General features: G+C 65.5%; 164 protein-coding genes, 4 tRNA genes and 1 other RNA gene (1 of these 169 only partly in view). 75 read left to right on the plus strand and 94 right to left on the minus strand.

Features of this window, described 5'->3' with window-relative positions; translation table 11 throughout:
* The 4 genes from ACM9HJ_RS11260 to ACM9HJ_RS11275 all read left to right on the plus strand — a co-directional run.
* Positions 1–397, plus strand: partial view of a DegQ family serine endoprotease gene (locus ACM9HJ_RS11260; protein WP_416571819.1) — the final stretch only. Its footprint begins 1,163 nt before the window's first position; only the last 397 of its 1,560 coding nucleotides appear in the window; its start codon lies beyond the left edge, outside the window; its stop codon occupies positions 395–397.
* 137 nt (positions 398–534) lie between these two features.
* Complete coding sequence (gene mobB / locus ACM9HJ_RS11265; protein WP_416571820.1) at positions 535–1,047, plus strand: molybdopterin-guanine dinucleotide biosynthesis protein B; 513 nt, start codon at positions 535–537, stop codon at positions 1,045–1,047.
* 35 nt (positions 1,048–1,082) lie between these two features.
* The gene (glp, locus tag ACM9HJ_RS11270; RefSeq protein ID WP_416571821.1) at positions 1,083–2,273 is read left to right on the plus strand and encodes a gephyrin-like molybdotransferase Glp; all 1,191 of its coding nucleotides are present in this window, start codon (positions 1,083–1,085) and stop codon (positions 2,271–2,273) included.
* Between the two features lie 306 nt (positions 2,274–2,579).
* Positions 2,580–2,843 (plus strand): YjhX family toxin, encoded by a 264-nt coding sequence (locus ACM9HJ_RS11275; RefSeq protein ID WP_416571822.1) that lies wholly within the window; start codon positions 2,580–2,582, stop codon positions 2,841–2,843.
* A 50-nt stretch (positions 2,844–2,893) separates the two neighbouring features.
* Here ACM9HJ_RS11275 and ACM9HJ_RS11280 read toward each other — a convergent pair whose 3' ends face one another.
* A complete protein-coding gene (locus ACM9HJ_RS11280) occupies positions 2,894–4,555 on the minus strand; it encodes an electron transfer flavoprotein-ubiquinone oxidoreductase (protein ID WP_416571823.1) in 1,662 nt (553 codons plus the stop codon).
* Positions 4,556–4,908: 353 nt separating this feature from the next.
* On the opposite strand from ACM9HJ_RS11280, the gene ACM9HJ_RS11285 reads away from it, so the two are divergent.
* On the plus strand, positions 4,909–5,601 hold the full coding sequence (locus ACM9HJ_RS11285) for a uracil-DNA glycosylase (RefSeq protein WP_416571824.1): 693 nt from the start codon (positions 4,909–4,911) through the stop codon (positions 5,599–5,601).
* Positions 5,602–5,714: 113 nt separating this feature from the next.
* Here the strand turns inward: ACM9HJ_RS11285 and ACM9HJ_RS11290 are convergent, their stop codons facing one another.
* The gene (locus ACM9HJ_RS11290) at positions 5,715–7,757 is read right to left on the minus strand and encodes an HWE histidine kinase domain-containing protein (RefSeq protein ID WP_416571825.1); all 2,043 of its coding nucleotides are present in this window, start codon (positions 7,755–7,757) and stop codon (positions 5,715–5,717) included.
* 265 nt (positions 7,758–8,022) lie between these two features.
* Here ACM9HJ_RS11290 and trpA point away from each other — a divergent pair, with 265 nt between their 5' ends.
* From trpA to ACM9HJ_RS11315, 5 genes are read left to right on the plus strand one after another with little or no spacing between them, the layout of a single operon-like run.
* A complete protein-coding gene (gene trpA, locus ACM9HJ_RS11295; RefSeq protein WP_416571826.1) occupies positions 8,023–8,871 on the plus strand; it encodes a tryptophan synthase subunit alpha in 849 nt (282 codons plus the stop codon).
* Positions 8,872–8,890: 19 nt separating this feature from the next.
* Complete coding sequence (locus tag ACM9HJ_RS11300) at positions 8,891–9,349, plus strand: hypothetical protein (protein WP_416571827.1); 459 nt, start codon at positions 8,891–8,893, stop codon at positions 9,347–9,349.
* Complete coding sequence (locus ACM9HJ_RS11305; RefSeq protein ID WP_416571828.1) at positions 9,346–9,816, plus strand: hypothetical protein; 471 nt, start codon at positions 9,346–9,348, stop codon at positions 9,814–9,816. Before ACM9HJ_RS11300 ends, ACM9HJ_RS11305 begins: the two co-directional genes overlap by 4 nt.
* Complete coding sequence (gene accD, locus ACM9HJ_RS11310; protein ID WP_416571829.1) at positions 9,813–10,766, plus strand: acetyl-CoA carboxylase, carboxyltransferase subunit beta; 954 nt, start codon at positions 9,813–9,815, stop codon at positions 10,764–10,766. Before ACM9HJ_RS11305 ends, accD begins: the two co-directional genes overlap by 4 nt.
* Positions 10,763–12,088 (plus strand): bifunctional folylpolyglutamate synthase/dihydrofolate synthase, encoded by a 1,326-nt coding sequence (locus ACM9HJ_RS11315; protein WP_416571830.1) that lies wholly within the window; start codon positions 10,763–10,765, stop codon positions 12,086–12,088. Before accD ends, ACM9HJ_RS11315 begins: the two co-directional genes overlap by 4 nt.
* 204 nt (positions 12,089–12,292) lie before the next feature.
* Here ACM9HJ_RS11315 and ACM9HJ_RS11320 read toward each other — a convergent pair whose 3' ends face one another.
* Positions 12,293–12,514: a hypothetical protein gene (locus ACM9HJ_RS11320; protein ID WP_416571831.1), complete on the minus strand. Its 222-nt coding sequence runs from the start codon at positions 12,512–12,514 to the stop codon at positions 12,293–12,295.
* Positions 12,515–12,774: 260 nt separating this feature from the next.
* Between ACM9HJ_RS11320 and ACM9HJ_RS11325 the strand changes: the two genes are divergently transcribed.
* Genes ACM9HJ_RS11325 through ACM9HJ_RS11335 form a run of 3 tightly spaced genes read left to right on the plus strand, consistent with a single transcriptional unit; the run spans position 12,775 to position 15,414 of the window.
* The gene (locus ACM9HJ_RS11325; protein ID WP_416571832.1) at positions 12,775–13,134 is read left to right on the plus strand and encodes a DUF952 domain-containing protein; all 360 of its coding nucleotides are present in this window, start codon (positions 12,775–12,777) and stop codon (positions 13,132–13,134) included.
* The gene (locus ACM9HJ_RS11330; protein ID WP_416571833.1) at positions 13,134–14,195 is read left to right on the plus strand and encodes a quinone-dependent dihydroorotate dehydrogenase; all 1,062 of its coding nucleotides are present in this window, start codon (positions 13,134–13,136) and stop codon (positions 14,193–14,195) included. The genes ACM9HJ_RS11325 and ACM9HJ_RS11330 overlap by 1 nt, the downstream gene beginning before the upstream one ends.
* 13 nt (positions 14,196–14,208) lie before the next feature.
* Complete coding sequence (locus ACM9HJ_RS11335; RefSeq protein WP_416571834.1) at positions 14,209–15,414, plus strand: EAL domain-containing protein; 1,206 nt, start codon at positions 14,209–14,211, stop codon at positions 15,412–15,414.
* 4 nt (positions 15,415–15,418) lie between these two features.
* Here ACM9HJ_RS11335 and ACM9HJ_RS11340 read toward each other — a convergent pair whose 3' ends face one another.
* The 5 genes from ACM9HJ_RS11340 to ACM9HJ_RS11360 are packed head-to-tail and all read right to left on the minus strand — an operon-like array spanning position 15,419 to position 19,590.
* Positions 15,419–15,691 carry a transposase gene (locus ACM9HJ_RS11340; protein WP_416571835.1) on the minus strand — a complete coding sequence of 91 codons (273 nt, stop codon included), beginning with the start codon at positions 15,689–15,691 and terminating at the stop codon, positions 15,419–15,421.
* Positions 15,692–15,717: 26 nt separating this feature from the next.
* Complete coding sequence (nagA, locus tag ACM9HJ_RS11345) at positions 15,718–16,887, minus strand: N-acetylglucosamine-6-phosphate deacetylase (protein WP_416571836.1); 1,170 nt, start codon at positions 16,885–16,887, stop codon at positions 15,718–15,720.
* The gene (locus ACM9HJ_RS11350; RefSeq protein WP_416571837.1) at positions 16,887–17,933 is read right to left on the minus strand and encodes an SIS domain-containing protein; all 1,047 of its coding nucleotides are present in this window, start codon (positions 17,931–17,933) and stop codon (positions 16,887–16,889) included. Before ACM9HJ_RS11350 ends, nagA begins: the two co-directional genes overlap by 1 nt.
* Positions 17,930–18,718, minus strand: a complete 789-nt coding sequence (locus tag ACM9HJ_RS11355; RefSeq protein WP_416571838.1) for a GntR family transcriptional regulator — start codon at positions 18,716–18,718, stop codon at positions 17,930–17,932. The genes ACM9HJ_RS11350 and ACM9HJ_RS11355 overlap by 4 nt, the downstream gene beginning before the upstream one ends.
* Entirely contained in the window at positions 18,715–19,590 is an 876-nt protein-coding gene (locus tag ACM9HJ_RS11360) for a BadF/BadG/BcrA/BcrD ATPase family protein (RefSeq protein WP_416571839.1), read from the minus strand. Before ACM9HJ_RS11360 ends, ACM9HJ_RS11355 begins: the two co-directional genes overlap by 4 nt.
* Positions 19,591–19,732: 142 nt before the next feature.
* Here ACM9HJ_RS11360 and ACM9HJ_RS11365 point away from each other — a divergent pair, with 142 nt between their 5' ends.
* Together ACM9HJ_RS11365 and ACM9HJ_RS11370 are read left to right on the plus strand one after the other, a co-directional pair.
* Complete coding sequence (locus ACM9HJ_RS11365) at positions 19,733–20,611, plus strand: N-acetylmuramic acid 6-phosphate etherase (protein ID WP_416571840.1); 879 nt, start codon at positions 19,733–19,735, stop codon at positions 20,609–20,611.
* Between the two features lie 3 nt (positions 20,612–20,614).
* Positions 20,615–21,079: a GNAT family N-acetyltransferase gene (locus ACM9HJ_RS11370; RefSeq protein WP_416571841.1), complete on the plus strand. Its 465-nt coding sequence runs from the start codon at positions 20,615–20,617 to the stop codon at positions 21,077–21,079.
* Between the two features lie 99 nt (positions 21,080–21,178).
* On the opposite strand, the gene ACM9HJ_RS11375 is transcribed toward ACM9HJ_RS11370, so the two are convergent.
* The gene (locus ACM9HJ_RS11375) at positions 21,179–21,979 is read right to left on the minus strand and encodes a TrmH family RNA methyltransferase (protein ID WP_416571842.1); all 801 of its coding nucleotides are present in this window, start codon (positions 21,977–21,979) and stop codon (positions 21,179–21,181) included.
* A gap of 3 nt (positions 21,980–21,982) precedes the next feature.
* On the minus strand, positions 21,983–22,798 hold the full coding sequence (locus tag ACM9HJ_RS11380; protein WP_416571843.1) for an undecaprenyl-diphosphate phosphatase: 816 nt from the start codon (positions 22,796–22,798) through the stop codon (positions 21,983–21,985).
* Positions 22,799–23,077: 279 nt separating this feature from the next.
* On the opposite strand from ACM9HJ_RS11380, the gene clpS reads away from it, so the two are divergent.
* The 6 genes from clpS (at position 23,078) to ACM9HJ_RS11410 (ending at position 33,800) form a co-directional block, all read left to right on the plus strand.
* Positions 23,078–23,404, plus strand: coding sequence for an ATP-dependent Clp protease adapter ClpS (gene clpS / locus ACM9HJ_RS11385; RefSeq protein WP_416571844.1), 327 nt, complete (start codon positions 23,078–23,080; stop codon positions 23,402–23,404).
* Positions 23,405–23,410: 6 nt separating this feature from the next.
* Entirely contained in the window at positions 23,411–25,711 is a 2,301-nt protein-coding gene (gene clpA / locus ACM9HJ_RS11390) for an ATP-dependent Clp protease ATP-binding subunit ClpA (RefSeq protein WP_416571845.1), read from the plus strand.
* Positions 25,712–26,298: 587 nt separating this feature from the next.
* Positions 26,299–27,750 (plus strand): NAD(P)-dependent oxidoreductase, encoded by a 1,452-nt coding sequence (locus ACM9HJ_RS11395; RefSeq protein WP_416571846.1) that lies wholly within the window; start codon positions 26,299–26,301, stop codon positions 27,748–27,750.
* Positions 27,751–28,089: 339 nt separating this feature from the next.
* The gene (locus ACM9HJ_RS11400; protein WP_416571847.1) at positions 28,090–28,752 is read left to right on the plus strand and encodes a glutathione S-transferase family protein; all 663 of its coding nucleotides are present in this window, start codon (positions 28,090–28,092) and stop codon (positions 28,750–28,752) included.
* Between the two features lie 2 nt (positions 28,753–28,754).
* Positions 28,755–33,296, plus strand: coding sequence for a glutamate synthase large subunit (gltB, locus tag ACM9HJ_RS11405; protein WP_416571848.1), 4,542 nt, complete (start codon positions 28,755–28,757; stop codon positions 33,294–33,296).
* A 345-nt stretch (positions 33,297–33,641) separates the two neighbouring features.
* Positions 33,642–33,800 carry a hypothetical protein gene (locus ACM9HJ_RS11410; RefSeq protein WP_416571849.1) on the plus strand — a complete coding sequence of 53 codons (159 nt, stop codon included), beginning with the start codon at positions 33,642–33,644 and terminating at the stop codon, positions 33,798–33,800.
* 80 nt (positions 33,801–33,880) lie between these two features.
* Here the strand turns inward: ACM9HJ_RS11410 and ptsN are convergent, their stop codons facing one another.
* The 3 genes from ptsN to rpoN form a co-directional block, all read right to left on the minus strand.
* Positions 33,881–34,339 (minus strand): PTS IIA-like nitrogen regulatory protein PtsN, encoded by a 459-nt coding sequence (gene ptsN, locus ACM9HJ_RS11415; protein ID WP_416571850.1) that lies wholly within the window; start codon positions 34,337–34,339, stop codon positions 33,881–33,883.
* A gap of 69 nt (positions 34,340–34,408) precedes the next feature.
* Positions 34,409–35,026 (minus strand): ribosome hibernation-promoting factor, HPF/YfiA family, encoded by a 618-nt coding sequence (gene hpf, locus ACM9HJ_RS11420; RefSeq protein WP_416571851.1) that lies wholly within the window; start codon positions 35,024–35,026, stop codon positions 34,409–34,411.
* A 113-nt stretch (positions 35,027–35,139) separates the two neighbouring features.
* Positions 35,140–36,672 (minus strand): RNA polymerase factor sigma-54, encoded by a 1,533-nt coding sequence (gene rpoN / locus ACM9HJ_RS11425; protein ID WP_416571852.1) that lies wholly within the window; start codon positions 36,670–36,672, stop codon positions 35,140–35,142.
* 346 nt (positions 36,673–37,018) lie between these two features.
* Here rpoN and ACM9HJ_RS11430 point away from each other — a divergent pair, with 346 nt between their 5' ends.
* On the plus strand, positions 37,019–38,311 hold the full coding sequence (locus ACM9HJ_RS11430) for an MFS transporter (protein ID WP_416571853.1): 1,293 nt from the start codon (positions 37,019–37,021) through the stop codon (positions 38,309–38,311).
* A gap of 310 nt (positions 38,312–38,621) precedes the next feature.
* Here the strand turns inward: ACM9HJ_RS11430 and lptB are convergent, their stop codons facing one another.
* The 6 genes from lptB to ACM9HJ_RS11460 all read right to left on the minus strand — a co-directional run bounded on the left by lptB (position 38,622) and on the right by ACM9HJ_RS11460 (position 42,296).
* Positions 38,622–39,398 (minus strand): LPS export ABC transporter ATP-binding protein, encoded by a 777-nt coding sequence (gene lptB, locus ACM9HJ_RS11435; protein WP_416571854.1) that lies wholly within the window; start codon positions 39,396–39,398, stop codon positions 38,622–38,624.
* Positions 39,395–40,366 carry an LptA/OstA family protein gene (locus ACM9HJ_RS11440; protein ID WP_416571855.1) on the minus strand — a complete coding sequence of 324 codons (972 nt, stop codon included), beginning with the start codon at positions 40,364–40,366 and terminating at the stop codon, positions 39,395–39,397. Before ACM9HJ_RS11440 ends, lptB begins: the two co-directional genes overlap by 4 nt.
* Positions 40,363–41,046 (minus strand): LPS export ABC transporter periplasmic protein LptC, encoded by a 684-nt coding sequence (gene lptC, locus ACM9HJ_RS11445; RefSeq protein ID WP_416571856.1) that lies wholly within the window; start codon positions 41,044–41,046, stop codon positions 40,363–40,365. Before lptC ends, ACM9HJ_RS11440 begins: the two co-directional genes overlap by 4 nt.
* Positions 41,047–41,168: 122 nt before the next feature.
* On the minus strand, positions 41,169–41,783 hold the full coding sequence (locus ACM9HJ_RS11450; RefSeq protein WP_416571857.1) for a ribonuclease D: 615 nt from the start codon (positions 41,781–41,783) through the stop codon (positions 41,169–41,171).
* 159 nt (positions 41,784–41,942) lie between these two features.
* Positions 41,943–42,027, minus strand: a tRNA-Leu gene (locus ACM9HJ_RS11455).
* 184 nt (positions 42,028–42,211) lie between these two features.
* Positions 42,212–42,296, minus strand: a tRNA-Leu gene (locus ACM9HJ_RS11460).
* 266 nt (positions 42,297–42,562) lie between these two features.
* Between ACM9HJ_RS11460 and ACM9HJ_RS11465 the strand changes: the two genes are divergently transcribed.
* Positions 42,563–43,237 (plus strand): Bax inhibitor-1 family protein, encoded by a 675-nt coding sequence (locus tag ACM9HJ_RS11465; RefSeq protein WP_416571858.1) that lies wholly within the window; start codon positions 42,563–42,565, stop codon positions 43,235–43,237.
* Between the two features lie 127 nt (positions 43,238–43,364).
* On the plus strand, positions 43,365–44,963 hold the full coding sequence (locus ACM9HJ_RS11470; RefSeq protein WP_416571859.1) for a hypothetical protein: 1,599 nt from the start codon (positions 43,365–43,367) through the stop codon (positions 44,961–44,963).
* Here the strand turns inward: ACM9HJ_RS11470 and ACM9HJ_RS11475 are convergent.
* The 6 genes from ACM9HJ_RS11475 to ACM9HJ_RS11500 all read right to left on the minus strand — a co-directional run bounded on the left by ACM9HJ_RS11475 (position 44,938) and on the right by ACM9HJ_RS11500 (position 49,678).
* Positions 44,938–45,216, minus strand: coding sequence for a hypothetical protein (locus ACM9HJ_RS11475; RefSeq protein WP_416571860.1), 279 nt, complete (start codon positions 45,214–45,216; stop codon positions 44,938–44,940). The two genes, ACM9HJ_RS11470 and ACM9HJ_RS11475, sit on opposite strands and share 26 nt — an antisense overlap.
* 109 nt (positions 45,217–45,325) lie before the next feature.
* Entirely contained in the window at positions 45,326–46,282 is a 957-nt protein-coding gene (locus tag ACM9HJ_RS11480) for a metal ABC transporter permease (protein ID WP_416571861.1), read from the minus strand.
* Entirely contained in the window at positions 46,279–47,190 is a 912-nt protein-coding gene (locus ACM9HJ_RS11485) for a metal ABC transporter permease (protein WP_416571862.1), read from the minus strand. The genes ACM9HJ_RS11480 and ACM9HJ_RS11485 overlap by 4 nt, the downstream gene beginning before the upstream one ends.
* A 2-nt stretch (positions 47,191–47,192) precedes the next feature.
* Positions 47,193–47,978, minus strand: coding sequence for a metal ABC transporter ATP-binding protein (locus tag ACM9HJ_RS11490; protein WP_416571863.1), 786 nt, complete (start codon positions 47,976–47,978; stop codon positions 47,193–47,195).
* Between the two features lie 12 nt (positions 47,979–47,990).
* Complete coding sequence (locus tag ACM9HJ_RS11495) at positions 47,991–48,968, minus strand: metal ABC transporter solute-binding protein, Zn/Mn family (protein WP_416571864.1); 978 nt, start codon at positions 48,966–48,968, stop codon at positions 47,991–47,993.
* Between the two features lie 101 nt (positions 48,969–49,069).
* A complete protein-coding gene (locus ACM9HJ_RS11500; protein WP_416571865.1) occupies positions 49,070–49,678 on the minus strand; it encodes an HAD family hydrolase in 609 nt (202 codons plus the stop codon).
* A 164-nt stretch (positions 49,679–49,842) separates the two neighbouring features.
* Here ACM9HJ_RS11500 and ACM9HJ_RS11505 point away from each other — a divergent pair, with 164 nt between their 5' ends.
* Together ACM9HJ_RS11505 and ACM9HJ_RS11510 are read left to right on the plus strand one after the other, a co-directional pair.
* Positions 49,843–50,784 carry a nucleoside hydrolase gene (locus ACM9HJ_RS11505; RefSeq protein WP_416571866.1) on the plus strand — a complete coding sequence of 314 codons (942 nt, stop codon included), beginning with the start codon at positions 49,843–49,845 and terminating at the stop codon, positions 50,782–50,784.
* 45 nt (positions 50,785–50,829) lie between these two features.
* Entirely contained in the window at positions 50,830–51,612 is a 783-nt protein-coding gene (locus tag ACM9HJ_RS11510; protein WP_416571867.1) for a polysaccharide deacetylase family protein, read from the plus strand.
* Here the strand turns inward: ACM9HJ_RS11510 and ACM9HJ_RS11515 are convergent.
* On the minus strand, positions 51,596–52,366 hold the full coding sequence (locus tag ACM9HJ_RS11515; protein ID WP_416571868.1) for a LytTR family DNA-binding domain-containing protein: 771 nt from the start codon (positions 52,364–52,366) through the stop codon (positions 51,596–51,598). The two genes, ACM9HJ_RS11510 and ACM9HJ_RS11515, sit on opposite strands and share 17 nt — an antisense overlap.
* 172 nt (positions 52,367–52,538) lie before the next feature.
* On the opposite strand from ACM9HJ_RS11515, the gene ACM9HJ_RS11520 reads away from it, so the two are divergent.
* The 3 genes from ACM9HJ_RS11520 (at position 52,539) to ACM9HJ_RS11530 (ending at position 56,950) form a co-directional block, all read left to right on the plus strand.
* A complete protein-coding gene (locus ACM9HJ_RS11520; RefSeq protein WP_416571869.1) occupies positions 52,539–53,330 on the plus strand; it encodes a MipA/OmpV family protein in 792 nt (263 codons plus the stop codon).
* Between the two features lie 4 nt (positions 53,331–53,334).
* On the plus strand, positions 53,335–54,522 hold the full coding sequence (locus tag ACM9HJ_RS11525; protein ID WP_416571870.1) for a fumarylacetoacetate hydrolase family protein: 1,188 nt from the start codon (positions 53,335–53,337) through the stop codon (positions 54,520–54,522).
* Between the two features lie 91 nt (positions 54,523–54,613).
* On the plus strand, positions 54,614–56,950 hold the full coding sequence (locus ACM9HJ_RS11530; protein ID WP_416571871.1) for a hypothetical protein: 2,337 nt from the start codon (positions 54,614–54,616) through the stop codon (positions 56,948–56,950).
* 60 nt (positions 56,951–57,010) lie between these two features.
* Here the strand turns inward: ACM9HJ_RS11530 and ACM9HJ_RS11535 are convergent, their stop codons facing one another.
* From ACM9HJ_RS11535 to ACM9HJ_RS11545, 3 genes are all read right to left on the minus strand, one after another.
* Positions 57,011–58,870: a ribonucleoside-diphosphate reductase subunit alpha gene (locus ACM9HJ_RS11535; RefSeq protein WP_416571872.1), complete on the minus strand. Its 1,860-nt coding sequence runs from the start codon at positions 58,868–58,870 to the stop codon at positions 57,011–57,013.
* 370 nt (positions 58,871–59,240) lie between these two features.
* A complete protein-coding gene (locus ACM9HJ_RS11540; RefSeq protein ID WP_416571873.1) occupies positions 59,241–59,393 on the minus strand; it encodes a hypothetical protein in 153 nt (50 codons plus the stop codon).
* A complete protein-coding gene (locus ACM9HJ_RS11545; protein WP_416571874.1) occupies positions 59,372–59,644 on the minus strand; it encodes a PIN domain-containing protein in 273 nt (90 codons plus the stop codon). The genes ACM9HJ_RS11540 and ACM9HJ_RS11545 overlap by 22 nt, the downstream gene beginning before the upstream one ends.
* Before the next feature lie 542 nt (positions 59,645–60,186).
* Here ACM9HJ_RS11545 and ACM9HJ_RS11550 point away from each other — a divergent pair.
* Entirely contained in the window at positions 60,187–61,560 is a 1,374-nt protein-coding gene (locus tag ACM9HJ_RS11550) for a CRTAC1 family protein (RefSeq protein ID WP_416571875.1), read from the plus strand.
* On the opposite strand, the gene ACM9HJ_RS11555 is transcribed toward ACM9HJ_RS11550, so the two are convergent.
* Complete coding sequence (locus ACM9HJ_RS11555) at positions 61,526–62,377, minus strand: hypothetical protein (protein WP_416571876.1); 852 nt, start codon at positions 62,375–62,377, stop codon at positions 61,526–61,528. The two genes, ACM9HJ_RS11550 and ACM9HJ_RS11555, sit on opposite strands and share 35 nt — an antisense overlap.
* A gap of 165 nt (positions 62,378–62,542) precedes the next feature.
* Here ACM9HJ_RS11555 and dgcA point away from each other — a divergent pair, with 165 nt between their 5' ends.
* Positions 62,543–63,544, plus strand: a complete 1,002-nt coding sequence (gene dgcA / locus ACM9HJ_RS11560) for an N-acetyl-D-Glu racemase DgcA (protein WP_416571877.1) — start codon at positions 62,543–62,545, stop codon at positions 63,542–63,544.
* 3 nt (positions 63,545–63,547) lie between these two features.
* Here dgcA and epmA read toward each other — a convergent pair whose 3' ends face one another.
* On the minus strand, positions 63,548–64,603 hold the full coding sequence (gene epmA, locus ACM9HJ_RS11565; RefSeq protein WP_416571984.1) for an EF-P lysine aminoacylase EpmA: 1,056 nt from the start codon (positions 64,601–64,603) through the stop codon (positions 63,548–63,550).
* Between the two features lie 65 nt (positions 64,604–64,668).
* On the opposite strand from epmA, the gene ACM9HJ_RS11570 reads away from it, so the two are divergent.
* The gene (locus tag ACM9HJ_RS11570) at positions 64,669–65,637 is read left to right on the plus strand and encodes a lipid II:glycine glycyltransferase FemX (RefSeq protein WP_416571878.1); all 969 of its coding nucleotides are present in this window, start codon (positions 64,669–64,671) and stop codon (positions 65,635–65,637) included.
* A 6-nt stretch (positions 65,638–65,643) separates the two neighbouring features.
* On the opposite strand, the gene ACM9HJ_RS11575 is transcribed toward ACM9HJ_RS11570, so the two are convergent.
* From ACM9HJ_RS11575 to ACM9HJ_RS11600, 6 genes are all read right to left on the minus strand, one after another.
* Complete coding sequence (locus ACM9HJ_RS11575; RefSeq protein WP_416571879.1) at positions 65,644–66,525, minus strand: sigma-70 family RNA polymerase sigma factor; 882 nt, start codon at positions 66,523–66,525, stop codon at positions 65,644–65,646.
* A complete protein-coding gene (locus ACM9HJ_RS11580; protein WP_416571880.1) occupies positions 66,509–66,973 on the minus strand; it encodes a carboxymuconolactone decarboxylase family protein in 465 nt (154 codons plus the stop codon). The genes ACM9HJ_RS11575 and ACM9HJ_RS11580 overlap by 17 nt, the downstream gene beginning before the upstream one ends.
* Positions 66,974–67,260: 287 nt before the next feature.
* A complete protein-coding gene (locus tag ACM9HJ_RS11585; RefSeq protein ID WP_416571881.1) occupies positions 67,261–67,755 on the minus strand; it encodes a DUF6265 family protein in 495 nt (164 codons plus the stop codon).
* Between the two features lie 122 nt (positions 67,756–67,877).
* A complete protein-coding gene (locus tag ACM9HJ_RS11590; RefSeq protein WP_416571882.1) occupies positions 67,878–68,348 on the minus strand; it encodes a DUF6265 family protein in 471 nt (156 codons plus the stop codon).
* A gap of 42 nt (positions 68,349–68,390) precedes the next feature.
* Positions 68,391–68,987: a glutathione S-transferase family protein gene (locus ACM9HJ_RS11595; RefSeq protein WP_416571883.1), complete on the minus strand. Its 597-nt coding sequence runs from the start codon at positions 68,985–68,987 to the stop codon at positions 68,391–68,393.
* Entirely contained in the window at positions 68,984–70,141 is a 1,158-nt protein-coding gene (locus tag ACM9HJ_RS11600; RefSeq protein ID WP_416571884.1) for a YbfB/YjiJ family MFS transporter, read from the minus strand. Before ACM9HJ_RS11600 ends, ACM9HJ_RS11595 begins: the two co-directional genes overlap by 4 nt.
* A gap of 220 nt (positions 70,142–70,361) precedes the next feature.
* Here ACM9HJ_RS11600 and ACM9HJ_RS11605 point away from each other — a divergent pair, with 220 nt between their 5' ends.
* Positions 70,362–71,237, plus strand: a complete 876-nt coding sequence (locus tag ACM9HJ_RS11605) for a LysR family transcriptional regulator (RefSeq protein WP_416571885.1) — start codon at positions 70,362–70,364, stop codon at positions 71,235–71,237.
* Positions 71,238–71,381: 144 nt separating this feature from the next.
* On the opposite strand, the gene ACM9HJ_RS11610 is transcribed toward ACM9HJ_RS11605, so the two are convergent.
* From ACM9HJ_RS11610 to ACM9HJ_RS11630, 5 genes are all read right to left on the minus strand, one after another.
* On the minus strand, positions 71,382–71,636 hold the full coding sequence (locus ACM9HJ_RS11610; protein ID WP_416571886.1) for a hypothetical protein: 255 nt from the start codon (positions 71,634–71,636) through the stop codon (positions 71,382–71,384).
* A 165-nt stretch (positions 71,637–71,801) separates the two neighbouring features.
* Entirely contained in the window at positions 71,802–72,437 is a 636-nt protein-coding gene (locus ACM9HJ_RS11615) for a hypothetical protein (protein ID WP_416571887.1), read from the minus strand.
* Between the two features lie 70 nt (positions 72,438–72,507).
* Complete coding sequence (locus tag ACM9HJ_RS11620; RefSeq protein ID WP_416571888.1) at positions 72,508–73,248, minus strand: hypothetical protein; 741 nt, start codon at positions 73,246–73,248, stop codon at positions 72,508–72,510.
* A 169-nt stretch (positions 73,249–73,417) separates the two neighbouring features.
* On the minus strand, positions 73,418–74,554 hold the full coding sequence (locus ACM9HJ_RS11625) for a pentapeptide repeat-containing protein (RefSeq protein WP_416571889.1): 1,137 nt from the start codon (positions 74,552–74,554) through the stop codon (positions 73,418–73,420).
* Positions 74,555–74,777: 223 nt separating this feature from the next.
* On the minus strand, positions 74,778–75,908 hold the full coding sequence (locus ACM9HJ_RS11630) for a pentapeptide repeat-containing protein (RefSeq protein WP_416571890.1): 1,131 nt from the start codon (positions 75,906–75,908) through the stop codon (positions 74,778–74,780).
* A 212-nt stretch (positions 75,909–76,120) separates the two neighbouring features.
* On the opposite strand from ACM9HJ_RS11630, the gene ACM9HJ_RS11635 reads away from it, so the two are divergent.
* On the plus strand, positions 76,121–76,648 hold the full coding sequence (locus ACM9HJ_RS11635; protein WP_416571891.1) for a lysozyme: 528 nt from the start codon (positions 76,121–76,123) through the stop codon (positions 76,646–76,648).
* 6 nt (positions 76,649–76,654) lie between these two features.
* On the opposite strand, the gene ACM9HJ_RS11640 is transcribed toward ACM9HJ_RS11635, so the two are convergent.
* A complete protein-coding gene (locus tag ACM9HJ_RS11640) occupies positions 76,655–77,512 on the minus strand; it encodes a TolB family protein (protein WP_416571892.1) in 858 nt (285 codons plus the stop codon).
* A gap of 102 nt (positions 77,513–77,614) precedes the next feature.
* Here ACM9HJ_RS11640 and ACM9HJ_RS11645 point away from each other — a divergent pair, with 102 nt between their 5' ends.
* Complete coding sequence (locus ACM9HJ_RS11645; protein ID WP_416571893.1) at positions 77,615–78,490, plus strand: LysR substrate-binding domain-containing protein; 876 nt, start codon at positions 77,615–77,617, stop codon at positions 78,488–78,490.
* A 112-nt stretch (positions 78,491–78,602) separates the two neighbouring features.
* On the opposite strand, the gene pal is transcribed toward ACM9HJ_RS11645, so the two are convergent.
* Positions 78,603–79,124 (minus strand): peptidoglycan-associated lipoprotein Pal, encoded by a 522-nt coding sequence (pal, locus tag ACM9HJ_RS11650; RefSeq protein WP_416571894.1) that lies wholly within the window; start codon positions 79,122–79,124, stop codon positions 78,603–78,605.
* A gap of 179 nt (positions 79,125–79,303) precedes the next feature.
* Positions 79,304–79,882 (minus strand): YqgE/AlgH family protein, encoded by a 579-nt coding sequence (locus ACM9HJ_RS11655; protein WP_416571895.1) that lies wholly within the window; start codon positions 79,880–79,882, stop codon positions 79,304–79,306.
* 160 nt (positions 79,883–80,042) lie between these two features.
* Here ACM9HJ_RS11655 and ACM9HJ_RS11660 point away from each other — a divergent pair, with 160 nt between their 5' ends.
* Entirely contained in the window at positions 80,043–80,525 is a 483-nt protein-coding gene (locus ACM9HJ_RS11660) for a peroxiredoxin (RefSeq protein WP_416571896.1), read from the plus strand.
* Between the two features lie 653 nt (positions 80,526–81,178).
* On the opposite strand, the gene ACM9HJ_RS11665 is transcribed toward ACM9HJ_RS11660, so the two are convergent.
* From ACM9HJ_RS11665 to ACM9HJ_RS11785, 25 genes are all read right to left on the minus strand, one after another.
* A complete protein-coding gene (locus ACM9HJ_RS11665; RefSeq protein WP_416571897.1) occupies positions 81,179–82,126 on the minus strand; it encodes a hypothetical protein in 948 nt (315 codons plus the stop codon).
* A 53-nt stretch (positions 82,127–82,179) separates the two neighbouring features.
* Entirely contained in the window at positions 82,180–83,880 is a 1,701-nt protein-coding gene (gene recN, locus ACM9HJ_RS11670; protein ID WP_416571898.1) for a DNA repair protein RecN, read from the minus strand.
* Between the two features lie 31 nt (positions 83,881–83,911).
* Positions 83,912–84,673, minus strand: coding sequence for an outer membrane protein assembly factor BamD (locus tag ACM9HJ_RS11675; protein WP_416571899.1), 762 nt, complete (start codon positions 84,671–84,673; stop codon positions 83,912–83,914).
* A 232-nt stretch (positions 84,674–84,905) separates the two neighbouring features.
* A complete protein-coding gene (locus tag ACM9HJ_RS11680) occupies positions 84,906–85,715 on the minus strand; it encodes a substrate-binding periplasmic protein (protein WP_416571900.1) in 810 nt (269 codons plus the stop codon).
* Positions 85,716–86,026: 311 nt separating this feature from the next.
* A complete protein-coding gene (lpxC, locus tag ACM9HJ_RS11685) occupies positions 86,027–86,920 on the minus strand; it encodes a UDP-3-O-acyl-N-acetylglucosamine deacetylase (protein WP_416571901.1) in 894 nt (297 codons plus the stop codon).
* 442 nt (positions 86,921–87,362) lie between these two features.
* Complete coding sequence (ftsZ, locus tag ACM9HJ_RS11690; protein ID WP_416571902.1) at positions 87,363–89,045, minus strand: cell division protein FtsZ; 1,683 nt, start codon at positions 89,043–89,045, stop codon at positions 87,363–87,365.
* A gap of 113 nt (positions 89,046–89,158) precedes the next feature.
* The gene (gene ftsA / locus ACM9HJ_RS11695) at positions 89,159–90,439 is read right to left on the minus strand and encodes a cell division protein FtsA (protein ID WP_416571903.1); all 1,281 of its coding nucleotides are present in this window, start codon (positions 90,437–90,439) and stop codon (positions 89,159–89,161) included.
* A 12-nt stretch (positions 90,440–90,451) separates the two neighbouring features.
* On the minus strand, positions 90,452–91,372 hold the full coding sequence (locus ACM9HJ_RS11700) for a cell division protein FtsQ/DivIB (RefSeq protein ID WP_416571904.1): 921 nt from the start codon (positions 91,370–91,372) through the stop codon (positions 90,452–90,454).
* On the minus strand, positions 91,360–92,295 hold the full coding sequence (locus ACM9HJ_RS11705; RefSeq protein WP_416571985.1) for a D-alanine--D-alanine ligase: 936 nt from the start codon (positions 92,293–92,295) through the stop codon (positions 91,360–91,362). Before ACM9HJ_RS11705 ends, ACM9HJ_RS11700 begins: the two co-directional genes overlap by 13 nt.
* Before the next feature lie 239 nt (positions 92,296–92,534).
* Positions 92,535–93,482: a UDP-N-acetylmuramate dehydrogenase gene (gene murB / locus ACM9HJ_RS11710; RefSeq protein ID WP_416571986.1), complete on the minus strand. Its 948-nt coding sequence runs from the start codon at positions 93,480–93,482 to the stop codon at positions 92,535–92,537.
* 2 nt (positions 93,483–93,484) lie between these two features.
* Positions 93,485–94,909, minus strand: a complete 1,425-nt coding sequence (gene murC / locus ACM9HJ_RS11715; protein WP_416571905.1) for a UDP-N-acetylmuramate--L-alanine ligase — start codon at positions 94,907–94,909, stop codon at positions 93,485–93,487.
* Between the two features lie 3 nt (positions 94,910–94,912).
* On the minus strand, positions 94,913–95,116 hold the full coding sequence (locus ACM9HJ_RS11720) for a hypothetical protein (RefSeq protein WP_416571906.1): 204 nt from the start codon (positions 95,114–95,116) through the stop codon (positions 94,913–94,915).
* Positions 95,113–96,219, minus strand: coding sequence for an undecaprenyldiphospho-muramoylpentapeptide beta-N-acetylglucosaminyltransferase (gene murG, locus ACM9HJ_RS11725; RefSeq protein ID WP_416571907.1), 1,107 nt, complete (start codon positions 96,217–96,219; stop codon positions 95,113–95,115). The genes ACM9HJ_RS11720 and murG overlap by 4 nt, the downstream gene beginning before the upstream one ends.
* On the minus strand, positions 96,216–97,340 hold the full coding sequence (gene ftsW, locus ACM9HJ_RS11730; RefSeq protein ID WP_416571908.1) for a putative lipid II flippase FtsW: 1,125 nt from the start codon (positions 97,338–97,340) through the stop codon (positions 96,216–96,218). Before ftsW ends, murG begins: the two co-directional genes overlap by 4 nt.
* A 2-nt stretch (positions 97,341–97,342) precedes the next feature.
* Positions 97,343–98,740: a UDP-N-acetylmuramoyl-L-alanine--D-glutamate ligase gene (murD, locus tag ACM9HJ_RS11735; RefSeq protein WP_416571909.1), complete on the minus strand. Its 1,398-nt coding sequence runs from the start codon at positions 98,738–98,740 to the stop codon at positions 97,343–97,345.
* A gap of 7 nt (positions 98,741–98,747) precedes the next feature.
* Positions 98,748–99,833, minus strand: coding sequence for a phospho-N-acetylmuramoyl-pentapeptide-transferase (mraY, locus tag ACM9HJ_RS11740; RefSeq protein ID WP_416571910.1), 1,086 nt, complete (start codon positions 99,831–99,833; stop codon positions 98,748–98,750).
* Positions 99,823–101,301, minus strand: a complete 1,479-nt coding sequence (locus tag ACM9HJ_RS11745; RefSeq protein ID WP_416571911.1) for a UDP-N-acetylmuramoylalanyl-D-glutamyl-2,6-diaminopimelate--D-alanyl-D-alanine ligase — start codon at positions 101,299–101,301, stop codon at positions 99,823–99,825. Before ACM9HJ_RS11745 ends, mraY begins: the two co-directional genes overlap by 11 nt.
* A 27-nt stretch (positions 101,302–101,328) precedes the next feature.
* Complete coding sequence (locus tag ACM9HJ_RS11750; RefSeq protein WP_416571912.1) at positions 101,329–102,798, minus strand: UDP-N-acetylmuramoyl-L-alanyl-D-glutamate--2,6-diaminopimelate ligase; 1,470 nt, start codon at positions 102,796–102,798, stop codon at positions 101,329–101,331.
* Positions 102,798–104,627 (minus strand): peptidoglycan D,D-transpeptidase FtsI family protein, encoded by a 1,830-nt coding sequence (locus ACM9HJ_RS11755; protein ID WP_416571913.1) that lies wholly within the window; start codon positions 104,625–104,627, stop codon positions 102,798–102,800. Before ACM9HJ_RS11755 ends, ACM9HJ_RS11750 begins: the two co-directional genes overlap by 1 nt.
* Positions 104,624–105,067, minus strand: coding sequence for a cell division protein FtsL (gene ftsL / locus ACM9HJ_RS11760; protein ID WP_416571914.1), 444 nt, complete (start codon positions 105,065–105,067; stop codon positions 104,624–104,626). Before ftsL ends, ACM9HJ_RS11755 begins: the two co-directional genes overlap by 4 nt.
* Positions 105,064–106,029, minus strand: coding sequence for a 16S rRNA (cytosine(1402)-N(4))-methyltransferase RsmH (rsmH, locus tag ACM9HJ_RS11765; RefSeq protein WP_416571915.1), 966 nt, complete (start codon positions 106,027–106,029; stop codon positions 105,064–105,066). The genes ftsL and rsmH overlap by 4 nt, the downstream gene beginning before the upstream one ends.
* A complete protein-coding gene (locus ACM9HJ_RS11770; RefSeq protein WP_416571916.1) occupies positions 106,029–106,520 on the minus strand; it encodes a division/cell wall cluster transcriptional repressor MraZ in 492 nt (163 codons plus the stop codon). Before ACM9HJ_RS11770 ends, rsmH begins: the two co-directional genes overlap by 1 nt.
* Positions 106,521–107,159: 639 nt before the next feature.
* Positions 107,160–107,588: RNase P RNA component class A (rnpB, locus tag ACM9HJ_RS11775), an RNA gene on the minus strand.
* 44 nt (positions 107,589–107,632) lie between these two features.
* Positions 107,633–108,379 (minus strand): N-acetylmuramoyl-L-alanine amidase, encoded by a 747-nt coding sequence (locus tag ACM9HJ_RS11780; RefSeq protein ID WP_416571917.1) that lies wholly within the window; start codon positions 108,377–108,379, stop codon positions 107,633–107,635.
* Positions 108,380–108,395: 16 nt separating this feature from the next.
* Positions 108,396–109,271, minus strand: coding sequence for a DMT family transporter (locus ACM9HJ_RS11785; RefSeq protein ID WP_416571918.1), 876 nt, complete (start codon positions 109,269–109,271; stop codon positions 108,396–108,398).
* 308 nt (positions 109,272–109,579) lie between these two features.
* Here ACM9HJ_RS11785 and ACM9HJ_RS11790 point away from each other — a divergent pair, with 308 nt between their 5' ends.
* The 5 genes from ACM9HJ_RS11790 to ACM9HJ_RS11810 all read left to right on the plus strand — a co-directional run bounded on the left by ACM9HJ_RS11790 (position 109,580) and on the right by ACM9HJ_RS11810 (position 114,223).
* Positions 109,580–110,890 carry a CAP domain-containing protein gene (locus ACM9HJ_RS11790; protein ID WP_416571919.1) on the plus strand — a complete coding sequence of 437 codons (1,311 nt, stop codon included), beginning with the start codon at positions 109,580–109,582 and terminating at the stop codon, positions 110,888–110,890.
* A gap of 282 nt (positions 110,891–111,172) precedes the next feature.
* The gene (guaB, locus tag ACM9HJ_RS11795; protein ID WP_416571920.1) at positions 111,173–112,642 is read left to right on the plus strand and encodes an IMP dehydrogenase; all 1,470 of its coding nucleotides are present in this window, start codon (positions 111,173–111,175) and stop codon (positions 112,640–112,642) included.
* A gap of 208 nt (positions 112,643–112,850) precedes the next feature.
* Positions 112,851–113,600, plus strand: a complete 750-nt coding sequence (locus ACM9HJ_RS11800) for a TrmH family RNA methyltransferase (protein WP_416571921.1) — start codon at positions 112,851–112,853, stop codon at positions 113,598–113,600.
* Positions 113,597–113,803, plus strand: a complete 207-nt coding sequence (locus ACM9HJ_RS11805) for a hypothetical protein (protein ID WP_416571922.1) — start codon at positions 113,597–113,599, stop codon at positions 113,801–113,803. Before ACM9HJ_RS11800 ends, ACM9HJ_RS11805 begins: the two co-directional genes overlap by 4 nt.
* A 183-nt stretch (positions 113,804–113,986) precedes the next feature.
* The gene (locus ACM9HJ_RS11810) at positions 113,987–114,223 is read left to right on the plus strand and encodes a hypothetical protein (RefSeq protein WP_416571923.1); all 237 of its coding nucleotides are present in this window, start codon (positions 113,987–113,989) and stop codon (positions 114,221–114,223) included.
* On the opposite strand, the gene ACM9HJ_RS11815 is transcribed toward ACM9HJ_RS11810, so the two are convergent.
* Positions 114,205–114,648: an acyl-CoA thioesterase gene (locus ACM9HJ_RS11815; protein WP_416571924.1), complete on the minus strand. Its 444-nt coding sequence runs from the start codon at positions 114,646–114,648 to the stop codon at positions 114,205–114,207. The two genes, ACM9HJ_RS11810 and ACM9HJ_RS11815, sit on opposite strands and share 19 nt — an antisense overlap.
* Positions 114,649–114,758: 110 nt before the next feature.
* Here ACM9HJ_RS11815 and ACM9HJ_RS11820 point away from each other — a divergent pair, with 110 nt between their 5' ends.
* From ACM9HJ_RS11820 to ACM9HJ_RS11830, 3 genes are read left to right on the plus strand one after another with little or no spacing between them, the layout of a single operon-like run.
* Entirely contained in the window at positions 114,759–116,162 is a 1,404-nt protein-coding gene (locus tag ACM9HJ_RS11820) for an amidohydrolase family protein (RefSeq protein WP_416571925.1), read from the plus strand.
* Positions 116,155–117,315, plus strand: a complete 1,161-nt coding sequence (locus ACM9HJ_RS11825) for a dipeptidase (RefSeq protein ID WP_416571926.1) — start codon at positions 116,155–116,157, stop codon at positions 117,313–117,315. Before ACM9HJ_RS11820 ends, ACM9HJ_RS11825 begins: the two co-directional genes overlap by 8 nt.
* 4 nt (positions 117,316–117,319) lie before the next feature.
* Positions 117,320–117,748 (plus strand): RidA family protein, encoded by a 429-nt coding sequence (locus tag ACM9HJ_RS11830; RefSeq protein ID WP_416571927.1) that lies wholly within the window; start codon positions 117,320–117,322, stop codon positions 117,746–117,748.
* Between the two features lie 6 nt (positions 117,749–117,754).
* Here ACM9HJ_RS11830 and ACM9HJ_RS11835 read toward each other — a convergent pair whose 3' ends face one another.
* Together ACM9HJ_RS11835 and ACM9HJ_RS11840 are read right to left on the minus strand one after the other, a co-directional pair.
* Positions 117,755–118,144, minus strand: coding sequence for a type II toxin-antitoxin system VapC family toxin (locus tag ACM9HJ_RS11835; RefSeq protein ID WP_416571928.1), 390 nt, complete (start codon positions 118,142–118,144; stop codon positions 117,755–117,757).
* The gene (locus ACM9HJ_RS11840) at positions 118,144–118,356 is read right to left on the minus strand and encodes an AbrB/MazE/SpoVT family DNA-binding domain-containing protein (protein WP_416571929.1); all 213 of its coding nucleotides are present in this window, start codon (positions 118,354–118,356) and stop codon (positions 118,144–118,146) included. Before ACM9HJ_RS11840 ends, ACM9HJ_RS11835 begins: the two co-directional genes overlap by 1 nt.
* Before the next feature lie 128 nt (positions 118,357–118,484).
* On the opposite strand from ACM9HJ_RS11840, the gene ACM9HJ_RS11845 reads away from it, so the two are divergent.
* Entirely contained in the window at positions 118,485–119,759 is a 1,275-nt protein-coding gene (locus ACM9HJ_RS11845) for an amidohydrolase family protein (RefSeq protein ID WP_416571930.1), read from the plus strand.
* Between the two features lie 52 nt (positions 119,760–119,811).
* Here the strand turns inward: ACM9HJ_RS11845 and ACM9HJ_RS11850 are convergent, their stop codons facing one another.
* The 9 genes from ACM9HJ_RS11850 to ACM9HJ_RS11890 all read right to left on the minus strand — a co-directional run bounded on the left by ACM9HJ_RS11850 (position 119,812) and on the right by ACM9HJ_RS11890 (position 136,298).
* Positions 119,812–121,143 (minus strand): amino acid permease, encoded by a 1,332-nt coding sequence (locus ACM9HJ_RS11850; RefSeq protein WP_416571931.1) that lies wholly within the window; start codon positions 121,141–121,143, stop codon positions 119,812–119,814.
* A 97-nt stretch (positions 121,144–121,240) separates the two neighbouring features.
* Complete coding sequence (locus tag ACM9HJ_RS11855; RefSeq protein WP_416571932.1) at positions 121,241–123,343, minus strand: FAD-dependent oxidoreductase; 2,103 nt, start codon at positions 123,341–123,343, stop codon at positions 121,241–121,243.
* Between the two features lie 289 nt (positions 123,344–123,632).
* On the minus strand, positions 123,633–125,654 hold the full coding sequence (locus ACM9HJ_RS11860) for a CocE/NonD family hydrolase (protein ID WP_416571933.1): 2,022 nt from the start codon (positions 125,652–125,654) through the stop codon (positions 123,633–123,635).
* A gap of 8 nt (positions 125,655–125,662) precedes the next feature.
* Entirely contained in the window at positions 125,663–127,255 is a 1,593-nt protein-coding gene (locus ACM9HJ_RS11865) for an ABC transporter substrate-binding protein (RefSeq protein WP_416571934.1), read from the minus strand.
* A gap of 271 nt (positions 127,256–127,526) precedes the next feature.
* Positions 127,527–130,301 carry a TonB-dependent receptor gene (locus tag ACM9HJ_RS11870; RefSeq protein WP_416571935.1) on the minus strand — a complete coding sequence of 925 codons (2,775 nt, stop codon included), beginning with the start codon at positions 130,299–130,301 and terminating at the stop codon, positions 127,527–127,529.
* A 324-nt stretch (positions 130,302–130,625) separates the two neighbouring features.
* Complete coding sequence (locus ACM9HJ_RS11875; RefSeq protein WP_416571936.1) at positions 130,626–131,741, minus strand: aromatic ring-hydroxylating oxygenase subunit alpha; 1,116 nt, start codon at positions 131,739–131,741, stop codon at positions 130,626–130,628.
* A complete protein-coding gene (locus ACM9HJ_RS11880; protein WP_416571937.1) occupies positions 131,738–133,003 on the minus strand; it encodes an MFS transporter in 1,266 nt (421 codons plus the stop codon). The genes ACM9HJ_RS11875 and ACM9HJ_RS11880 overlap by 4 nt, the downstream gene beginning before the upstream one ends.
* A 239-nt stretch (positions 133,004–133,242) precedes the next feature.
* Complete coding sequence (locus ACM9HJ_RS11885) at positions 133,243–134,859, minus strand: phytoene desaturase family protein (protein WP_416571938.1); 1,617 nt, start codon at positions 134,857–134,859, stop codon at positions 133,243–133,245.
* 239 nt (positions 134,860–135,098) lie between these two features.
* Positions 135,099–136,298 (minus strand): aromatic ring-hydroxylating oxygenase subunit alpha, encoded by a 1,200-nt coding sequence (locus tag ACM9HJ_RS11890; RefSeq protein ID WP_416571939.1) that lies wholly within the window; start codon positions 136,296–136,298, stop codon positions 135,099–135,101.
* Between the two features lie 176 nt (positions 136,299–136,474).
* Here ACM9HJ_RS11890 and ACM9HJ_RS11895 point away from each other — a divergent pair, with 176 nt between their 5' ends.
* From ACM9HJ_RS11895 to ACM9HJ_RS11930, 8 genes are all read left to right on the plus strand, one after another.
* A complete protein-coding gene (locus ACM9HJ_RS11895) occupies positions 136,475–136,792 on the plus strand; it encodes a 2Fe-2S iron-sulfur cluster-binding protein (RefSeq protein ID WP_416571940.1) in 318 nt (105 codons plus the stop codon).
* A complete protein-coding gene (locus tag ACM9HJ_RS11900; RefSeq protein ID WP_416571941.1) occupies positions 136,792–138,027 on the plus strand; it encodes an NAD(P)/FAD-dependent oxidoreductase in 1,236 nt (411 codons plus the stop codon). The genes ACM9HJ_RS11895 and ACM9HJ_RS11900 overlap by 1 nt, the downstream gene beginning before the upstream one ends.
* 42 nt (positions 138,028–138,069) lie before the next feature.
* Positions 138,070–138,705 (plus strand): TetR/AcrR family transcriptional regulator, encoded by a 636-nt coding sequence (locus ACM9HJ_RS11905; protein WP_416571942.1) that lies wholly within the window; start codon positions 138,070–138,072, stop codon positions 138,703–138,705.
* A gap of 81 nt (positions 138,706–138,786) precedes the next feature.
* Positions 138,787–140,262, plus strand: coding sequence for a CapA family protein (locus ACM9HJ_RS11910; protein WP_416571943.1), 1,476 nt, complete (start codon positions 138,787–138,789; stop codon positions 140,260–140,262).
* Positions 140,259–141,203 carry an ABC transporter permease gene (locus ACM9HJ_RS11915; protein WP_416571944.1) on the plus strand — a complete coding sequence of 315 codons (945 nt, stop codon included), beginning with the start codon at positions 140,259–140,261 and terminating at the stop codon, positions 141,201–141,203. Before ACM9HJ_RS11910 ends, ACM9HJ_RS11915 begins: the two co-directional genes overlap by 4 nt.
* Positions 141,190–142,053, plus strand: a complete 864-nt coding sequence (locus tag ACM9HJ_RS11920) for an ABC transporter permease (protein ID WP_416571945.1) — start codon at positions 141,190–141,192, stop codon at positions 142,051–142,053. Before ACM9HJ_RS11915 ends, ACM9HJ_RS11920 begins: the two co-directional genes overlap by 14 nt.
* A gap of 1 nt (position 142,054) precedes the next feature.
* Entirely contained in the window at positions 142,055–143,014 is a 960-nt protein-coding gene (locus ACM9HJ_RS11925) for an ABC transporter ATP-binding protein (protein ID WP_416571946.1), read from the plus strand.
* Positions 143,011–143,988 carry an oligopeptide/dipeptide ABC transporter ATP-binding protein gene (locus ACM9HJ_RS11930; RefSeq protein ID WP_416571947.1) on the plus strand — a complete coding sequence of 326 codons (978 nt, stop codon included), beginning with the start codon at positions 143,011–143,013 and terminating at the stop codon, positions 143,986–143,988. Before ACM9HJ_RS11925 ends, ACM9HJ_RS11930 begins: the two co-directional genes overlap by 4 nt.
* On the opposite strand, the gene gabT is transcribed toward ACM9HJ_RS11930, so the two are convergent.
* Entirely contained in the window at positions 143,985–145,247 is a 1,263-nt protein-coding gene (gene gabT, locus ACM9HJ_RS11935) for a 4-aminobutyrate--2-oxoglutarate transaminase (protein ID WP_416571948.1), read from the minus strand. The two genes, ACM9HJ_RS11930 and gabT, sit on opposite strands and share 4 nt — an antisense overlap.
* 187 nt (positions 145,248–145,434) lie before the next feature.
* Here gabT and ACM9HJ_RS11940 point away from each other — a divergent pair, with 187 nt between their 5' ends.
* The 8 genes from ACM9HJ_RS11940 to ACM9HJ_RS11975 all read left to right on the plus strand — a co-directional run bounded on the left by ACM9HJ_RS11940 (position 145,435) and on the right by ACM9HJ_RS11975 (position 156,572).
* A complete protein-coding gene (locus tag ACM9HJ_RS11940) occupies positions 145,435–146,442 on the plus strand; it encodes a LysR substrate-binding domain-containing protein (RefSeq protein WP_416571949.1) in 1,008 nt (335 codons plus the stop codon).
* A 103-nt stretch (positions 146,443–146,545) separates the two neighbouring features.
* Positions 146,546–148,024 (plus strand): NAD-dependent succinate-semialdehyde dehydrogenase, encoded by a 1,479-nt coding sequence (locus ACM9HJ_RS11945; protein ID WP_416571950.1) that lies wholly within the window; start codon positions 146,546–146,548, stop codon positions 148,022–148,024.
* A complete protein-coding gene (locus tag ACM9HJ_RS11950; RefSeq protein ID WP_416571951.1) occupies positions 148,024–148,647 on the plus strand; it encodes an FMN-binding negative transcriptional regulator in 624 nt (207 codons plus the stop codon). Before ACM9HJ_RS11945 ends, ACM9HJ_RS11950 begins: the two co-directional genes overlap by 1 nt.
* A 99-nt stretch (positions 148,648–148,746) precedes the next feature.
* The gene (locus ACM9HJ_RS11955) at positions 148,747–150,114 is read left to right on the plus strand and encodes a P1 family peptidase (protein ID WP_416571952.1); all 1,368 of its coding nucleotides are present in this window, start codon (positions 148,747–148,749) and stop codon (positions 150,112–150,114) included.
* A gap of 17 nt (positions 150,115–150,131) precedes the next feature.
* On the plus strand, positions 150,132–151,298 hold the full coding sequence (locus ACM9HJ_RS11960; protein WP_416571953.1) for a serine hydrolase domain-containing protein: 1,167 nt from the start codon (positions 150,132–150,134) through the stop codon (positions 151,296–151,298).
* Positions 151,295–152,659, plus strand: coding sequence for a peptide MFS transporter (locus ACM9HJ_RS11965; protein WP_416571954.1), 1,365 nt, complete (start codon positions 151,295–151,297; stop codon positions 152,657–152,659). Before ACM9HJ_RS11960 ends, ACM9HJ_RS11965 begins: the two co-directional genes overlap by 4 nt.
* A gap of 11 nt (positions 152,660–152,670) precedes the next feature.
* Positions 152,671–154,059 carry an aminotransferase gene (locus ACM9HJ_RS11970; RefSeq protein WP_416571955.1) on the plus strand — a complete coding sequence of 463 codons (1,389 nt, stop codon included), beginning with the start codon at positions 152,671–152,673 and terminating at the stop codon, positions 154,057–154,059.
* Between the two features lie 155 nt (positions 154,060–154,214).
* Positions 154,215–156,572, plus strand: a complete 2,358-nt coding sequence (locus ACM9HJ_RS11975) for a TonB-dependent receptor (RefSeq protein WP_416571956.1) — start codon at positions 154,215–154,217, stop codon at positions 156,570–156,572.
* 43 nt (positions 156,573–156,615) lie between these two features.
* On the opposite strand, the gene ACM9HJ_RS11980 is transcribed toward ACM9HJ_RS11975, so the two are convergent.
* The 4 genes from ACM9HJ_RS11980 to ACM9HJ_RS11995 all read right to left on the minus strand — a co-directional run bounded on the left by ACM9HJ_RS11980 (position 156,616) and on the right by ACM9HJ_RS11995 (position 159,838).
* A complete protein-coding gene (locus tag ACM9HJ_RS11980) occupies positions 156,616–157,965 on the minus strand; it encodes an APC family permease (protein WP_416571957.1) in 1,350 nt (449 codons plus the stop codon).
* A 180-nt stretch (positions 157,966–158,145) separates the two neighbouring features.
* Complete coding sequence (locus ACM9HJ_RS11985; RefSeq protein WP_416571958.1) at positions 158,146–158,379, minus strand: hypothetical protein; 234 nt, start codon at positions 158,377–158,379, stop codon at positions 158,146–158,148.
* Positions 158,380–158,528: 149 nt separating this feature from the next.
* A tRNA-Pro gene (locus ACM9HJ_RS11990) sits at positions 158,529–158,605 on the minus strand.
* A gap of 210 nt (positions 158,606–158,815) precedes the next feature.
* Entirely contained in the window at positions 158,816–159,838 is a 1,023-nt protein-coding gene (locus ACM9HJ_RS11995) for a polyprenyl synthetase family protein (RefSeq protein WP_416571959.1), read from the minus strand.
* A 160-nt stretch (positions 159,839–159,998) separates the two neighbouring features.
* On the opposite strand from ACM9HJ_RS11995, the gene ACM9HJ_RS12000 reads away from it, so the two are divergent.
* Positions 159,999–160,214: a DUF2007 domain-containing protein gene (locus tag ACM9HJ_RS12000; protein ID WP_416571960.1), complete on the plus strand. Its 216-nt coding sequence runs from the start codon at positions 159,999–160,001 to the stop codon at positions 160,212–160,214.
* Positions 160,211–160,957, plus strand: a complete 747-nt coding sequence (locus ACM9HJ_RS12005) for a tRNA1(Val) (adenine(37)-N6)-methyltransferase (protein ID WP_416571961.1) — start codon at positions 160,211–160,213, stop codon at positions 160,955–160,957. The genes ACM9HJ_RS12000 and ACM9HJ_RS12005 overlap by 4 nt, the downstream gene beginning before the upstream one ends.
* 106 nt (positions 160,958–161,063) lie before the next feature.
* Here ACM9HJ_RS12005 and ACM9HJ_RS12010 read toward each other — a convergent pair whose 3' ends face one another.
* Positions 161,064–161,804: a substrate-binding periplasmic protein gene (locus ACM9HJ_RS12010; RefSeq protein WP_416571962.1), complete on the minus strand. Its 741-nt coding sequence runs from the start codon at positions 161,802–161,804 to the stop codon at positions 161,064–161,066.
* A gap of 161 nt (positions 161,805–161,965) precedes the next feature.
* On the opposite strand from ACM9HJ_RS12010, the gene ACM9HJ_RS12015 reads away from it, so the two are divergent.
* The 5 genes from ACM9HJ_RS12015 (at position 161,966) to ACM9HJ_RS12035 (ending at position 166,504) form a co-directional block, all read left to right on the plus strand.
* Entirely contained in the window at positions 161,966–162,787 is an 822-nt protein-coding gene (locus tag ACM9HJ_RS12015) for a S49 family peptidase (RefSeq protein ID WP_416571963.1), read from the plus strand.
* A 52-nt stretch (positions 162,788–162,839) separates the two neighbouring features.
* Entirely contained in the window at positions 162,840–163,094 is a 255-nt protein-coding gene (locus ACM9HJ_RS12020) for a hypothetical protein (protein ID WP_416571964.1), read from the plus strand.
* A gap of 142 nt (positions 163,095–163,236) precedes the next feature.
* Positions 163,237–164,289: a 4-hydroxybenzoate octaprenyltransferase gene (gene ubiA / locus ACM9HJ_RS12025; RefSeq protein ID WP_416571965.1), complete on the plus strand. Its 1,053-nt coding sequence runs from the start codon at positions 163,237–163,239 to the stop codon at positions 164,287–164,289.
* Positions 164,264–164,929 carry a class I SAM-dependent methyltransferase gene (locus ACM9HJ_RS12030; RefSeq protein ID WP_416571966.1) on the plus strand — a complete coding sequence of 222 codons (666 nt, stop codon included), beginning with the start codon at positions 164,264–164,266 and terminating at the stop codon, positions 164,927–164,929. Before ubiA ends, ACM9HJ_RS12030 begins: the two co-directional genes overlap by 26 nt.
* 63 nt (positions 164,930–164,992) lie before the next feature.
* Positions 164,993–166,504, plus strand: coding sequence for a UbiD family decarboxylase (locus ACM9HJ_RS12035; RefSeq protein WP_416571967.1), 1,512 nt, complete (start codon positions 164,993–164,995; stop codon positions 166,502–166,504).
* Positions 166,505–166,525: 21 nt separating this feature from the next.
* Here the strand turns inward: ACM9HJ_RS12035 and ACM9HJ_RS12040 are convergent, their stop codons facing one another.
* Together ACM9HJ_RS12040 and ACM9HJ_RS12045 are read right to left on the minus strand one after the other, a co-directional pair.
* Positions 166,526–167,602: an HD domain-containing phosphohydrolase gene (locus ACM9HJ_RS12040; protein ID WP_416571968.1), complete on the minus strand. Its 1,077-nt coding sequence runs from the start codon at positions 167,600–167,602 to the stop codon at positions 166,526–166,528.
* A gap of 190 nt (positions 167,603–167,792) precedes the next feature.
* On the minus strand, positions 167,793–168,374 hold the full coding sequence (locus tag ACM9HJ_RS12045; RefSeq protein ID WP_416571969.1) for an NUDIX domain-containing protein: 582 nt from the start codon (positions 168,372–168,374) through the stop codon (positions 167,793–167,795).
* Positions 168,375–168,461: 87 nt separating this feature from the next.
* Here ACM9HJ_RS12045 and ACM9HJ_RS12050 point away from each other — a divergent pair, with 87 nt between their 5' ends.
* Complete coding sequence (locus tag ACM9HJ_RS12050; protein ID WP_416571970.1) at positions 168,462–169,217, plus strand: DeoR/GlpR family DNA-binding transcription regulator; 756 nt, start codon at positions 168,462–168,464, stop codon at positions 169,215–169,217.
* Positions 169,218–169,220: 3 nt separating this feature from the next.
* Here ACM9HJ_RS12050 and ACM9HJ_RS12055 read toward each other — a convergent pair whose 3' ends face one another.
* Both ACM9HJ_RS12055 and ACM9HJ_RS12060 read right to left on the minus strand, forming a co-directional pair.
* Complete coding sequence (locus ACM9HJ_RS12055) at positions 169,221–169,949, minus strand: RlmE family RNA methyltransferase (protein ID WP_416571971.1); 729 nt, start codon at positions 169,947–169,949, stop codon at positions 169,221–169,223.
* 84 nt (positions 169,950–170,033) lie between these two features.
* Positions 170,034–171,092, minus strand: a complete 1,059-nt coding sequence (locus ACM9HJ_RS12060) for a Ppx/GppA phosphatase family protein (protein WP_416571972.1) — start codon at positions 171,090–171,092, stop codon at positions 170,034–170,036.
* A 369-nt stretch (positions 171,093–171,461) separates the two neighbouring features.
* Here ACM9HJ_RS12060 and ACM9HJ_RS12065 point away from each other — a divergent pair.
* Positions 171,462–171,535: transfer RNA gene (locus tag ACM9HJ_RS12065), tRNA-Gln, on the plus strand.
* 545 nt (positions 171,536–172,080) lie between these two features.
* Here the strand turns inward: ACM9HJ_RS12065 and ACM9HJ_RS12070 are convergent.
* The gene (locus ACM9HJ_RS12070) at positions 172,081–173,322 is read right to left on the minus strand and encodes a citrate synthase (RefSeq protein WP_416571973.1); all 1,242 of its coding nucleotides are present in this window, start codon (positions 173,320–173,322) and stop codon (positions 172,081–172,083) included.
* A gap of 260 nt (positions 173,323–173,582) precedes the next feature.
* Between ACM9HJ_RS12070 and ACM9HJ_RS12075 the strand changes: the two genes are divergently transcribed.
* The 5 genes from ACM9HJ_RS12075 to ACM9HJ_RS12095 are packed head-to-tail and all read left to right on the plus strand — an operon-like array spanning position 173,583 to position 180,585.
* The gene (locus ACM9HJ_RS12075) at positions 173,583–176,537 is read left to right on the plus strand and encodes a TonB-dependent receptor domain-containing protein (protein ID WP_416571974.1); all 2,955 of its coding nucleotides are present in this window, start codon (positions 173,583–173,585) and stop codon (positions 176,535–176,537) included.
* Positions 176,538–176,549: 12 nt separating this feature from the next.
* Positions 176,550–177,554, plus strand: coding sequence for an amidohydrolase family protein (locus tag ACM9HJ_RS12080; RefSeq protein WP_416571975.1), 1,005 nt, complete (start codon positions 176,550–176,552; stop codon positions 177,552–177,554).
* Complete coding sequence (locus ACM9HJ_RS12085) at positions 177,551–178,903, plus strand: CitMHS family transporter (protein WP_416571976.1); 1,353 nt, start codon at positions 177,551–177,553, stop codon at positions 178,901–178,903. The genes ACM9HJ_RS12080 and ACM9HJ_RS12085 overlap by 4 nt, the downstream gene beginning before the upstream one ends.
* A complete protein-coding gene (locus ACM9HJ_RS12090) occupies positions 178,896–180,296 on the plus strand; it encodes an acyclic terpene utilization AtuA family protein (RefSeq protein WP_416571977.1) in 1,401 nt (466 codons plus the stop codon). The genes ACM9HJ_RS12085 and ACM9HJ_RS12090 overlap by 8 nt, the downstream gene beginning before the upstream one ends.
* Positions 180,280–180,585 carry a DUF4387 domain-containing protein gene (locus ACM9HJ_RS12095; RefSeq protein ID WP_416571978.1) on the plus strand — a complete coding sequence of 102 codons (306 nt, stop codon included), beginning with the start codon at positions 180,280–180,282 and terminating at the stop codon, positions 180,583–180,585. Before ACM9HJ_RS12090 ends, ACM9HJ_RS12095 begins: the two co-directional genes overlap by 17 nt.
* A 619-nt stretch (positions 180,586–181,204) precedes the next feature.
* Here the strand turns inward: ACM9HJ_RS12095 and ACM9HJ_RS12100 are convergent.
* Positions 181,205–181,407 (minus strand): hypothetical protein (locus ACM9HJ_RS12100; protein ID WP_416571979.1); only part of this gene is annotated, 203 nt, incomplete at its 5' end.

Here is a 181,407-nt window from a genome sequence, read left to right on the forward strand (position 1 = left end):
CCTGGCCGAATTCCCCGAGGATCAGGCCGCCGCCGCCGAGGAGGAAGGCCAGGAGGAGGAGCAGAAGGGGCCCGGTGCCGCACAGCAGCAGGTGGATGCGCTGGGTCTGTCCGTCTCCGCCATCACCGCCGACCTGCGCAAGCAGTTCGAACTGGCCGAGGGCGTGAAGGGCGTGGTGATCACCAAGGTCAATCCCAACGCCCCGCCGCAGTCGCGCCAGCTGCGCCCTGGCGACGTGGTGCTGGAGGTCAGCCAGCAGCCGGTTTCCAGCCCGACCGAGGTGCAGGACCGCGTCGCCAAGGCCAAGCAGGCCGGCCAGAAGGCGGTGTTGCTGCTGGTCGAACGGCGCGGCGAGCAGACCTTCCTGGCCCTGTCGCTGGAAGGGGCGGCGCCGTAAGCGGTGGGCTGTGTTGGATCGAGTACCAAGGGGCCGTCGGTTCTTCCGGCGGCCCCTTTTCATTTTGCCGCATGGGATTGCACCCGAGCGGCCGCCAGCCTAGGGTCGGTATGTGGGGAAACGCAGGGAAGGCGTAGATGAAGCTTGCCCGCAATATATTCGGTCTGGCCGGGTGGAGCGGCAGCGGCAAGACCACGCTGATGGCCCGGTTGATCCCGGCTTTGTCGGCGCGTGGCCTGACCGTGGCCACCGTCAAGCATGCCCATCACGCCTTCGATATCGACCAGCCCGGCAAGGACAGCTATGTCCACCGCATGGCCGGCGCGCAGGAGGTGCTGGTGGCATCGGCCAACCGTTGGGCGCTGATGCATGAGAACCGGGACGGGCCGGAGCCGACCCTGGCGGAACTGCTGACCAAGCTGTCGCCCGTCGATCTGGTGCTGGTGGAAGGGTTCAAGCGCGACGCGCATCCCAAGCTGGAAATCCACCGCCCCTCCAACGGCAAGCCCCCGCTCTGGCCCGATGATCCGCGCATCGTGGCGGTGGCCAGCGATGTCGTCTTGCCCGACTGCCCGCTGCCCGTCCTGGACCTGAACGATGTGGAAGCGGTGGCCGACCTGATCCTGCGTATCACGGGGGTTGGGGGATGAGCGGGAAGAACGATTGTTTCGATTCCGAATTCAAAATGCTGACCGTTGACGCGGCACTGCAGTTGATCGAAGCGCGCTTCAAATCCATTTCGAAACCGGAACAGATTGCACTTTCGGCGGCCCTGGATCGGGTGCTGGCTACGGATGTGACCAGCACCCTGGACCTGCCGCCCTTCGATAACAGCGCCATGGATGGCTATGCGGTGCGCCTGTCCGATCTGGGGCGGGCGTTGCCGGTGGCTGGCCCGGTTTTCGCCGGTGCCGCCGATGTCACCGCCCCGCCACCCGGCACGGTCCTGCGCATCTTCACCGGCGCACTTGTACCGCCGGAGCTGGACCTTGTGGTGATGCAGGAGGATGCGGTGGTGAAGGGGGCGCTTGTCCGCCTGCCCGCCGGCCTGTCCGTTGGCACGAACCTGCGCCGCAGGGGAGAGGATGTGGCGGTGGGCCAGGTGGCCTTATCCGCCGGCCGCCGCCTCGGCCCCCGCGATCTGGCGCTGGCGGCGGCTCTGGGGCTGGATCGCCTGAGCGTCTACCGGCCCCTGCGCGTCGCCCTGTTCTCCACGGGGGACGAGGTGACGGAACCGGGTACGCCCCTGGCGCCCGGCGGCATCTATGACAGCAACCGCGCCATGTTGCGCGGGATGCTGGCCCGGCTGGGCTGTGCGGTGACCGACCTGGGCATCCTGGCCGATGACGTCGATGCCATTCGCACAGCCCTGGAGGCGGCGGCGGGCAGCCATGACCTGATCCTGACCTCCGGCGGCGTGTCGTCCGGCGATGCCGACCATGTGAAGGCCGTGGTGTCGGGCCTGGGCGGGCTGGAATTCTGGAAACTGGCGCTGAAGCCCGGCAAGCCGCTGGCCTTGGGCCATGTCGGCAAGGTCGCCTTCGCCGGCCTGCCGGGCAATCCGGTGGCCATGCTGGTCAGCTTCCTGGTCCTGGTCCGACCGCTGATCCAGCGTCTGTCGGGAGCAACGGTTGCCCCCCTGCCGCTGCTGGCCGCCCCCTCCGGCTTTACCCATGCCAAGAAGGCGGGCAGGCGGGAATATCTGCGCGTCACCATCGGGCCCGACGGCGTGGCCCATGCCGATCCCGATGACGGGGCGGCGATGCTGCGCCGCCTGTCCCTGGTCGACGCCCTGGCGGAACTGGGGGAGGGGGTGACGCGGGTGCGGCCGGGCGACCCGCTGCGCATCCTGCCGCTGGGCTTGATCGGGGCATAGGAGACGAATGTTGCCGTAGGTCAGGTCGAGACGTAAGCCGAGCCCTGACAGCATCGCTTAAAGCCTTTTCTGTCAGGGCTCGGCTTACGTCTCGACCTGACCTACGCTTGCAATTCCATCCGATCCCGGATATGTCTTGGGCTTCCGCTTCGACAGGAGTGTGTATGTCCGGGATTGTCGTCATCCGCTGACCCGCCCCTTTGGCCGGTCAGTCTTCGCATAAGCCCATGCCCCGCCGCGCGTATCGCCGGTGGCCGTGCATGGCCGCGTCAGCCTTATTGCTGAACGGACGACGACATCCCGATCATGAATATCTCGAAGGCGGAGCAGCGGACGCTGCACGCATTGGCCCAGGGCGGCCGCATCAACCTGATCCGCAACGAAGCCGATTATCGCGACATCCAGGGCGTGGAATGCCTGACGCGCGACGGATGGCTGCTGGTGGATTGCACCATGGCCATCTTCGCCAAGCTGAAGCGACGGCGCCTGATCGGCTCCACCAATGGCGGCCCCTATCGCATCACCCGCGACGGGCTGGCATCGGTGCGGGCGCAGTTGGACAACCGTTGACAAGAAAAACCCCGGCGCCGTTTCCGGCACCGGGGTTTTTACGCACCCGATCACATGTTCGGATAGTTCGGGCCCCCGCCGCCCTCCGGCACGGTCCAGACGATATTCTGGAGCGGGTCCTTGATGTCGCAGGTCTTGCAGTGCACGCAGTTCTGCGCGTTGATCACGAAGCGCGGATGCTGGCCATTGTCGTCGCGCATCACCTCATACACCCCGGCCGGGCAATAGCGCTGCGCCGGCTCGTCGTAATTGGGCAAATTGTGCTCGATCGGGATCGACGGGTCCTTCAGCTTCAGGTGCGCCGGCTGGTTCTCCTCATGGTTCGTGTTCGAGATGAACACGGAGGAGAGGCGGTCGAAGCTGATCACCCCGTCGGGCTTGGGATACTTGATCTTCCTGGCCATGTTGGCCGGCTTCAGGCTTTCATGGTCGGCCTTGCTGTGGTGCAGGGTGTAGGGCAGGAACTTGCCCAGGCCCAGATCATGCGCCCACATCTGCAAGCCACCATGCAGGTTGCCCAGCATCAGCCCGGCCTTCAGGCCCGGCTTGACGTTGCGGACCTTGTACAGGTCCTCATGCACCCAGCTGTCCTTCCAGGACTGCTCGTACGCCGTCAGCCGGTCGCCATTGCCCACTCCCGCCAGCAGCTTGTCGAAGGCGGCTTCGGCGGCCAGCATGCCGGTCTTCATGGCATTGTGCGTGCCCTTGATGCGGGGCACGTTGACGAAGCCGGCCGAACAGCCGATCAGGGCGCCGCCGGGGAAGGTCAGCGTCGGGACCGACTGCAACCCACCCTCATTGATGGCACGCGCGCCATAGGACAAGCGCTTGCCGCCCTCCAGATACTTGCGGATGAACGGGTGCTGCTTGAAGCGCTGGAATTCCTCGAACGGCGACAGATGCGGGTTCTGGTAGTCCAGATTGACCACGAAGCCGATGGAGACCTGGTTGTCCTCCAGATGGTACATCCAGGAACCGCCGGCCGTGCTGCTGTCCAGGGGCCAGCCCTGGGTGTGCATGACCAGGCCCTGTTGATGCTTTTCCGGGTCGATCTGCCACAGTTCCTTGATGCCGATGCCGTATTTCTGCACGTCGCAATCGGACCGCAGATCGAACTTCTCCATCAGCAGCTTGGACAGGTTGCCGCGTACACCCTCGGCGAAGAAGGTGTACTTGCCGTGCAGTTCCATGCCGGGCGTGTAGTTATGGGTATGCTCGCCATTCTTGCCGATACCCATGTCGCCGGTGGCGACACCCTTCACGCTGCCATCTTCATGGTACAGCACCTCGGCCGCGGCGAAGCCGGGATAGATCTCCACCCCCAGCTCTTCGGCCTGCGTTCCCAGCCAGCGGCACAGGTTGCCCAGGCTGATGGCGTAATTGCCGTCATTATGCATCAGCGGCGGCAGCAGGAAGTTGGGCACGCGGATGCCGCCCTTGTCCGACAGGATGTAGAACCGGTCGTCGGTGACGGGCGTGTTCAGCGGCGCGCCCTTCTCCTTCCAGTCGGGGATCAGCTCGTTCAGCGCCTTGGGGTCGATGACATTGCCCGACAGGATGTGGGCGCCGACTTCCGATCCCTTCTCCAGGACGCAGACGCTGACTTCCTGGCCCTTTTCCGCGGCCAGCTGCTTCAGCCGGATCGCCGCCGACAGGCCCGAGGGGCCTGCGCCGACGATCACGACATCATATTCCATCGATTCGCGTTCCATACCCCATCCCACCACTTGTTCTCAGCCTTGCCACGCGACCGTTCGTGCCTTTTCGGGCACCGGGGGTCAGTCACGTTGCGGCTGCCGGCCCTTCCAGCGGGGCCCTTCCTCTACGACGCTGTTAAGACAGCATAGGCAAATGGTAGGGTCAAACCATGATTGGGCTTGTCGAATCCGTCTCCGCCCTGCGTTTCCTTCTGGATTGCGGGGTTGACGAGGTGATCGGGGAAGATCCGACCGATTGGTCGGCGCTTGCTCCTCCCGCACGTGCGAAAGCGGCCGTAGCGTCACCGGCCGCCGATATAGCGCCGGTTTCCCTCGCCAGATCGTCCTCCGCCGCCCCGGCGGCGCAGATGGCCCCGCGACAAAATGCGCCATCGCCGATGCCCGCCGATCCCGGCCCGCTGGGCGCCGTGGAGGCCGGACAATCGGCCCGCATCGCCGCCTCGGCGGCCAAGAGCCTGGATGAGCTGAAGGACGCGCTTTCCGCCTTCGATGGCTGCGCGCTGAAGAAGACCGCCACCAACCTGGTGTTCGGCACCGGCAGCCGGCAGGCGCGCATCATGCTGATCGGAGAGGCGCCGGGCGAGAACGAGGACCGGCAGGGTCTGCCCTTCGTCGGTCCGGCGGGGCAGTTGCTGGACCGGATGCTGGGGGCCATCGGGCTGGACCGGCATGCCGACGATCCCGCCAAGGCGGTCTACATCACCAACATGCTGCCCTGGCGCCCGCCTGGCAACCGCAGCCCGACCGACAGCGAGATCGCGGCCTGCATGCCCTTCATGGTGCGCCATATCGAGTTGCTGGCGCCCGATTTCCTGATCTTCGCCGGCGGTATTTCCGCCAAGGCGATGCTGAACCGGACGGAAGGCATCACCCGCCTGCGCGGCCGCTCCTTCGACTATGGCAGTGCGGGCTTGAAAAAGCCGGTGGTCGCCATGCCCATGCTCCACCCCGCCTATCTGCTGCGCAACCCCGACGCCAAGCGCGAGGCGTGGAAGGATATGCTGGCGCTGAAGCTGCGGCTGGAGGCGGGGCGGGGCTGATACCAGCGGCATGTTCATGCCGCTGGAGGTCGGCGACCGCACGACCCGCGCCCGCGTGGGCGCGTAAGCCAAGCCGCCGGATGGCGGCGCCCGGCGCCTGAGGGAGCGCATAATTAAGCCTGCGACCCCAGCGGCAGGGTGATGTGGCAGCGCAGGCCCGCCGGTGCCCAGTCCATGTCGATCTTTCCGCCCAGCTGATGGCGCAGCACCTGGCCCAGCAGGGTGGACCCGAAGCCCTGGCGCGTCGGCGGGGCCACGACTTCCGGTCCGCCGGTTTCCGTCCAGGTCAGGTCCAGCGTGCCGCGCCGCACGGTCCAGTCCAGGGTGACCATGCCTTCCGGCCGTGACAGGGCACCATGCTTGGCGGCATTGGTGGCCAACTCATGGAAGACCAGGCCCAGCGACTGCACCATGTCGGCGCCCAGCCGCACGCGCGGGCCGCGCAGGGTCAACTGGCCCGGATTGACGGCGAAGGCCTGAACCTCGTCCTCCACCAGCCGTTCCAGATCGGCCCCCGACCATGACGCCTGGGCCAGCAGACTGTGGGAGCGGGCGAGGGAAGAAACGCGGCCCTCCACGGCGCTGGTGAAGGCCTCGATACTGTCGGCCCGGCTGAGGCGCACGACGGCCTGGGCGACCGCCAGGGCGTTCTTGGCGCGATGGTCCACCTCGCGCATCAGCAGGCGCTGGCGATCCTCCGCCTCATACCGGCCGGTCACGTCCATGGCGGTGGCGGTGCAGCCGATGATGCGCCCGTTCTCGTCCCGGATGGGGACGGCATTGACCGACAGGATCTGCCGTGCGCCGGTCTTGGGATCACGCAGGGCGTACTCGCCGTCGCGCACCTCCTCTCCGGCCAGGGCGCGGGCGGTGGGGAAATCGACACTGGACAGCGGGCGGCCGTCCAGGCTGGTCGCCTGCCACAGGGCCGCATCATGGCGCACGCCGATGATGGCGGCGCGCGACAGGCCCAGGATACGCTCCGCCGCCGCGTTGACGTCGGTATAGCGGCCCTCCGGCCCGATCTCCATGATCGCCACGGGGGCGGTGTTGACCAGACGGCTCAACCGTTCCTCGCTGAGGCGCAGATCGTCCAGCGCGATGTCCAGATGCGCCGTGCGCTCGCGCACACGCGCTTCCAGCGCCACGTTGGAACTGCGCAGCTGGCCCTGCGCCACCTCCGCTTGCCGCGTCTGACGCAGCGCGATGACGGCCAGCGGCAGCAGCAGCAGCGTGGCCAGGATGGCGAAGCTGAAATGCCCCAGCGCCGCCCAGCCCCAATCGGACTGCAAACCGGCGGTGGAGATGCCATAGACGATGCGCACCGGTACCCGGTCGACATCGGCCACGGCATAGAGCCGTTCCTGCCCGTCGAAGGGCGATGCGGCCGTCAGCAGGCCGGTGGTCGGGTCCCGCCGGCTGACCAGATCGGCGACATTGCCCAGCGTCGATCCCGACTCCACCGGTGCCGGGTGGCGGACCAGCACCTCGCCATCATCACGGACCAGCATGACCTCCGCATCGGGATGGGCGCTGACGCTGGCATAGAAGCTCTCGAAATAGGCCGGGCGCAGGGAGACCTGCACGACGCCCATGAAGGTGCCGTCATGCCCGTCGATACGCCGGGACAGGGCGAAGAACACTTCCGGATTGAGGCGGCCGGACAGGCGCGGGCTGACATGCGGCCCGACCATGCCGCTCTCATGCGGCAGGAAATAGGCGCGATCGGCCACGTTCAGGTCGGGCACCGGCCAGCGCAGCGTGCTGACCCGCACCTTGCCCGTGGCATCGACCAGCCAGTAGGATTGCACCTCCGGCGCCTCCCCGGCCAGGTCGCGCAGCCATTCGAACAGGTGCGGCGTGCCGGATACCGCATCCCAACTCTGGCTACGGACCAACCATTCGGCATTGCGCAGGACCAGGGCATGCGCCCCCATCAGACGGGCGGCATGTTCGGAAAGCTGGTCGGCCTCGGCCTTCGTGTCGGTGGTGGCCCGTTCCATGACGCGGGCCCGGCCCAGCAGCAACTCCGCCGCGAACAGGGCGAGCGCCACCAGCAACGCCGTCAGCGCCAGCCAGACGACGGCGCGTGACGGGTTGGCCGGGCGTGGCGTCGATCCCGACTGGGACGCCGGCGGCTCAAAGACATCCTGCAAATTCACCGACCTCGCTGGACACATGATTAGCAGATACGCGTGATACCGGTTTCCGTGAAGCTGTTTAATGGACAGAGTGCAGACCTATGACGAAGCGCATAGGGGGGTGCCACGCGCCGGGCGGACGCGCGTAAAGCGGCGTTGTCTCGGCACCGGCACCGGGGCTATGGTGCGCCGCCTTATTTTAGGGTCCGTCGTGCGATAGACGGTCGAAACGGACCCGTTTCAACCGATCGCACTCCAAGCTGTCTGGAAACATACCCGCATGCCCAGCGCCCCGATCCAAGCCGACACCCGCATCGACCGCCGTTTCGCCGCGCTGAAAGCCGAAGGCCGGGCCGGTCTGGTCACCTTCATCACCGCCGGCGACCCCGACCATGAGACCAGCCTGGCCCTGCTGAAGGGGCTGCCGGGGGCCGGTGCGGACGTGATCGAACTGGGCATGCCCTTCACCGACCCCATGGCCGATGGCCCGGCGATCGAGGCGGCGGGCCTGCGCGCGCTGAAGAACGGGGCCCGCATGACCCGGACACTGGATCTGGTCCGCGGTTTCCGCCAGGGGGACGATGCCACACCGCTGGTGCTGATGGGCTATTACAACCCCATCTATTCCTATGGTGTTGAAAAGTTCCTGGCCGATGCCAAGGCGGCCGGGGTCGATGGCCTGATCGTCGTCGACCTGCCGCCGGAAGAGGACCGGGAACTGTGCGAGCCGGCGCTGGCCGCCGGCATCAACTTCGTCCGCCTGACCACGCCGACCACCGACGATGCCCGCCTGCCGGCCGTCCTCGCCAACACGTCGGGCTTTGTCTATTACGTCTCCGTCACCGGCATCACCGGGGCCGGCAGCGCCAGTGCTTCCGCCGTTGAAGAGGCGGTCTCCCGCCTGCGCCGCCACACCGAGCTGCCGCTGGCCGTGGGCTTCGGCATCACCACCCCGGAGCAGGCCGCCGCGGTGGCCCGTGTGGCCGACGGTGCCGTGGTGGGCAGCGCCATCGTGCGCAAGGTGGAGGCCAACCTGGACGCCGAAGGCAAGCCCACTGCCGGGCTGGTGGGCAATGTGCTAAGCTTCGTGGAAACGCTGGCGGAGGGCGTGCGTTCTGCCAGAAAGTGATCTGTCCTGAGGGTTGATCATGGCCTACGCATACGATCACGACGATGAGCTTGAGCCGCCACCGTTGACGCGAGAGGCGGTGGAGGCAGAGCTATGTGATTGGCGCCGTCATTTGACATCTCTGTTCGACAAATTGATGTCGTGGCTGCCGGATGATAGGGCTTTTGTTGCGTGGCAGGGCGAAAGGCCCATCCTTGAAAGCCCGATGCGTCAAGTCGGCCTGGCGTTCGAGATGTTCCCGACATTGACGGTCAAAGTCGAAGCGACCGGTGAGGGGATGCAGTTTTTGCCTGAAGCCCGTTGGGTGCTGCTGACGCGGGGGAGGTTGTTCCTGTTCCATCCCTTGGGCATGACATATATTGAAGATCACGGTCAGCCGAACGCTCCCGATTGGCGTCTTTATCCCCACCGGGATCGATCTCGGAATGTTCCATTGACCCGCGAGGAATTTCTGACCCTGTTGGGCGGCCTGCAGTGAGGCATTTCGATACAATCGAGTCCGCTTATCAGGAAACTGACCGCTTCCTTGCCCAAGCTCAACGGTCGATGGTGCTGCCTATTCAAGGTGAGATGGAATTGCCGCCCGTTGTGGATGCAAAATACGTTAATGACAGAGCGTATTTTGTTCTCTTGGTCGCACAGTTTGAAGAACTGGTGAATGATGGGGTGGAAAGATTAATCGAGGCCTCCAAGCGATTGCCGGATTGGCGCCATCGCGAGATTTGGAACGCCCTTGTTCCTGCCACTAATCGCATCCAAGACATCCCCTTTAAAAAACGTCTCGCTCTGTTGATCGACAGACAGAGGGTTGAGTATCGGGATGCCTGCGGACTATATGATGTCCGCAACAGGATCGCCCATGGCAGGCTGGACAATCCGGTCAGTATCCAAACAGCCATCAACCAGTTGCGTGCCGTCGCGTCGCTTATCCAGGAAGTCCCATGAACTGGCTGACCAATTTCGTTAAACCCAAGATCCAGGCCCTCGTCGCGAAGAAGGAGGTCCCGGATAATCTCTGGCACAAGTGTCCGTCCTGCGGCGCCATGCTGTTCCACCGCGATCTGGAGGAACAGCTGCATGTCTGCCAGCATTGCGGCCACCATATGCGCCTGGACCCGGTGCGCCGGCTGAAGACCCTGTTCGATGCCGGCTATCAGACGATCGAGCTGCCCAAGGTGGTGGTCGATCCGCTGAAGTTCCGCGACCAGAAGCGTTATACCGACCGCCTGAAGGAGGCCCAGTCCAAGACGGGCCGTCAGGACGCCATCGTCGTCGCCCATGGCAAGATCAACGGCCAGGGCGCCGTGGCCGCCGTGTTCGACTTCAACTTCATGGGCGGGTCCATGGGCATGGCGGTGGGTGAGGGGCTGCTGGCCGCCGCCCGGCTGGCGGTGCTGCAGCAGGTGCCGCTGGTCGCCATCCCGTCCTCGGGCGGCGCGCGCATGCAGGAGGCGATCCTGTCGCTGATGCAGATGCCGCGCACCGTCATCGCGGTGGAGATGGTGAAGGATGCCGGCCTGCCCTATATCGTCATCCTGACTGACCCGACCACGGGTGGCGTCACGGCCAGCTTCGCCATGCTGGGCGACATCCATATCGCCGAGCCCGGTGCCCAGATCGGCTTTGCCGGCGCCCGCGTCATCGAAAGCACGATCCGCGAGACCCTGCCCGAAGGCTTCCAGCGGTCGGAATATCTGCTGGACCATGGCATGGTCGACATGGTGGTGCATCGCAAGGAACTGCGCGACACGCTGGGCCGCGTCATCGACCTGCTGCGCCGTCCCGGCCCCAGCGCCGATATCGTCAAGATCGGTCGTGGCAGTGATCGGCCGACCACCCGCAAGGGTGGCGGTCCCGCCGTCAGCGCCATCCAGGGCGGCGCCGGCTACCAATGATCAAGGCGCCGCCGCTGGTGCCCGCCTCCCCCCGGCTGGAGGCGGCGCTGGACCGGATGCGGCGGCTGCATCCGGTGGTCATCGACCTGTCGCTGGGCCGGATCGAACGGCTGCTGGCGGCGCTGGGCCATCCGGAACGCCGGCTGCCGCCGACCGTCCATGTCGCCGGTACCAATGGCAAGGGCAGCACGGTGGCCTTCCTGCGCGCCTTCGCGGAGGCGGCGGGGCACCGCGTCCATGTCTACACCTCCCCGCATCTGGTGCGCTTCAACGAGCGGATCCGGCTGGCCGGATCGCTGATCGGCGATGATGATCTGGCGGATATCCTGGAGGAGGTGGAGCAGGCCAATGGCGGTGAGCCCATCACCTTCTTCGAGGTGACGACGGCGGCCGCCCTCCTGGCCTTCGCCCGCGTGCCGGCCGACCTCTTGATCCTGGAGGTGGGGCTGGGCGGCCGGCTGGATGCCACCAATGTCATCGATGCCCCGGTCGTCAGCCTGCTGACCCGCATCTCCCTGGACCATACGCAGTTCCTGGGGCCGACCCTGGTGGAGATCGCGGGGGAGAAGGCGGGCATCGTCAAGCAGGGCCGCCCCGCCATCGCCGGGCCGCAGGCCGAGGGGCTGGTGGAGCAGGTGTTCATCGATCGGGCGGCGGCACTGGCTGCCCCCCTGTCGCTGCATGGGCGCGACTGGTCGGTGGCGCCGACCGCGACGGGCTTCCGCTTCCATGACGCCACCCGCACGCTGGACCTGCCGCCGCCCGGCCTGATGGGGGCTCATCAGGTGCACAATGCCGGCTTGGCCATTGCCGCCACGGCGCATCTGCCGTTTCCCATCGGGGAAGACGCCATCCGCCACGGCCTGGACAGTGTGGAATGGCCGGCGCGGTTGCAGCGCCTGACGCGCGGGTCCTTGCCCGACATGCTGCCCGCCGGCTGGGATCTGTTCCTGGATGGCGGGCATAATGACAGCGCCGGTGAGGTGCTGGCCGCACAGTTGGCCCGCTGGGCTGCCGACGGAAGGCCGCTGGACCTTGTCTTCGGCATGCTGGGATCGAAGCGGCCGCTGGATTTCCTCCACCCCCTGGCCCCGCATGTCCGCCGGCTGCGCGCCGTTTCCATCCCGGGGGAGCCCAACAGCGTGACGGCAGATGATGCCGCCGGCTTCGCGCGGGCGGCCGGAATCGACGCGTCGGCTGCCGAGGATGTGGATAGGGCCGTGGCGGAACTGGCGGCCCTGGGCCGCGGGGGCCCGGCGGCCCGGCTGCTGATCTGCGGATCGCTCTATCTGGCGGGAACGGTGCTGGCCCGCAATGGCTGATGGGGGTGATACCAATGGTCGGAAGCCTCGGCCATTGGTACGGCGGCTGCCGCCGCGGCATCTCGTGCGATTGGGGAATTGAAAAGAGCATCCACAAAAGAAAATGCCGTCCTTCCACGGGGATGGAAGAACGGCATCAAGTTTCCTCTGGGAACAAAGAAGAGAAGCAAAGCAGAGATGAAGACCAGGTTGCAGAAGCGGAGGTCAATCCGCTGCCTTCAACATGGCCGTGTAAACAGCCATCACAGCCTCGATGCTGATGCCACCGGCGCGGGCGCCGGCCGTCAGCATCTCCTGTGTCGGCTTGACGGGAACAGCCGTCAGACCGCGGATGCCCATCTGCTCCACCTCGTTCAAAGCAAAGCGCATCCGCTCGCTGAGCATGGTTTCGCTGACGTCGTGGAATATGCGGGCCGCGTCCTTCATGATGGTTGCTCCTGACCCTTGGCTAGGCCGGTCCGGTGGTCGCAACACCGCCCCGCCCTGTGGATGATCGACTATTAGCGCAAGGCCGGCATCTTCACTACTGTGCAGACGTATAGTTCCTATCATTACTGCAGGATTCACATTCATCCATGAATATTCGCGCGACACTTGCATCCCTTTCACGGGGCATGGCCACGCTGGCGGTCGCTCCACTTTCGGATTAGGGTGGCGTCCTTCCCTTGTCTTTTCACATGAAGACCATGGCATCCCCGATCTTCCATATGTGCCGCGCCGATGAATGGCAGGCGGCCCAGGCCAACGGCCGCTATGACGGTTCCTCCCAGGACCGGGCCGACGGCTTCATCCATTTCTCCACGGGCGCGCAGCTGCCGGAAAGTGCCGCCCGGCACCGCACGGGCCAGACGGGCCTCTTGCTGCTGACCGTCGATCCCGACAAGTGTGGCGAAGCCCTGAAATGGGAGGCGTCGCGCGGCGGGCAGCTGTTCCCGCATCTCTATGGCCCGGTGCTGGCGTATGCCGTCATCCGGGTCGACCCGCTGCCGCTGGGCGATGACGGGTTGCACATCATGCCGGCCCATGTGGCGGGGGAGGGGGTCTGATGGTCGATTTCTATCCGCTGGCGCGCCCCATCCTGATGGCCATGGATGCCGAACAGGCGCACAACCTGACCATCGCGGCGCTGAAGACCGGGCTGGTGCCCGGCGGCTCGCGCCGCGACCCGGACATCCTGGCCACGCGCGTCTTCGGTCTGGATTTTTCCAACCCCATCGGTCTGGCCGCCGGCTTCGACAAGAATGCCGAGGTGCCGGACGCCATGCTGAAGCTGGGTTTCGGCTTCACCGAATGCGGTACGGTCACGCCCCGGCCGCAGGATGGCAACCCCAAGCCGCGCCTGTTCCGGGTGCCCACGGCCCAGGCGGTGATCAACCGTTTCGGCTTCAACAACCAGGGCCTGGACGAATATGCCAGGCGCCTGCTGGCGCGGGCCGGGCGGCCCGGCATCGTCGGTGCCAATGTCGGCAAGAACAAGGACACGGTGGACGCGGCCAGCGATTACACCACCTGCATCCGCCGGGTGGCGCATCTGGCCAGATATCTTGTGGTCAACGTCTCTTCCCCCAACACGCCGGGGCTGCGCACCTTGCAATCACGCGACGCGCTGGCCGACCTGCTGGGCCAATGCCTGGCTGCACGGGCGGAGACAGGCGTGAAGCCGCCTTTGCTGCTGAAGGTGGCGCCCGACCTGACGGACGAGGACAAGGGCGACATCGCCGCCGTGGTGCTGGAAAGCGGCATCGACGGGTTGATCGTGTCCAACACCACGCTGGCCCGTCCCGCCGCCATTCCGCCGGCCCTGGCGGCGGAAGCCGGCGGCCTGTCGGGTCGGCCGCTGCTGGAACCGTCGACCAAGGTGCTGGGCGAATTCTACCAGCTGCTGGCCGGCAAGCTGCCGCTGGTCGGTGTGGGTGGGGTTTCATCCGGCGCCGACGCCTATGCCAAGATCCGCGCAGGCGCCAGTCTGGTGCAGCTCTATTCGGCACTGGCCTATCAAGGGCCGGGGCTGGTGGGCAGGATCAAGGCCGAACTGGCACAGCGGCTGGCCGAGGATGGCTATGTCCGCGTGGCCGACGCCGTGGGGGCCGCGCACCGCAAAGGGTGAGGAAGGGTTGTTGATGCACTGGTTCCGCCATCTGGTGTTCGCTGCCGTCTATGTCGTGCTGGCCCTGGTCGTGGCGCTGACCCTGCCCTTGTCGGTGGGCGGCATGGATGGGCATACGGCGCTGCTGTTCGGGGTCGCCATCCTGACCTTCGGCGGGCTGCTGCATGAATTCTGGTCCCGCCAGGACGAACGCAACCGGCTGGAGGCCCGCATCTGGGAGCTGGAGGCGGGGCTGGAGGAGATGCGGCTGGAACTGGGGGCGTTGCGCGGCCAGCCCGGCGCCCTGCCCAACGACCCGCCGGAGGTGGCGGCCGTACTGTCGGAGGCGCGTGTGCTGGAACGGCTGGCCGACCGGCTGCCGGCCGCGCCGCGCGCCGTACCCGCCACCGGTGCCGATGCCGGCCCCCTGTTCGCCCCCCGGCCGCTGACGGCCTATCCGGCCCCGCCGGCGGATACGGAAGCCATCCTGGACCATGTGCGCGAGGCGCTGCGCACCGACCATGTCGATATCTTCCTCCAGCCCGTGGTCAGCCTGCCGCAGCGCCGGCACCGCTATTACGAGCTGTTCTCCCGCATCCGGGCGGGGGTGGACGCCGAGGGCAAGCCGCGTTATCTGCTGCCGGAGCAATATCTGGGCGTGGCGGCGGAAGCCGGCCTGATCGCCACCATCGACAATCTGCTGCTGTTCCGTTGCATCCAGCTGCTGCGCGAGACGGAGAAGCGGCACCAGAATGTCGGCTTCTTCTGTAACATCTCCGCCGCCACCCTGAACGACGCCGCCTTCATGCGGGAATTCGTCACCTATATGGGCCAGAACCCCAATCTGGCGACCAAGCTGGTGTTCGAACTCTCCCAGGACGACCTGATGCAGGGCGGCCTGTTCGCCACCGGCTTCCTGGATGGGTTGCGGCGGCTGGGCTTCCATTTCTCCATGGATCAGGTGTTCAGCCTGGATCTGGATTGGAACGAGCTGGCGCGGCACGAGATCCGCTTCGTAAAGCTGGACGCCGCCCGCCTGCTGGACCCCGACAGCCGTTTTGCCGACCCGCGCGAGGTGCGCGAACTGCGCCAGCAACTGGACAGCAACAATATCGACCTGATCGTGGAGAAGATCGAGACGGAGGCGCAGTTGCTGGAGCTGCTGGACCTCTATATCGATTTCGGCCAGGGCTACCTGTTCGGGGAACCGCGTCTGGCCAAAAAGCAGACGGCGGGGTAAGGGGTCAGGCCGCCACCGCCGCCTCGGCCCGATAGTCCGCCCGCAGCAGGTCGGCCAGCCGGCGGCGCAGATCGGCATTCTCGCGCTCAAGCTGTTCCAGGCGGCGGACCATGGCCGGCTTCTCGCCCGCCTGATCCTGGCGCCAGCGGTAATAGGTGACGCGGGTCACGCCCAACTCGCGGGCGATATCTACGATCTTGTAGCCCTCGTTCAGCAGCGCATCGGCCAGCACCAGCTTCTGCTCCACCTCCGCGGCGGTATAACGACGCTTTGTCATGCCCCTTGTGCTCCCTGTTGGTGGTTTCAATCCCTGGCATCCCGCCATTGCCCGGCAACCCAGGTGCCGGCCACATGCAGATCCTTGTCCAGCAGCACCAGATCGGCCCGGTACCCGCCCTGGATACGGCCCAGCCGGTCGTCCAGGCGCAGGAAGCGCGCGGGATAGAGTGCGGCCATGCGCAGCGCCTCCTCCACATCCACACCCATCAGGGCGATGGCATTGCGCACCGCCTGGGCCATGTCGATATCCGCCCCCGCCAGGGTGCCGTCATCGGTGACCAGCCGGCCGTCGTGGCGATGGATGGTCTGGCCGTAAAGCGGGAAGCTGGTCACATCCGTGCCGGTGGGCGGCATGGCGTCGGTGACCAGCATCAACCCGCCCGGCCCCTTGGCCGCCAGCGCCAGGCTCAGCATGGCGGGATGCACATGTACTCCGTCGACGATGATGCCGCAGATCGCGTCACGGGCCGACAGGGCTGCCCCGGCGATCCCCGGCTCCCGGTTGGCCAGCGGCGGCATGGCGTTGAACAGGTGGGTGAAGCCGGACATGCCGGCATCCAAAGCCGCCATGGTCTGGGCGTAGGTCGCGGCGGAATGGCCCCCCGCGATGATCAGGCCGGCCTTCACCAGCCGCGAAACCGCCGCCGGCTCCACCCGGTCGGGCGCCAGGGACAACAGCACGCGCGCATCACCGCCGAACCGGGCGGGCAGCCCTTCCAGGAAATCCAGGTCGGTCTCGGTCGCCATACGGACATGGGCGAGGTTATGCACCCCGCGCCGTTCCGGCGTCAGGAACGGGCCTTCCAGATGCACACCGATGACGCCGCCACCCTTGACAATGCTGGCTTCCGCCGCCGCCAGGGCCGCCGCCCGCATTCCCTCCACCGCATCGGTGATGAAGGTGGGCAGGAGTGCCGTGGTGCCGAAGCGGCGATGGGCGGCCGCGATGGCCAGGGCGGCCTCCGGTGTGGGCGTATCGTTGAACAGGACCCCGCCGCCACCATTGACCTGGGTATCGATGAAGCCGGGGGCCAGCAGCATGTCGGCTGCCAGCCGCCGTGTGGCGGCACCCGCCGGGGCGGCGCTGCCGGGTGGCAGCACGGCATCGACCTTGTCGCCCCGGATCAGGATATCGGCATCGATGGTGCGCGTGCCCGTGAAGACACGGGCACCGGTCAGCAGGGTTCCCGTCATCACACCGTCTCCGTCACCTTGCGCAGATTGGCCGGCACGTCGGGGTCCAGGCCCCGGCGGCGCGACACCGTATGGATGGCCATGTAGAAGCTTTGCACGGCGGCCAGTGGTGCCAGTTCCGGGGCGAGCGCCGGCACGGATGGCAGGGGGATCACGCCCGGCACGCTGTCATCGCTGCTGAATACCGGAGCGCCCAGCGATACGCAGCGGGTGATGGCGGCGCGTGTGGCCTCGGCCGTCGCGTCATCCTGGTTGATGGCCAGCACGGGGAAGTCGGGTCCGACCAGGGCCAGGGGGCCATGGATGACTTCCGCCGCACTGAACGCCTCCGCATGCAGGCGGCAGGTCTCCTTGCATTTCAGCGCCATTTCCATGATCGCCCCCGTGCCGACGCCGCGACCGATGACATAGAGGCCGGACTTGTCGGTCAGGCTCAGCAGGGCGGGCGTCCAGTCCAGCGCCGCCGCCGCCGACAGGGCCGCCGGGGCCTGTAGCGCCGTCCGGCGCAGGGCGTCGTCGCCCTTCCATTCCGCCACCATGGACAGGAAGGCGAAGCAGGCGGTCAGGTAGGATTTGGTGGCGGCGACACTGATCTCCGGCCCGGCACAGAGCGGGATGAACAGGTCGGCGGCCTCTGCCAGGGGAGAGGTCTCGTCATTGACGAAGGCCACGACATAGGCCCCGCCCTTCTTCGCCGCCGCCGCCAGACGCAGCAGGTCCGGGCTGCGCCCGCTCTGCGACACGGCCACGAACAGGGCGCCCTGCACCTTCAGGTCGGTATTGTACAGCGACACGACCGAGGGGCCTACCGATGCCACCGGCAGGCCCAGATGGGTTTCGATCAGGTACTTGCCATAGGTGGCGGCATGGTCGGAACTGCCGCGTGCGCAGGTGACGACCAGGGCGGGGTTCAGTGCGCGCAGCTTGGCGCCCAGCGCCTTGAACAGGGGGCCGCAGCGGTCGATCTGGTGCTGCACGGCCGCCGCACTCTCCGCCGCTTCCACGGCCATCTTGGTGCTGGTGCTGTCGGGCTTGGAAAGACTCATGATCCTGTCTCGCTGGTTTGGGCCGAACCGCCGGTGGACAGGTTCAGCTCCACGATGAAGTCATAGGCATCGCCCCGGTACTGGCTGCGGACGAACTCCAGCGGCCGGCCGTTTTCCAGGAAGCTGCGCCGTTCGATGAACAAGGCCGGTGTGCCTTCGGGCACATGCAGGATGCCGGCCTGATCCGGGTTCAGCAGGCCGGCCGACAGCCGCTGCAGCGCGCGATGCGGCGGGTATCCCAGCCCGCGCAGCACGTCATAGAGCGACCCCGTCACCTGCATCGGATCGGGCAGGATGCGGGCCGGCACCACCGACAATTCAATGGCCATCGGCGCCTCATCCGCCAGGCGCAGGCGCCAGAGCCGGCTGACCTTCTCCCCCAGCGCCAGGCCCAGCACCATCGCCTCTTCCGGGCTGGCCGGCGCCACGGTGCGCGACAGCCAGCGGGACGAGGGCTCCAGGCCTCTAGAGCGCATGTCTTCGGAGAAACCGGTCAGGGCCGACAGGGGCTGTTCGACATGTGGGGCCTTGGCCACGAAGGTGCCGGCGCGCGGGCGCTGATGCAGCAGCCCCTCATCCACCAGCGCCTGCACCGCCTTGCGCACCGTGACGCGGGAGACGGCGAACCCCTCGGCCAGGTCGCGTTCGGCCGGCAGCGCATCTTCTTCCGCCAGGGTGCCGTCACTGATCAGCCGCTTCAGATGCCGGGCCAACTGCATATAGAGCGGCAGGGGGCTGTCGGCCGACAGGGCGGTGCTGTCATATAAGGGCTCGGTCACGCTCATCGCGCCACCCCACGCATGGCCAGCAGTACGCCGCCGGCCATAGCGTCGCCCTTGGGCGCCACCAGTACATCCCCGACCCAAGGCGGCATCCATTCCAGCAGCACCGGCCCCAGCCCGCCCATCAGGCAGATGCCGGGCGCGCCCAGTTCCAGCAGCCGGCGGATATGCATGACCAGATGGTCCGCCTGCTCGCGTACCAGTCGCTCCCCCACCGCGTCGCCCAGCCTCGCATGCTCCAGCACCATCGGCGCCAGCGACCCATAATCCCCCGGCCGCGCCGGCCCAACCCAGGCGACCACGGCAGGCGGATCGCCGCCCAGCTTTTCCATCACCGCCCGCGTCAGGCCCGTTTCCGGCCCCAGACCATCATAGCCCAGCAAGGCGGCCCGCACGGCATCCCGCCCCATCGCGGCGCCGGAGCCCAGGTCCGATACCTCGAACCCCCAGCCGCCGATGCCCCGGCCCTGGCCGCCAATGATGATCTGCGCCGCACTGCCGGTTCCCGAAATCAGGATGGCCCCGTCGGCTCCCGCATGGGCGCCCAGGCAGGCGGTGAAGGCATCCGTGTCGGACAGGATGCCGGCAAAAGGTACGGGCGCACTGGCCGCCACCCGCTGCTGGTCGGCCACGCCGGTGATGCCGGCCAGACCCAGGCCGATATGGGTGCGGGACAGCACCTCGCGCGTCAGCCCGGCCTGTGCCAGGGCCCCGTCCACCGCTTCCATGATGGCGGTCCAGGCGACATCCAGGCCCAGGCGGATATTGGCGGCCCCGCCAATGCCCTCGCCCAGCGTTACGCCGGCATGATCCGCCAGTCGTGCCCGGCAGCGTGTGCCGCCGCCATCGATGCCCAGGAACAGAGGATTGCTCATGCCGGTGCCTTGGTCTGTATCCATCCGCTGACAGGTACGATACCAGATAAATACCAGATGGCAATATCCCACGCTCGGCTTGGCGATGGAAAATCCATCTGGTATGGTTTGTTCACAGATTAACAAGACCAGAGCCGTTCAAATGTCCGCGACCGAAAAGGTGGGCCAGCGTTTCCGGGAACTGGACCTCTGGTCCACCCCCGACATTCTGGAGGCGCTGTGGGGCGGGCAGGGGCGGGCCGTGTCGGCCTGTCTGGCGACCTTGCCGGCGCTGTCACGCGCGGTGGATGACGCCGCCTCCCGCGTCGGGAGCGAAGGGCGGCTGATCTATGTCGGCGCCGGTTCGTCGGCCGTGCTGGCGGCCCTGGACGGGCTGGAACTGCCGGGCACGTTCAGCTTTCCGCTGACGCGGATCGAACTGGTGCTGGCCGGGATTTCCGACCTGCGCCAGGGCTTCGACGGGGCGGTGGAGGATGCGGGCGATGCCGGGGCCGATGCCGTGCGCGCGCTGAACCCCGGTTCTGCCGACATCGTCATCGGTGTCTCGGCCAGCGGGCGCAGCGCCTTCACCGTGGGCGCGCTGGACGTGGCGCGGGCGGCGGGGGCCCTGACTATCGGCATCGCCAGCAATGACGGATCGCCCCTGCTGCTGGCCGTCGAATATCCGCTGTTCGTGGATAGCGGGGAGGAAGTGATCGCCGGTTCCACCCGCCTTGCCGCCGGCACGGCGCAGAAGCTGCTGCTGAACCTGTTCTCCACGGCGCTGATGGTGCGGCTGGGCGGGGTGCATGGCAACCTGATGGTCAACCTGCGGGTCAATAATGTGAAGCTGCAGGCCCGCGCCCTGGACATCCTGCGCCAGATCACGGGTGCGGATGAGGGGACGGCGGCGCAGGCCCTGGCCGATTGCGGCGGGGCGCTGAAGCCGGCGGCGCTGGTGCTGCTGCGCGGGCTGGCGCCCGATGCGGCGCGGGCGGCGTTGCTGGATGCGGGTGACAATCTGCGCCTGGCGCTGGGGTGAGCCATGGACCTGCTCGTCAAGCTCTACGCCCTTCCCCCCGGCCCGGACGCGCTGCCGCCCGGCGTCACCCTGCGCCGGGCCATCGCGCCGGAGGCGCCGGCCATCCTGCCCTGGATCGAGGAACGGTTCGGCGCCGGTTGGCGGGCGGAGGCGGCCACTGCCCTGGCCGCCTGTCCGGCCCGTATCCATATCGCCCTGTCGGCCGCCGGCAACCTGCTGGGCTTCGCCTGTCACGACGTGACGGCGCGCGGTCTGTTCGGGCCGACGGGGGTCGATGTCGAGGCGCGGGGGACGGGCCTGGGCAAGGCGCTGTTGCTGGCCAGCCTGCGCGCCATGGCGGCGGCCGGCTATGCCTATGCGGTGATCGGCGGGGCCGGGCCGGTGGAATTCTACGTCAAGGCCGTGGGCGCCATCCCCATCGAGGGGTCGGAGCCGGGGCTGTACCGGGGGATGCTGCGGCCGGGATGATCCGTAGGTCAGGTCGAGCGAAGCGAGCCCTGACAGAAAAGGCTTCAAACGATGCTGTCAGGGGCTCGGCATCCGCCTCGACCTGACCTACGGTACCAATCACCCCCGCGTCATCAGGAACACCAGGATGGCCGTCGTCGCCGACACGTTCAGCGACTGCACCCGGCCGCTGCCGGCGATGGTGACCAGATCGGTGCAGGCGGCCTGGCTGTCGGGCGGCATGCCATGTTCCTCATTGCCCATCACCACCGCGACGGGCTTGCCCCCCGGCTGCCGCGACAGGTCGGACAAGGCGGGGAAGGGGCCCAGCGCCGTGCCGATGGTGCGGTAGAGCCCGCCCAGCGCCTTCAGCGTCGCGGCGAAGTCGGTGACCTGATGCAGGTCCAGATGCTCGAACCCGCCCTCGGCCACGCGATAGGCTGCCTCCGACGGCATCGCCTGGCCCGGATGGTCGGAGATCAGGATGCGTTCCACCCCGAAAAACGCCGCCGTGCGCACGATGGCGCCCAGATTGTGCGGGTTGGACACGCCGTCCAGCACCAGCAGCGGCGTACCCGCCGCCGCCCAGCCCTTGGCCAGATCCAGGTTGAAACTCAGGATCGGCCGGGGCGACGCCTCGACAAGGATGCCGCCATGCATGGCGGATCCGGCGATCTTTTCCAGCTCTTCTCCCGGCACCAGCCGGAACGGCTTGCGCGCCGCCGCCAGCCTTGCACAGAAGGGGGCCGCCGCATGTTTCAGCCGCTCATCGAACCACAGTTTCTCCGCCCGGTCGGGATCGCGGTCGAACAGGGCCGACACGGCCGGCAGGCCCCCAATGCGGAACGGCTTGCGCCGGGCCTTGCCCGGAATGGGGGCGGCCGGCTTGGGCTTCAGCGACAGGGTGGGGCGGTCGGCCATCGGTCAGCCTGCGAAGAAGGTCAGCCAGGCCAGCATGATGCTGCCGATGACGATGCGGTACCAGGCGAACGGCGCGAAGCCATGGCGGCTGACGAAGCCCACCACCCAGCGCACCACCAGCAAGGCCGACAGGAAGGCAGTGGCGAAGCCCACCGCGATCATCCCGACATTGTCGAATTGCAGAACCTCGCGGTTCTTGTACAGGTCATAGGTGGCGGCACCCAGCATGGTGGGGATGGCTACGAAGAAGCTGAACTCCGCCGCCGCCTTGCGCTCCACCCCCATCAGCAGGGCGCCGATGATGGTGGCCCCCGACCGCGACACGCCGGGGATCATGGCTAGGCACTGGGCGAAGCCGATGGACAGCGACAGTTTGGGGGAGAATTCCTCCACCGCGAAATGCCGCGGCTGCGGCACCATCCGTTCGGCCAGCAGGATGACGATGCCGCCCACGATCAGCGCCACCGACACCACGGTCGGGTTGAACAGCACGCCCTTGATATAGGAATGGGCAAAGACGCCGATCACAGCCGCCGGCAGGAAGGCCAGCAGGATGGCCACCGTGAAGCGCACGCTCTGCTGGCGCCCCTGCGCCAGCCCGGTCAGCACGCCCCACAGCTTGGCGAAATAGACCACCAGGATGGCCAGGATGGCGCCCAGCTGGATCACCACCTTGAACAAATCCTCTGCCTGGCCCTTGAAGCCCAGCATCTCCCCCAGCAGGATCAGATGGCCGGTGGAGGAGACGGGGATGAATTCCGTCAGCCCTTCCAGCAGGCCCAGAAGGATGGCGTCCAGATATTGCGCGATGTCGGTCACGTTCCAAGGTTCCTGCTGCCCGATGGTGCCGGCCTTATAGCAGCCGGGGCGGGCTGGCGGCGAGTGGCATGATGGTGACGGGCACGGCAGGCCGTGCCGCGCCTAAGGATATATGCCAATGCCCTTCGGCGATGGGGCCCCTTGGCCCCGCGTCCATCCCTTTTCAAGTATCCTTCAAAACCTTTGCGGCAATGCAGATACGCCCTTCCAACCAGGGCCAATCATTTCATATGATCGAAGGGCGCGAAAAGGGGACCCATCAATTGATCGTTAACCGCCATGGCTGAGGATGACAAGCACAGGAATGGGGGGCCGTCCACCGGCGTGGTCGTAAAGGCCAAGCCGAAGACGAAGAAGCCTGCCATGTACAAGGTGCTGATGCTGAACGACGACTACACCCCCATGGAGTTCGTCGTGCATGTGCTGGAACGCTTCTTCAACAAGAACCGTGATGAAGCGACCCGGATCATGCTGCATGTCCATCGGCGGGGCGTCGGCGTTTGTGGCGTGTTCACTTATGAAGTGGCGGAAACGAAGGTGTCCCAGGTGATGGACTTCGCCCGCCAGAATCAGCACCCGTTGCAGTGCACCCTGGAAAAGGATTAGCGCATTATGCTGTCGCGGAACCTCGAACAGACCCTCCACCGGGCCCTGGCCAACGCCAACGAACGGCGTCACGAGTATGCGACGCTGGAACATCTGCTGCTGGCATTGACCGAGGACCAGGACGCCCTGGCCGTGCTGCGCGCCTGCGGCGTCGACGTGGCCAAGCTGAAGACCGAACTGGTCGAATATCTGGATGGGGAACTGTCCAATCTGGTCACCACCCGCCAGGATGACGCCAAGCCCACGGCCGGCTTCCAGCGCGTGCTGCAACGCGCCGCCATCCATGTGCAAAGCTCCGGCCGGGAAGAGGTGACGGGCGCCAACGTCCTGGTAGCATTGTTCTCCGAACGCGAGAGCCATGCCGTCTATTTCCTGCAGGAGCAGGAGATGACCCGGTTCGACGCCGTCAACTACATCTCCCACGGCATCGCCAAGGCCCCGGGCCGCGCCGAACCCAAGCGGGTGTCGGGTGCCGACGAGGAGGCGCACGCCGAAAAGGTGGTGAAGAAGGGGACGGAGGCGCTGGAGGCCTATTGCGTCAACCTGAACAAGAAGGCTTTGTCCGGCAAGATCGACGCTCTGATCGGGCGCGATCAGGAGGTGGAGCGCACGATCCAGATTCTGTGCCGCCGGTCGAAGAACAACCCGCTCTATGTCGGCGATCCCGGCGTCGGCAAGACCGCCATCGCCGAGGGGCTGGCGCGGCGCATCGTCCATGGCGAGGTGCCGGAGATCCTGAAGAAGGCGACCATCTTCGCGCTCGACATGGGCTCGCTGCTGGCCGGCACGCGTTATCGCGGTGATTTTGAGGAACGGTTGAAGGCTGTGGTCTCCGAACTGGAGGCGTTGGACGGCTCCATCCTGTTCATCGATGAAATCCATACGGTGATCGGTGCCGGTGCCACCAGCGGCGGGGCCATGGATGCTTCCAACCTGCTGAAGCCGGCTCTGGCTTCCGGGTCGCTGCGCTGCATCGGCAGCACGACCTACAAGGAATACCGCTCCTATTTCGAGAAGGACCGGGCGCTGGTGCGGCGTTTCCAGAAGATCGACGTCAACGAGCCCTCGATCGAGGATGCGATCAAGATCCTGGAAGGCATCAAGGTCTATTACGAGACCCATCACAAGGTCCGCTACACCAAGGATGCCATCCGGTCGGCCGTGGAACTGTCGGCGCGCTATATCGGCGACCGCAAGCTGCCCGACAAGGCCATCGATGTCATCGACGAGGTCGGGGCGGCGCAGACCATGCTGCCGGAGAACAAGCGCAAGAAGACCATCACCCAGAAGGATGTGGAGGCGGTGGTCGCCAAGATCGCCCGCATCCCGCCCAAGTCGGTCAGCCGCGATGACCGTGAGGTGCTGCTGAACCTGGAACGCGACCTGAAGACCATGGTCTTCGGCCAGAACACCGCTATCGAGGCGCTGGTCTCGGCGATCAAGCTGGCGCGGGCAGGCTTGCGCGAACCGGAGAAGCCTATCGGCAACTACCTGTTCTCCGGCCCCACCGGTGTGGGCAAGACGGAAGTGGCCAAGCAGCTGTCGCGCACGCTGGGGATCGAGCTGATCCGCTTCGACATGTCGGAATATATGGAGCGGCACACGATCAGCCGCCTGATCGGCGCGCCCCCGGGCTATGTCGGCTTCGACCAGGGCGGCATGCTGACCGATGCCATCGACCAGCATCCGCATTGCGTATTGCTGCTGGACGAGATCGAGAAGGCGCATCCCGACATCTACAACATCCTGTTGCAGGTGATGGATCATGGCAAGCTGACCGACCATAACGGCAAGATCGTCGACTTCCGCAACGTCATCCTGATCCTGACCACCAATGCCGGCGCGTCCGACATGGCCAAGCCGGCCATCGGCTTCGGCAGCGGCGTGCGGTCGGGCGAGGACCAGGAAGCCATCAACAAGACCTTCACGCCGGAATTCCGCAACCGCCTGGACGCGATCATCCCGTTCGCGAATCTGGGGCCGGAAGTGGTGGCCCGCGTGGTGGACAAGTTCGTGATGGAGCTGGAAGCCCAGCTGACCGACCGCGGCGTGACCATCGAACTGACCGACGGTGCCCGCGCCTGGCTGGCCAAGAAGGGCTACGATCCCGTCATGGGTGCGCGCCCGCTGGCCCGCACCATCCAGGAGTTCGTGAAGAAGCCCCTGGCCGAGGAACTGCTGTTCGGCAAGCTGTCGAAGGGCGGGGCCGTGCGCGTCATCCTGAACAAGGAAGGCGACGGGCTGGACTTCGACTATGCCGAGCCCAAGGGCTCGCGGCGTGAGGAGAAGGTGGAGGAACTGGCGTAAGCCTGTTCCGTCTGCACTGACTGAAAAACGCCCGGCGGGGAAACCTGCCGGGCGTTTTGCTTGTGGGGGGCTGGGAAGGTTGCTCTTTGCTGCCTCCCCTGAAAGTCAGTGCTGTGAGGATTTCAGCAATCTCTACCGTTACCCCGGCGAAGGCCGGGGCCCAGATCGTAGAGCAAAGCGCTTGTCACTTAAGCCCCGGCCTTCGCGGGAGTGACGGTAGTGAGAGCGGCAACGGTGGTGCCCAGAGTGTCCCCGCGCCGATTCTGCCCCTGAAACAGGCGGTTTGCCTCGCTGGAAATCACAATGGTCCCATTTCGGACCTATTAACGCACCTGCGAATGACTCTCAACGGGTATTATGCGGAAATGCAAGGTAAGCATGCAGGGTAAAATGGTCAGCTATACTGACCTATCGCTAAAAAACTGCTGGAACGGGCCAATTTTCCGCTTTATATGAACATCGACGGCGCCATTCGGGAAAGGGGATTACCCACCTGTCGGCGCCGTTTCCAACGGTGCGGAACATTTCGCGTTTCGCACTGCGGCAAGGACGGGGCCCCCGCCCCGGAAGATGTAAGGATTGGTTCCATGGCGACGCAGAAGATGCTCGGCTTTGTCCACACCGACCAGCGCATGCCCGAAAAGCGCGATGCCGGGCTGCGCCGCCAGGATTTCAACGAGATTTATGCCCGCTTCACCGACAAGGGCGCGGTCGAGCAGTCCAACCGCTGCTCCCAATGCGGCATCCCCTTCTGCCAGGTGCATTGCCCCGTCTCCAACAACATCCCCGACTGGCTGAAGCTGACGGCCGAGGGGCGGCTGGAGGAGGCGTACGAGCTGTCGCAGGCGACCAACAACCTGCCGGAAATCTGCGGCCGCATCTGCCCGCAGGATCGCCTGTGCGAAGGCAACTGCACGATCGAGCAGTCGACCCACGGCACGGTGACCATTGGTGCTGTGGAGAAGTACATCACCGACACGGCCTTCGATAATGGCTGGGTCAAGCCCATCACGCCGCGCGTGGAGCGGGCGCAGTCGGTCGCCATCATCGGCGCCGGCCCCGCCGGTCTGGCCGCCGCCGACCAGCTGCGCAAGAAGGGCTACCAGGTCCATGTCTATGACCGGTATGACCGCGTCGGCGGCCTGCTGATGTATGGCATCCCCGGTTTCAAGCTGGAAAAGGATGTCGTCATCCGCCGCTGGAAACTGCTGGAGGAAGGTGGCGTCAAGTTCCATCTGGGTGTGGAGATCGGCCGTAATACCGACCTGCGCACGCTGCGCGCCGAACATGATGCCGTGCTGATCGCCACCGGCGTGTACAAGGCCCGCGACCTGGGCGGGCCGGGTTCCGGTCTGGACGGCATCGTCGCCGCCCTGGATTACCTGACCGCCAGCAACCGCAAGAGCCTGGGTGACACGGTCCTGGATTTCGAGACGGGCAAGCTGAACGCCAAGGGCAAGAATGTCGTCGTCATCGGCGGCGGCGACACGGCCATGGATTGCGTGCGCACGGCCATCCGCCAGGGTGCGAAGTCGGTGAAGTGCGTCTATCGCCGTGACAAGAAGAACATGCCCGGCAGCCAGCGCGAAACCGCGAACGCCGAGGAAGAGGGCGTGGAGTTCGTCTGGCAGACGGCACCGGAGGGCTTCGCCGGCGACGCGCATGTCACCGGCGTGAAGGCCTACAAGATGCACATGGGCGTGGCCGACGCCACGGGCCGCCAGACCCCGTTGCCCATCGAAGGCTCCAACTTCACCATGGATGCCGATCTGGTGATCAAGGCCCTGGGCTTCGACCCGGAGGAGATCCCCAGCCTGTTCGGCGTGCCGGAACTGAAGGTCAGCCGCTGGGGCACGGTGCAGGTGAAGTACGCCACCATGATGACCAACCTGGACGGCGTCTTCGCCGCCGGCGACATCGTGCGCGGCGCTTCGCTGGTGGTGTGGGGCATCAAGGACGGCCGCGACGCCGCCGAGGGCATCCACCGCCACATCCAGGCCAAGATCGCGGCCCAGCCGGTGGCCGTGGCGGCGGAGTGAGCGAGGTACGCTTCTAGCGGAAAATTGGCAATCTACTCTCAAATCCATGAGGGAGACGACAATGCCAACAGCTCAGGAATTCGTCAGCCATATCGAGAAGATATTGGCAGAGTTTACGCAAAATGGTTCTCCAAGCGTCGATATCAATTCTGGAGACTTGCATCGCTTCATTGGCGGATATCCAGGTCAAGGACATCGCATGCCAGTTTGTTGTCATGCGCTACGATCGATGATGAAGCCCGGTGACGTGATCGTTGAGCAACCTCCAAAGGGAAATGGCGCTTCGTTAACCATCCGATACAAGTTGCCTAGATAAATTCGGGAATTGAAAGCCAGACAATGCTCCGCCTCTACGACAACATCTCCTCCGGGAACGGCTACAAATGCCGCTGGCTGCTGACGCAGCTCGGCCTGCCGTTCGAGCGCGTGGAGATGGATATCGATGAGGGCGCGACGCGCACGGATGCCTTTCTGGCCATCAATCCCAACGGGCGCATCCCGCTGCTGCGGCTGGCGCCGGGTGATTTCCTGGCCGAAAGCAACGCCATCCTGCGCTGGCTGGCCGAGGATACGGGCTTCTGGCCGGACAATCGCCGCGACAAGGCGGCGGTCCTGCAATGGCTGTTCTGGGAGCAGTACAGCCACGAGCCCAACATCGCCACCGCCCGGTTCTGGATCACCCACAAGGTGGCCATGGACCCGGAACGCATCCATGCCCTGATCGTGAAGCGCGAGAACGGGCATGCGGCACTGCGGATGATGGAACGCCACCTGACGGGCCGCGACTGGTTCGTTGGGCAGCGCGCCACCATCGCCGACATCGCCTTGTACGCCTACACCCATGTGGCGGAGGAGGGCGGGTTCGATCTCGCCCCCTATCCCGCCATCCGGGACTGGCTGGACCGGTTCGCTGGCCAGCCAAACCACATCAAGATTACCGATGCCGTGGGCACGCCTGTGCCCGTGGCCGATGCATTGACTTCCGAACGCCAAGGGGCCTGACCATGACCGACGCCAACATCCACGCCGGTGAGATTTTCGCGGCCGAATACATCGCCAACAAGGCCCTGTTGGATAATACCGCCTTCGTCGATACCGAGCAGCATGACGCCTGCGGCGTCGGCTTCGTGGCCGCCATCGACGGCAAGCCCCGGCGCGAGGTGGTGGAAAAGGCCGTAGAGGCGCTGCGCGCACTCTGGCATCGCGGTGCGGTCGATGCCGATGGCAAGACCGGCGACGGTGCGGGCATCCATGTGCAGCTGCCCCAGGCCTTCTTCCGCGAGCATGTGGTGCGCACCGGCCATCCGGAGCCCAAGGGCCTGATCGCCGTCGGCCAGGTCTTCCTGCCGCGCACCGACCTGTCGGCGCAGGAGCGCTGCCGCGCCATCGTGGAAACCGAGATCCTGAACTGGGGCTATACGATCTATGGCTGGCGCCAGGTCCCCGTCGATATCTCGATCATCGGTGAGAAGGCCAACGCCACGCGGCCCGAGATCGAACAGATCATGGTCGGCAACCCCAAGGGCGTGGCCGAAGAACAGTTCGAGCGTGACCTCTACATCCTGCGCCGCCGTATCGAGAAGGCGGTGGCGGGGGAGCAGATCGGCGGCTTCTATATCTGCACGCTCTCGGCCCGTTCCATCATCTACAAGGGCATGTTCCTGGCCGAACAGCTGACCGCCTTCTATCCCGACCTGCTGGACGAGCGGTTCGAGAGCAATTTCGCGGTCTATCACCAGCGCTATTCGACCAACACCTTCCCCACCTGGCAGCTGGCCCAGCCGTTCCGCACGCTCGCCCACAATGGTGAGATCAATACCCTGCGCGGCAACGTCAACTGGATGAAGGCGCATGAGACCCGCATGGATCATGAGGTCTTCGGCGCCAATATCGAGGATCTGAAGCCCGTCATCCAGGTCGGTTCGTCGGACAGCGGTGCGCTGGACGCCGTGTTCGAGCTGATGGTGAAGGCCGGCCGTTCCGCCCCCATGGTCAAGACCATGCTGGTGCCGGAAGCCTGGTCGAACAAGGAGGTGATGCCCCAGGCGCACCGTGACCTGTACAGCTACGCCAACTCCGTGATGGAGCCGTGGGATGGCCCGGCCGCCTTGGCCATCTATGACGGCCGCTGGGTCGTGGGTGGCGTGGACCGTAACGGCCTGCGCCCGCTGCGCTATGTCATCACCGGCGACGGCCTGATCATCGGCGGGTCGGAGACAGGCATGGTCAAGATCAACGAGCAGCAGGTGGTGGAGAAGGGCCGCCTGGGCCCGGGGCAGATGATCGCCGTCGACCTGGTCGAGGGCAAGCTATTCCATGACCGTGAGATCAAGGACAACCTGGCCGCCCAGCGCCCCTATGGCAATTGGATCGGTGAGATCACCGTCCTGGACGATCTGGTGAAGAAGGCCCCGGTGGAGCCGGCGGAACTGTCCAAGGACGAGCTGCGCCGCCGCCAGCTGGCCTATGGCATCACCATGGAGGATCTGGAACTGATCCTGCAGCCCATGGTGGACGACGCCAAGGAGGCCGTGGGGTCGATGGGTGACGACAGCCCCATCGCCGTGCTGTCGGACAAGTATCGCGGCCTGCACCATTATTTTCGCCAGAACTTCGCCCAGGTCACCAACCCGCCCATCGACAGCCTGCGTGAAACCCGCGTCATGTCGCTGAAGACCCGTCTGGGCAATCTGGGCAATGTGCTGGACGAGGATTCCACCCAGTGCCGCCTGTTGCAGCTGGAAAGCCCCGTGCTGACCAGTGCCGAGTTCCGCGCCATGCGCAAATACATGGGCACGACGGCGGCGGAGATCGACTGCACCTTCGACGTCAGTGCCGGCGACAATGCCCTGCGTGACGGTCTGCGCCGCATCCGCCAGGAGGCGGAGGATGCCGTGCGCGGCGGGGCCACCCATGTCATCCTGACCGATGAGGCTATGGGGGCCGGTCGTGCGCCCATGCCGATGATCCTGGCCACGGGTGCCGTCCATACCCATCTGATCCGTCAGCAGCTGCGCACCTTCACCAGCGTCAATGTCCGGTCGGGCGAATGCCTGGACGTGCATTATTTCGCGGTGCTGATCGGCGTGGGGGCGACCACGGTCAACGCCTATATCGCCCAGGAAGCCATCGCCGACCGCCACCGCCGTGGCCTGTTCGGGCAGATGAGCCTGGAGGACTGCCTGAAGCGCTACAAGAAGGCCATCAATGACGGTCTGCTGAAGGTCATGTCCAAGATGGGCATCTCCATCATCAGCTCCTACCGTGGCGGCCTGAATTTCGAAGCCATCGGCCTGTCGCGTTCGCTGGCGGCCGAATACTTCCCCGGCCTGCCGTCCCGCATCTCCGGCCTGGGCCTGCTGGGTATCCAGGAAGAGGTGCTGGGTCAGCACCGGCTGGCGTTTGATGAGGATGTGGTGGCCTTGCCGGTGGGTGGCTTCTACCGCTTCCGCAAGGGTGGCGACCGCCATGCCTGGGAAGGTGGCCTGATCCATCTGATGCAGACGGCGGTGGCCACCGACAGCTTCTCCACCTTCAAGAAATATTCCGAAGCGCTGAACAAGCGTCCGCCCATCGCGCTACGCGACCTGCTGGATTTCAAGCCAGCGGCCAAGTCGGTGCCGGTGGACGAGGTGGAAAGCATCACCAGCTTGCGCAAGCGTTTCATCACGCCGGGCATGTCGCTGGGTGCGCTGTCGCCGGAGGCGCATGGCACGCTGAACGTCGCCATGAACCGCATCGGCGCCCGCTCGGTCAGCGGCGAGGGTGGCGAGGACCCGAACCGTTTCAAGCCCGACGCCAATGGCGACAACTGGAACAGCGCCATCAAGCAGGTGGCGTCCGGCCGCTTCGGCGTGACGGCGGAATATCTGAACCAGTGCCGCGAGATCGAGATCAAGGTGGCCCAGGGCGCCAAGCCCGGTGAGGGTGGGCAGCTGCCCGGCTTCAAGGTCACCGAACTGATCGCCAAGCTGCGTCATTCCACGCCGGGCGTCATGCTGATCAGCCCGCCGCCGCACCATGACATCTATTCGATCGAAGATCTGGCGCAGCTGATCTATGACCTGAAGCAGATCAACCCGACCGCCAAGGTCTGCGTGAAGCTGGTGGCCCGCTCGGGCATCGGCACGATTGCGGCGGGTGTTGCCAAGGCCGGTGCCGACATCATCCTGGTGGCCGGCCATAATGGCGGCACGGGTGCGTCGCCGCAGACCTCGGTCAAGTATGCCGGCGTGCCGTGGGAAATGGGCCTGACGGAAGTGCAGCAGGTGCTGACGCTGAACCGTCTGCGCCACCGCGTCACCCTGCGTACCGATGGCGGCCTGAAGACCGGCCGCGACATCGTTATCGCCGCCATGCTGGGGGCGGAGGAATTCGGCATCGGCACGGCGGCCCTGGTCGCCATGGGCTGCATCATGGTCCGCCAGTGCCATTCCAACACCTGCCCCGTCGGTGTCTGTGTGCAGGACGAGGCGCTGCGCCAGAAGTTCACCGGCACGCCGGAAAAGGTCGTCAACCTGTTCAGCTTCATCGCTGAAGAGGTTCGCGAGATTCTGGCCAATCTGGGCTTCCGTGAGTTGCGCGAAGTGGTGGGCCGTTCCGACCTGCTGCACCAGGTCAGCCGTGGTGCGGCCCATCTGGACGATCTGGACCTGAACCCGCTGCTGGCCGTGGCCGACCCGGGCGAATATGCCCGCTACTGCACGCTGGAGGGCCGCAACGAGGTTCCAGATACCCTCGACGCCCAGATGATCAAGGATGCCCGCGCCCTGTTCGAGGATGGGGAGAAGACGCAGATGCAGTACCATGCGCAGAACACCCACCGCGCCATCGGTACCGCCCTGTCGGGCATGATCACCCGCAAGTTCGGCATGAAGGGCCTGCAGCCCGGCCACGCCACCGTCCGCCTGCGCGGGTCGGCTGGTCAGTCGCTGGGCGCCTTCGCGGTGCAGGGCCTGAAGCTGGAAGTGTTCGGCGATGCCAACGACTATGTCGGCAAGGGCCTGTCGGGCGGCACCATCGTTGTCCGTCCGCTGACCGCCAGCCCGCTGAAGACCAACGAGAACACCATCATCGGCAACACGGTGCTGTACGGTGCCACGGCGGGCAAGCTGTTCGCTGCGGGCCAGGCGGGTGAACGGTTCGCGGTGCGCAATTCCGGCGCCACGGTCGTGGTCGAAGGCTGCGGTTCCAACGGCTGCGAATACATGACCGGCGGTCTGGCCGTGATCCTGGGCAGCGTTGGCGACAATTTCGGCGCCGGTATGACGGGCGGCATGGCCTATGTCTATGACGAGGAAGGTGGGTTCCCGCAATTCGTGAACCCGGAGAACGTCATCTGGCAGCGCCTGGAAGTGCCGCATTACGAGGACCAGCTGAAGTCCCTGATCCAGGAACATATCGACGAGACGGGCAGCCGCTGGGCCGCCCAGCTGCTGAACGATTGGGATCTGGTACGCGGCAAGTTCTGGCAGGTGGTGCCGAAGGAGATGCTGAGCCGGCTGCCCGTGCCCGTTACGGCACCGGAACGGCTGAGCGCCGAATAGGATCAAGTAAGGATAGGGAGCCGCAAGGCCCCCTTTTCTTTTAGGATCGCGACTCGGGAAGCCAGGGTTTGCGCGGGTTGCCGAGTCGCGGGCTGCATGCCGAGTCGAATCTATCCTTACTTGCGGCCGTGAACGAGTCGGCGGAATGCGTAGGTCAGGTCGAGCCATTGGCGAGCCCTGACAAGCGACGGTGCCATTGAATGTCAGGGCTCGCCTGCGGCTCGACCTGACCTACGGCAAGATCTTGAGTGTGGCGCTGAAGGAGAATGTGCCGTACGGCGCCGAACCCTGATCGGAGGTGGCAGATTGAGTAGGGCAATTCCTCCCACCTTGTCTCCAGATCGCGTGGCCGCCATCCAGGCTGGCATTGCCAGGGGACGTGCGGACGCCGCGGCAGGTCGTGTCATCGATGCGGACACGCTGGAGGCCGAGTTGCGGGCTGAATTCGCAATGGATGCGGACGTGATCGACGTCCGTCAGGACATCCCCAACCCGCGCCTCTGATCCTATACGATTCCCAAAAAGAAACCGGCGCCCCGTTTCCAGGACGCCGGCTTCATAACCTTTACAAACAGACCCAAACCTTACGCGGCATTCACCTGTTCGGTCTGGGCCAGCAGCGCGAACAGGGCGTCGCCAGATTCCGCACCGCGCAGCTTGTCACAGAGCACCGGGTCCCGCAGGGCCCGCGACACGCGTGCCAGGGCCTTCAGGTGATCAGCACCAGCCCCTTCCGGGGCCAGCAACAGGCAGATCAAATCCACCGGTTGCTCGTCGATCGCCTCGAAATCGACCGGCTTTTCCAGCCGGGCGAAAATGGCCGTGACGCCGGTCAGGCCCGGCAGCTTGCCATGCGGGATGCCGATGCCACGCCCCACGCCGGTCGTACCCAGGCGTTCACGTTCCACCAACACGTCAAAAATGGCCCGTTCATGTTGGCCGGTAAGATCGGCCGCCTTCTTGGCCAGTTCCTGAAGGACCTGCTTTTTGGAGCCGGCCTTCAGGTTCGGGAGGATCGCCTCCGGCGTCAAAAGATCATTCATCGCTGCCGAAGGGGTTGGGAATGAAGGGGATACGGAACGCAAGGATACAGCCATGGGGAACGCATCACCTTACTGTTTCACCGACCCTGCCGCCCCGGCAGGGTCCACCCAGCCGATGTTTCCATCGGGCCGGCGATAGATCATGTTCAAGCCGCCATGTCCGCGGTTCCGGAACATCAACGCCGGCAAATCCGCAAGGTCCAGGCGCATCACGGCTTCACTGACCGTCAGCATTTCGATGGATGTTTCCATCTCCGCGACGACCATGCCGTGATGCCCGTTCACCTCCGGTGCCGGCGCTTCATCCGCCTCATAATCGTCGGAATCCGTTTCGGCTTCAAGGATGTACTTGCGGGCGGGTTGGACCGGCAGCTGCGCGATGGTCGTCCGCTCATGATGGTCCTTCAGGCGACGCTTGTACCGGCGCAGCCGCTTGGCGACGCGATCGGCGGCCTCGTCGAAGGCGGGATAGGGTTCGGTCGCCTCCGCATTGGATTGCAACAGAATCCCACGGCCCACATGGACCTGGATATCCGCCTTGTAGAGATGCGCATCCTTGGAAAGGATGACGGTCGCCTCCATGGGGTTGCCGAAATATTTTCCGACCATCGATGCCAGCTGATCCTTTACATGGGTCCGCAGAGCATCGCCCACATCCAGTTGCTTGCCTTTGACGGTGACTTGCATATTCGACCTGTCGTTTCAGGGCGCATGACCAGACCCGAAGGAACCATCTTCCTGGAACCGGCATCCAGACCGGGAGTCCCAGAACGGTATTCCTTCAGCGGCCAGCGCAGGGGTTACAACCCAAGGGCCTTTTCCCGACGGCGCTGGACTGAAGAGGGGATCTTCATACCCTCACGATACTTTGCCACCGTCCGCCGCGCAATGTCGATCCCGTCGGCACGCAGGATTTCGACAATTTTATCATCCGACAGCGTGTCATCCGGCTTCTCCGCATCGATAAGGGCCTTGATGCGATAACGCACGGCCTCGGCCGAATGTGCCGCCTGTCCGTCGGCACCTTGGATGGCGGAGGTAAAAAAGTATTTAAGTTCAAAGACTCCGCGCGGGCTGGACAGGAACTTATTGGTGGTAACCCGGCTGACGGTGCTTTCATGCATGCCGATGGCCTCCGCGATGTCGCGCAGGATCAGGGGCTTCATGAACTGCAATCCGTGCAGGAAGAAGGCATCCTGCTGGCGCACGATCTCCGTCGCCACCTTCAGGATGGTGTTGGCCCGCTGGTGCAGGCTTTTCACCAGCCAGCTCGCCGACTGGAACTGCTCGGCGATATATTCCTTGTCCTGTTTGCTGCGGGCACCCGTATTGACGCGGCTGTGATAACGCTGGTTGACCAGGACGCGCGGCAGCGTCTCGGTATTCAACTCCACCACCCAACCGCCGCCGGGGCTGGCGCGCATCAGGATGTCCGGCACCACCGTCTGCACCGGCTCGAAATCGAAGGACAGCGCCGGCTTGGGGTTCAGCGCCTTGATCTCCGCCACCATGTCGGACAGATCTTCGGCGTCGCAGCCGCAGACCTTCAGCAATTGCTGGAGATTGCGCGCGGCCAGCAGGGGCAGGTTGTTCAGCAGCGCCTGCATGCAGGGGTCCAGGCGGTTCTTTTCCCGCAGCTGGATGGACAGACATTCCGACAGGGTGCGGGCGAACACGCCGGCGGGATCGAAGCGCTGCAGGCGCTTCAGCACCGTTTCCACCTGGTCCAGCCCACAGCCCAGCTGGGCCGCCACCTCCTCCAGGTTGCCGGTGAGATACCCGGCCTCGTCCAGGTGATCCATCAGGGCGTAGGCGACCATACGGTCGAACCTGTCGCCCAAATCCATGGTGATCTGTTCTTCCAGATGATCGCGCAGCTTCGGCCGCTCGGTCAGGGTCGCCTCGAACCCCTCGCCATCATCCTCGAACCCGCCGCTGCGTGAGGACCAGTCGCCGAACTGTTCCCCCGACCCCAGCCCCGCGCTCTCCATGTCGGCGGCGGAGCTGTTGGTATAGACATTCTCGTAATCGGTATCGAGCGGCGCGTCGCTGGACGATCCCATGCGGTCGCTGGTGGCCAGTTCCACCGTGTCGGCGACGCGGGTCTCATTCACCGGGGCCGCCACCTCTTCCCGGTCCACGCCGGTGGTGGGGGCATCATTCCAATCGCCACCATCGTCACGTTCCAGCAGCGGGTTGCGCTCCAGTTCCGCATCGACATATTCGGCAAGTTCGATGTTGGACAATTGCAGCAGCTTGATCGCCTGCTGCAATTGCGGCGTCATGACCAGCGACTGTGCCTGGCGGATATCGAGCCGTTGCTGGAGCGCCATTCTTGCCGATGGACCTGTTCTGACGGGCGGCTGGCTGCCGGTTTGCGACGATGCCGGGATACGGGCGTCGACGAAGGTCCTTCCTGGAAAGCCGCCGCCGTCACCCTTGACGGCCTGTCGGCTGGCATACCCCCGTCGGCTGTTCCCCAGCGAGGCCAAAGGTAAGGCCCAAGCCGCCCGCCCGCAACAGTTAGGCCGGATAGGAGCAAAAATTATTCCATTGCTTTCTGCCGCATTTTCCTGCTGGAACAACGGTCGAAGGCCAACCGGCATGGATGGACGGCACCAGACCGTCCTCGCCGACAGCGACCTGAACCGGCTTTCCCTCCAGTCTCAGGATCAACCGATGTCCATGCCCGAACCGCCGGCCGATGCGCGCCGTGCCGTCTTCGCCAACCGTGATTTCCGCTGGCTGGTGGCCGGCGGCGTCATCTCCATGCTGGGCGACCAGTTCACCCTGCTGGCCATGCCCTGGCTGATGCTGAAACTGACGGGTGACAGCCTCGCGCTGGGCCTGGTCCTGGCCATCATGGGCATCCCGCGCGCCCTGTTCATCCTGGTCGGCGGGGCGCTGACCGACCGCTATTCCTCCCACCGCGTGCTGATGTTGACCAAATACGTCAATACGGCGCTGCTGGGCCTGCTGGGGGCGTTGGTCTGGATGGATACGCTGCCGCTCTGGCTGCTCTATCCGCTGGCTTTGGGCATCGGGCTGGCCAGCGCCTTCTCCATCCCGGCCGGCACCTCCATCCTGCCGACCGTCGTGCCGCGTGAACAGCTGGCGGCGGCCAACGGGGTGATGATGGGGCTGCGGCAGATGACGCTGTTGGCCGGTCCCGCCCTGGCCGGCCTGATGATCGCCCTGTCCGCCGATGGCGGCCATGGCGGCACGGTGGGGGCGAAGGACAGCGGCACCGCCTTGGCTTTCCTGATGGATGCCGCCAGTTTCGCCCTGTCGGCCTGGACCCTGGCCAAGGTCAAGGCGGTGGTGGCCGATCCGGCGGCCCGCGACACCTCCATCATCCGGTCCATTGGTGAGGGCTTGCGCCATTTCTGGGGCGACACGCATCTGCGCACGCTCTGCCTCTATTTCGCGGCGGTGACGGCCTGCATTTCCGGCCCGGTGCAGGTGGGGCTGCCCCTGCTGGTGGATCAGCGGCTGCTGCCGGGCGGGGCGGGGGCGCTGGGCACCATCCTGGCCGCACATGGGGCCGGTACCTTGGTGGGGCTGGCCCTCTCCGCAGCCCGACCGGGCCTGCGCCTGGGCACGCTGGGCCTGACCATCCTGGCCATCGACATCGTCTGTGGCCTGTTCTTCCTGCCCCTGGCGCTGGTGACGGCAACCTGGCAGGTGATGGCGCTGCTGTTCGGGGTGGGTGTCCTGGGCGGCTTCGTCCAGGTACGGGTCTGGACCTGGATGCAGCGGCGGGTGCCGCCCGCCATGCTGGGCCGGGCCATGGCGCTGTTCATGTTCATCTTCATGGGCGTAGGGCCACTGTCGGCCGCCCTGGCCGGCGCCCTGCTGCGGCAGGTCAGCGTGACCCAGATGATGGTGGCCACGGGCCTGTTCCTGACCACGCTGGCCCTGGCCGGTATGGTGTTCACGCCCATCAGGCAGGTGCGGGAGGAGGCGGCCTGAGTAAGGCGTGTATTAGTGTATCTATTTTCTATTTACCGGCCTGAGCCGATGCCGCATATGAAAACGGCGGGTCGGAATAGGCCGGCCCGCCGTTCACGGAGGTAAAGGAGGCATGAAAAGGATGCCCTTTATCCTTGTGCTTCGGGTTCCGTTCTGGCGGGGGCGTGTATTGCACGTCACCGTCATGATCGGCCGGAGCTAAGGTAGGTGGGTCGGAGCTGGAACTCCGGGCCACTTCCTCTGAGTATAAGAGAAAATGCGTTCGGTTTCTAGTCCCCGGCGTATGCGGTAAGCTGGGGCCCGAACGTGGTTACAGGCTGAACCGTTCGCCCAGATAGACGCGGCGCACATCCTTGTGGGCCACGATCTCCGATGGCTGGCCTTCCATCAGCACGACGCCATCATGCAGGATATAGGCGCGATCGACGATATCCAGCGTCTCGCGGACATTATGGTCGGTGATCAGCACGCCGATGCCGCGTTCGCGCAGATGGCTGACCAGTTCGCGGATCTCGTTCACGGCGATGGGATCGACGCCGGCGAACGGTTCGTCCAGCAGGATGAAATGCGGCTGGCTGGCCAGCGCGCGGGCGATTTCCGCGCGGCGACGCTCACCGCCCGACAGGGCAAGGGCCGGCGTGCGGCGCAGATGGGTGATGGAGAATTCGGCCAGCAGCTCGTCCAGCCGCTGTTCACGCACGTCGCGGTCGGGTTCCACCACTTCCAGCACGGCGCGGATATTGTTCTCCACCGACAGGCCGCGGAAGATGCTGGCTTCCTGTGGCAGATAGCCGATGCCCAGGCGCGCGCGGCGATACATGGGCAGCGACGTCACCTCCATCCCGTCCAGGGTGATGCTGCCATGGTCGGGCAGGATCAGGCCGGTGATGATGTAGAAGCAGGTGGTCTTGCCGGCGCCGTTGGGACCCAGCAGTCCCACGGCCTCGCCCCGGTTCACCGACAAGGAGATGTCGCGCAGCACCGGCCGGCCCTTGTAGGCCTTGCCGATGCGGGACGCCACAAGCCCCGTATTGTCGGTGACCAGCCTGGGGCCGGTCGTGGACGTGTCCTGGGTCGGCTGCGTCATGGCTTCTCGCTCCCCTGCGGGTTGGCGGGCTGGCTGGGCTGCTGCGGCGTACCGCCCTGACCCTGCCGATTGGGAATGAACAGGCCCTGCACGCGGCCATCCGTCGCCGTGGTACCCGGAGGGCTGCCCGGCGGGGTGGTGGCGGATGCGGTACCCGGCACACGCGATAGAATACGGCTGACACCCGACTTCAGGTCAACCTCCGCGGCGGGGCCGTTCAGCTGATTCTGCCCACGGGTGATGCGGACATTGCCGGTCAGCAGGGCCTTCTCGCTGTCCAGGTCATAGGTGCCCTTGTCGCCGCGCGCCGTCTCGGTCTTGGTGGTGATGATGACATTGCCGTTGCCGTCGACACGGGACAGGCCCAGCTTGTCCTGTTTGTCACGGGCCATCAGCGCGACCAGACGGTCGGCGCGGATACGGTCCTGTGGCCGGGCGGCCAGCGCGTCGCCGCGGGCCACGGCCAGTTCCTGCGTCCGCCAATATTCCAGGCTGTCACGGGCCGTCACCGTCTCTTGCGGGGTGACCAGGCGCAATCCCTCGCCCGTCAGCACGGCCACCGACCGGTCCAGGTCATAGATGGCGCGCGAACCATGGGCCGTGCGCTCGCCATTCTTCAGCTGCACATTGCCTTCGGCCAGCAGGCGATAGACCTCGTTGGCGCCGTTCTGCCCTTTGCGGAAATAGGCTGCCAGCGTATCGGCGGTCAGCACCATGTCACCCTGGGTGGCGGTGGCACCGCCCCGCGCGATGGCGACCTGCAATTTCTCGTGATATTCGAACCCGGCCGGGGCATCGACCTCGATCGGCTTCGATCCGCTGCTGATGGTGAGCGACGGGGTGGCGGCGGCAGGGGCCGGTTCCGGTGCCTGCTGGGCCGTGCCCGTGCCGGCGGCCAGCGCCAGACCCAGCACCATGGGTGCCAGCAGCCCGCTCCAACCGATCATCGCCTTTCTCACCGTACTCATGGCGCCGTTTCCTTCGGCTTGTCGTTACCCTTGGTGCCCGCCTTGTCGCCGGCGCTGAAGGCGCGCAGCCTTGCATGGCCGGTGAAGACCAGCACGTCGCCATCGTCCAGCACGCGGAAGCCCCCGGCCTCCACCGTGCCCATCGGCCCCTGGCCCTCCACGGGCCGGTTGCCCCAGGCGATCCCCTTCTTCACGTCCAGCACCGCTTCCTGCGTGCGCAGCTCATAGCCGGAGCCATGGAAGAAGGAGACGGTGCCATCCAGGGCCAGCACCTGATTGTCCTGGTCGTACTTGCCCTTGTCGGCGGCCACCGACAGCCAAGTACCACGCTTCAGCGTGATGTCGGCCTGCGGCACCGACAGATCCACGGTGGAACGCCCGCCGCCCTGTTGTGCCGCGCGCTGGGCCCGGATCTCGAACGGCTGGTCGCCGGTGTCGGTGCCCAGATAGCGGGCCTGGGTCAGTTCCAGGTCGCCCTGGGCCGGGCCCGGCCGCGACTTGTCCGACGATCCGCTGAACAGGGGCCAGATGAAGATGGTCAGCAGCACCACGCCCGCCACCGCCGGCAGGGCCACCCGCGCCACCCGCACCGCCTTGCTGTGGGCGTACGGGTCCCGTCCACCGCCTGCCGGCTGGCGTGCCGTGGTCGGCCGGTTGGACGGGGCTTGGGGAGTGGCCATCGGCAGGAGAAGGGTCCTTCGGGTACGGGTGCTTGAACCAGGGTGCCAGCAGATGACAGAACAGAAGGGCATTTCTGTGACGAGCCGCACAGGGACGGCCGGCCATGCCCGCGACGCTGGGCTCAGTGCGAGAAGATATCGGGTTCTTCCCAGCCCAGCAGGTCCAGCTTGCCACGCGCCGGCAGGAAGGCGAAGCAGGCCTCCGCGATCTCGCGGCGCCCCTCACGGTCCAGCAGCGCGTCCAGCTTGGCCTTGATCTGGTGCAGGTACAAAACGTCGGACGCGGCGTATTTCAGCTGCTCCTCGTTCAGGTCCGCCGCACCCCAGTCGCTGGATTGCTGCTGCTTGGACAGCTCGATGCCCGTCAGTTCCTTGCACAGGTCCTTCAACCCGTGGCGGTCGGTGGAAGTACGGACCAGCTTGGAGGTGACCTTGGTGCAATAGACCGGTGCGCAGGTGATGCCCAGCGCCTTGTACAGCACCGCCACGTCGAAGCGGGCGAAGTGGAACAGCTTCAGCACCTTGGGATCGGACAGCAGGCGGGCCAGGTTCGGCGCGCTGGTCTGGCCCTTGGTGATCTGCACCAGATGCGCGTTGCCGTCACCCGACGACAGCTGCACCAGGCACAGCCGGTCGCGGTGCGGGTTCAGGCCCATGGTCTCCGTATCGACGGCGACGACGGGGCCCAGATCAAGGCCATCGGGCAGGTCACCGACATAAAGGGAGGTCTGGGACATCGGGTGCGTTCCTTCGCGGGCAGGCAAATGTTCATCTTCCTTATCGGTTGCCGGCGCGGCTGTCGCAAGGGGTGATGCCGCAAGGGTCCGATGCGGGAGGTCCAGAAACGCTTAAGGCCGCCGGAGCTAACCGGCGGCCTTAAGTGCGTTACATCGGAATGGTGCCCAGAAGAGGACTCGAACCTCCACACCTTGCGGTACAGGTACCTGAAACCTGCGCGTCTACCAATTCCGCCATCTGGGCGTTTTCCGAACCGTCGCTTCCCATCGTTACCGGAGGGCGGCGCGTCGTGGGGCGGGTGTATAACGGGGGGATGAGGGGGCGTCAACAGGTTTTATTCGGAAATTCCGGAAGGTCGGCGCCAGGGTCCAGAAACGCTTAAGGCCGCCGGAGCTAACCGGCGGCCTTAAGTGCGTTACATCGGGAATGGTGCCCAGAAGAGGACTCGAACCTCCACACCTTGCGGTACAGGTACCTGAAACCTGCGCGTCTACCAATTCCGCCATCTGGGCGCTTCTCCGAACCGCGCTATCCACCGTTGCCTTGGGGCGTTACCGGTGGGCGTCGCGTCGTGGAGGGGGCTTATAAGCACCCCGATGCGCCCCGTCAACAGGTGTTTTTTAGGGATGGATGTCTTTTTACGCATTGCTGCCCGATTTCCATTGATCGCGGGCCCATGCCTCCCAATATAAGGCTCCTGTACCTCTCAACAGCCCCTGTCGAGGATACTTCGATGGTAAACGGACCCTATAATCCGTATGCGGCGGGCAGCCGGACCATGGATCAGGCATCGTTCGATGCCGGTCTGCGGACCCATATGCTGCGCGTCTACAATTACATGTGCTTGGCGTTGGCAATCACCGGCGGCGTCGCCTTCCTGGGCGCCCAGAGCGAAACCCTGGTGGCGGCGATCTTCGGAACCCCCCTGAAATGGGTGGTCATGCTGGCCCCGCTGGCCTTCATCTTCTTCGGCTTCAAGCCGGATCGGATGTCGGCCTCGGCCCTGCGGACCAGCCTGATCGTCTTCAGCGCCCTGATGGGCCTGTCGATGATGGCGATCTTCCTGGTGTACACGGGCGCCAGCATCGCCCGCGTGTTCTTCATCACGTCGGCGATGTTCGCCGGCACCAGCCTGTACGGATACACCACCAAGACCAGCCTGGCCAAGATGGGCAGCTTCATGGTGATGGGCCTGATCGGCATCATCATCGCCGGTCTGGTGAACATCTTCCTGGCGTCCAGCGCGCTGCAGTTCGCCATCTCGGCGATCGGCGTGGTGGTCTTCACGGGCCTGACGGCCTGGGACACCCAGAACATCAAGGAGAACTACGCGTCCTCCTGGGGTGATGAGGCCAACAACCGGTTGGCCGTCATGGGTGCCCTGTCGCTGTACCTGAACTTCATCAACCTGTTCCAGATGCTGTTGTCCTTGATGGGCCAGCGCGACGAATAAGGCTTGATGGGTGCTAAGGCCCATAGTTGGAACGCCCGGCGCGGAAGCCTCCGCGCCGGGCGTTTCCATTTCCGGGGCCGGGCCGCTATCATCCGCGCCCTGGATGAGGGGCGCGGCGGGGGACCAAGTGGCGGGTGACACGGAACTGAGGGGCCTGACCATCGCCCTGCGCCAGGAATTGTCGGTGGGGCTGGAGGAGGTCCTGTACGACAGTGATCGCTGGATGCGGGCCCAGTCCTTCGCGGAAGGGATCGGCGATGCGGTGGCCGCCGGGGCCGATCCGGCCGGGATCGCTGCCATGCTGGACGGGCTGCCGCCCCCCCGTAATGCGCGCGAACGGGTGATGGGCCACCTGTTGCGGGCCGGCATGCTGCGGGACGGGGCGGCACCCACGGCGGCCATCACGGCGCTGATCGATGATCTGGCCGATCCCGGATCACGCCACAGCCTGGCCCAGGCCGATTATATCCTGCGGGCCATCGTCTTCGCCGTCTGGACCAACCGCATGCGGGTGGCGGATGCCGGCGCGCATGATTTGGCGCTCCGCCGTCTCTGGCACCTGATCCTGGAAAAATATCGGGCCCTGATGCCCGCCCGGCCGCCGGTGCCGGCCGTTGAACGGCAGCGGGACCTGATCGTGCTGATGGTGGGGCAGTTCATGCGCGGCATGCATCAGCCCTCCCTCGACACGCTGGATTTCGTGTCCAAGCTGGTGCTGCGCTTCGGCCGGCGGGTGGTGCTGGTCAATACCGCCGACGGCCCGTCCGGCGTGCATTATCCCTATCTGGGCCGCTTCACCAGCAGCGTGGATGACGGCCTGGTCGCGCAGACGCAGCTGGTGATCGACCGGCAACCGGTGCCCTTCATCCACCTGCCCCCCGGCTTCACCGATCCCGAGATGGCTGCCGTGACGCGCGACCGCATCCTGGCGCTGAAACCCGATCTGGTGCTGTCCTTCGGTACCCTGAACCCGGTGGCGGATTTGTGCCGGGGCCTGCTGGATGTGGTGGCGATACCGTTCGGCACCTATCTGCCCATGGCGGAGCCCGCCTATGTCGGCCTGCCGCGGGCATTGACGGCGGGTGATATCGACGCATTGGCGGCGGCGGGGCTGGAGGCGTCAGACGTCATCCCCATCCATTACGCCTATGAACTGCCCGCCGCGGGGACGCCGCGCAGCCGGGCCGACCTCGGCCTGCCGACGGATGCCATCGTCACGGCGATCATCGGCCTGCGGTTGGAACAGGAGGTGACGCGGGACTTCGCCTGCGCGCTGGACGGGCTGATCCGGGCGGAACCAAGGCTGTTCTTCCTGTTCGTGGGCAGGATGGGGGACCATGCGGCCCTGTGCGCCGGCCTGCCGCATCTGGCGGCGCGGTCGCGTGTGCATGGCTATGATCCCGACGTGCTGTCGGTGCTGCCAGCCTGCGACCTGTATCTGAACCCGCCGCGCGGCGGGGGCGGGGCCTCGGCGGCCTATGCCCTGGCCAAGGGCGTGCCGGCCCATACGCTGGGCTTTGGCGACGTGGCGAATGTGGTGGGGCCGGGTTTCCATCTGGTGGGGCTGGCGGATTTCGCCGATGCGGCGCGGCATTTCGCCGATGATCCCGCCCATCGCGCCGACCGGCAGGCCAAGGCCCGCGCCCGCTTCGCGGAGATATCGTCGCGCCAGGCGATGCTTCGCCAGATACTGGATGGGGTCAAGGCGATGCGGGCGAGAGGATAAGCGCCGTCTGGTCGGGCCAGCAGCGGGCGTTTTCTTCCATCGCATAGGTCCGGTCGGCCACGTTCTGCGGATCGCCGGGGATGAACACCGCGCGCCCGCGGCTGCCGGTGTTCAGTTCCAGGGTCAGGCGGTGGCCCTCATCCTGGTCGGTGGCCATGATGGTGAAGCATCCGCCCTGATTGGCCAGGGTACGGCAAGCGGCAGCCGTGGCCGGTGTCAGGCCCAGCACCACATAGGACAATTCCATCGGCATGAGGCCACTCATGCCGATGCAGGCCGGCGACCGCCGGCCCGGCGCCCATGCGCCGCAAGCCAAGCCGCCGGATGGCGGCGGCCGGCGCTTGAGGGAACATGAAATAAATTCACGCGGGCGCTCCCTGCATTACCCGCCTTGCATTGCGGGCGATGACGCCATAGCGCGGCGCCAGCAGGATGGAAAGCCCCAGGATGACACCGGCCAGCACGGCGATGCTGCCGGCCGCACTGACCGCACCCTCGAAGCCCAGCAACCCCGGCCCGAAGGCGCCCAGCCCATAGCCGCCGATGCCCGTCGCCCCGCCGATCAGCAGCGACAGGCCCAGCTGCGGCCCCATCCGGTCGGTATAGAGCCGGGCCGTGGCGGCGGGACAGATCAGCATGGCGATGACCAGGATCGATCCCACCGCCTCGAACGAGGCGATGGCGGCCAAGGCGGCCAGGGCCACGATGACATGCTGCACCAGCCCGCTTTTCAGGCCCAGCGTATTGGCCAGACCCGGATCGAAGCTGACCAGGGTGAATTCCTTGAAGAAGGCCAGGATGACGACCAGGCAGAAGGCGAAGACGGCGACCAGCTGCAAAACCTGCCTTGGCAGGGTTGTCCAGATCGCGGGATCGGCCAGATCGGCCCAGGCGCTGGGCCCCAGCCACAGGATGGCCTCCAGCTGTCCGTACAGCACGCAGTCCGCATCCAGATCCACCTGCCGCGCCGGCCCCTGTTCGATCAGCACGACGCCCAGCGCGAACAGGCCGGTGAACACCACGCCCATCGCCGCCCCGGCCTCCACCCGCCCCAGGCGGCGCACCAGCTCGATCATGCCGCCGGCGATCAGGGCGGCGGTCAGGGCACCGGCCATCATGGGGAAGGTGTCTCGCGTGCCGGCCACCAGGAAGCCCGCCACGATGCCGGGCAACACAGCGTGGGAAATCGCATCGCCCATCAGGCTTTGCCGCCGCAGCACCAGGAAATTGCCCACCAGCGCACAGGAAAGACAGGCGAACAAAGCCGCCAGCAGGGCCGGCAGGTCGACCGACAGGAAGGTGGCGGCATCTATGTTCATGGCGCCAGCTCCCCGGCCAGCAGCGCCTTGCGCATCCGCGCGCGGCGCAGTTCCCGGCCCAGCAGGCCGCGCGACGGCGCCACGAACAGGCTGACGAAGAAGAAGGATGTGGCCACCAGCACGATGATGGCACCGGCCGGCAGATCGGCGAAACGCGCCGACAGCAGCGCCCCGACGCCGCCCGACGCGGCGCCCACGCCGCCGGCGATGACCAGCATGCGGGCCAGATCATCGGTCCAGAACCGCGCCGTGGCGGCCGGTGTGATCAGCAGGGCGATGATCAGCACCAGCCCCACCGTCTGCAACCCCACCACGGTGACCAGCGTGACCAGCGCCATCAGCGCCAGATCGATGCGCCCGGTGGGCCAGCCCGATGCCCGCGCGAAGCCCTCGTCAAAGGCCAGCAGGCGGAATTCCTTGAAGAATATCCAGACCATCAAGGCGGCCAGCAGGGCCAGTCCGGCCAGCCCCAGCGCCTCCCCCGTCCGCATCGCCGCCGTCTGGCCGAAGATGAAGCCCTTCAGCCCGGCGGCATTGGCGGCGGGCAGTTCCTGCACCACCGACAGCAGCACCACCCCGGCCCCGAAGAACACCGACAGCACGGCACCGATGGCCGCATCCTCCGTCAGCCTTGTCCAGCGCTTGATGGCCTGGATGGTGGCGACGGAGATGGCACCGCTGATCGCGGCACCGGTCAGCAGCAGGGGCAGGGACCGCCCCTCGATCCCCAGCGCGATGCCGACCAGGAAGGCGGCGACGATGCCGGGCAGGGTGGCATGGGACAGGGCATCGCTGACCAGGGCGCGGCGGCGCAGCACCATGAAACAGCCGACCATGCCGGCGGCCAGCCCCAGGGCCGTGGCACCGCCCAGCACGACCAGCGTATTGTGGCCCACCATATCCATCATGATCAGCGCGGACCCAGCAGCAGGCCGCTGGCCCGCTGGCCATAGGCGCGGCGCAGGTTTTCCTCCGTCAGCGCCTCGCGCACCGGGCCGGCGGCGACCAGCCCGCCATTCAGCATCAGCACATGGTCGAAGGTCTCGGCCACCGTCTGCAGATCGTGATGCACGCAGATGACGGTGCGCCCCTCCGCGTCCAGTTCGCGCAGCACGGCCAGGATGGTCTGTTCCGTGGCGGCATCGACGCCGGCCAGCGGTTCGTCCATGAAATACAGCCGCGCCTCCTGCGCCAGGGCGCGGGCCAGGAACACGCGCTGCTGCTGCCCGCCGGACAGCTGCCCGATCTGGCGGTTGGCATAATCGGCCATGCCGACCCGGTCCAACGCTGCCAAGGCGGCTTTCTTGTGCTTGCCGGTGATGCGCCGGCCCCAGCCGATCAGGCCGTAACGGCCCATCGTGACGACGTCGAGTGCCGATACCGGGAAATCCCAATCCACCGATTCGCGTTGGGGTACGTACCCGATCAGGGCGCGCTGACGCTTCAGCGGGCGTCCATAGATTTCGATCGTGCCGGTCAGCGCCGGGACCAGACCCAGCACCGCCTTCAGGAAGGTGGATTTGCCGGCCCCGTTGGGCCCGACCACGGCCACCAGCCCCTGGGCGGGGGCGGTCCAGGTGACGTCACGCAGCACCAGGCGCTGGTGGTAGGCCACCGACAGGCCGGTCACGGACAGGGCACCGACGCCAGCATCGGCGCTGGGCACATAATTATCGGTCAGCAGGCGTTGCAGCATGGTCTTCGTCCCTTACCGCGCGGCCAGCCGGCCCTGGAAACCGCGCGCCGGCACGGTGCCGCCCAGGGCCTGGGCGATGGTGGTGACGTTATGGTCGATCATGCCCACATACGTCCCTTCATAGCTGCCGGGCGAACCCATGGCATCAGAATAGAGCGAGCCGCCGATGGACACCTTGTGCCCGCGCGCGGCCGCCCCCTGTACCAACGCCTGGATATTGCGATCGGATACGGAGGTTTCGACAAAAACCGCCGGGATCTTGCGATCGACCAGCAGGCTGACCATGCTTTCGATGCGCTGCAGCCCGGCCTCGGATTCGGTGCTGATCCCCTGGATACCCACAACCTGCAACCCATAGGCCCGGCCCAGATAGGAGAAGGCGTCATGGGCGGTGACCAGGACGCGGCCTTTCTCCGGCACGCTGCCCAGCACCTTGCCGGCATAGGCGTTCAGCGTCTCGTAATCCTTCGCCGCCTTGTCGGCATTGGCGGCATGAAGCGCGGCATTGGCGGGATAAAGGCTGGACAGCTTGTCGCGCACGCCCAGCAGCGCCAGGCGCCACAGCGTGGGGTCCATCCACACATGCGGGTCGGGATGGGCATCGGCCCCTTCCGGATGGATCAGCCTGTCCTTGGGCAGGACGGATGCCGCTTCATGCACGGGCTTGCCGCTGCTGGTCAGCTTTTCCAGCATCTCCGCCATCTTGCCTTCCAAAAACAGGCCGGAATGGAAGACGGCGTCGGCCTTCATCAGGGCGACCGTGTCGGACCGGGTCAGCTTGTAGCTGTGCGGATCGATGCCTTCGCCCATCAGGCTGGAGATGGTGGCCGTGTCCCCGGCCACGGCGCGCAGCAGTTCCGCCACCTGTCCCGTGGTCGCCTGCAGCACCGGCTTGGCCGCCGCCAGGGCAGGCATTGCCGAGGACAGGATACCGGCACCGGCCAGGGCAAGCAGGGTGCGGCGGGAAGGGTGGGCTTGGTCGGTCGGCACGGGACGGCTTTCTGGAATCATTCCAAACTCTGTGTCAGACAGCATATAAGCCGTTAACCAACCGCGGCAAGGCAAACTCCTGTGATAGTTCTATCGCAACATCACCGCCGTGGCACGGTGGGAATCACCATCGGGTGGCTCATCAGCGCCAGGAAGGGCAGGTCGGACGGGCGGTTGCCATAGCCGTAGGTCTCATCGAACGGTCCTAGCTCGCGCAGCAGGGAAGCCACCCGCCGCGCCTTTTCCGCCCGCACGCAATTGCCGCCCTGCATATGGCCGGTCAGAACGCCCCCCCGCACCTCCATGTCGGTGGCCAGGATGCGGTGGACGGGCAATTTCTCCAGCAGGGTGGGGATATAGAGCGACAGGCCGCCGGTGGCGACCACCACCACATCCCCGGCATCGGCATGGCGTTTCAGGGCGTTCAGGGTGGGTGCGTACCAGCGCGGCCAGGGCCGCATCCGTTCCGCCGCCCCCTGCGCCACCTCCAGCGGCACACCCTTCAGTGCGCGGTACAGCATCCCGCCCTTGATGCGGGTGCGCAGGTCATCGTCGGGATTGCTGCCGGCACTTGTCAGTCCCGCCCGGATGGCGCGGGCGAACACCAGGCCGGATCGCATGCGTCCCGCCACCCGCCCCAGATAGGGCAACAGGCTGTCGCCCCCCACCAGGGTGCCGTCGAAATCGAAGATGGCGATGCGTCGCGTCATGATGGCGGCATAAAACAGGGGTGGCCCTTCCCGCTCAAGGTTTTTCCGGCTATGTGACGCATGTCGTAGGTCAGGTCGAGCCGGAGGCGAGCCCTGACAGAGACGGCTTGAAAGCTATATCGTCAGGGCTCGGCTTCGCCTCGACCTGACCTACGGGGATTGCCATGGCGCGCGAACGCATCATCATCGACACCGATCCCGGCCAGGACGATGCCGTGGCCATGATGCTGGCCTTCGCCTCACCGGACGAGATCGAGGTGCTGGGGGTGACGGCGGTGGCCGGCAATGCATCCCTGGCGCATACGGAGATCAATGCCCGCAAGATCTGCGAGCTGTCCGGACGGCCGGACATCAAGGTCTATGCCGGCTGCGACCGGCCCCTGTTCCTGGATCTGCACACCGCCCCGGAGGTGCATGGCGATACCGGCCTGGACGGGCCCGACCTGCCCATGCCGACCATGCAATTGCAGGAACAGCATGCGGTGGATTTCATCATCGACACGCTGCGGGCCGAACCAGTGGGCACGGTGACGCTGTGCCCACTGGGTCCGCTGACCAACATCGCCACCGCCCTGACCAGGGCGCCCGACATCGCGGCCCGCATCCGGCGCATCGTGCTGATGGGGGGCGCACAGTTCGAAGGCGGCAACAGCAGCCCGGTGGCGGAATTCAACATCTTCGTCGATCCGCATGCCGCCCAGATCGTGCTGAAATCCGGGGTCGATATCGTGATGTTCCCCATGGACGTGACACATCAGGTGCTGACCCGGCAGGTCCGCATGGATCAGGTCCGTGCCATCCCCGGTGCCGTTGGCCGGGTGACCTATGAGATGCTGGATTTCTACCGCCAGTATGACGAGGCCAAGTACGGCACCGATGGCGGCCCCCTGCACGATCCCTGCGTCATCGCCTGGCTGATCAAGCCCGAGCTGTTCGAAGGCAAACAGGTGAATGTGGAGGTGGAGACGGCGTCATCCCTGACCATCGGCCAAACCGTGGTCGACCGCTGGTGCATCACCGGCCGGCCGAAGAATGTGCATTACATGTTGAAGGCCGATGCCGACGGGTTCTTCGACCTGCTGCTGGAACGGCTGGCGCGGTTGTAAAACCGGGTGATTGGTGGATAATTCCGCCCCTGGATGGGGGCGGGCATGAAGCGGATATTCGCACTGGTCGTGGCTTTGCTTTGTGTGGCGCCGGTGCTGGCGGCACCGGCCTGGAACTGGCCCGACGGGCATCAGGCCGCCATCGTCCTGACCTATGACGATGCCCTGCCATCACACCTGGACGTGGCCATCCCGCAGCTGGACAAGGCCGGCCTGAAGGGCACCTTCTTCCTGTCCGCCATCTTCGACCAGAAGCTGGTGCCCGGCTGGCGCGCCGCCGCGGCGCGTGGGCATGAGCTGGGCAATCACACGGTCCTGCATCCCTGCCTGCGCGGCACCTTCAAGATGCCGGACCGTCAGAATTCCGAATCCTATCAGGTCGGCGACATGCTGACCGAAATCCGGGTGCAGAACACCCTGCTGCACGCCATCGACGGCCGTACGGCCCGCACCTTCGCCATGACCTGCGGCCAGAAGCTGGTCGGGGATGGTGAGGATTATGTGGAGGCGTTGCGCGGCGCCGGGCTGGTGCGCTTTGCCCGCGGCATCGCCCCGCCGGCGGCGACACCGGGGGATATCGATCCCTTCAACGTTCCCTCCACCTTCTTTCCCGAGACGGTCACCGGTGCCGAACTGATCGCCTTCGTGGAGGAGGTACGCGGCCGCGGCGGCCTGGGCGTCATCGGGTTTCACGGCGTGGGCGGGGATTATTCCATCACCACCCGTCAGGCCCACCAGCAACTGGTCGATTACCTTGCCGCCCACCGCAAGCAGGTCTGGGTGGACACCTTCGACGCGGTGATGACTAGGCTTACGGGGAACCCATAGGCGGGCCGAACCGGTCGGTCACCGCCTTCAGATAGGGTTGGGACACCGGCACGGAGAGGCCGTTGCCGAGGTCCAGTTGCACGGTGCGCCCGCGTCTGGCCACCTGCCGCACGGCATCGGCGGCCACCCACCAGGACCGGTGGACGCGCAAACCTTCCGGCGCCTGGGCCACCGCATCGGTCATCCGCATCAGCACCAGGGCCGATCCCTGCGCGGTATGGACGCGGACATAATGGTCCTCCATCTCCAGGCAGAGGACGGGGCCCCGGATGGAAGCGGGCAGCTTTTCCTGCAACCCGTCGCCGGCGGGGGTGGGAGGGGGCTCTGCGCTGACCGGTGCCGGCACCGATACCCGCGCCGCGAACCCGTCCAGCAGCGTATCGGTCAGGAAGGTGAGGCCGCTGCCGACCAGCAATATCTGCCCGAACAGTCCCGCCAGCTCGTCCGGCGTGGGCTGCCAGTCGAAGCCCATGGCCTGATTGGCCAGCGTCACCACCAGCATCATCGGGATCGTGGTCAGCAGCACCCGCAGCCCCAGCGTCGGCAGCCGGCCCAGACCGGGGCGATGGCGAAGGATGATGGCGCGGGCCAGGGCGGCCAGCCCGGTCCAGCAGGCGGTAACGGATATCCAATAGCCCATGGACAGCAGCACACCCCGCTCGAACGTGCCGAACGGTCCCATCACGGCCAGCGCCAGGGCCAGCAAGACCGACAGCCCCAGTTCGGCCCATATCCGCTGCAGGGTTCCAGGCATCAAACCTATCCGCGAAATCGCGCAACCGGCTCGATCCCTATCATGGGCGGCCCGCGAATTCACGAACTTAACGGCGTAAAGGCGCAGAAGCGGTCGCGCAGCCCCCATCGTCCCCGTACCCCGGAAAGGCACCCCATGTCCGGCGGTGTTCCGATCTTCCGTGAGAATGACGATGCGTGTACCCATCCTTCTGCTGTCCGCCGCCTGCCTGATCACCGCCCCTGCCGCGATGGCGGAGGATGCCCCGCAATGGTCGGGCTTTGTTGCCCTGGGCGGCGGCCTGAAGCCGGAATATGCCGGGGCCGATAAATATGAGCCCATTCCCTTCGCCGTGGTGAACCTGGAGAAGGGGCCGTATCTGTTCGAAATGACGGGCCTGACGGCGCGTGCCGGCATGGAACTGGTGCCGGGCCTCTATGCCGGCCCGGTGGTCGGCTTCGACATGGGCCGCGACGATGATGTCGATAGCAAGCCCGTCGCCCGGCTGGACAAGATCGATAGCGGCCTGGATGCCGGCGGCTTCGTCGGGGTCCGGTTCGGTGGCAACCAATATGGCCAGGGGGAGGTTGGGATCGACCTGACCGCCCTGTTCGACATGTCGGACGTGCATTCGGGCATGCTGCTGACCGCCGAACTGTCCTATGCGGCTCTGCGGCGCCAGCAATGGTTTGTCAATCTGGATGCGCAGGCGACCTATGCCGACGCCTCCTACACGCGCACCTTCTTCGGTGTCACGGCGGCAGAGGCCGGGCGCAGCGGGCTGACAGCCTATCGTCCCGGATCGGGCCTGCGCGATATCGGGGCCGGGGTCACGGTCGGGTACCAGTTCAACCAGAACTGGGGCGTGATGGGGCGGCTGTCCTACGATTACCTGGTCGGCGATGCGGCCGACAGCCCGATCGTCAAGGATGAGGGCTCCCGCCACCAGGGGCTGGCCGGCCTCGCCATCTCCTACCGGTTCTGACGCCATGATGGGGATGAACCGGAACCTGATGCGGCGGGCCGCACTGATCCTGCCCGTCGCCGGTCTGTTCGCGCTATGGGCGCTGGCCTATGGCGGCCGGGAGCCGCCGCCGGAGCGGCTTTACGAGCAGACCATGGAACCCGATCTGACGGAGAATGTCGCCATCGCGCCCCGCGACCGCGCCCTGACCTTCGCCCGCTATCGGGAAGGGGACGTGCTGCACCTGATGCTGGTCGAAAACTATGCCGACGGCATGGTGACGGGGTCGCTGCTGCCCGGCGACGACCCGATCACCTTGTTCAACGCGCAGGGCCATGACGGGGTGGCCGCACAAGCGGGACCGCCGGTACGGGTGCCGGCCACCGCCCTGGTTCAGCCCTTCGACGGCACCGCCAACCAGATCGCCATCGGCGTCAACTACCCGGCGCACAAGGCGGAGGCGGATATGGAGGAACCGTTCCTGTTCCCCAAACTGTCGCGCGCCGATGCCTGGGCGGCGGCGGTGCCGGCGGGGGACGGTTTGCTGGATTACGAGGTGGAGCTGGGCTTCGTGGCCCTGACCGACCTGCCGGTGGACAGGCATCCCCGCACCATGGGCCTGGTGCTGGCCGCCGATTACACCGACCGGGCCCTGCTGCTGCGCCGGGTCAACCTGCTGGACCCGGAATCTGGTGACGGCTTTACCGATGCGAAAAGCCGGCCGGGATACATGCCCGTGGGTAACCTGCTGGTCATTCCCCGCGATGTTCGCGGTTTCTATGCCGACCTGCGGCTCCAGCTGTTCGTGGAGGGTGGGTTGCGGCAGGTGGCGCGGCCGCGCGATATGGTCTGGCAGTTGGACCGGATGCTGGCGGAAAGCCGGGCCAAGGCGGAGATGTCCTGGGCGGCCGACGGCGGGCCGGCCACCCTACCCATCGACAACAACGGCACCATCCCCGCCCGCACGATCATCCTGTCCGGTACCACCGACGGCGTGGTGTTCCGCCCACCCGGCGTGCGGCAGACCTTCATCGGTGTGATGGAAACCCTGTTCGTCCCCTGGCACTGGTCCTCCTGGCGCGACCGGCTGGTGGCCCGCGCCATCGGCGAGGCGCAGGCGGGTGGCCACTATCTCCAGCCCGGCCAGCAGGTGGTGATGCATGCCGACCGGCTGGGGGTGATCCATAATAAGATCGTCGGCGCGTCCCCCTAGTTTCCATTCTATTTATGGGGGAAAAAGTGATATACGAACTTGGGCGCAAAATGCGCCCAAGTCATATTCCAGATGCCAACGGGAGGTCAAAATGACCAATGAACCGGCATCCACGACGGCATTCCCGTCGTGGACCTTCACGATTCCCGCCGACGTGGTGAGTGCGGGTTTCCAGATCGCCATCTATGGGCAGGATCCCAGCAGTTCGAACTGGTACTACTGGGATTTCACCACCAGTGCCTATGTCCAGTTCCCCGCCGGGACCAACGGGCAATATATAACGCCGCTTCAATCATTTACCGCGCAGAGCGATACGGTCAACCTGCCGGCAAGCCAGCAGATACAGTCCGGTGTGGTCGCCATGTTCATCGGCGGTTCCAGCGGCATACCGGTCACCAGCGGCATCCCGGCGTCGCCCACCACGGGCACGAATGGCGGCGATGTGTTCAGCATCTTCGAATTCACCTATGCGACGCCGACCGGTGGCAGCGGCCCCATTCTCGATATCGACATTTCCAATATCGATCAGGTCGGTTTCACCTATGCCGTGACCAGCACCGGCAGCGTGCCGTTCCCCATGGCCAGCATCGGCAGTTCGGTGGCGCAGAAGACGCTGTTCGACAGCTTCACCACCTGTTTTCCTGCCGGCACTCCCTTCAATGAATGCCTTGTCCTGGGCCAATCGGGTGGTACCCAATTGCGCCTGGTGGCGCCGCAGGATGTATTGCAGGCCGTCACCGTCCCCGTACCCCCCAGCTATCTGGCGCCGGGCGGTGTGGTCGGCACTTCCGACCCGTTCGCCGACAACAGCTATTTCTATCTCGTCTCCGAAACCTCCCCGACGGGGGAAACGGTGCCCAACCAGCAGGGCGTGTTCGGTGGCTTTCTGTTGAATTCGAGCGGGCAGGCGGCCGCATCACAGATTTCCATCGGCTGGCTGGTGGATGGCAATCCGGGCGCCTATGTGCCGGTCAATCCCACGGCCACGGGCATCAATATCTATCGCGCACCCTATGCCGCGCTTGAACCCGGCACGCCGCCGCCGGCACCGGCGCAGACCAGCGATTACAAGCTGATCACCAGCCAGTCGATCAGCGCCTGGAACAAGCAGTCCGGCGATGTCTATGTCGACAGTTCGCCCGCCGCCGGCACCCGGACGCCGTGCGCCTCCTCCTACGGGTTCAGTGCGCTTTCCACCTGGTTCGACCAGCCGCTGCGCGATTTCTTCGCCTACTACATGGCGAACAGCTTCCAGCTCTACCAGTTCAACCAGGCCGGCGGCAGCAACGGCACGCTGTGGACCGGCAATGTCCAATGGGTCTGGCCGAACACCGGGCAGCCGATCACCGCTGCCACCTATATCGATGAGAAGGGCAAGGCGCAGCCCATCGCCGCGACATGGCAGTGGGGCGATGGCACCCAGGCCTATCTGGCCCTGCAACTGGTGGGCAACGCCTATGATTCCGGCAATTATTCCAACAGCACCATTGCCGGCCAGACGGGTTTGAGCCAGGGCGAGTACCAGGGTGCGGTGGTGAATATCTATTTCCCGTATTTCATCGGCAATACCGGCCTCGGCTCGGTCAATCTGCCGGCGACCCTGACCAACATGGCGACATCCAATTACGCCTTGTCCAACGCGCCGACCTGGATGAACAATGCCACCAACGACCCCAGCCAGATGGTGTTCGGCTGCGCCGGGGTGTTCGCCACCCCCAATGATCCGGATGCCGTGGCGCAGGGATTCAGCCTTCTGGCCACCAATGCCCTGACCAATATCGAGAATGTCATCGTCTCCGCGCTCAATCGCGGCGTGGCCACGGGCTATGGCTTCCAACTGGGGCCGCAGCAATATACCTGCCTCTATGCCTTCACCCAGGCCCCGCAGGTATCGGCGCCCCCATCATCCGGGGGGGTGCCGGCCGGTACCTACACCTATTATCTGTCGGCGCTGTTGAACAATGGCGGCGAAACGGCGCTGACCTGGGGACAGACCGTCACCCTGTCGGCGGCATCGACCGTCTCCCTGGCCTGGGGGCCGATCCCGTCCGCCCTTTACACGCAGGCCAATGTCTATCGCCAGGGTTCCGACGGTACGATCACGCTGGTCGGGACCGTCGCCAATACCAGTAGCAGTCAGGCCCAATCCTTCCAGGATGTGGGTGCGACGGTCACCCAGCCCACGAACGGGGCGCCTTACAGCTTCTATCCGTCCTGGAACGATGCGGGCGGCACCGGCTATGTGCCCTCCAACCTCTATTCCGCCTTCCTGCATCAGAACAGTACCGCCAACTCCACGAACGGCATCAGCATCAACGGGCTGGCCTATGGCTATCCGTTCGACGACCAGGGCGGCTTCTCGACCAACATCAATTACGGCACCGCTTTCCCCAGCAGCGTCACCTTCACCATCTCGTCCTTGACCTGATGATGACAAAAAAGGCGGGCATCGCTGCCCGCCTTTCCATCCCAACAGAAGCCCGACCGCTTACTGGCAGGCCAGGCATTCCTCATACTTGTTGGTCTCTGTCACCTGGGTGGCAGGCTTGGCCTTGCCGATCTCCTTGGTGGCGTTGCTCTCGGCGCGCTGCACGGACATGGAGCGCAGGTAGTACAGGCTCTTCACGCCCTTCTTCCAGGCCATCATGTGGATCTGGTGCAGGTCGCGCTTATGCACGTCGGCCGGCAGGAAGACGTTCAGCGACTGGCTCTGGCAGACGAACGGCGTGCGGTCGGCGGCATGTTCGATCAGCCAGCGCTGGTCCAGCTCGAACGCCGTCTTGAACACATCCTTCTCGTCCTGGGACAGGAAGTCCAGATGCTGGACGGAACCGCTGTTCAGCGTGATCTCCGACCAGGTGTCCTCGTCGTTGCGGCCCTTCTCCTCCAGCAGCTTGGCCAGATACGGGTTGCGCACCGAATGGCTGCCCGACAGGGTCTTGTGCGTATAGGCGTTGGCGGCCACCGGCTCGATACCGGGAGAGGCGCCACCGGTGATGATGGAGATCGACGCCGTCGGGGCGATGGCGATCTTGTTGGAGAAACGTTCCATCACGCCATATTCGGCGGCATCCGGGCAGGCGCCACGCTCATGCGCCAGCTTGACCGACGCGGCGTCGGCCTGACGCTTGATATGGGCGAACATGCGCTTGTTCCAGACCTTGGCCATCACGCCTTCGATCGGGATCATCTGGCTCTGCAGGAAGCTGTGGAAGCCCATGACGCCCAGGCCCACCGACCGCTCGCGCATGGCGGAATACTTGGCCTTGGCCATGTCATCCGGCGCCTTCTGGATGAAGTCGGTCATGACATTGTCCAGGAAGCGCATCGTGTCTTCGATGAAGGTCGGATGGTCCTGCCATTCCAGGAAGTTTTCCAGGTTGAGGGAAGACAGGCAGCAGACGGCGGTGCGCTGCTTGCCCCAGGGGTCCATGCCGGTGGGCAGCGTGATCTCGCTGCACAGGTTGGACATCTTCACCGTCAGGCCGGCCAGCTTGTGATGTTCCGGGATGGCCCGGTTCACATGGTCGATGAACAGCAGATAGGGCTCGCCCGTTTCCATGCGCGCCGTCAGGATGCGGATCCACAGGTCGCGCGCCTTGACGCGGCGCAGGATCTTGCCGTCCTTGGGGCTGGTCAGCGCCCATTCCTCGTCACCCTCGACCGCACGCATGAAGGCGTCGGGGATGGCGATGCCATGGTGCAGGTTCAGGGCCTTGCGGTTGGGATCACCACCCGTGGGGCGGCGCATCTCGATGAATTCCTCGATCTCCGGGTGGCTGACCGGCAGATAGCAGGCGGCGGAGCCACGGCGGAGCGAACCCTGGGAGATGGCGAGCGTGAGTGAGTCCATGACGCGGATGAAGGGGATGACGCCGCTGGTCTTGCCGCTGTCCTTCACCTGCTCGCCGATGGAGCGCAGGTTGCCCCAGTAGGAACCGATGCCGCCACCCTTGGCCGCCAGCCACACATTCTCGTTCCACAGGCCGACAATACCTTCCAGGCTGTCATTGGCCTCGTTCAGGAAGCAGGAGATGGGCAGGCCGCGGACGGTGCCGCCATTCGACAGGACCGGGGTGGCCGGCATGAACCAGAGGCGGGAGATATAGTCATACAGGCGCTGGGCATGCGCATGATCGTCGGAATAATAGCTGGCGACGCGGGCGAACAGGTCCTGATAGGTCTCCCCCGGCATCAGGTACCGGTCATCCAGCGTGGCCTTGCCGAACGCGGTCAGCAGTTCGTTGCGGGAGTGATCCACAGTGACCGGCGCATGTTTGCGCATCTGGATCTGGCCGAATAGGTCGGCACCCTGCGGATTCCACTCGTTCACTTCGCCATCGCGCATGACTTATCCCCGTTTTCCCCAGTGCCCCGGCTGTGGATAACTGCCCACAGAACACTACATGTTGTTGGCTAGGGGTCGGATCGTACCAAATCCCGTGTGGCCCACAAGGCGGAAAATTCCACCCTGTCCGTCATGAATAGGCTTGACGTCAGCTATTCCAAGGGGGCGCGACTGCGCAGTCGCGTCATGCGCCAAGCGCAGCTTGACGGATGCGCCACGGGCGACTAGCCGGCGGGTCGGGACCCGGAAATGCCGGAATTCCGGCCTGAACGGGGCTGGGCACTGCCGATCGGGGATTCGAGGTAACCCGATCACCCTATGACCTACTATATATGGTGGGTGTGACAGTTCGTCGGGCGGATGCGGCTCTTCAGTCGTGCAAGGCCAGGAATTCCCGAACCGACAGCACCCGCGCGCCGCCATAGTGGGATTCAATGAAGTCCCGCATGTCGCCCGTCAGGATCGCGTCGGCCTGTCCGGCGGTGGCCGTGAGGACATAGATCACATCCTTGGGATCGCGCATCCGGACGGGACCGCCAGGGCAGAGATGTCTATATCTTGCGTGCGTGCGGCAATTCCATCCACAAGCGAGCGAAGGCGCGCCCTTATCGGTTCGCTGAATTTACGGCGTGACGCTACCTGCCGGTATTCCTCACGGATTTCCCGACTGGTCAGTACATCATGTTCACCCAATGCGATGGTGACGGCTGCCCGGCTTGGGCCGTTCGTCAGGCCGGCGGAAATGATGACATTGCAGTCGATGACCAGCCGCAACAGCGACCCTGCTGTTCAGCCCGGTATTCCCGGATGGCCTCATTGGCCAGTTCCAGGGCTTCTTCTTCGGTCATCTTGTCATCGGGCGGGGGCAGGGGGTGCCGGGCCAACAGGTCGTTCAGCCATTTGGCCGTCTGTTCCCGTCCTTCACCAGCATAGCTCACCGCCACGCGCAGCCGCCGGCCGGGTTTGAAGCCGGCCTGCCGTGCGGCCTCGACCAGATCGTCAAGGGTGGTTTCCAGAACCTTCGCCTTGGGGGAACGCTCCCGTCCGCATCAGCCCCCATCCTCGCGCCGGCCCGCCCATCTGTCAAACGTCACAGTCCGCCACCTTGCCCGGTCCCCCGGTCCAGGCTATTCATTAACTCGTTCCGGTGCCGGGACGATGGCTGTACCCGTTTCCGGTGAGCCGGGAACGGGTTCGGCGGCGACCGCCGCCGCGCGGCACGTGCCGCGTGCCAGAGCCCACGGATGTGGGCGCCGGCGACTGAGGCCTGCTGATCGGTTACGATCAGCGGGAACGCTATTACGCGCGGGGGCCGGATGTTCATCGAATGCTCCAACCTGATCGCCGGCAACCTGCCCGCGCTGAACTACGGCGTCGCCGTTGCCGATATCGATGGCGACGGCCAGGATGAGATCATCATCGCCGGCTATGGTGGGCCCAACCGCGTGCTGAAATGGGGCGGGCAGGGGCTGGTGGACATCGCGCCGGCACTGATCGCCGATGACGGGCGCCGGGCCATCGGCCTTGCCTGCGGCGATATCGACGGGGATGGGCGCGAAGAAATCTATATCCTGAACAGCGACGGGTTCTCCGGTCCCAAGCAGGTGACCGACCGGCTGCTGGCCTGCTTCGGGGACCGCTGGATCGACCTGTTCGCCCTGTCGGAGAATTTCGCCGCCGCCAACCGTTTTGCCGGACGGTCCATCGCCGTCATCGACCGGGCGGGTACCGGCCGTTACGGCTTCATCGTGGCCAATTACGGCGGCCCGATGCGACTGTACGAGATGGGGGCGCGGGGCCGCATCGTCGATGTCGCGGACGAGGTGGGGCTGGATGCCATCACCGGTGGCCGCTCCCTGCTGGCGGCCCCCATCCTGGGCGACCGGCCCGACATCTTCGCGGGCAACGAGATCGGGCCCAACCTGTTCTTCCAGAACCAGGGCGACGGCCAGTTCGCGGAGATCGCGGATGCGCTGGGCCTGGGTGATACCGCCCAGCCGGCCCGCGGCATGGCCCTGGTCCAGGGCGAGAGCGGGTTCGACATCATGCTGGCCAATTGGGAGGGGCCGCATCGGCTGTTCCAGCATCGGGCCGGCGGCGGCTTCGCCGACATGGCGCCGCCGGAACTGGCCAAACCCTCGCGCGCCCGCACCGTCATTGCCGCCGATTTCGACAATGACGGGTATGAGGAGATCTTCATCAACAATCTGGGCGAACCCAACCGCCTGTTCGGCTGGCGCGAGGATCGCTGGACCCAGATCGATATCGGCGACGCGGCCCTGCCAAGCGGCTTCGGCACGGGCGCTGCGGTGGCCGACCTGGACGGGGACGGGCAGCTGGAACTGCTGGTGGCGCATGGCGAACAGGCGCCGCAGCCGCTGTCGCTGTTCATCGGGGAACCGCGGGGTCACCATTGGCTGCGCATCCGGCCGCTGACGGCGGCGGGCGCGCCGGCGCGCGGTGCGCTGGTGCGGCTATGGGCGGGGGACCGGATGCAGATGCGTTCCATCTGCGCCGGGTCGGGTTATCTGTGCCAGATGGAGCCGGTGGCCCATTTCGGGCTGGGTCGGGTGGAGAAGGTGGACAGGGTGGAGGTACGCTGGCCCGACGGCGCGGTGACCCGCATCGACGCGCCGGGCGCCTGCCGCACCCTGGTCATTCCTCATCCAGGCCAGAATCCCGGGCGCTGACGGGCGTCAGGCCAGGGCCGATGGCTACGCCATAGATGCGGGCCCAGAGCAGGGCGGTCATCGCCGTCACCAGCGGATGGGTGATGGACAGCACGATATTGGCCATGACCAGCAGCACGATGCTGCCATCCTGCACCCCCGTCAGCCAGAAGAAGGCGGCGGGCGCCTGCAAGGGCAGGTTCACCAGGATCAGGGCGAACAAAGGCGGCAGGCCGCCCAGATGCGATGTCGCCTTCCAGCTGGCGCCCATCACGAACTTGCCGTCCTGCACCACCGACCCGATGGCCGGCCCCAGCCGGGCCACAGGCCACAGGGTCATCAGCGTGATGACGATATAGGTGCTCAGGAAGAACCAGTCGGGCATGGCCGACGCCATGGCCGCCGCATCGGCCGGCCCCTGGCTGGGATTGGTGGCCAGTCGGTGGCCGGTGACGCTGGCCAGCAGGGTCATCACCACCGATGCCGGCAGGATGGAAGCCAGGCCCGACAGCAGCACCGTGGACAGCAATATCCCGCCCACGCGCCAGTTCCGCCCGTCGAACGGCATGTCCCAGAACTGGGCCTTGTCCTCTCCCAGCAGCAGGAACCGGCTCCAGCGCACGGTCCACACACCCAGGCCCCAGACCATGCCCAGCACGGACAGGAACAGCAGCAGCGTGCCGCCGCTGCCATCGCCCTGCGACCGGGTCATCTGGGCCAGGCCCAGCACGGCCAGCACCAGCGCCGGCGCGCCGGCGAAGCGCAGCACGCGGCCGGGGTCGGACAGGAGCAGCAGGTAGATCGCCAGTGATTCGCGCCAGGCGTCTCTGAAATTCATCGGGGACCCGGTTTTCCGCAAAGCGTGGGACGTTGGGGCAACGGTCTATCACATGGGGTGTTCCCGCGCGACCGCAATGGTGTGCTGTCGCGTCACGGGGGCCTTTCTTCGACAAGCCCCTGTCATTGCTGTAGAAAGACGGGCACGCCCCCGCCGGAGCCCCTGATGCCTTTCGCACCCGCACCAGCATCCATCCTGACCGTCCGCCAGGAGCGCTTTCCCATCCGCGGCACCTTCCGCATCTCGCGCGGTGCCAAGACGGAAGCGGCCGTGCTGGTGGCGGAGCTGCGCGACGCGGATGGGCATGTGGGGCGGGGCGAATGCGTGCCCTATACCCGCTATGGCGAAAGCGTCGACGGCGTGGCCGCCGCCATGGAAGCCATGGCCGGGGCGTTCGCGCGCGGTATGGGGCGCCGGGCATTGGCCAATGCCATGCCGGCCGGTGCCGCGCGCAACGCGCTGGACTGCGCGCTGTGGGACTTGGAAGCCAAACGCAGCGGCAAACCCGCCTGGGAACTGGCCGGGCTGGCGCCGCTGGAACCGGTGGTGACGGCCTTCACGCTCTCCATCGATACGCCTGACGTGATGGCCGATGCCGCCCGTGCCGTGGCCCGGCCGCTGCTGAAGCTGAAACTGGCCGGTGATGGCGGCGACCTGGACCGGGTGGCCGCCGTGCGCGAAGCCGCCCCCGGTAGCCGCCTGATCGTCGATGCCAATGAGGGCTGGAAACCCGATGACCTGGCCACCCTGCCCGACGCCTTCGCCCGGCTGGGCGTGGAGATGATCGAACAGCCGCTGCCCGCCGGGGCCGATGCGGTGCTGGACGGGTTCAGAAGCCCGGTGCGCCTGGGCGCCGATGAAAGCGCCCATGGGCTGGAGGGTCTGGAGCAGCTGGCCGGTCGCTATGACGTGGTCAACGTCAAGCTGGACAAGACCGGCGGTCTGACGGAGGCGCTGGCGGTCAAGGCGCGGGCCCAGGCTTTGGGTCTGGACGTCATGGTCGGCTGCATGGTGGCGACCTCGCTGTCCATGGCGCCGGCCCTGCTGCTGGCCCAGGGGGCGGATTATGTCGACCTGGACGGGCCGCTGCTGCTGGCCCGCGACCGGGAACCGGGGCTGGTCTATGAGGGCGCCTTGCTGCGGCCAACGGCGGGTGTGTGGGGCTGACGGCTACGCCACCACCACCGGCGCCCACAGCACATCATCGATCTTCTCCGCGCCCGCGATGATCATCGCCAGCCGGTCGAAGCCGAGCGCGATGCCGGCGCTGTCGGGCATCAGGGGCAGTGCCGCCAGGAACTCCTCGTCGATCGGGTAACGCTCGCCATAGAGCCGTTCCTTCTCCGCCATGTCCGCCTCGAACCGGGTGCGCTGGAGCACGGGATCGGTCAGTTCTCCGAAGGCATTGGCCAGCTCCACGCCGCAGCCATACAGCTCGAACCGTTCCGCCACGCGCGGGTCGTCCGGCTTGGGCCGGGCCAGGGCTGCCATGGAGATGGGATAGTCCGACAGGAAGGTGGGCACATCCATGCCCAGATGCGGTTCGATCCGGTCCAAACTGACGCGGAAGAACAGATCCTCCCAGGTGTCGTTCTCGGCCACGCGGATGCCGATGCGCGCCACTTCCGCCGCCAGCAAGGCGCGGTCGGGGCGCAGCGGATCGGGGGCGGTGGCCAGCAGGTCGATATCGGCATAGTGCAGAAACGCGTCCTGGACGCTCAGCACGCGCCAGTCGGCGAAAGGATCGCAGTCGATGCCCCGGAAGCGCAGCTTGTCCTTGCCGGCCGCGATGCAGGCGGCGCGGACCAGGGCGATGCAATCCTCCATCAGGTCGCGATATCCGGCACCTGCCCGGTACCATTCCAGCATGGCGAATTCCGGATGGTGCGTGCCCGACCGCTCCCCGTTGCGATAGACATGGGACAGCTGGAACAGCTTCGGCACACCCGCCGCCAGCAGCTTCTTCATGGTGAATTCGGGGCTGGTGTGCAGGTACAGGCGGCGGCGGTCATCGGGATGCGGGCCCACCAGATCGGTGGCGAACGCCATCAGATGCACCTCCAGACCGGGGGAGACCTGCAAAGCCGGCGTCTCCACCTCGTCGAACCCCTGATCCTCGAACCAGCGGCGCAGGGTCCGCATCACCGTCTGGCGCACGGCCAGATGGGCGCGCTTCTTCTGGAAATGGTCGGGATGCCACCAGGCGGGCAGGGCGTTACGGTGCATGATCACTCGACAGGAGACGGGCAAGACGGGCACTCTCGCCTTCCCCTCCGCGACTTTCAATCCCCATGACCGACCTCGACACCATCCCGCATCTGCGCATCGTCTGGGACGTGGGGCGCCTGTCCGAATGGGCAAGGCTGCTGGCCGAATGCGGGCAGAGCAGCCTGACCCAGGGCTTCGGCTACAACCAGGCCATGCTGACGGTGGAGGGGTGGAAGCCAAGGCTGGGCATCATCGAACTGTCGGACAAGCCCATTGGACTGGTGGTGATGAGCGAGCGGCGGCTGTTCAAGCTGATCCGCGTCGCCCGCCTGCACCGGGGACCGCTGTTGCGGCCGGAGGCGCGCAAGCCGGCGGTCTTCGCCATGGTGATGAAACTGATCCGCCGGGAATATCCCAGCGGCCCGCTGAACTGGACCGCCACCGTTCCGGAGTGGGAAGCCGGCGACGAAGCCGCCGCCATGATGCGCTGGGCCGGGTTCCGGCGCGACAAGGGTGCCGGATACCGCACCATATGGCTGGACCTGCGCCGGACGGAGGCGGAGCTGCGCGCCGGCCTGGCCCAGAAATGGCGCAACGCCCTGAACCAGGCCGAACGGGCCGGGCTGACGGTGGAGGTCGATCGCGACGGCAAACAGCAACTGGCCTGGCTGCTGGAACAGTATCAGCAGGACAAGGCGGAGAAACGCTATCGCGGCCCCTCGGCCAAGCTGGTCCTGCGTATGCGCACCGGCATGTACAAGGATGGCGACATCGTGCTGATCCGTGCTGTCAAGGACGGGGTGCCGGTGGCCGGCATTCTTGTTCTGGGACATGGAAAATCATCCACATACCAGATCGGTTGGTCGAGCGCCGCCGGCCGTGCGGCGCGGGCACACAATCTGCTGCTCTGGCGGGCGATTTCAGAACTGAAGGCGCAAGGCCGGGAATGGTTCGACCTGGGCGGCGTCCTGCCCGATGAAGCACCCGGCGTGACATCGTTCAAGCGCGGCATGGGTGGGGAAGAGGTGGAACTGGTGGGGGCGTGGCGGTAACGCGGCTCACGCATTCCCCGCCAGCCCCACCAGATGGCGCAGCTTGTCCGGGTTGCGGGTGATATAGACGGCGACGATGCGGTCGCCATCGATGACCAGGGCCGTGCTCTGCACCTCGCCATCGCTGGCCAGCGTGACATAGCCGGGCAGGCCGTCGATCAGACCGCGCCACAGGACGGGCGGCATCACATGATCATGCTTCCTTGCCAGGCCGGTGAAGAAGCGGGCCACCTTGTCCTGGGTCAGGACGGGGTTCATCACGGCGATGCGCTTGCCGCCGCCATCGGCATAGAGCACCACATCCGCCGCCAGCAGCCCGCGCAGGCCCGACAGGTCGCCATTATGGGCGGCGGCCAGGAAGGCGTCGGCGATTTCCCGCCCCCGGTCGGGCGTCACGGGGAAGCGGGGCCGCGCGGCGCGCACATGGGTGCGGGCGCGTGACGCCAGTTGCCGGCATGCCGCCTCGTCCCGGTCCAGGGCCGCCGCCACCGCCTCGAACGGCTGGCCGAACACGTCATGCAGCAGGAAGGCGGCACGTTCCAGCGGCGACAGGCGTTCCAGGGCCAGCATCAGGGCCATGGTCACCTCCTCCCCCTGTTCCAGGCTGTCGTCGGGATCGATGATGGGCTCCGGCAGCCAGGGGCCGATATAGGTCTCGTGGCGCGCACGGGCGGAGCGCATCTGGTCCAGGCACAGCCGGCTGACCAGCCGGACCAGATAGGCATCCCCATCCATCACGCCCGCATGGTCCACCCCGGCCCAGCGCAGCCAGGCCTCCTGCACCATGTCCTCGGCCTCCGCCTGTGATCCCAGCATGCGATAGGCGATGCGGGACAGGCGGGGGCGCAGGCGGGTGAAGGTGGCAAGGGCCTCAGGCGGCAGTGACACGGACCTTGGCTTTCGGATGCTGCGACCGGAAGCCGATGGCGAAGCGGTTCCAGGCATTGATGGTGGTGATGGCCAGCGTCAGCTTCACCTGTTCCTCCGGCGTGAATTGCGCCTGCAGGGCGGCGTAATCCTCATCCGGGGCGCCGGTCTGGGCGACATTGGTCAGTGCTTCCGTCCAGGCCAGCGCCGCACGCTCCCGGTCGGTATAGAGCGACGATTCCCGCCAGGCGTCCAGCAGATACAGCCGCTCCTCCGTCTCGCCATGGGCGCGGGCGTCCTTGGTGTGCATATGGATGCAATAGGCGCAGCGGTTGATCTGGGAAGCGCGCGTCTTCACCAGTTCCATCAGGCTGTGCTCCAGGCCGCAATTCTCGACCTTGGCGCTCAGGTCCAGCATGGCCTGGATGGTTTCGGGGGCGGCGGCATAGAAATTCAAACGCGCGGTCATGGAAGTCTCCGTTTCTGATCATCGCGGCCCCCGAGGGTGGGGCCTTCGATAACCAGGACGGGACGCCATGGCCGCGTGTGACATGGTCGGTGAAAATTTTTTTGGGAGAGAGGTGCGAGGCTTTCCACAAGCACTACCGTCACCCCGGCGGAAGCCGGGGCCCAGGCGCAGAGCGGTGTCTGCCGCGATATGAGTCATATCGGCGCTGACCGCGCCTCACGCTGGATCCCGGCTTGCGCCGGGATGACGGTGGAGCGGGCGGCGCCAGAAGCAGATATCAACCCGCCTCAGGGCGCGTCACCCGCCCGCTTCCAGGTCCAGCGGAAGCGGCGGACGCCACCATTGCCGTCGGGGCCTTCCAGGGCCGCCACGACGTTGCCGCCATAACGGTTGAAGACAATGCGCTGCGGATAGCCATGTTCGGTATTGGCGAACACAGCCATGTTGTTCCCGGACTCGATCAGCGTATAGGGAATGACCTCACGGCTGCCCAGCGGCTGGCCGTAATAGATCACACTGCCGTCGGGCTGGGCCACGATGCGCATGAATTCGGTGTCGGCGCCGCGGCTGGGCGACATGGACCGGCGCATGCCCAGCATCACCCCGTCACCGGGCTTCATGAAATGCTGTTCGGTGCGGGTCGGCCCCTCGCGGCCCACCCACTGGCCCGACAGCCAGAGCAGGGATTTCAGCGGGTCGTTGCTGGCATGGCCGGCCTGGGGCAGGGCCAGGATCAGGCCCAGCAGCAGGACGGACAGGCGGGGCACAGAGAAGGTGGACATGGGACGCTCCTCCGTATGGTTTTGTTTTAACCATGCTACGCCCTAATTGTCCGCGCGTCCCCGATGGCGGTGATTTTGACGATTTTGCAGCAGTCCTTATAGGGAACAAACCCGTTCCCGCGTCACGGCGCCTCGCCGGCCCGCCGCCAGGACCAGCCGAAGCGTTTCACCGCCCCGTCCTTGCCCGGTCCCTCGATCGTCGCCGTCAGGCTGTCATCCGTGCGGCGATAGGTGATTTTCTGTGGAAAATCATGGGACGGGTTGGCGAAAACGGCCAGGCCGGGGGCGGATTCCACCAGCGGGAAGCTGGCCGGTGCCTGGCCCATCGGGTGGGCGTGATAGGCCAGCTTGCCGTCGCTGCCGGGGGCGATGCGGATGAATTCCACCTCCGGTACCTTGCCCGGCCGCACCGTCCGGCTCATGCCCACGATCACGCCGCCGGCGGGGCGCATATAATGCTCCTCCATGCGCTTGCCCCCTTCCTCTCCCAGCCATTGTCCGGACAGCCAGGAGAGATCTTCCACGGTCGCTTCCGCCGCCCAGGCGGGCGTGGTCAGGAACAGCAGTACGGACAGGATCGGCAGGCGGCGCATGGGGGTGTCCTTCCTTGAAGCGGAAGGGCCCAGCATAGGCGATCAGCGCGGGTCCGTCGCGCGCAGCGATGGCCGGTCGATCACGGAGGCGAACCAGGATGCCAGCGCCGGATGCCCGTCGCGCCAGGCGATGCCCGGATGGCGGAAATCCAGGTAATCCAGGGCGCATGCCACCGACAGGCTACCCAGCCCGAACCCTTCCGCCTCCAGTTCCTTCACCGATGCCTCCAGTGCCGGCAGGGTGCGGGCGACGGCCGCCTTCTGCCGGGTGACCCAGCCGGGCGATTGCTCCCCGGCCGGCCGGCGCCCCTCGATCACGGCGCTGAAGGCGGCATCCAGCAGACCCTGGGCCAGGGCCGACAGGCGCAAGGACCGCCAGCGGTCGGGCCCGCCGTCCGGCAACAGGCGCCGGCCGGGCAGTGTTGCGTCCAGATAGTCGGCGATGGCCCAGCTTTCGCCCAGGCTCCAGCCCTCATCCGTCACCAGCGCCGGCACCTTGCCCGACGGCACGGCCGCCTGCAGGTCCGCGGGGTCGATCCAGGGATCCAGGGTCACCACGTCCAGTGCGGCCCCCTTCTCATGCGCCAGCGCCAGCACCTTGCGCGCATAGGGAGAGGTCTTGGCGATATAGAGCTTCATTTGGTCGTCTCCTTCTTTAACAGAACCTGGCCCGCCAGCCCGGCCAGCGCACCCAGCGCCAGCACGGCGGCGCCGGCCGCGAACAGGGGGCGGTGGCTGCCGGTGGTGGTGAACAGGGCGGTCAGGGCATAGCCACCGCCCGCCTGCAACAGGGCGAAGATGGCGGTCATCCGGCCCCAGGCCGCCGTGTGCCCGGTGGCCCCCGCCAATTGCCCGGCCACACCCGACGCCAGCGCCACGCAGCCGGGCGTCAGGGCGCCGACGGTGAAGGCGGACAGGCCCAGCGGCAGCGGGGCCGAGGACAACAGCGGCAGCGCCACGGCCACGGCCTTCACCGCCAGCGCCAGGGTCAATGCCGGCGCGAAACCGATCAGCCGGGCCAGGCGGGAGACCAGCAGCGGCCCGGCCACGGCCCCCAGCCCGAACACGAACCAATAGGCACCGCCCATGGCCAGCCCCTGGCCCAGCCCGCGCGCCACATAATCGGACAGGAACAAAGTGTGCGGGATGAAGCCCATGCCGTCGGTGGCATAGGCCAGCGTGAACAGCCAGAGCGGCCAGGAGCGCTTGGCGCCTGCCGCGGCTGCCGCCAGCGGGCGCCCGGTCGGCGGCCATTGCGCCCAGGCCCAGCCCGTCACCGCCAGGGACAGCACGCCCAGCCCCGCCCAGGCGATGGATGCCCCGTGTCCGGCCAGCCAGGGCAGCAAGGTGCCGCTGACCATCACCCCGGCGCCGATGCCGGAAAACACGATGCCGGCCACCAGCGGCTTCTTCTCCACCGGCACTTGCGCCATCAGGGTGGGGGCGGCCAGGATCATCAGCATGGCGCCGCCCACCCCCGCCAGGAAGCGCCAGACGCCCAGCCAGACCAGCCCGAAATTCCAGGCGCAGGCCAGCAGGGAGACCGCCACCACCAGCATGGCGGCGCGCAGCACGGGTACCGGGCCCAGCACACGGCCGGTGCGGGCGGCTGTGACGGCGCCCAGCAGATATCCGGTCAGGTTGGCGGCCCCCAGCAGGGCGCCGCCGGCCGCATCCACCCAGCCCTCGCCGATCAGGGCCGGCAGCAGCGGGGTATAGGCGAAACGGCCCAGTCCCACGCCCAGCAGCGTTCCCGCCAGCCCCGCCATCGCCAACCGCCAGACCCCGGCCATGACCCGCTCCGTTCATCAGGAATAGAGCGGCTTTCCTCGTGTCTGGAAAGCCGCTCCGGCGGCGACGGCCGCCGCGGCGCCCATGCGCCGTGAAGCCAAGCCGCGGATGCGGCGCCGGCGCTTGAGGAAAACACGATCTAACGAAGGTGCCACGGGATTGACATCATGAAAAATGAAATGTCAGGATAAGAGATATCGTCTTTCTTGATGGGTTCGGGCCATGGACAGCACCGATCTTTCCTTCTTCCTGGCGGTGGTGGAGGAGGGCGGGGTGACGGCCGCCGCGCGGCGGCTGAACTGCGTGCAATCCAACGTCACGGCGCGCATCCGTTCGCTGGAGGCGACGCTGGGCGTGCCCTTGTTCCACCGCAACGGGCGCGGCGTGGTGCCGACGCGGGCGGGCGAGCAATTGCTGCCCCATGCGCGGCAGGTGGCGGCGGCCCTGCGCGCGGCGCGCGACAGCCTGTGGGATCTGCTGAACCCCGACCGGCCGGCCGGACAATTGGCCATCGGCAGCATGGAGACGACGGCGGCCTGCCGCCTGCCGCCCGTGCTGGCCGCCTATCACACGGCCTTTCCCAATGTGGAGTTGAGCCTGCGCACGGGCGGCACCGGGGTGCTGGTGGAGGACGTGCTGGCCTACCGGCTGGACGCGGCCCTGGTGGGCGGCCCCATCGACCATCCCGACCTGGTGGCCGCCGATGCCGGGGTGGAACGGATGGTGGTGGTGACGGCGCCGGGCGCGGACTGGCCGGGGCTGCTGTCGCGGCCGGGCCTGTCGGCCCTGTGCTTCCGGCGCGGCTGCGCCTATCGCGAGCGACTGGAAAGCCTGCTGGCCGGGCTGGGCGTACGCCAGCCGCGCCTGCAGGAATTCGGCACGCTGGAAGGGATCATCGGCGGGGTGGCGGCGGGGATCGGCATTTCCCTGCTGCCGCTGGCCGCGGTGGAACGCTCGCCCCTGCGGTCAGCGCTGGGCGTGCAGGCGGCACCGGAGCCTTGGGCCGTGGCGCCGACGCAATTGATTCACCGCCGCGATGCGGTGATGACGGCGGCGCTGGCCCGCTTCATCGAACATGCGCGGTTGGGCTGGGCATAGTGATTTGCATTATGCAATCATTGCTTAATGCAATTTCCTGCATCCTCCCTCAATCGCCGGGCGCCCACATCCGTGGGCTTGGCTTGCGGCGCACGCGCGCCGGGCCGGCAGTCGCCGGCCTTCAGCGGCATGTATGCCGCTGGGTTACCAGACCAGGGAGACGGCCGGGCGATAGGGGGCCTGTTCGAACATGCCGTTGATCAGACCCTGAAGCTGCAGGCGCGCGCCTTCCGGCTCGTTCGACGGCACGGTGGCCTTGGACAGGGCCGCGATATGGAAGCCGCTGCCACGCAGCCGCTTCAAGGTGGCGCGGGCGTCATCCGCGCGCGACGGATGGATGGCGGCCACGGTGGCCACCCCCTGCGGTGGGCGGACAATGAACAGGCCGAACTCGGTCATGGGAACCCCCCTATGCCAAAGGATAGGGGGGCAAAAGCAATCAGGATGCCAAGTGGCACCCTATCCGGAAGGGGTAGATTTGCCGGCGACTGCCGGCCCGGCGCACATGCGCTCGTCAAGCCCAGCCACCGGATGGCGGCGCCCGGCTTCTCGAGGGCGTAATGACTATTGCGTCGCCCAGGCGCGCATCGGGCCTTCCGCCTGATCCATGAATTCGGGCAAGGAGACGAAGCCGTCGCTGTTCTTGTCCATCATCCCGTGGCGCCGCGTCGCCTCGGTCCGCAACTCGTCCAGCGTCACGCGGAAATCGGCGTTGCTGTCGGCCGACATCACCGGATCGATGCCCATGCGATAGTCGGGCCGGCCGCGCCCATCGGTGCGGGCCGTCGCGGCCTCGTCCGGGGTCATGTCGATGCGGCCGGGGCGCAGGCGACGGCCGCTGTCGGCCGGCGGCGCGTGGGTGGGCAGGCTGACGCGGTAATTTGTCAGCTCGTAGGAGGTGATGAAGCCGTCACCATTCAGATCATAGAGCGGGAAGACGCGGGCCGCTTCCGCCGTGAATTCGGCCAGCGACAGCCTGCCGTCGTGGTCGGTGTCGGTGCGGGCGAACCAGTCGCGCATGGTGGCCAGATATTGCTCCGCCTCGCGCGTCGGCGCGCCCAGCGGTTCACCCAGGGGACTGACGGCGCTGAAGCGGATACCGGGGCGGGTCTTGTCGGGCCCCCCACCGCAGGATGCCAGAGCCAGGCACAATCCTGCCAGAGCCAGCCCATATGCCGCCCGCCATCCGTAATTCCGCATCCGCCGCTCCGTCCGCTACCCGTTCCTGATTAGCCCGGTCGGCGCATCGGTGCCAGCACATTAAGGCGGATCAAGGGCCGCGACCGCCCCCACCCGGCGGACCGCCGCCGCCGCCGCCGGGCCGGCCGCCACCCATGCCGCCAGGGCCGCCACGCATCGGCCGCTCATTATAGGCGGTGACGGCGCCGGCATGGATTTCGGCCAGGCTGGTGCGGCCATCCTTGTCGGTGTCCAGCGCCTTCAGCCGTTCCAGGGCCAGGGTTTCCAGCTCCGCCGGTGTCACCCGGAAATCCAGGTTGCGGTCGGCCTCCATCACCTTGTCCGCCCCGGCCCCACCGCCCATCATGCCGCCGCGACCGCCGGCCCCACCGCCATCACGCGGCGGGGGCGGGCGGTCACCGCTTTCGCCGCCGCCGGGCGGCCCCCCTTCCGGTGGCGGCCCGCCGGGGCGGTCAGGTCCAGCCCCGCGCAAGGCTGCCTGTTTGGCCAGGCGGTATTCGCCCAGCTCGCGGGAATTGATCGCCCCATCCTTGTCGCCATCCACTTGCTTGAAGAAGCGGGCGATGTCGGGCTTCAATTCGTCCGGTGACAGCAAGCCGTCGTGGTTGGCGTCCAGGCCCTTGGCCCAGTCCACGACGATGGCGGCATAGGCGGCCTCGTCCGGGGCCATGCGGCCCAGCGGTTCCCCCGCCAGTGACAGCGGTGCCCGCCCCATCAACGGGCGGCCACCCCTCGGCCCCCCGGGCGGCCCGTCGGCATGGGACGAACAGGCGGGAAGCAGCAGCAGGGTGGCAAGGGCGAGATGACGCATGACCGGAACCTTCGTGGTTTCCGGCTTACACGGGCATCGTCAGCGGGTGCTGTCGTTCGAGCTGTTTCCGGCTGGCCGGAAACAGCTCCGGCGGCGACTGCCGCCGCGCCGCCCATGCGGCGTGAAGCCAAGCCGCGGATGCGGCGCCGGCGTTTGAGGAACACGAAAGTTACGCAACGCCTTCCGGCAGGGTGCAGTCGCGCAGCTTCAGGCCTTGCAGCCTGTCCACCGGTATCATCACGCCGGTGAAATCCACCCATTCGATGGCGGCGTCACGCAGACGCACCGGCAGGGCACCACCGCCGCGCAGCAGGAGATCCTCCATATTGGCGGCCTCCAGGATGGTGTTGCGCAGGGTGGCCCCCTCGAACCCGGCGCCGCGCAGGTCGCTGCCCGACAGGTCGGCATAGGCTAGGTTGGCGCCACCGAAATCGCTGGCCGCCAGCTTGGCATGGGAAAGCTGCGCACCCGACAGGTCGGCCCCGCGGAAGGACATGGCCGACAGCTCGCGCCCGCGCAGGTCCACACCCTTCATCTTGCGGCCGGTGAAATCGGCACGGCTGCCCACCTTGCCGCCACTATCCACCCATTCCTCATGCGCGCCGACGATACGGTCGATCTCCGCCAGATTGTTCAGATGCTCGGTGAAGGCCGGCAAGCCATGGAACAGGCGCCGCGTCGTGTCATCCACCGTGAAGGTGGCGTCCTTGATATCGGCATGCAGGAAGCTGGCGCCCTGCATCTTGGCACCCAGCAGCACCACGCCCTGCAGGTCGCTCTCGCTGAAATCGGCATTGGCCAGGTTGGCGTTGCGCATGTTGACGCCGCGCAGGCGCACCTTGCGCACCACGGCATCCTCCAGCGACGCCTCCTCCAGATTGCAGAAGGACAGGTCGGTGACGAACTCCCGGCTCACCGCCTCCTGCCCCGGCCGGTGCAGGGTCAGATTGCCCATGCGCATGTCGCTGCCGGTCAGTTTGGCCTGGGCCAGATCTGACTTGTAGAAACGGGCACCGCGCAGGTTGGCGCGGGTGAAATCGCAATGTTTCAGGTTGGACCCGATGAACAGGCTGTTGGCCAGGTCCGCTTCGCGGAACTTGCAGCCCTCCAGGTTGGTCTGCGACAGGTTGCAGGCCAGCAGCGTGGATTGCGACAGGTTGAACCCTTTCAGCTGCACGCCTTCCATGCTGGCCAAGCGCAATTCCAGCCGCTTTCCGCCCTTGTTCTTCAGGAACAGGGAATGCATGGCCAGATGCGTGGTCAGGTCGGTGCGCGCGGAACCGGTATCAGGGGTTGGTGCTGCCATGAACATTCGGTCGTATGCGGTTTTGCTATGTCGTGGCCGGACGATGACTGCCCACGCCGCGTACAGGATAGTGGCGTGTTCAATAGCAAAAGAAAATGATTAATAAGTTAATATTGCGGATACTAAAGGATATATCGATCCGCTGGCAGACGGCCTCGTGGTTGGACGTTCAGGGCTGGTTTGTATCAACTTTCAACAATATCAACTTGATGGCGGTCCCGGCTCACGCCTCTTCCGGCATGCGGCATTCGCGCAGGACGGCACCGGAAAGTTGTTCCGGCGTGATCACGCACTGCTCAAAACTTGTCCATTCGATGGAGGCGCCGGCGAAGCGGATGGACAGCTTGCCGCCGCCGCGCAATTCCAGGTCACCGAAATCCGCGCCATCGACAATGGTGTGCAGCAGACGGGAATTCTCCATGCCGGCACCACGCAGATCGGCGTTGGACAATTCCGCATAGGCCAGCGTGGCACCGTTGAAATCGGCGGCGGCCAGGCGGGCATGGGCCAGCTTGGCCCCCGTCAGGTCGGCACCCCGGAAGGACACGGCCGACAATTCGCGCCCGCGCAGATCGACACCACGCAGGGCCATGCCGGCGAAATCGGCCCGCGCGCCGGCCCGGCCACCGGAATTCACCCATTCCTCATGTGCGGCGACGATGCGGTCGGTCTCGCGCAGATTGCCCAGATGCTCCTCGAATGCCGGGTTGCCGGCGAACAGGCGCCGCGTCTCGTCATTCACGGTGAAGACGGCGTTCTTGATATTGGCGCCGGTGAACTTGGCCCGGTCCATGGACGCACCCAACAGCACCACGCCCTGCATGTCGGCACCGGACAGGTCGGCACCCGACAGGTCGGCATTGCGCATGTTCACGCCGCGCAGGCGCACATTGTGCAGCACCGCGTCCTGCAACGTCGCCTCCTCCATGTTGCAATAGGAGAGGTCGGTGGTGAATTCGCGCTGCTTGGCCACGCCGCCGCTGTTCAGGGTGATGGACCCGACGCGCATGTCGGACCCGGTCATCTTGGCCTGCTGCAGGTCCGACTTGTAGAAGCGGGTGCCGCGCAGGTCGGCGCGGGTGAAATCGCAATGTTTCAGGTTGGCGCCGATGAACAGGCTGTTCGACAGGTTGGCCGCCTGAAAGCTGCACCCCTCCAGGTCCGTATAGGACAGGTTGCAGGCCAGCAGCAGGCATTGCGACAGGTCGAAATTGTTCAGCTTGATGCCGGACAGGTTCTGCAGGCGCATCTCCAGCCGCTTGCCGGCATGGCCGCGGGCGAAAAGCGTGTGCTGGGCCAGCATGACCTGCATGTCATGCGACGGCAACGTATGGGCGCTCTGCGGCTTGTTCATCGTACCGGGGGCTGCTTGATCTGATGTCACATTCGACTATGCCATACACCTTGTCATCGGTAATCCACCAACATCTCCATGCGGTCCCAGCCAAAAGGCATATCACGCGCTCCATGCCCCCGGACAAGGGGCGGGGCGGAAGATTCTTGACGTCTGCGTGCGGAATATGTTCCTAGTATCATTCAAGGTCATAGCCTATGGAAAAATCCGAAATGGCAAATACGATCAACGGAGCAACCGTCGGTCTGGTGAAGCAGTTCGAGGGCCTGGGGGATGGCGACAAGGACAAGCCTGGCCTGCAACCCTATATATGCCCCGCAGGCTACTGGACCATTGGTTATGGCCGCGTCGTGCGCGGAACGGACGGCCGCATGTTCAAGGGGGAGGTGGACCGCAAGGCCGCCAACGCCGTCTATCCGAACGGGATCGACGAGCCGCAGGCGTCGGCCTTCCTGGCCGAGGATCTGTCCGGGGTGGGGCGGCAGGTGGCGGGCAAGGTGAAGGTGGGGCTGACCGACAACCAGTTCGGGGCCTGCGTGTCGTTCGTCTATAATATCGGCATCGGCGCGTTCGCGGCCAGCACCCTGCTGAAGAAGCTGAATGCCGGCGATTATGCCGGGGCGGCCGACCAGTTCCTGGTCTGGAACAAGACCACCGATCCACGCACCGGTCAGAAGGTGGCCCTGGCCGGCCTGACCCGCCGCCGCCAGGCCGAACGCGGCCTGTTCCTGACGGCTTGAGGCGGGTCAGTCGCAGCGCGGCGGCCAGGCGGGATCGGCATCGGGGGACAGGTCGGCCAGGAATATCTCCCCCGACCGGTCGCCATGGGCTTGCGCGAACAGCAGGCGCCTGCCGTCGGGCGACAGGCTGGGGCCGACCTGGAACACATCACCCCGCGCCGGTACCCGGCCCGATGGCGCCCATCGGTCCCCGTCACGCCGGTAGAGATGAAGGTGGGAACGGTCGCCACGGTCGGCGACCACCACCAGGGTATGGCCGTCGCGCGATATCTCCGCCTCATACTCCACGCCCTCGCCATTGACGGGGCTGTCCAGGCGGGTGACGCGCCAGCCGCCGGGCGCCGCCGGGTCGGGTTCCGCCACATGGATCTCGCTGCTGCCGCTGCGGGCTGATCCGAAGTAAAGCCGGCCTTGCCCGTCCAGGCGCGGCAGCAGTTCCGACGCGGGGGAATTCACCGGGGCCGGCAGCCGCTGCGGCGGTCCCCACCTTCCGTCCGCCTGCCGGTCGACATGCCAGATGTCGAAATCATCCCCGCCCGGTGCATGGCGGGTGGAGATGAAATAGAGCCGTTTGCCGTCCGGTGTCACGAAGGGGTCGGCATCCATGGCGGGCGGGGCGGCGGCGAACGGCACCGGCACTGGGGGCGACCATCCCTTGTCCGTGCAGGTGGATTGCAGCAGGCGGTAACGGGCGAAGCCCGGATCGGCCCGCATGAAATAAAGCGTGCGGCCGTCGGGGGTGAAGCTGGGCGTGGCCTCATATTCGCCCGACATCAGGGCGGGTGGCGTCCAGGGTTGCAACCCGTCCGCCAGCGCCAACCCGCCCAGCAGCAGCACGGATAATCCCAGCCCGACGACACGCATCGCTTCCCCTCCCAACATCCATGTTCGGGATAGCGCGGAAAGGCCATGGCCAAAAGCGAGCTTTGCTTGGGGTTCATGTTAAGCTGTGCTTAATATCGGGGCATGAGAAGCCGCCTGCCGTCGCTGGAAGCCCTGCGCTATTTCGAGGCCTGCGCCCGCCACGCCCATGTGACACGGGCGGCCGATGAATTGGGCGTGACGGCGGCGGCCCTCAGCCTGCGCATTCGTACCCTGGAACGCGAGCTGGGCATCGACCTGTTCCGGCGCACCGGTCCCCGCATCGCCTTGACACCGGCTGGCGAGGGGCTGGCCGTGCGCATGGCGGAGGCGCTGTCCATCATCCGCGCGGCGGTGATGGCCTGCCGGGCCGCGCCGGAGCCGATCCGGGTGACGGCAGCCCCGACACTCGCAAGCCGCTGGCTGCTCTCCTGTCTGGAGCGGTACAGCCGTTTGCCCGACGCTGTGCCGGTGACGCTGGATGTGTCGGTGGAGACCCGGGCGGCGGGGGATTTCGATGTGGCCCTGCGCAGCGGCGGTGGCGACTGGCCGGGCCTGATGGCGGAACGGCTGTTCGCGCTGGAAGGCACACCAATGCTGAGCCCGGCGCTGGCGGCGGAGCTGCGCCTGACGGGGCCGGGCGATCTGTCGCGCTGTCCTCTGATCCCGGATGATCGCTGGCCGGACTGGCTGTATCTGGCCGGTGTGGCCGGCGGCATGGGGCCGCGTGTGGCGACGACCTTTCCCACGCAGGAAATGGCGACCGGTGCGGCCCTGGCCGGTACCGGGGTGGCGCTGCTGTCGCCGACCCTGTTCGCGCCGCTGCTGGCGCAGGGTCAGCTGGTGCAGCCCTTCGATATCGTGCTGTATGGCCCCGGCGCCTGGTTCCTGGCCTGGCGGCCGGAACAGGCGGGGCCGTCCGTGCGCGGCCTCGTGGCGCTCATCCTGGGGATGGCCCGCGAAGCCGCGCCAGAGGCATGAGGTTTGGCTCATGCCTCTGGAGGCCGGCGACCGCCGGCCCGGCACCCTATGGTGCCGTAGCCAAGCCGCCGGATGGCGGCGCCCGGCGCCTGAGGGAGCATGCGACTGGCGTTTAGTTCACAACACTGACCGCACGGCGGTTCTGGGCCCAGACATCGGCGGACGAGCCGGCCACGGCCGGGCGTTCCTTGCCGAAGGACAGGGTCTGCAGGCGGCTGTTGTCGATACCGGCGGCGGCCAGATAGCGCTGGACGCTGGCGGCGCGCTTCTGGCCCAGGGCCAGGTTGTATTCACGCGTGCCGCGCTCGTCGCAATGACCCTCGATCGTCAGGGTGATGGAAGGGTTGGCGCGCAGCCATTCGGCTTGCTTGTCCAGGGTGGCGGCACTTTCCGGCGACACTTCGAACTGGTCATAGCCGAAGAACACCCGGTCGCCGATCTGCGCCAGTTGCTGCTGCGGCGACAGGTTGGAATTCAGGTTGGACTGGTCCACCGTGCTGGTACCGGCCGCATTGCCGGGGAACGGCGTGGTATAGCCGCCGGCGGTGCTGGCTTCCTTGTCCTTGTCGCTGACGGAGGAGCAGGCGGCCAGCAGCATCAGGGGTGCCAGCAGCAGAAGATTGGTGCGTTTCATCTCTTGATCTCTCATTCCCAGATGTTTCCCGCCGGTACTCATAACGACCGGCGGCCCCATATCATCCAAACCCCTGATTGCGGCGGGACTTGGACCAAAGCCGGGCCTGTCTTGGGCATCGGGCCGGGCATGGGGTGGAAGGCACCATTGCACGGATCATTATGTGTGTGACGGCCTGTTCAGGCGTGGCCGATATCCGCCGACAGCATGGACAGGTTGATGCCCAGCTTGGCCAATGCTTTTTCCCATTTGCCGTCCAGTTCGGGATCGAACAGGATGGAACTGTCGGCCGGAGCATGCAGCCAGCCATTCTGCTGCATCTCCTGGTCCAGCTGGCCGGGGCCCCAGCCGGCATAGCCCAGGGCCAGGATGGCCCGTTCCGGCCCCTGTCCCTCCGCCACGGCGCGCAGGATGTCTACCGTGGCGGTCAGCACCACCCCGTCATCGACGGGCATGCTGCCCTCGCGGTTATAGTCGCCGCTGTGCAGGACGAAGCCGCGCCCCGATTCGACCGGGCCGCCGAAATGCACCCGCAGCTCGCGCGCCGGGCTGGTGATGTCGATATCCAGCTGATGGAGAAGGCTGGTGAAGGTGATGCCATCGAACAGCCGGTTCACGACCAGCCCCATGGCCCCTTCCGCGCTATGGGCGCAGATATAGATCACGGTCTTTTCGAACCGCGGGTCCGGCATCTGCGGCATGGCGATCAGCAGATGGCCGGTCAGGGAGGTCAGGGCTTTCTTGCCGGACTGCGGCATGGGCGGTGCCTGGCTGTCGGAACGGAACCTTGATCATAGCAGCCGTTAATGTCGGAAGGGTGCATTTTCGACATTTGCCCTTTTGCTTGTCGTGCCGTCGGGTGTGGCCTAGAAACGGCACATAGGTTCCATCAAACATCCCCCTGGGGAGGAGAAGCAGATGAGCGTGAAGGTTGGCGACCGCATCCCGTCGGTCACCCTGAAGCACCTGACCGAATCCGGCATGCAGGAGGTCAGCACCGACGATCTGTTCAAGGGCAAGAAGGTGGTGCTGTTCTCCGTGCCCGGCGCCTTCACCCCCACCTGCTCGGCCAAGCACCTGCCGGGCTTCGTCGACAATGCCGAGGCCTTCAAGGCCAAGGGCGTGGAGGACATCGTCTGCATGGCGGTGAACGACCCGTTCGTCATGCAGGCCTGGGGCAAGCAGAACAATGTGGCCGGCAAGGTCACCATGCTGCCCGACGGCAACGGCGCGCTGGCCAAGGCCCTGGGTCTGGAAATGGACGGCACGGCCTATAATCTGGGCCACCGCAGCCAGCGCTTCGCCCTGGTGGCCGAAGACGGCGTCGTCACCCGCCTGGAAGTGGAAAAGCCCGGCGCCTTTGAGGTGTCGAGCGCGGAGTACATTCTGAAGAATCTGTGATTGAGCGGGGGCGGACCTAGTCCATTCCCGATCCCAGTTGTAGCAACCATTCTTCAAATGGGAAGGTCGCTACAACTGGGATAATAATCTAAAATGCCGCGCGACCTTAATGACTAAGAATGGCCATCTATATTCTGTATTCTTCTTTAAATAGATAGTATGAACGCTTGGTTATCATTAGGAAGTTGAGTAAAAAATGCAAATATACATAAGAGCATATTGCCGTCGCGTATGTGGATTTTTTATCCAATGCGTAAAGTAAAATAAATATTGCCAAAGAAATACAACAGAATAATATTAAATACGATATGTTAGAATTTAGATGGCCTAACACTTCTTTCCTGAGATCTAATTTGTCCTGGAGGTTATTTTTTTCTGCATCACTCAAATCACTTAAGGATAAATCCCAGCGGCGTAAATGAATGGAAAATATTGCGACCTGGATATTGAGAAGTAGGGCAATAAATATCCCAAAGAACGTAATTGATACGTTGTATGATTCTTGCTTTACGCAAAAATCAAGTAAAAATATTAATGGAACCAATATACCTGGTAGTGCATAAAATAAAAGAATATCAAAAATAGACATCTTTCCTCTCCCAAACTCTGAAAGAGTTTTGAGATGGTCATTTATTATTCCTATTACGTTGAATTTAATCATTGAGACCCCTCAGGGTCTGCATGATCCCAGAAAGAAGGTCTCGTGACTCTTCTCGGATTGAGGAAAACTCTGGATGCCCGTCTGGTCCTCTTGTGACTTCATCGGTGATATCAATAAATCCGACTTCCTCGTCTGACCCTATCACACCAACTCGCCGCTTTCTATTCTTGTACTTAACTTCAGCGTATAGTTTGCTGAACTCAATATCTTTGAACACAAGTGCACCTTCCTTTTTTGTAGATGCACCCATAATATCTTTAAGGCGTCCAAGAATCTGGCGACGTTTACTGCTAATGTTGATTTCGACATTTACAGATTCTGGCGATACTCCCGTGTATTCTTCTATAATATCTCCACTAACTCCCTTAGTAACAAAAGTCATTTTTGTCACCGGGAGATTTGCGAATGGATTTGTCTCGCCATCTGTAGGCATGACCTTCTTATAAAATATCGCAAACCCTTCATTTTCTTCTTCAAAATCCCTCTTAAATTTTGCCATAATAAGAGAAATACATGATTTTCCACCAAAAGACTGAAAAACAAAGAACCCTGCCCCCTCTGTTTTCGGAATTAGAAGTTCATAAAAAAGGGGTATTTGCTCAATATCATCAACTGCACGATGAAATTTCTCATCTCGCGTTTCGGAATCAATAATTGTACTAGTGAATCCAAAACTCCCATAATGAATTAAACCACAACTACTTCCGAGCCCATCGCTCTCCTTTTCCTCTAAAAACCAAGTTCTTTCAAGGTCGTCGCTTCTATTGATGCTGGAATTTAATTCAACAAAATTCTTAACGAAATTGGCGCCCTTTAATTTGACTCTGCGACCGTTAATAGAGTGCGGTTGACCCTGATAGAAAGTTTCAATTCTGTATATGCGTATGGTGACAGCGTTAGCCATTTTATGACTCAATATGAAGGCTTCGGATGCCCCCATTTATATCCCAAAAGTCAGTAGTTGGCTATATGCGGTACCACAAGATCAACCATTTAGATAAATGTACTGGAGTCTCGCTCCCCCCGCCCGGCCAGCAGGCTTTCCGCCGCGGCGCGCGCGGCCTGGGTGATCTCGGCACCCGACAGCATGCGGGCGACCTCTTCCAGCCGTTCCTGCGCCGACAGGGTCACCACCTCGGTGGCGGTGCGGCCGCCGGCCACCTTCTTGCGGACGTTCCAGTGATGGGCGCCGCGGGCGGCCACCTGCGGGCTGTGGGTGACGACCAGGACCTGGAGGTCATGCTGGCCCAGCCGGGCCAGACGCTCCCCGATGGCATCGGCCACGGCCCCACCCACACCGGTATCGACCTCGTCGAACACCAGGGTCGGCACGGTACCCACCTGGGCCAACACCACTTTCAGCGCCAGCATGAAGCGCGCCAGCTCACCGCCGGACGCGATCTTGGCCAGCGGGCCCGGCGGGGTGCCGGGATTGGTGGCGACCTGGAAGGCAATATCGTCGATGCCCGACGCGCTCCACCCGTCCTCGCCCAGCTGTTCCACCTTGGTGGCGAAGCGGGCCTTTTCCAGGCGCAGCGGCTTCAGCTCAGCCGCCACGGCCTGATCCAGCTTGGATGCCGACTTGGACCGGGCGGATGAGAGTACCTTGGCCGCTTCCAGGTAATTGGCCTTGGCCACCCCGGCCTGCGTCGCCAGCTTGGCCAGCAGATCGCCCTGATCCTCGATCAGGTTCAGCTTGGCGGCCATCGACGCGCGCAACCCGACAAGGCCATCCACATCGGTACCATGCTTGCGGGCGGCCCCGCGGAGCGCGAACAGCCGCTCCTCGATCTTGTCCAGGTTGCCGCCGCCGCCATCCATGTCGGCCGCGAAGCCCTGAATGGCACGCGAGGCTTCGCCCACCTCGCTCGCGGCCTGATCCAGGACGCTGATGATCGGGTCCAGACGGCCGCCGGCCTTGTCGGCGATGCGCGACAGGGTGCGGAGCGCACTGGCGAGCGCCCGTTCGGCCCCGCGTTCGCCCGACAATTCGGTCGATGCCTGGGTCAGGCTGTCGATCAGCTTTTCCCGGTGCTGCAGCACAGTGCGCTGCTCGGCCAGCTTGGTTTCCTCGCCCTCCTCGGGCGAGAGCTGGTCCAATTCCTCCACCGCGTGGCGGAGATAGTCCTCTTCGGCGCGGGCACGGGTTGCATCGGCGGCGGCGGTCAGCCTTGCCTGCTCCACCTGCCGCCAGGCCCGCCAGCTTGCCGCCACCTTCTGCCCCTGCACCGATAACTGGGCGTAATCGTCCAGCAGGTCGCGATGGGTGCGGGGGTCCAGCAGGCCATGCGTGTCGAACTGGCCATGCACCTCGACCAGCGTCTCGCCCAGCCGGCGCAGCAGGGTGACACCCACCGGCTGGTCATTGACGAAGCAGCGGGAGCGGCCGTCATTGGTGAGCGTGCGGCGGATGACCAGCGTATCCTCCACCTCCAGCTCCTGCTCGCGCAAGATGGCGAAGGCGGGATGGTCACCACGGCGGCCCAGATCGAACTCGGCCGTCACGCTGGCCTGTTCGCTGCCATGGCGGACCAGCGAACTGTCGCCGCGCGCACCCAGCGCCAGACCCAAAGCGTCCAGCAGGATGGACTTGCCGGCCCCGGTCTCCCCGGTCAGCACGCACAGGCCCGGCTGGAACGCCAGCGTCAGGCGTTCGATCAGGACGACGTCGCGGATCGACAGGGTGACAAGCATGGCGCAGCCGGGCGATGGGGAAGAAAAGGGATCAGAACAGCCAGTCGACGGCCCGCGTGAACAAGGACGGCTTCTCGCCGCGCTCGCTGCGGTTCATCAGGGCATAGGTGTCCTGGTACCAGACGGAGCCGGGGTAATTGTGGCTGAGCAGGGCAGCATTGGCCTGCGCCTCTTCCCGGATGCCCAGGGCCAGATAGCTTTCGACCAGGCGGTGCAGGGCTTCCGGCACATGGCTGGTCGCCTGATATTCGTCGATCACGCGGCGGAAGCGCTTGATGGCGCCCATATATTCGCCGGTGGCCAGATAGAAGCGCCCGACCTCCATGTCCTTGCCGGCCAGATGATCGCGGGTCAGGTCGATCTTCAGGCGGGCGTCGCGGGCATAGGGGCTGGTGGGGAAGCGGCGGACCACTTCCTGCAAATTCTTCAGCGCCTCATACGTCGTGCCCTGGTCGCGGCGGACGTCGCTGATACGCTCGTAATTGCACAAGGCCTTCAGGTAGAAGGCATAGGCCGCGTTGCGGTTGCCGGGATGCAGCGCGATGAAGCGGTCCAGCGTGGTGATCGCGTCATCGTAGCGCAGCGCCTGATAATGCGAATAGGCGGCCATCAGCTGCGCACGCACGGCCCATTGGCTGTACGGGTGCTGGCGTTCGACCTCGTCGAACAGCAGGGCCGCCTTGGTGTAGTTGCGATTGTCGATGGCGTTGGCCGCTTCGGAATAGATCTGTTCGACCGGCCGCTCGACATAGGGCAGCTCGTCCTTCTTGCCCGAGCAGGCGGCGAGGAACATGAGGGCGACCGGTGCCAAATGGCGAAGGACACGGGCGCGGCGGTTCTGACGTTCGGTGCGGAGCATCGGCAAAGACAACCAAGCAGCAAGCATGAATGCGGGATGCCTTATAGCACGCACGGGACCGCGACCGCCAAGCGGCAAACGTCACAGGCATGCACGCAAAGGCGCTTTTCGCGGAAGATGGGGGTGAATCCTGGCGGAACCATGGCGGTGGCGGGTGGGCTTGACCCTATTTGGCGCGGGGGCGTGCGGCTTCCAGGATTGACTCCGGCCTTCCCCGTGCCAGTCCCTGGTTGAAGCGGTGGCGCAGCACCTCGCCTTCCGCACCGGGGCGGAAACAGACATGCAAGGTCTTGTCCTCCAGGATGCGGGCATTGAACCGCAACCGGTCGCGAAGATGCCGCAGGTCGGGATCGCTGGACAGAAGGTGGGCCAGGACATTGGCGTCGATCACCGCCAGGTCCAGCCGGCCGGCAGCCAGCTTGCGCAGGTTGGTGGCATCATCCACGGCCGGTTCCACGCCCAGGCTGCCATCGGCGGCGGCCCGGTCGAAAGCGTCGGTATTGACATAACCGCGCACGGTGCCGATGCGCCGGTCCTTCAGGTCGCCAAGGCCGCGCCATGTGACAGGCGCTTCCACCCGCTCGGCAAAGCCCAGCGGGCTGCTGCCGATCGGGTCGGACAGCAGGCAGCGCCCGCCTTCCAGCCCGGCGCTGGCATATTCGGGGTAATAGCCGGCATAGGCGGCGTCGCGCAGGCCAGTATGGACGGCGCGCTGCCAGGGCAGGAAATCCACGTCCAGCGCCATGCCGGCCGTGGCCAGCGTGCGCGCGATGATGGCCGTGGACAGGCCCTGGTTGGTCAGGGCCGCACCGCTGAAGGGCGGCCATTCAAGACTGGTCAACCGGATGGAGGCGGGCAGGGTGGGGGAATCGGCCCGCGCGGCATCAGGCGCCAGACAGGTGATCAGCAACAGGAAAGCCGCCGCCAGACCCCGCAGGGTGGCGCGTTCGGGGCAGGGCATCGGCCGTCGCGTCATCGATCACCTTATGAACGGTGACGATAATGCCGGTTGGCGGGTGCCGGGCCAAATGAACATCCTGTGAAAGGGGGGGCTGCGGGCTTTATCTTGGGTTGCCCCCCCCCTTTGTCATCCCGGCGAAAGCCGGGACCCAGGGGCCACAGGATCAAACCTATACGCAGCTTGAATGAATCAGCTGAGAGGTCGGGCGCTGGGCCCCTGGGTCCCGGCTTTCGCCGGGATGACGAGGAAGGCGCTTCCACTTAAATCCGACACCACTACGGATCGCACCCAAAGGGTACCCGGTCGGGGCGGCTTCGGGGTGTCGGTTACGCCACGGCGGCGCGGTCGGTCCAGACTTCCGCATCCTCACGGCGCCAGGCATTGGCGTCGGCGAACAGGGCGCGCAGGACGGCGTTGTTCATGGCATGGCCGGGGCGCAGGCCCTGGAAATGGCCCAGGATCTGGCCACCCGCCAGATAAAGGTCACCCACGGCGTCCAGGATCTTGTGGCGGATGAATTCGTCCCCATGGCGCAGCCCGCCGGGGTTCAGCACGCGGTCGCCATCGATGACGATGGCATTGTCCAGCGACCCGCCCAGGCCCAGGCCGGCCTTGCGCATCTGCTCCACCTCATGGGCGAAGCCGAAGGTGCGGCAATCGGCCACTTCCGCCTTGAAGGCACCGTCGGTCAGGCGCAGGAAGCCTTCCTGCCGGCGGATCAGGGCGGTGTTGTCATAGACGATTTCGGCGCGGAAGCTGCTGACCGGGGCGGGCGACAGGCTGACGACCTTGTCGCCATCCTGCACGCGCACCTCTTTCAGCACGCGGATCAGGCGGCGCGGCTGGTCCTGCACCTTGATGCCGGCGCATTCGATCAGGAAGACGAACGGGGCGGCGCTGCCATCCATGATCGGCAGTTCCGGCGCATCGACCTCCACCACGGCATTGTCGATGCCAAGGCCGCGCAATGCGGCCATCAGATGTTCGATGGTGCCGATGGTCGTGCCCTGCTCGTTCTTCAGCAGGGTGCACAGGCGCGTGTCAGCCACCAGATCCCAACGGGCGGGAATCACGGCGCGATCCGCGGGCACATCGGTGCGGATGAAGACGATGCCATGATCCACGGGCGCCGGCCGCAGGATCATGCGAACGCGACGGCCCGTATGCAGGCCGACACCGGCGCAATGGATGGTCGTGTTGAGCGTCTGTTGCCAGGACATGGGCTTGTCCCTTTCCAAGAATTCGACAGTAACGCCCCCTGATACGAAAAGCCAGCGACCGGCCCCACATGACAGGCCCCTCCCTTCGTGGGGGGAACCGGATGGGGGTGCAGCGCCATCCCACCTGCGCTGCAATGCGGTACTGCTGATCTCCGCATCGTGAAAATGCCAGAGATTCCGTCCAGCTTCAAATCACTCTTTATTACCGATTGTTACGAAACACATGGGTAAGTGCCTGAAACCCCATCACAATTTTGTCGCAATTGTGGCAAGTGCCCAAAAGCAAGGGGCCGGTCCCCGCCGGGCCGGCCCCTTGTGCACTGCGATAAGCACTTGATTTTGAACGAAGTTCAGATTTTCGTGTTCCCTCAGGCGCCGGGCCGGCCGTCGCCGGCTTCCATCGGCATGGGGTAAAAACCCATGCCGATGGCACGCATCATACTCAATTCGCCTGGCGGCGCAGGAAGGCGGGGATGTCCAGCATTTCCTCTTCGCTCTGGGCGGCCTTGGGGCGCGGGGCCTGCTCGGCCTGGGCGACCGGCTGCGGGGCCGGGGCGGCCTGGCGGGCCTGGGCATGGAACTGCGGGGCGGGTTGCGGTGCCGGGGCCGGCATGCGCGGGGCGGCCGGGGCGGGCTGCGGCGAACCACCGCCGAACAGCTTGGAGAACAGGCCGCGCTTTTCCGGCTGCGGGGCCGGGGGCACGAACCGTTCCGGGGCCGTCGGCTGGGCGCTGCGCGGCGCACCTTCGGCCGCACGCGGCGGGATGAAGGCGTCGTCGCGACGGGCCGGGGCGGCCGGACGCATATCCACGGGGCGCAGTTCATGCGCCGGCTGCGGCGCGGGTGCCGTGGCTGCGGCCATGGCGGCAGCGGCCTGGACCTCGGCGGCGGGCTCTTCCATGACCGGGGCCGGGGCGGGCGCCTCGGCGATGGCGGCACCCGGCATCGGGGCCGGCTGCATCGGCGCGAAGGCCGGTGCGCCGGGGATGGCGGCGGGCTGTAGGCTGGGGCGGGCCGGGATCGGGTTGGACACGGCCGCCGGGATGCTGGCGACGGCCGGGGCCGGCGTCGGGGTAGCGGCGGCCGGCGCCGGGGCGACGCGGCGGCCCGACACGACCTGCAGGGACGGCTGGCCGACCGGCGGGCGCATCTGCACGGCATTGTCGATGCCGGTGGCGACGACAGAGACCCGCATCTTGCCCGACATGTGCTCGTCGAAGGTGGAGCCGAAGATGATGTTGGCTTCCGGATCGACCTCGTCGCGGATGCGGTTGGCGGCCTCGTCCACCTCGAACAGGGTCATGTCATGACCGCCGGTGATGTTGATCAGCACGCCGCGCGCGCCCTTCATGCTGATATCGTCCAGCAGCGGGTTGTTGATCGCGGCTTCGGCGGCGTCGATGGCGCGGCGATCGCCCTCGGCCTCGCCGGTGCCCATCATGGCCTTGCCCATCTCGCTCATCACGGTGCGGATGTCGGCGAAGTCCAGGTTGATCAATCCTGGCATGACCATCAGGTCGGTCACGCCGCGCACGCCGGCATGCAGAACGTCATCGGCCATCTTGAAGGCGTCGGCGAACGTCGTCTTCTCGTTGGCGATGCGGAACAGGTTCTGGTTGGGGATGATCAGCAGCGTGTCGACATACTGGGCCAGTTCGGCGATGCCGCTCTCGGCCGTGCGCATGCGGTGCGCGCCTTCGAAATTGAAGGGCTTGGTCACCACGCCGACGGTCAGGATGCCCTGTTCACGCGCCGCACGGGCGATGACGGGGGCGGCACCGGTGCCGGTACCGCCGCCCATGCCGGCGGTGATGAAGCACATGTTGGTGCCCGACAGATGGCCCAGGATCTCTTCCAGCTGCTCTTCCGCTGCCGCCCGGCCCACATCGGGGCGCGATCCCGCACCCAGGCCGCGGGTGATGGTGGAGCCCAGCTGCACCCGCTTGTTGGCCAGATTGCCCTGCAACGCCTGCGCGTCGGTGTTGGCCACCACGAACTCGACCCCTTCCAGCGCGGAACGGATCATGTTGTTGACGGCGTTGCCACCGGCACCGCCGACACCGAACACGGTGATGCGGGGCTTGGTCTGCACTTCGACGCTGGGGATACCGAGTTTGATGCTCATGACGGGTGTCTCCTCTGGCGGGGGGAGGGAAATCGGGAAAGGCGGCTTGTGTTCGAGATCAGGCTTGGGCTGCCGTCATCGGCGGGCGCGGGGCCTGCGGCATGGTCTTCGGGTCATAGATTCTCCCGCAGCCAGCCATTGACGCGGCCCCACAATCCTGAGGATTTCTCAGGTGCCGGGGCCAGCGCCGGCATTTCGTGGTTCTGCTGCATGGCATAGGCCAGCAGCCCTGCGGCCGATGCGAAGGCCGGGCCGGAGACATTGGTGGCCAGCCCGCCGATACGCAGCGGACGGCCCAGGCGGACCTGCTTGTCCAGCACATTGGCGGCCAGTTCGCGCACGCCCGACAGCTGGCTGGCGCCACCGGTCAGGACCACACGGCGGCCGGCGGCCTTGGCGAAGCCGGACTGATCCAGGCGGCCATGCACCAACTCGAAAATCTCTTCCATGCGCGGCTGGATGATGCCGACCAGCAGCGATTTCGGCACATGGTTGGTCTGGCCGCGCTCCTCCTCCCCCACCTGGGGGACGTCGATCATCTCGCGCTCGTCGGACACGGCGGACACGGCGGAGCCGTACAGGGTCTTCAGGCGCTCGGCCTGGGCCACCGGCGTGGTCAGGCCACGGGCGATGTCGTTGGTGACATGGCCGCCGCCCAGCGGGATGCTGTCGCACCAGACCATCTTGCCGTCATTGAACACGGCCATGCTGGTGGTCCCGCCGCCCATGTCGATGACGGTGACACCCAGCTCCATCTCGTCCTCGACCAGGCAGGACAGGCCGGCGGCGTACGGGCTCATCACGAAGCCCTCGACCCCCAGATGACAGCGGCCGACACAGGTGGACAGGTTGCGCACCGGGCCGGCCGCGGCCGTCACCACATTCATGCGCACGCCCAGCCGCTCACCGACCATGCCCCTGGGATCGCGGATGCCCTTGGTGCCGTCGATGGCATAGCCGACGGGGATGGAATGGATCAGTTCGGCATCGGCCGACACGTCAAGCTTGCGCGCCTCGTTCAGGGCCCGGCGCACGTCGCCGTCACCGATCTCCGCTCCGTTCACGGCGGTTTCGGCGACCAGGATCTGGCTTTCCGGCTGGCCGCCCGACAGGCTGACCAGCACCTCGCGGATCTGTTCGCCGGCCATGGTCTCGGCGGCATGCACGGTGGTGCCAATGGCGGTTTCGGCGGCTTCCATGTCGACGATGCCGCCGGAGCGCACGCCGCGGCTGATCTGGTGGCCGATGCCGACCACGCGGATACTGCCCGGATCATCGACCTTGGCGATGAAGCAGACGATCTTGCTCGACCCCACATCCAGAGCGGCGATGGTGCCGCCGCGAGGGACCTTGCGCGATTTGGTACGGGTATTGAGGGCGCCGGGAAATGCCATGATCTCGAGCCCTCAGGTCTTCTGCTTTTTTTCGGGGGGCTTGCGGCGGATGTCGGCCGCAGCGGCGGAGGTTTGGATCGACAGGCGGTCGGGGATGCGCAGGTCGATGGCGACCACATCCTTGCCCAGCACGTCGTTGGTCTGCTGCACCATGGCCAGTTGGCGCAAGGCCTCCGGCACGTCATGTTCGGGCAGACGGATATCCACACCGTTCTTCAGCCGCAGGTCCCAGCGGCGCCCGCCGACCAGCACGGCGGCTTCCACCATCTGGCTGATCATCGGTTCCTTGGCCAGCATGTGCAGCAGGGCCGGCCCGCGCTTGGGCGCGTCGGGACCGACCAGCAGCGGCAGGTTGGGCCACTTGGACAGGTCGCTGGCCGTCAGCACGATGCCGTCGGCGTCGATCAGGCGCATCTGCCGGTCCTGCTGCCACAGGGCCATCGGCTCGCGCTCGACGATGGTGATGGCGATCGTGTCGGGCAGGCGGCGCTCGACGCGGGCCTGACGGACCCACGGAATCTGTTCCAGTGCGGTGCGCGCCTGATGCGGGTCGAAGGCCAGCATCGGTGCGCCGCGGCGGATTTCCAGTGCTGCCAGCAGGTCGGCGGGTGCCGCCTTCTCACGGCCCACCACCGTCACATCCTGTACCGACAGGCCGGCATCGACGCTGGCTTCCAGCACCTTGTCGGTGGCGGCATGGGTCAGCATCTGGGCGTAACCGGTGCCCCAGCCCCAGGCGGCGATGGCGGCCAGCACCAGTACGGGGGCGGCGCGACGGCCGATCTTCATCGCCGGTTCGGCCCAGCGCGGCAGGGCGCGGCGGCGGTTGGCCTCCTGTGCTGCGCGCAGGGTGGCGCGCTTCGTCGTTTCCGCAAAGCGGGCGCGGGGATTGTCGGGTGCTGTCGGCGGGGCGGTGGGCGTTACGCGTGGCATCTGGCGTGCTCCACAATCCAGGCGCAGAGATCGGCGTAGCTGATGCCCAGCGATGCCGCCTGTTCGGGCAGCAGGGAGGTGGGCGTGAAGCCCGGCTGGGTGTTGGTCTCCAGAAAGCACAGGCCGGTGACACCGGGTTTGCTGTCGTCCCAGCGGAAATCGGAGCGCGACACGCCGGAACAGCCCAGCACCTGATGCGCCAGCAGCGACAGGCGCTTGGCGTCGGCCGCCACATCGTCGGGGATCTGCGCCGGGCAGACATGGACGGAACCACCGTCGGCGTACTTGGCCTCGTAATCGTAAAAGGCGGTCTTGGGCACGATCTCCGTCACCGTCAGGGCGCGATCGCCCATCACGCCCACGGTCAGTTCGCGGCCGGGGATGAACTTCTCCACCAGCACGCGGCGGCCATAGACCCAGCTATCCTCTTCCAGCACCGTGAAATTGTCGCTCTCGCGCACGATGCGCACGCCCACACTGGAACCCTCGTCCACCGGCTTCACCACATAGGGCGGGGCCATGACATGGCCGGCCAGGACCTGTTCCTTGGTGGCGATGACGCCTTCGGCCACCGGCATGCCGACGGTGGCCAGGATGCGCTTGGTCAGCACCTTGTCCATGGCGACGGCGGATGCCATGACGCCGGAATGGGTATAGGGCACGCCCAGATATTCCAGCACGCCCTGGATCAGCCCATCCTCGCCACCCTTGCCATGCAGGGCGTTGAAGACGACGTCGGGGCGCGGGCTCAGCGCCGCGACCAGGCCTTCCAGGTCGCGCTGCACATCAATGGCGGTGACGGTGTAACCTTTGCTCTCCAGCGCCTCGGCGATACGGGAGCCGCTGACCAGGGACACTTCGCGCTCCGCAGACCACCCGCCCAGCAGGACGGCGACATGCTTGGAACGGTTCTCCGTGCCCATCGAAACAGACTCCCCCTTGGCCGGCGCGTGGTGACGCGTCGCCATCCCTGCCGGGCTTTCCGGCAACTTTCGCGATAACGCAAGATGTGGTGTGAGGTGGCCCCAGCCTTCCCACAAGATTCGGTGTAAGCGACGGATTACGGGGCCGCAAGCAACAAAATGGCGTGCTTTTAAAAAAGCGACTCGGGGTACCGCCACCTGTTGCAGCGGAGACTCACATTTGAAAGCGGCGGTGACATTCATGACTCACCCCCGTTCGAACGGGGTAGTCCGATCCGGCGTATTTCCCAGCGCAGATCGACGCCGCTGTTGGCTTTGACGCGGGCGCGGACCTCCTCACCCAGCGATTCGATATCGTGCGCCGTGGCGTCGCCCAGGTTCAGCAGGAAGTTGCAGTGCTTCTCGCTGATCTGCGCGCCACCGATGGTCAGGCCGCGGCATCCGGCGGCATCGACCAGCTGCCAGGCCTTGTGGCCGTCCGGGTTGGCGAAGGTGGAACCGCCGGTGCGGGCGCGCACCGGCTGGCTGTCGGCACGCGCCTGCTGGATGCCCTCGATCCGCGTCTTGATGGCGACGGGATCGTCTTCGGTGCCGCGGAAGACGGCGCGGGTGAAGATCACATCCTCGGGCACACCGCAATGGCGGTAGGTCAGGTGCAGATCATCGCGGGAATAGGTCCGCAGCACGCCCCGGCGGTCGATGCCTTCCGCCCCGACAATGACATCCACCGTCTCCGCGCCATAGGCGCCGCCATTCATGCGCACGGCACCGCCAATGGTGCCCGGTATTCCCGACAGGAATTCCAGCCCGGCCAGCCCGGCACCCTGCGCCGTCAGCGCCACATTCAGGTCCAGCGCACCGGCACCGGCCATGATCCGGTCGCCCTCAACTGTGACCTCGGCAAAGGACCCACCCAAGCGGATGACCACGCCCGGCACCCCGCCATCGCGGACCAGCAGGTTGCTGGCCACGCCGATCACCGTGACCGGCACATCGGCCGGGCAATGCGCCAGGAAATAGGAGAGATCATCGACATCGGCGGGGCGGAACAGGGCCTCGGCGTTGCCGCCCACGCGGAACCAGGTGCTGGGGCCCAGGGCTGCGTCCGGGGTCAGGCGGCCGCGCAGTTCCGGTGCGGCCTGCCGCAACCGTCCGACCAGCGCCTCTCCGTCCAGCACCCGTTCCATGGTCAATCGCCCCCCTGGTTCAGGGTGGCGAGCTTGTCCAGCTCACCCGGCAGGGCATTGGCCCATTGCGTGATGGTGCCGGCACCCAGGCACACCACCATGTCGCCCGGCTTGGCCATGTCGCGGATCAGGCTGGGCAATGCTGCGGGGCTGGCCAGGGCCGTAACGCTGCGATGGCCGCGCACGCGCAGGCCCTCCACCAGATCGTCGCGCGACGCACCCTCGATCGGCTGTTCACCGGCGGCATAGACGTCGGCGACGATCACATCGTCAGCATCGTTGAAGCAGGTGCAGAAATCGGCGAACAGGCTCTGCAGGCGGCTGTAGCGGTGGGGCTGGACCACGGCGATGGTGCGGCCGGTGCCGGCCATACGCGCGGCCTTCAGCACGGCGGCGATTTCCACCGGATGGTGGCCGTAATCATCGATGACCACGACGCCGTTGCTCTCACCCGTCTTGGTGAAGCGGCGCTTCACGCCCATGAACTTGGCGTAGCTGGTGCGGATGCTGTCGTCGCTGATGCCCAGGCTGATGGCCACCGCGATGGCGGCCAGCGAGTTCTGGACATTGTGCAGCCCGTACATGGGCAGATGCACGCCGGTGATGGTGCGGGCCTCGCTTGCGGCGCGGTCGGTCAGTTCCACGTCGTAATAGCAGCCGGAAATGTTGGTCACGACATTGACGGCGCGCACATCGGCCTGCGGGCTGAACCCGTAGGTGACGACCCGGCGGTCGACGCGGCCCAACATGGCCTGCACCTCCGGATGGTCGATGCACAGGGCCGCGAAACCGTAGAAGGGGATGTTCTCCACAAACCGGTCGAAGGCCTTCCGCTCCTCCTCGAACGTGCCGTAATGGTCCAGATGCTCCGGATCCATGTTGGTGACGATGCCGATGGTGGAGGGCAGCTTGGTGAAGGTGCCGTCGCTCTCATCGGCTTCCACCACCATCCATTCGCCGCTGCCCAGTTTGGCGTTGGTGCCCAGCGAATTGATGATGCCGCCATTGATGATGGTCGGGTCCATCGACCCGCCCTCCAGCAAGGCCGCGACCATGCTGGTGGTGGTGGTCTTGCCATGGGTGCCGGCGACCGCGATCGACCATTTCAGGCGCATCAGCTCGGCCAGCATTTCCGCCCGGCGGACCACGGGGATCATGCCGGCGCGGGCCGCCACAACCTCCGGATTGTCCTTCTTCACGGCGGACGAGATCACCAGCACGGCGGCATCGCCCAGGTTTTCACCCCGGTGCCCGATCTCCACCTTGATGCCCAGCTTGCGCAGGCGCTGGACATTGTAATTGTCGGCCATGTCGCTGCCCTGCACGGCATAGCCCAGATTGTGCAGCACCTCGGCGATGCCGGACATGCCGATGCCGCCGATGCCGACGAAATGCAGGGTCCCGATGTTCAGCGGCAAAGCCCGCATGGGTCAAACTCCAAGGCGACGGGTGATGGTGGCGTAGTCATGGTGGAGACGCGGCGCGATTTTCCGTTCCATATCCGCAACAATTTGGGCTTTCAAAGGGCGATCGGGCGGCGTCACCGCATAGCGCGCCCGCGTCAGCCCGCCCAGCAGCAGCGGGTGGGCGCGTTCCAGGTCGGCCAGGGTGGGGTCGGTCATGGAAATGCTCATGCCACGTCCCCCTTCACCAGGCGTTCCACCGCATCGGCCAGCAGGTCGGCGGCATCCGGGATGGCCCAGGCCGCCGCCGCCTTGGCGGCGCCGCCCAGACGGGCTGGATCGGCTAGGAAAGCGGCCAATTGTTCCGCTACCGCAACGGGTGTGAAATCCTGCTGCGCCAGCTGCCAGGCACCGCCGGCATCGACCAGCGACTTGGCGTTCGCCGTCTGGTGGTCATCCATTGCGTACTGGTAGGGCACCAGCAGGGACGGGCGGCCAACCACCGACAATTCCGCCACTGTTCCGGCACCGGAACGGGCGATCATCATGTGGCAGCCGGCCAGCTTGGCCGGCATGTCCTTGAAGAAGGTGTTCAGTTCCGCCTCCACGCCCATCTGGGCATAGGCGCTGCGGGCGGCCTCGATATTCTCCGCCCGCGCCTGCTGCACGATCTTCAGCCGGTAGCGCACATCCTCCGGCAGCATCTCCACCGCGCGGGGCAGCACCTCACCGAAGATGGCGGCCCCCTGGCTGCCGCCGGTGACCAGCAGGTTCAGCGGCCCGCCGGCATAGGGGGCGGGGTAGGGGGCGTCGCGCAGGGCCAGGATGTCGGGACGCACGGGATTGCCGGTGCGCACCACGCGGCGCCCATCGGCGGCCCCCAGGCCGGCGACGTTGGGAAAGCTGGTGCAGATCATCCGCGCCTTGCCGGCAAGCAAGCGGTTGGCCCGGCCCAGCACGGCATTCTGTTCATGCAGCAGGGTGGGGATGCCGGCCATCTGGGCCGCGAACACCGTGGGCACCGACGGATAGCCGCCGAATCCGACCACCAGCGCGGGGTTCAACTCGCGCAGCAGCGACCGGGCCTGGGCCGTCCCGAACACCAGTTCCACCACCATCCGCACCTTGGCCCAAATGCCGGGGGTGGCCGTGGCGGCACGGATACGCTCCACCTTCACGTCGGGCAGATTGTCGCCGAACGCCTTGCCGCGCTTGTCGGTGACCAGGATGACCGAATGCCCGCGCGCGATCAGCGTGCGGGCAAGGGCTTCCGCCGGGAACATGTGGCCACCGGTCCCCCCGGCCGCCAGGATGATGGGGCGCGATGCCGTCATAGCGCCTCTCCCGGCCCGAACCGCTTGCGGGTCAAGGCCAGCACCATGCCCATGCCGATGCCCAAGGCGATGAGGGAGGAGCCGCCATAGGAGATGAAGGGCAGGGTCATGCCCTTGGTCGGCATCAGATGCAGGGCCGATCCCATATTGATCAGCGCCTGCAGACCGAACTGCATGGTCAGGCCGCTGGCCGCCAGCATCACGAACAGGCTCTGGTCGTTGGACGCGCGGGCGAAGCTGCGCAGGACGACGAAGCCGAACAGGCAGATGATGATCATGCAGGTGATCATCCCCATCTCTTCCCCGGCGACGGAGAAGATGAAGTCGGCATGGCTGTCGGGGATCGACATTTTCACGGTCCCCTGGCCGGGGCCGGTACCCCAGACGCCGCCCTTCTCGAACGCTTCCAACGACCGGGCCACCTGGTAATTGTCACCGGCGGCCGGGTCCAGGAAGCGGTCGATGCGGCTCTGCACATGCGGGAACAGGAAATAGGCGCTGATCAGGCCGCCGATGCCCAGCACGACGCAGGAGGCGACGAACACGATGGGCAAGCCGGCCAGGAAGAACTGGCCGAAGAAGATGCAGGTGATGACGAAGGTCTGGCCCAGGTCGGGCTGGCTCATCAGCAGCACGACGATCAGGCCGTAAAGCCCGATGACCACCGGGATGCCTGGCACATTCTCCTGCGTCCGGTGCAGGGCGAACAGCCAGGCGGCGACCACGGCGAAGGCCGGCTTCAGGAACTCCGACGGCTGTACGGACAGGCCGGGCAGTTGGAGCCAGCGGGTCGCCCCCTTGATCTCCATGCCGATGAACAGGGTCAGAAACACGCCCAGGGCCGCACCCAGGAACAGACCCACGGCCAGCCGGCGCACGCCCTTGGGCGACAGCAGCGAGACGGCGAACATCAGGCCCAGCGAGGGGATCAGCACCAGCAGGTGCTTTTCGATGAAATGGAAACTGTCGGTGCCGATGCGGGTGGCCACGGCGGGGCTGGCCGCCTGGACCAGCACCACGCCGATGGTGGCGATCAGGATCACCGCCGCCATGGTCCAACGGTCGACCGTCCACCACCAGCGGCCCAGGATCGAATGATCGGTACGGGAGAAGGACACCATGATCAGACGTTCTCCCCATCGCACAAGGCTCGGACGCGGGCGGTGAAATCATCGCCGCGCACTTCGAAATTCGGATACTGGTCGAAACTGGCGCAGGCAGGCGACAGCAGCACGACCGGATGGTCGCGCCGTTCCTGCCGCGCATGGGCGAAGGCCTCTTTCACCGCGACATCCATGGTGCCGCAGCGTGTATAGGGCACGCCGCGCGCGTCCAGCCATTTGGCGAATGCTTCGGTGGCGTCGCCGATCAGGAAGGCGTAGGCCACGGCGGGCATATATTCGTCCAACCCGTCCAGCCCGGTATCCTTGGCCTTGCCGCCCAGGATCCAGTAGATGGGGCGATAGCAGGCCAGCGCCTTGGCGGCGGCATCGGCATTGGTCGCCTTGCTGTCATTGACGAAGCGTACACCGTCGATCGTGCCCACCAGGCTCTGGCGATGGGCCAGACCGGGGAAGGTGCGCAGCCCGTCCAGGATATCGGCATGGTTGATGCCGGCCGACCGGCACAGGGCATAGGCGGCGGCCGCGTTCTGCCAATTGTGCTTGCCGGGCAGGGTGGGCAGGACGCGCAGGTCGGTCACCGGATGATGGTGCCCACCGCGATCATCGACCAGCACGCCATCCTCCACGCCGATCCCGTCGGGCACCGGGCCTTCGGCACTGATGCGGATCACCTTGCCGGGGAATTCGGCGTCCAGTTCCAGCGCCATCTTCGCGCAGTGCGGATCATCGATGCCGATCACCGCCACCTGGGTGCCTTTATTCAGCCCCTTCTGGAAAATGCGCTTCTTGGCCGCGATATAGCCATCCATGCCGCCATGACGGTCCAGATGATCGGGCGTGATGTTCAGCAGCACGGCGGCATCGAAGCCCAGCGACGGCGTCAGTTCCAGCTGATAGCTGGACATTTCCAGCACATAGACCCCGTCGGCCCCCAGCGGGTCGAAAGACAAGGCCGGAATGCCCAGATTGCCACCGACCTGCGTGGGCTTGCCGGTGCCGGCGATGATATGGGCGGTCAGGGCCGTGGTCGTGGATTTGCCGTTGGTGCCGGTGATGCCGACATAGGTGGCCTCAGCCCGCGCCTGACGCAGCAGTTCGACATCGCCGATGATCGGCACACCCGCCGCCTTGGCCCGTGCCGCCACCGGATTGGGCGTGGGCCAAGTGTGGGGGATGCCGGGCGACAGGACCAGGGCGTGCACGCCGGTGAAGTCGGCCTCGTGCAGGTTGGTCAGCGCGATCCCGGCCTCTGCCGCCGCCTTCTGCCCACCGGCGCCATCGTCCCAGGCCAGCAGGTCGGCACCCGCCTGCCGCAGGGCGCGGGCGGCTGTCAGGCCCGACCGCGCCAGGCCCATCACCGCTACCTTTTTGCCCTTCAGGTGGCCCAGGTCGATCATTCCGGCCTCACCGCAGCTTCAGTGTGGACAGGCCGATCAGGGCCAGGATGACGGCGATGATCCAGAACCGGATCACCACGGTCGGTTCCGACCAGCCTTTCTTTTCAAAGTGATGGTGGATCGGCGCCATGCGGAACACCCGCTTGCCGGTCAATTTGAACGATGCCACCTGGATCATCACCGACAGCGCCTCCAGCACGAACAGGCCGCCGACAATGGCCAGCACCAGTTCATGCTTGGTGATCACAGAGATCGCACCCAAGGCGCCGCCGACCGACAGCGATCCCGTATCGCCCATGAACACCATGGCCGGCGGGGCGTTGAACCACAGGAAACCCAGGCCGGCCCCGACCAGGGCACCGCAGAACACGGCCAGCTCACCGGTCCCCGGCACATGATGGATGCCCAGATAGTTGGAGAAGATGGCGTTACCCGACAGATACGCGATCAGGCCGAAACAGGCCGCTGCGATCATGATCGGCACGGTGGCCAGACCATCCAGCCCATCGGTCAGGTTGACGGCATGGGAGGAGCCGATGATGACGACGATGGCGAAGGGCACGTAGAACCAGCCCAGGTTCAGCAGCAAGTCCTTGAAGAAGGGCAGGGCCAGCCCGGTGCCCATCTCCCACGGCGTGACCATCAGGTACCAGCCGGTGGCGACCGCGGCGACCACCAGCGTGGCCACCAGCTTCACCTTGGACGACAGGCCCTTGGTGTTGCGCTTGGTCAGCTTCAGGTAATCGTCGCCGAACCCGACCAGGCCGAAGCCCACGGTGACCAACAGCACGATCCAGGTATAGGTGTTGGTCAGGTCGACCCAGAGCAGGGTGCTGACGATCACGGCGATCATGATCATCAGCCCGCCCATGGTGGGCGTGCCCTTCTTCTTCAGATGCGTTTCCGGCCCGTCGGTGCGGATGGGCTGGCCTTCGCCCTGCTTGGATTTCAGCCAGCGGATGACGCGCGGCCCGATGACGAAGCTGATGATCAGCGCCGTCATCACCGACCCGCCCGTCCGGAAGGTGATGTACCGGAACAGGTTGAAGATCTGGAACTCGTCCGCCAGGGGATAGAGCAGGTTATACAGCATCTTTGTCTCTCGGTTTCCCCGCCTTGTTTCCGGCGGTCTTCCCTTGCGGGTTATTGTCCTGATGCAAACGGTCCAGCGCCTTCAGCGCGTCCACCACGACCGCCATGCGGCTGCCGGCCGACCCCTTGACCATCACGGCGTCACCGGCCTTCACCGATGCCGTGACCAGGGGGGCCAGCGCCGCGCTGTCGCTGCTGTGGGCGCCGCGCTTGTCGTCCGGCAATGCGTCGAACAGATGGCGCATATTGGGACCGCAGCAGAAAACCAGATCGGTGCCGGCCGCCATGAAGGGCGCTGCCAGACCTGCATGCATCGCGGGCGCGTGATCGCCCAGCTCGCGCATGTCGCCCAGCACGGCGATGCGCCGGCCACCTTCACCCACATCCGCCTGGCCCAGCACGCCGGCGGCGGCGGCAACGGAAACGGGCGACGCGTTGTAGCTCTCATCGATCAGGGTGAAGGGACCGCCCTCCAGCTCCACCGCCTTGCGCTGCCCGCGCCCCTTGATGGGGGCCAGGCCGGCCAACGCCTCGGCAGCACTAGCGACATCGCCGCCCGCCGCCTTCACTGCCAGCAGCACGGCCAGGGAGTTGACGGCATGGTGACGGCCGGGCAGGGGGATGGTGTAGGTGACATCCACCCCGTCGATGCGGGCGGTGACCACGCCATGATCGGCATGCGGCTCATAATCCAGTAGGCGGCCATCGGCGCTGTCGTGGCTGCCGAAGGACTGGATATGGGTCAGCCCTTGCGTGCGGGCGGCGGCCAGCAGGCGGGCATATTGCGGGTTGTCGCGGGGCAGGATGGCGGTGCCGGACGGGTCCATGCCCTCGAAAATCTCGGCCTTGGCGTCGGCGATATGCTCGACGCTGGCGAAGAACTCGATATGCACCGCCTCGACCGTGGTGATGATCGCGATGTCGGGGCGCACCATGCGCGACAGGGGCCCGATCTCCCCGGCATGGTTCATGCCCAGCTCGAACACGCCGAACCGGCTGTCGGCGGGAAAGCGGGCCAGCGACAGGGGCACGCCCCAATGGTTGTTCAGGGAACCGACGGTGGCGAAGGTCTTGCCCTGGCTGTCGAGCGCCACCTTCAGCGCTTCCTTGGTGCCGGTCTTGCCGACCGACCCGGTGACGGCGATCACCTTGCCATGGGCACGGACCCGGCCCATGCGGCCCAGGTCCTGCAGCGCGATCATGGTGTCATCGACCTTGACCAGGCGGGCATCGCCCTCCAGCCCGGCCGGGATGTCGGCGACGACGGCGCCGGCCGCACCCTGGGAAAGCGCCTGGGCCACGAAGGCATGGCCGTCGAAATTCGGGCCCTTCAGGGGGATGAACAGGTCACCCTTGGCGATGGTGCGGCTGTCGATGGAGACACCCGTGACCGTCCAGGCGGCATCGCCCAGCGCCTTGCCATTGCAAGCCGCCGCCACCTCGTCGCCCGTCCACAGGATGTCTGACATCCGCTTCACTCCACCCCAAAAACAAACTCACAAACCCGCCACGACCTGCCGGGCCACTGTCGCATCGTCGAAGGGACGAACCTCCGTCCCCACGATCTGCCCCTGTTCATGCCCCTTGCCGGCGATGATCAGCACGTCGCCGGCCCCCAGATCGCCGATGGCCACGGCAATGGCCTTGGCGCGGTCATCGACTTCCAGGGCGCCGGGGCAGGCTTCCATGATCGCGGCACGGATCGTCGCCGGCACCTCGCTGCGCGGGTTGTCGTCGGTGACGATGCAGCGGTCGGCCAGCCTTGCCGCGATGGCGCCCATCATCGGGCGCTTGCCCTTGTCGCGGTCGCCGCCACAGCCGAAGACCACCGACAGTTTGCCGGTCGTATGGGGGCGCGCCGCGCGCAGCACCGTCTCAAGCCCGTCCGGCGTATGGGCGTAGTCCACATAGACCGCCGCGCCGTGTTTTAGGGTTGCAACCATCTCAAGCCGGCCGCGCACGCCCGTCAGGGATGAAAGCTGGTCGGCGGCCTTGCCGGCATCCTCACCCGTGCCGATGGCCAGCCCCAGGGCGCACAGCGCGTTCCACACCTGGAACCTTCCGACCAGCGGCAGTTCCACGGTGCGACGCTTGCCGAACAGCTCCAACTCCAGCCGCTGGCCATGGGGCAGGGGCGTCACCTCGATGACGCGCAATTCCTTGCCAGCCTCGCCGAAGCCGATGACATTCTGCTTGCGGGCATGGGCGGCCGCCGCGATCTGGTCGAATTCCGGGATGTCGGCATTGATGACGGCCGTCGCCCCCTTGGGCATGACGCGCTCGAACAGCGCCAGCTTGGCCTTCAGATAGGCCTCCATGGTGCCGTGATAATCCAGGTGGTCGCGCGTCAGGTTGGTGAAGCCGGCGGCCGACACCAGCACCCCGTCCAGGCGGAACTGATCCAAACCATGGCTGGAGGCCTCCAGCGCCAGATGGGTGACACCAGCCTTGGCCACATCGGCCAGGGTGGCGTGCAGGGCCACCGGGTCGGGCGTGGTCAGGCTGTCGCTGGCCGGAAAGCCCGGTGCGACCAGACCCAGCGTGCCCATGGCCCCGGCCTTGTGGCCCAGGCCGGCCCAGATCTGGCGGGTGAACTGCGCGGTGCTGGTCTTGCCGTTGGTGCCGGTGACGGCGGCGATCCTGGAAGGCTGCTCGCCGCTGAAGCTGGCGGCCAGCAGGGCCAGACGGCGGCGGGGATTGGCATCCTCGATCAGGGTGACATGGCCGGCGCCGTCGGGCAGGACCGTGCCCTTGGGCGCCAAGATGGCGACGGCACCGGACGCGATGGCCTGGGGAATGAAGTCACGCCCATCACGCAGCGTGCCCGGCAACGCTGCGAACAGCGTTCCGGGCACGACCTTGCGGCTATCCGCCGTCAGGTTGGTGATGGGTGGATCGCGTTCCAGCGCCAGCGCCGATACCGCCAATTCCGTCCGTGATGCCATGATCTCCGACAGCCTTTTCATCAATCGCGGTCTTCCCCGGTCTGGAGCGAGGCGGGGATGGCGGCGACCTGCGCGCCGTTATGGGTGGGGGCGACCGGCGGCATCGGGCGGACCGCCAGGGCCTGGATGATTTCCGGTGCGGTATTGTCCACCGGCTTCACACCCAGCAGCGGGCCGATCTGGGCCACGATGCTGCCGGCCAGCGGTGCCGCGACCCAGCCACCGGTGGCGAAGCCGAAGGTCTTCTTCGTGCCCTTGGGCTCGTCCACCATCACATAGATGGCATAGCGCGGGTCGTTGATGGGGAAGGCGCCGGCGAAGCTGGAGATACGGGCATTGCCGGCATAGGAACGGCCCTTCACCTTGTCGGCGGTGCCGGTCTTGCCCCCCACCAGATAACCGACGGCGTCGGCCTTGGTGGCCGTACCTTCCGTCACCACCAGCCGCATCAGCTTGCGCATCTGGTCGGAGGTCTTTTCCGAGATGATGCGGTTGCCCGGCACCTCGTTGGGGTTGTCGCGCTTCAGAAGGGTGGCCGGGTGCATGACGCCGCCATTCACCACGCCGCTGACGGCGGTGATCAGGTGGACGGGGCTGACCGACATGCCATGGCCGAAGCTGATGGTCATCATGTTCACTTCCCGCCACGGGTTCGGCACCATGGGCCAGCCGCGTTCCGGGATTTCCAGGCTGGCTTGGCGCAGCAGGCCCAGCTTGGTCATGAATTCCTTCTGGGCGGCCGGGCCGACCTCCATCGCCATCTTGACGGAGCCGATGTTGGACGAGTGCTTGAACACGTCGGCCACATCCATCCATTTGTTCTCCGGATGGAAGTCGCTGATCGTGAAACGGCCGATGCGGATGGGGCGGGTGGCGTCGAACATGTCATGCATGTGGACATGGCCGGATTCCAGCGCCATCGCCGTGTTGAAGATTTTGAACGTTGACCCCATCTCGTACACGCCCAGCGTGTTGCGGTTGAAACGGGGGTCGGTGTCCTGCTCGGCCTGCGGTGCCGGCGGGGCATGCGGGTCGAAGTCCGGGGCGCTGACCATGGCCAGGATCTCGCCGGTCTTCACATCCATGACCATGCCGGCGGCGCCGACGGCGCGGAACTCCTCCACCGTGGCGGCCAGTTCCTTGCGCAGCACATGCTGCAACCGGACATCGACCGACAGGCGCAGCGGCTCGTCGCTTTCCTTCAGGCGGGTGTCGAAGGACTGTTCGATGCCCATCAGGCCGTTATTGTCCACGCCGCTGAAGCCCACGACATGGGCGGCCAGATTGCCCTGCGGATAGACGCGGCGTTCCTCGCGCTGGAAATTCAGGCCGGGGATGCCCAGGCGGAAAATCTCCTGCTGCTGGCGGGGCGACAGGTTGCGCTTGATCCAGACGAAGCGCTTGTCCGACTTCAGGTCGGCCAGCAGCGTCTGCTGGTCCAGCTCCGGCAGGATGGTGACGATCTGCTGGGCGGCTTCGCGCGCGTCCAGGATCAGCTTGGGATCGGCGAACAGCGAGGCGGTGTGCAGCGAGGTGGCCAGCAGCACGCCGTTGCGGTCGACGATGTCGGCGCGGCTGTTCATCATGGTGCGGCTGGCGGCGCGCGCCGTCGTCGGCTCCTTCGCCCCGCCGAAGCTGACCGTGGCATCCACCAGCTTGGCGCCGACGGCGCCGAAGCCCATGGTGAAGGCCGACATCAGCACGACCAGCCGCGCCTTGCCCATGGCCAGCGCACCGGCGGCGCGGCCATTGACCCGCACGCGCGGCTCGGCGGCCCGTCCACCACCCTGGCCATAGCGGTCACCACCGGCCAGATCGAAACCCGTCAGGCTGTAATTGGCGTCGGTCATCGGGTGGCTCCGTATTTCGCCAGGATCACGCCTTCGGTCGGGCGGCGGGACGGGGCGGGGGGAACGGGGGTGACTTTCGGTGCCGGCGCGCGTTCGATCGCTTCCGGCTTGGCACTGCCGGGCTTGCGGCCGGGGATCGGGGTGTAGGGGGCCGTCTGGTTCGGGTCCTTGTTCGGCAGATCGTTCAGCGTGGCGATCTGCAGGGCCCCCGTCGGCTGAAGCAGCAGATGCTCGGCCGACAGCTTTTCCAACCGGTTCGGATCGTTCAGATAGGCCCATTCGGCCTTCAGCACCTGGATAGCTTCCTGTTCCGCGATGATGGCGCGGTTCAGGCGGCCCAGCTCGCGCTCCTGCTCCTGCGCCTTGTAGCTGGTCTGGTACAGGATGCCGCTGGCGGCGCAGGAAACACCGATCCAGACGATGGTGGACTTGCCAATCATGCGGCTTCTCCCTGGTCCCAGGCCGGTGCCTCGGTACGGATGGCGGTGCGCAGCCGGGCGGACCGGGCGCGGGAATTGCGGGCCTGCTCTTCCGCGCCCGGCCCCGTGCCGGATTTGGAGAACAGGCGGAAGGTGGGGGCGGGGCCGGTATCGGCCTTGCCCGGCATATGACGCGAGGGGCCGGGGACATTGCCCGACCGTTCCCGCATGAATTCCTTGACCAGCCGGTCTTCCAACGAATGGAAGGTGACGACGCACAGCCGTCCGCCCGGTGCCAGCAGCCGTTCGGCCGCATCCAGGGCGCGTTCCAGTTCACCCAGCTCGTCGTTCACATGGATGCGCAGGCCCTGGAAGCTGCGGGTGGCGGGGTCGATCCCGTCCTTGGATTTCGGCACGCAGGAGCGGATGACATCGGCCAGCTCGCTTGTACGTTCGAACTTCTTCTCCGCCCGGCGCAGGACGATGGCGCGGGCCACGCGGCGGGACAGCCGCTCTTCCCCATAGCGGTAGAGGATGTTGGCCAGGTCATCTTCCTCGGCATTGTTCACCACGTCGGCGGCGGTGGGGCCGGTGTCGCCCATGCGCATGTCCAACGGCCCGTCGAAGCGGAAGCTGAACCCGCGCTCCGGATTGTCGATCTGGGGCGAGGAGACGCCGATATCCAGGACGATGGCATCGACCTTGGCCACACCCTTGGCCGCCAGCAGCGCCTGCATGTCACCGAAGCAGCCCTCCAGCAGCGACAGGCGCGGGGCATAGGCGGCGATCAGCGGCTTGGCACGTTCGTGTGCAGCCGGATCGCGGTCGATGGCGTAGAGATGGATGGCGGCGCTGTCCAGCAGCGCGCGGCTGTAGCCGCCGGCGCCGAAGGTACCGTCCACCACCGTCTCGCCATCGCGCACGGCCATGTCACGCACCACTTCGGCCAGCAGGACGGGGATATGGACGGGCTGGCTTGTCATCACGCCCCCTTCGCCAGACTGGTGGCGCGGGCCAGGATGGTGGAGAGCGAGATGTTGTTGCTGCGGGCCTGCTCGCGCACCACCTGCTCATGCGCGGCGAAGGCAGTGGGGTCCCACAGCTGGAACGTGTTGCGGCGGCCGATGAAGGTCACCGTCTCCGTGATGCCGGCGAAGGCCATCAGGTGGTCGGGCAGGATCACGCGGCCTTCGGGATCGAGGGTCAGCTGCACCGACTGGCCGAACACGGCGGTTTCGATCAGTTCGCGATCGTCGTCGGGCATGTTGGGATTGTCGAGCGCTTCCGACAGCTTCTCCAGGTGGGAGAGCGTGCAGGCGTCCAGCGCCTGGGCCTTGAGAGAGGGGAAGATCACCATTTCGGTCGCGGTGCCCGCCGCCTGCCCAGCCGACAAGGTCGAGCGGAAGGAGGCGGGGATCGATACCCGGCCCTTCTTATCAACCTTGTTGACCCATGTGGACAGGAACAAACCCATCACGCCCCACCCTGAATGGTGCCACCCCGGCACCGGAAACCCGCCGACCCCTCCATTGCCATTCAATCGCCCCTTCCGATGCAGGCCCGGAGGCGGCATCATTGAGGCGGTATCAGGCTGATGGTCCCTGTCTTTGGGTTTTTATGGGATATCATGGGCGAAGCTGGGTGGAAAGGGGGGATAATAATGTTTCCGCCCAATTCAGCATTTTTCCACAGCGTGCGACTCGATCTGTGGATAAAATAGGACTCAAGAACATAAACAAGTCAAACTACCAAGATACGCTCGGTTTTTCTTGTTCGGATTTGATTCGCAGGGGCCATCGCATTGGATGTCATAGGCCGAAAAGTGAGATTTTTACTTTGATATATCCAAAAGATAGAGGGTGTTTTTCTTATATTTCGAATTTTGAAGTATCGCCGATTTCCGGTTGGATGCTTTGAAAATCGAGATATTTAAATTTCAAACCGCTGCGATCTACCCAGATATTGTGCTGGAACAATCAAAATGAGCGCTAAATATGGGTAGCTGAAGGTGCTTGCGGGGTACCCTGCGACTAGCCATTGGATGGTTGCACCTGTGATGATTGTCACAGCTGTAAACCAACCGTAAATAGATTCATGTGGCAGTGCAAGATGAAGGGCCAGACGGTCTGTAAGCCGGGTTCTGTCCGCCGGACCATATCCCACTGGTGGATGGTATCCGGGGGATGGTCATTCCTCTGGGACGCCCATTGCTGGACGCCTCGCGCAACCCACCCGGACGACAGCGCGGAAGTGCGCCCGGGCGTTGCCGCCCATGCCGTCCCTATTCGGTTTTGCTCCCGGTGGGGTTTACCATGCCGCCCCTGTCGCCAGGCGCGCGGTGTGCTCTTACCACACCCTTTCACCCTTACCGGAACCCAGCAATCCCAAGGGATTACGGGGCGTCGGCGGTCTGCTCTCTGTGGCACTTTCCCTGGGGTCGCCCCCGCCGGGCGTTACCCGGCACCGTACTTCCGTGGAGCCCGGACTTTCCTCCCCCATGCGAGTTTCCCCGTTGCATGGGAGCGACCATCCGACCGTCTGGCCCGCGGGGTTGTAGGCGCTTGGGATGCGGAAAGCAACCGGCTTTCAGCCCGAGTCTCTGACCAGCGCGCGCAGGGCCGCCACGCTGTCGCGATCGATGCCCTTGCCCAGGCTGGCCGGCACCCAGTGCCTTTGGAAGGCGCGGAGCGCCGCTTCGGCACTTTCGTCCCATGATTTCCCATGGGCGTGATGCTCGGCCCATGAAATCCCATCCGCGGCCAGCGGATAACCGAATTTCTGCAAAAGCAGGGCGATTTCACCCTTTTCCCACGCCATCCCATCGGCGGGACGCGGGTCCGGCCACAGCCCGATACCGGCCATGGCCAGGCCCAGCCAGTCGAACAGCTCCCCCGGGTCCTGCTTGCGCGACGGGGCGATGTCGGAATGGCCCAGCACATGGTGGGCCGGGATGGGATAAAGCGTCAGAAGATGGCTGCACAGCCCGGCCAGGGCCCGCATCTGGGCCTCCGGGAAGGGGCGGTATCCCCATTCATGGCCGGGATTGACCAGCTCGATGCCGATGGACCGGCTGTTGATATCCGTCTCGCCCGCCCAGAAGGAGGCGCCGGCATGCCAGGCACGGCGGTCGTCGGCCACCAGCTGGAAGACGCGCCCATCCTCCTCCACCATGTAATGCGCACTGACTTGGCTCTCCGGGTCGCACATGCGGGCGAGCGCGGAGGCGCCATCGCGCATGCCGGTATAATGCAGGATCAGCATATCCGGCGGCCCGTCGATCCGGCGGGGGCCGTGGTTGGGGCTGGGATGGGGGATGATGGGGGGCATCGACATATGCCTACCCTACGGCTCACACCGTATTGCGCGCCACCACGATCTTGGGCCGGCGGATCAGGATGATGCCGACACCGCCCACGACCAGCGCGCCGCCGACGATCAGCGCCCAGCTCATCGCCTCGCCCAGCCACAGCACGCCCGACGCTACACCGAACACCGGCACCAGCATCAGGAAGGGCACGGTCTGGTTCACATCATATTGCCGGATCATCGGCTGCCAGATGGCGTAGGCGATGATGGTCGATGCGATCACCATATAGGCGATGCCGGCCCACGCGCCCCAGCTGGCATGCAGCACCTGCTCAATTTGCCCATGTTCCAGGAACAGCGAATAGATCAGCAGCTGCGGTACGGTGAACAGCGCCATATAGGCGTTCAGCTGATAGGGATCGACGCTGCCCATCCATTTGACCTGGATGTTGGAGAAGCTGAACGCCGCTGCGGCCAGCACGATCAGCAGCAGATGGAACGGGTCGCTCTCCCCACCGCCGCCCCGCAACGCGATTATGGCCACGCCGACAAAGGCGATGCCCATGCCGATGGCCCGCTTCCAGCCCAGCTTGTCCTTGAAGAAATACGCCGCCAGCAGGCTGGCGAACGGCACCTGCAGCTGGATGACGATGCTGGCCGTCGATGCCTCCGCCCCCAGCATGCCATGCAGCATCAGCGGGAAATGCACCCCGCCCAGCACCAGGGAATAGAGGAAGATCTGCCGCACCTGTCCGCGCGGGAACTTCACGAAGGGCAGCAGCACCAGGGCCACCAGCCCGAAGCGCACCGCCATCATGATCATGGGCGAAAACTCGCGCAGCGCGTAGCGCGACACGGCGAAGTTCGTCCCCCACAGGGCCATGACGAGCAACGCCCCCATGATGTGAACCGGCTTCATGGCACCCCATTCCCGACAGATTGGCGACAAAAACTACCGTCATCATCAAGGGTGTAGCGAGCGCGCAGCCTGCCACCCTGCAATGCGTTGAAGGGACGGGAATAATCACCGGTTTGTCACAGGACCGCAGGCCCGTGCCGTGCGTTGATGGATATGGGCGGGCGATCCATCTTCAGTAAAGCAGCTTCCGGCTGACCGGAAGCTGCTTCGGCGGCGACTGCCGCCGCGCCGCACGTGCGGCGTGAAGCCAAGCCGCGGATGCGGCGCCGGCGACTGAGGACCACGAAAAGCTGAGTGGGAGGAAAGCCATGGCCGAATTCGACGCCTACGAGCTTTACATGCTGACCCTGGTCAACCGCGCGCGGGTCGATCCCGCCGCTGCGGCCGCCGCTTTCGGCATCGACCTGAACCAGGGCCTGAACCCCGGCACCATCTCCGCCACGCCCAAGCAGCCGCTGGCCCCCAACGACATATTGGCCGCGGCGGCGGAGGGGCACAGCAACTGGATGCTGGCCACCGACACCTTCTCCCATACCGGCAATGGCGGGTCCGATCCGGGTCAGCGCATGGATGCCGCCGGCTATGATTTCATCCGCCCCTATACCTGGGGGGAGAATATCGCCTGGAGCGGCACGACCGGCACCATCCGCACCTCGCAACTGGCCGGCTATATCGAACAGCAGCATCGCGGCCTGTTCCTCAGCCCCGGCCACCGGGTCAACATCCTGGGCGACAGCTATCGCGAGATCGGCATCAGCCAGCAGATCGGGGAATTCAGCGGCTACAACGCCTCCATGATCACCCAGAATTTCGCCGCCACCGGCCAGGCGCGCTTTGCCACCGGTGTGGTGTTCAACGATCTGAATGGCGATGGCTTCTATAATCCCGGCGAGGGCGTGGGCGGGGTATCCATCACCGTCAACGGCAATGCCGCCGGGCAGACCACGGCCGCCGGTGGCTATGCCATCCCCATGACCAACGGCACCTGGACCATGGGGTTCAGCGGTGCCGGCCTGAACGGCGCCTATTACCAGACCGTCACCATGAGCGGTTTGAATGTCGGGCTGGATGCCAGATCGGCACAGTTCGCGCCCGTCGCCTTCCAGGCCTGGAACGCCGCCAAGAATGCCTTCGTGCCGGTGACGCCCGAGGCCTATAGCGGCCCGGTCAGCCATCTGGACTGGCAGCTGTTCGGGACCGAGGGTGCCGACAACATGGCCGGCAGCGCCCAGGATGATTTCATCAACCTGATGGGCGGCAATGACGCCGCCAATGGCGGGGCCGGCAATGACGTTTTGGATGGTGGGACGGGTTCCAATTTCCTGATCGGTGGGGAGGGGCAGGACATCTTCTTCGCCGATGGGCGCGGCGGTCAGGTGGCTTGGACCACCCTGGTCGATTATGTGAAGGGCGAACAGCTCAGCATCTGGGGCTGGCAGCCGGGTACCAGCCGGATGACCTGGACGGCGATGGATGGCACTGCCGGCTATCGCGGTGCCACCCTGCATGCCGACATGAACGGTGACGGCCGCATCGACATTTCCGTCACCTTCGCCGGTCATACGATGGAGACGCTGGGTGTGCCGGAGGAGCGGGATGGGCTGTTGCTGCTGATTTGAGGCTAATGCCCTGGCATTGGCACGGCGGCGACTGCCGCCGCGCGCCACGTGGTGCCGTGAGCCAAGCCGCCGGATGGCGGCGCCCGGCGCCTGAGGGAACACGAAAAGGCAACCCAGGTCCCCCATCCCTGGTAGCTTCCCAATCACCTTCGCATGTGTATAGTGCGGCGAACCTTTTGATCTGGGACACGGAACCGGCTGGTGCCATCGGGTGCGGGCGGGGTCGGTGTCCCATAACCCGTATCTCGCGGCCCGCGGGCCTGCGCAGGGGAGCCCAGGTTCATGTCCAGCACTGATCGTTTCCGCGAAGCCCTGACCTTTGACGATGTTCTGCTGGTTCCGGCGGCATCAGAGGTCATGCCGGCCGAGGTCGACACCAAGACCTGGCTGACCAAGTCGATCCAGCTGGGCATTCCGCTGCTGTCGGCCGCCATGGACACGGTGACGGAATCGGCGCTGGCCATCGCCATGGCCCAGTCGGGCGGCATCGGCGTCATCCATCGCAACATGGATATCAGCCGTCAGGCGGATGAGGTGCGGGCCGTCAAGCGCTTCGAATCGGGCATGGTGGTCAATCCCTACACGCTGCGCCCCGACAACACCCTGGCCGATGCGCAGGAATTGCAGCGCCGCCACCGTTTCTCCGGCTTTCCGGTGGTGGATGAGAACAGCATGCTGGTCGGTATCCTGACCCACCGCGACGTGCGCTTCGCCAGCAACCCGAACCAGCCGGTCAGCGAACTGATGACCAAGGAAGGTCTGGTCACGGTCAAGCCCGGCGTGTCCAAGGAAGAGGCCAAGCGCCTTCTGCACCAGAACCGCATCGAAAAGCTGCTGGTCGTCGATGATGCCTATCGCTGCATCGGCATGATCACGGTCAAGGATATCGAAAAGGCCCAGAACCACCCGCACGCCGCCAAGGATGGGGCCGGCCGCCTGCGCGCCGCCGCCGCCACGGGCACGGGCCCGGACGGGCTGGACCGGGCCGCCGCCCTGTTCGATGCGGGCGTCGACGTGCTGGTCATCGATACCGCCCACGGCCATTCCAGGAAGGTCGCCGATCAGGTCCGCGCCGCCCGCGACCTGAAGAACTATACCCAGATCATCGCCGGTAACGTCGCCACGGCCGACGCGGCGCTCGCCCTGATCGATGCCGGTGCGGACGCCATCAAGGTCGGTATCGGCCCCGGCTCCATCTGCACCACCCGCATCGTGGCCGGCGTGGGCGTGCCGCAGCTGACCGCCGTGCTGGACGTGGTGGAGGCGTGTGCCAAGCAGGGCATCCCCGTCATCGCCGATGGCGGCATCAAATATTCCGGCGACCTGGCCAAGGCCATCGCCGCCGGTGCGTCCTGCGCCATGATGGGCGGCCTGTTCGCCGGTACCGATGAAAGCCCGGGCGAGGTCATCCTGTACCAGGGCCGTTCCTACAAGGCCTATCGCGGCATGGGCTCCGTCGGCGCCATGGCGCGGGGTTCCGCCGACCGCTATTTCCAGGCGGAAGTGTCCAACACGTTGAAGCTGGTGCCGGAGGGCGTGGAAGGCCGCGTCCCTTACAAGGGCTCGCTGGGTGCCGTGGTCCATCAGCTGATCGGCGGCCTGCGCGCCTCCATGGGCTATACGGGCTGCGCGACGATCGAAGAGATGCGCACCAAGCCGCAATTCGTGCGCATCACCAATGCGGGCCTGCGCGAAAGCCACGTCCACGACATCACCATCACCAACGAGGCACCGAACTATCGGCAGGGGTGAGCAGGCGTATTCGCCCACGTCGCTTCTTCCCGTCATCCCGGTGACAAGCCGGGACCCAGGGGCCAAGCGCACCACCTCGCAGCAGCGTTGATTGACGCAGCCTACAGGTTTGATCCCGTGGCCCCTGGGTCCCGGCTTTCGCCGGGATGACGACAGGTGGGCGCGCAGGTAATGTCCGTGGTGGTCCGCGGAACAGGATGTCCCACGCATGCACCAGATCGACAGCCCCCAGAACCCGCAATTCAAGACCTGGTCCGGGCTGCTGGAAAGCCGCGGCATCCGCAAGGCGGAGCAGTTCCTGCTGGCCGGCCTGAAGACCGTGCCGGAGGCGCTGACCCGCTGGCCGCTTCATTTCACCCGCATCCTGATCCGCCATCCCGAATGGATCGCCGACTGGCCGCTACCCGACCATATCCAGCCCGTGGTGCTGGCGGGACCGCTGTTCCGCGAGTTGGACGTGTCGGGCACGGACTATCCGATCCTGGTCGGCAACCTACCAACCATCGGGCAGGCCAATCTGTCGGCCCCGCCGCAGGGGCTGGAACTGGTCTGCGCCCTAGGCGATCCGGCCAATCTGGGCGCGCTGCTGCGCAGCGCCGCTGCCTTCGGGGTGTCGAAGGTCATCCTGCTGGAGGAATCGGCCCACCCGTTCCACCCCAAATGCCTGCGCGCGGCCAGCAATGCCGTCTTCAGCCTGGACATCGTGCGCGGCGGGCGCTGGGCGGGGCTGGATCAGGCCACGGGACCGCTGCTGGCCCTGGATGCCGGGGGCGAGGATCTGGCCACCTTCGCCTGGCCGGAGGATGCGCGCCTGATCCTGGGTGAGGAGGGGCAGGGCGTGCCGCAGAATCTGCCGGCCAGGCGCCTGACGATCGGCAATACCGGCGCGGTGGAAAGCCTGAACGCCACTGTGGCGGCGTCGATCGCCCTGTTCACCTATCACGCGGGCGGGCAATGAGCAGCGATCCGCAGAACCCACCCGATCTGGCCGCCATCGCCGCCGACCTGTCGGAAAGTGTCGCCGCCCTGTCCACGGCCAGCGCCCTGGGCCTGCCCGACCTGCTGGCCCGCATCGATGCGCTGAAGGCGCGGATCGACAATCTGGAGGCGAAGGTGCGGTCGGAGATCACGGCAGATTCTGCCGCCGATTCCCACGGCTGAGTTAACCCGTCCGGTATAAGGCGTTGAGCGTGCATACCTCCCCTGTGTCCGAACGGGGCGGTTCAGGGGCCAAATCATGCCGACCTTAATGCAGTCTTCACGAATTCGCGGCAACCTTGCATAGTTAAGGCGTCACGGAGCGCCTTCATATGCCATGATGGTCGGGAAGGCGGGATTGCAGTTATGGGTGTCATGATGACGATCCAGGATCTGAATGACCTTCGCCGCGACATCCTGGTGAAGGCCGACGAGATGCAGGCCGAGGCCGGGCGTCTGGAGGCCACGAAGCCGGAAGAGGCGGCCAATCTGCGCCGCATCGCCGACCGTCTGGCCGTCTATATGCGCGACTATCTGGACGTCTCCAACGTCGAATGGCTGCCGCCGGCCTCGCGCCGCACCAATCACGTCGAACCGGCGTGATCCACCAGCCGGCCGGGCACCCCGGCCGATAGCAGCTCCGCCAGATCGGCGGGGATCACCCGCTTCTCCGCCGCCCCGAACGAAGTCATCACATAGACGGTTTCCGCCGTCATCACGGGCGTGCCGTCCGGGTGCAGGGTGAAATCCGTCAGGATGGTGAAGGATGTGGTGCCCACCCGCCCCGTGCGGATGGACTGTTCCAGCACATCATCGAACCGGGCCGGCGCCTTCCATTCCTTGGTCTGCTTGACCACCATCATGTCCAGCCCGCGCGCGTTCAGCCCCTGGGTTCCGCCCACCAGCAGGCGCAGATATTCGGTGATGCCGATATCGATGAAATCGCCATAGCGGGCATTGAACACCACCTGCTGCGGGTCGCACTCGCCATAGCGCACACGGTGGCGGAAACGGAAATCGGCGGTCATCAATCCTCCGGGCGCTGATACCAATCCGTAATGAGTATAGAACGCGATGCGGCTTGGTATAGAACGCAGCTTTCGGTTACCAATCAACGGTAACTAAACGGTGGGATGACATGGGTTTTTCCGTCAAGGCACGCGCCCTCCTGCTGCTGGCCAGCTTCCTGGTTCCGCCAACCTTCGCCCATGCCCCGCCCGGCGCCATGCCGCGCCCCTATGCCCCGGCGGAAAAGGGTGCCCGTGTCATCTATACCAACGCCACCCTGATCGACGGGCGCGGCGGTCCGGCCCAGCCAGGCATGGCCGTCGTGGTGGAGGGTGACCGGATCGCGTCCATCATGCCCATGGCGACGGTGGCGGTCACCCGCTGGGCCGATGCCAGCTTCGTCGACCTTGCCGGCGGTTATCTGCTGCCCGGCCTGATCGACAGCCACCAGCACATGGCCACCCCGCCCAACCGGGTGCAGGCGGAGGCGCAGATGCGCCGTGACCTGTTCGGCGGCATCACCGCCGTGCGCGACATGGCCGATGATCTGCGCGCCGTCATGGAATATGCCCGTGCCACACGGGTGGGGGAGGTGCCGGGGCCGGACATCTATGCCGCCGCCTTGTTCGCTGGCCCGGATTTCTTCGACGATCCGCGTACGGCGGCGGCGGCCGAAGGGGTGAAGCCCGGCACCGTGCCCTGGATGCGCGCCGTCACCGATGGCACCAACCTGCCCGAAGCCGTCACCCTTGCCCGTGGCACCTCCGCCATCGCCATCAAGCTCTATGACAATCTGCGGCCCCAGGACGTGCGCGCCATCACGGCGGAGGCGCATAAACAGGGCATGCGCGTCTGGGCCCATGGCATGGTGTTCCCCACGCCGCCCGCCGATGTGGTGGATGCCGGCGTCGACAGCATCTCCCACACCTGTTACCTCGCCTATCACATCTCCAACCCCCGCCCGACGACCTACAAGGACCGGCGGCTGGTGGAGGTGGACAAGCTGAAGGGCGGCGACAATCCGGAAATGACGGCCTTGTTCAAGCAGATGGCGGCCAAGGGCATCGTCCTGGACGCCACGCTGCGCGTCTATCAGGAATATGACAAGCGCCTGGCCGCCAAGCCCGACATGAAGCCGCGCCCGCATTGTACCCTGGAAGTGGCATCGGCCCTGACCGCCCAGGCCAAGCGGGCCGGCGTTACCATCGTCACCGGCACCGACGGCGTGCCGCCCGCCGCCCATCCCTGGCCGGCGCTGTATGACGAGCTGGAACTGCTGCACGCCCGCGCTGGCATGACCAATGGCGAGGTCATCCGCGCCGCCACCCTGGAGGGTGCGAAACTCATCGGGCAGGAGGCGGAGATGGGCGCCATTGAGGCCGGCAAGCTGGCGAATTTCATCGTGCTGGACCGCGACCCGCTGGCCGATCTGGGCAATCTGCGGTCCATCCGTTTCACCGTGAAGCGCGGCACCAGACTGGACCGAGCCGCCTATCGTCCCATCACGCCGGAGGAGATGCCCAAGGATGACTGACATCGCGCGCCGCCACCTGTTGCTGGCCGGGGCGGCCACGGCCCTGCTGCCCGCCGCCGCCCGTGCCGCCACGTCGGCCATCGATGGTCCGACGGGTGCGACCAGCATCCGCGACATGCTGGTGGTCAATGCCCTGGGCGGCATCGGCGATCCCAATGTCAAGCCGCCCAAGGATGCCCCGCGCGCCGTGCGGTCCCATATCGGGCAGCGGGCCCTGGACGACGCCCGTCGCGCCGGCTTGCATGCCGTCAACAACACCATCGGCTATGTCGCCGGCCCCGACGATCCGTTCGAATTCTCCGTGCGGGAGACGGCCGAAAGCCTGGCCCAGATCCGCGCCCAGCCGGATGACCTGGCATTGGTGCTGAAGGCTGCCGACCTGGAAAAGGCCAAGGCCGGCAAGAAGATCGGCATGATCCTGGGCTTCCAGAACGGTGCCATGTTCGGCACCGATCCGGCCCGCGTCGATATCTTCGCCGATATGGGCGTGCGTGTCATGCAGCTGACCTACAATGTGCAGAACCTGCTGGGCTCCGGCAGCATCCGGCCGGAAGGTGAGGGGCTGACGCCGCTGGGACGGGAGATGATGGCGCGGATCGAGGCCAACCGGGTGATGGTCGACCTGTCCCATTCCAACCAGCAGACCTGTTTGGACGCCATCCAGGCGGCCACCCGCCCGCTCTCCATCAACCATACCGGTTGCCGCGCCATCACCGATCTGCCGCGCAGCAAGACGGACGCCGAACTGCGCGGCGTGGCCGACAAGGGCGGCTTTATCGGCATCTATTTCATGCCCTTCCTGGCCAAGGGCCGCGTCGCCACCGCCAATGACGTGGTCGACCATATCCTGCATGCGGTCAAGGTGGCGGGGGAGGACCATATCGGCATCGGCACCGACGGCTATGTCACCTCCATGGACGATATGGACGCCTATATGGAGGAACTGCGGAAGGAGAATGCCGATCGCGTGGCCAAAGGCATCGCGGCGGCCGGCGAAAGTGCGACCACCACGCCCTTCATTATGGATCTGCGCGGGCCAGGACAGTTCCAGAAACTGGCCGATCTGCTGCTGGCCAAGGGCCTGAAGAGTGCCCAGGTGGAAAAGATCCTGGGCCGCAACTTCCTGCGCTTCGCGCGCGATACCTGGGGTTAAGACCATGCTGAAACAGACGCTTCTGCTGGCGGCTACCTTGCTGGCCCTGCCCGCCCAGGGGGCGGACGATATCCGCTTCCACAAGGCCTTTCCGGGCGCCCCCTTCTCGGAATCCGTGGAGGTGGACGGCATCCTCTATCTGTCGGGCCAGCTGGGCAACGATGCCAACCTGAAACTGCCCGACGGCATGGAGGCCCAGGCCCGTCAGGTGATGGAGAACATCAAGGGCGCCGTGGAGCGCCGCGGCCTGACCATGGACCGCGTCTTCAAATGCACCGTCATGATGCAGGACATGAAGCAGTGGGGCGACTTCAACAAGATCTACGTCACCTACTTCAAGCCGGACCGGCTGCCGGCAAGATCGGCGTTCGGGAGCAACGGGTTGGCGATGGGCGCGCTGCTGGAGGTGGAGTGCTGGGCGAAGCTGGGGTAAGGGGCCTCAGGCTGGCTTTGCAAACAGCGCCACGCCCGGCAGGTCCTTGAAATGCGCGTCACAGGTGAGCAGTTCCGCACCCCGTTGGCGCGCGGTTGCGTAGACCACGGCGTCGGCGGTGGCCAGCCGGTACTCCCGGTGCAAATCCGCCGCCAGCAGCGCGATTGTGGTGTCCAGCGGTACGACGACGCATTTCTGGGTATAGGCGATCACCTGGTCGGCCTGATCCTCGCCAAGTTCGCGTACCAACCATTTCGACAGCTCAAGCTGCACGATGGTCGGTACGATGCAATTGGCCTTGTCCGGGAATTCCGTCCCCAGCCTTCTTCCCAACTCGCTATCCACAAGCCATTCGATCCAGGCCGAGGTATCGACCACGCGCATTGACAGGGCCATCAGTAGCGATCCGAGCGGTCGCGGTAGCCTTCCTTGCGCGCGCCCCTGGCGATGCCGGCAAGCTGGTCCAACTCGGGCACCGGCATCACCAGCACGCCCTTGCCCTTGGGGATGAACACGAATTCCTGCCCGGCCTCCCAGTGCTGCTCCTCGCGCACGGCCTTGGGGATGGATATCTGGAACTTGGCTGACAGAGTGGCGGTCGCTGGCATTTCATACCTCTGCTGGATCGATCGCGCTTCGGTAAGAATACACCTGCCCATCCTGGAAGGCCAGCCAGTTGCTGCTGAGCGACCGTTCAGTTAAACTCCGGACCTCACATCCCACGCCCGGAGGTCCCATGCTGCTGCGCTCCATCGCTCTCCTGCTGGCCCTAGCCTCCTCACCCGCCGCCCTGGCCGCCACCTCCTATGTCCGGGCCGGTTCCCTGGTCGATCCGGAGAAGAGCCGGGTGCTGGCGGATCAGTTGGTCACCATCCGCGACGGGCGGGTGGTGGCGGTGGAGCCCTGGCGGGGGGCGCCCATGGACGGGAATGTGGAGGATTGGAGCCGGTATCAGGTGCTGCCCGGCCTGATTGACATGCATGTGCATCTGACCGACTGGAACCAGAGCAGCAATGTCGCCGAACCGCTGCTGCATTCGGCCATGGAGATCGCCTATGTGGGGGCGCGCAATGCCCGCCAGACGCTGTTGGCCGGCTTCACATCCGTGCATGATGTCGGCTGTTTCCGGGCGTTTGCCAATGTCGAGCTGCGCAACGCCATCAACCGGGGCGATGTGATCGGCCCGCGGGTCAGTGCCGTCGGCGCCTATATCACGGTGGAGGGCGGAGGCGGGGAGGTGACGGGCCTGTCGCCCGACGTAAAGCTGCCCGACGACATGCGCGCCGGCGTCTATAAGGACGAAAACGATGTGCGCCTGAAGGTGGCCTATCTGTTCCAGCACGGGGCGGACAGCATCAAGATCATCGCCACCGGTGCCGTGCTGGCAGAGGGGACGGAGCCGGGGCAACTGGAGATGACCGAGGGGGAGATCAGGGCGGCGGTGGAGACGGCAAGCCGGCGCGGCGGCTGGGTCACGGCCCATGCCCATGGGGCCGACGGCATCAAGACCGCCATCCGCGCCGGGGTGCGCGGGATCGAACATGCCTCCCTGATCGATGAAGAGGGGATCGCAATGGCCAAGGCGCAGGGCACATACCTGTCCATGGACATCTATAATGGCGACTATATCGCTGAATATGGCGCGCGGGAGGGCTGGCCCGCCGACATCATGCGCAAGAACGAGGAGACGACGGAGGCCCAGCGTGTCGGCTTCCGCAAGGCCGTGAAGGCCGGGGCGCGCATCGCCTATGGCACCGATGCCGGGGTGTTCCCGCACGGGCTGAATGCGCGGCAGTTCAAATACATGGTGGCCAACGGCATGACGCCGATGCAGGCCATCCGGTCGGCCACCACCGTGTCAGCCGCCATGCTGGGCTGGTCGGGGGATGTGGGCGCGGTGGCGCCTGGCCGCTATGCTGACCTGATCGCGGTGGAAGGTGATGCGCTGGCCGACATCAGTGTGCTGGAACGGGTGGTGAAGGTGATGAAGGGTGGGGAGGTGGTGAAGTAGGTCAGGTCGAGCGGCAGGCGAGCCCTGACGGAAAAGCCATTTGCCATCCCCGTCAGGGCTCGGCTTTCGCCTCGACCTGACCTACGGTTTCCCCCACCGGCAACCGCCGCAGCAGGTAGAGCGGCACCGTCACGCCGACGACCAGGGCCGCCACGCCCAGCATCCATAGTTCCGACAGGGCGATGATCAGGATGGCGAAGCCCAGCCCGGCCACCGACGCCGCCTGTGCCCGCATCCGCGCGGCGGGTGACGCGATACCGCCCGACAGGCGCAGCAGCGACAGGCAGGCATAGGCATAGACCAGGACGTTCAGGATGACAGCCATATTGACCACCATGCTGAACTGTTCGCCCAGCGTGCCCGACAGGGTGGCCAGGCAGACGACACTCATCAGCACGGCGGTGACGATCAGGTTGCGCGACGGCGCGCCGTGCCTGTTGATCTTGGACAGCGTGCGCGGGAACAGGCCCAGCTGGGCCGCGGCCTCCGCCGTTTCCGCCCCCACCAGCATCCAGCCGGCCAGCGTCCCCGCCGCCTTGACCATGGCGCAGACGGCCAGGATGGATGCCGCCACCGGGCCCCAGATGCGGGCGGCGACATCGGCGAAGGGGGCGGTGGAGGCCGCCATCTCCGCCGCCGGCATCACGCCCGAGAGAGCGGTGCAGGCGATTATATAGGTGAGACCGGCCAGCAGGATGCCGCCCGCCGTGGCCAGCGGCACGTCGCGTTCCGGCCGCTTGACCACGGCGGCCACCACGGCGGCACTTTCCAGGCCCAGGAAGGCCCAGATGATCAGGCCCAGGGAGGCGGTGATGGCATGGGTGTCCGACCCGCCAGTGACGTTCCAGGAGGCGGCGAAGATATCCGGGTTGAACCAGACCCAGCCGAAGGCGCCGACCAGCAGGATGGGCGCCAGGCCCAGGACCAGGGCCACGCCCTCGAACCTTGCGATCAGTTTGGCACCCGACAGGTTGACGATGGTCATCAGCCAGATGATGGCGATGGTGGCACCCGCCAGCACCGCAGGCACCTTCATCGCCGGCACGAAGGTGCCCAAGTATCCGGTGACGGCCAGTGCGATGGCGACATTGCCGAACCAGGTGGAGATCCAATAGACGAAGGCAGACTGGAAGCCCAGATACCGGCCCAGCGCGTCATGCACATAGCCGGTCAGGCCCAGTCCGCTGGGCCGCAGCATGGCCAGTGCCGAACAGACCCAGCCCAGCAGCAGGCAACCCGCCAGCACCACGACCCAGCCGATGATGGTGATGGACCCGATGGCGCCCAGGCTGGCCGGCAGCAGGAAGACGCCGGAACCGATCATGTTGCCCGCCACGATCATCCCGGCCGCCAAGGGGCCGATCTTCTGGTCCCGGTTTCTCATCCCGCCCCTCCCCTTTTCGGCCGCCCTCAATAGGTCGGTTGCAAAACACTATTCTCCATTGATCATACGTTCAATAACTATGGTTAACGCGACCGGATTATTCGGCTGCTTCATACACGCCTTTTCCGAACGGTTCGGTCACCACCGGCCGGTCACGGCGCCAGTTGCGCTCTTGCGGGCTCAGGTCGAATTCGCGGGCATATTCATGGCCGGAGAAGACGGCATGGGCGATGGCGCCCGCCGCCATGGCATCGCCGATCCGGTCCACAGACCGGATGCCGGCGGCGGCCAGGTCCGGGCCCTTGGCGATCAGGCTCTGGTACAGATCATCATTGGGCCGGCGCAGGCCGGTGATGACCAGGGACCGGCAGGGGATCTGTTCCAACTGGTCGACGAACAGGCCGGTCAGGGTCAGCACCCCGTCACCGAACCCGGCGACGCGGGAGAGCGTGCGCACGGGCACGCCCGCACGGGTCAGCGCCTGATGTACGCGCGGCAACTCGTTTGTCATCACGGTCCAGGCCGATGCCTGGCCGGCCGGGGTGATGTAGGTGACGTTGCCATAGAGCTTGGCCAGATGTTCGGCCACCAGCCCGCCCATGTAATAGCTGTCGAAATCGAACACGGCGATGGGACCTTCCGGCACGATGCCGACGGCCAGATCGTCGGGCGTATAGACGCCGGGGGCATGGAAGGGGGCGGTGGGCAATTCGCTGTCGGCGTAAAGCTCCGTGCCCCAGCGGCTGCCCGTGGCCGTCACCACCCGGTCGCAGCCGAACTCCAATATGTCGTCGGCGGTCAGGTCGCTGCCGGGATAAAGCTCGACATTGGCATCCGATTTCAGCGCCAGCATCCGATAATCCAGCACGCGGCCCCAGGCGGACAGGCCGGGCAGCTTCGTCTCGAACCGCAGGCGGCCGCCGAATTCGTCCGCCTTGTCGGCCAGGGTCACCTGCACGCCCCGGCGGCTCAGCACCCGTGCGCATTCCAGGCCGGCGGGGCCGGCACCGACCACCAGGATCTTCTCCGGCCGGCGGGCGGGCTTGAACTTCTCCGGATGCCAGCCGCGCCGCCATTCCTCGCCCGCCGTGGCATTCTGGGTGCAGCGGACGGGCACGCCATCATGCCAGCTGGAAATGCAGATGTTGCAGCCGATGCATTCCCTGATCTCGTCCTCCCGCCCCTCCTTGATCTTGTTGGGCAGGAACGGGTCGGCGATGGAGGGCCGCGCCCCGCCGATCAGGTCCAGCACCCCGCGCCTGACCTGCGATACCATCGTGTCGGGAGAGGTGAAGCGGCCGACGCCGACAACCGGTTTGGTCGTCAGCTTCTTGACGAAATTGATGATGGGCTCGTGGCTGCCTTCGGGGGAGAAGCGGGAGGCCGAGCAGTCGGTGGGCGTGGTGTCCAGCTTCACGTCGAACAGGTCGGGATCGTCCTTCATCAGGGCGATGACCTCATGCGCTTCGGACTCCATATGGGTGCCCGGCCGCTTGCGCAGTTCCTCCAGGCTGATGCGCAGGGCCACGCCGCAGGTATCGCCCACCGCTTCCTTCGTCACCTCGATCATCTGCTTGATCAGGCGCACGCGGTTTTCCACCGACCCGCCGAATTCGTCGGTCCGCTGGTTATAGTCGGACAGCAGGAACTCATAGGGCAGGTACCCCATGCCGGCATAGACATAGACGATGTCGAACCCGGCGGATCGCGCCTTGCGCGCCCCCTCCACCTGCCACTGCAGCAGGTCGGCGATGTCGGCCTTGTCCATGATCTTGGGCCGCAGATTGGACATGAAGCCGATATGCGTGGCCATCCAGGGTGTGCCCGAGGGCGACAAGGGCGGGGTGCGGGTGGTGCGGTTCATCACCACGGCCCCGCCATGGAACAGCTCCACGCCGGCCAGCGACCCATGCTTGTGGACCGCGTCGGTCATCAGGGCATGGGCCTTGATGTCGTCCTTGTCCCACAGGGTGGCAAAGGGCAGCGGGCTGTCATCGCTGCTGGGATGGATGGAACAGGCACCGGTGCAGACCACGCCCCAGCCGCCCTCCGCCTTGGTCTCCCGGAACGCGGCGCGGACACGCGGCAGGGCGTTGGTCATGCCGCTGGCATGGGGCACCTGATAGAACCGGTTCGGCGCCGTCACCGGTCCGATGCGCACCGGGTCGAACAGGATGTCAAAGCGGGGGTCGCGCGCCATCTGAAATGATCCTTTCCGCAAAGCGAATTGGTCGGAGAATAATTGGTATTGTACGATCGTTCAATAAGAAGATGTGGGGGAGGGGAGGGATTGCTGTTCGTCCCACTTGCTGCTTACGCGAACTCTTGGGCACCATCGATGCCGCCCTCTCTACCGTCACCCCGGCGCAGGCCGGGGCCCAGATGACAAGCGCTTCGCTCTACGACTTGGGCCCCGGCCTGCGCCGGAACGACAGTGGATATTGTGAAAACCCTCACGGCCCAGACTTCGCGGGACAACGGGCCTGCCCTCACATCCCCCGCCGGGGAATGGAGACATGATCGGATTTGCCATGGACCAGGGTGCCGCCCTCATGCACATGCACCCGCCAGTCCAGGTGGAAATGCGCCTCATCGGCCGACAGGTCGACGCGCGCCTGGATCAGGATTTCGCCCATCGCCGCATCGCCCAGGTCGCAGGCGATGGTATAGGCGCTGGTCAGGTGGGCGCTGCGCGGATCGTCGGGGCGGATGGTGAAGATGTCCCGTGCGCTGTGGTCGCAGACCAGACCGGTTTCGCTCAGCCGGTAGCGGCCGAAATCGGTCAGCATATCGATGGTCTGCTCCCCCGTCGCCACATCCTCCATCACCTGGCGGCTATGGCGAACGGGCCGTTCCTCCACACATGCCACCGGTGCCGTCGCCGCCGCCGGTTCCAGCGGGCGCAGGCTGGCGTCCAGCGGGCTGTCCGGCCGGGCGGGCAGGCGCAGGCGGCTGACGCCGGCTGTCAGGTCCAGGCAGGCCAGACCCGGCTGCGGCCAGAGGATGGGCCAATGCTGGTTGGACAGCGACAGACGCAGGCGATGGCCGGCCGGCACGCGCGTGCCGATCTCGTTCATCGCCAAGCGCACCGTGAACGGGCGGCCAGGCTCCAGCGGCTTGGGCGTGTCGAACCCGTCGCGGAAGGCCAGGTTCAGCGTCCCCCAGGTCAGCAGCGCCGAGGTACCGTCCGGTGCCACGGCGCACAGTCGGGCCGTCACGGTGCCTTGTGTGCTATGGCTGGACGCCACCAGTTCCACGACGGGTGCCCCCAGCAGCACCAAGTCCGCCTCCAGCGGGCTCGTGTCGAAACACAGGCCCGTCCCATCCTCGCGCCGCTGGTCGATGGCCATGTCGGGCGCATCGCCGCCATAGCCGCCCCATCGTCCGCAATCCCGCCCGGCCGTGGCGGGGGAGCGCAAATGCAGGCTTGGGCCGGGGCAGGGCTGTTCATGCAGCCGGCCGTCATTCAGGTGCAGCACCAGATCGCGGTCGGCGCGTGGCGGCCAGCACGGCTCCGCCACCCAGCTTCCGGGATGATCCTCGTAAAAGGGCCGGGGCGGCTTGGGATCGTTGATCCAGGCGCGCAGCATCGGTTCATCCATGACGCCATTGTCGATGCCCTTCAGCCAATGGTCCCACCAGCGGATGGTCTCCTGCAAAAACCCGATGCGGGGACCGGGGGAGCCCAGATGCGGATGCACATGGCTCCAGGGCCCGACCAGCCCCTTGCGCGGGCCGGGCAGGTTGGCAAGCAGGCGGAACATGGCGTTGGAATAGCTGTCATCCCAGCCGGCCACGGCCAGCACTGGGATGTCGATGGCGCCGTAATCCTCGCATACCGATCCCTGCCGCCAATATTCATCGCGGCTCTGATGGGCCAGCCAGACCTCCGACCAGCAGCGGTTGGCTTCCAGCCGCTTCATCCAGGTCTCCCGCCAGCCGGGTCCGGCGATGGCGGGGTCGGGCGGGGTGGCGTTGAGCGCCAGCATGAACACGGACCACATCGGGTCCTCCGTCAGCAATGACCCGCCCATGAAATGCACATCATCGGCATAGCGGTCGTCGGACGCGTACATGCTGATGATGGCCTTCAGGCCCTTTGGTCGCCTCGCCGCCGCCTGCAGGCCGTTGAACCCGCCCCAGGACAGGCCCCACATGCCGACGGCCCCGCTGCACCAAGGCTGGGATGCTGCCCATTCGATGACATTGCAGGCATCCTCCTGCTCCAGCGGCAGATATTCATCGGCCAGGAGACCGTCGCTGTCGCCCGCCCCGCGGATATCGACGCGCAGGCAGGCATAGCCATGGCCGGCGATGTAGGGCTGGTTGCGGGCATCGCGGAAAATGGTGCCGTCGCGCCGGCGATAGGGCAGCAGTTCCACCAATGCCGGCACCGGCCCGGCCCCGACGGGCAGCCAGAGGGTGGCGGCCAGCCGCACGCCGTCTGTCATGGCGATGAACAGTTCGCGCGTTTCCACCCTGAACGGCAGGTCGGTGACGGTATGTGTCATGATCGGACTCACGTGGGATGGGTGACGGCGACGCGTGCCGTGCGCGGCAGGTCCAGCAGCCCGTCAGCCGTGATGAAGGGGGCGATAGTTTCCTCATGCACGGCGGTCAGGATGCCGTGGGTCAGGAAGCGGAAGCCGCCGGACTGTTCCATCAGATCCTGCATGCGCCGGTACATGGCGGCGCGCTTGTCCGGATCGGTTTCCACCTGGGCGGCGGCGTGCAGGGCGTCATAGCCCTGGTTGGCGAAGCGCGACCAGTTCAATTGCCCCACCTGTGACGACAGGTACCAGAGCGTATTGTCGGACGGGTCGACCCCGCCCGCGAAATTCATCAGGACAAGTTGCAATTCCTGCCAAGCATCGCCCAGCGACTGGTCGCCCAGGGTCCAGTAGGTGCCCTCGTCATAGGGGCGGATGGCGACATCGATCCCCACCTCGCGCAGATGCGCCTGGATGATCAGGGCGATGGTCATGTTGGTGGTGTTGTTGACGATGGACAGCGACAGTGGGAGCCGCTTCACCCCCGCCGCATCCAGCAGGCGGCGGGCGGCGGCGGGGTCGTTGCCTTCGATCAGGTTACGGTCCCGATGGCCCAGCATGCCGGGCGGGATGATGCCTGTGGCCGGCTGGGCGATGCCGGCATAGGCGGCCTGGATGATGTCGTCGATATTGATGGCATGCTGGATGGCGCGGCGCACGCGGATGTCGGTCAGGGACGGGTTGTCCATGTTCAAGGACAGCCAGATCAGGTTGTTGCCGGGACTGGCCAGCAGCCGCGTGCCCGGCAGGTTGCGTTTTTGCAGCAGGGCCAGGGTGTTGACGGAAATGCGCGTCATGGAAAGCGAGCGTGCCTGATAGGCCAGGATGGCCACATCATCGTCGGGGACCACCGACATGCGCACCCGCGCGAAGGCCGGCTTGTCCCCGCGCCAGTCGGGATTGGCGATCAGCCGGATTTCCTGCCCCGGCCGCCAGCGTTCGATCATGTAGGGGCCGCAGGTGGCCACCGGCAGGGCGACGCGCGTGCCCGGCGGCTGCGCCCACATGGCCTTTTCACAGACGATATGGCCGCCATACCAGGGCAGGGAGGTGAACAGGAAGGCCGGGCGCGCCTCACGCAGATGGATGATGCCGGTGCGGGTATCCACCACCTCCACCCGCTCCATGGCATCGAAATAGGAAACCCAGGGAGAGCCGGTGGCCGGGTCGATGATGCGCTCCAGGCTGTATTTGACATCCGCGCTGGTGACGGGGCCGAAGCCGCCGGTCCAGTTCAGGTCGGGCCGCAGGGTGAACAGCAGGCGTCTGGGGTCCAGCCATTCCAGCCGTTGCGCGGCGGCATTGGTTGAGGCCAATGGTTCGCGGAAGTCCGACAGCCGGTTCAGGGTGACGAACAGGCACCGGATGATCTCTTCCTCGACATTGCCGCTTTGCATGGCCGGGTCCAGGGTGCCGATATCGGCCCGGATGCGCAGATGCAGCCAGTCGTCACCCTGGGCCAGGACTCCCGGTGTCGCCACCCCCAACCCGGCCAGCCCCGCCATCCCGCGCAGCAGCTGCCGGCGGTTGGGGTGGGAGGAAGGGCTGGGGGGTAAGGGCATGGACGCTCCGGTCAGGTGTTGGTGGTTGAACTTCTCTCCATTGTCATCCCGGCTTGTCACTCATAGGTGCTAACTTAAATGATTGAGCACACCAATCCCGCTCTCTCTACCGTCACCCCGGCGAAGGCCGGGGCCCAAGTGACAAGCGCTTCGCTCTATGACCTGGGCCCCGGCCTTCGCCGGGGTGACGGTAGAAAGTGCTTCTACGGCAATGCAAATCACATAAGTTAGCGCCCATGAGCTTTCGCCGGGATGACGAAAAGAACGCGCTTCAGAAGCTGTAAGACGCCTTCAGATAGAAATACCGCCCGATCAGATCGTACCCGGCCGAGGTGAGCGTGTTGATCTGGGCGCCGCCCACGACATAGGGCGGGTCCTTGTCGAAGACGTTTTCCACGCCCGCCGACAGGTCCAGGCCGTTCCAGGCATAGGTCGCCGACAGGTCGTGATAGAAGACCGACGGGGCGTGGTCGCCGAAATAGTCGGGTGCCACATAGCAGTTGTTGGGCGCGCAATGGACCTTGCCATAATAGCGGGTGGACCAGCCCACGCTCCAATCGTCGCGGGTCAGCACCGCGCCCAGCTTGCCCTTCCATTTCGGGGCGGCATCGTCGATCAGGAAGGTGCCGACATAATCGACGGTCTCTCCCGACACGTTGGTGCGCTTGTCCTCGATCGTGTATTTGGCCTCTCCCGACAGGGCCACGCGGCCGATATCATCGATGTCGAAGAAATATTCGACGCCGACATCGATGCCGCTGGTGATGCGCCGGCCGGCATTGATCAGCACCGACTGCACGTTCAACACCTGGCCGGTGCCCTGCACACGGGTGATCTTGGCGCAGGCGCCGGGGTCGCCCTGGCCGTAACAGGCCTCCAGAATGCCGCCCAGGTCCTGTTCGGAGATCAGTTCGCGGATCTTCACCCGGTAATAATCCGTGGTGACGGCCAGGCCCGGCACCGCTTCCGGCGTCAGGACGAAGCCGCCCGACCATTCGCCGGATTTCTCCGGTTTCAGATCGGGATTGCCGCCGCGCAGCACGGCCAGCGATCCGAACTGTTCGACATCTTCGGAACTGGCCACGCCCAGGGCGGCCAATGTGCTGGCGCAGACGCCCTGGTCGGCATACGCACCGCCATTGGCGCAGGGATCGTCCAGATACTTCACGTCCAGGAAAACACCGCCATAAAGCTGCTTGATCTGCGGGGCCAGGAAGCCCGTGGACCGCGCGCCGCGCAGACGGAAACTGTCATTGATCCGATGGTCCAGGCCCAGCTTCCAGGTCCAGGCGTCACCGAAGGCCGAATAATGGTCGAACCGGCCCGACGCAGCCAGGGTCAGCGCCTCGGCCAGCGGCTGGTCCTTCAGCAGCGGCACCATGGCCTCCACATAGGCGGACGATACATCATAGCTGCCGGAACTGGGCGAGGTGTAGCGCTCGCCATCGCCGGCCTGGACGACGGGATCGGGATCGACCTTGCCCTTCTCCGTCCGGAACTCGAACCCGGCACCCATGTTCAGATCGCCGGCCGGCAGTGCTGCCACCGGGCCGTTGATGTTGCCATGGAAATAATGGTGGCTGATCTCGCTGCTGTTGCGTTCGGTATAGGTGAAATAATCGATCTGCTGGGCCGTCAGTTGGTTGTAGCCCAGGAAATTGCCCAGGGAGCAGCCGGCGGCGGTATCGGCCGTGGAGCAGGCCTCCATGCCGGCGACCTGGCTGGCCTTGCGGAAGTCGATCATGCCCGGCGTGCTGTAGGCCGATTTGGACAGGCCATAGGCGCCGCCCAGCTCCCAGTTATACTTGTCCCAGACCGTGCCCTCGAACGACAGGGCGGCCTGGTAGGTGTCGATCTTGTCCTTGTAGCCGCGGCGATATTCCATGGGCAGGCGGCTGTCGAAACTGACATCGTCCCCGTACGGATTGTACGGGTTGGCGCTGCCATTGGGCAGCGTGGCCGGGACATAGACGCCGTAGGGGAATTTCGGCGTGGCGCTGTAATAGCCCAGGATGGCGGGGGAATAGACCTCCTCGCTGTCGCGCCGTGTGTACAGGCCGCGGAACTTGACGCTGACATCTTCCGTCAGGTTGTAGTTGCCGATGGCGTTGACCTGTTTGCGCTCCAGCTTGCCGGTCAGATAGGGCAGCTGGGAGAAATCCTGGCAGGGGTTGCACCAGGCGGCATCATTGAAGATCAGCCCTGCCGGCAGCTTGTCCTTGTTGGCCAGGAAGAAGGCCGTGTCATAGGCGTCGTGCGGCGGGGCCGAGGCGTTGTAATAATAGACCGTGCCGTCGGGCGTATAGGCGATGGTGCCGAACGGCACGTAGGATACGTTGTAGAGGCCCGTGGTAGGCACATCCTCATGCTGGTTGGTGGCCCAGCCGCGATCCTTGGCCTTGATCGGGTCGCGCCGGTCGGCACCGGCATTCAGGATCAGGGAGCCGCGATCCAGGTCGATGCCGGTGGTCACCGAGCCGGCATAGGTGGTGCCGTCGCCGCGGCTGGTGGTGCCGAAGGACAGGTCGACCTTGCTGCCATCCAGCTTCTTCTTCAGCAGGATGTTGATCACACCGCCGATGGCATCGGCGCCATAGACCGACGAGGCACCGTCGCGCAGCACCTCCACCCGCTCGATCATCGAGATGGGGATGTTGTTCAGATCGACGGTGGTGGAAGACGCGAAGGGGAAATCCGTGCCGATGAAGCGCTGCCCGTCGACCAGCACCAGGGTGCGCTGGGCGCCCAGGTTGCGCAGCCCGATGGAAGACGCCCCGCCACCGCCATAGACCGTGCCGGCCGACGCACCACCGGTGAAATCGGCGGCGGGCAGCTTGGCCAGGAACTGTTCCATGCTGGTGGCCGCGGTGCGCGCGATCTCTTCCCCCGTCACCACCGATATGGGGTTCGGGCTTTCCGCCGGGCCCATGCGCAGGCGCGACCCGGTGACGATGATTTCCTCAATTTCCAGTTCATCGGCCTGCGCCAGGGCGGCCGGGGCGGTAATTCCGGAGAAAAGTGTCAGTAGGCTGGCCGTACAGGCCAAATTACGCGCAAGCGTATCCCTTCCACGACGATGACATCGCATGGCCCAGACTCCCATGTGACTTGAGAAAATTACCCGTGAAGCCGCCCGACGTAGCGTTTTTTGGATTTGCTATCGTTGAACTTCCTGAACCGTATCAGCAGTTGATCGTTCGTTCAATACGCCTTTTTGGCACTGCAAAACAGTTTTGCCGCAGAAGCCAAACCGGCGGTGGGCCTGGAGTTGGAACGGGGGGGCTAGTGGGTTGATTGTACGCCGAGCGGGCCTGTTTCGGCGGCAGAAGATGATGCGTGGTGGGAATGGGCTGATGTGCACTGGGAACCATCAGTCGCCGATGCGGTCGGCGACATAGCGCCGGATATCCAGGTTCCAATCCTCCATGGGCGCGTAATAGCCATGGGCATGGACGCGTGATCCGGTGCCGCGCTGCACGCTTTCGCAGATGGCCCAGTCCTGGCGGTTCACCATGTCCCAGAAATCCACCGTGTCTTCGGGCGTGAAGTCGGGCTTTTCCATCTCATCCGGCGCGAACAGGAAATGCACTTGGATTTCCGTGCGGTCCGGCCCCTTGGGAAACAGGATGAAGGCGGCGACATGGTCGCAGGCCAGGCTGATGAACAGGTTGGGATAGGCCAGCTCGCCCTTGTGGCGGATCTGCTCGTCGGCATCCAGTCCGGGGAAGGGGGCGCGATTGGTGGTGCCGCTGCGGGTGAAGGTATAGGCGCCGTCGCGGTGCGGAATGCCGCGCGACCAGTCCAGTTCCGATCCGCCGCGTTCGCGGAAGGCGGGCACCAATTCGCACAGTTCGGGATGCACGCCGGCGCAGTGGTAGCACTCGTTATAATTCTCCGCCAAAATCTTCCAGTTGGCGGCCACGTCATAGGTGAGGGTACGGCCGATGCGCAGGCGGGACAGGGGGTAGTTCCTCACCCGCTCCGGCATGCCGCCGAACTGTTCGGCGATGGGCTTGGCTTCCGCCGGAGTTAGGTGGATGAAGATGAAGCCGCCCCACAGTTCCACCCCCACGGGGTATAGCGAGAAGTCGGCCTTGCGGAAATCCTCCCCCTCCTTCATGTGCGGGGCGGCGATCAGGCGGCCGTCCAGCCCATAGGCCCAGGAATGGTAGGGGCAGCGGATCAGGTTGGCATTGCCTCCACCCGATCCGTGGCACAGCTGCGCGCCGCGATGACGGCAGACATTGTAGAAGCCATGCACGCGCCCATCCGCGGCCCGGGTCAGCAGGATGCTTTCCCCGGCGATGTCGACCAGCAGGCGGGAGCCGGTGTCGGGCAGCTGTTCCGCCCGCCCGGCGCAGACCCATTCGCGCGCGAAGATGCGTTCCTTCTCCCGGGTCCAGATGGCGGGGTCATGGTAATGGGTCGAGGGCAGGGTCTTTTCCAGGGTCGCGGTGTCCGGGGCGTTGTGCTGCGGCAGGTTCATGTCTGGGGCCCTTTCGGCTGGTCGTTGGCGGGTTCCAGGGGCTTGTGCGGCGACCATTGGAACAGGATGGGGGAAGTCTGGGGATAGGCCACGAATTCCTCCCGCAGCCGGTTCTGCCGGCGGCGGATCAGGCGCCAGGCGACGTAGAGGCCCAGCAGCAGCGACAGCGCCAGGACATAGAGGAAGAAGCCGTCGCCCCCGCCCGCCGCCAGCGTGCCCGTGCCGATCATCGGCCCGGCCGTGCGCCCGGCCGCCCAGATCAGCAGCAGGTTGGATGACAGGGCCACATATTCCCCGGCCTGCGCCCGGTCGTTGGTATGGGCGACACCGACGGGATAGAAGGCGTCCGACAGGCCGCCCAGCCCGGCGAACAGGAAGCAGGCGATCCAGAACGGCGTGGCCGGCCCGACGCCCAGGAAGGCGATGGCGACGGCGGCCATGGCGACGGCCATGCCCAACATGATGAAACGCCGGTCGAACCGGTCGGACAGCGATCCCACCGGCCATTGCAGGACCAGCCCGCCGATCTGCATCACCGCCATCAGGATCACGATCTGCTGCTGCCCGAACCCGACCGTGGCGCCATAGAGCGGGCCGATGCCGGCGAAGGTGCCGGCCACCAGCCCGGTATAAAGGCAGCACATGACGCCCACCGGCGACACGCGCCAGGCGCGCAGCCATTGCAGGCGGACGGGAGCCGGGACGGGCGGGCTTTCCACCTTCAGCGCCACGATGGGCACCAGCGACAAGGCGTGGAACAGGGCGGCCAGGATCAGCAGCCGGCTGCCCGTGGGCGGGACCCAGATGGCGATCACCTGGCCCAGGCCCCAGCACAGCGACAGCAGGATGACATAGATGGTCAAAAGCCGCCCGCGCCAGGCCGGCCGCACCAGCTCGTTCAGCCAGCTTTCGGTGACGGTGGCCAGGGCGGCGGCACTGCAGCCGCCCACGATTTGCAAACCGATCATCAGGGGGAGCGGTAAAGGCCAGTCGAAGCCCAGCACGGCCACGGCGGCGGCGGCACAGAAGGCGGCACAGGCCCGCACATGCCCCACCATGACGATCAGCCGTTCCGACAACAGGCAGCCCAGCAGGAACCCGCCGGAATATCCCGTCACCACAAGCCCGATTTCCGCCGTCCCATGCCCATCGGCCGCCAGCCGCAGGGGCAGCAGCGTATGGAACAGGCCCGACCCGACAGCATACAGCGCGCTAGCCAGCAGCGGCGGCGGCAGGTCACGGGTCGGGCGGGGTTCGGCCATGGACGCTCCGTTAAACGCCCCCTTTCGTCATCCCGGCGCAAGCTGGGACCCAGGGGTCACAAGGACTACCTTTCCACCTGCCGGCTTCACGCAGCTTCACGGTCGGGCGCTTGGCCCCTGGGTCCCGGCTTGCGCCGGGATGACTGTGGAGAGTGGCGTCGGCGATATTTCAACTCCCCGAAAATCCCGCCCCCAGCCCTTTCACGGGGCCAGGGGCGGCAGTGTACCCGCGTCCATCCTCACGCGGAGTAGGGGATGCGCTTGGCGCGCAGATCGGCCAGGATTTCGCGCGCGGCATTGTGGCCGGGCGCACCGGTCACGCCGCCGCCCGGATGGGTGCCGGCGCCGCACATGTAAAGGCCCTTGATGGGGGTGCGGTAATCAGCATGGCCCAGCATGGGGCGGGCGGAGAAGATCTGGTTCAGGTCCAGTGCCCCATGGAAGATGTCGCCGCCCAGCAGGCCGAAGGTGCGCTCCAGGTCCAGCGGGCTGTTGATCTGCCGGCCGATCACCGATGCCTTGAAGTTGGGGGCGTACTGGTTGACCGTGTCGATCATCAGGTCCGCCACCTGTTCCCGGTAATCGTCCCACGATTTGCCGTCGGGCAGTTCCGGGCTGACATGCTGGCAGAACAGGCTGGCCACATGCTGGCCCGGCGGGGCCAGCGTGGGATCGAGGGTGGAGGGGATCAGCACCTCCACGATGGGCTTCTTCGACCAGCCGTCGCGCTTGGCGTCCATATAGGCCATGTCCATGTAATCCAGGCTGGGCGCGATGATGATGCCGGCGGTGTGATGTTCGGCCCGTGCCTTGCCGGGCAGGCAGGTGAAGCTGGGCAGTTCCGACAGGGCGACATTCATGCGGAATGTGCCCGACCCGCAGCGCCAGTTGGTGATGCGATGGTTGAATTCCGCCGGCTGCTCATTGGCGGCCACCAGCTTGGAGAACAAAAGCTTGGGGTTCAGGTTAGACACGACCAGCCGGCCGCGCACGGCGGTACCCTTGGCGGTGACGGCCCCCACGGCCCGGCCCTTCTCGATGATCACTTCGGTGACCGGGCTGTCGGTGATGATCTCCACGCCGGCCGCCATGGCGGCCTTAGCCATGGCCTGGGTGATGGCGCCCATGCCGCCGATGGCATGGCCCCAGGCGCCCTTCTTGCCATTCACCTCACCAAAGACGTGATGCAGCAGCACGTAGGCGGAGCCGGGCGTATAGGGGCTGGCGAAATTGCCGACGATGCTGTCGAAGCCGAACAGGGCCTTGATCGGGTCGCTTTCGAACCAGCGGTCCAGATAATGGCCGGCCGACATGGCGAACAGGTCCAGCAACTCGCGCTGCAGCTCCAGATCCAGCTGGCGCATGCGCTGACCCAGCCTGGCACCCTTGATCAGTTCGGGAATGGCCGCGAACAGGCCACCGCGCACGACATTGGGCGGGGTCTGCAACACGATGTCGCGCAGCACGTCGGCGATGGCGCCGGTCTTTTCCTCGTAATCATGCAGCCGTTCGGCGTCGCGGGTGGAGAACTTCGCCACCTCGCGCCTGGTCAGGCCGTTGCCGCCGGCCTTCAGATAGCGGTCCTCGCCCAGCGGCAGGAAATTGGCGATCTCGCGCTCCACCACCTTCAGCCCATGGCCATGAAGGTCCAGATCGTTGATGACCTTGGGGTTCAGCAGCGATACGGTATAGGCGGCGACGGAATTGCGGAAACCGGGGACGAATTCCTCCGTCACCGCCGCACCGCCGACCACATGGCGCTGTTCCAGCACCGTGACCTTCAGGCCCGCCTTGGCCAGATACGCGGCACAGACCAGACCGTTATGGCCACCCCCGATGATCACGACGTCGCGCATGAACCCTGCTCCTGTTCGCCGGCACGGGGCCGGGTTTTGATTGTTTGTATGTGATTTAACCCGCTGATCACGGGAGGTCACACTCCCAAATCTTCCGTCATCCCGGCGAAAGCCGGGACCTAGGGGCCACAGGATCAAACCTTTACACAGCGTCGATCAACGTCGCCGAAAGGTTGGGCGCTTGGCCTCTGGGTCCCGGCTTTCGCCGGGATGACGAAGTTATCGAGCATGACGCCCTTTCACTTCATCGGCACGGCCCGCCGGCCCTTCCAACCCGCTGCCGGGGCCTGGGCCAGGCGGCTTTCGGGGATCAGCGACCGGATGCGCCGGGCAAAGGACCGCAACGACACCTCGTTCTTGCCCAGGGGGCCGGTGGAGTATGCCTTGCCATTCATGCCCTGCTGCACCCGTTCGATCAGGGCCTTGTCCTCGATATTGACCTGGCGGTTGATGCGCCAGTTGGCGTAGCGCACGGCCTTCATCTCGCGCCGCTCATCGGGATGGACATAGGCGATCTCGCGGATCACGCTTTCGGTGGGCGAGGTCGGGATCCATTGCATGAAATCGATCTGGTCGGGATAGATGTCGAAGGCCTGGTTGGGCCAGAGCTTGAAATAGGTCCAGAGCCGCTGACGGTCGGCCGGCAGGTGCGGCACCTCCGGCAGGTATTTCTGATAGAACCGCTCCGACAGGTTCTTGGACGGCGGGTCGATCAGATAGCCCCACATCTTGTCGACCCATTCCTTGGCTTCCAGCCCATAGCCATAGCCGAACAGGCGGGTCAGGCCGGGATGAGCGACCGTGATGTGCAGGCTGTCGGAATAATTGTCGCCGACATTCTTCCAGTTCACCGCGCGCGGCCGCATGGTGACGCGGCCCAGCGGCACCAGTTCCTCCAGCCGGTAGGGCTCGATCTCATGTTCGTATGGCGCCATCATCTGCGCCACACTGGGGCCGCCGTTATTCTCCAGCCGGATGAAGATGAAGCCGTGATAGATCTCGAACTCCACGGCCAGCAGCGGATAATCGGCCAGCCGGAAATCGGGGAACTCCTTGCGATAGGGCACGCCGGTCAGCGCCCCTTCGGTGTTGTAGGTCCAGGCATGGTAGGGGCAGACGATGCGCTTGCCGCAATTGCCGACATCGCCGTCCAGCAGGCGCGCCGCCCGGTGGCGGCAGACATTGTGGAAGGCCCGCACCACCCCGTCTTCACCGCGCAGCACGACCACGCTTTCGCCCAGGAAATTGAACGTGTGATAATCGCCCGGATTGGGGATGTCGTTATTGTGGCAGACGATCTGCCAGGAGGTGCGGAAAATCACCTCCCTCTCGACATCATGGAAATCGGCGTCGCGATAGATCCATCCCGGCAGGCTGAAATCATCATCGGCATCCAGGCCCGTCTGGTCGCCGGTGAGGGTGCGGATCGCGTCAGCCATTGGGATGCCTCCATGCGCGGGAATGGATGATGGCGGCTCGTCACCGCTCTTGTTGAACATTCGTACAAGAGCGGCGATGCCCTGTCAATGGGGCCCGTGCATGATTGCCTTACTTTACGATCGTTCAATAGTGTGGTACCGCATGCACCGAACCCAGGATAGCGGGAGGGCGGGCGATGGCGGAAGTGACCTATATCTTGCGCGATGGCGGGCAGCGGCAGGTGACCGCATCGTCCGGCAGCGTCATGGCCGCCGCCATGCAGAACAATGTCCCCGGCATCCTGGCCGAATGCGGTGGCGGCTGTGCGTGTGCCACCTGCCATGTCTATGTCGATCCCGCCTGGATCGACCGTTTGCCCCCGCCGGACGAGATCGAGGCGGAGCTGCTGGACGGTGTCGCCGCCGAACGGCGGCCCAACAGCCGGCTTTCCTGCCAGATCATGCTGTCGGCCGACCTGGACGGGCTGGTGGTGCAGATGCCGGAGGCGCAGTGATGGCGGACGGGCTGGTCATCATCGGCGGTTCCTATGCCGCCGCCAATATCGCCGCCGCCGCGCGCGAGGCCGGATACCAGGAACCGATCCGGCTGGTCAGTGCCGAACCGCATCTGCCCTATCAGCGCCCACCTTTGTCCAAAGGGTATCTGTCCGGGAAGGTGGAAGCCTCCGCCCTGCCGCTGCGCGCCGAAAGCTGGTATCGGGAGACGGGCGTGGAGCTGCTGCTGGGCAGTGCCGCCACGGCGCTGGACCGGGGGGCTGGCCGCGTGGTGCTGGCCGATGGGCGGCAGCTTTCCTATGGCAAGCTGGCCCTGGCCACCGGTGCGCGCCCCCGGCCGCTGACTGTGCCGGGGGCCGGGCTGCGGGGCGTGCTGGGGTTGCGCGATCTAGCCGATGCCGATGCTATCCGGGATCGGATGGGGGCCGTCGACCGGGTGGTGATCATCGGTGGCGGTTTCATCGGGCTGGAGATCGCGGCCACCCTGGCGCTGGCCGGGCGACATGTCACCGTGCTGGAGGCGCAGGATCGGTTGCTGGCCCGTGCCGTGGCGCCGGTGCTGTCGAATTTCCTGGCCAGCGTGCATCGGGACAATGGCGTCATCTTCCGCTTCGGCGCCCGCGTCACGGGCCTGGTGGGGGACGCGGGCCATGTGGTCGGCGTCTGTCTGGCCGATGGGGACATTCTGCCGGCGGGGCTGGTGCTGGTCGGCATTGGTGCCCTGCCCAACCAGGAACTGGCGCAGGCGGCCGGGCTGGCGTGCAATGACGGTATCCTGGTGGATGCCGCGGCGCGGACCGGCGATCCCGCCATCGTGGCGGCCGGCGATTGCACCCGCCACCCCAACCCGCATGCCGGTGGCGGGCTGATCCGGCTGGAATCGGTGCAGCATGCTAACGACCAGGCCAAGGTGGCGGGTGCGGCCGTGGCCGGACAGCCGCGCACCTATGATGCCGTGCCCTGGTTCTGGTCCGACCAGTACGGGTTCAAGTTGCAGATGGCGGGGCTGGCGCGCGGCGCCGACATGTCGGTGCCGCGCGGCATGATCCGTGACGGCAAATTCTCCCTGTTCCATTTCCGGGGCGGGCAGCTGGTGGCGGTGGAAAGCGTCAACCGACCGGGCGACCATATCCAGGCCCGCCGCCTGCTGGCCGCAGGATTGTCGCCGACCCCGGCCCAGGCGGGGGATGCTGATTTCGACCTGAAGGCGCTTTCCGCGCGACAGGCCGGATAGGCGCGTGATAGACAGGTCAGCCGTTCAACAAGGAGCGTTGGAATGGCTGCGCCGACCCGCAAATTCTCCCGCATCCAGCCGGAAATGCGCCGGGAGCACCTGGTCGAGGCCACGCTGCGCTGCCTGGCCGAACATGGCCATGCCGGCGTGTCGGTGCGCAAGATCGCCGCCGCCGCCGACGTTTCCATCGGCCTGATCAACCATTATTATCCCAGCATCGACCAGCTGATCAGCCACGCGTACGAGACGCTGTCGGGCGGCATCGCCACCAGCCTGCTGGAAAGCTCCGCCGCCGGTGGCGGTCCGCGCGACTGCCTCAGCCGCTTCATCAATGAAAGCTTCGGCCCCGCCGTGCTGGACCCCGACATGCTGGGGGTGTGGGTGGTGTTCTGGAGCATGGTGCGCCATTCCCACGACATGCAGACGGTGCAGCAGCGCACCTATGGCCAGTACCGCCAGGTGCTGGAGCGCCATCTGGGCGCCCTGGCGGCGGAGAACAGCCTGCCGCCGCAGAACCTGCAGGCCGCCGCCACGGCCCTGAACGCCATGCTGGACGGGCTGTGGCTGACCTGGTGCCTGAACCCCAGCAATTTCAGCGTCGAGGATGGGGTGGCGATGTGCGAGGGCTGGGTGGATGCCTTCGCCGCCGGTGCCTTCGTGCCGCGACTGAAAGTTTAAGCGGCCATCATTTCCGCTTGCCCATATTGAACGATCGATCAATAATGCCTCTCGACGCAATGATCGGGAGGAGGAACGGGGATGCGCGCTTGCCGCCGGACGGGCCTGTTCCTGGCTGCCGCCCTTGCTGTTCCGGCCCTGGCGTCCCCGCCGGACCCGTCCGATCCGGTGCTTCTGCCGGGCGCGCTTTCCGATCCCAGACGCCCGCCGGCTGCTGAACTGACCACCAGCGTCAGCGATGGTTTCACCCTGGCCCTGGTGGGCGACCTGATCCCGTCACGGCCCCTGCTGACGGCGCGACCGGTGCCGGGGTTCGACAAGGTGGTGGCGCTGCTGCGCGGCGCGGATGTCACCTATGGCAATATGGAAACCAGCCTGATCGACATCCGGCATTTCAACGGCCATCCCTATTCCTATGAGGGTGACTGGACGAACATCGCCCCGCCTGCCGTGGCCGCCGATCTGGCGGGGTTGGGGTTCGACATGGTGGGCATCGCCAACAACCATGCCACCGACTGGGGCTTGGAGGGCATGCGGGAAACCGCCCGCCACCTGGACGCAGCCGGCATCATCCATGCCGGCACGGGCGAGAACCGGGGGCAGGCGCGGGCCGCCCGCTATCTGGACACAGCCAAGGGCCGCATCGCCCTGATCAGCTTCGCCACCACCTTCCGCCCGACCAGTGACGCCATGCCCGCGCGGGGTGAGGCACCGGGGCGGCCTGGGTTGAACGCCCTGCATCTGCGCCACACCGTGCGGGTGCCGGAACCGGCGATGCGGGCGCTGACGCAGGCGGATTGCGTCCTGTCGGGAACGGGATGTGACGGCAAGCTGCCGCATATGTTGAGCCTGTCGGGCACCAATTATGCCCTTGGCCCTCGCGCCATGCATGACTATCTGCCCGATGCGGAGGATGTGGCGGAGATCCATCGATCCATCCGCCAGGCCAGGCAGCATGCCGATCTGGTTCTTGTCGCCCTGCACGCACATGAATGCGACTGGGCCTGCGGCGATGTGGTGAACCCGCAATTGCCGGCCGCCTTCCTGAAGGATCTGGCGCGCGGGGCGGTGGATGCCGGCGCGGACGTGTTCGCCGTCACCGGCATCCATAATCTGGGACCGCTGGAGGTCTATCGCGACCGGCCGATCTTCTATGGCCTGGGCAATTTCATCTGGGGCGATATCCAGGAACCGTTGCCGTACGAACTGTTCCAGGGCAATCGCGACCTGCTGGCCGCCACGTACCGCGACCCGTCCAAGGCCACCGATTACGACCTGACGGCCCCCCTGAATGCCGGCAGCTTCGCCAATGAGCACACGTTCCAGTCGGTGATCGCGGAGGTACGGTTCGGTGTGGGCAAGCTGGTATCCATCACCCTGCATCCGGTGGCGCTGGGCTATGGCGACCGGCTGGAGGAAAGCGGCATGCCGCGCCTGGCCACCGACAAGGTGCAGGCCGGTGCCATCCTGGACCGCATTGCCCGGGCCACCACCGATTACGGGCTGGCCCCGCTGCGCTTGACCCGGCAGGGCGGGGCGGGGATCATCAAGCCATGACCGGCTTTCTGATCCGCCGCCTGTTCCTGGCGTTGGGCGTCGTCCTGGGGGCGACGGTGGCGATCTTCCTGCTGGTCCAGGCTATTCCCGGCGATCCCGTTTCCGTCGCCCTGGGCCCCCGCGCCACGTCGGAGATGCGGGCGCATTACCGGGGGATGATGGGGCTGGACCAGCCGCTTCCCGTTCAGCTCTGGCGGTTTCTCGCCCGCGTCGTCCAAGGCGATCTGGGGACGGATATCTGGAGCGGGCTGCCCGTCACCGGCCTGCTGCTGGATGCGCTGCCGCATACGCTGGCGCTGGCCTGTGCCGGGCTGGGCACGGCCCTGGTGCTGGGCATCTCGCTGGGCTGCCTGGGTGCCGCGAGGAAAGGCAGCATGATCGACCATGCCATCGGCGTGGCCAGTGTTTCCTTCATTGCCCTGCCGCCCTTCCTGGTCGCCATCTACAGTCTGCTGATCTTCGCCGTTACGCTGAACTGGTTTCCCGCCATCGGCGCGGGGGAGGCGGGCGACCTGGGTAGCAGGCTGCATGCCCTGGTGCTGCCTGCCTTCGCCGTCGGGCTGGGCTGGGTCGGCTATATCGCCCGCATCGTGCGGTCATCGCTGATCGAGGTGATGCGGGAAAAACATGTGGAGACGGCGCGGGCCTTCGGCCTGCCACCCCGCATGATCCTGCAGCGCTATGCCCTGCGTCTGGCCCTGGTGCCGGTCGTGTCCATCGTCGGGGTGGGGTTCGGGGCGCTGCTGTCCGGTTCCGTCTTCGCCGAAATCATCTTTGCCCGGCCCGGCATCGGCCGCGTCGTCTATGACGCCGTGCTGGCCCGCAATTTCCCCGTGGTCAGCGGTGCCGTCGTGGTGACCGCCGGCCTTTACGCCATCGCCATGCTGGTGACCGATCTGGTCACGGGAATGCTGGATCACCGCACCCATGCCGCCCTCTGACCCCCCGCCAGGCCGACAACGACCCACCACCCGCCGCCGGTGGCGCGACCCGCTGGGCCTGTTCGGCCTGGTGGTCTGCGCGCTGATAGCACTCGTGGCACTGACGGCCGACATCATCAGCCCGCAAGACCCCGCCCGCATCGCCGTTGCCCACCGGCTGGAGGGGCCGAGTGCGCAGCACTGGCTGGGCACTGACCATCTGGGGCGCGACACGGCATCGCGCATCATCACCGGCACGCGTACGGCGATGGGTGTGGCGCTCTTGTCCATCGGCATCGCCGTGGTGATCGGCACGGTGCTGGGCCTGCTGGCCGGATACGGCCCGCGCTGGCTGGGCACCTTGCTGCTGCTGGTGCTGGATACGATCAGTTCGCTGCCCATGATCATGTTCGCACTGGCCATCCTCACCCTGCTGGGGCCGGGCCTGTGGACGCTGGTCGGCACCATCGCCTTTTTCACCATTCCCAGCTATGCGCGGCTGGTGCGGGCACAGACCATGGCGCTCAGCGACAGTCCGTTCATCCAGGCCGAGCGGTCGATGGGGGCAAGTTTCCCGCGCATCCTGTTCATCCATCTGCTGCCCAATGTCATCGGGCCGCTGCTGGTGGTGATGACCATGGATATTCCCGTGGTCATCGGGCTGGAGGCGGGGTTGAGCTTCCTGGGCATCGGCATCCAGCCGCCCACGCCCAGCTGGGGCAGCATGTTGAATGACGGGTTCGTCTTCATCCGCAACACGCCGCTGCTGGTGATCTTCGCAGGATTGCCCATCGTCATCGCCACCCTGTCCTTCACCTTCCTGGGCGAGGCGCTGCGCGAGCGGCTGGACCCTGCCGCGCGGAGGGCGTGAGATGGCGGACAATGTCCTGGACATCAGCGGGCTGCACGTCTCATACGCCACCGATCGCGGCCCCTTGCGCGTGCTGCGCGGGGTCGATCTGTCGGTGGCCAGGGGGGAGATCACCGGCATCGTCGGGGAAAGCGGTTGCGGCAAATCCACCTTGATCGCCGGCATCCTGGGCCTGCTGTCGGGCAATGCGACCCTGGGCGGCGGGTCGATCCGCTTGGACGGGCGCGACCTGCTGGGGCTGGACGAGGCGGGAATGCGGGCGTTGCGCGGCGATGGCCTGGCACTGGTGTCGCAGAACCCGATGGCGGCGTTCAACCCGGTACTGACCATCGGGCGGCAGCTGACCGACATCCAGTACCGCCACGCGGTACCGGTGGCCGAGAAGCGGCGGCGCATCGTGGAGATGTTCGCCCGTGTCGGCATCGTCGATCCGGAGCGGCGGCTGGCCGCCTATCCGGGGCAGCTGTCGGGCGGCATGCTGCAGCGTATCGCCATCGCCGCCGCCCTGCTGACCCGCCCGCGCCTGCTGATCGCCGATGAGCCGACGACGGCGCTGGACGTGACGCTGGAGGCGCAGATCCTTTCCCTGCTGCGGGCGCAGACCGGGACCAGCATCCTGTTCATCTCCCACCATCTGGGGGCCGTCGCCACGCTGTGCGACCGGGTGGCGGTGATGTATGCCGGCACGGTGGTGGAAACGGGGCCGGTGGATCAGGTCTTCGCCGCCCCTCGCCATCCTTATACGCGCCGGCTGATTGCCGCCGATCCGGGGCATCTGGCCGTGGGTGGCGGGATGTTGCCCACCATTCCCGGCCGGGTGCCCGACCTGACCGACCCGCCGCTGGGTTGCGTGTTCGCGCCAAGATGCCTGGAGGCGGAGGAACGCTGCCGGTCCTTGGCCCCCGCCCTGCATGCCGTGGATGCCACCCGCCGGGCCGCCTGCCATAGGGTGTCGCCATGAGCAAGCTGCTGGAAATCACCGAACTGTGCGTGCGGGTGCCACGGCCGGGGGCGCTGTGGCAGCGGTTGCGTGGGCGCAACCCGCCACCACTGGAAATCCTGTGCGGGGTCACGCTTGATTTGGCGGCGGGGGAGACGCTGGCCCTGGTGGGGGAAAGCGGGTCGGGCAAGACCACGCTGGCCCGCGCCATCATGGGGTTGCAGCCGTTCAGTACCGGGTCGATCCGGTTCGAACAGGCGGTTTTGACCGGCAGGGGGCAACGGCGCTGGCACCGGCTGCGCCGTCGCGCCGCGATGATGTTCCAGGACCCCGTCGCCTCGCTTAGCCCGCGCCTGACTGTCGGAACCCTGGTGACGGAACCGCTTGTGATCCATGGCCGCCCCCTGCCGGACCGCGCGGCGGAGGCGGCGCGGCTGCTGTCCATGGTCGGCCTGTCGCCCGACATGGCGGGCCGGTACCCGCGCGAACTGTCTGGTGGGCAGGCGCGGCGGGTGACGGTGGCCCGCGCGGTGGCCATGGGGCCGAAGCTGGTGGTGGCGGATGAGCCGACGGCGGGGCTGGACGTGTCGGTGCAGGCGGAAATCCTGAACATGATGACCGGCCTGCAGCGCGACCTGGGCGTGGCCTATCTGCTGATCACCCACAATCTGGCCGTGGTCCGCCATGTCAGCCAGCGTATGGCCGTGCTGTATCTGGGCCATCTGGTGGAGGTGGGGCCGACCGATGCCGTGACCGCCCGGCCGCGCCATCCCTATACGCGGGCCCTGCTGGCATCGGAACCTGCCATTGATCCAGCACACCGGCCCATGGGGCCGATGCTGCAGGGGGAAGTGCCCAGCCTCTATGACCGGCCCAAGGGCTGCGCCTTCCACACGCGTTGTCCGGAGGCGACGGATGTCTGCCGCGTGGTGCAGCCGGCACCGCGCCCGGTCGGTGCCGGCCACATCGTCGCCTGTCACAATCTGGGGGACTAACCCAGCGCCCGTTCCAGCTTGTCCAGCCCCTCGGCCAGCACATCGTCCGACACGGTCAGCGGGACCAGGATGCGGATGGTGTTGGCATTGGTGCCGCAGGACAGCAGGATCAGCCCCTCGGCCAGTGCCTTCTGCGTCACCTTGGCCGTTGCCTCCCGGTCGGGTGCACCGTCGGCCGTGACCAGATCGAAGCCGATCATCGCACCCGGTCCACGGATGTCGGCGATGGGGCGGATGTCGTTGCGCAGTGACAGGGCCTCCAGCCGCTTGCGGATGCGGGCGCCAATGACATCCGCCCGCGCGCACAGCCCGTCTTCCTCGATCACGTCCAGCACGGCCAGGGCGGCCGCACAGGCCAAGGGGCTGCCGGCATAGGTGCCGCCCAGCCCACCCGGATCGACCCGGTCCATGATCGCCGCCTTGCCCAGGATGCCCGACAGGGGGAAGCCGCCGGCGATGGACTTGGCCATGGTCACCATGTCGGGCTCCACACCCGCATGCTCGATGGCGAACAGTTTGCCGGTGCGGGCGAAACCGGTCTGCACCTCGTCCGCCACCAGCAGGATGGCGTGCCGGTCGCAGATGTTGCGCAACGCCCGCAGCAGGTCGGCCGGGGCCGGATGGAACCCGCCCTCGCCCTGCACCGGCTCGATGACGATGGCGGCCACCCGTTCTGGCCCGATATCGGCGGCGAACAGGAAATCCAGGGCCTTCAGGCTGTCGGCCACCGTGACGCCATTGGCGGGGAAGGGGACGTGGAACACGTCGCCCGGCAGCGGGCCGAAATGCTTCTTGTAGGGCACAACCTTGCCGGTCATGGCCATGGTCATCAGGGTGCGGCCATGGAAGGCACCCGTGAAACTGATGATACCGGGCCGGCCGGTGGCGACGCGGGCGATCTTCACGGCGTTTTCCAACGCTTCCGCCCCCGTGGTGAAGAAGATGCTCTTGGCGGGACCGGTGAAGGGGGCGCGGGCGTTCAGCTTCTCCGCCAGTTCGATATAGCTTTCGTAAGCCGCGACCTGGAAGGCGGTGTGGGTGAAGCGCTCGGCTTGCGCCGCCACGGCCGCCATGACGCGCGGATGGCGGTGGCCGGTGTTCAGCACGGCGATGCCGCCGGCGAAATCCACGAAGCGGCGGCCTTCCACGTCCCACAGCTCGGCATTCTCCGCCCGGTCGGCATGGATGGGAAAGGCGGTGGCCACGCCGCGCGGCACGGCGGCGTCGCGGCGGCGCAGAAGGTCGGCATTGCTGGTCATGATGCTGGTCGATCCCGATGCAGGTGGAAATCCGGTTCCCGGTATCGCGCCTTCCCCGCCCGCCGCCGCAGTGCGTAATGCGTCGCCCCTGGTGCGGTGGGGGCACCAGCCGGTGAGGCGGCAGGCGATTGCGCGCCGTTGCATTTTCATTGCAAGGTGGTCCCCCGTTCCGCCGCCGGAAGCGATGATGAGCGACGACAAGACCGTCCCTGAACGTCCCGCCAACCCGTCCAGCCTGCCCGGAAAGAAGGCCCTGCCGCCCTTTGCGGCGCTGCGCGCGTTCGACGCCGTGGCACGGCTGGGCGGCGTGCGCCGGGCGGCGGAGATGCTGGACCTGGACCATGCCGTCGTCAGCCGCCACCTGCGCACGCTGGAGGCCTGGACCGGCACGGCCCTGATCGAACGCAGCCGGGCGGGGGCGGTGCTGACGGAGGAAGGGGCCCGCTATCACAAGGGCATCGCCCAGGCCATGGACGGTATCGCGGCGGCGACACTGGACCTGATGAAGCGCAGCGACAATCGCCGCCTGCTGATCTGGTGCATGCCGGGCTTCGCCTTTCACTGGCTGATGCAGCGCCTGAACCAGTTCGAGGCGGCGAACCCCGGCCTGGACATCGAATTGCGGCCCACCGACACCTGCCCCGACTTCGCCAAGCACGAAGCGGATGTGGATGTCCGTTTCTCCCCCATCTACGGCTCGCCGCTTTCCCTGTCGGCCGGCGTGCAGAGCGTGGAGGTGGCGCAGCCGCCGACCATCCCGCTGGCCAGCCCGGACTATCTGGCCGCCAACCCGCCCATCCGCACCTGCCACGATCTGCGGCACCACCAGTTGCTGCATGAGGAAAGCTTCGATGTCTGGGCCTGCTGGCTGTCGGGGCACGGGGTCATCGGGCATGGGGAACTGACAGGCCCGCGCCTGTGGCATGCACATCTGACGCTGGATGCCGCCCGACGGGGACGCGGCATCGCGCTGGGCAACCATCTGATCGCCGCCGATGATCTGGCGGCGGGGCGGCTGGTGGAGGTGGGCGCCGACCTGCCCGATTTCCACCTGATGCCGCTGGGCGCCTATATCTTCGTGGCGCGGGAGGACCGCTGGCGCGCCGCCCCTATCGCCCGCTTCCGCCAATGGCTGCTGGCCGCCGTGGCCAAGGAGATGCCCAAGGCATTGGTGGCGGGGGGACGCAAACCCTAACCCATGGTGACACTGGGTCACCGCCCACGGCGCGTTTGGCATCTCCCGTCGGGCCTTCCGGATTTGCGAGGCTGGGGACGCCCGAGAAATTGCCGGATGAACCATGATGGCCCGCTTCCAGGCCCCGCCGATCCGCCGGGGTGATCTTTTCCGCCAGTCCGCCCTGATCAATGATGCCTGGGTGGGCAGCACCAGTCTGCTGACCGTCACCAACCCGGCCACGGGTATCGCCATCGGCACCGTGCCGGACCTGGGCGCGGAGGCCGCCCAGGATGCGGTTGCGGCGGCGCATGCGGCCCTGCCGGGCTGGCGGGCGCTGGCGGCGAAGGATCGGGGGCTGGTGCTGCGCCGCTGGGCGGCCCTGGTGCAGGCGCATGAGGATGATCTGGCCCGCATCCTGACCTTCGAACAGGGCAAGCCCCTGGCGGAGGCGCTGGCGGAAGTGCGGTCCACCGCCGCCTTCCTGGACTGGTATGCGGAGGAGGCGCGGCGGGTCTATGGCGAGGTGCTGCCCGGTCATCGCGCCGACAAGCGCATGCTGGTCACCCGCGCACCGGTGGGCGTGGTGGCGGCCATCACGCCGTGGAACTTCCCGTCATCCATGATCGCACGCAAGGTCGGGCCGGCCCTGGCCGTGGGCTGCACCATGGTGCTGAAACCGTCGGAACTGACGCCCTATTCCGCACTGGCGCTGGGCGTGCTGGCACAAGAAGCTGGCGTGCCCAGGGGCGTGTTCAACATCGTCACCGGCCGGCCCCAGCCCATCGGCGACGTGATGGTGGAGGACAGCCGCGTCGCCAAACTGTCCTTCACCGGCTCCACCCGTGTCGGCAAGCATCTGGCTGGGCGCTGCATGGAGACGATGAAGCGCATCTCCATGGAACTGGGCGGCAATGCCCCGTTCATCGTGTTCGACGATGCCGATCTGGAGGGGGCGCTGGAGGCGGCGATGCTGGCCAAGTTCCGCAATGCCGGCCAGACCTGCATTTCCGCCAACCGCTTTCTGGTGCAGGACGGGGTTTACGACAAGTTCGCCCGGATGCTGGCCGACCGCGCGGCGGAACTGGTGCTGGGCGACGGGTTGCGGGAAGAGACGCGGATGGGCCCGCTGATCAATGGCGCCGCCATCCTGAAGGTGGCCCGCCATGCCGACGATGCCGTGCGGCTGGGGGCCCGCATCCTGACCGGCGGAGCCACGCCCGATGCGGAGGGGCGGTTCTATGAACCCACGGTGCTGGTCGATGTGCCGGCCGAGGCGGCGGTGATGAGCGAGGAGACGTTCGGTCCCCTGGCGGCCCTGCATCGCTTCACGAATGAGGCGGAGGCGCTGGCCATCGCCAACGACACAAGCGCCGGGCTGGCCGCCTATCTCTTCACCCGCGATCTGGCGCGGGCGCATCGGGTGGCCGATGGGCTGGAATACGGCATGGTCGGCGTCAATACGGCCGTCCTGACCAGCGAGGCGGCCCCCTTCGGCGGCATCAAGGAAAGCGGGCAGGGGCGCGAGGGCGGGTTCCACGGGCTGGACGATTATCTGGACATCAAGTCGGTCTGCATCGACGTGCCGGCGGCGGGGGTGTGATGTATACGCCGCATCCCTATGGCGCCGTCGATCCCGCGTCCATCGTTCACCGCTATCCGTTTGCCCAGTTCATCACGGGCGGGGGGGAGGCGCCGCTGCTGGCCACATCCACCCCGATCATGTTCGAACGGGACGGGGATGAGACGCGGATGATCGGCCATCTGTCGCGCGCCAACCCGCAGGCGGCGACCCTGGAGGATGGCATGCCGGTGCTGGCCATCTTCGCCGGCCCGCATGCCTTCGTCAGCTCCTCCTGGTACAGGGAAAAGCACGAGGTGCCGACCTGGAACTATGTCACCGCCCAGGTGCGTGGAACCTTGTCCCCTATCGATGATGAGAAGGGGCAACTGGCCATCCTGCGCCGCACCAACGCGTTGATGGAACGGGGCAATCCCGATCCCTGGACCCTGGAGAAGGCGCAACCGGGCCGTGTCGCCTTCCTGCTGCCCAAGATCCGGTCTTTCCGCATCCATGTGGAGGCGATCGAGGGTGCCACGAAGCTGAGTCAGCGCCACCCGCCCGGCGACCGGATGCGGGTGATGTGCGCCCTGACCGCCCATGGCGGGGGCATGGAGGCCGACGTGGCGCAATTGATGGCGGCCGATCTGGGCCTGGGTTGGTGACAATGGCGCACCATGCCCGACCCGATTGTCATCTTCACGGGCGGGATGCGACAAGCGCACCATGATGCGCAATGATCAATACGAACAGGCGAGACGGGTATGAAGGCGAAGAACGGTTGGAAAACCTCGGGGTTCGCGCTGGTGCTGGGCTTGCTGGCGGCGATGCCGGCGGGTGCGGGCCAGGAACAGCTGTTGCCCATGGTCAATGCCGGGGCGAAGCAGCTGACCTTCGACTGGCCCATGCTGCGCATCGGCACCGGCGAGTATCAGGAAGGTCCGACCGGCGTCACCGTCTTCACCTTCGGGCGCAAGGTGCATGCCGCCGTCGATGTGCGCGGCGGCGGGCCGGGCACGGTGAATACCGATTTCCTGCGCCTGGGCTATGCCGTGCCCGACCTGGATGCCGTGGTCTTCGCCGGCGGGTCCTGGTACGGGCTGGAGGCGACGACGGCTGTTGCCACCGCCATGATGGATGACGGCTATCGCGGCGGGGCCTGGGACAATATCGCCCTGTCGGTGGGTGCCATCATCTATGATCTGGGCGACCGCCGCCTGAACGAGATCTATCCCGACAAGAAGCTGGCGCAGGCGGCATATCGTGCGGCACGGCCGGGCATCTTTCCGCTGGGCGCGCAAGGGGCCGGCCGGCTGGCGCGCACCGGCGGCCTGTTCGGCTGCAATGCCGCGTCGGGCCAGGGTGGGGCGTTCAAGCAGGTGGGGGCGGTGAAGATCGCCGCCTTCACCGTGGTCAACGCCCTGGGCGTCGTCACCGACCGAGACGGCAATGTCGTCGCCTGCCACAAGGACAAGGATTGGCCCAAGGTGCTGAAGGCCGCCGATCTAGTGCAGGGCATGCCCGCCAGCCGCAAGCCCGACTGGAAGGGCCTGGCCACTGGCAAGGATGAACGCCGCAACACCACCGTGTCGCTGGTCGTCACCAACCAGAAGCTGGACCAGGCGGAACTGGAGCGGCTGGCCGTGCAGGTCCATACCTCCATGGCGCGCGGGCTGCAGCCGTTTGCCACGATCTTCGACGGCGACGTGCTGTACGCCGTCTCGACGGCGGAGATCGAGGAGGCCCAGGGCCTGCCCTCCTTCGACCTGTCCACCGTGGCGGGGGAGGTGATGTGGGATGCCATCCTGTCATCGGTGCCCGAGCAGCCCGTGGCACCAAAGCCGGCGCGCAAGCCGGTGCTGAAGCCCGAGGCCGTGGCGGCACTGGCCGGCGATTATGTGTTCTCCGGCCATGTGAAGGTCACGGTGACCGCAGAGGGCGACAGGCTCTACGCCCAGGCCACGGGTGAACGCCCGGCCTTCGCCATCAAGAAGGATGCGAAGGTGGAATTGCTGCCGGTATCGGCGACGGATTTCACCATCCCCGGCCGTTATCCGCTGACGGCGCGGTTCGCCGAACAGGGTGTGCTGGTGCTGAACCCCGGACATCTGGAGCAGGTGGGGCGGCGGTGACGGGCGGGAACACGGTCATGAACACGCCCTTCGATCCCCCCGACATGTCTACTGCCGAACGTGTGCGCCGGGCCTATTCCGGGGCGCTGGCCCCCGACCGGATGGCGCAGACCCTGCGCCAGGGTGACCGGCTGTTCGCCACGCGCCGGGTATCGGCGGGGCTGGTCGCGTCAGTGCTGCCACAGCGGTCGGTGGATTTCGACAAGCTGCGATTCACCAGCGGCGGGCGCATTGTCGATCTCTATGATTATCTTTCCGCCAACCGCGTGGCGGGGCTGATGATCATTCAGGATGGTGCGGTAGCGCTGGAGACCTACCAATTGGGCAACCATGTGGAGACGCGGTGGCTGTCCATGTCCATGGCCAAGTCGGTCAGCACCACCCTGGTGGGGGTGGCCGTGCAGGACGGGCTGATCGGGTCGCTGGACGAGAATGTCGCCGATTACGTTGTCCCACTACGCGGCAGCGCCTATGACGGCGTGCCCATCCGCGACGTGCTGCAGATGACGTCCGGCGTGGCCTTCCATGAGGATTACGGCGACCCGGCGTCCGACCGCCGCCGCATGCTGGAGGCCCAGATCGATCAGGTGCCCGGCGCCATCCTGGCGCATCTGGCGGAGATGCCCAAGGCGGGGCCGCCGGGCAGCATCTTCAACTATTCCACCGGCGAGACCCATGTGGTCGGTGCCCTGGTCCAGGCCGCCACCGGCCGGTTCCTGTCCGATTATCTGGCGGAGAAGATCTGGCGGCCCTGCGGCATGGAGCAGGACGCCGCCTGGTGGCTGGAAGCGCCGGGCGAACTGGAGGTGGCGGGGTCCGGCCTGCATGCGTGCCTGCGCGACTTCGCCCGCTTCGGCCTGTTCATGCTGGATGACGGTGTCGTCCAAGGGCGGCGCGTCCTGCCGGAAGGCTGGGTGGATGAGGCGACGAAGCCCCGGCAACTCGCCGGCCAGCGCCTGGATTACGGTTACATGTGGTGGCCGCAGCCGGGGAGCGATGGCGCCTTTACCGATCGTGCCTACCGGGCCGGCGGCATCTTCGGCCAGTATATCTATGTGAACCCGGCCCGCCGGCTGGTGGTGGCGGTCAATTCCGCCCGGTCCAAGCCCAAGGGCGCGGAAGCCATTCCCGATCTGGATTTCTTCAATGCCGTCGCGGCGGCCTTCGCCAAGGATGATCGATGAGCGACAGCACCGCACGCCTCTCTCCTCTGGTTCCCGCCGGCAGCTTTTTCGGCCATCCCAAGGGGCTGGCCTATATCGTGTTCACCGAGGCGTGGGAGCGGTTCTCCTTCTACGGCATGCAGGCCTTGCTGGTGCTCTACATGGCCGGATACCTGTTCCAGCCGGGGGCGGTGGATCAGGTGGCGGGGTTCCATCCGTTCCGCGCGGTGGTGGAGGGCATCTTCGGCCCGCTCTCCACCCAGGCATTGGCGACGCAGGTCTTCGGGCTTTATGGCGGCCTGACCTATCTGACGCCGATCTTCGGCGGGCTGATCGGTGACCGGTGGGTCGGCCGGCGCCGCGCGGTGGCGCTGGGGGCCGGGCTGATGGCATTCGGCCATTTCGTCATGGCGTTCGAGGCGGCGTTCCTGCTGGCCCTGCTCTGTCTGGTGCTGGGCTGCGGGCTGCTGAAGGGCAATCTGGCGGCCCAGGTCGGTGCCCTTTATGACCGCACTGACAGCAAGCGCGACGCCGCCTTCTCGCTTTATTACATGGCCATCAATCTGGGGGCCTGTCTGGCGCCGCTGGTCTGCGGCACGCTGGGGGAGATCTATGGCTGGCATTACGGGTTCGGGGCGGCCGGCATCGGCATGCTGATCGGGCTGGTGATCTATCTGGCCGGCAAACACCACCTGCCGCCGGACGAGATCGTCAGGGCCGACACACCGCGCGCCAGCCTGACCGCCAAGGACCGCCACGTCATCCTGGCCCTGCTGCTGGTGCTGCTGACCGCCACCCTGTTCTGGACGGTGCAGACCCAGGTCTGGACCACCTATGTGCTGTGGCTCCGTGACCGAGTGGACCGTGACCTGTTCGGGTTCGACCTGCCCATCACCTGGTTCCAGTCGGTGGACACGCTGGCCGTGCTGGCGCTAGCCCCGGTCAGCCTGGTCATCTGGCGCCGGCTGGCCAGGCGGCGGGCGGAGCCGGGCGATCTGGGCAAGCTGATCATCGGCTATGCCCTGTTCGCCGCCGCCTGCCTGTGGCTGGCCTTGTCGGAGCTGGCAAATGGCGGGGAGGGGCGCATCGCCGTCATCTGGCCCATCCTGTTCCATTTCATCTGCGCGTCGGGGTACCTGCATGTTGCCCCCATCGCGCTGGCCCTGTTCACCCGCAGTGGCCCGCCCTCGATCAACGCCATGATGGTCGGCGTCTATTACCTCTCCATCTTCGGCGGCTCCATCGCCAGCGGCTGGTTGGGCCGTTTCTATGAGGCGATGAGCCCGGCCGGCTTCTGGACCCTGCATGCCGCCATCGTCGGTGCCGGGTCGGTCACCATCCTGCTGCTGAAGCGGCCGTTGGGCCGCGTGCTTGCCCGATAAGGAAAAAGCCCATGAACATCCGCAACCACGACATCGCGGCGCTGCGCCGCCTGGACGTCGCGCACCATCTGCCGGCCCAGCAGGATTACAAGCTGATCCGCGACATGGGCGGCAGCCGCATCATCACCCGGGCCGAGGGGGCGACCATCATCGATGGCGATGGCAACCGCATCCTGGACGCCATGGCCGGCCTATGGTGCGTGCAGGTGGGCTATGGGCGCGAGGAACTGGCCAAGGCAGCCTACGACCAGATGCGCGAACTGCCCTATTACAACAGCTTCTTCAAGACCGCCCCGGTGCCCACGGTGGAACTGGCCGCCCGTCTGGCCGGCCTGCTGGGTCCCGCCCTGCCGCACATCTTCTTCAACAATTCCGGGTCGGAGGCGATCGACACCATCATCCGCCTGGTCCGCCATTACTGGAGCGTGAAAGGAGAGCCGGCGCGCCAGATCATCATCGCCCGCGACAATGCCTATCACGGCTCCACCATCGCCGGGGTCAGCCTGGGCGGCATGGGGCCGATGCGGGCCCAGGGCGGGCCGCTGCTGCCGGGCTTCAGCCATATCATGCAGCCCTACCCGTTCAATGAGGGGTTCGGGGAGGGTGAGGATGCCTTCTGCGCCCGCGCCGTCGCGGCACTGGAGGCCCGCATCCTGGAACTGGGGCCGGAGAACGTCGCCGCCTTCATCGGGGAACCGGTGCAGGGTGCCGGCGGCGTCATCATCCCGCCCGCCGGATACTGGCCACGTATCGAGGCCGTGTGCCGCAAATACGGCATCCTGCTGGTCTGCGACGAGGTGATCTGCGGTTTCGGCCGGTTGGGTAGCTGGTTCGGCTTCCAGCATTACGGCGTGACGCCGGATATCGTCTCCATGGCCAAGGGCCTGTCGTCGGGTTATGTCCCCATCTCCGCCGTGGGCGTGGCTGGGCATATCGTGGAGACGCTGCGCGAGGCCGGCGGCGCCTTCATCCATGGCTACACCTATTCCGGCCACCCGACGGCCGCCGCCGTGTCGCTGGCCAATATCGACATCATCGAGCGCGAAGGGCTGGTGGCCCGCACCCGTGACGAGACGGGGCCGTATCTGGCCGCGGCGCTGCAGCGTCTGGCCAACCATCCGCTGGTGGGGGAGGTGCGGTCCATCGGCCTGCTGGGGGCGGTGGAGATCGTGGCCGAGAAAGGCACCAACCGCCGCTTCGGCGGCAAGGAGGGCAAGGCCGGCCCCATCGTCCGCGACATCTGCATCGACAAGGGCGTCATGGTGCGCGCCGTGCGCGACACGCTGGTGATGAGCCCGCCCTTGACCGTCACCCTGGCGGAGATCGACCGCATCGTCGCGGTGATCGGCGAGGCGCTGGAAGCGGGGGCCGCGGCACTGGCGGCGATCGAGCCGGCATGAGGGGCCATGGTGACCTGAAGTCACCAACCCCGTCCTCATTGGCATCTGTTTGCGCACCGCAATATCGCGTCATCATCCGGGTGAAGAGATGTCCGTGGCCGGTTGGGCCGAACGCGACGTCCCGCCAATAACAAATTCTGAACAGGGGTATCCTCATGACTGTCATCGACAGGAACCTGTCGCGCGGCCGGCTGTTGCGGGCCACTTCCCTTGCAACCCTCATGGTTGCTGCCGCACCGCCCGCCGCCCTGGCGCAAACCGTGGCCACCGCGTCCGACGGGCAGCGGGTGATGCTGGAGGAGATCATCGTCACGGCCAATCGCCGGGCCGAGCGGCTGCTGGAGGTGCCGGCCTCCATCGCCGCCTACAGCCAGGAGAAGATGGACGATCAGGGCGTGCGCCAGATCGAGGACATCACCCGCCTGACGCCGGGCCTGAATTTCACCCGTCAGAATTATTTCAGCGGGTCGAACACCAACATCTCCATCCGTGGCATCCAGTCCAATGACGGGGCGGCCACCACCGGCATCTATATCGATGACGTGCCCATCCAGGTGCGCGCGCTGGGCTTCTCCTCGGCCAATGTCTATCCCAAGGTCTTCGATCTGGAGCGGGTGGAGGTGCTGCGCGGGCCGCAGGGCACTTTGTTCGGCGCGGGGGCGGAAGGTGGTGCCGTCCGCTTCATCACCGGCCAGCCCGACCTGGACGACCAGAAGCTCTATGGCCGGTCCGAGGTTGGTTTCACCAGGAATGGCGCCCCCAGCTATGAGGCGGGTGTGGCCGTCAGCACGCCGGTGCAGGAGGGCAAGCTGGCCTTCCGTGGCTCCGCCTGGTACCGCCGCGATGGTGGCTGGGTCGACCGCATGAACCCGGAAACCAATGCCCGGGCCGACAAGAATGCCAACAGCCAGGACAGCAAGGCCGCCAAGGTTGCCCTGACCTGGGCGCCGACGGAAACGCTGCGCATCACGCCGGCCCTTTACTATCAGGACATCGATATCGACGACACGACCGGCTATTGGGAAAGCCTGTCGAATCCCGGCGATGGCGTGTACCGCACCGGCTATGCCCTGGCCCAGCCGCAGCATGACCGTTACTACCTGCCGTCGCTGACCATCAATGCCGATTTCGGCGCCGTCTCCCTCACGGCGGTCACCGCTTATTTCGACCGTGATCAGGACGAGGTGCGCGACTACACCAATTTCGACAGCGAGATCGCCATTTCCGGCCCTTACGTCACCCTGCCGGGCCAGAAGGCACCGGGCTTCTTCGGCGAACGCCAGAAGAATTTCAGCCAGGAGGTGCGGTTGCAATCGAACGAGGGCGACGGGCCGCTGACCTGGGTCGTGGGGGGCTTCTACAGCCATGAGAAGCAGCAATCCACGCAGGTCAACCAGGACAGCTATATCGACCAGCTGATCCGCAATGCCACAGGCGGTGCCTTCAACGTCGCCTCCTGGTTCGGCGCACCGATGCTGCCGGGCGATTACCTCTATGACAGCACGACGCGGTCGAAGACGGAGCAGATCGCTGGTTTCGGCCAGATCGATTACGCCTTCACCGAGAAGCTGAAAGCCACCATCGGCCTGCGCGTGGCACATCTGAAGATCAATCATGCCCAGGATGCGGCGGGGCCGTTCGTGGGCGGCACGCTGCAAAGTGAGGGGTCGACATCGGAAACCCCGGTGACGCCGAAATTCGGCCTGACCTACCAGGTCGATCCCGACATCATGGTCTATGCCTCGGCCTCCAAGGGCTTCCGTGCCGGCGGGGCGCAGACGGCGGTACCGCCCAGCTTCTGCGGCACCGATCTGGCCAGCCTGGGCATGACCAGCTCCCCCACCTCATACGACAGCGACAGTGTCTGGTCGTACGAGGCGGGAACCAAGGGCACCCTGCTCGGTGGCCGCGCCACGGCGGAGGCCAGTGGCTATTACATTGAATGGAAGAATGTGCAGCGCTCGGTCTGGCTGCCGACCTGCGGGTCCAGCTTCATCAACAATTCCGGCTCGATCACTTCGCAAGGGTTCGATTTGTCCCTGCAGGGCCGGGTGACGGATGATCTGAGCCTGGGTGTGGTGCTGGGTTACAACGATGCCAGCTTCGACCAGACGGTGCTGGGCGGGGCGGGTGCCGTGCTGGCGGAGAAGGGGGAGGCCGCCTTTGACGGGCCGCGCTTCACGCTGACCGTGACCGGCCAGTATGATTTCATCGTGGCTGGTGACCGCGACGCCTATGCAAGGTTCGACTACACCTTCTCCAGCAAGGCGCCGCTGGACAATCCCAATGTCTATTCCTACGACCCGGTGCTGACCAACGCGCCGGTGGTCAATCAGGTGAATGTCCGGGTGGGGGTGAAGTTCGACGGGCTGGACCTGTCGGTTTTCGCCAACAACCTGACCAACAGCCACCCGGAACTGGGCCGCTTCCACCATTTCTACGGCTCGGCCCTGACCACCAACGCCACCTTGCGGCCGCGCACCCTGGGTGTGACGGGGACGTACCGGTATTGATGGGTATTGCTGACGGCCGGCACGGAAGTGCCGGCCGAAGGCTTCACTCCACCGGTACCTCGTCGGCACCATCCAGGTTGTCGACGCATTTGGGACGCATCACCAGATACAGCACGACGATGCCGACCAGCAGGCCGACAGCCAGGGCCGGTGCCCGCCAGTCGCCGGTGACCAGGCGGTTGCAGAACATCAGCGCGCAGATCAGCGCACCACCGACCGGCACGAAGGACGGCACCTCGAACGCCCCCTTCGCCTCCCCCTGCCGCCGCTTCAGCACCAAGAGCGCGATATTGACGATGGTGAACACGGCCAGCAGCAGCAGCACGGTGGCCGATGCCAGCTGCGCGATGTCGCCCGACAGCATCAGTGCCGTGACGATCAGCAGCAATGCCGCGATGGCCACATGCGGCGTGCGGCGGCGGGCATGCACCCGGCACAGCGGCTTGGGCAGCAGTTCCAGCTTGGCCATGCCATAGGCCAGGCGCGAGGCCATGATGTAATTCAGCAGGGCCGTGTTGGACACGGCGAACACCGTGATCACCACGAAGATGGCGCCGGGAATCCAGGGGGCGGCGCGGTGCACCACCTCCACCAGCGGGCCCGATGCCGTAGCCAGTTCCTGCCACGGCACGACGGAGACGGCGGTGACGGCCACGGCCAGATAGATGATGGTGGCGGACACCATGGCGATGATGATGGCCCAGGGCAAGGTGCGCTGCGGGTCCTTCACCTCTTCGGCCACGTTGAACGTGTCCTCGAACCCGATGAAGCTGAAGAAGGTCAGCACGGCGCCCTGCAGGATCATGGCGGCATCGATCCCGCCCGACGAAGGCGGCACCTCCAGCAGGTCGACCCCGCCCCAATAGGGGATGCCGACGGCGATGACGATCAGCAGGCCGCCGGCCTCCATCGCCGTGCAGGCCATGTTGACCCACATGCTTTCCTTGATGCCGCGATAGACGATGCCGGCGATCAGCAGCAGGAAACCCAAAGCCAGCGGCAGTACCGGCACCCCGTCGAACAAGGGCAGGCGGGTCATCGTCTCCGCCACCACCCGGCTTTGCGTGGCGACCGACGTCAGGCCGGATGCCATCACCGTCAGCCCCACCAGGTAGGTCAGCAGCGGCAGCCCATAGGCGCGCTGGGTGACATAGGCCGCACCGCCGGCGCGCGGATAACGGGAACCAAGCGAGGCGTAGGACAGGCCGGTCAGCAGGGCCGCCACCATTGAGACCAGGAAGGCCAGCCAGACGGCGTTGCCCATCTCCCCCGCCGCCTTGCCGATCAATCCATAGATGCCGGCGCCCAGCATGCTGCCCAGGCCGTAAAGCGCCAGTTGCGGAAGGTTGACGTTGCGCGCCAGTGTCGGTTCGCGCTGCGTCTGGTCCGTCATTCACTCTCTCCTGCTGCCCCGCCGCCGGAAATCGCGGCCCCCGCCGTTAATCTAGAGCAGTTTACGGTTGACCGTAAACTGCTCCGGCGGCGACTGCCGCCGCGCCCGCTCGTGCGGGCGTGTCGCCCAAGCCGCGGATGCGGCGCCGGCGCTTGAGGAGCTTGGAAAAGCTAGACTTGTCTAGCGTGACGGCTGGGCATTAACCAGTTCGGCGACGAACCTTTCCGCCTTCTTTTGCTTGGATATTTTGGCCTTGGCCTGTTGGGCCTCGGCCTGCTGGGCGGCATCGACCTGCGGGTCGGTGTCGCTGAAGGATGGCGAGTGGATCAGCACGGCCACCACGAGGGCCGATGCGATGATGGCGGCGATACAGGGCTGGCCGCAGATGCCTTCCTTCCTTTCCTGGGTGGACATGATGTCTCTCCCGATCGGGTGACGATAAGTGGGGGCCGTTATGGCACCCCTGTCATCGGCAACGCGTCGTGGGGCCCAATGTGCCGTGACAATGCCGGGGCCAAAAACAAAAAGACCGGTTTCGACAGCGTCGAAACCGGTCTTTTGAATGGTCGGAGTAAGAGGATTCGAACCTCCGGCCTCTGCCTCCCGAAAGCAGCGCTCTACCAGGCTGAGCTATACTCCGTCACATATTCCGCAACCGCGCGCCGCAGGGCGTCGTTTGCGTGGGCGGCTGTATAGCGTCATCGAACGGCCCATGCAAGCACTAGATCGCACTTTGCTGTCCCCGTCGCGCCGCATGGCAGCCGCGCGCCCGTCACCCCCGCCGGCGGACATGAAAAGGGCCGGGTGGTCTCCCATCCCGGCCCTTTCAACAGTGTCCTGGCGGTCGGGGTCAGTAGTCCCGGTCCACCACGAATTCCAGCACGTCCAGCAGGGCGCGCTTCACCGGGCTGGCCGGGAACAGGCCCAGCGCGTCGCGGGCCACCGACACATAGTGCCGGGCGCGTTCCACGCTGTCATGCAGCGCATTGTGGCGGTTCATCAGGGCGATGGCCTTGTCCAGGTCGCCCTCGCCCTGATCCAGATCCTCCATGGTCCGGCGCCAGAAGGTCCGTTCCTCATCATCGCCACGGCGGAAAGCCAGGACGATGGGCAGGGTGATCTTGCCCTCGCGGAAATCGTCGCCGATGGTCTTGCCCAGCCGCGCCTGGGCGGCCGAATAATCCAGCACGTCGTCGACCAGCTGGAAGGCGATGCCCAGGTTCAGGCCGTAGGAGCGCAGCGCCTCCTCCTCCGCCGCCGAACGGCCGGCCACGACGGCGCCGATGCGGCAGGCGGCGGCGAACAGTTCCGCCGTCTTCGCCTTGATCACTTCCAGATAGGCTTCCTCGCTCGTCTCCGTATCGTTGGAGGTCATGAGCTGGAGAACCTCGCCCTCGGCGATGACGGCGGATGCGTTGGACAGGATGCGCAGCACGTCCAGCGATCCCGCCTCCACCATCACCTGGAAGGCGCGGGAGAACAGGAAGTCGCCGACCAGCACGGAGGATTTGTTGCCATAGACGGCATTGGCGCTGGCCTGGCCGCGACGCAGGTCGCTTTCATCCACCACATCGTCATGCAGCAGGGTGGCGGTGTGGATGAATTCCACACAGGCCGCCAGCGGCTTGTGGGTCTCCCCCTGGTACCCGCACATCTTGGCGGCGGCCAGGGTCAGGACGGGGCGCAGACGCTTGCCGCCGCTGGCGATCAGGTAACCGGCCAGCTGCGGGATCAGCGCCACGGGCGACTGCATCCGGTCGACAATGATCTCGTTCACGTCGGCCAGATCCTGGGCCACCAGGGCCACAAGATTGTCGAGCGCGTTGGTTTCCGGCTTCCGGCGCTTGGGATCGAGGGTGGTCACGGTGGCCACGGGTCAAGGCTCCATCGCGAGAAGACGGCAAAAGACGACAAGCCCGGTTGACGGGCCTGGGGATCGCGGGGGAGCATAGCGGGGAAGGCTGCCGGGTCAAGGCCCAGCCGTGCCCGTGCGGGGCATGTCCGCCTTGAAACTCCATGAGGATAGGTCACGGATGCAGCCGCTGATCCGCAGCAACGACCCGGTTGAACTGAGTTTTGCGCAATCGGTCCTGGCCGATGCCGGCATCCATTGCGTGGTTCTGGACCAGCATACCTCGGTACTGGAGGGCAGCATCGGGGCGATTCCCCGCCGGCTCTGCGTCGTGGATGAAGATTTGGTGACGGCGCGCGCGCTGCTGCGTGAGGTCGGATTGACGGTGATGGCGTGACCGGTTGCGTGGATATCGATCGCACACCCCTGCTGGGGGGGCGCGTCACTTTGTTCCAGCCGCAGAAGGGCTATCGCGCCGCCATCGACCCGGTGCTGCTGGCGGCATCGGTGCCGGCTGTAGCGGGCGATGCGGTGCTGGAACTGGGCTGCGGCACGGGGGCGGCACTGCTGTGTCTGGCGGCACGGGTGCCGGGTCTGGCCGTCACAGGGCTGGAAATCCAGCCATTGGCTGCCGACCTCGCCCGGCGGGGAGCGGTGGAAAGTGGGCTGGTGGATCGGGTGGCGGTGCTGGAGGGCGATGTGGCCGCCCCGCCGGCCGACCTGCGGCTGAACGGTTTCGATCATGTCCTGTCCAACCCGCCCTTCTGGCCCGCCGGCCGGCACACGCCATCGCCCAGCGGACACAAGGCCGGCAGCCATGGCGAGGGGGCGGGGGACCTGGAGGGATTCGTGCGCGCATCCCTGCGCCTGCTGAAAAGCCGAGGGCGCTTGACCCTGATCTATCCGGCCGAACGGCTGGACCATCTGCTGTCGCTGCTGACGGGGCGGTTCGGGGATATCAGGGTGTTGCCGCTATGGCCGCGTGCGGGCGTGCCGGCCAAGCGGGTGATTGTCACAGCCAGGCGCGATGCGAAGGGGCCCTTGGTGCTGCTGCCGGGGCTGGTCCTGCATGGGGACGGGCAGGGATATACGCCGCCGGTGGAGGCGATTCTGCGTGATGGGGCAGCGTTGGAACTGTAGAGGTGCCGTAGGTCAGGTCGAGCGAAGCGAGCCCTGACAGCATCGCTATAAAGCCTTTTCAGTCAGGGCTCGCTTCGCTCGACCTGACCTACGAATGCTGTGCACGCTAATAATAGAGTGCGTATTTGGCCAGGATGCGGTCGGCGGTGCCGTCGTCGCGCAGGCTTTGCAGGGCGCTGCGCAGGGTGGCGGCCAGGGTCGGGTCGCAGTCGCGTGAACAGCCCAGCTGGATCTGGTCGACGCTGACCGGGTCACCGATGATCAGCGCCTCATGCCGCCCCTCCCGCTGCCAGCGCCAGCGGATTTGCTGGGTACCGCTGTACCAGCCATCGACCCGGCCGGTCGCCAGCATTTCCGCCTCCCGCGTGCCCAAAGGCGTGGTGACGATCAGTTCGGCCGGATAGCCCATATCGCGCAATTGCTGGTCCTGGGCGCTGCCGGCGCCGACCACCAGGGTGCGGCGTTCGGCCATGGCCTGTTCCAGGCTGTCGATGCGGTATTTCAGGCTGGCGATGGAGCGTTCGATACGGCAGATCGGGCCGATCCAGGTGAATTTTTCGGCGCGGGACGGCAGCAGGGTCAGGGGTGCGATCAGCATGTCCTTGCCGCTGGTCACCATTTCCTGCGCCCGTCGCCAGGGGAGGAAGCTGACCTTGGGCGTCAGACCCGCACGCTCCGTCGCGGCCATTACCAGGGCCAGTACCGCCCCCGGTTCGTCGGTATTGTCCATGGCCATGGGCGGGGTGTGGACGGCCATCAGATCGATGGTCGGTTGCTCCGCATGCGCGCAGAACGCCCCCACATGCACCGACAGCAGGCTGCAGAGCGCAGCCAGTGCATATATCAATGGTCGGGTTGTGGATCGGACATTCGGCATAGCAAGTAAGTTGCGCCCGACCGGTGGCCGGGTCAAATGCTGAAGCGATTCTTTCGTATGGGGTGGGGCTACCGCAGCGGGACCATCGCCCCCATCTGTCCTTCATGCCCCCACGGAGGATGTTGACGCCCATGATCCGCCGCCTCAGGAAATTCGCCGGCCTGCCCGTTTCCCCGCTGGTATCCGTGCTGCGCCTGTCGGGAACCATCGGCGGGGGACGCAAGGGATTGTCGCTGGAGACGCTGGCCGACGATATCGACCGGGCCTTCGCCCCCGACGGTCAGGTGGCCGTGGCCCTGTCGATCAATTCCCCTGGCGGATCGCCGGTGCAATCGGCGCTGATCGCCCGGCGCATCCGGGCGCTGGCGGTGGAGAAATCATTGCCCGTCCTGGCTTTTGTCGAGGATGTGGCGGCCAGTGGCGGTTACTGGCTGGCGGCGGCGGCCGACGAGATCACGGCGGATGAATGTTCCATCATTGGGTCGATCGGCGTGGTATCTGCCGGGTTCGGCTTCACCGGCCTGATCGACAAGCTGGGCGTGGACCGCCGTGTCCACACGGCCGGCACGTCGAAGGGCATGCTGGACCCGTTCCAGGCGGAAAAGCCCGATGAGGTGGCGCATCTGAAGGGGTTGCAGGCTGACATGCATGCCGCCTTCAAGCAGTGGGTGCGCGACCGGCGCGGTTCCCGCCTGACGGCGCCGGAAACGGAACTGTTCGAAGGGGCGTTCTGGACCGGGCGCCGGTCGCTGGAACTGGGGCTGGTGGACCGGCTGGGCGATCTGCGCGGCACGCTGCGCGAACGGTTCGGGGACAAGGTACAGATCCGTCTGGTCAATCCGCCGCGCCGGCCGGGGCTGGGTCGGCTGATCGGGTTGGATGCGCGGGCACTGGCGGATGGGGTGGCGGATACCATGGCCGAACGGGCGGCCTTCGCGCGGTTCGGCCTGTGATTTCGCTTGCCGATCCTGTCGGCTTAACCCACTTTCGGGACCCATGATCTCCTTGTCGAAAATCATCACCCTGGTCGGCATCCTGGCCATTGTCTGGTTCGCCTTCCGCCTGCTGGGCAAGGTCCAGCGCCAGCGGGAAGAGGCGTTGCGCCGCCATGGCGGGCGCCGGGCCAATCCCAAGGGCACCACCAACGGCCGCAAGGCCGAACCGGCCGTCGATGCCCAGGACATGGCGAAATGCCCCGTCTGCGGCGTCTATACGACGTCCGATGGCGGTCGCTGTGGCACCCCGGGCTGCCCCGGTTGAACCCCGATTGAACATTGTTCGTGTGCGCGCCGTCACGGACGGCGGTTTCGCCATCCGGTAACTTCGTTGTGGGTAGGTAAGACGTGGCGGAGACAATCCGCCCCTATGCGCCCGCACGGGGAAACGATAAGATGCGCGCATCATGACGCACGCCACCGAAACGAACGCCGGCCATACCGACATACGGGCCGGCGATTGGATCGACCGCTACCTGCCGGTGGCGTGGCGGCCCTATGCGCGTCTGGCCCGGCTGGACCGGCCGATCGGCACCTGGCTGCTGCTGCTGCCCTGCTGGTGGTCCATCGCCTTGGCCGCACCGGCCGGCGGCTGGCCCGATATCTGGCTGATGGCCCTGTTCGGCATCGGTGCCGTGGTCATGCGCGGGGCCGGCTGCACCATCAATGACATCCTGGACCGCCACCTGGACGCCAAGGTGGAGCGCACCAAGGTTCGTCCCATCCCCAGCGGCCAGGTCAGTGTGACCAAGGCCATCGCCTTCCTGGTGGCGCAGCTGCTGGTGGGCCTGGTCATCCTGTTGCAGCTGAACGGATTCGCCATCGCGCTGGGGGCGGCATCGCTGCTGCTGGTCGGCACTTATCCGCTGATGAAGCGCATCACCTGGTGGCCGCAGGCCTTCCTGGGCCTGACCTTCAACTGGGGGGCGCTGCTGGGCTGGGCTGCGGTGCGCGGCGATCTGGGCTGGCAGCCGATCCTGCTCTATGCCGGCGGTATCCTGTGGACGCTGGGCTATGACACGATCTATGCCCATCAGGACCGCGACGATGATGCCCATGTCGGCATCAAGTCCACGGCGCTGCTGTTCGGCAATGATTCGCGGCGCTGGGTCGGCGGCTTCTATGCCGGGGCCTTCGTGCTGTGGCTGCTGGCGCTGGAGCCCACGGGGATGTTCTGGGGCATCGCCGTGCCGCTGCTGGTCACCGGCGCCCTGATGGTCATGCAGGTGCGCGGTTGGGATATGAACGATCCGGCCGACAGTCTGGCGCAGTTCAAGGCGGCGCGTTTCGTGGGCATGGCCCTGCTGGTCGCCATCATCATCGGCATCGCCAGCCTGCCACCCGCCCCGCATGGCGGCGGCGGTTACGCCCCCGGCGGCGGCCGTGGCCTGCCCAAGCCCTATATACAGCAGCCGATGCTGCAACTTGCCGATCTTGCCCTCACCCCCGGCCAGCGCTGATCCCACCATCTTCATCCAGGCCCATACCGCGCCGGCACCCGTGCCGCTGCGCCCCGATATCATGCTGTGGCAGGCGACGGAGATCACGCCCATCTGGCGGGCCACGGCCGACTGGCTGGAGGCCAATGGTGTACCGCCACCCTTCTGGGCTTTTCCCTGGGCCGGCGGGCAAGCGGTGGCCAAGTTGATCCTGGATGATCCGTCCTGGGTGGCGGGCAAGCGCGTGGTGGATTTCGCCGCCGGTTCCGGCCTGATCGCCATCGCCGCCATGAAGGCGGGGGCGGTGCGGGTCACGGCGCTGGATATCGATCCCTTCGCCAAGGCGGCCACAGACCTGAATGCCGCGATGAACGAGGTCATTGTTGAGGCCGTCACGGCGGACATGATCGGTCGGCCGCTGCCCGATACCGACATCCTGCTGGCGGGGGACGTCTGTTACGAACGGCCTTTCGCCGAGGCGGCGCTGGTCTGGTTCCGCGATCTGGCTCGGGCCGGGGTGACCGTGCTGGTGGGCGATCCGGGCCGGGCCTATCTGCCGTCGCAGGGGCTGGAGAAGGTGGCCACATATCAGGTGCCGACCTCCACGGAGCTGGAGGACCGCGACATCCGGACCACCGATGTCTGGCGGGTGCCCGCTTGACCCGGCGGGCCCCGACGCCGATGTTACGCCCGACCCGATACCGGAACCCCCGAAGGCGCCATCATGCCCTATGCCTCGCTGCGTGACTTCATCGCCCGCCTGGAACAGGAGGGGCGGCTGGTGCGCGTGACGGAGCCGGTCTCCACCGAGCTGGAGATGACGGAGATCCATACCCGCCTGCTGGCGGAAAAGGGGCCGGCCGTGCTGTTCGAGAATGTGATCAAGGCGGATGGCACGAAAAGCGCCATGCCGGTGCTGATCAACCTGTTCGGCACGGTGGAGCGCGTGGCCTGGGGCATGGACCGGGAACCGCACCAGTTGCGCGAGGTGGGGGAGACGCTGGCCTTCCTGAAGCAGCCGGAGCCGCCGCGGGGGCTGCGCGAGGCGTTCGCCATGCTGCCGCTGGCCAAACAGGTCATGGCCATGCGGCCGGGGTCGGTGTCCAGGGCGCCGTGCCAGGAAGTGGTGCTGACCGGTGAGGATATCGACCTGTCGATCCTGCCCATCCAATCCTGCTGGCCGGGGGAGCCGGCGCCGCTGATCACCTGGCCGCTGGTGGTCACAAAGGGGCCGGGGGAGGCCCGAGAGGATAATTTCAACCTGGGCATCTACCGCATGCAGGTGCTGGGCAAGAACAAGACCATCATGCGCTGGCTGAAGCATCGCGGTGGGGCGTTGCATCATCAGCGCTGGAAACAGGCGGGCAAGCGCGAGCCGCTGCCGGCCGCCGTGGTGCTGGGGGCCGATCCGGGCACCATCCTGGCCGCCGTGACGCCAGTGCCGGAGACCCTGTCGGAATACCAGTTCGCCGGCCTGCTGCGCGGGAAGAAGGTCGATCTGGTCGATTGCAGGACCGTGCCGCTGAAGGTGCCGGCGACGGCGGAGATCGTGCTGGAAGGCTATGTCAGCCTGGACGAATATGCCGATGAGGGGCCGTATGGCGACCATACCGGCTATTACAACTCGGTCGAGCCGTTTCCGGTGTTCACCGTCACGGCCATCACCATGCGCCGGGACCCGATCTATCTTTCCACCTTCACCGGCCGTCCGCCGGACGAGCCCAGCGTGCTGGGCGAAGGGTTGAACGAGGTGTTCATTCCGCTGTTGCAGCAGCAATTCCCGGAGATCGTGGATTTCTGGCTGCCGCCGGAGGGCTGTTCCTACCGCATCGCCGTGGTGTCGATGAAGAAGGCCTATCCCGGCCATGCCAAGCGCGTGATGATGGGTGTGTGGTCCTTCCTGCGCCAGTTCATGTACACGAAATGGGTCATCGTCGTGGATGACGACATCAATGCGCGCGACTGGAAGGATGTGATGTGGGCCGTCAGCACCCGCATGGACCCGGTCCGTGACATCACCATGATCGAGGGCACGCCCATCGATTACCTGGATTTCGCCAGCCCGGAGAGTGGCCTGGGCGGCAAGGTCGGCATGGACGCTACCAACAAGCTGCCCCCAGAGACGCACCGCGAATGGGGCGAGAAGCTCTATATGGACCAGGGCGTGGTCGACAAGGTCAGCGACATGTGGGGCCGTCTGGGCCTGCCGGGGTCGGGCAAGCCGATCTGGAAGTGAGCGGTAAGGCTGCCGATCCCCTCAATCCGCCATCTCCACCCGGATGTTGATCATCTCCTGCTTGTTGTCCAGGAACAGCCTGGCCAGGCGGGGGTCGAGGTGGGTGCCCGCCACGTCGCCGATATAGGCCAGGGCCTTTTCCATCGGCCACGGATCCTTGTAGGGCCGGTGCGACAGCAGCGCGTCGAACACGTCGCAGACGGCGACCAGCCGTCCCGACAGCGGGATGTCATCGCCCGCCAGGGCATTGGGATAGCCGCTGCCATCCCATTTCTCATGATGGGTCAGCGCCACTTCCGACGCCAGGTCCAGCAGCGGCAGGCCGCTGTCGGCCAGGATTTGCGAACCCAGCGTGCAATGGGTCTTCATGATGGCCCATTCGTCGGGGTCCAGCTTGCCGGGCTTCAGCAGCACACGGTCGGGGATGCCGATCTTGCCGATATCATGCAGCGGCGCGGCGGCGGCCAGCCGTTCGGCGAAATCCCGTCCCTCGCCCGCCAACTCGGCCAGCCGTGACGACAGGCGGCCGATGCGGGCGACATGGCGGCCCGTATCCTCGTCCCGGAATTCCCCGGCATTGCACAGGCGATGAATGATCTCCGCCCGGGTGCGCTCCAGTTCCGCCGTACGCTCGCGCACCAACTGTTCCAGGCGCTTGGACTGCGCCCGCTGGCTGCGATGCAGCATGTGCAGGCGCAGCAGGTTGCGGGCCCGGATCAGCAATTCCCAGTCGGTGAAGGGTTTCAGCACATAATCGATGGCACCCATCTCCAGCGCGCGGCGACGGTTGGCGGCGATATCATGGGCGGTGATGATCAGGATGGGCGGAACCTCGTCCCCCAGCAGGTCGGTCAATTCCGCCATGAAACCCGGCCCGTCCAGGCCCGGCATGCAATAATCCAGCAGGATCAGGTCCGGCGGCGCCAGGCGGCACAGGTTCAAACCTTCTCGCGGATCAGTCGTCGCCGATACATGCGCCAGCCCTGCGCGACGCAACGTGCAGACGAGGTAGTCGACACTGATCTGCATGTCATCAATAACAAGAACACGTGCCGATGACAGGCTGCTATCCACAATCTGGGCGCCTAAATATCCCATTCTTCCATCTCCAACATGGGGAGAAGATCAGGAATGAGCCAGTTCATACAGCTTATTGCTGGTATAAGTTTCTTCAAGGCAACTTACAGAATGTTTGTTGCAGTGAAGCATGAACATGGCATCAGTGACCGCCAACTTTATCCCGCATTGGAGTGCCGTTCAAACGGGTTGTCATCTCCTAAAGTTCATACTACTCCGTGCCGACCCTGGGCATGAGATATAGAGATGCATACAGTAGAAGGCATATGGTCTTCCCATCCCGGATGCTGGCCAGTGCTTCGTCGATACTGATCTCCAGCACACTGATCTCCTCGCCCTCCTCGACATTGCCGCCGCCCGGACCCTGACGATCGTTCGGATGGTAGGGGGCGGCGAAGAAATGCAGCCGTTCGGTCACCGATCCGGGGCTCATGAAGGCATCGAACAGGCGTTGCGGCGTGCCGATCACGTAACCCGTCTCCTCCGCCAGTTCCCGGCGGATACGGTCGGCGGGATCGGCCCCGTCCAGCAGGCCGGCCGGTGCCTCGGTCAGCAGGTCGTCATGACCGTTGACGAAGGCCGGGAACCGGAACTGCCGCGTCAGGACCACGGTGCGGCGGTCGGGATCATACAGCAGGATGGTGGCGCCGTTGCCCCGGTCATAGGTCTCCCGGCTCAGGCGCTGCCAGGTGCCGTCGGCGCGGCGATAATCGAAACGCGTCTTCTTCAGCACATACCAGTCGTCGGACAGCAGGGTCACATCCTGGATGCGGATGCGATCGGCGATGGACATGGGCGTTCTCCGAATAGGTTTCACGCATTATCGTGAAAATTCGTGCAGAGTCACGTATATTCACGCAAGTCACGATGGAGGAACCGGATGCTGACACGGCAGCGCAAGGCGATGATCCTGTCGGCGCTGAAGCGCGACGGGCAGGTGGTGGCCAAGGACTTCGCCCAATCCCTGGGCTTGTCGGAGGATACGGTGCGCCGCGACCTGCGGGAGATGGCGGCCGAAGGGCTTTTGCAGCGGGTGCATGGCGGGGCGCTGCCGGCATCGCCGGCCGTGGCCGATCTGGCGGCCAAGCGCGGCCAGTCACCCGATGCCAAGCGGGCGCTGGGCCTTGCTGCGGCACGGATGATCCGGCCGGGACAGCTGGTCTTCCTGGATGGGGGCACGACCTGCCTGGAATTGGCCCGTGCCCTGCCGGCGGATCTGCGGGCCATGGTCGTCACCCACAGTCCCACCGTCGCCACGGCCCTGATCGATCATCCGTCGGTGGAGGTGGCGTTGCTGGGCGGCCGGCTGTTCAAGCATTCCGGCGTCTGCGTGGGCGCGCAGGTGCTGGACGGCATCCGCCGCTTCCAGGCCGACCTCTATGTCATGGGCGTCACCGGCGTGCATGCCGGCCTGGGCCTGACCACCGGCGACATGGAGGAGGCGGATGTGAAACGTGCCCTGTCGGGTGCCGCGGCGGAGACGCTGGTGCTGGCCACGCCGGAAAAGATAGGGGCGGCGTCGCCGCACATCATCGGGCCCGTCACCATGGCACAGACGCTGATGGTGGCGGGCGCGGTGGGGGAGGGGGCGTTGGACCCGTTCCGCGCCGCCGGCGTGGGGGTGGTGCGGGCGTGAGGGTTACTCGGCCTCGTCCTCTTCCGTCGCGGCGGGGGCCACGCCGCGGAAACCCATGGCCACCAGATAGGTCTCTGAGCTGTCCTGCCGGCTGGCGGCGGGCTTGGCGTGGCGGACGCTGGTGAAGTCCTTCTTCATCTGGGCCAGCAACTCCCGCTCCGCTCCGCCCTGGAACAGCTTGCAGATGAAGGCCCCACCGGGCGCCAGCACTTCGGTGGCGAACTCGTACGCCATCTCCGCCAGGCCCATGATGCGCAGATGGTCGGTCTGGGTGTGGCCGGTGGTGTTGGCGGCCATGTCCGACATCACGATATCGGCCGGACCCTGCAACAGGGCCTTCAGCCGGGCCGGCGCCTCCGGGATGGTGAAATCCATCTGGAAGGTGGTGGCGCCGGGCACGGGGTCCATCTCCAGCAGATCGATGCCGATCACCTGACCCGTGCCGCCCTTGTCGGACTTGGACCGGTCCACGGCGATCTGGGTCCAGCCGCCGGGGGCTGCACCCAGATCGATGATGCGCTGACCCCGCTTCAGGAAGCCGAACTTCTCATCCAGCTGCAACAGCTTGAAGGCGGCACGGCTGCGGAAGCCGCGCTTCTTGGCCTCCGCCACATAGGGGTCGTTCAGCTGCCGTTCCAGCCAACGGGCCGACGACACCGACCGCCGCTTGGCGGTCTTCACGCGCACGGCCTGATTGCGGCCGGTAGGGGTGTTGTCGGAGGGTTTGGACATCGGAAACGCCATCGAACGGGAAACAAGCGGCAAAGATCGCCGCAACCCGCCTTGCTGGCAAGCGGCGGCTCGGCAACCCAGCCCCTATCCGCGCCGCCGTCTATGGCGTGCAGTGGCTGCCAGTTCGCACAGGATGCCTTCGCGCACACCACGGTCGGCGATGCGCAGCTGCTGCACCGGCCATTGCCGCCAGATGGCATCCAGGATGGCGCATCCCGCGACCACCAGATCGGCCCGGTCACGGCCCACGCAGGGCTGTCCGGCCCGGCCCATGTAATCCAGGCCCAGCAAGGTCTCGGAGATCGACCGCGCCTTGTCCCGGTCCAGGAAGGCGCCATCGACGCGGCTGCGGTCGTACCGGGCCAGCCCCATCTGGATGCCGGCCAGCGTGGTGACGGTGCCGGATGCGCCCAGCATCTGCACCCGGCCATCCTCCACCGCCTTGGTGATGCTGTTACGCCCGTCGAAATCACCCAACCCGTCCGCCACCCGGTCCATCATCCGGCGGTAATCGTTGGGGCAGACCCGGTCGCCGCCATAGGTTTCCGTCAGGTTGACCACACCCAGCGGCACGGAAATCTGGTCGATCACGCGGGGCCGTCCGCGCACCAGTTCCGTCCAGATCAGTTCCGTCGACCCACCGCCGATATCGAAGACCAGGGCATAGGGGATGGTGGCGTCCAGCAGGGGGGCGACACCGGCGAGCGCCAGCCGCGCCTCCTCCTTGGGGCTGATGATTTCGATATCCAGGCCCGTCTCGTCCTGCACCCGCCCCAGGAACTCGTCGCAATTGTCGGCGCGGCGGCAGGCCTCGGTCCCCACGGCGCGCAGCAGGCTGACGCCGCGCCGTTCCATCTTGGACCGGCAGACCTTCAGCGCCTGTACCGTGCGCGACATGGCGTCGTCGCACAGCCGGTCGCTGCGCGTCAGCCCCTCGCCCAGGCGGACGATGCGGGAAAAGGCGTCGATGACGCGGAACCCCTCGCGGCAGGGCTTGGCGATCAGCAGCCGGCAATTGTTGGTGCCCAGGTCAAGGGCGGCCAGGACCGGCGCGCGGCTGGCGCAGGCGGCATCCGGGGCGGGGGCTGTCGCCCCACCCGGTGCCGGGTCGACCCCGGCTCTGCCTGCTGCGCCATTATCCACTTCGCCTGGTCCTTGACTTGCTGCCCGTTCCGTCCTGCAACGGATATGGGTGATGTTCAAACTTCCGTCACCCTATCGTAACCGATGGCTGCCCGCCCGCAAGCGCCGTTCAAGCAGCCCATCCAGTTTACTCTTGCGCCCCCAGGCGCCGGGTGCCGCCATGCGGTGGCTGAGCTTACGCGACCACTAGGGTCGCGGGCCGGCGGGAGCATGCCTTCAGCGGCATGCCTGGAAACGCATGCCGTTGGCAGCTTTTATCTTCCATGCATTTTTTTGTGAAGAAAGGGGTTCACAACCCCAAAACCCGGTGCTATAAGCCCGCCCACCCCGACGGAACACGCGGTCGACACCGCGAAACGCCGGATCGGATGGGGGATCGTCTAACGGTAGGACAGCGGACTCTGACTCCGCCAGTCTAGGTTCGAATCCTAGTCCCCCAGCCAACCTTTCCAATGACTTAGCCTTGTAATTCAGCTAAATGGGATGCTCCAGTAAGCACCCAGTAAGCACGGGCGCTTAGATAGGTCGGATTTTTCTGGATCGATGCGCGTATCGAACTTACATGGTCAGGCTCATAACCTGAAGGTCACAGGTTCAAATCCTGTCCCCGCATCCAACACCTAAGGGCCTGATCTCAAACCAAGATCAGGCTCTTTTGCTATCTACGCCAAACGTCAGCTAGAACTCCGCAGGTAACATATAGGTAACAACAGAGAGTGAAAATGGGCGTAAGGAGTGCTGCCGTGATGTGGTCCGTTCAGTTTCACCTCACCTCACGAGACCTGACACACGACCGGTAGAACTGACCTGCTCCCTGGAAATGTGCCCGGTGTAAAGTAGAGTCCTTCCGACCGAGGAGGGCTATTTGATGAAGAAGAGCGCCTCGCCCGCTCACTTCGCGAGTGAACAGGCCCCTTGAGCGTGGACTGAGCTGGCCTCCGTTTGGACCGGACGGTCCGCATGGACGGGGCTCGGGGATATAGGCGAGCTAAATTTCGATAGGTAATGCTCCGACGTAGGCTGCCTTTGGACGTGACGGTGATCGCTGCATTTCTTCATGAGCATGTGCGATCCATCCGATTGCCCGACCAATCGTCGCGACAGCCAGTTCGTTGCCTGGTACGCCAAGTTTGTATCCCAGGAATAGCAGCGGGATCACAAAGCCAGGCATCCGCCCCGTCAGCTTATTGGCAAGGTCCAGTGCCCGTTGCAGGCGTTCAAACTCGGTATCGCCGTCAAACACCCGCTCGCATGCCCTCAGCAATGCATCGGCCCGAATATCCCGCTCTTGGTGATTGGGCAGCGGCTCGAAGCCGGGGATTTTCTCACCGGTGCGAACCCGACTGACGATGGCCTCCTCTCCATAGGCCGATGATACGATTTCCAGGATGAACCGACGTACAACATCGATGCGATTGAAGCGAATCGATTGGCCGCCTCCCACAACAAGACCGATGATGGCAATGCCGTAGGGTGTTACGCCGGTCACGGCTCCCGCCCGAACTGCGCGCGTTGTATCAGCGAACTGTTGATCGGCGACCAGGATCATCGCCCGCCTGACAAGGTCGGCCATCGCATCCGACGACCCGGTAGCGCGCGCGACCACCTGATGAATGGGTTCCACCGATGGCACCGGCAGATCGAAGAACAATGCAGTCAGCCAGCGCAGGACATCGGCGCCCGTCCTGGCGAAGCCCGTTGGTGAAAGGTCGAATGCTGTGGGATTGGCTCGCTCCAGCACCGGGAGCAGAGCCAGCACACGATCTGATCTTGGAGCTGCTGAGAGGCTGGCCAGGATGGCGTCCTGTCCAGGTGCGGATCGGGGGAGGCGCGCGGAGAATATCTCCTCGGGCGCCACCTGCCAGAGCAGGCCCGCAATCGACTCGACCGATTCCGTCTCAGCCAATGCGATCACGTTTTGACCACGATAGTAGGTGCCCTCCTCGGTGAGAAGGGTGATCGATGTTTCGCCTGCGGAGGGAGCGTTGGCGGATGGCTTGCGCTTTGCCGCAAGGGCCAGAACGTCCGACCGCCAGTACCGGCGCGTCTGCGATCCGGGAACCGCCAGCGACCGCAGCTTCTTGCGACTGACATAGGCGTAAAGCGTTGCAGGCTCTACGCCCAGGATCTTCGCGGCTTCCGCCGCGGAAAGGTAGAGATCGTCAGCCATACGGGTCCAGGCATATTGATTCTTGTCGTCAATGCTGATCGATTCAGCCAGAGAACGCAACGCCCGATAAAAATTTTTCTGCCTCGACTTGCGGCAATCCCGAGTTTAGTCAGTAAAAAATAGAAATTATAATAGTTAATAACAAATAAAATAGTGAATATAGATCGAGAATATGAATATAGATAAGTCGATTGCGAATATGTTGACAATGTCAGTCAATATTGACGAATACCCCGGTTCTTCATAGGTTTCTGACCACTAATGTGCCGGGTAGACGGTCTTTGAGTCGCGCCGGCTAAGAACGATTTCGGGGAGGAATCATGCGCGTCACCACCACCGCCTATGCTTTGGGAGCCGTTCTCTCGATGGGAGCGTCTCAGGCATTCGCACAATCTCAATCCGCCGAGAACGCCGCTCAGACGGTACCTGGCGCCGAAGCCGCCTTGGACGAGATCGTTGTGACGGGTTCACGGATCGCCCGGCGGGACTATGTCGCCAACACGCCCATCACCACCGTAAATGCCGAGATGATCGCTGCTGCCGGGGCACCGACTCTGGAAGCCGGCCTCAACCAACTGCCCCAGGTCGCTGCATCTGCGGGCTCTCAGGCAAGCCTGATTTCGCGAGCAGGGCAAGCGAGCATCAATCTGCGAGGATTGGGCCAGCAGCGCACACTGGTCCTGGTCAACGGCCGTCGCATGCAGCCATCGGGCAGCGACGGCACGGTAGACCTGAACGTCATTCCCGGGTCGCTGATCGAGAATGTGGAGGTCATAACCGGTGGCGCCTCCGCAGCCTATGGCTCGGATGCGGTCGCCGGCGTTGTCAATCTGAAGCTGAAACGACGCTTCACCGGGGTCGGCATCGATCTCAGTGCTGGGCAAACGGATCGGGGCGACGGCGAGACCCAGAGCGGGGCTCTGACGATCGGATCCGATCTGGTGGATGGCCGAGGCAATGCCTATATCTCGCTGAGCTACGCTAACCGCGAGGCGATCGATTTCCGTGATCGGGATTATCTCAAGGGCCAGGCCTTTTCCAGCAATTCGCCGGGCGGGCTGATCAGTGCTGCGGCGACCAACCTCCCGACCCAAGCAGCGGTCGATACTGTTTTCGGTCGTTACGGCGTCCCGGCCGGCAAGGTCAGCCGCACATCCACCTTGTCACTTAATCCCGATGGCTCGCTGTTCCTAAACGCCGGGGCGGTCAATTTCCGTAGTCCGGAGAGCACACTTCAAACAATCTACAACAACACCGTCCTGGCTGCGACTGGCGACTATTTCCTCGCCCAAGTCCCGCTGGAACGACACTCGATGTTCGCACATGCTGATTATGATCTCGATGAAAAGGTCTCAGTCTTCGCCGACGGTCTGTTTACAAACTACACGGCGACCACACGGGCGAATCCAGTGGTGGTCGGGTCAGTGTCGAGCGCACCGCTGACAATCCCGGTGACAAATCCGTTTATCTCTCAAGATCTGGCGCAAGTCCTGGCCTCGCGTCCTAACCCAACCGCCCCCTTCAGTTTCGCCCAGATCACCACCCCCGTGGGCGACCGTATGGAAGAGAATCGCTACGATGTCTACCAACTGACACTTGGTGCGGAAGGCAAACTGGAGGCCATGGATCTGACCTGGAGTCTGCACGGCAGCATTGGTCGCACAGAACTCCTGCAATCCGAGATCAACTACCCCAGCTCTGCGGCCTTGCAGCGATTAGCCAACGCGCCTGATGGCGGCCGGAGCCTGTGCGAGGGCGGGTACGATTTCAATCGGATCGATACGCTTTCAGCCAGTTGTGTCTCTTACATCCGGCGCACGGCACGCAACACGACAACTCTTGAACAGAAGATCGTTGAAGGCTCGGCTCAAGGGCGCCTGTTCTCCTTGCCTGCGGGCGAGGTTCGCTTCGCGGCTGGTGCTGACTATCGCAGCAATTCCTATGATTACATCCCTGATGCGCTGATCCAGACCGGAGAGCTGGCCAACTATCTGCCAATCCAGCCATCACAGGGTGAAGCCACCGTCCGTGAATTATTCGGCGAACTTCTGGTTCCGGTTGTTCGAGATCTTCCATGGGCAGAGGAAGTCTCGCTCAACCTGGGCTACCGCTATTCCGACTACGACACCGTTGGAGGGGTCGATACCTACAGGGCCGACGGTTCATGGAAGACCAATGATGTGTTCACCGTAAGAGGTGGATACGCTCGCGCCGTGCGTGCACCGAGCGTTGGTGACCTCTATGCCGCCGCCGCCAGCGGTCTTACCGCTCTGGGCACGCCCGGCCCGGTCGGCTCAGGCGATCCATGCGATGTCCGCGGGGCCTACCGTTCATCGAGTTCACCCATCGCTGCGCAGGTGCGGGCCCTGTGTCTGGCTCAAGGCGTTCCGAGCGCCGTGATCGACAGTTTCACCAACACTGTCAGTCGCACGCCCTACACCAGTCAAGGCAACGCCGCATTGAAGCCGGAAGTCTCCGACACTTACTCGGTCGGCTTGGTCATGAAATCCCCCTTCCAAAGTGATTGGCTGTCACAACTCACGGCTTCTGTTGATTACTACAAGATCAACCTGGACGGTGCGATCGGGCAGGTGACTAACACCGTTGCTGCTACGCAATGCTTCAATGTCGTTGCGAACCCGACCCTGAGCGCCAGCAATTACTATTGCGCCCTGATCACCCGCAATGCTGCGACAGGACAGGCAACCAACATCAACAATCCATTGCTGAATCTGGGCGGCTATTCCAGTTCAGGCATCGATTTCCAGGTCGACTGGTCCCTGCCGCTCGACGCCGCCGGGCTGGGCCCCGATTCAGGCACATTCAGCCTCGGTGTTGTCGTCAACTATCTGGACACGTTCCAGATTCAGACTCTGCCGACCAGCCCGAAACTTGAATATGCCGGTACGATCGGGAACACCCAGGTCGACTTCTTCGCCACGGCGCACCCGGAATGGAAGGGCAATGTCAACGCCGGCTGGCATATCGGTCCAGTCATGTCGAACCTCCGGTGGCGCTACCTTGGCCCGATGTCGAACGCCAACAATGTCGGAACAGGCGGTGCCGCCCACGGCGTGCCGGGCGTCAGCTACTTCGACCTGGATGTTGCCTGGGCCGTCAATGACACATTGGAACTCCGGATCGGAGCGGTCAACCTGACCGACAAGAAGCCGCCTGTGTTGAATGACAGCCTGATCGGTCTGACAAGCTCGGATCTCTACACCTACGACATGGCCGGCCGGCGTTTCTTCGTTTCCGCCAAGGCACATTTCTGACGGGAGCGGCCGGTGGACCTTCCCATCGGCCGCACTTTCCACCTTGACCAGGACCGATGGCGACCCATGACTCTGACCCGACGCCAGCTTTTCCACGCCGTTTCGACCATTGCGGGCGGTGCAGTTGCCACCGCTGCGCTGGCCGGCGAAACGATACAGGTTCCACACTCAGCGGGGACAAATGCGCCAAAGGCCATGGCGCCGGACGGCGCTTGCGACGCCCACCTGCACATCGCTGATCCGCGGTTCCGGCCAGATTTCCCGGCGCAGTTCGGGAGTGCTACCTTCCAGGATTATCGCAAGCTTCAGCAGCGGCTTGGGGTCTCGCGTGCCGTCATCGTCCAGACCAAGATCCACGGCGTCGATCACGCGTGCCTTCTGGACGCGCTGCGACAGTTGGGACCCAATGGCCGCGGCGTTGGCGTCGTCACGCCGGATGTCGAACAAGCCGAACTTCTTCGTCTTGATGCAGGTGGGATCAAAGGGCTCCGGTTCAGTGTCTGGAACCCCGCAGACGCATTCACGACCCTCGACATGGTGGAACCGTTGGCGCGGCGCATCGCCGATCTGGGCTGGCACGTGCAGATTCACGCCATGGCCGATCAGATCGTCCAGGCAGCCGATATGTTTGAACGACTGCCCTGTCCGATTGTTTTCGATCACATGGGTCGGCTGCCGCCCGGCCAGGGTCCACGCCATCCCGCCTTCGCCATTATCAATCGGTTGGTTGCCAAGCAACGGGCTTGGGTAAAGCTGACCGGTGCCTATCTCAACACACAAGAAGGGCCGCCGAATTATCCGGATGCGACGCGCATTGCCCAGGCGTTTGTCGCGGAAATACCCGAGCGACTTGTGTGGGGCAGCGACTGGCCGCACGCCACAGAAAGGACCGCACCGGACGATGCCCAACTCTTCGATCTCCTGAGCATCTGGGCCGGCAACGAGCGCAATCGTCTCCGGATCCTGGTCGAAAACCCTGCTCAACTCTACAGCTTTTCCATGAAGGCCTCCCCATGAGCCAATCGCTTCTGGCCATCCTCGGCTTTGGAATGGTCGTCGTCTTCATGGCGCTGATCATGGGTAAACGTGCTTCGGCCATGGTCGCCCTGATTGCCGTGCCCATTGTCGTGGCAGTCTGCTCCGGGTTCGGTGGCCAGATTGGCGGCATGATCATGAAGGGCGTCATCGCGTTGGCGCCCATTGCCGTGGTCCTGCTGTTCGCTGTGCTCTATTTTGGCATTATGATCGATGCGGGCCTGTTCGATCCGATGGTACGTCGCGTCATCGATGCTGTGGGTGCCGACCCCCGCAGGGTCACCATCGGCACTGCGCTGGTCGCGATCGTGGTCTCCCTTGATGGCGACGGTGCAACCACAGCGCTGGTCACAATCACGGCGTTCCTGCCGGTCTATCGCCGCCTGGGCATGAACCCGCTTATTCTTGCCACGCTGCTCGGCGCAGCCAACAGCATCATCAATATTGCCCCCTGGGGCGGCCCTATGCCCCGCGTCGCCAGCGTGCTGCGCGTGCCGATCAACGATCTGTTCCTGCCGTTGATCCCGGTCATGGTGAGCGGGTGCATAGGGGTCTTGATCCTGGCGTGGTATCTGGGGGGCAAGGAGCGGCGGCGCCTGGGTCCTACCGCCAATCTGCCGTCCGCCGCTGGCTTCAATGGTCTACGCGAGGGGGCCGACGATCTCGCCCGACCCAAGTTGTTCTGGGCGAACCTGATCCTCACGCTGGCGGTTATCGCCGCTGCGGTCGCTCACATCGTGCCCATGCCTGTGATCTTCATGATCGGCCTGGTCGTCGCCTTGACACTGAACTATCCCGAAATCGGCATTCAGCGCCTGCGTATCGCGGCCCACAGCGCCAACGTCCTGCCCATCATCCTCCTGGTGTTCGCTGCCGCTGTGTTCACCGGGATACTTGAAGGCACGGGCATGGTGAAGGCGATGGGGGCAAGCTTTGTCGATGTTGTGCCACCGTCCATGGGGCGTCATCTGGCTTTGATCATGGCCGTCGCCAGCGGCCCCTTAACCTTCGTGATGTCCAACGACGCCTATTATTTCGGCATCGTGCCGGTCATCGCCGAGGCCGCCTCGCACTATGGAATCACTGCCGCCGAAATCGGCCGCGCATCCCTGCTTGGCCAGAACCTCCATGCGCTCAGCCCCCTGGTCGCTGCGGTCTACCTTGTCGCCGGTATGCTCGATGTTGATGTCGGGGCTATGCAGCGGTTTGCGCTCAAATGGGCTGCGGCCCTCGCTGCTCTGCTGGTGGCAACAGCAGTCCTGACCGGGGCCATCCCCATCTCGGCCTCAGGCCGTCCTCTCCCTCTTATCCAAGGATCGTCCAGTGAATAGTGAGAATTCAACCGTCGTGGTCGTCCCGGTGGGTGCGCTCGGGGCGGGCATAAAATTCGAGCACCTGGAGGCTGGCTTGGCCGCCGGCGCCCACGCCATGGCGATGGATGCCGGATCGACCGACAGCGGCCCTGCCGCGCTGGCCACCGGCCTTTCCAAATACAGCCGTGACGCGGTCAAAGCGGATCTGAAGCTTCTTGTTGCGGCTCAGGCTAAGTGGCGAGTGCCATTGCTGGTGGGGTCCTGCGGCACGTCAGGTTGCGACATGGCCGTCGACTGGACCCGCGACATCGTGCTGGAGATTTGCCAGGAACTGGGTCTCACCCCGACGCTGGCCATGCTCTATTCAGAGCAAGACAAGGTGGTGATCCGTGACCGGATGTCCCGGAACAAAGTCCTGCCATTGGCACCAGCGGGCGAACTCACCGACGACATGGTCGAGTCCTGCGAGCACATTGTCGCGCTCATGGGGCCTGAACCCTACATCGCCGCCTTGAAGGATGGTGCCGATATCATTCTTGGTGGGCGCACAACCGACACGGCTGTGATTGCGGCGGTTCCCATCATGCGCGGCGCTGGTGTTGGCCCGGCATGGCACGCTGGCAAGATCGCTGAATGCGGCGGCCTGTGCACGATCATGGCGACCGACGGAGGTGTCGTAATTCGGGTCGGCCATGACGCGTTCGAGATTGAACCGCTCAGCGCCACCAATCGCTGCACGCCCTACAGCGTCTCGGCCCATATGCTGTACGAAAACAGCGATCCGTATCTGCTGCACGAACCCGGTGGGGTGCTTGATGTCACGCATGCGTGCTACGAACCCGTAAATGACCGGATCGTGCGCGTGACGGGGTCCCGGTTCGACGGAAGGCCCTACACAATGAAGCTGGAAGGTGCTTCGAACGGGCCATTTCAGGCGATCATGCTCGTGGGCATCACCGACCCGCAGGTCCTGTCGGCTCTGGAGAAGTTCCTCGCCGACATGCATGCGGCATTGATCGGTCGCGTCAACGCGGTTCTGGGGGAGGCTGCCCGCTCGTTCGACATATCGCTCCGTCCCTATGGGTGGAACGCGGTCCTGGGCCTGCCAGTGACCGATGGCTTGCCGACCCGCGAGATCGGGCTGCTGTTCGTGGCGACGGCGGAGACAAGGGAATTGGCTCTGCGCATCGCCAAGATCTGCAACCCGTATTTCTTCCATTTCCCTGTCCGCCGCGACAAGGAACTCCCAAGCTACGCCTTTCCGTTCTCGCCAGCGGAGATCGAGCTTGGACGTACCTATGCCTTCGTCCTCAATCACATCGTCGAGACAATCGACGGCCATGAACTCGTGCGGCGCGTAATGCTGTCCCTTGATCAGACTGGAGTTCCGCAAAATGCCCAAGTTGACTGATGTCTGCCGCTATGTGCGCTCCAAGGCGGCCGGGCCGTTCTGGATCACCGTCGACCTCTTCTTCGACGGCCCTGAATCCTTCACTGCCAACAAGGACAAGCCGGGCCTGAACGTGGCGAGTATCGCATCCCGGCTGCAACTGTGCCCCGAACTGGTTAAGCGTATTGAGGTCCCCGACCTCTCGGTGATCAAGTTCTCCTATCCGCGCAACCGGCCACAGGGCGGCGTCTTCGAGCGCGATATGCATGGAGGGCAACAATTCACGCCGCTTCTCGACCTTGATCTGTAATGCTCTCCCTCGGCGCCACGGGACCGAGAGAGGACCCAGTCCCCGCCAACACTGCTGTTTAAGAACCTCGACCAGCATCAGCCACTGCACGGCAATACGGACGGTTTGCCAAAGAGGGCATGCCGGCTATCCTGTCGGCAGTGGTCGATCTAGTTGGCCATGCTGAAGTTGTTCCGCGGCCTGCTGGCGCGGCGCATCTCGGGCGCCGACTGGGTGATAGTGATGATACGACGCAGCCGGCGCTGGCCAAGGTTAAGACCAGTATGGATCGCCTATGGATATGTATCAATGACGACTGACCGCTCGCGGGGCGGGTGCCACCGGCTGGCTCCATTCCATTATTTCCGCGACCGGAGTGGCATCCAGTCGGAGCAGCGTCGGGCTGTTCGCTCGCGACCGGCACATCTCGCGGACCCAACTCCGCGAGCTGCCGCCCTAGCAATGGAAGGTCAGACGTGAGGTGCAGCGAGCCATGCGGCTTGGCCCACTAAACAGTCGTCCGAAAATCCGCAGTGCTCGTGAGAAAAATAAATAATATGATAAGCAAAACTTGGCAATTGACAATAAATTTGTAATCGCCAGTTTGACAAGGCGGCGGTCTGGGAGGGAATCGTTCTGATTAGAATATAAGTTTTATTTGATGGAGAAATACTGAATTGTCCTCAAAATCCGAAACTGCCAGAATCAGACGTGTCGTCATCGACTTCTCGGCTGATCCCTTGCCGTCCGTGCTGGTCGGCAAGCGCATTGCACATCGAGGCTTAATCGTTGGCCAGTTTGATGCTCCGGCCAATTCCGGAACGTGGGTCGGGACTCCCCACC

Origin of the sequence: Niveispirillum sp. KHB5.9, assembly GCF_048066115.1 — a bacterium.
GTDB lineage: Bacteria > Pseudomonadota > Alphaproteobacteria > Azospirillales > Azospirillaceae > Niveispirillum.

What these genes read in the sequence shown, in the direction of transcription:
- ACM9HJ_RS11860 (WP_416571933.1), bottom strand. Translation starts at nt 125,654, where the DNA reads ATGACACATACCGTCACCGACCTGCCGTTCAGGGTGGAAACGCGCGAA.
- ACM9HJ_RS11805 (WP_416571922.1), top strand. Translation starts at nt 113,597, where the DNA reads ATGAGCAGCGATCCGCAGAACCCACCCGATCTGGCCGCCATCGCCGCC.
- rpoN (WP_416571852.1), bottom strand. Translation starts at nt 36,672, where the DNA reads ATGGCGCTCCAGCAACGGCTCGATATCCGCCAGGCACAGTCGCTGGTC.
- ACM9HJ_RS11505 (WP_416571866.1), top strand. Translation starts at nt 49,843, where the DNA reads ATGGCGCGCGAACGCATCATCATCGACACCGATCCCGGCCAGGACGAT.
- ACM9HJ_RS11340 (WP_416571835.1), bottom strand. Translation starts at nt 15,691, where the DNA reads ATGACAAAGCGTCGTTATACCGCCGCGGAGGTGGAGCAGAAGCTGGTG.
- ACM9HJ_RS12035 (WP_416571967.1), top strand. Translation starts at nt 164,993, where the DNA reads ATGCCCTATGCCTCGCTGCGTGACTTCATCGCCCGCCTGGAACAGGAG.
- mraY (WP_416571910.1), bottom strand. Translation starts at nt 99,833, where the DNA reads ATGCTGTATAACCTGCTCTATCCCCTGGCGGACGAGTTCCAGATCTTC.
- ACM9HJ_RS11475 (WP_416571860.1), bottom strand. Translation starts at nt 45,216, where the DNA reads ATGCCGATGGAATTGTCCTATGTGGTGCTGGGCCTGACACCGGCCACG.
- ACM9HJ_RS11355 (WP_416571838.1), bottom strand. Translation starts at nt 18,718, where the DNA reads ATGAGCGTGACCGAGCCCTTATATGACAGCACCGCCCTGTCGGCCGAC.
- ftsZ (WP_416571902.1), bottom strand. Translation starts at nt 89,045, where the DNA reads ATGAGCATCAAACTCGGTATCCCCAGCGTCGAAGTGCAGACCAAGCCC.
- ACM9HJ_RS11815 (WP_416571924.1), bottom strand. Translation starts at nt 114,648, where the DNA reads ATGACCGCCGATTTCCGTTTCCGCCACCGTGTGCGCTATGGCGAGTGC.
- ACM9HJ_RS11825 (WP_416571926.1), top strand. Translation starts at nt 116,155, where the DNA reads ATGACTGACATCGCGCGCCGCCACCTGTTGCTGGCCGGGGCGGCCACG.
- ACM9HJ_RS11600 (WP_416571884.1), bottom strand. Translation starts at nt 70,141, where the DNA reads ATGGCCGGGGTCTGGCGGTTGGCGATGGCGGGGCTGGCGGGAACGCTG.
- clpS (WP_416571844.1), top strand. Translation starts at nt 23,078, where the DNA reads ATGGCTGAGGATGACAAGCACAGGAATGGGGGGCCGTCCACCGGCGTG.
- ACM9HJ_RS11625 (WP_416571889.1), bottom strand. Translation starts at nt 74,554, where the DNA reads ATGGCAGCACCAACCCCTGATACCGGTTCCGCGCGCACCGACCTGACC.
- glp (WP_416571821.1), top strand. Translation starts at nt 1,083, where the DNA reads ATGCTGACCGTTGACGCGGCACTGCAGTTGATCGAAGCGCGCTTCAAA.
- ACM9HJ_RS11400 (WP_416571847.1), top strand. Translation starts at nt 28,090, where the DNA reads ATGCTCCGCCTCTACGACAACATCTCCTCCGGGAACGGCTACAAATGC.
- ACM9HJ_RS11845 (WP_416571930.1), top strand. Translation starts at nt 118,485, where the DNA reads ATGCTGCTGCGCTCCATCGCTCTCCTGCTGGCCCTAGCCTCCTCACCC.
- ACM9HJ_RS11330 (WP_416571833.1), top strand. Translation starts at nt 13,134, where the DNA reads ATGGTCGATTTCTATCCGCTGGCGCGCCCCATCCTGATGGCCATGGAT.
- ACM9HJ_RS11755 (WP_416571913.1), bottom strand. Translation starts at nt 104,627, where the DNA reads ATGACCGACGCCAATTACAGCCTGACGGGTTTCGATCTGGCCGGTGGT.
- ftsW (WP_416571908.1), bottom strand. Translation starts at nt 97,340, where the DNA reads ATGGTGTCCTTCTCCCGTACCGATCATTCGATCCTGGGCCGCTGGTGG.
- rsmH (WP_416571915.1), bottom strand. Translation starts at nt 106,029, where the DNA reads ATGACAAGCCAGCCCGTCCATATCCCCGTCCTGCTGGCCGAAGTGGTG.
- ACM9HJ_RS11925 (WP_416571946.1), top strand. Translation starts at nt 142,055, where the DNA reads ATGGCGGACAATGTCCTGGACATCAGCGGGCTGCACGTCTCATACGCC.
- ACM9HJ_RS11955 (WP_416571952.1), top strand. Translation starts at nt 148,747, where the DNA reads ATGAAGGCGAAGAACGGTTGGAAAACCTCGGGGTTCGCGCTGGTGCTG.
- ACM9HJ_RS11900 (WP_416571941.1), top strand. Translation starts at nt 136,792, where the DNA reads ATGGCGGACGGGCTGGTCATCATCGGCGGTTCCTATGCCGCCGCCAAT.
- ftsL (WP_416571914.1), bottom strand. Translation starts at nt 105,067, where the DNA reads ATGATTGGCAAGTCCACCATCGTCTGGATCGGTGTTTCCTGCGCCGCC.
- gabT (WP_416571948.1), bottom strand. Translation starts at nt 145,247, where the DNA reads ATGACCAGCAATGCCGACCTTCTGCGCCGCCGCGACGCCGCCGTGCCG.
- murB (WP_416571986.1), bottom strand. Translation starts at nt 93,482, where the DNA reads ATGGAACGGGTGCTGGACGGAGAGGCGCTGGTCGGACGGTTGCGGCAG.
- ACM9HJ_RS11515 (WP_416571868.1), bottom strand. Translation starts at nt 52,366, where the DNA reads ATGCCTGGAACCCTGCAGCGGATATGGGCCGAACTGGGGCTGTCGGTC.
- ACM9HJ_RS11965 (WP_416571954.1), top strand. Translation starts at nt 151,295, where the DNA reads ATGAGCGACAGCACCGCACGCCTCTCTCCTCTGGTTCCCGCCGGCAGC.
- ACM9HJ_RS11350 (WP_416571837.1), bottom strand. Translation starts at nt 17,933, where the DNA reads ATGAGTCTTTCCAAGCCCGACAGCACCAGCACCAAGATGGCCGTGGAA.
- lpxC (WP_416571901.1), bottom strand. Translation starts at nt 86,920, where the DNA reads ATGTCCTGGCAACAGACGCTCAACACGACCATCCATTGCGCCGGTGTC.
- ACM9HJ_RS11790 (WP_416571919.1), top strand. Translation starts at nt 109,580, where the DNA reads ATGGCCGAATTCGACGCCTACGAGCTTTACATGCTGACCCTGGTCAAC.
- ACM9HJ_RS11465 (WP_416571858.1), top strand. Translation starts at nt 42,563, where the DNA reads ATGGATCAGGCATCGTTCGATGCCGGTCTGCGGACCCATATGCTGCGC.
- trpA (WP_416571826.1), top strand. Translation starts at nt 8,023, where the DNA reads ATGCCCAGCGCCCCGATCCAAGCCGACACCCGCATCGACCGCCGTTTC.
- ACM9HJ_RS11335 (WP_416571834.1), top strand. Translation starts at nt 14,209, where the DNA reads ATGCACTGGTTCCGCCATCTGGTGTTCGCTGCCGTCTATGTCGTGCTG.
- ACM9HJ_RS11875 (WP_416571936.1), bottom strand. Translation starts at nt 131,741, where the DNA reads ATGAACCTGCCGCAGCACAACGCCCCGGACACCGCGACCCTGGAAAAG.
- ACM9HJ_RS11430 (WP_416571853.1), top strand. Translation starts at nt 37,019, where the DNA reads ATGTCCATGCCCGAACCGCCGGCCGATGCGCGCCGTGCCGTCTTCGCC.
- ACM9HJ_RS12085 (WP_416571976.1), top strand. Translation starts at nt 177,551, where the DNA reads ATGAGCCAATCGCTTCTGGCCATCCTCGGCTTTGGAATGGTCGTCGTC.
- pal (WP_416571894.1), bottom strand. Translation starts at nt 79,124, where the DNA reads ATGAAACGCACCAATCTTCTGCTGCTGGCACCCCTGATGCTGCTGGCC.
- ACM9HJ_RS11655 (WP_416571895.1), bottom strand. Translation starts at nt 79,882, where the DNA reads ATGCCGCAGTCCGGCAAGAAAGCCCTGACCTCCCTGACCGGCCATCTG.
- ACM9HJ_RS11365 (WP_416571840.1), top strand. Translation starts at nt 19,733, where the DNA reads ATGTCCGCGACCGAAAAGGTGGGCCAGCGTTTCCGGGAACTGGACCTC.
- ACM9HJ_RS11770 (WP_416571916.1), bottom strand. Translation starts at nt 106,520, where the DNA reads ATGGGTTTGTTCCTGTCCACATGGGTCAACAAGGTTGATAAGAAGGGC.
- ACM9HJ_RS11920 (WP_416571945.1), top strand. Translation starts at nt 141,190, where the DNA reads ATGCCGCCCTCTGACCCCCCGCCAGGCCGACAACGACCCACCACCCGC.
- ubiA (WP_416571965.1), top strand. Translation starts at nt 163,237, where the DNA reads ATGACGCACGCCACCGAAACGAACGCCGGCCATACCGACATACGGGCC.
- ACM9HJ_RS11580 (WP_416571880.1), bottom strand. Translation starts at nt 66,973, where the DNA reads ATGACCGCGCGTTTGAATTTCTATGCCGCCGCCCCCGAAACCATCCAG.
- ACM9HJ_RS11855 (WP_416571932.1), bottom strand. Translation starts at nt 123,343, where the DNA reads ATGGCGCGCGACCCCCGCTTTGACATCCTGTTCGACCCGGTGCGCATC.
- ACM9HJ_RS11780 (WP_416571917.1), bottom strand. Translation starts at nt 108,379, where the DNA reads ATGTCGATGCCCCCCATCATCCCCCATCCCAGCCCCAACCACGGCCCC.
- ACM9HJ_RS11630 (WP_416571890.1), bottom strand. Translation starts at nt 75,908, where the DNA reads ATGAACAAGCCGCAGAGCGCCCATACGTTGCCGTCGCATGACATGCAG.
- ACM9HJ_RS11360 (WP_416571839.1), bottom strand. Translation starts at nt 19,590, where the DNA reads ATGAGCAATCCTCTGTTCCTGGGCATCGATGGCGGCGGCACACGCTGC.
- ACM9HJ_RS11950 (WP_416571951.1), top strand. Translation starts at nt 148,024, where the DNA reads ATGTATACGCCGCATCCCTATGGCGCCGTCGATCCCGCGTCCATCGTT.
- ACM9HJ_RS11700 (WP_416571904.1), bottom strand. Translation starts at nt 91,372, where the DNA reads ATGCCACGCGTAACGCCCACCGCCCCGCCGACAGCACCCGACAATCCC.
- ACM9HJ_RS11820 (WP_416571925.1), top strand. Translation starts at nt 114,759, where the DNA reads ATGGGTTTTTCCGTCAAGGCACGCGCCCTCCTGCTGCTGGCCAGCTTC.
- ACM9HJ_RS11705 (WP_416571985.1), bottom strand. Translation starts at nt 92,295, where the DNA reads ATGGGCACGGAGAACCGTTCCAAGCATGTCGCCGTCCTGCTGGGCGGG.
- ACM9HJ_RS11590 (WP_416571882.1), bottom strand. Translation starts at nt 68,348, where the DNA reads ATGCGCCGCCTGCCGATCCTGTCCGTACTGCTGTTCCTGACCACGCCC.
- ACM9HJ_RS11510 (WP_416571867.1), top strand. Translation starts at nt 50,830, where the DNA reads ATGAAGCGGATATTCGCACTGGTCGTGGCTTTGCTTTGTGTGGCGCCG.
- ACM9HJ_RS11975 (WP_416571956.1), top strand. Translation starts at nt 154,215, where the DNA reads ATGACTGTCATCGACAGGAACCTGTCGCGCGGCCGGCTGTTGCGGGCC.
- ACM9HJ_RS11865 (WP_416571934.1), bottom strand. Translation starts at nt 127,255, where the DNA reads ATGCCCTTACCCCCCAGCCCTTCCTCCCACCCCAACCGCCGGCAGCTG.
- ACM9HJ_RS11520 (WP_416571869.1), top strand. Translation starts at nt 52,539, where the DNA reads ATGCGTGTACCCATCCTTCTGCTGTCCGCCGCCTGCCTGATCACCGCC.
- ACM9HJ_RS11595 (WP_416571883.1), bottom strand. Translation starts at nt 68,987, where the DNA reads ATGAAGCTCTATATCGCCAAGACCTCTCCCTATGCGCGCAAGGTGCTG.
- ACM9HJ_RS12015 (WP_416571963.1), top strand. Translation starts at nt 161,966, where the DNA reads ATGATCCGCCGCCTCAGGAAATTCGCCGGCCTGCCCGTTTCCCCGCTG.
- ACM9HJ_RS11970 (WP_416571955.1), top strand. Translation starts at nt 152,671, where the DNA reads ATGAACATCCGCAACCACGACATCGCGGCGCTGCGCCGCCTGGACGTC.
- ACM9HJ_RS12075 (WP_416571974.1), top strand. Translation starts at nt 173,583, where the DNA reads ATGCGCGTCACCACCACCGCCTATGCTTTGGGAGCCGTTCTCTCGATG.
- ACM9HJ_RS11300 (WP_416571827.1), top strand. Translation starts at nt 8,891, where the DNA reads ATGGCCTACGCATACGATCACGACGATGAGCTTGAGCCGCCACCGTTG.
- ACM9HJ_RS11570 (WP_416571878.1), top strand. Translation starts at nt 64,669, where the DNA reads ATGACCGACCTCGACACCATCCCGCATCTGCGCATCGTCTGGGACGTG.
- ACM9HJ_RS11985 (WP_416571958.1), bottom strand. Translation starts at nt 158,379, where the DNA reads ATGTCCACCCAGGAAAGGAAGGAAGGCATCTGCGGCCAGCCCTGTATC.
- mobB (WP_416571820.1), top strand. Translation starts at nt 535, where the DNA reads ATGAAGCTTGCCCGCAATATATTCGGTCTGGCCGGGTGGAGCGGCAGC.
- ACM9HJ_RS11910 (WP_416571943.1), top strand. Translation starts at nt 138,787, where the DNA reads ATGCGCGCTTGCCGCCGGACGGGCCTGTTCCTGGCTGCCGCCCTTGCT.
- ACM9HJ_RS11835 (WP_416571928.1), bottom strand. Translation starts at nt 118,144, where the DNA reads ATGGCCCTGTCAATGCGCGTGGTCGATACCTCGGCCTGGATCGAATGG.
- ACM9HJ_RS11275 (WP_416571822.1), top strand. Translation starts at nt 2,580, where the DNA reads ATGAATATCTCGAAGGCGGAGCAGCGGACGCTGCACGCATTGGCCCAG.
- ACM9HJ_RS11375 (WP_416571842.1), bottom strand. Translation starts at nt 21,979, where the DNA reads ATGGCCGACCGCCCCACCCTGTCGCTGAAGCCCAAGCCGGCCGCCCCC.
- ACM9HJ_RS11675 (WP_416571899.1), bottom strand. Translation starts at nt 84,673, where the DNA reads ATGTTCCTCGCCGCCTGCTCGGGCAAGAAGGACGAGCTGCCCTATGTC.
- ACM9HJ_RS11830 (WP_416571927.1), top strand. Translation starts at nt 117,320, where the DNA reads ATGCTGAAACAGACGCTTCTGCTGGCGGCTACCTTGCTGGCCCTGCCC.
- ACM9HJ_RS12055 (WP_416571971.1), bottom strand. Translation starts at nt 169,949, where the DNA reads ATGTCCAAACCCTCCGACAACACCCCTACCGGCCGCAATCAGGCCGTG.
- ACM9HJ_RS11555 (WP_416571876.1), bottom strand. Translation starts at nt 62,377, where the DNA reads ATGAATTTCAGAGACGCCTGGCGCGAATCACTGGCGATCTACCTGCTG.
- ACM9HJ_RS11485 (WP_416571862.1), bottom strand. Translation starts at nt 47,190, where the DNA reads ATGATGGATATGGTGGGCCACAATACGCTGGTCGTGCTGGGCGGTGCC.
- accD (WP_416571829.1), top strand. Translation starts at nt 9,813, where the DNA reads ATGAACTGGCTGACCAATTTCGTTAAACCCAAGATCCAGGCCCTCGTC.
- ACM9HJ_RS11480 (WP_416571861.1), bottom strand. Translation starts at nt 46,282, where the DNA reads ATGAACATAGATGCCGCCACCTTCCTGTCGGTCGACCTGCCGGCCCTG.
- ACM9HJ_RS11615 (WP_416571887.1), bottom strand. Translation starts at nt 72,437, where the DNA reads ATGCGGAATTACGGATGGCGGGCGGCATATGGGCTGGCTCTGGCAGGA.
- ACM9HJ_RS11680 (WP_416571900.1), bottom strand. Translation starts at nt 85,715, where the DNA reads ATGACGCGACGGCCGATGCCCTGCCCCGAACGCGCCACCCTGCGGGGT.
- ACM9HJ_RS12050 (WP_416571970.1), top strand. Translation starts at nt 168,462, where the DNA reads ATGCTGACACGGCAGCGCAAGGCGATGATCCTGTCGGCGCTGAAGCGC.
- murC (WP_416571905.1), bottom strand. Translation starts at nt 94,909, where the DNA reads ATGCGGGCTTTGCCGCTGAACATCGGGACCCTGCATTTCGTCGGCATC.
- ACM9HJ_RS11610 (WP_416571886.1), bottom strand. Translation starts at nt 71,636, where the DNA reads ATGACCGAGTTCGGCCTGTTCATTGTCCGCCCACCGCAGGGGGTGGCC.
- ACM9HJ_RS11665 (WP_416571897.1), bottom strand. Translation starts at nt 82,126, where the DNA reads ATGGGGGCATCCGAAGCCTTCATATTGAGTCATAAAATGGCTAACGCT.
- recN (WP_416571898.1), bottom strand. Translation starts at nt 83,880, where the DNA reads ATGCTTGTCACCCTGTCGATCCGCGACGTCGTCCTGATCGAACGCCTG.
- ACM9HJ_RS11280 (WP_416571823.1), bottom strand. Translation starts at nt 4,555, where the DNA reads ATGGAACGCGAATCGATGGAATATGATGTCGTGATCGTCGGCGCAGGC.
- ACM9HJ_RS11785 (WP_416571918.1), bottom strand. Translation starts at nt 109,271, where the DNA reads ATGAAGCCGGTTCACATCATGGGGGCGTTGCTCGTCATGGCCCTGTGG.
- ACM9HJ_RS12000 (WP_416571960.1), top strand. Translation starts at nt 159,999, where the DNA reads ATGCAGCCGCTGATCCGCAGCAACGACCCGGTTGAACTGAGTTTTGCG.
- murG (WP_416571907.1), bottom strand. Translation starts at nt 96,219, where the DNA reads ATGACGGCATCGCGCCCCATCATCCTGGCGGCCGGGGGGACCGGTGGC.
- ACM9HJ_RS11640 (WP_416571892.1), bottom strand. Translation starts at nt 77,512, where the DNA reads ATGCGTGTCGTCGGGCTGGGATTATCCGTGCTGCTGCTGGGCGGGTTG.
- ACM9HJ_RS11370 (WP_416571841.1), top strand. Translation starts at nt 20,615, where the DNA reads ATGGACCTGCTCGTCAAGCTCTACGCCCTTCCCCCCGGCCCGGACGCG.
- ACM9HJ_RS11315 (WP_416571830.1), top strand. Translation starts at nt 10,763, where the DNA reads ATGATCAAGGCGCCGCCGCTGGTGCCCGCCTCCCCCCGGCTGGAGGCG.
- clpA (WP_416571845.1), top strand. Translation starts at nt 23,411, where the DNA reads ATGCTGTCGCGGAACCTCGAACAGACCCTCCACCGGGCCCTGGCCAAC.
- ACM9HJ_RS12040 (WP_416571968.1), bottom strand. Translation starts at nt 167,602, where the DNA reads ATGGGATATTTAGGCGCCCAGATTGTGGATAGCAGCCTGTCATCGGCA.
- ACM9HJ_RS11980 (WP_416571957.1), bottom strand. Translation starts at nt 157,965, where the DNA reads ATGACGGACCAGACGCAGCGCGAACCGACACTGGCGCGCAACGTCAAC.
- ACM9HJ_RS11525 (WP_416571870.1), top strand. Translation starts at nt 53,335, where the DNA reads ATGATGGGGATGAACCGGAACCTGATGCGGCGGGCCGCACTGATCCTG.
- murD (WP_416571909.1), bottom strand. Translation starts at nt 98,740, where the DNA reads ATGATCGACCTGGGCCACCTGAAGGGCAAAAAGGTAGCGGTGATGGGC.
- ACM9HJ_RS11840 (WP_416571929.1), bottom strand. Translation starts at nt 118,356, where the DNA reads ATGCCAGCGACCGCCACTCTGTCAGCCAAGTTCCAGATATCCATCCCC.
- ACM9HJ_RS11945 (WP_416571950.1), top strand. Translation starts at nt 146,546, where the DNA reads ATGATGGCCCGCTTCCAGGCCCCGCCGATCCGCCGGGGTGATCTTTTC.
- ACM9HJ_RS11960 (WP_416571953.1), top strand. Translation starts at nt 150,132, where the DNA reads ATGAACACGCCCTTCGATCCCCCCGACATGTCTACTGCCGAACGTGTG.
- ACM9HJ_RS11885 (WP_416571938.1), bottom strand. Translation starts at nt 134,859, where the DNA reads ATGCGCGACGTCGTGATCATCGGGGGTGGCCATAACGGTCTGGTCTGT.
- ACM9HJ_RS12045 (WP_416571969.1), bottom strand. Translation starts at nt 168,374, where the DNA reads ATGTCCATCGCCGATCGCATCCGCATCCAGGATGTGACCCTGCTGTCC.
- ACM9HJ_RS11810 (WP_416571923.1), top strand. Translation starts at nt 113,987, where the DNA reads ATGGGTGTCATGATGACGATCCAGGATCTGAATGACCTTCGCCGCGAC.
- ACM9HJ_RS11895 (WP_416571940.1), top strand. Translation starts at nt 136,475, where the DNA reads ATGGCGGAAGTGACCTATATCTTGCGCGATGGCGGGCAGCGGCAGGTG.
- ACM9HJ_RS11940 (WP_416571949.1), top strand. Translation starts at nt 145,435, where the DNA reads ATGAGCGACGACAAGACCGTCCCTGAACGTCCCGCCAACCCGTCCAGC.
- ACM9HJ_RS12095 (WP_416571978.1), top strand. Translation starts at nt 180,280, where the DNA reads ATGCCCAAGTTGACTGATGTCTGCCGCTATGTGCGCTCCAAGGCGGCC.
- ACM9HJ_RS11750 (WP_416571912.1), bottom strand. Translation starts at nt 102,798, where the DNA reads ATGAAAAGGCTGTCGGAGATCATGGCATCACGGACGGAATTGGCGGTA.
- ACM9HJ_RS11440 (WP_416571855.1), bottom strand. Translation starts at nt 40,366, where the DNA reads ATGAGTACGGTGAGAAAGGCGATGATCGGTTGGAGCGGGCTGCTGGCA.
- dgcA (WP_416571877.1), top strand. Translation starts at nt 62,543, where the DNA reads ATGCCTTTCGCACCCGCACCAGCATCCATCCTGACCGTCCGCCAGGAG.
- ACM9HJ_RS11285 (WP_416571824.1), top strand. Translation starts at nt 4,909, where the DNA reads ATGGCCCCGCGACAAAATGCGCCATCGCCGATGCCCGCCGATCCCGGC.
- epmA (WP_416571984.1), bottom strand. Translation starts at nt 64,603, where the DNA reads ATGCACCGTAACGCCCTGCCCGCCTGGTGGCATCCCGACCATTTCCAG.
- ACM9HJ_RS11395 (WP_416571846.1), top strand. Translation starts at nt 26,299, where the DNA reads ATGGCGACGCAGAAGATGCTCGGCTTTGTCCACACCGACCAGCGCATG.
- ACM9HJ_RS11635 (WP_416571891.1), top strand. Translation starts at nt 76,121, where the DNA reads ATGGCAAATACGATCAACGGAGCAACCGTCGGTCTGGTGAAGCAGTTC.
- ACM9HJ_RS11890 (WP_416571939.1), bottom strand. Translation starts at nt 136,298, where the DNA reads ATGGCTGACGCGATCCGCACCCTCACCGGCGACCAGACGGGCCTGGAT.
- ACM9HJ_RS11320 (WP_416571831.1), bottom strand. Translation starts at nt 12,514, where the DNA reads ATGAAGGACGCGGCCCGCATATTCCACGACGTCAGCGAAACCATGCTC.
- ACM9HJ_RS11490 (WP_416571863.1), bottom strand. Translation starts at nt 47,978, where the DNA reads ATGCTGCAACGCCTGCTGACCGATAATTATGTGCCCAGCGCCGATGCT.
- ACM9HJ_RS11645 (WP_416571893.1), top strand. Translation starts at nt 77,615, where the DNA reads ATGAGAAGCCGCCTGCCGTCGCTGGAAGCCCTGCGCTATTTCGAGGCC.
- ACM9HJ_RS11450 (WP_416571857.1), bottom strand. Translation starts at nt 41,783, where the DNA reads ATGTCCCAGACCTCCCTTTATGTCGGTGACCTGCCCGATGGCCTTGAT.
- ACM9HJ_RS11605 (WP_416571885.1), top strand. Translation starts at nt 70,362, where the DNA reads ATGGACAGCACCGATCTTTCCTTCTTCCTGGCGGTGGTGGAGGAGGGC.
- ACM9HJ_RS11880 (WP_416571937.1), bottom strand. Translation starts at nt 133,003, where the DNA reads ATGGCCGAACCCCGCCCGACCCGTGACCTGCCGCCGCCGCTGCTGGCT.
- ACM9HJ_RS11905 (WP_416571942.1), top strand. Translation starts at nt 138,070, where the DNA reads ATGGCTGCGCCGACCCGCAAATTCTCCCGCATCCAGCCGGAAATGCGC.
- ACM9HJ_RS11540 (WP_416571873.1), bottom strand. Translation starts at nt 59,393, where the DNA reads ATGCGCGATCCCAAGGATGTGATCTATGTCCTCACGGCCACCGCCGGA.
- ACM9HJ_RS11660 (WP_416571896.1), top strand. Translation starts at nt 80,043, where the DNA reads ATGAGCGTGAAGGTTGGCGACCGCATCCCGTCGGTCACCCTGAAGCAC.
- ACM9HJ_RS11850 (WP_416571931.1), bottom strand. Translation starts at nt 121,143, where the DNA reads ATGAGAAACCGGGACCAGAAGATCGGCCCCTTGGCGGCCGGGATGATC.
- ACM9HJ_RS11930 (WP_416571947.1), top strand. Translation starts at nt 143,011, where the DNA reads ATGAGCAAGCTGCTGGAAATCACCGAACTGTGCGTGCGGGTGCCACGG.
- ACM9HJ_RS11745 (WP_416571911.1), bottom strand. Translation starts at nt 101,301, where the DNA reads ATGTCAGACATCCTGTGGACGGGCGACGAGGTGGCGGCGGCTTGCAAT.
- nagA (WP_416571836.1), bottom strand. Translation starts at nt 16,887, where the DNA reads ATGACGGGAACCCTGCTGACCGGTGCCCGTGTCTTCACGGGCACGCGC.
- ACM9HJ_RS11915 (WP_416571944.1), top strand. Translation starts at nt 140,259, where the DNA reads ATGACCGGCTTTCTGATCCGCCGCCTGTTCCTGGCGTTGGGCGTCGTC.
- ACM9HJ_RS11585 (WP_416571881.1), bottom strand. Translation starts at nt 67,755, where the DNA reads ATGTCCACCTTCTCTGTGCCCCGCCTGTCCGTCCTGCTGCTGGGCCTG.
- lptC (WP_416571856.1), bottom strand. Translation starts at nt 41,046, where the DNA reads ATGGCCACTCCCCAAGCCCCGTCCAACCGGCCGACCACGGCACGCCAG.
- ACM9HJ_RS11535 (WP_416571872.1), bottom strand. Translation starts at nt 58,870, where the DNA reads ATGCGCGATGGCGAAGTGAACGAGTGGAATCCGCAGGGTGCCGACCTA.
- ACM9HJ_RS11620 (WP_416571888.1), bottom strand. Translation starts at nt 73,248, where the DNA reads ATGCGTCATCTCGCCCTTGCCACCCTGCTGCTGCTTCCCGCCTGTTCG.
- ptsN (WP_416571850.1), bottom strand. Translation starts at nt 34,339, where the DNA reads ATGAATGATCTTTTGACGCCGGAGGCGATCCTCCCGAACCTGAAGGCC.
- ACM9HJ_RS11720 (WP_416571906.1), bottom strand. Translation starts at nt 95,116, where the DNA reads ATGAGCATTTCCATGACCGACCCCACCCTGGCCGACCTGGAACGCGCC.
- ftsA (WP_416571903.1), bottom strand. Translation starts at nt 90,439, where the DNA reads ATGGCATTTCCCGGCGCCCTCAATACCCGTACCAAATCGCGCAAGGTC.
- ACM9HJ_RS11550 (WP_416571875.1), top strand. Translation starts at nt 60,187, where the DNA reads ATGTTCATCGAATGCTCCAACCTGATCGCCGGCAACCTGCCCGCGCTG.
- ACM9HJ_RS11500 (WP_416571865.1), bottom strand. Translation starts at nt 49,678, where the DNA reads ATGACGCGACGCATCGCCATCTTCGATTTCGACGGCACCCTGGTGGGG.
- hpf (WP_416571851.1), bottom strand. Translation starts at nt 35,026, where the DNA reads ATGCAAGTCACCGTCAAAGGCAAGCAACTGGATGTGGGCGATGCTCTG.
- gltB (WP_416571848.1), top strand. Translation starts at nt 28,755, where the DNA reads ATGACCGACGCCAACATCCACGCCGGTGAGATTTTCGCGGCCGAATAC.
- ACM9HJ_RS11325 (WP_416571832.1), top strand. Translation starts at nt 12,775, where the DNA reads ATGGCATCCCCGATCTTCCATATGTGCCGCGCCGATGAATGGCAGGCG.
- guaB (WP_416571920.1), top strand. Translation starts at nt 111,173, where the DNA reads ATGTCCAGCACTGATCGTTTCCGCGAAGCCCTGACCTTTGACGATGTT.
- lptB (WP_416571854.1), bottom strand. Translation starts at nt 39,398, where the DNA reads ATGACGCAGCCGACCCAGGACACGTCCACGACCGGCCCCAGGCTGGTC.
- ACM9HJ_RS11530 (WP_416571871.1), top strand. Translation starts at nt 54,614, where the DNA reads ATGACCAATGAACCGGCATCCACGACGGCATTCCCGTCGTGGACCTTC.
- ACM9HJ_RS11800 (WP_416571921.1), top strand. Translation starts at nt 112,851, where the DNA reads ATGCACCAGATCGACAGCCCCCAGAACCCGCAATTCAAGACCTGGTCC.